Source organism: Pseudoalteromonas arabiensis (genome assembly GCF_001550155.1).
Lineage (GTDB): Bacteria > Pseudomonadota > Gammaproteobacteria > Enterobacterales > Alteromonadaceae > Pseudoalteromonas > Pseudoalteromonas arabiensis.
Genome location: NZ_LRUF01000026.1, coordinates 142,463 through 373,148 on the forward strand (window position 1 = coordinate 142,463; position 230,686 = coordinate 373,148).

The 230,686-nt window shown below is 41.0% G+C and carries 185 protein-coding genes, 4 tRNA genes and 1 other RNA gene (1 of these 190 only partly in view); 94 read left to right on the top strand and 96 right to left on the bottom strand.

The window, feature by feature from the left end; translation table 11 throughout:
• The first annotated feature begins 2 nt into the window (after positions 1–2).
• The 6 genes from PAARA_RS17840 (at position 3) to PAARA_RS17865 (ending at position 3,620) form a co-directional block, all read left to right on the top strand.
• Positions 3–78 (top strand) — tRNA-Thr (locus tag PAARA_RS17840).
• Between the two features lie 200 nt (positions 79–278).
• Positions 279–354, top strand: a tRNA-Phe gene (locus PAARA_RS17845).
• A gap of 57 nt (positions 355–411) precedes the next feature.
• Positions 412–487, top strand: a tRNA-Thr gene (locus PAARA_RS17850).
• 188 nt (positions 488–675) lie between these two features.
• Positions 676–751 (top strand) — tRNA-Phe (locus tag PAARA_RS17855).
• 514 nt (positions 752–1,265) lie between these two features.
• Positions 1,266–3,083 (top strand): DUF4209 domain-containing protein, encoded by a 1,818-nt coding sequence (locus PAARA_RS17860; protein WP_062570345.1) that lies wholly within the window; start codon positions 1,266–1,268, stop codon positions 3,081–3,083.
• A 57-nt stretch (positions 3,084–3,140) separates the two neighbouring features.
• The gene (locus tag PAARA_RS17865) at positions 3,141–3,620 is read left to right on the top strand and encodes a dual specificity protein phosphatase family protein (RefSeq protein ID WP_062570346.1); all 480 of its coding nucleotides are present in this window, start codon (positions 3,141–3,143) and stop codon (positions 3,618–3,620) included.
• Between the two features lie 443 nt (positions 3,621–4,063).
• Here the strand turns inward: PAARA_RS17865 and PAARA_RS17870 are convergent, their stop codons facing one another.
• On the bottom strand, positions 4,064–4,678 hold the full coding sequence (locus PAARA_RS17870) for a Fic/DOC family protein (RefSeq protein WP_062570347.1): 615 nt from the start codon (positions 4,676–4,678) through the stop codon (positions 4,064–4,066).
• A gap of 286 nt (positions 4,679–4,964) precedes the next feature.
• On the opposite strand from PAARA_RS17870, the gene PAARA_RS17875 reads away from it, so the two are divergent.
• Genes PAARA_RS17875 through PAARA_RS17885 form a run of 3 tightly spaced genes read left to right on the top strand, consistent with a single transcriptional unit; the run spans position 4,965 to position 10,692 of the window.
• Positions 4,965–6,371, top strand: coding sequence for an efflux transporter outer membrane subunit (locus PAARA_RS17875; RefSeq protein WP_062570348.1), 1,407 nt, complete (start codon positions 4,965–4,967; stop codon positions 6,369–6,371).
• Positions 6,372–6,373: 2 nt separating this feature from the next.
• The gene (locus PAARA_RS17880) at positions 6,374–7,612 is read left to right on the top strand and encodes an efflux RND transporter periplasmic adaptor subunit (RefSeq protein ID WP_062570349.1); all 1,239 of its coding nucleotides are present in this window, start codon (positions 6,374–6,376) and stop codon (positions 7,610–7,612) included.
• On the top strand, positions 7,612–10,692 hold the full coding sequence (locus PAARA_RS17885) for an efflux RND transporter permease subunit (RefSeq protein ID WP_062570350.1): 3,081 nt from the start codon (positions 7,612–7,614) through the stop codon (positions 10,690–10,692). The genes PAARA_RS17880 and PAARA_RS17885 overlap by 1 nt, the downstream gene beginning before the upstream one ends.
• Positions 10,693–10,989: 297 nt before the next feature.
• Here the strand turns inward: PAARA_RS17885 and ssrS are convergent.
• Positions 10,990–11,173, bottom strand: a non-coding RNA gene (ssrS, locus tag PAARA_RS17890) — 6S RNA.
• Between the two features lie 194 nt (positions 11,174–11,367).
• Here ssrS and PAARA_RS17895 point away from each other — a divergent pair.
• Genes PAARA_RS17895 through PAARA_RS17910 form a run of 4 tightly spaced genes read left to right on the top strand, consistent with a single transcriptional unit; the run spans position 11,368 to position 15,630 of the window.
• Positions 11,368–11,931: a UPF0149 family protein gene (locus PAARA_RS17895; protein WP_062570351.1), complete on the top strand. Its 564-nt coding sequence runs from the start codon at positions 11,368–11,370 to the stop codon at positions 11,929–11,931.
• Positions 11,932–11,951: 20 nt separating this feature from the next.
• On the top strand, positions 11,952–13,277 hold the full coding sequence (gene pepP / locus PAARA_RS17900; protein ID WP_062570352.1) for a Xaa-Pro aminopeptidase: 1,326 nt from the start codon (positions 11,952–11,954) through the stop codon (positions 13,275–13,277).
• Positions 13,278–13,285: 8 nt separating this feature from the next.
• Complete coding sequence (gene ubiH / locus PAARA_RS17905) at positions 13,286–14,467, top strand: 2-octaprenyl-6-methoxyphenyl hydroxylase (RefSeq protein ID WP_062570353.1); 1,182 nt, start codon at positions 13,286–13,288, stop codon at positions 14,465–14,467.
• Entirely contained in the window at positions 14,464–15,630 is a 1,167-nt protein-coding gene (locus PAARA_RS17910) for an FAD-dependent monooxygenase (RefSeq protein ID WP_062570354.1), read from the top strand. Before ubiH ends, PAARA_RS17910 begins: the two co-directional genes overlap by 4 nt.
• On the opposite strand, the gene PAARA_RS17915 is transcribed toward PAARA_RS17910, so the two are convergent.
• Positions 15,631–16,500, bottom strand: a complete 870-nt coding sequence (locus PAARA_RS17915) for an AraC family transcriptional regulator (protein WP_062570355.1) — start codon at positions 16,498–16,500, stop codon at positions 15,631–15,633.
• A gap of 251 nt (positions 16,501–16,751) precedes the next feature.
• Between PAARA_RS17915 and PAARA_RS17920 the strand changes: the two genes are divergently transcribed.
• The 6 genes from PAARA_RS17920 (at position 16,752) to nagP (ending at position 27,281) form a co-directional block, all read left to right on the top strand.
• Positions 16,752–19,388 (top strand): TonB-dependent receptor, encoded by a 2,637-nt coding sequence (locus PAARA_RS17920; protein ID WP_062570356.1) that lies wholly within the window; start codon positions 16,752–16,754, stop codon positions 19,386–19,388.
• A gap of 35 nt (positions 19,389–19,423) precedes the next feature.
• Entirely contained in the window at positions 19,424–20,944 is a 1,521-nt protein-coding gene (locus tag PAARA_RS17925) for a tryptophan halogenase family protein (protein ID WP_062570790.1), read from the top strand.
• 149 nt (positions 20,945–21,093) lie between these two features.
• A complete protein-coding gene (locus PAARA_RS17930) occupies positions 21,094–22,341 on the top strand; it encodes an MFS transporter (protein ID WP_062570357.1) in 1,248 nt (415 codons plus the stop codon).
• Positions 22,342–22,364: 23 nt separating this feature from the next.
• Positions 22,365–23,240 carry an ROK family protein gene (locus tag PAARA_RS17935; RefSeq protein WP_062570358.1) on the top strand — a complete coding sequence of 292 codons (876 nt, stop codon included), beginning with the start codon at positions 22,365–22,367 and terminating at the stop codon, positions 23,238–23,240.
• Positions 23,237–25,780: a family 20 glycosylhydrolase gene (locus PAARA_RS17940; RefSeq protein ID WP_062570359.1), complete on the top strand. Its 2,544-nt coding sequence runs from the start codon at positions 23,237–23,239 to the stop codon at positions 25,778–25,780. Before PAARA_RS17935 ends, PAARA_RS17940 begins: the two co-directional genes overlap by 4 nt.
• A 196-nt stretch (positions 25,781–25,976) precedes the next feature.
• Complete coding sequence (gene nagP / locus PAARA_RS17945; RefSeq protein ID WP_062570360.1) at positions 25,977–27,281, top strand: N-acetylglucosamine MFS transporter NagP; 1,305 nt, start codon at positions 25,977–25,979, stop codon at positions 27,279–27,281.
• A 238-nt stretch (positions 27,282–27,519) separates the two neighbouring features.
• Here the strand turns inward: nagP and PAARA_RS17950 are convergent, their stop codons facing one another.
• Positions 27,520–29,670 (bottom strand): TonB-dependent receptor family protein, encoded by a 2,151-nt coding sequence (locus tag PAARA_RS17950; protein WP_062570361.1) that lies wholly within the window; start codon positions 29,668–29,670, stop codon positions 27,520–27,522.
• A gap of 312 nt (positions 29,671–29,982) precedes the next feature.
• Positions 29,983–30,828, bottom strand: a complete 846-nt coding sequence (locus PAARA_RS17955) for a LysR family transcriptional regulator (RefSeq protein ID WP_062570362.1) — start codon at positions 30,826–30,828, stop codon at positions 29,983–29,985.
• Between the two features lie 124 nt (positions 30,829–30,952).
• On the opposite strand from PAARA_RS17955, the gene PAARA_RS17960 reads away from it, so the two are divergent.
• The 4 genes from PAARA_RS17960 to gcvP all read left to right on the top strand — a co-directional run bounded on the left by PAARA_RS17960 (position 30,953) and on the right by gcvP (position 36,380).
• Positions 30,953–31,552 carry a hypothetical protein gene (locus PAARA_RS17960; RefSeq protein WP_062570363.1) on the top strand — a complete coding sequence of 200 codons (600 nt, stop codon included), beginning with the start codon at positions 30,953–30,955 and terminating at the stop codon, positions 31,550–31,552.
• 179 nt (positions 31,553–31,731) lie between these two features.
• On the top strand, positions 31,732–32,814 hold the full coding sequence (gene gcvT / locus PAARA_RS17965; RefSeq protein ID WP_062570364.1) for a glycine cleavage system aminomethyltransferase GcvT: 1,083 nt from the start codon (positions 31,732–31,734) through the stop codon (positions 32,812–32,814).
• An 88-nt stretch (positions 32,815–32,902) separates the two neighbouring features.
• Positions 32,903–33,292: a glycine cleavage system protein GcvH gene (gene gcvH, locus PAARA_RS17970; RefSeq protein WP_062570365.1), complete on the top strand. Its 390-nt coding sequence runs from the start codon at positions 32,903–32,905 to the stop codon at positions 33,290–33,292.
• 199 nt (positions 33,293–33,491) lie between these two features.
• Entirely contained in the window at positions 33,492–36,380 is a 2,889-nt protein-coding gene (gene gcvP / locus PAARA_RS17975; RefSeq protein WP_062570366.1) for an aminomethyl-transferring glycine dehydrogenase, read from the top strand.
• Between the two features lie 136 nt (positions 36,381–36,516).
• Here the strand turns inward: gcvP and PAARA_RS17980 are convergent, their stop codons facing one another.
• The 8 genes from PAARA_RS17980 to mads1 are packed head-to-tail and all read right to left on the bottom strand — an operon-like array spanning position 36,517 to position 48,103.
• The gene (locus PAARA_RS17980; protein WP_062570367.1) at positions 36,517–37,872 is read right to left on the bottom strand and encodes a phospholipase D-like domain-containing protein; all 1,356 of its coding nucleotides are present in this window, start codon (positions 37,870–37,872) and stop codon (positions 36,517–36,519) included.
• Between the two features lie 13 nt (positions 37,873–37,885).
• A complete protein-coding gene (locus PAARA_RS17985) occupies positions 37,886–38,701 on the bottom strand; it encodes a hypothetical protein (RefSeq protein WP_062570368.1) in 816 nt (271 codons plus the stop codon).
• A gap of 2 nt (positions 38,702–38,703) precedes the next feature.
• Positions 38,704–40,560, bottom strand: a complete 1,857-nt coding sequence (locus tag PAARA_RS17990; RefSeq protein ID WP_062570369.1) for an AAA family ATPase — start codon at positions 40,558–40,560, stop codon at positions 38,704–38,706.
• Positions 40,561–40,564: 4 nt separating this feature from the next.
• Positions 40,565–42,703, bottom strand: a complete 2,139-nt coding sequence (locus tag PAARA_RS17995; protein ID WP_062570370.1) for a restriction endonuclease subunit S — start codon at positions 42,701–42,703, stop codon at positions 40,565–40,567.
• The gene (locus PAARA_RS18000; protein WP_062570371.1) at positions 42,703–44,508 is read right to left on the bottom strand and encodes a class I SAM-dependent DNA methyltransferase; all 1,806 of its coding nucleotides are present in this window, start codon (positions 44,506–44,508) and stop codon (positions 42,703–42,705) included. The genes PAARA_RS17995 and PAARA_RS18000 overlap by 1 nt, the downstream gene beginning before the upstream one ends.
• 31 nt (positions 44,509–44,539) lie before the next feature.
• The gene (gene hsdR / locus PAARA_RS18005) at positions 44,540–46,972 is read right to left on the bottom strand and encodes an EcoAI/FtnUII family type I restriction enzme subunit R (protein ID WP_062570372.1); all 2,433 of its coding nucleotides are present in this window, start codon (positions 46,970–46,972) and stop codon (positions 44,540–44,542) included.
• Positions 46,973–46,989: 17 nt separating this feature from the next.
• Positions 46,990–47,904: a restriction endonuclease gene (locus PAARA_RS18010; protein WP_062570373.1), complete on the bottom strand. Its 915-nt coding sequence runs from the start codon at positions 47,902–47,904 to the stop codon at positions 46,990–46,992.
• Positions 47,905–47,917: 13 nt separating this feature from the next.
• Positions 47,918–48,103, bottom strand: a complete 186-nt coding sequence (gene mads1 / locus PAARA_RS18015) for a methylation-associated defense system helix-turn-helix domain-containing protein MAD1 (protein ID WP_062570374.1) — start codon at positions 48,101–48,103, stop codon at positions 47,918–47,920.
• Between the two features lie 437 nt (positions 48,104–48,540).
• Between mads1 and PAARA_RS18020 the strand changes: the two genes are divergently transcribed.
• The 7 genes from PAARA_RS18020 to PAARA_RS18050 all read left to right on the top strand — a co-directional run bounded on the left by PAARA_RS18020 (position 48,541) and on the right by PAARA_RS18050 (position 57,778).
• Positions 48,541–48,747, top strand: a complete 207-nt coding sequence (locus PAARA_RS18020; RefSeq protein ID WP_157066234.1) for a hypothetical protein — start codon at positions 48,541–48,543, stop codon at positions 48,745–48,747.
• Positions 48,748–48,796: 49 nt separating this feature from the next.
• Positions 48,797–49,555, top strand: a complete 759-nt coding sequence (gene bla, locus PAARA_RS18025; protein WP_083515351.1) for a subclass B1 metallo-beta-lactamase — start codon at positions 48,797–48,799, stop codon at positions 49,553–49,555.
• 220 nt (positions 49,556–49,775) lie between these two features.
• Positions 49,776–52,466 carry a TonB-dependent receptor gene (locus tag PAARA_RS18030; RefSeq protein ID WP_062570377.1) on the top strand — a complete coding sequence of 897 codons (2,691 nt, stop codon included), beginning with the start codon at positions 49,776–49,778 and terminating at the stop codon, positions 52,464–52,466.
• Between the two features lie 65 nt (positions 52,467–52,531).
• On the top strand, positions 52,532–53,308 hold the full coding sequence (locus PAARA_RS18035; RefSeq protein ID WP_062570378.1) for a family 16 glycosylhydrolase: 777 nt from the start codon (positions 52,532–52,534) through the stop codon (positions 53,306–53,308).
• A 37-nt stretch (positions 53,309–53,345) separates the two neighbouring features.
• The gene (locus tag PAARA_RS18040) at positions 53,346–55,877 is read left to right on the top strand and encodes a glycoside hydrolase family 3 protein (RefSeq protein ID WP_062570379.1); all 2,532 of its coding nucleotides are present in this window, start codon (positions 53,346–53,348) and stop codon (positions 55,875–55,877) included.
• A gap of 60 nt (positions 55,878–55,937) precedes the next feature.
• Positions 55,938–56,993 carry a sensor histidine kinase gene (locus tag PAARA_RS18045; RefSeq protein WP_245219997.1) on the top strand — a complete coding sequence of 352 codons (1,056 nt, stop codon included), beginning with the start codon at positions 55,938–55,940 and terminating at the stop codon, positions 56,991–56,993.
• Positions 56,990–57,778 carry a LytR/AlgR family response regulator transcription factor gene (locus PAARA_RS18050; RefSeq protein ID WP_062570380.1) on the top strand — a complete coding sequence of 263 codons (789 nt, stop codon included), beginning with the start codon at positions 56,990–56,992 and terminating at the stop codon, positions 57,776–57,778. Before PAARA_RS18045 ends, PAARA_RS18050 begins: the two co-directional genes overlap by 4 nt.
• A gap of 61 nt (positions 57,779–57,839) precedes the next feature.
• Here the strand turns inward: PAARA_RS18050 and PAARA_RS18055 are convergent, their stop codons facing one another.
• The 10 genes from PAARA_RS18055 to PAARA_RS18100 all read right to left on the bottom strand — a co-directional run bounded on the left by PAARA_RS18055 (position 57,840) and on the right by PAARA_RS18100 (position 71,528).
• The gene (locus PAARA_RS18055) at positions 57,840–58,496 is read right to left on the bottom strand and encodes a LysE family translocator (protein ID WP_062570381.1); all 657 of its coding nucleotides are present in this window, start codon (positions 58,494–58,496) and stop codon (positions 57,840–57,842) included.
• A 41-nt stretch (positions 58,497–58,537) separates the two neighbouring features.
• Positions 58,538–59,311 (bottom strand): class I SAM-dependent methyltransferase, encoded by a 774-nt coding sequence (locus PAARA_RS18060; protein ID WP_062570382.1) that lies wholly within the window; start codon positions 59,309–59,311, stop codon positions 58,538–58,540.
• A 344-nt stretch (positions 59,312–59,655) separates the two neighbouring features.
• Positions 59,656–60,348, bottom strand: a complete 693-nt coding sequence (locus PAARA_RS18065) for a DUF4336 domain-containing protein (protein ID WP_062570383.1) — start codon at positions 60,346–60,348, stop codon at positions 59,656–59,658.
• 127 nt (positions 60,349–60,475) lie between these two features.
• The gene (locus PAARA_RS18070) at positions 60,476–60,838 is read right to left on the bottom strand and encodes a MerR family transcriptional regulator (protein WP_062570384.1); all 363 of its coding nucleotides are present in this window, start codon (positions 60,836–60,838) and stop codon (positions 60,476–60,478) included.
• A 70-nt stretch (positions 60,839–60,908) separates the two neighbouring features.
• Entirely contained in the window at positions 60,909–61,910 is a 1,002-nt protein-coding gene (locus PAARA_RS18075; RefSeq protein ID WP_062570385.1) for a LacI family DNA-binding transcriptional regulator, read from the bottom strand.
• Positions 61,911–61,944: 34 nt separating this feature from the next.
• A complete protein-coding gene (locus PAARA_RS18080; RefSeq protein ID WP_062570386.1) occupies positions 61,945–63,477 on the bottom strand; it encodes an MFS transporter in 1,533 nt (510 codons plus the stop codon).
• A 14-nt stretch (positions 63,478–63,491) separates the two neighbouring features.
• Entirely contained in the window at positions 63,492–64,820 is a 1,329-nt protein-coding gene (locus PAARA_RS18085; protein ID WP_062570387.1) for a GH1 family beta-glucosidase, read from the bottom strand.
• Between the two features lie 499 nt (positions 64,821–65,319).
• On the bottom strand, positions 65,320–66,807 hold the full coding sequence (locus tag PAARA_RS18090) for a tryptophan halogenase family protein (protein WP_062570388.1): 1,488 nt from the start codon (positions 66,805–66,807) through the stop codon (positions 65,320–65,322).
• A gap of 9 nt (positions 66,808–66,816) precedes the next feature.
• A complete protein-coding gene (locus PAARA_RS18095; RefSeq protein ID WP_062570389.1) occupies positions 66,817–68,343 on the bottom strand; it encodes a tryptophan halogenase family protein in 1,527 nt (508 codons plus the stop codon).
• A gap of 212 nt (positions 68,344–68,555) precedes the next feature.
• Positions 68,556–71,528 carry a TonB-dependent receptor gene (locus PAARA_RS18100; RefSeq protein WP_062570390.1) on the bottom strand — a complete coding sequence of 991 codons (2,973 nt, stop codon included), beginning with the start codon at positions 71,526–71,528 and terminating at the stop codon, positions 68,556–68,558.
• Between the two features lie 516 nt (positions 71,529–72,044).
• Between PAARA_RS18100 and PAARA_RS18105 the strand changes: the two genes are divergently transcribed.
• From PAARA_RS18105 to PAARA_RS18130, 5 genes are all read left to right on the top strand, one after another.
• Entirely contained in the window at positions 72,045–72,551 is a 507-nt protein-coding gene (locus tag PAARA_RS18105; RefSeq protein ID WP_062570391.1) for a hypothetical protein, read from the top strand.
• Positions 72,552–72,580: 29 nt separating this feature from the next.
• Positions 72,581–73,219, top strand: coding sequence for a lysozyme inhibitor LprI family protein (locus tag PAARA_RS18110; RefSeq protein ID WP_062570392.1), 639 nt, complete (start codon positions 72,581–72,583; stop codon positions 73,217–73,219).
• A gap of 112 nt (positions 73,220–73,331) precedes the next feature.
• Positions 73,332–74,162 carry a hypothetical protein gene (locus tag PAARA_RS18115; protein WP_062570393.1) on the top strand — a complete coding sequence of 277 codons (831 nt, stop codon included), beginning with the start codon at positions 73,332–73,334 and terminating at the stop codon, positions 74,160–74,162.
• Between the two features lie 867 nt (positions 74,163–75,029).
• Positions 75,030–75,896: a hypothetical protein gene (locus tag PAARA_RS18125; protein ID WP_062570395.1), complete on the top strand. Its 867-nt coding sequence runs from the start codon at positions 75,030–75,032 to the stop codon at positions 75,894–75,896.
• 10 nt (positions 75,897–75,906) lie between these two features.
• A complete protein-coding gene (locus tag PAARA_RS18130) occupies positions 75,907–76,989 on the top strand; it encodes a DUF4785 domain-containing protein (protein WP_062570396.1) in 1,083 nt (360 codons plus the stop codon).
• A gap of 115 nt (positions 76,990–77,104) precedes the next feature.
• Here the strand turns inward: PAARA_RS18130 and PAARA_RS18135 are convergent, their stop codons facing one another.
• On the bottom strand, positions 77,105–79,807 hold the full coding sequence (locus PAARA_RS18135) for an AAA domain-containing protein (RefSeq protein WP_245219998.1): 2,703 nt from the start codon (positions 79,805–79,807) through the stop codon (positions 77,105–77,107).
• A gap of 569 nt (positions 79,808–80,376) precedes the next feature.
• On the opposite strand from PAARA_RS18135, the gene PAARA_RS18140 reads away from it, so the two are divergent.
• Positions 80,377–82,482, top strand: coding sequence for a TonB-dependent siderophore receptor (locus tag PAARA_RS18140; RefSeq protein WP_062570398.1), 2,106 nt, complete (start codon positions 80,377–80,379; stop codon positions 82,480–82,482).
• Positions 82,483–82,604: 122 nt separating this feature from the next.
• Positions 82,605–83,189 carry an acyl carrier protein phosphodiesterase gene (locus PAARA_RS18145; protein ID WP_062570399.1) on the top strand — a complete coding sequence of 195 codons (585 nt, stop codon included), beginning with the start codon at positions 82,605–82,607 and terminating at the stop codon, positions 83,187–83,189.
• A gap of 497 nt (positions 83,190–83,686) precedes the next feature.
• Here PAARA_RS18145 and PAARA_RS18150 read toward each other — a convergent pair whose 3' ends face one another.
• Positions 83,687–83,995 (bottom strand): hypothetical protein, encoded by a 309-nt coding sequence (locus PAARA_RS18150; protein ID WP_062570400.1) that lies wholly within the window; start codon positions 83,993–83,995, stop codon positions 83,687–83,689.
• Between the two features lie 219 nt (positions 83,996–84,214).
• Here PAARA_RS18150 and PAARA_RS18160 point away from each other — a divergent pair, with 219 nt between their 5' ends.
• A complete protein-coding gene (locus PAARA_RS18160; protein ID WP_157066235.1) occupies positions 84,215–84,925 on the top strand; it encodes a hypothetical protein in 711 nt (236 codons plus the stop codon).
• Positions 84,926–84,977: 52 nt separating this feature from the next.
• On the opposite strand, the gene PAARA_RS18165 is transcribed toward PAARA_RS18160, so the two are convergent.
• The 3 genes from PAARA_RS18165 to zigA form a co-directional block, all read right to left on the bottom strand.
• A complete protein-coding gene (locus PAARA_RS18165; RefSeq protein WP_083515352.1) occupies positions 84,978–86,678 on the bottom strand; it encodes an immunoglobulin-like domain-containing protein in 1,701 nt (566 codons plus the stop codon).
• A gap of 251 nt (positions 86,679–86,929) precedes the next feature.
• Positions 86,930–87,598, bottom strand: coding sequence for a DUF1826 domain-containing protein (locus PAARA_RS18170; protein WP_062570403.1), 669 nt, complete (start codon positions 87,596–87,598; stop codon positions 86,930–86,932).
• On the bottom strand, positions 87,599–88,795 hold the full coding sequence (gene zigA / locus PAARA_RS18175; RefSeq protein WP_062570404.1) for a zinc metallochaperone GTPase ZigA: 1,197 nt from the start codon (positions 88,793–88,795) through the stop codon (positions 87,599–87,601).
• Positions 88,796–88,966: 171 nt separating this feature from the next.
• On the opposite strand from zigA, the gene PAARA_RS18180 reads away from it, so the two are divergent.
• The 5 genes from PAARA_RS18180 (at position 88,967) to PAARA_RS18200 (ending at position 96,188) form a co-directional block, all read left to right on the top strand.
• Positions 88,967–89,956, top strand: a complete 990-nt coding sequence (locus PAARA_RS18180; RefSeq protein WP_062570405.1) for a Kelch repeat-containing protein — start codon at positions 88,967–88,969, stop codon at positions 89,954–89,956.
• Positions 89,957–90,169: 213 nt separating this feature from the next.
• The gene (locus PAARA_RS18185) at positions 90,170–92,236 is read left to right on the top strand and encodes a catalase (RefSeq protein ID WP_062570406.1); all 2,067 of its coding nucleotides are present in this window, start codon (positions 90,170–90,172) and stop codon (positions 92,234–92,236) included.
• Between the two features lie 68 nt (positions 92,237–92,304).
• Positions 92,305–93,282: a DNA topoisomerase IB gene (locus tag PAARA_RS18190; protein WP_062570407.1), complete on the top strand. Its 978-nt coding sequence runs from the start codon at positions 92,305–92,307 to the stop codon at positions 93,280–93,282.
• 139 nt (positions 93,283–93,421) lie between these two features.
• Positions 93,422–94,423 carry a family 43 glycosylhydrolase gene (locus PAARA_RS18195; RefSeq protein WP_062570408.1) on the top strand — a complete coding sequence of 334 codons (1,002 nt, stop codon included), beginning with the start codon at positions 93,422–93,424 and terminating at the stop codon, positions 94,421–94,423.
• A 178-nt stretch (positions 94,424–94,601) separates the two neighbouring features.
• Complete coding sequence (locus PAARA_RS18200; protein WP_062570409.1) at positions 94,602–96,188, top strand: RICIN domain-containing protein; 1,587 nt, start codon at positions 94,602–94,604, stop codon at positions 96,186–96,188.
• Between the two features lie 53 nt (positions 96,189–96,241).
• Here PAARA_RS18200 and PAARA_RS18205 read toward each other — a convergent pair whose 3' ends face one another.
• The 3 genes from PAARA_RS18205 to PAARA_RS18215 all read right to left on the bottom strand — a co-directional run bounded on the left by PAARA_RS18205 (position 96,242) and on the right by PAARA_RS18215 (position 98,758).
• Positions 96,242–97,390: a hypothetical protein gene (locus tag PAARA_RS18205; RefSeq protein WP_062570410.1), complete on the bottom strand. Its 1,149-nt coding sequence runs from the start codon at positions 97,388–97,390 to the stop codon at positions 96,242–96,244.
• A 164-nt stretch (positions 97,391–97,554) separates the two neighbouring features.
• Positions 97,555–98,319, bottom strand: coding sequence for a helix-turn-helix domain-containing protein (locus PAARA_RS18210; RefSeq protein ID WP_062570411.1), 765 nt, complete (start codon positions 98,317–98,319; stop codon positions 97,555–97,557).
• Positions 98,312–98,758 (bottom strand): carboxymuconolactone decarboxylase family protein, encoded by a 447-nt coding sequence (locus PAARA_RS18215; RefSeq protein ID WP_062570412.1) that lies wholly within the window; start codon positions 98,756–98,758, stop codon positions 98,312–98,314. Before PAARA_RS18215 ends, PAARA_RS18210 begins: the two co-directional genes overlap by 8 nt.
• A 165-nt stretch (positions 98,759–98,923) precedes the next feature.
• Here PAARA_RS18215 and PAARA_RS18220 point away from each other — a divergent pair, with 165 nt between their 5' ends.
• Positions 98,924–99,172: a hypothetical protein gene (locus tag PAARA_RS18220; protein ID WP_062570413.1), complete on the top strand. Its 249-nt coding sequence runs from the start codon at positions 98,924–98,926 to the stop codon at positions 99,170–99,172.
• A 94-nt stretch (positions 99,173–99,266) separates the two neighbouring features.
• Positions 99,267–99,500 carry a hypothetical protein gene (locus tag PAARA_RS18225; protein ID WP_062570414.1) on the top strand — a complete coding sequence of 78 codons (234 nt, stop codon included), beginning with the start codon at positions 99,267–99,269 and terminating at the stop codon, positions 99,498–99,500.
• 296 nt (positions 99,501–99,796) lie between these two features.
• Here PAARA_RS18225 and PAARA_RS18230 read toward each other — a convergent pair whose 3' ends face one another.
• Positions 99,797–100,441: a tellurite resistance TerB family protein gene (locus PAARA_RS18230; protein ID WP_062570415.1), complete on the bottom strand. Its 645-nt coding sequence runs from the start codon at positions 100,439–100,441 to the stop codon at positions 99,797–99,799.
• A gap of 360 nt (positions 100,442–100,801) precedes the next feature.
• Here PAARA_RS18230 and corA point away from each other — a divergent pair, with 360 nt between their 5' ends.
• Positions 100,802–101,758 carry a magnesium/cobalt transporter CorA gene (corA, locus tag PAARA_RS18235; RefSeq protein WP_062570416.1) on the top strand — a complete coding sequence of 319 codons (957 nt, stop codon included), beginning with the start codon at positions 100,802–100,804 and terminating at the stop codon, positions 101,756–101,758.
• A gap of 52 nt (positions 101,759–101,810) precedes the next feature.
• Here corA and dps read toward each other — a convergent pair whose 3' ends face one another.
• The 4 genes from dps to PAARA_RS18255 form a co-directional block, all read right to left on the bottom strand.
• Positions 101,811–102,329, bottom strand: coding sequence for a DNA starvation/stationary phase protection protein Dps (gene dps / locus PAARA_RS18240; protein ID WP_062570417.1), 519 nt, complete (start codon positions 102,327–102,329; stop codon positions 101,811–101,813).
• 250 nt (positions 102,330–102,579) lie between these two features.
• The gene (locus tag PAARA_RS18245; RefSeq protein WP_062570418.1) at positions 102,580–102,999 is read right to left on the bottom strand and encodes a CBS domain-containing protein; all 420 of its coding nucleotides are present in this window, start codon (positions 102,997–102,999) and stop codon (positions 102,580–102,582) included.
• A 139-nt stretch (positions 103,000–103,138) separates the two neighbouring features.
• Positions 103,139–104,275: a GGDEF domain-containing protein gene (locus tag PAARA_RS18250; protein WP_062570419.1), complete on the bottom strand. Its 1,137-nt coding sequence runs from the start codon at positions 104,273–104,275 to the stop codon at positions 103,139–103,141.
• A 104-nt stretch (positions 104,276–104,379) separates the two neighbouring features.
• A complete protein-coding gene (locus PAARA_RS18255; RefSeq protein ID WP_062570420.1) occupies positions 104,380–104,970 on the bottom strand; it encodes a LysE family translocator in 591 nt (196 codons plus the stop codon).
• 99 nt (positions 104,971–105,069) lie between these two features.
• Here PAARA_RS18255 and PAARA_RS18260 point away from each other — a divergent pair, with 99 nt between their 5' ends.
• Both PAARA_RS18260 and PAARA_RS18265 read left to right on the top strand, forming a co-directional pair.
• Positions 105,070–105,519 (top strand): Lrp/AsnC family transcriptional regulator, encoded by a 450-nt coding sequence (locus PAARA_RS18260; protein WP_062570421.1) that lies wholly within the window; start codon positions 105,070–105,072, stop codon positions 105,517–105,519.
• 154 nt (positions 105,520–105,673) lie between these two features.
• Positions 105,674–106,978: a GGDEF domain-containing protein gene (locus PAARA_RS18265; protein ID WP_083515354.1), complete on the top strand. Its 1,305-nt coding sequence runs from the start codon at positions 105,674–105,676 to the stop codon at positions 106,976–106,978.
• Positions 106,979–106,994: 16 nt separating this feature from the next.
• On the opposite strand, the gene PAARA_RS18270 is transcribed toward PAARA_RS18265, so the two are convergent.
• Both PAARA_RS18270 and PAARA_RS18275 read right to left on the bottom strand, forming a co-directional pair.
• A complete protein-coding gene (locus tag PAARA_RS18270; RefSeq protein ID WP_062570423.1) occupies positions 106,995–107,630 on the bottom strand; it encodes a response regulator in 636 nt (211 codons plus the stop codon).
• 4 nt (positions 107,631–107,634) lie between these two features.
• Positions 107,635–108,798, bottom strand: coding sequence for a sensor histidine kinase (locus tag PAARA_RS18275; RefSeq protein WP_062570424.1), 1,164 nt, complete (start codon positions 108,796–108,798; stop codon positions 107,635–107,637).
• 133 nt (positions 108,799–108,931) lie between these two features.
• Here PAARA_RS18275 and PAARA_RS18280 point away from each other — a divergent pair, with 133 nt between their 5' ends.
• From PAARA_RS18280 to PAARA_RS18290, 3 genes are all read left to right on the top strand, one after another.
• Positions 108,932–109,750 carry a MipA/OmpV family protein gene (locus PAARA_RS18280; protein WP_062570425.1) on the top strand — a complete coding sequence of 273 codons (819 nt, stop codon included), beginning with the start codon at positions 108,932–108,934 and terminating at the stop codon, positions 109,748–109,750.
• Between the two features lie 9 nt (positions 109,751–109,759).
• On the top strand, positions 109,760–110,413 hold the full coding sequence (locus PAARA_RS18285) for a hypothetical protein (RefSeq protein ID WP_062570426.1): 654 nt from the start codon (positions 109,760–109,762) through the stop codon (positions 110,411–110,413).
• Positions 110,414–110,532: 119 nt separating this feature from the next.
• Positions 110,533–111,900: an alkaline phosphatase PhoX gene (locus PAARA_RS18290; RefSeq protein ID WP_062570427.1), complete on the top strand. Its 1,368-nt coding sequence runs from the start codon at positions 110,533–110,535 to the stop codon at positions 111,898–111,900.
• Positions 111,901–111,917: 17 nt separating this feature from the next.
• Here the strand turns inward: PAARA_RS18290 and PAARA_RS18295 are convergent, their stop codons facing one another.
• Complete coding sequence (locus PAARA_RS18295) at positions 111,918–112,862, bottom strand: alpha/beta fold hydrolase (RefSeq protein ID WP_062570428.1); 945 nt, start codon at positions 112,860–112,862, stop codon at positions 111,918–111,920.
• Positions 112,863–113,001: 139 nt separating this feature from the next.
• Positions 113,002–115,371 (bottom strand): TonB-dependent receptor domain-containing protein, encoded by a 2,370-nt coding sequence (locus tag PAARA_RS18300; RefSeq protein WP_062570429.1) that lies wholly within the window; start codon positions 115,369–115,371, stop codon positions 113,002–113,004.
• 247 nt (positions 115,372–115,618) lie between these two features.
• On the opposite strand from PAARA_RS18300, the gene PAARA_RS18305 reads away from it, so the two are divergent.
• The 4 genes from PAARA_RS18305 to PAARA_RS18320 all read left to right on the top strand — a co-directional run bounded on the left by PAARA_RS18305 (position 115,619) and on the right by PAARA_RS18320 (position 119,789).
• Positions 115,619–116,875 (top strand): MFS transporter, encoded by a 1,257-nt coding sequence (locus tag PAARA_RS18305; protein WP_062570430.1) that lies wholly within the window; start codon positions 115,619–115,621, stop codon positions 116,873–116,875.
• A gap of 68 nt (positions 116,876–116,943) precedes the next feature.
• A complete protein-coding gene (locus PAARA_RS18310; protein ID WP_062570431.1) occupies positions 116,944–117,417 on the top strand; it encodes a VOC family protein in 474 nt (157 codons plus the stop codon).
• Between the two features lie 68 nt (positions 117,418–117,485).
• Complete coding sequence (locus PAARA_RS18315) at positions 117,486–118,796, top strand: DASH family cryptochrome (protein ID WP_062570432.1); 1,311 nt, start codon at positions 117,486–117,488, stop codon at positions 118,794–118,796.
• A 117-nt stretch (positions 118,797–118,913) separates the two neighbouring features.
• Positions 118,914–119,789 carry a sensor domain-containing diguanylate cyclase gene (locus tag PAARA_RS18320; protein WP_062570433.1) on the top strand — a complete coding sequence of 292 codons (876 nt, stop codon included), beginning with the start codon at positions 118,914–118,916 and terminating at the stop codon, positions 119,787–119,789.
• A 70-nt stretch (positions 119,790–119,859) separates the two neighbouring features.
• On the opposite strand, the gene PAARA_RS18325 is transcribed toward PAARA_RS18320, so the two are convergent.
• From PAARA_RS18325 to PAARA_RS18355, 6 genes are all read right to left on the bottom strand, one after another.
• A complete protein-coding gene (locus PAARA_RS18325) occupies positions 119,860–121,743 on the bottom strand; it encodes a propionyl-CoA synthetase (RefSeq protein WP_062570434.1) in 1,884 nt (627 codons plus the stop codon).
• Between the two features lie 118 nt (positions 121,744–121,861).
• Positions 121,862–122,248 carry a hypothetical protein gene (locus PAARA_RS18330; protein ID WP_062570435.1) on the bottom strand — a complete coding sequence of 129 codons (387 nt, stop codon included), beginning with the start codon at positions 122,246–122,248 and terminating at the stop codon, positions 121,862–121,864.
• On the bottom strand, positions 122,245–122,550 hold the full coding sequence (locus PAARA_RS18335) for a hypothetical protein (RefSeq protein ID WP_062570436.1): 306 nt from the start codon (positions 122,548–122,550) through the stop codon (positions 122,245–122,247). Before PAARA_RS18335 ends, PAARA_RS18330 begins: the two co-directional genes overlap by 4 nt.
• Positions 122,551–122,831: 281 nt before the next feature.
• On the bottom strand, positions 122,832–124,871 hold the full coding sequence (locus PAARA_RS18340; protein ID WP_062570437.1) for a S9 family peptidase: 2,040 nt from the start codon (positions 124,869–124,871) through the stop codon (positions 122,832–122,834).
• Positions 124,872–124,950: 79 nt separating this feature from the next.
• The gene (locus tag PAARA_RS18345) at positions 124,951–126,183 is read right to left on the bottom strand and encodes a TMEM143 family protein (RefSeq protein WP_062570438.1); all 1,233 of its coding nucleotides are present in this window, start codon (positions 126,181–126,183) and stop codon (positions 124,951–124,953) included.
• A gap of 570 nt (positions 126,184–126,753) precedes the next feature.
• Positions 126,754–127,398 carry a hypothetical protein gene (locus PAARA_RS18355; RefSeq protein WP_062570440.1) on the bottom strand — a complete coding sequence of 215 codons (645 nt, stop codon included), beginning with the start codon at positions 127,396–127,398 and terminating at the stop codon, positions 126,754–126,756.
• Positions 127,399–127,881: 483 nt separating this feature from the next.
• Here PAARA_RS18355 and PAARA_RS18360 point away from each other — a divergent pair, with 483 nt between their 5' ends.
• The gene (locus PAARA_RS18360) at positions 127,882–128,790 is read left to right on the top strand and encodes a GGDEF domain-containing protein (RefSeq protein ID WP_062570441.1); all 909 of its coding nucleotides are present in this window, start codon (positions 127,882–127,884) and stop codon (positions 128,788–128,790) included.
• Between the two features lie 58 nt (positions 128,791–128,848).
• A complete protein-coding gene (locus PAARA_RS18365) occupies positions 128,849–129,433 on the top strand; it encodes a YqaA family protein (protein WP_062570442.1) in 585 nt (194 codons plus the stop codon).
• Between the two features lie 84 nt (positions 129,434–129,517).
• Here PAARA_RS18365 and PAARA_RS18370 read toward each other — a convergent pair whose 3' ends face one another.
• On the bottom strand, positions 129,518–131,446 hold the full coding sequence (locus tag PAARA_RS18370) for a phytase (RefSeq protein ID WP_062570443.1): 1,929 nt from the start codon (positions 131,444–131,446) through the stop codon (positions 129,518–129,520).
• 57 nt (positions 131,447–131,503) lie between these two features.
• Positions 131,504–133,804 (bottom strand): TonB-dependent receptor plug domain-containing protein, encoded by a 2,301-nt coding sequence (locus PAARA_RS18375; RefSeq protein ID WP_062570444.1) that lies wholly within the window; start codon positions 133,802–133,804, stop codon positions 131,504–131,506.
• 284 nt (positions 133,805–134,088) lie between these two features.
• Here PAARA_RS18375 and PAARA_RS18380 point away from each other — a divergent pair, with 284 nt between their 5' ends.
• From PAARA_RS18380 to PAARA_RS18395, 4 genes are all read left to right on the top strand, one after another.
• A complete protein-coding gene (locus PAARA_RS18380; RefSeq protein WP_062570445.1) occupies positions 134,089–135,006 on the top strand; it encodes a GGDEF domain-containing protein in 918 nt (305 codons plus the stop codon).
• Complete coding sequence (locus PAARA_RS18385; protein ID WP_062570446.1) at positions 134,990–135,988, top strand: AraC family transcriptional regulator; 999 nt, start codon at positions 134,990–134,992, stop codon at positions 135,986–135,988. Before PAARA_RS18380 ends, PAARA_RS18385 begins: the two co-directional genes overlap by 17 nt.
• 85 nt (positions 135,989–136,073) lie before the next feature.
• On the top strand, positions 136,074–137,426 hold the full coding sequence (locus tag PAARA_RS18390; RefSeq protein ID WP_062570447.1) for a magnesium transporter: 1,353 nt from the start codon (positions 136,074–136,076) through the stop codon (positions 137,424–137,426).
• Positions 137,427–137,560: 134 nt separating this feature from the next.
• On the top strand, positions 137,561–138,466 hold the full coding sequence (locus PAARA_RS18395; RefSeq protein ID WP_062570448.1) for a tetratricopeptide repeat protein: 906 nt from the start codon (positions 137,561–137,563) through the stop codon (positions 138,464–138,466).
• Here PAARA_RS18395 and PAARA_RS18400 read toward each other — a convergent pair.
• The 5 genes from PAARA_RS18400 to PAARA_RS18420 all read right to left on the bottom strand — a co-directional run bounded on the left by PAARA_RS18400 (position 138,463) and on the right by PAARA_RS18420 (position 146,566).
• Positions 138,463–139,011, bottom strand: coding sequence for a hypothetical protein (locus tag PAARA_RS18400; RefSeq protein WP_062570449.1), 549 nt, complete (start codon positions 139,009–139,011; stop codon positions 138,463–138,465). The genes PAARA_RS18395 and PAARA_RS18400 overlap by 4 nt on opposite strands.
• A 119-nt stretch (positions 139,012–139,130) precedes the next feature.
• Positions 139,131–141,650 carry a TonB-dependent receptor plug domain-containing protein gene (locus tag PAARA_RS18405; RefSeq protein WP_062570450.1) on the bottom strand — a complete coding sequence of 840 codons (2,520 nt, stop codon included), beginning with the start codon at positions 141,648–141,650 and terminating at the stop codon, positions 139,131–139,133.
• A 136-nt stretch (positions 141,651–141,786) separates the two neighbouring features.
• Positions 141,787–142,767, bottom strand: a complete 981-nt coding sequence (locus PAARA_RS18410) for a GGDEF domain-containing protein (RefSeq protein ID WP_420806964.1) — start codon at positions 142,765–142,767, stop codon at positions 141,787–141,789.
• A gap of 155 nt (positions 142,768–142,922) precedes the next feature.
• Positions 142,923–143,300, bottom strand: a complete 378-nt coding sequence (locus PAARA_RS18415; RefSeq protein WP_062570451.1) for a DP-EP family protein — start codon at positions 143,298–143,300, stop codon at positions 142,923–142,925.
• A gap of 14 nt (positions 143,301–143,314) precedes the next feature.
• Positions 143,315–146,566, bottom strand: coding sequence for an nSTAND1 domain-containing NTPase (locus PAARA_RS18420; protein WP_062570452.1), 3,252 nt, complete (start codon positions 146,564–146,566; stop codon positions 143,315–143,317).
• 225 nt (positions 146,567–146,791) lie between these two features.
• Here PAARA_RS18420 and PAARA_RS18425 point away from each other — a divergent pair, with 225 nt between their 5' ends.
• Both PAARA_RS18425 and PAARA_RS18430 read left to right on the top strand, forming a co-directional pair.
• A complete protein-coding gene (locus PAARA_RS18425; RefSeq protein WP_062570453.1) occupies positions 146,792–147,220 on the top strand; it encodes a hypothetical protein in 429 nt (142 codons plus the stop codon).
• Positions 147,217–147,408, top strand: coding sequence for a helix-turn-helix transcriptional regulator (locus tag PAARA_RS18430; protein WP_062570454.1), 192 nt, complete (start codon positions 147,217–147,219; stop codon positions 147,406–147,408). The genes PAARA_RS18425 and PAARA_RS18430 overlap by 4 nt, the downstream gene beginning before the upstream one ends.
• 100 nt (positions 147,409–147,508) lie before the next feature.
• Here PAARA_RS18430 and PAARA_RS18435 read toward each other — a convergent pair whose 3' ends face one another.
• Positions 147,509–148,699, bottom strand: coding sequence for an MFS transporter (locus PAARA_RS18435; protein ID WP_062570455.1), 1,191 nt, complete (start codon positions 148,697–148,699; stop codon positions 147,509–147,511).
• Positions 148,700–148,942: 243 nt separating this feature from the next.
• On the opposite strand from PAARA_RS18435, the gene PAARA_RS18440 reads away from it, so the two are divergent.
• Together PAARA_RS18440 and PAARA_RS18445 are read left to right on the top strand one after the other, a co-directional pair.
• A complete protein-coding gene (locus PAARA_RS18440) occupies positions 148,943–149,794 on the top strand; it encodes a universal stress protein (RefSeq protein WP_062570456.1) in 852 nt (283 codons plus the stop codon).
• Between the two features lie 105 nt (positions 149,795–149,899).
• Positions 149,900–152,023: a TonB-dependent receptor gene (locus PAARA_RS18445; RefSeq protein ID WP_062570457.1), complete on the top strand. Its 2,124-nt coding sequence runs from the start codon at positions 149,900–149,902 to the stop codon at positions 152,021–152,023.
• An 89-nt stretch (positions 152,024–152,112) separates the two neighbouring features.
• Here PAARA_RS18445 and PAARA_RS18450 read toward each other — a convergent pair whose 3' ends face one another.
• The gene (locus PAARA_RS18450; RefSeq protein ID WP_062570458.1) at positions 152,113–152,970 is read right to left on the bottom strand and encodes an AraC family transcriptional regulator; all 858 of its coding nucleotides are present in this window, start codon (positions 152,968–152,970) and stop codon (positions 152,113–152,115) included.
• Positions 152,971–153,206: 236 nt separating this feature from the next.
• Positions 153,207–153,353 (bottom strand): DUF2986 domain-containing protein, encoded by a 147-nt coding sequence (locus tag PAARA_RS18455; RefSeq protein ID WP_083515370.1) that lies wholly within the window; start codon positions 153,351–153,353, stop codon positions 153,207–153,209.
• Positions 153,354–153,510: 157 nt separating this feature from the next.
• On the opposite strand from PAARA_RS18455, the gene PAARA_RS18460 reads away from it, so the two are divergent.
• Positions 153,511–155,001, top strand: coding sequence for a dipeptidase (locus tag PAARA_RS18460; RefSeq protein ID WP_062570460.1), 1,491 nt, complete (start codon positions 153,511–153,513; stop codon positions 154,999–155,001).
• 61 nt (positions 155,002–155,062) lie between these two features.
• Here the strand turns inward: PAARA_RS18460 and PAARA_RS18465 are convergent, their stop codons facing one another.
• From PAARA_RS18465 to yghU, 8 genes are all read right to left on the bottom strand, one after another.
• Positions 155,063–155,854 (bottom strand): putative porin, encoded by a 792-nt coding sequence (locus PAARA_RS18465; protein ID WP_062570461.1) that lies wholly within the window; start codon positions 155,852–155,854, stop codon positions 155,063–155,065.
• 244 nt (positions 155,855–156,098) lie between these two features.
• Positions 156,099–156,527, bottom strand: coding sequence for an OsmC family protein (locus PAARA_RS18470; RefSeq protein ID WP_062570462.1), 429 nt, complete (start codon positions 156,525–156,527; stop codon positions 156,099–156,101).
• Positions 156,528–156,616: 89 nt separating this feature from the next.
• Positions 156,617–156,769 carry a DUF2256 domain-containing protein gene (locus PAARA_RS20470; protein WP_083515355.1) on the bottom strand — a complete coding sequence of 51 codons (153 nt, stop codon included), beginning with the start codon at positions 156,767–156,769 and terminating at the stop codon, positions 156,617–156,619.
• Positions 156,759–158,255 carry a cryptochrome/deoxyribodipyrimidine photo-lyase family protein gene (locus PAARA_RS18475; protein ID WP_062570463.1) on the bottom strand — a complete coding sequence of 499 codons (1,497 nt, stop codon included), beginning with the start codon at positions 158,253–158,255 and terminating at the stop codon, positions 156,759–156,761. Before PAARA_RS18475 ends, PAARA_RS20470 begins: the two co-directional genes overlap by 11 nt.
• A gap of 124 nt (positions 158,256–158,379) precedes the next feature.
• Entirely contained in the window at positions 158,380–158,979 is a 600-nt protein-coding gene (locus tag PAARA_RS18480) for an FMN-dependent NADH-azoreductase (RefSeq protein WP_062570464.1), read from the bottom strand.
• A 182-nt stretch (positions 158,980–159,161) separates the two neighbouring features.
• Positions 159,162–159,548: a hypothetical protein gene (locus PAARA_RS18485; protein ID WP_062570465.1), complete on the bottom strand. Its 387-nt coding sequence runs from the start codon at positions 159,546–159,548 to the stop codon at positions 159,162–159,164.
• A 57-nt stretch (positions 159,549–159,605) separates the two neighbouring features.
• Positions 159,606–160,904, bottom strand: coding sequence for an MFS transporter (locus PAARA_RS18490; RefSeq protein WP_062570466.1), 1,299 nt, complete (start codon positions 160,902–160,904; stop codon positions 159,606–159,608).
• Positions 160,905–160,961: 57 nt separating this feature from the next.
• Positions 160,962–161,801 carry a glutathione-dependent disulfide-bond oxidoreductase gene (yghU, locus tag PAARA_RS18495; protein ID WP_062570467.1) on the bottom strand — a complete coding sequence of 280 codons (840 nt, stop codon included), beginning with the start codon at positions 161,799–161,801 and terminating at the stop codon, positions 160,962–160,964.
• 113 nt (positions 161,802–161,914) lie between these two features.
• Here yghU and PAARA_RS18500 point away from each other — a divergent pair, with 113 nt between their 5' ends.
• Entirely contained in the window at positions 161,915–162,289 is a 375-nt protein-coding gene (locus PAARA_RS18500) for a SpoIIAA family protein (RefSeq protein ID WP_062570468.1), read from the top strand.
• A gap of 8 nt (positions 162,290–162,297) precedes the next feature.
• Positions 162,298–163,314: an endonuclease/exonuclease/phosphatase family protein gene (locus tag PAARA_RS18505; protein WP_062570469.1), complete on the top strand. Its 1,017-nt coding sequence runs from the start codon at positions 162,298–162,300 to the stop codon at positions 163,312–163,314.
• Here the strand turns inward: PAARA_RS18505 and PAARA_RS18510 are convergent.
• From PAARA_RS18510 to PAARA_RS18520, 3 genes are all read right to left on the bottom strand, one after another.
• On the bottom strand, positions 163,311–163,646 hold the full coding sequence (locus PAARA_RS18510; protein WP_062570470.1) for a hypothetical protein: 336 nt from the start codon (positions 163,644–163,646) through the stop codon (positions 163,311–163,313). The genes PAARA_RS18505 and PAARA_RS18510 overlap by 4 nt on opposite strands.
• Positions 163,643–164,230, bottom strand: a complete 588-nt coding sequence (locus PAARA_RS18515; RefSeq protein ID WP_062570471.1) for a rhomboid family intramembrane serine protease — start codon at positions 164,228–164,230, stop codon at positions 163,643–163,645. Before PAARA_RS18515 ends, PAARA_RS18510 begins: the two co-directional genes overlap by 4 nt.
• A gap of 105 nt (positions 164,231–164,335) precedes the next feature.
• The gene (locus PAARA_RS18520) at positions 164,336–165,022 is read right to left on the bottom strand and encodes a type 1 glutamine amidotransferase domain-containing protein (RefSeq protein ID WP_062570472.1); all 687 of its coding nucleotides are present in this window, start codon (positions 165,020–165,022) and stop codon (positions 164,336–164,338) included.
• A gap of 134 nt (positions 165,023–165,156) precedes the next feature.
• Here PAARA_RS18520 and PAARA_RS18525 point away from each other — a divergent pair, with 134 nt between their 5' ends.
• Entirely contained in the window at positions 165,157–166,068 is a 912-nt protein-coding gene (locus PAARA_RS18525) for a LysR family transcriptional regulator (RefSeq protein WP_062570473.1), read from the top strand.
• Here the strand turns inward: PAARA_RS18525 and PAARA_RS18530 are convergent.
• From PAARA_RS18530 to PAARA_RS18550, 5 genes are all read right to left on the bottom strand, one after another.
• Positions 166,065–166,802, bottom strand: coding sequence for a dienelactone hydrolase family protein (locus PAARA_RS18530; RefSeq protein ID WP_062570474.1), 738 nt, complete (start codon positions 166,800–166,802; stop codon positions 166,065–166,067). The two genes, PAARA_RS18525 and PAARA_RS18530, sit on opposite strands and share 4 nt — an antisense overlap.
• Positions 166,803–166,873: 71 nt before the next feature.
• A complete protein-coding gene (locus PAARA_RS18535) occupies positions 166,874–168,199 on the bottom strand; it encodes a glycerophosphodiester phosphodiesterase family protein (protein WP_062570794.1) in 1,326 nt (441 codons plus the stop codon).
• 78 nt (positions 168,200–168,277) lie between these two features.
• Positions 168,278–169,123: a carboxylate/amino acid/amine transporter gene (locus PAARA_RS18540; RefSeq protein WP_062570475.1), complete on the bottom strand. Its 846-nt coding sequence runs from the start codon at positions 169,121–169,123 to the stop codon at positions 168,278–168,280.
• A gap of 88 nt (positions 169,124–169,211) precedes the next feature.
• Positions 169,212–171,350, bottom strand: coding sequence for a M3 family metallopeptidase (locus tag PAARA_RS18545; protein WP_062570476.1), 2,139 nt, complete (start codon positions 171,348–171,350; stop codon positions 169,212–169,214).
• A 264-nt stretch (positions 171,351–171,614) separates the two neighbouring features.
• Positions 171,615–171,824, bottom strand: a complete 210-nt coding sequence (locus PAARA_RS18550; RefSeq protein ID WP_062570477.1) for a hypothetical protein — start codon at positions 171,822–171,824, stop codon at positions 171,615–171,617.
• A 181-nt stretch (positions 171,825–172,005) separates the two neighbouring features.
• On the opposite strand from PAARA_RS18550, the gene PAARA_RS18555 reads away from it, so the two are divergent.
• Entirely contained in the window at positions 172,006–172,878 is an 873-nt protein-coding gene (locus PAARA_RS18555) for a mechanosensitive ion channel family protein (protein WP_062570478.1), read from the top strand.
• 23 nt (positions 172,879–172,901) lie between these two features.
• Here the strand turns inward: PAARA_RS18555 and PAARA_RS18560 are convergent, their stop codons facing one another.
• Entirely contained in the window at positions 172,902–173,450 is a 549-nt protein-coding gene (locus tag PAARA_RS18560) for an HdeD family acid-resistance protein (RefSeq protein ID WP_062570479.1), read from the bottom strand.
• Between the two features lie 256 nt (positions 173,451–173,706).
• Between PAARA_RS18560 and PAARA_RS18565 the strand changes: the two genes are divergently transcribed.
• The 6 genes from PAARA_RS18565 to yegD all read left to right on the top strand — a co-directional run bounded on the left by PAARA_RS18565 (position 173,707) and on the right by yegD (position 181,405).
• Positions 173,707–175,302, top strand: a complete 1,596-nt coding sequence (locus PAARA_RS18565) for a mechanosensitive ion channel family protein (protein ID WP_245220001.1) — start codon at positions 173,707–173,709, stop codon at positions 175,300–175,302.
• 365 nt (positions 175,303–175,667) lie between these two features.
• The gene (locus PAARA_RS18570) at positions 175,668–177,962 is read left to right on the top strand and encodes a TonB-dependent receptor (RefSeq protein ID WP_062570480.1); all 2,295 of its coding nucleotides are present in this window, start codon (positions 175,668–175,670) and stop codon (positions 177,960–177,962) included.
• A gap of 110 nt (positions 177,963–178,072) precedes the next feature.
• Positions 178,073–178,372 carry a hypothetical protein gene (locus PAARA_RS18575; RefSeq protein ID WP_062570481.1) on the top strand — a complete coding sequence of 100 codons (300 nt, stop codon included), beginning with the start codon at positions 178,073–178,075 and terminating at the stop codon, positions 178,370–178,372.
• Positions 178,373–178,434: 62 nt separating this feature from the next.
• Positions 178,435–179,091 (top strand): HAD family hydrolase, encoded by a 657-nt coding sequence (locus PAARA_RS18580; RefSeq protein WP_062570482.1) that lies wholly within the window; start codon positions 178,435–178,437, stop codon positions 179,089–179,091.
• A gap of 32 nt (positions 179,092–179,123) precedes the next feature.
• The gene (locus PAARA_RS18585) at positions 179,124–179,966 is read left to right on the top strand and encodes a DNA ligase (RefSeq protein ID WP_062570483.1); all 843 of its coding nucleotides are present in this window, start codon (positions 179,124–179,126) and stop codon (positions 179,964–179,966) included.
• Positions 179,967–180,037: 71 nt separating this feature from the next.
• Positions 180,038–181,405 carry a molecular chaperone gene (yegD, locus tag PAARA_RS18590; RefSeq protein ID WP_062570484.1) on the top strand — a complete coding sequence of 456 codons (1,368 nt, stop codon included), beginning with the start codon at positions 180,038–180,040 and terminating at the stop codon, positions 181,403–181,405.
• A gap of 19 nt (positions 181,406–181,424) precedes the next feature.
• Here the strand turns inward: yegD and PAARA_RS18595 are convergent, their stop codons facing one another.
• The 4 genes from PAARA_RS18595 to PAARA_RS18610 form a co-directional block, all read right to left on the bottom strand.
• Positions 181,425–181,889, bottom strand: a complete 465-nt coding sequence (locus tag PAARA_RS18595) for a methylglyoxal synthase (protein WP_062570485.1) — start codon at positions 181,887–181,889, stop codon at positions 181,425–181,427.
• A gap of 8 nt (positions 181,890–181,897) precedes the next feature.
• Positions 181,898–182,530, bottom strand: a complete 633-nt coding sequence (locus PAARA_RS18600; RefSeq protein ID WP_062570796.1) for a LysE family translocator — start codon at positions 182,528–182,530, stop codon at positions 181,898–181,900.
• 96 nt (positions 182,531–182,626) lie between these two features.
• On the bottom strand, positions 182,627–184,465 hold the full coding sequence (locus tag PAARA_RS18605) for a S8 family serine peptidase (protein ID WP_062570486.1): 1,839 nt from the start codon (positions 184,463–184,465) through the stop codon (positions 182,627–182,629).
• Between the two features lie 200 nt (positions 184,466–184,665).
• A complete protein-coding gene (locus tag PAARA_RS18610) occupies positions 184,666–185,835 on the bottom strand; it encodes a multidrug effflux MFS transporter (RefSeq protein ID WP_062570487.1) in 1,170 nt (389 codons plus the stop codon).
• A 188-nt stretch (positions 185,836–186,023) separates the two neighbouring features.
• On the opposite strand from PAARA_RS18610, the gene PAARA_RS18615 reads away from it, so the two are divergent.
• Positions 186,024–186,500, top strand: coding sequence for a hotdog fold domain-containing protein (locus PAARA_RS18615; protein ID WP_062570488.1), 477 nt, complete (start codon positions 186,024–186,026; stop codon positions 186,498–186,500).
• On the opposite strand, the gene PAARA_RS18620 is transcribed toward PAARA_RS18615, so the two are convergent.
• From PAARA_RS18620 to bcsR, 12 genes are all read right to left on the bottom strand, one after another.
• The gene (locus PAARA_RS18620) at positions 186,497–186,985 is read right to left on the bottom strand and encodes a bactofilin family protein (protein WP_062570489.1); all 489 of its coding nucleotides are present in this window, start codon (positions 186,983–186,985) and stop codon (positions 186,497–186,499) included. The two genes, PAARA_RS18615 and PAARA_RS18620, sit on opposite strands and share 4 nt — an antisense overlap.
• Positions 186,975–188,120 (bottom strand): M23 family metallopeptidase, encoded by a 1,146-nt coding sequence (locus tag PAARA_RS18625; protein WP_062570797.1) that lies wholly within the window; start codon positions 188,118–188,120, stop codon positions 186,975–186,977. Before PAARA_RS18625 ends, PAARA_RS18620 begins: the two co-directional genes overlap by 11 nt.
• 131 nt (positions 188,121–188,251) lie before the next feature.
• Positions 188,252–189,565: a fumarylacetoacetase gene (fahA, locus tag PAARA_RS18630; RefSeq protein ID WP_062570490.1), complete on the bottom strand. Its 1,314-nt coding sequence runs from the start codon at positions 189,563–189,565 to the stop codon at positions 188,252–188,254.
• Positions 189,566–189,720: 155 nt separating this feature from the next.
• A complete protein-coding gene (hppD, locus tag PAARA_RS18635) occupies positions 189,721–190,767 on the bottom strand; it encodes a 4-hydroxyphenylpyruvate dioxygenase (RefSeq protein WP_055021474.1) in 1,047 nt (348 codons plus the stop codon).
• Between the two features lie 315 nt (positions 190,768–191,082).
• Positions 191,083–193,806 (bottom strand): metallophosphoesterase, encoded by a 2,724-nt coding sequence (locus PAARA_RS18640; RefSeq protein ID WP_062570491.1) that lies wholly within the window; start codon positions 193,804–193,806, stop codon positions 191,083–191,085.
• 115 nt (positions 193,807–193,921) lie between these two features.
• A complete protein-coding gene (locus PAARA_RS18645) occupies positions 193,922–195,352 on the bottom strand; it encodes a peptide MFS transporter (protein WP_062570492.1) in 1,431 nt (476 codons plus the stop codon).
• Positions 195,353–195,594: 242 nt separating this feature from the next.
• The gene (locus PAARA_RS18650) at positions 195,595–199,407 is read right to left on the bottom strand and encodes a cellulose synthase subunit BcsC-related outer membrane protein (protein ID WP_062570493.1); all 3,813 of its coding nucleotides are present in this window, start codon (positions 199,405–199,407) and stop codon (positions 195,595–195,597) included.
• Positions 199,398–200,513 carry a cellulose synthase complex periplasmic endoglucanase BcsZ gene (gene bcsZ / locus PAARA_RS18655; RefSeq protein WP_062570494.1) on the bottom strand — a complete coding sequence of 372 codons (1,116 nt, stop codon included), beginning with the start codon at positions 200,511–200,513 and terminating at the stop codon, positions 199,398–199,400. Before bcsZ ends, PAARA_RS18650 begins: the two co-directional genes overlap by 10 nt.
• Positions 200,513–202,762 carry a cellulose biosynthesis cyclic di-GMP-binding regulatory protein BcsB gene (gene bcsB / locus PAARA_RS18660; RefSeq protein WP_062570495.1) on the bottom strand — a complete coding sequence of 750 codons (2,250 nt, stop codon included), beginning with the start codon at positions 202,760–202,762 and terminating at the stop codon, positions 200,513–200,515. The genes bcsZ and bcsB overlap by 1 nt, the downstream gene beginning before the upstream one ends.
• Positions 202,759–205,422 (bottom strand): UDP-forming cellulose synthase catalytic subunit, encoded by a 2,664-nt coding sequence (gene bcsA / locus PAARA_RS18665; protein ID WP_062570496.1) that lies wholly within the window; start codon positions 205,420–205,422, stop codon positions 202,759–202,761. The genes bcsB and bcsA overlap by 4 nt, the downstream gene beginning before the upstream one ends.
• Positions 205,415–206,134 carry a cellulose biosynthesis protein BcsQ gene (bcsQ, locus tag PAARA_RS18670; protein WP_062570497.1) on the bottom strand — a complete coding sequence of 240 codons (720 nt, stop codon included), beginning with the start codon at positions 206,132–206,134 and terminating at the stop codon, positions 205,415–205,417. The genes bcsA and bcsQ overlap by 8 nt, the downstream gene beginning before the upstream one ends.
• 3 nt (positions 206,135–206,137) lie before the next feature.
• Entirely contained in the window at positions 206,138–206,353 is a 216-nt protein-coding gene (gene bcsR / locus PAARA_RS18675) for a BcsR/BcsP family cellulose biosynthesis protein (protein WP_062570498.1), read from the bottom strand.
• A gap of 121 nt (positions 206,354–206,474) precedes the next feature.
• Here bcsR and bcsE point away from each other — a divergent pair, with 121 nt between their 5' ends.
• The 3 genes from bcsE (at position 206,475) to tyrR (ending at position 211,513) form a co-directional block, all read left to right on the top strand.
• Positions 206,475–208,100: a cellulose biosynthesis protein BcsE gene (gene bcsE / locus PAARA_RS18680; RefSeq protein WP_167346354.1), complete on the top strand. Its 1,626-nt coding sequence runs from the start codon at positions 206,475–206,477 to the stop codon at positions 208,098–208,100.
• A gap of 169 nt (positions 208,101–208,269) precedes the next feature.
• Complete coding sequence (gene bcsG / locus PAARA_RS18685) at positions 208,270–209,853, top strand: cellulose biosynthesis protein BcsG (RefSeq protein ID WP_062570499.1); 1,584 nt, start codon at positions 208,270–208,272, stop codon at positions 209,851–209,853.
• 103 nt (positions 209,854–209,956) lie between these two features.
• On the top strand, positions 209,957–211,513 hold the full coding sequence (tyrR, locus tag PAARA_RS18690; protein ID WP_062570500.1) for a transcriptional regulator TyrR: 1,557 nt from the start codon (positions 209,957–209,959) through the stop codon (positions 211,511–211,513).
• Positions 211,514–211,593: 80 nt separating this feature from the next.
• Here the strand turns inward: tyrR and PAARA_RS18695 are convergent, their stop codons facing one another.
• Positions 211,594–212,082, bottom strand: a complete 489-nt coding sequence (locus PAARA_RS18695; RefSeq protein ID WP_062570501.1) for a hypothetical protein — start codon at positions 212,080–212,082, stop codon at positions 211,594–211,596.
• Positions 212,083–212,191: 109 nt separating this feature from the next.
• Here PAARA_RS18695 and PAARA_RS18700 point away from each other — a divergent pair, with 109 nt between their 5' ends.
• A complete protein-coding gene (locus tag PAARA_RS18700) occupies positions 212,192–212,722 on the top strand; it encodes a thioesterase family protein (protein ID WP_062570502.1) in 531 nt (176 codons plus the stop codon).
• Positions 212,723–212,776: 54 nt separating this feature from the next.
• Here PAARA_RS18700 and PAARA_RS18705 read toward each other — a convergent pair whose 3' ends face one another.
• A complete protein-coding gene (locus PAARA_RS18705; protein ID WP_062570503.1) occupies positions 212,777–213,430 on the bottom strand; it encodes an OmpW/AlkL family protein in 654 nt (217 codons plus the stop codon).
• A gap of 232 nt (positions 213,431–213,662) precedes the next feature.
• Here PAARA_RS18705 and PAARA_RS18710 point away from each other — a divergent pair, with 232 nt between their 5' ends.
• Both PAARA_RS18710 and dapE read left to right on the top strand, forming a co-directional pair.
• Positions 213,663–215,081 carry an MATE family efflux transporter gene (locus PAARA_RS18710; RefSeq protein WP_062570504.1) on the top strand — a complete coding sequence of 473 codons (1,419 nt, stop codon included), beginning with the start codon at positions 213,663–213,665 and terminating at the stop codon, positions 215,079–215,081.
• 70 nt (positions 215,082–215,151) lie between these two features.
• The gene (dapE, locus tag PAARA_RS18715; protein ID WP_062570505.1) at positions 215,152–216,318 is read left to right on the top strand and encodes a succinyl-diaminopimelate desuccinylase; all 1,167 of its coding nucleotides are present in this window, start codon (positions 215,152–215,154) and stop codon (positions 216,316–216,318) included.
• 75 nt (positions 216,319–216,393) lie between these two features.
• On the opposite strand, the gene olsF is transcribed toward dapE, so the two are convergent.
• A complete protein-coding gene (gene olsF / locus PAARA_RS18720) occupies positions 216,394–218,109 on the bottom strand; it encodes a bifunctional ornithine lipid synthase OlsF (protein WP_062570506.1) in 1,716 nt (571 codons plus the stop codon).
• Between the two features lie 124 nt (positions 218,110–218,233).
• On the opposite strand from olsF, the gene PAARA_RS18725 reads away from it, so the two are divergent.
• Together PAARA_RS18725 and PAARA_RS20925 are read left to right on the top strand one after the other, a co-directional pair.
• Positions 218,234–219,154: a 2-hydroxyacid dehydrogenase gene (locus PAARA_RS18725; RefSeq protein WP_062570507.1), complete on the top strand. Its 921-nt coding sequence runs from the start codon at positions 218,234–218,236 to the stop codon at positions 219,152–219,154.
• A 92-nt stretch (positions 219,155–219,246) separates the two neighbouring features.
• Positions 219,247–219,381: a hypothetical protein gene (locus tag PAARA_RS20925; protein WP_267135597.1), complete on the top strand. Its 135-nt coding sequence runs from the start codon at positions 219,247–219,249 to the stop codon at positions 219,379–219,381.
• A gap of 39 nt (positions 219,382–219,420) precedes the next feature.
• Here the strand turns inward: PAARA_RS20925 and smrA are convergent, their stop codons facing one another.
• The 3 genes from smrA to PAARA_RS18740 form a co-directional block, all read right to left on the bottom strand.
• A complete protein-coding gene (gene smrA, locus PAARA_RS18730; protein ID WP_062570508.1) occupies positions 219,421–220,002 on the bottom strand; it encodes a DNA endonuclease SmrA in 582 nt (193 codons plus the stop codon).
• 148 nt (positions 220,003–220,150) lie between these two features.
• Positions 220,151–220,396 carry a hypothetical protein gene (locus PAARA_RS18735; protein WP_062570799.1) on the bottom strand — a complete coding sequence of 82 codons (246 nt, stop codon included), beginning with the start codon at positions 220,394–220,396 and terminating at the stop codon, positions 220,151–220,153.
• 101 nt (positions 220,397–220,497) lie between these two features.
• On the bottom strand, positions 220,498–220,941 hold the full coding sequence (locus PAARA_RS18740; protein WP_062570509.1) for a hypothetical protein: 444 nt from the start codon (positions 220,939–220,941) through the stop codon (positions 220,498–220,500).
• Positions 220,942–221,107: 166 nt separating this feature from the next.
• Between PAARA_RS18740 and PAARA_RS18745 the strand changes: the two genes are divergently transcribed.
• Positions 221,108–221,491 (top strand): response regulator, encoded by a 384-nt coding sequence (locus PAARA_RS18745; RefSeq protein ID WP_062570510.1) that lies wholly within the window; start codon positions 221,108–221,110, stop codon positions 221,489–221,491.
• Positions 221,492–221,576: 85 nt separating this feature from the next.
• Here the strand turns inward: PAARA_RS18745 and rpsT are convergent, their stop codons facing one another.
• Complete coding sequence (rpsT, locus tag PAARA_RS18750) at positions 221,577–221,837, bottom strand: 30S ribosomal protein S20 (RefSeq protein WP_036967030.1); 261 nt, start codon at positions 221,835–221,837, stop codon at positions 221,577–221,579.
• Between the two features lie 242 nt (positions 221,838–222,079).
• On the opposite strand from rpsT, the gene murJ reads away from it, so the two are divergent.
• The 8 genes from murJ to PAARA_RS18790 all read left to right on the top strand — a co-directional run.
• Positions 222,080–223,660, top strand: coding sequence for a murein biosynthesis integral membrane protein MurJ (gene murJ, locus PAARA_RS18755; protein ID WP_267145286.1), 1,581 nt, complete (start codon positions 222,080–222,082; stop codon positions 223,658–223,660).
• 72 nt (positions 223,661–223,732) lie between these two features.
• Positions 223,733–224,659: a bifunctional riboflavin kinase/FAD synthetase gene (gene ribF, locus PAARA_RS18760; protein ID WP_062570511.1), complete on the top strand. Its 927-nt coding sequence runs from the start codon at positions 223,733–223,735 to the stop codon at positions 224,657–224,659.
• 25 nt (positions 224,660–224,684) lie between these two features.
• Entirely contained in the window at positions 224,685–227,510 is a 2,826-nt protein-coding gene (ileS, locus tag PAARA_RS18765) for an isoleucine--tRNA ligase (protein WP_062570512.1), read from the top strand.
• A gap of 9 nt (positions 227,511–227,519) precedes the next feature.
• Complete coding sequence (lspA, locus tag PAARA_RS18770) at positions 227,520–228,020, top strand: signal peptidase II (protein ID WP_062570513.1); 501 nt, start codon at positions 227,520–227,522, stop codon at positions 228,018–228,020.
• Positions 228,017–228,457, top strand: a complete 441-nt coding sequence (gene fkpB, locus PAARA_RS18775; protein WP_062570514.1) for an FKBP-type peptidyl-prolyl cis-trans isomerase — start codon at positions 228,017–228,019, stop codon at positions 228,455–228,457. Before lspA ends, fkpB begins: the two co-directional genes overlap by 4 nt.
• Entirely contained in the window at positions 228,457–229,386 is a 930-nt protein-coding gene (gene ispH / locus PAARA_RS18780) for a 4-hydroxy-3-methylbut-2-enyl diphosphate reductase (RefSeq protein ID WP_062570515.1), read from the top strand. The genes fkpB and ispH overlap by 1 nt, the downstream gene beginning before the upstream one ends.
• A gap of 38 nt (positions 229,387–229,424) precedes the next feature.
• Positions 229,425–230,453: a sensor histidine kinase gene (locus PAARA_RS18785; RefSeq protein ID WP_062570516.1), complete on the top strand. Its 1,029-nt coding sequence runs from the start codon at positions 229,425–229,427 to the stop codon at positions 230,451–230,453.
• Positions 230,450–230,686, top strand: the beginning of a protein-coding gene (locus PAARA_RS18790; protein WP_267135596.1) for a LytR/AlgR family response regulator transcription factor. It continues 471 nt past the right edge of the window; 237 of the gene's 708 nt are visible here — the first part of the coding sequence; the start codon lies at positions 230,450–230,452; its stop codon lies off the right edge, out of view. Before PAARA_RS18785 ends, PAARA_RS18790 begins: the two co-directional genes overlap by 4 nt.

Sequence of the window (230,686 nt, forward strand, 5' to 3'; positions counted from 1 at the left end):
GTGCCGACTTAGCTCAGTTGGTAGAGCAACTGACTTGTAATCAGTAGGTCATCCGTTCAACTCGGATAGTCGGCACCATTTATTATCCTAGGCAGCAAATTGCAGTCAGGAACTTAGCCCAGATAGCTCAGTCGGTAGAGCCATTGGGAGTTGCATTGAAAATCCTCTTTGGATGTTCAGCACAAAAACCGAATATTGCCCAGATAGCTCAGTTAGTAGAGCCATTTGGAGTTGCATTGAAAATCCTCTTTGGATATTCAGCACAAAAACCGAATATTGCCCAGATAGCTCAGTCGGTAGAGCAGAGGATTGAAAATCCTCGTGTCGGTGGTTCGATTCCGCCTCTGGGCACCATTGTTTGATAATCTCTTTTAAAGTGATTATAGTACACAGCGCACGCAAATTTAGTGTGCCGACTTAGCTCAGTTGGTAGAGCAACTGACTTGTAATCAGTAGGTCATCCGTTCAACTCGGATAGTCGGCACCATTTATTTTTAAACGAAAGTTTAGAATGCCCAGATAGCTCAGTCGGTAGAGCCATTGGGAATTGCATTGAAAATCCTCTTTGGATATTCAGCATAAAAACCGAATATTGCCCAGATAGCTCAGTCGGTAGAGCCATCGGGAATTGCATTGAAAATCCTCTTTGGATGTTCAGCACAAAAACCGAATATTGCCCAGATAGCTCAGTCGGTAGAGCAGAGGATTGAAAATCCTCGTGTCGGTGGTTCGATTCCGCCTCTGGGCACCATTGATTCAAAGCCTCGCAATCGCGAGGCTTTTTTGTTTCTAGCTTTTACATATTCAAAGTCATTCCTTTTGCTATAAGAGCGTAGCGAAATCCAGTTTTTTGAGAGCTTTACTGCAGATAGCAAAAATAAAGTGCTTAAACGTAGGCGTGAAATTTTTTTCGCGCAAAAAATCATAGTAAAGTCAAAAAGAAAGATCGGATCCCAATCTGCCTAGCCTATGTAGGAAGTATATTTATTCCTCGCTGAACGGCATGATTTTTAGATGATGCTAATACTATTAAACAGCGCTTGAAGGAACTGAAAAAGTAAACTCTAAGTAGCACTACTAGTTAAAAAATCTAGCAAGAATCATTCTACGAAAGGGGAGGCAGTTGCCCCCTTAAAAATATTTTAGGTTTAAATAAACAGCTATAACCAAAAGAAAAATGTGAAGTTTTACTCTCTATAAGTACACTTAATGGATTACTTGCGTTTATATGAGTATAAATAGTCAGAATCTAATAAGGAGGTTTAGTGAAACAAGAAGAATCAACTATCAACAATGAGGTATACGAAAGATTAGATACAAAGTTTATTGTTGATGAAAGTGTAATGTACTCATGTGGTCATTTAGTATCACCATTACTGAATGATGCCAAACAGAAAGAAGATGAACAGTTAGTTAAAATATATGAGTTACTTAAAAAAGTCTGTGATCTAAAGTTAGATCCTTCGGAACCGTTAAATCCATACAAGCCTAGCTTTGGGGGAAGTGACGGCTGGGAATATACCCAAAATGAGCTTGACGTTTTAAGTGAGCTTCAAGCTCATATCAATAGTACTGCTTTCGTTGCTCGTATTAATGATTTGTGTTGGCTTTATTCTAAACCTAAATCTAAATCGTTCAGTAATGCTTTAAAGGCAATAGACCTCTATTCAAGCTATGCAATAGATGGAGATAGTTGGATCACACTAGGTGTATCTCATTATTACCGAAGGGCATTGCGGCTAGCATGTCAGCTAGGTAAAGGTGCATATGAAAAGGTCACATATATCAAAGGAAAGTTATTCAATGCGATATTTGATAGCTATCCAAATAGTAAGTTTATGAAGGTATGGCTTGCAGAGTTATTGGATGACTATAACTTAATAGGGCAAACTGAGTTTGAACGTATAGAGGAAGAATTTTGCTTATTAATCAAAGGTTTTCTACGCCATGATGAGTTTTACGAAGCAAGGTTTTACCTTGAGTTTTTATCAAAAAAGTACTACCAGCTTAAACGCAATGATGATTGGGTCAAAGCTTTAATTGCAATAGCTAAGACCTGGGAAGATGAAGCGTCGATTAGAGAACAAGCGCTTGCGAAAGCCTCACTTTATGAGAACGCAATACAAGCATATAGGAAAGTACCTAATAGTGTCAAAAGTGAGTTCGATATTCATGCAAAGCTATCCGAACTTAAAGTTTTGCATCGTGGGGCAGGCAAGCAAACTTTGGCTGAAATGGTAACAACAAAGGTTAATGTTCCATTTCCGGAGCGTGACCAGTGGACAGCGTCAGCTATAGAGCATGTCTCAGGGAAAGACAGTGCTGAAACAGCGATCCTTTATTTTGCAGGTTTATTTCATGGTTTTGATAAATTACGCCTAATGGAACTCGAAAAGGAGGACGCACCAAGAAGCTTCACAAATCAGCTATTTAATACAATTCGTCTTTCACATGATGGTAGAAAGATTGCGGTTGATAGGTTGTCTGATGATGCCGAGTTATATAGAGACGATGATAGGCTTTGGTCTAAAGCAGTAGAGGCCGCTGTGCTAGAGGCTGACATCCTAGTGTGTGATTGTTTTTTACCTGCTCTCGATGAGTTGAACCTTCAATATAATATAAGCCTTTCAATGTTTGAAAGTTTGTGCTCGGTGAGTCCCGTGATTCCTTCACAGCGTTCGAAACTATTTGCCAAGGGGTTATATTTCGGTTTCCAACGAGATTTTACAACAGCAATTCATCTATTGGCTCCTCAATGGGAGCACTTAGTAAGAGATATACTCAACGAAAGTGGCGTCTCAACAACTACTATGGATAACAAGGATGGAATTACCACTGAGTGCGGGTTGTCCACTTTGTTGAGTAAGCCTGAGTCAGAAGATATTTTTGATGATAACTTATTATTTGAAATGAAAGCATTTCTTACAGATTCACGAGGCCCTAACATAAGAAACAATATTGCTCATGGTCTTTTTGATGATGATTATTCAAGTAGTGCTTCTTGTGTTTATTGGTGGTGGCGCACTTTGAAGTTTGTTCTTACATCATTACTCCTGAGTTCGCATTCTGAAAATAAAAACTAGGCAAGCACGTATTAGAATCTGCATCGAGTATATAGCAAGTTAAAAAGGGAGGAAGACATGTTAAAAATCGGTAATTTAGACTTATATGTTGGGACTAAAGAAGAATACTCTGTTGCAAAGTCACAAGGAATGAGAATTGTGTGTGCATTAAATCGTGCTGGAGGTTTTGTTACTCATCAGTCGGTAGTGGGATGGACTGGTAGAGGTTGTGATCCAAATCATCCAAACTACTTATTTAAAGAAACAGGAGACGCAATTTATTTAAATATGATTGATGGTGAAGATTCAAAATATGTTAACGATGCGATGATAGATCCAGCCTTAAATTTCATAAAAAGCAACTTGGATCAAGGGGACTCTGTATTTGTATACTGTAGCTTAGGAGAATCTCGAAGTCCTTCGATAGCTCTCATGTATATGCTTGAAAATAATTTGATCAGTAAAGACAATGCTGTTGAAGAGTTTAAGAAACAATATTACCCAGCTTACTCTCCAAAGTTTGGTAATTTGGGTTACATCCAACGACGGTGGTTATAAATATAGACACAATTGCAGTATCTATTAATGAGTTATTTGCTTCTAAAGTTTAAGCTGCCAAGTTTGTTAGTCACAAGCAAGTTGAGCAATTGAATTCTATGTTTATTATTTCGCTATTAATGTCTTTGAGTGGTCCAAAAATAGGCTTTAAGTCACAAAGATAGGGTTGTACGCTGATTATAGCTGTCAAATTAGACGTGGACGGACTGTTATTATGATGGCCGCTACTCAACCATTGATAATATAATAGTGTTGGTGTAGAATTTAAAAGCAAGCGTAACGGAAGTATCAGGGTCTATACGATGAGAGTTGAAAAGAAAAAAGTAACTAATGCTATGATTCTACGTTCTGTTGCAAGCTCAACAGCAATTGAGACAGGTAAGCCTGTAAAGTCCATAGAACGTAAGTTAAAAGCAAATAGACTTAAGTACGAATCTTTGTCATTAGCTGTCTAAAATATCACTTATAAGTCGCTCCATATGCTGATAATCACGGCTAACGCCAGCTTGTATAGAGCGAATATAAAATTCTTTATGCGCATCCCATAAAGAATAATCTAATAGCCCATATCCTGCCTCCTGACTCATATAGTCCATAAGAAGTCTGCTAATTCTTCCATTGCCTTCACGAAAAGGATGAATCAATATAAACTCCACATGACTTCTAGCAAGAAAAGAGACTAGCTCCTCCTTAGTGAAGTTCTCTAGTTTTTCTTGTTTTGATAGGTAATCAGCTTCAAATATACATATTTGGCGTTCAATATGAAGCGGTGCGGTAAACTCAAAATGATCTTTCGACATTCTGACATTTCTTATGTTTCCAGCCCAAGGATATATGTTGCCGAGCCATTGGCGATGCCAGTCTATAATTGTTTGAAAGCTTAACTTAATAGTTGGGTTACTATATGAAAATGTCTTTTCATATAGTTTAACCAAAAGTATTGCCTCTACCTCATTGATATCATTAACATCAGTAATGTTTAGCTTATTTAAAAGGACCCGACTATTAGAGCCTGGTTGATATTGAGTTTCGGCTGTATCAACGTCATACTTGGACATAAAAAATGCTAAAGAAAGAGTTTTGTATAGTGTAAAAGTATATAATTAACTGTTCAAGAGGGAGTTGTAATACGTTATATTTTCGTTATGCGTTGTTATTTACTCACTTTAATAGCGCGATATAAAATCGCTGCTACAATTTTGTAAACTTGCAACTTATCGCCACTTTCCAGCAGCTCATCGTCGTCAAATGTCAGACAGTGTAATTTTATGTAAAGTCAGTTGAGCAAAGCTTAACGTGGTGCTTGAATAACATTCATAAATTGATGTTTTTCAGGTTTTTAGAATGAATTGGCAATATAAGCCGAGTTTATTGGCTTTAAGTGTAATTTTGCTAAGTGCATGTGCGAGCCAGCCGACTCACCATGAGCGAGTCGTTGAGCTTGAGACTGTGCCAAGTGCATGGCAGCAACTTCCTTCGGGTGACAAGGTGCTTGCTGTTGAAGATAATTGGCTACAGCAATTACACGATCCTCAAGTTTTTACTTTAGTTGAGCAAGCATTAGCTTATAACCAAGCAATTTTACAAGCGGGTTACGATGTAGCGATTAAAGAGCAGCAGCTTATTGCTGCAGGGGCAGATTTATGGCCCAGTCTTGATTTATCAACACGTGCTAGCCGTAGTAAAGATAATCGCCCTGTTAATTATAACAACGCCAGCTCAGCATCATTAGAATTAAGCTACGAAGTTGATTTATGGGGTAAATTATCGTCCTCAGAACGACAAGCAAACCTTGAATACCTAGCTGAAAAAGCCACATTTTCGCAAAGCAAACAACAATTAGTAGCTGATGTAGTATCTGGTTGGTTTGATGTAATCACAAATCAAAAACTGCTCGAACTTTATAAACAGCGCGAACAAAATGCCGAACAGAATTTATCGATCATTGAATCTGGTTATCGCCAAGGTTTAAATGAAGCGCTTGATGTCTACCTTGCGCGTAATGAGCTAAATACAGAGCGCTCGAACATTGCCGCGCAGCAAGCAACGTTAACTAAATCTATTCGTGATTTAGAGCGTTTAACAGGCCAATACCCAACTGGCGCGTTAAGCGTTAGCGCAGACTTGCCATTACTTGAGAATACTATACCACTGGGCTTGCCTTCAGAGCTCATCACCCGCAAACCCGAGTTAATGGCAAGTTGGTATCAATTACTTAGCACCGATGCTGGGCTTGCTTATGCGCATAAACAGCGTTTTCCAAGCTTAAATCTTTCAGCATCGATCAGTGATAGCACGGATAGAATGAGCGACTTATTTTCACCTTCAAGCTTAGCGTGGTCGTTGATTGGTAGTATTTCGATGCCGCTTTTTGAAGGAGGCCGCTTAAAAGCCAATGAAGAACAAGCAAGGCTCAATGTTAAGCGCCAAGAGCAGGCGTATCTTGCCACACTTTATGATGCCTTTAACGATGTTGAAACAGCGATCAGCCAAGAACAAGCGCTTAAAGTACGCTACGAAAAAACCTTAGAAGCGCAAGAAAACGCTATAGCTGCAGAGCGTTTGTCTTTTGAACAATATCAAAGTGGTTTGGTTACCTATACCACGGTACTTGATGCGCAAGACCGTTCGTTCAATGCGCAAAGTTCGGTCATTGAACTAAAAAACCAGCTTATTAAAAATCGAATTAACTTACACATTGCCCTTGGTGGTGACTTTAGTGCAGCAAATAGCGAAGTAGAAGAGCAATAATCATGAATAGCAAGACACGTAAAATATTAATCCCACTTGTAGTGATAGCTGTGACGGTACTGCTCGTCATGTTTATTAAAGGCAACCCACCACAAGCAAACCGCTTTTCTTCACCACCGAAAGCGAAAGTAAATGTTGCTGTTAAAACGCTGACGCCAGAATCCTATCAAGTGATGATAGATAGTTTTGGAACGGTTAAGCCGCGTACGCAAAGTTTGCTAGTTGCTCAGGCCTCAGGGCAAATTATCGAAATTAGTGAGCAATTCCGTGAAGGTGGCTTTTTTGAAAAAGGCGATGTGTTGTTGCAGCTAGACGATAGAGATCACCGCGCCGAAGTGAAATCAGCCCAGGCGGCTTTATTAACCGCTGAACAAGGCTTACTTGAAGAACAAGCCCGCGGTCGCCAAGCTGAAACCGATTGGCAGCGCTTAGGTAAGGGCGATGAAGCTAGTAGCTTAGTGCTGCGTAAACCACAATTAGCTGCAGCTGAAGCAAGTGTATTGTCGGCTCAAGCCGCCCTTGAAAAAGCCAAGCTCGATTTAGAGCGTACAAAAGTCACGGCACCATACGCGGGTCGTGTTTTAAGTCGTAGCGTAGACTTAGGTCAAGTGGTGACTAATAACATGGAACTTGCCAGCATTTATGCAATTGACCGTGTTGAAATACGCTTACCAATCAAAAATAAAGACTTACCGTTCATTAACTTACCAGAGCAATTTCGTGATGGTGCTAAAAATAGCGCGGGCTCATTAGTTAAATTTAGCTCAGATCTCGTTGGCAAGCAGCATTGGCAAGGTCAAGTTATTCGTACCGAAGGGGCTATTGACGAAAATGCGCAGCAGCTTTATGTGGTTGCACAAATTAATGACCCTTATAAAGCAACATCTATAAATCAATACCCAATCAAAATTGGTCAATATATCAAAGCGCAGATTACCGGTAAGACGATTGATAATGCCATTGTGATCCCAAATAGCGCGATTTACCAAGGCACTTATGTTTATGTTGAAGAGCAAGGTGTGTTACGTCGTAAAAATATTTCACTTGCTTGGCAAAATGCTAATCAAGCTGTTGTTGCTGAAGGTTTGTCTGCAGGCGATAACTTAGTGATTACACCACTTGGTCAAGTGAGCTCAGGTACGCAAGTGACGGTAATGGGAAGCGAAGAGTATCAAGCTACGAGGGGGAAAGCTAAGCGTCTCAATAATCAAGAGCAACCTAAAGAGCAGGGAGCGCAATAATGATTGCTTGGTTTACAAAGAATCATGTTGCAGCAAACTTATTGCTGATCAGCATTTTATTAGCGGGGCTATTTAGCGTTTCGACACAAATCCCGCTTGAGGTATTTCCATCGTTTGAGTCTGATCGCATTAGTGTCAGTGTATCACTTCGTGGCTCGACGCCTGAGGATGTAGAAAAAGGGGTCTCTATTCGCATTGAGGAAGCTGTTCAAGATCTTGAAGGGGTAAAGCGGATCACGAGTCGTTCATCAGAAGGCTCTTCATCAGTAAGTATTGAGGTCGAGACAGGGTATGATCCAAGGGAGCTATTGGCTGATATTAAAAGTCGAGTAGATGCGATTAACACCTTTCCGGTTGATGCGGAAAAGCCGATAGTTTCGCTTGCCGAATGGAAGCGCGAAGTTATCGCAGTATCTGTTTCAAGTATTTATGGTGAAAAAGAAACACTTGAATACGCAGAAACTGTACGTGATGAGCTTTTGCGTTTGCCAAGTGTAACTCAAGTTGAGTTAAGCGGAGTTCGTAATTACGAAATCGCCATAGAGGTGAGTCAAGATACTTTGCGACAATATGATTTGAGTTTAGCGGATATTTCTTCAGCTATTAAAAACTCAAGCACAGACGTTTCTGCTGGTAATTTAAAAACAGAGGGGGGGGATGTACTTATTCGCTCTAAAGGGCAAGCATATCGTAAGGATGAGTTTGCTAATATAGTGGTTAAGAACCAAGCCGATGGCACTATTATCCGTTTAGGTGATATTGCCCGTATTAGTGATGATTTTGAAGAAACGCCAGTGCGTACTCGTTTCAATGGTAAACAGGCTGCTTTTATTGATGTGTATCGTATTGGCCCGCAAAGTGCGATTGAAGTTGCAGATGCGGTAAAAAATTATATTACTGAGCATCAAAGCCAACTACCGGAAGGGTTTGAGTTAAGTTATTGGGATGATGACTCAGAAGTTGTAAAAAGCCGCATAGCAACGCTTACTAGTAACGCAATTCAGGGCGGAATTTTAGTCCTTGCGCTACTTACCTTATTTTTGCGTCCTGCCATTGCATTTTGGGTATTTATTGGCATACCTGTATCGTTTATGGGCGCATTTTTGATAATGCCTATCTTTGGTATAACACTCAATGTAATCAGCTTATTTGGTTTTATTTTAGTGCTCGGTATTGTTGTAGATGATGCCATTGTTACTGGTGAAAACGTTTATACACACTTAAAAACGGCAGAAAGTGGTGAGCAAGCCGCTATTCGTGGAACGCAAGAAGTGGCAACCCCAGTAACATTTGGTGTACTCACGACAGTTGCGGCATTTTTACCTCTTGCTTTTATTGAAGGTGCCCGGGGCGCTATTTTTGCACAAATTCCTGTCGTGGTTATTCCGGTTTTACTGTTTTCTTTGATTGAGTCTAAGTTTGTATTACCAGCTCACTTAAAATACTTAAAGTTACGTCATGAAAAGGGCGAACCATCGAAATTAGAGCGTCTTCAACAGCGCTTTGCTGATGGCTTTGAACACGCAATAATGAAGTATTACCAACCACTACTGAATCTAGCCTTGAAGAATAAAATGGCTACGGTTAGTTTATTTGTCGGTATTTTTGTAATTATTGTTACTTTGATAACAAGTGGTTGGACTAAATTTACGTTTTTCCCGCGTATTCCAAGTGAAACTGTGCGTGCATCCGTTACTTTTCCTGCCGGAACACCGTTTGAAGTGACCAATAAATACGTCATTAAAATGTCAGACAAGGCAAAAGAATTACAAGATAAATACCGTGATGAAGACGGCCAAAGTGTGATTCTAAATATTTTGGCAACCACAGGTGGTCGAGGTGGTTCGTCAAATACGGGGAGTGTTAGATTTGAGATCATGCCAGCTGAAAAGCGTGAATCAGATATTGGCTCCCGAGAGCTTGCCAGCGAATGGCGTGAGCTTATCGGTATTATTCCTGGCGCTGAAAGTGTCACTTTCCGTGCTGAGTTTGGCCGAACATCGAGCCCGATTGATGTACAGCTAAGCGGCAGCTCAATTGAAATGCTTGAAGCAGTAGCTGAAAAAGTGAAAGAACGGTTATCGACCTATCCAACTGTATACGAAATTGCTGATAGCATGTCAGATGGTAAAGAAGAGCTGCAAATTGAGCTGACAGAACAAGGTTTAGCGCTTGGTTTAAACCGTGTTGATGTATCGCAGCAAGTGCGTAACTCGTTCTTTGGTGCGCAGGTGCAGCGCATTCAACGTGGGCGCGACGATGTGCGGGTAATGGTGCGTTTACCGATTGAAGAGCGCCGCTCGGTTGCAGATTTAAAAGACATTCTTATTAAAACACCTGCTGGTGGTACTGTGCCGCTTTCGCACGTGGCGACTTTAGTGCCGGGGCAAAGCCCATCGTCTATTTATCGTATTGATCGCTATCGCACACTGAATGTAACGGCCGATGTTGAAAAATCAAATACTAACATGACGGTACTGCAAGCAGACTTAAAAGCCTACTTAGATGAGCTCATGGTGCAATACCCAGGTGTTGATTACACACTCGAAGGTGAAGCCAAAGAGCAGCGTGAATCATTTGGTTCACTGGCCTGGGGCCTCGTGTTTGTATTCTTTATTATTTATGCGCTATTAGCGATACCGTTTAAATCCTATATGCAGCCATTAATAGTGATGAGTGTTATACCATTTGGCATGATAGGTGCGGTAATGGGTCACTGGATAATGGGTATGGAGTTAACCATTATGAGCTTACTTGGCATGTTAGCCCTGATAGGCGTGGTAGTGAATGACTCACTGGTGCTGGTTGATTTCATTAATAAAAAGCGTGAAGAAGGCGGTGATTTACTCGAAACTGTGAAAATGGCAGGTGCAGCACGTTTTCGCCCCGTTATGCTAACCAGTTTAACCACCTTTATTGGTTTAATGCCGCTGTTATTTGAAAAAGCAACGCAAGCACAATTCCTTATTCCGATGGCAGTAAGCCTTGGCTTTGGAATCATCTTCGCAACCCTTATCACCTTGCTTTTAGTGCCAGTTAATTACCTATTAATGGAGCGCTTTCAGGGATGGTTTAAATAAGGCGTGAAGATAAAAATTGGCGCTTGGTTGAGACTAGGTGCTAGGAGCTAGGACGCGGGATAAATCTGCTGCTACGGGTAACGATGTGGTGGCGGATTTATCCCACGTTTTAACGCCGAAAAATATAAGAGTTATTAGATATCAGTCGCCAGAAGTTAAATTAGATTGTGTCTACACATCGTTAAAGTGAAATGCTCACCCGTAGGCGTGAAATTTATTTCGCGCGAATAAGTCAGTTATTGTAAAAGCGAAAAACTACAGAGAAGATTTCGATATCTGATAGATAAAAAAGAAAAGGTGTTCCCCAAGTATGCGGTGCCCGGTGTCAGTCCTGAAACCTTGAGGTTTCAGGGCGGGAATCTGCGGTTTACCGTAGGCTTCTCGGTACATGCCGAGCTTGCACAATAGTAGACGAACAGAAACCCTAACATAAAATTTATCGGCTCAGGGACTTAACCAAGCTCCTGCACCCTAGGGAACACCTTTAGTATATAAGACAAGTTTCGATCCTTAAACCATAGAAGTAAAAAAAGCGGATCGTTCGGGTAGTTTTTCCCCACCTTTAACTGCTTATTTACTTTTCAGATTGCTTTTTGACCTCAATCATACAATTAATTGGAGTTGCGATTTATCGAGTGGTAGCATGGCGTTACTTAGCCGAACAAAGAAAAAGTTATGAGCACGTTACCTGATTACCAACAAGCCCAATTGTTATTAGAAAAAAATGAAATTTTTGTCGCACCAGCCGAAGCCCATGGTGTGATCAGTGGTTTATTAGCCTGTGGCATCAATATTGAAGCCGACGAATACTTAGGTTTATTAAGCGATGTATTCAACGATGGCTTAGCCTTCAATAAAGATTTAAAAGCATTTTTTGCTGATGTGTATTCTCAGGTTGTTGCCAGCTTTAGCGATGAAGAATTTCAATTTGACCTATTCTTACCAAGCGACGACGAAACACTGATCGATTTAGCCAATGGCTTAGTATCTTGGGTATCGGGTTTTATGCTTGGTTTTGGTTTAAAACAAAAAGATTACGGCAAGTTATCAGCGGATGTGAAAGAAGTGATCAGCGACTTTAGTGAAATTACCCGCCTAGACACCCTATTTGAAGAGACTGAAGAAGACAGCCAAGCTCTGCACGAAGTGATCGAGTATGTGCGTGTTTCTGCGCTGTTATGTTTTGCTGAGCTAGGTAAAGAGCCCGCAGACAAAAACCCTAAGAAGACCCTTCACTAATCAAATCACAGAGGTTTAGTATGTCGTCTATTGCAATCGATAAAGCTGAATTTAAAGCCCGTCGTGAGCGCTTGCTTGCGATGATGGATAAAAACAGCGTGGCTATTATTCCTGCGGCAGGAGAAGTAACACGTAGTCGTGATACTGAGTATGCATTTCGCCAAGACAGTGATTTTTTCTACCTAACAGGGTTTAACGAACCGGATGCGGTTTTAGTACTGTGTCCTTCGAGCAATACGCCAAGTACCCTAATTTGCCGTAACAAAGACAAGCTGGCTGAAATATGGCATGGTCGCAGAATAGGCTTCGAAAAGGCTAAATCTGAGTACTTATTCGACGCAACTTGTCCACTTACTGAACTAGATGAACAATTATTAGATTTGGTGAACGGCCAGCAGATTTTATTTTATGCACAAGGCACTTATGCAAACTTTGATGCAAAGGTTTGGGATATATTAAGCACACTTCGCGGCGCACCTAAAAAAGGTTACAAAGCTCCGCATACCATCAAAGATATTCGCGGTTTAGTGCACGAAATGCGTTTGTTTAAATCTGACGCAGAATTAAACATTATGCGCGCAGCGTGCGAAATTAGTGCACAAGGTCATATTCGCGCTATGCAATTTGCCAAACCTGGCGCAACTGAATACCAATTAGAAGCAGAGCTTCATCATCATTACGCAATGAATGGTGCTCGTCATCCTGCTTATGGCACGATTGTCGGCAGTGGCGACAACGCCAATATTTTGCACTACACACAAAATGACGCTGAGCTAAAAGATGGTGATTTAGTGTTAATCGATTCTGGCTGTGAACTTGAAGGTTATGCGGCAGATATCACACGCACTTTCCCAATCAATGGCAAATTTAGCGATCCACAAGCGGCGCTTTACAATATTGTATTAGCAGCTCAAGAGGCGGCATTTAGCCAAGTAAAACCGGGTGGTAGCTTATCTAAAGCGAATGAATTGGCTTCGACGGTACTGACGCAAGGGCTCATTGATTTAGGCATTCTAACGGGCGAGCTTGATGAGCTAATGGCAAACCAAGCGTGCAAAGCGTTTTACATGCATGGCCTTGGCCACTGGTTAGGGTTAGATGTTCACGATGTTGGCGAATATAAGCTTGATGAAAAAGAGCGTGTATTTGAGCCAGGCATGGTGCTCACTATCGAGCCGGGTTTATATATTAGCGAAGATGCAAAAGCACCGGAGCAATATAAAGGCATTGGTATTCGTATTGAAGATAACTTACTTGTCACTCAAGATGGCCATGAAAATCTGACCATTTCGGTTCCTAAAACCATTCGTGACATTGAAGCAGTGATGCAAGCAAATAAAGGCTAGGAGCAAGCGTGGCAAAGCAGTTTGATGTTGTCATTATCGGCGGTGGAATGGCGGGTGCAAGTTGTGCACTGGGCCTAAAACAGAGCAATAAGCAGTTATCAATCGCTGTAATTGAAGCAAATGAAGTAAGCGCAGACTATCACCCAAGCTTTGATGATAGAAGCATTGCGCTGGCTCAGCAGTCGGTGCAGTACTTAAAATCAATCAATGCCTTTGATTGCCAAGCGCCATTTGCGGCAGCGATTGAAAAAGTAACCGTATCTGATCGTGGTCATTTTGGTAAAACACATATTGATTGCCAAGAATACGGCCATGATGCCCTTGGCTATGTGGTTGAAGTGAATCCATTTGGGCGTAGTCTTCATCAGCAACTCATAGGTACTGACGTCAGTTTATTTTGCCCTGATACAGTCGCCAAACTTGAATACCAAAGCGACTGTGTCAACATCACGCTAAGCTCCGATGAGCAGTTAAGCGCAAAGCTTGTGGTGATTGCCGATGGCGCTCATTCGCAAAGCCGTAAGCTGGCTAATATTGAGTTTAATACTCGCGCGTATCAGCAAGCGGCGATTATTGCCAACATCGAGGTGGCTGGTGGTCATCATCATCATGCCTTTGAGCGTTTTACTGAGCACGGCCCAATGGCCCTGTTGCCAATGAGTAATAACCGATACTCGTTGGTGTGGTGCATGGAGCCTGAGCAAATTGAGCACACTATGGCGCTTGAAGACGATGCCTTTTTAGCTGCGTTACAAAAAGCATTTGGTTACTGCGGCGGTTCATTTAGCAAAGTGGGTATGCGTGCAAGCTACCCGCTTGTGTACGGTAAAGCAGAATCACTGAGCAGCCACCGCACAGTATTAATTGGTAATGCAGGCCACGCTATTCACCCAATTGCCGGGCAGGGCTTTAATTTAGGCCTGCGTGATGTGCAATTATTGTGTGATATGGCTAATAGAAGCGACCTTGGTGATTACGCCTTTACCCGTTATTACAGTCAAACTCGCAGTAAAGATATTACTACCGTGATGACACTCACAGACAGCCTAGTGCGTTTGTTCTCAAACTCATCACGATTGCTCGCGCTTGGTCGCAGCATTGGCCTTTTCTCAATGGATTTATTCTCCTCGTTAAAAACCCCGCTGGCAAAACAGCTTATGGGTCAGGTTAAGCAAGGTAAACGGATATGAAACAAGCACAAGTTTGTATTGTCGGTGGTGGCTGTGTTGGCCTTACGCTAGCACTAGGTTTAGCAAAAGCAGATATCAGCGTTGTGGTGATTGACGCGAGTAAAAATCAAACCTTACCGGGTGATGATTACGCACTTCGCGTGAGCGCGTTAAGCCTAGCTAGTCAGGGCTTACTCGAGTCTTTAAATGTTTGGCCAGAGATCATTAAACACCGTGCTACACCGTATACGTCGATGGATGTACGTGATCAAGACAGCTTTGGTAAAATTCATTTTGATCATAACGATCTCGACTTACCACAGCTAGGTCATATCGTTGAAAACGACATTATTCGCTATGCTTTAATTAGCGAACTTGAAAAGCAAAGTAATGCCACTTTACTGTTCGAAACCCGTTATCAGCAAATTCATCAAACTGACTCTGATGTGTTTATTACCCTTGAAAGTGGCGAGCCTGTGATTGCTAAATTATTAGTGGCGGCTGATGGTGCTAACTCGGCTATTCGCAAGCAGTTCAACATGCCAATTACCTTTAAAGATTATGACCATCACGCCATTGTCGCCACGGTGAAAACTGCTGATGAGCATAACAACACGGCACGCCAAGTGTTTTTGCCAACAGGGCCGCTGGCGTTCTTACCCTTGCCAGATAAACACACTCACTCAATTGTCTGGTCAACAAGCCCAGAGCATTGCGACACACTTTTAGCGCTTGATGATAGCAACTTTAATAAAGCGGTTATGGCAGCCCTCGATGGCCAATGCGGTTTATGTGAAGTGCAAAGTGAGCGCATAGCGTTTCCGCTTAAGATGCGTTATGCCCAGCAGTGGGTGTCGGGCAACGTGGTATTAATGGGCGATGCAGCACATACCATTCACCCATTAGCTGGTTTAGGTATGAACCTTGGCCTAAAAGACGCCGCTTATTTAATTACCCTTTTAAGTAATGAGCAAGGCGAGTTTGCAAGTGCACGCACGCTGCGTGATTATGAACGTACTCGTAAGCTTGATGCACAAAAGCACATTGCTATGATGCAAGGCTTAAAAGAGCTATTTGCAGGGGCTAACCCACTGAAAAAACTCGTCCGTGGCGTTGGTTTAAGCCTTGTAGACAACCTTGGGCCAATTAAGCACTTATTTGCCAAAGAGGCCATTGGCAAATAACTATATTAGCGATTTTTGTTTCAAACGTTTTCTAAATTGGCTCGGTGTCGAGCCTTTTAATGTTAAAAACCGTCGATTAAAGTTTGATGCGTTTTTAAATCCGCACTGATCGCTAATTGCTGTGATAGAACGATTAGTATTAATAAGTAACTTGCATGCCTTACCAATTCTAAGCTGATTAATAAACTCAGTGAGCGTTCGCTCCATTCGTTTTTTAAAAAAACGATGAAAATGATTTGTACTCATATGTGCCATTTTAGCGAGTTGATCTGCGTATAATGGCTCTGTGTAGTATTGGTAGATATACTCAATTACTTTATCAAACTTATCTTTGCTAGGATCTGTTCTGTCGGTATATCGAAACCCAGAGCTTGATAACGACAAGGCACTGTTATCTTGGCTCATAAGTCTTAGTAATTTTAATAGTCCTAAATATTGCTCAAACGGCTCACTGAGTTCAATTTCTTCAAAGTATGATTTAGCGTGTCGAGCACATGCTTTTGAAAATTTTAATCCTTGATAAGAGTCTAGGAGTAATCCTTCTAGGGAGTGTAGCTCAGGGTGGCTATCAATCAGTTGAAATAACCATTGCTTGGGGATTTGTGCAACATGAACAATTTGGTTGCTCTGATCCTGATTGGGTGTTGATTGCCATGTGTGGGGTAAATCAGGGCCGAGTAAAACTAAATCTAACTCGTCATAAGGCGCAATATAATCACCAATATGACATACACCTTGGCTATTCAGTGTTAAACAGACTTCAAATTCCGGATGGTAATGCCAATTAAATGGAATGTAATCAAGCTGATATTTACAGTATCGCCACGATGAGTTTGTATTGGGGATCACTTTTTCGCACATTGCACGCATTGAATCAGCCTATTATTATTTTTAATTTCCTTATTTGAGCAAATGTTAAGATTGATAGTGATACTATTCTATTACCTTTTGGTATTAACCTACTCCAAGCTTATTCTTATTTATTATCATGGTTTAAATTTTCGTCATAAATAGGCATTAATTGATAGAAAAATACTAGAACAGGTAAGAATTGTACCTCTTAACGTAAGGTTAACGGGATAACCTAGTGCCGCTTTTATAACAATAAATAGGGACTAGGAATGAAGATTAAACACACCAAAGCACCATTTCGACTAAGCATATTGGCAATATGTACTTCAACATTATTTAGCGCACCAACAACAAGTTATGCTCAAGAGATTGATGCTAAAGACGACATCGAAACCATCGAAGTAAGAGGCATTCGCCGCTCATTAGAAGCATCCATGAATACCAAACGATTTGCCGACGGTGTTGTCGATGCTATCACCGCAGAAGATATTGGTAAGTTTCCTGATAAAAATATTGGTGATGCACTGCAACGTATTTCAGGGGTAACTGTTGACCGTCAATACGGCGAAGTAAGTGGTGTGACAATCCGTGGTACAGCACCTGAGCAGTCACGTGTGTTATTAAATGGACAAACAGTGGCAAGTACATCTTGGTATGACTTAGGCCCTGCCACACGTACTTTCAATATGGAGCTATTATCGGCTGAGCAAGTATCTGCTGTTGAAGTGTTTAAAACGCCTGAAGCAAATATTGAAGAAGGTGCACTAGGCGGCACGGTTAACTTAACAACGCGTAAGCCTTTAGACCTTGATACAAATACGCTCATGGTGTCGGCTGAGCTGGCAAGAAGCTCGCTGTATGATGAAACGGATCCTGGCGGTTCTGTGCTATTCAGTTGGAAAGACGATAACGAAAAATTTGGTGTGCTAGCAGCCTATTCATATGAACAGTTAACATCTGGTCGTCATGTATTAGAGTCCATAGGTGGCTACTACGAGTACTTCGCAGAAGATCAAAGTGCAAATCAACAATCAACGGTAGGTGCGTGGAGTATTGGCTCGCAAGCATTTAAAGCAGAGCGTGAGAGAACAAGTGCGCAACTTACAGCACAGTTTACACCAACCGATAATACAGAGTTTGTCGTTGATTATTTTCGTTTTGAATTCGATAACCCGCATGTAAACCATAACTTTTTAACAGTCAGTGCGCGTGGTATGGGCTCATCTAATGTTGTTAATAATTCATTAGGGGGAACAGAGCAGGCAACAATCGAGCCTGGGTATGCATCTATTATATACAACCCTGTGGTGCGTAATGCCGTTAACATGAAGGCTGATGTATTAAACCTATCGGGTAAATATGTAGGCGATAGCTTTACTTTATCAGGGGTTATTGGTCAGTCGACATCCGATGGTGGTACTCAGTTTGGTGCATCTTCTTGGTGGATCCCTGCAACAGATGAAGGCGATAAAATTGGCGATCCGGCATTTCCTGATGGACAAAATAGTACCGATGGGGGGTTTACCTATGATGCAACAGGACCCTACCAAGTATGGTTAACATCACTTGATGCGACAGATGCTTCGCAGCTTAAGCATGCACAAGAAGCTAACTATGAAACCACAGTTCAAGAGCATGAAGTGAGCTATGCGCAATTAGATCTTGAATTTATCCTAGACGGCCAATTTTTTACTGCGCTTGAAACCGGTATTAAATTTAATCGTAGTGAGTTTTCTCGGGTCGCGTTTAATCGTAATCCCGATGAAATAATTGGTTTTGTGCCAGACGGTAATTTTGCAAACTGGAGTGGCGGTGTTTTTACAGGCCTACACTCACAATCTTCAGGCCACACACTTGATTCATATGCCTATCTTGATACCGACAAATGGTGGGGGTTTATTTCAGATAAGTATGAAGCCGGTGCGCTCACTGAAGTTGCAAATCTAGGTAATACCTTCTCGGTTGATGAAGATATGATTGCTGTGTACGTAAAAGCCGATTTCAGTGGTGAAAACTATCGCGGTAATATGGGTGTGCGCTATGTTGAAACAGAGCAAACATCACAAGGTTTTGCAGCAGGTCAGCAGTTTGAAGAAACCATCGATTACGATAACTTCTTACCAAGCATTAACTTTGCCTATGATTTAACAGATAACATTATTATTCGTGCGGCAGCATCGCAGGTAATGGCACGTACCAACTACAGTGATTTAAAACCTGGTTTAGCTATTAATGAAAACTTTGGTAATGCAACAGGGGGTAATCCAGATTTAAAACCGTATGAGGCAGATCAAGCTGATTTAGGCATAGAGTATTACTTCACAGACGCATCAATGTTTTCAGCAGCGTTATTTACTAAACAGATTGAGAATGTTGTTTTCTCAACAGAAGCCGTTGAAACCGTTGATGGCTGTGGTGCGAGCTCAGATCTTTATGATAAATGCCGTGTGACCAGACCGCGTAGTAATGGTGACGGTGAAGTAACAGGTTTAGAGTTACAGCTTCAGCATAGCTTTGATAATGGGATTGGCTTTATAACCAATTACACTTACGTTGATAGCGAAACCAATACCCCTGATAACACCAAAGAAATGGTGCCAGGGGTGTCGGAAAATAGCTTCAATGCATCATTGTTTTATGAAAATGCTTACATCAGCACTCGACTTGCGTACAACTGGCGCAGCGAGTGGATTGGTGTTGGTGCGGCCCAAGCTGTGAAAAACGATGATTACCAGCAAATTGATGCTTCAATCATTTGGCATGCGATGGAAAACCTTGATGTCAGCCTTGAAGGTGTAAACCTGACCAACGAGGTTATCCAATCATACGACACCAACTATGGTCTTACACAAAATACCATTGAATTTGGTTCTCGTTACTATCTAAGTGTTAGCTATAAATTTTAATGGAGTTAGGCCGTGTAATACGGCCTAAACACCCTATGAAAGAAATTAAAAAGTTAGCAATTTTAGGGGGTGGTACAGCCGGTTGGATGTGTGCTGCTTACCTAAGCAAATTCCATACTGATCTGGATATTACCCTGATTGAGTCGAGTAAAATCGGCGCTATTGGCGTAGGAGAAGGATCTACACCTCATTTAAAACAGTTTATGCAACAGTTGGGGATTGCTGAGCAGCAGTGGATGCCTTATTGCGATGCGACATTTAAAGCGGGTATTTACTTTAAAAATTGGAATGGTGATCACCGTGCTTATTTTCATCCCTTTTATAGTGAGATGGATATCAACACCGCGGAGGTATTTTTTGTAAATGCCAATGCAAGACGTCGCGGTCATGAGCAGTGGTGTGGCCCCGATAGTTATTTTTTAACAGGACATCTTGCAAAAAACGCGTTAAGCCCGAAAGCCAAGAGCCCGATGGTGCGTGAGCAGCACTATGGTTATCACTTCGATGCCAAAAAGTTAGCTCATATTCTAAAGGGCTATGCAATCGAGCGTGATGTTACACATATTGATGATGAATTTGTTGCAGCAACAACAAATGCTCAAGGTGAAATAAGCAACCTAAAACTAAAACGCTCAGCACCGGTTAATGCTGATTTTTATATTGATGCAAGTGGTTTTAACGCGCTCTTAATTGGTGAAACACTCGGCTGTAGGTTTCAACCTTTTACAGAACAGCTATTAAATGACAGCGCTGTAACTATAGCGTGCCCACAAAATATGAATCAGCCGCTACCAGCTGCGACACATTCAACTGCGTTGAGTGCAGGTTGGCTTTGGCAAATTCCTTTAACCTCACGCATTGGCACAGGCTATGTTTATAGCTCGGCTTTTCTCTCAAAACAGCAGGCAGAGCAAGAGCTTGCAGCAACGCTTAATATTTCAGTGAATGACGTTGAGTTCAGACATGTGTCCATGAAAGTAGGGGCACGCTCTTCTGCATGGCAAAAAAATGTCATGGCAATAGGCTTAGCGCAGAGCTTTATCGAACCTCTTGAGGCGACATCACTGATGGTTACCCAGCAATCTATTTTGTGGCTGAGTGAGGCTATATCAAAAATTCAAACAAGTCCTACACAAACTGAAAAGCTAAGACTACATACCAATCAGCAACTCCATTATTTAGTGAATGGGATTAAAGATTATATTTGTGCACATTATGCGACATCCAAGCGTCGGGATAGCACTTATTGGCGTGCTGTAACACAGGCTACCGAGATACCAACTAGGTTAGAGCCATTGTTAGCGGCATGGCGAAACGGCGATGATTTTGATGCTTATTTATATCATCAATACCCAGAAAGCGCTTACTCAAGACCGAGTTGGTATAGCTTACTGGCAGGTATGGACTATAGAGATAACGCGTTAAATGCCCCTACTGAAAGCGCTCAACAAGAGATCGATTTAGCCGCTCATGCCTATTTAGAGTCGTTATGTAGCAAGCACTTCGAACCACACATAATGCAGCTTAAGGCAATGCAGCAAAACAACTTTGAATAGTATTAGTAATCGCTTGATAAATGTCACATGGCTTTAATTTTTTAAGCACACTAAGAATTAAGAGTGGTGATTACCACCCCTTGGATCATTTTGTTTGTCCGCCCACAAGCAAATGCAATCACCACTCTGCTTAATTTAGGTATATAACAATGAAAATTAATTACTTATTAGTAACTTTGTTACTTTTTACATTTTTTACTATCTCTTTTATCACTAACTTGCTGGCACCTTTGTTTCCGGCATTAATCGAAAGCTATGACATAGGCTTGGCACTAGCAGGTTTCTTTGCATTTGCTTTTTTTATTGCATACGGCGTGATGTCAATTCCCGCGGGCTTGTTGGTGCAGCAATTTGGTGAAAAGAAAATCATGCAGCTAGCGTTTTTATTAGCGCTGATTGGCAGTGTTATTTTTGTAACTATGCCGACCTTTTTTGTTGCTATGCTCGCGCTATTTTTGATTGGTTGTGCAATGGCGATGCTGCAAGTTGCTATTAACCCGTTACTCAGAGCCAGTGGCGGTGCACATAACTTTGCGGTGTTATCGGTTGCCGCTCAATTAATGTTTGGCTTCGCTGCGAGCATTTCTCCATTAGTGTATAGCCACATAGCGGGCTCTGCCAACAGAGGTGAGAAGAGTTGGTTACTACAGTGGGTGCCAGAGAATATGAGTTGGCTCAGTATGTATTTAATCTTTGCTTTGGTATGTGCCGTGATGTTAGTTGCTGTATCACTTGTACCTATGGCGAAAAAGGCCGACAAAAACAGCGAAACGTTACATCTCAAAGACAGCTTAGCGCTTTTAAAAGACCGCACTGTGATTAAGTTCTTTTTTGCTATTGCTGCTTATGTGGCTGTTGAACAAGGCGTTGCGAATTCAATTTCAGTTTTTCTAGAAAGATATCATCAAATCGATCCACAAACTCAAGGCGCACAAGTCGTCAGCCATTTTTGGTTAGCACTCACATTAGGCTGTCTATTGGGGATTGTATTATTGAAACTGTTCAACGCTAAGCGTGTATTACAAGGTTTTAGTGTTGCTGCCAGTGCCTGCTTTATTGCTGCAATATTCGGTAGTAAAGAGGTTGCAGTGATGGCTTTTCCTGCGGTTGGATTTTTCTTATCTATTATGTGGTCCGTAATATTTTCTCTTGCCCTGAACTCAGTGTTATATGGGCATGGAGCTGTATCAGGCGTTTTATGTACAGGGATTATCGGTGGAGCGCTTGCATCGCCAACCATCGGTTTGATTAGCGACCTGACTAATAGCTTGCAGTTGGCTCTATTGATTGTGCTTATTCCACTGGTTTACTTATTCAGTGTGGGAATATGGGCCAAGCCACTTGTTAATAATCACACCATTAATATTTTTAAGCGTAACGCGCAAACGTCGATTTAAATAAATTTAGAGTAGAGGCTGAGATGTCAGACACCATTTTATGCGTAGATTTAGGCGGAACTAAAGCACTGGTTGCTCAAGTTGATGAGCAAGGGGTTAAGGAAAAGCATTACTTTGACGTTGATAGCCATTTAACTAAGCAGCAGATGAATCAATTTTTGTATCGCATTATTGATCACGTGATAGAAAAACATTGCAAAGGCATCGTTGTCGGCGTGCCAAGCATGGTGTTACAGCCGACAGGTGTGGTTATTGAAACGATCAATATTCCCCATTGGTATGATGTTCCTTTAAAAACATTATTAGAGAATCGTTTTAACTTACCGGTTCTGATCCATAACGATGCAAATTGCTTTGCGATGGGGGAGTATAAATATTCTCAGGTAAACCCAGACGATAATCTTGTTGGTGTCTGCATTGGCACTGGGTTGGGGGCAGGACTTATTTTAAATGAGCAACTATACACAGGAAAGCATTCTGCGGCAGGCGAGTTTGGTAGTTTTCCCTATTTAGATGGCATTATCGAAGACTACACATCTGGGCAGTTTTTTAAAAATCAACAAACCACAGGTCGTGCAGCTTACAACCACGCACTTAACGGCGACACCCAATCATTGCGTTTATTTACGCAGCTAGGGCAGCACCTTGCACATGCTATTAATCAGGTAATACTTGCCTTTAACCCAGATAAAGTTGTGTTGGGTGGGTCTGTTGCTCAATCCCACGCGCTATTTATGCCTGCGCTTAAATCGGAACTCGCCTTACTGGTGCAGCCCATTATTATGCAGTCGCTGCAAATTACCATTAGTGAGCTTGGGGACAATGCGCCATTACTCGGTGGTTATGAGTTATTTCAACTTGCTGCATCTGAAACGAATTTATTGGAACAAGCATCATGAACAAGGTTATTTTATCGGTTATAGCAGGGTTGCTATTGCTGACTCATTCAGCCCAAAGTGCGACTCAAGCAGAGTTAAATCATTTAGCAGAGAGTCTACAAGTAAATTATCAGTTGATAGATGCAAACCCCGTCAACTGCCCAGCTCCACATGAAAAGCAGTGTTATTTGTCAGCGCTTACATTTACCTCTAACACTGATATTGACCCACAACAGTGGCACATTTACTTTAGCCAATTAATGCCTGTTTATAAGGTCGATTCGAAGTGGTTTGATATTGAACATATCAATGGTGATATTCATCGTATTTCGGCTAAACAAGCATTTAAAGATATGCCGGCAAATACCGCATTTGCAGTACAGTTTTATAGCCAAGAGTCGCAAATTACTCGTTCAGAATTTTTACCTAACTTTATACTCGCTGCACCAGGGCTTGATAGTAAGGTTATTGCCAGTACTAAAACATCTGTCGATAATGAAACACAACTTGAGCTACAGCCGTACTTGCAACCATTTACCACTCACGCACAACTACAAGTGAGCGATGACGATGAAACGCCTTGGATGGGCGCAAGTTATCTTTATGATAGCTACACAAAACCGACATTTAAAACAGCTCCGTTAGGGTTAATCCCTTCACCTATAAAACTTGAACAGCTTTCAAGCTCGCGTATTGATTTGAGCAAAGGCATAAAGGTCGTAGCTAAAAAGTCGCATTATATTGCTCTCATACCGGCATTAGAGCGATTAGCCAAGTTAGGAGTACCACAATCGAAAGAGGGGGTTGTGATTAATGTATCGCAGCAATTAACGTCTCAGTTACCTGATGCGTATGAACTTACCTTACGTAATAACGCTATAACTATAAATGCAAACAATACAAGTGGTGCTTTTTATGCCTTACAAAGTCTTGCAGCCTTAATAAGCTTAGATGATTTAACCTTACCTGAATTGAGAATTACAGACGGCGCTAGGTATGAATACAGAGGCATGCATATCGATGTGGCCCGTAATTTTAGATCAAAGGCATTTATTTTAAATACGATAGAGCAAATGGCTGCGTATAAATTAAATAAGCTTCATTTACACTTAGCTGATGACGAAGGCTGGCGTTTGCAGATTGCGGGTCTTCCTGAACTAACTTCTGTAGGAGCAAATAGGTGTTTTGATTTAACAGAGCAAACTTGCCTGCTACCTCAGCTTGGTGCAGGCATAAATGCTAACTCTGGCATAAATGGCTATTTTAGTCGCGCTGACTATATTGAAATTTTACAGCATGCTAAAAAACATTTTGTTGAGGTGATCCCCTCATTTGATATGCCAGGGCACTCTCGAGCAGCAGTTGTTGCAATGGAGGCACGTTTTAATCATTTTATGGCATTAAATAAACCAGCCCTTGCAAAGCAATATCGACTTACCGAGCCTGAAGACACTACTGCATATAGCTCTATCCAACATTACAAAGACAACACGCTGAATGTATGCCTTGATACAACCTATGACTTTATCGATAAAATCTTAGACGAGGTTATTACACTTCATAAAGAAGCGGGTGTGCCTTTAAACACATACCATATTGGTGCCGATGAAACAGCTGGAGCTTGGTTACAATCACCGAGCTGTATCGCATTACAGCAAAAAACCAAGATACACTCGTTTAATGGTTACTTTATTGAAAGAATAGCTAAGCTCGTTGCTGATAAAGGCTTAAATGTGGCGGGGTGGAGCGATGGTTTAAGTGATGTGAATGTAAATAATATGCCCAGTAATGTGTATTCCTACGCGTGGGCAACATTAAGTGACGAAGGTCACAAAGTCGCGCATAACCACATAAACAATGGTTGGAAAGTCGTTGTGACCAGCCCTGATGTTACCTATTTTGATTTTCCTTATCAGTCACACCCACAAGAAAGAGGAAATCATTGGGCAAGTCGTGCCATAGACAGTAAAAAAGTCTTCTCTTTTATGCCGGATAACTTACCAGCACACGCGCAAATTTGGCGCTCTGTAAAGCATCAAACCTACGTCGCCGATGATAGCCAATCAGCAAGAACGGCGGATGCATACGGTATTCAAGGACATTTATGGTCTGAACTATTACGAAGCGATCAACAAGCTGAATACATGATGTACCCTCGCTTGTTTGCGCTTGCCGAGCGAGCATGGCACAAAGCTGAGTGGGAACTTGATTATAAAAACGAAGGCGCTATTTATAGCCATAAAACTCAACAGTTCACTCTAGCCATGCAGCAACAAAAAGAGCAAGACTGGCAACACTTTGCAGCTCTTGTCGGGTTTAAAGAGCTTGCCAAGCTTGAGCAAGCAGGGCGCTTTTATCGTATTCCCACAGTGGCAGCCAAAAAGACGGACAGTGGCATTGATGCGTTTGTTCCCTATCCAAATATTGCTGTCGAGTATCAAGATAAGTTAGGAAATTGGCATCGTTACGATAGCCATAATAAACCTTTGCAAGCTGTCAAAGTAAGAGCGAAGAGTATCAATAATGAAAGGGCAGGTCGTGCTTTAAAACTAACTAATTAAATCAAAGCACTGTCGATTTTTAAAGCCGCAATTAGCCTGCTGATTGCGGCTTTTTCATGTTGTACACACAGCAAAATGATAGCGCTGTCATTTTTGTTAGTGTATGATTAAATTTTTGTGATTGGTATGGAAATTAAACGGCAGAAAGCTGCTATTATGACCCGCCAAATAAAAATAATTAACCAAGAGAACAATTATGGAAGCAACGGTTGAGTGTGACAACAACACAAAACAAAGCATCTGGCTGCCAATGGTATTGGCCGGCTCGATGTTTTTTATTCTAGGGTGTATAACCTGGCTTAATGGCGCAATTACACCATTTTTACAACAAATGCTTGAGCTATCGCCGTTACAAGCTTCGTTTATTATCTCCTCATTTTATATTGCTGTAACCGTTGCTGGTATTCCATCTGCAATGCTTATAAAACGAGTCGGCTATAAAAACGGTATGGCGATTGGTTGCGCTATTATGGCTTTGTCGGCGTTAATGTATATTCCGGCCGCTAAACTGCAAATGATCGAAATCTTTTTGTTTGCTCAGTTAATGATTGGTGTTGGGCAAACTGTTTTACAAACTGCTGTTAACCCGTATGTGGTTAAAATGGGCTCTGAAAAGTCAGCCGCAGTGCGTGTTTGTATTATGGGCTTATTAAATAAGTTTGCAGGTGTTATCGTGCCTGTTATTTTTGCTGCTGTGGTTGTAAGTGGTGTAGTGGATGGTGCGGGCAAATTATCGCAAGAACAAAAAGACATCATGGCAAATAGCCTTATCATGCCTTATGTACTGATTGCTGGTTTAATCATGCTTTTTGCGGCATTTGCTAAATTTGCCCCATTACCTGATTTAGTGTTTGATGAAGATCAATCATCAAATGGCAAAGGCGAAATTAAAGAAACTCTTGCACACCCTCACTTAGTTTTAGGTGTTGTTGGTATTGCGCTATACGTTGCTGTTGAAGTGATTGCCGCAGATACTATTGGCTCGTACGCGTTGCAAATTGGTGTAGCTGACTATTCAGTGATGACCTCATACACCATGGCGTGTATGTTAATTGGTTATGCAATTGGTATTTTAACTATTCCACGCTTTATGAGTCAGCAAACTGCGCTATTAATGTCGGGTATTGCCGGTATTATCACAGTCTTGTTAGTGGTTATGGGTAGCAACGACTCATTCATTATCTCAAACTTTTTATTAGTGCCATTTGGTGGCCCAGAGCTTCCAGATCCTCTGTTATGTATTGCTTTACTCGGTTTTGCTAATGCTATGGTGTGGCCAGCAATTTGGCCTTTAGCGCTTGCAGGCTTGGGCCGTTTAACTGGCACAGCCTCAGGGTTATTGATCATGGGTATTGCTGGTGGTGCATTAGGTCCTTTATTAATTGGCCTTGGGAACGTGGCAGGCCTTGGTGCACAAGGCGCGTACATTGTGATGATCCCAAGCTATGTATTTATCTTATTCTATGCCTTAAAAGGTCATAAGATGAGAAGTTGGAAATAACTTGGTGTAATAATTCAAGTTAGGCAAAGCCGCGGTACGCCCATCACCGCGGCTTTTTTTATTTCGTATAGGTTATCTTAATGGTTATGCTTTAATAAACGCGCCATGCAAGCATAACGCCTACACAATTATATAAGCGCCGCCGTAGGCGTGAAATTCATTTCGCGCGAATTTGTTTCCACAAAAAAGCCGTGGGATTTTCATCACACGGCTTTTAAACTTTCGTTAAGTCATTTTATTAGAACGAGTAGCTGTAACCTAGTTGTAGGGTACGTGGTTTACCAGTTTGGATACCACCATGAGCGCGGTTTGCAACGTAAGTCTTATCAAACAAGTTATCTACAGTTAGATATACTTTTTGTTTGTCGTCGATAAGGTATTTAGCTGCTAAATCCCATACTACACGGCTGTCGATTGCATTGCGGCCTGAGTCTGATAGGTCTGCATGCGCATCTGAAACATAGCGCATTTGCGTATCGAATACGAAGCTTGAGAACGCAGCACCAACAGAAAGGGCTAGCTGGTTTTCAGGCACGTATGGCATTTCATCACCACTTGTTACACTTCCCCATAGGTCAGATTCAAAATCGTTTTCGAACTCAGAGTCAGTGTATGTGTATGTTAAGCGAACAGGGAATGATGCGGCATTGCTTGTAAATACTTTACCCGCGCTTAGCTCAAAACCAGATACTGATACTTCACCATAGTTGTATTGGTCGCCAATGTTGTCATCACTACAACCTACAGCTGCAGTACAGTTACCATGCATGTTGCTGTAGTCAGAGTTAAAGTAAATGACTTCACCAGTGATTCCAGCGTAATCATAACGACCACCAAGCTCAATATTTACACTCTCTTCTTCTTCTTGGTCAGCGTTACCTGGCGCTGCTGGAGCATAACCTTTTTGGATACCTGCAAGCAGCGTAAGGTTGTCGTTTAATGTATAAGTTGCGCCAAGTGAAGGCACTAAAATATCGCTGTCGTTGCTGATATCTTTTGTTAGGCCATTAGAGCGTGTTGGATCAGACTTAGACCACTCTTCACGTGTAATCGTAATATCTTCGTAGCGTAGGCCAGCATTAATGATTAATGCGTCAAGAGTCCATTGATCTTGGATAAAGAATGTTGTCGCCTCAGCGCTATCTACGCGGTTACTATCAGAACCACGTACGCCTCTTTCAGTTAGCGTCATTGAAAGGTCTTGATTTAGCGTGTATGTGTCTTGCCACTGAAAGCGGTCCATCTCGTCTTCATGGTAACGAGCACCAACAGTAATGTAGTGGTTACCTGCTGGAATGTGGAACTCAGTTTGTAAGCCTTTTGCTTGGTAGTCACGGTTATTCGCTTTTACGCCAATGCCTTCGATACCTTCGCTTGTTGGGTTTGCTTCAAACTCGCTGTATTGCTCAAGGTAGCTTGTACCCACTTTACTTGCTTTATACCAGTTACGGTGAAAGTCGTTTACATAAGCCGTAGCCAGTAGTTCGTAACCGTCACCAAAACGATATGCATAGTTTAGCTGATACGCATTGTGGCGTGTATTCATTTCATCGTTTTGTGATGCTGCATAACGACGGTATGGGCTTTCTTTGTAATCTGCATCTGTTAAGCCCATATATGTTTCATCAGAGCGCTCATCAGAATACTTTAGTTTCATTTCTAGGCTATGGGCTTCGTTATCGCCAAAATCAAAACCAAATTTTAAGAGTAAGTCATTTTTCTCAAACCCAGTGTTGTCACTGCCAACAGGTAGATCTTTAAAGCCATCAGCACCATAAGAGAATACTTCAACTAAGCCAGCTGCATTGTTTTTCTTTTTACCGTAGTAAGCATGGCCTTTATAGAAGCCATCACTACCAAGCTCGGCATTAAACAATCCTTTAGAGCCTTCTGTTGGTAAACTACGAGAAACTAAGTTTAAAACACCGCCTGTTGTACGAGGACCATATTTAACAGAGGCTGCACCTTTTAGTACTTCGATAGACTCCATACGACCCATAGTAGGGAAGTAATAAGCAGAAGGGGCAGAATATGGAGCAGGGGCTACAAGTACGCCGTCTTCCATTACAGATATTTTATCATTACGAGAAGTGCCCGTGCCGCGCATGCCGATATTTGGGCGAAGGCCATAGCCATCTTCCTCTTGTACATAAACGCCAGGTACTGAGCTCAATACACGTGAGATATCTGTGTATTCAAACTTTTCTAGCTCTTGCTCGCTAATAAACGTTGCTGAACCTGGAATATCATTAATAGCTGCAGCTGAGCCAATTACAGTAATTTGTTCAAAGCTTTTTTCTTCTTTTGTTGCATCTTTTGCAAGTGCATTAGCGCTTAAAGATAACGCGATTGCAGTCGAAAGTGTTGAAACAATAAACTTAGGTGTCATTGTGTGTCCTGTCTGTGCTTGGTTTTGAAACGGTGTAATTTAAACATGGAAAATAATACGAATCAATCCTATTTGTACTAAAACAGGTACTAATGATTAAGTTTTTGATATAAAAGAGTAAAATTACCTTGTGGTAGTATTGTAATACTATACTTTATCTAGTGTTTTAGGGTTGATTTTAAGATGATTGCTAGGTGTTTTGTTTAGGAAAATGCAATAACTTAATGATTGATATCAATATGCTGTTTTAACTATGCACGATGTTTTGGCTTACATTCGTGTCGTAAACACTGCTTTTATAGTGATTCAACCTTAGGTTAAGCGCAAGGCGATAAACTCAGCGAGTTTATCTACTGCGTTACCAGCTTCATCAGCGCGTTTTATTAAACTAATGCCAATTTGACCCAGTTCAGGGAGATCTTTAGTTTGTAGCTGGTAGTTAAGCTCATTGGGTACGGTACTTTTTGCGAGCACCGTAATGCCTAAGCCTTCTTTTAAGGCGGCAGTCAGGCCCGTTAAGTCGGCATTACTGTAAGCAATACGGTATTTAATACCTGCACTTTGTAATGCTTCAATTGCACGGCGGCGATAAATACACCCTTCTGGAGCGGTTACAAGTGTTACCACATCGTTTTGCGCAAGGCTTAAATCGCCTACCCAAACTAGTTGGTCTTGCATAAAAATAGGGAACTTGGCTGATTCGAGCTCTTCGTTTAATGCCAGTACTAAATCGAATTGATCTTGGCGTGAAACCGACAATAAATGTTTACTCAAACGAGAGCGTACTTCGAGCGATACATCAGGGTAGAGGGCAACGAAATCACCAATGATCGAAGGTAAAATACGTGCGGCAAATTCACTTGGGATCCCCAAACGCACTTTACCGGTGACGTTTTCGCTGGTGAACTGCTGCAAAATAGCGTCGTTTTGTTGCAGCATTTGCTTCGCTAATGGCATGAGCAACTCACCATACTGGTTAAGCACTTGGCGCTGTCCTTGCTTTTTAAACAGCTTGTGGCCAAGCATGTCTTCTAGGCGCTTTATTTGTAAGCTCACAGCCGGTTGCGATAGCCCCAATAACTCACCCGCTTTGGCAAAGCCGCCTACTTCAACAACGGTGACTAGGGTGCGTAAACTGTCGGTAGAAATATTTTTCATAAAAAAAATCTATTTATAGGGCTATATATATAAGCATTATTTATCAATTGATAAATAATTACAATTTGTTGTTGCCTGCACGGCGCAATATACTTCAAGCATTAACGATTGATAGGTGTCACATATGACTTTTACGCCAATAATGTTTGCTCGCCACAGCCAAGCTGAGACACCAGCAGACAACGTGCTACAAGCAAATAACGATACTGCCATTATGGACTTTAGTGGCACTGAAGCAATCCCATTTTTAACGGCTATTTTAGGTCTTGATATTAATAAGCTAACCGCCAGCGGTTTAGGCTTACGTAGTTCATTAGACGATGACCTAACAAGCAGCTACGCTTATGCCCTGTACTACTTTAATGAAACCGCATTTCGTTTTGTGCTAGGTAAAGATGCCAGCGTGCAATTACAGTCGCTTATTAATGAGCAACAACTACGTTACGACATTGATTATGTAATGCGGGACGATTTAAGCGCGCTAACCCTAAGTGGTGAGCAAGCGTTTGATGCCTTGGTGGACAGCTTTAAACTAACGCCAGGGCTGCGTTTATCAGACATGCGCAGCTGCTATGGTGCACAAAGTGGTGAAGTGTTTATAACCGCTATAGACAACCAAGCAACACAGCAATTTCAGCTGGTGGCGCGCCAAGCAGAGCTTGATAAATGGCAAACGCACTTACAGCAGCTCGGTTTTGATTTAGCCTTAGCCAACGTTGCTTAAAATAGAAAGTTTTTAAAACAGCTATACACTTGGGTGTTTAGCTGTTTTTAGTTACAAAATCGCAATTTGGGTGTGACAACTGTGCAACTAATGTATAATCGCCGCCCATGTTATTCCCCCTCATTAAATTGAGGCCACGCCCCACAACTAGTGGGTTAATTTAAAAGTGAAGGAATATTATGACTTCTAAAACAGTTTTACATGCTAAGCACCTAGAAGCTGGCGCAAAAATGGTTGATTTCCACGGCTGGGAAATGCCAATCAACTACGGCTCACAAATCGAAGAGCATAATGCGGTTCGCACAGATGCAGGTATGTTTGACGTATCTCACATGACAATTGTTGATGTTCAAGGCGAACAAGCACAAGCATTCTTACGTAAGCTTGTTGCAAACGATGTTGCTAAGTTAACTGTACCAGGTAAAGCACTTTACACAGGTATGCTTAACGAAGAAGGCGGCGTAATCGACGACCTGATCATCTACTTCTTTTCAGACACTGACTATCGTTTAGTTGTTAACTCAGCAACACGTGAAAAAGATTTAGCACATTTAGCTAAAGTGTCGGCTGATTTTGCCGTAACAGTGACTGAGCGTCCTGAGTTTGCAATGATTGCCGTTCAAGGCCCTAACGCACGTGCTAAAACAGCAACAGTACTTAACGCAGAGCAACAAGCTGCTGTTGAAGGTATGAAGCCTTTCTTTGGTGTGCAAGCAGGTGATTTATTTATTGCGACAACAGGCTATACTGGCGAAGATGGTTATGAAATCGTAGTACCTAACGATCAAGCTGCTGATTTATGGCAACAACTTCTAGACGCAGGCGTAGCGCCAGCAGGTCTAGGTGCGCGCGATACGTTACGTCTTGAAGCGGGTATGAACCTTTACGGCTTAGATATGGACGAAAGTGTTTCTCCACTTGCTGCAAACATGGCGTGGACAATCGCATGGGAGCCAGAAGATCGTAAGTTTATCGGTCGTGAAGTATTAGAGCAGCAACGCGCTGACAAGAGCACAGATAAACTAGTTGGCTTAGTGCTTGAAGAAAAAGGCGTATTGCGTAGCGGTTTAAAAGTCATCGTTGAAGGTGGTGAAGGGGTGATTACCTCTGGTACATTCTCACCAACGCTTGGTCACAGTGTTGCGCTAGCACGCGTTCCGCGTTCAACTGGCGAAACAGCCCAAGTAGAGATGCGTAAAAAACTGGTTAACGTTAAGGTTGTTAAACCTTGCTTTGTACGTAACGGTAAATCAGTTATCTAAACTATAAAAAATTTGGTGTTATCACCTAATAATGCCAATCATGTTGAGTTGTTAGCATGATTGGTATCAGAACCAAAGGAACAAAAAGATGAGCAATATCCCAAGCGAATTAAAATATGCTACTTCACACGAGTGGGTTCGCGACGAAGGTGACGGTACGTTTACTGTAGGTATCACTGAGCACGCACAAGAACTTCTTGGCGACATGGTATTCGTTGAATTACCAGAAGTTGGTGATGAAGTTGACGCGGGTGAAGACTGCGCAGTAGCTGAGTCTGTAAAAGCAGCATCAGACATCTACGCACCTATCGGCGGTGAAATCGTTGCAATCAACGAAGATCTTGAAGATTCGCCTGAAACAGTAAATAACGACCCGTACACTGACGGTTGGTTATTCCGTATCAAAGCATCTGACACATCAGAGCTTGATAACCTGTTAGACGCTGAAGGCTACGCTAACACAATCGACGAAGACTAATTAATTAGTCACGCCGACTAAAAGCCCCGTCTAGATACCTAGCTAATCAACTACCTAGCTTGGGTTTCACTGGGGCTTTTATGATTTTATAGCTTACGTTTCCATACGCTGTAAGTTACTAAATCAACACGTTTTTAAGTTATTGCCAGTTACCCATTGGCAGTAACCACTTTTTTTTGGATCATAGGAATCTGGACAAATGTCAAACGCCAAATCTCTTGAACAATTAGAGCAAAAGCAAGATTTTATTCGCCGTCACATTGGGCCAAGCCCAGCGCAAGTAAGCGACATGCTGAGCGCTCTTGGAGTATCGAGTGTTGAAGAGCTGATCGGTCAAACGGTACCTGCAAGCATTCGCTTAGAGCAAGGTTTATCAATTGGCGAAAGCCGCACTGAAGTTGAAACACTAAGCTACTTAAAATCTGTAGCAAGCAAAAATAAAGTGTTCAAATCATACATCGGTCAAGGCTACCACCCAACTCACGTACCACACGTTATTTTACGTAACGTACTTGAGAACCCAGGCTGGTACACTGCGTATACACCATACCAACCAGAGATTGCACAAGGTCGTTTAGAATCATTATTAAACTTCCAGACTATGACCCTAGACCTAACGGGTCTTGACTTAGCAAGCGCGTCATTACTTGACGAGTCAACGGCTGCGGCAGAAGCTATGGGCCTTGCAAAGCGTGTTGCAAAGTCTAAAGCGAATGCATTCTTCATTGCTGATGACGTACACACACAAACAATCGACGTTGTTGCAACACGTGCAGAGCAGTTCGGTTTTGACGTTATCGTTGGTAAAGCAGATGAAGCACTAGACCACGACATTTTTGGTGCGTTATTCCAATACCCATCAACAACCGGTGAAATCACCGACGTAACCGATTTAATCGCTGGCGTACAAAGCAAAAAAGCGATTGCCTGTGTTGCTGCAGACATCATGAGCTTATTACTGCTTAAAGCACCAGGTAAACTAGGTGCAGACGTAGTGCTTGGTTCAGCACAGCGTTTTGGTGTACCTATGGGTTACGGTGGTCCACACGCTGCATTCTTCGCGACACGCGACAAGTACAAGCGTTCACTACCAGGTCGTATTATCGGTGTTTCTAAAGACCGTTTAGGTAACGACGCACTGCGTATGGCAATGCAAACACGTGAACAACACATTCGTCGTGAAAAAGCCAACTCAAACATTTGTACAGCGCAAGTACTACTCGCGAACATGGCAGCGTTCTACGCGGTCTACCACGGTCCACAAGGCCTTAAAACGATTGCTGAGCGTATCCACCGTTTTGCAGACATCTTAGCGGCAGGCTTAAAAGCGAAAGGTGTAAACCTTAAGCACGACACATGGTTCGATACACTGACTGTTGTTGCAGATAACAAAGACGAAATCGTTGCACGTGCAGTAGAGCACGGCGTTAACTTTGCCTCTAACCGCGCAGGTGAATACTCAATTTCTGTATCAGAAACAACAACGCGTGCAGACGTAGCTGAGCTATTCGACATCATCTTAGGTGAAGACCACGGCCTGAGCGTTGACGCACTAGCAAACGAAATCGAAGTAAACGGCAGCAACTCTATTCCTGCCAGCCTAGTACGCGATGACGAAATTTTAACGCACCCTAACTTCAACTCGTACCACAGCGAGACTGAAATGCTGCGTTACATCAAGCGTCTAGAAAACAAAGATTTAGCGCTTAACCACTCAATGATCTCATTAGGTTCATGTACGATGAAACTTAATGCGACAGCTGAGATGATCCCAATCACTTGGCCTGAGTTTGCAAACTTACACCCATTCTGCCCACTTGATCAGGCAGCGGGTTACCAAATCATGATGACTGAGTTACATGATTGGTTAGTAAACATCACAGGTTACGATGCAGTTTCACTACAACCTAACTCAGGTGCACAAGGTGAATACGCAGGCTTAATCGCGATTCGTAAATACCATGAGTCACGCGGTGAAGGTCACCGTAACGTATGTTTGATCCCAAGTTCAGCGCACGGTACAAACCCAGCGTCTGCACAAATGGCAAGCATGAAAATCGTGGTTGTTGACTGTGATAAAAACGGTAACGTTGATATGGCAGACCTTAAAGCGAAAGCCGAAGAGGTATCTGAAAACCTATCGTGTATCATGATCACTTACCCATCTACACACGGTGTTTACGAAGAAACAATTCGTGAAATCTGTGACATCGTACACCAGCACGGCGGTCAAGTGTACATGGACGGCGCAAACATGAACGCACAAGTAGGTGTTACAAGCCCAGGCTCAATCGGCTCTGACGTATCGCACCTTAACCTACACAAAACATTCTGTATTCCACACGGTGGTGGTGGTCCAGGTGTTGGCCCTATCGGTGTTAAATCTCACCTAGCGCCATTTATGCCTAACCACAGCGTTATTAATGTTGCTGGCACAAATATCGGTAACGGTGCGGTTTCTGCTGCCCCTTACGGCTCAGCAGCTATTTTACCAATTTCGTGGGCATACATTGCCATGATGGGCTCTGAAGGCTTAAAACAAGCAACAGAAATGGCTATCGTGAACGCTAACTACTTATCTGAGAAGCTAAGCGAGCACTACCCAATTTTATACCGTGGCCGTAATAACCGCGTTGCGCACGAGTGTATTGTTGACCTACGCCCACTTAAAGAGCAAACAGGCATCTCTGAAATGGATGTAGCTAAACGCCTACAAGACTACGGCTTCCATTCACCAACTATGTCATTCCCAGTAGCTGGCACACTCATGATTGAGCCAACTGAGTCTGAGTCTAAAGTTGAGATCGACCGTTTCATCGAAGCCATGGTGTCAATCAAGTCAGAAATCGACCGTATCGCATCTGGCGAATGGTCAATTGAAAACAACCCGCTCGTGTTTGCACCGCACACACAAGCAGACGTACTAGGCAATGAGTGGGACCGTGCATACGACCGTTTCTACGCAGCATTCCCTGTACCAAGCGTAGCAAAAGACAAATTCTGGCCTACAGTAACCCGTATCGACGACGTATACGGGGACCGTAACCTAGTTTGTTCATGCCCAGCGGTTGAGACATACCGTGACTAAGGTTTGATTGTCGATCTCGAATAAAGAATGCAACTATCGGAATTAAGTTTGCAACTTAAATAAAGTTTGCAACCGGTAGTTGAATTTTGAGGTCAGTAAAATGAAAAAGCGAACCAGTTGGTTCGCTTTTTTGTTATTAGAAAGTAATTCTTACTGGATAGCCTAACGCTCTCAACGCTTTATTTGTTCTTCCGTTTCGGGGAGGAATTGTTTCTGGCTGAGCCCAACCAACCACTTCTGCAATCGAGTTTATACCATAATGTGGTAACCATAGTTCCTCTGTTTTACTCGCATGGTAAATACGTTCCCAAATATTTTCTGGTTTACCTGAGTAAAGAACATCGTAAAGTACACTTCGAATGTCTTGCCCTTTTGGATTTCTTTGCTTCATAAACCATTCTGTAAATAATGGAACACGCTCCGCAAGTGTTAATGATGTAGCATCAGCTCGTCCCAAGGTTGTAGCTTTCATCTTTATAATGTGATCTTTTGTGGCGTGGGTACACCAAAAAACCTGTTCCATGTCACTTATAGTCAGCGAGAGAAGTCTATCTTTTGCAAGTAGCTCGCGTAATTTTGGAGCGCTGTAATTAAAAGTATCGTCTTCATTTGACGGTGCGCTATCTTGGCTTTTCCACCAAGCTAGAGCATTCAATAATGCCGATTGCGGGTCACTCTGATGCTTATTGTAATATTCTTCAAAAGGGTAAGTGTTATCTGATTGTTTTACCTGATTGTAGTAATAAGCATGTAAAAATTGATCAACTTGCCAGTAGGCAGGAGTTTCAGGCATTACCCAAATCGGACGAAAATCATTAATCTGCGAAGCAATATTGTTAAGTGTGGCTATAGTTGCCTGCCATTCCTTACGGAAAGAGTCTTTTCTCTTATCAACAGTTTTTGTCTTGGTGTAATCACTCACCCCCTGAAAAACGGGAATTTTTCGATTTAACTTTGACTTAGTTTCAATTTGATCACTACCTAAACTTTTGCGTAGTGCCAGAATTTCTTTTTGCTCATTGATAATATCTTGAGTTAGTGGGGTAGCCTCTTGTAGCTCGCTGATATTAAGAAAGAATGTTTCGAGTTGAGGGATTAAATTATTAGCAATCAGCTCTTCCTCGGTAAAAAAAACTCCTGTTTCTATATTTGACCACCAAGCCCGGTTGGTTAAGTTTGCTGAGCCAATATAAGCGCCATAGCCTTGCCACCAGATAATTTTTGAATGCAGTGCATCAGGGATAAGCTGGCAAAAAATATTATTTTTTAAGTTATCTAAAAGTTGTGAGAGCAACCTTGGTTGCACTGGAACTGTATGGTCATAACGCATCCATATGTCCAGTCTGTATTTATTTTTCAAACAATTTTTAAGGATCGTATCTGTATCATCACCATATGCAATAGCTGCCAATACACCATCGACCTCATTGTCAGGTTTGGGCATAAAAGAGGCTAAAAACTGTTTGTTTAGTCCATTTGCAATAAGCTTCACTTCAAAGGTCCTTTTATTTCTGGAATACCGCTGCGATCAAAGGTTCAGGTGCTTTTTTACGTATACAGGCCTCTGCAATTGATGAAAACTCAGCGTCATATTTCACTTTGTTTTTTAGCTCTGCAATCGCCATTTCTTTCATTAGCCATATCAAGGCTTGTGCGCCATGCGCTCTAGCACCTTGATAGTCTTGGATATGCTTTAGGCAGTCGTCCCATTTTTTACCGCGCTTTTGGTTTAAGCGGTCGATCCTGTTTAATCCCAGAATCTCAATCGTTTTCTCTGCCTTAAATTTTTCCAAATTGTCGATGCCACCGGCTAAAACAGCAATGCAGCCATCGTCGTCGCGGTCGTAAGAGATCAATCGAGTTTGATCGGTTAGCGGGTCAATGAGAACAGCGCCTTCTAACCTCAATTGCATTTCTAGGCAATTCACTGCGGCACGGCGCTCTCCCTCCATCAATGGAAAAAGGTCGCTCTTTTTTGAGTTGATCAAGTGGCCGGCAATGACATAGTTTTTCCAGTCGAAAGTTAACCACCAATAACCATCTTCGTAACTGCCATCGAGATTTTTTACCCGGCCTTTGGGGCGGAAGTGGTCGACGTGAATGGGGGAAATCGTTTCTTCCGCTTCGGTGTACCAGCATTTATTGGCGAACTGCCCCATAAGCCAATCGCGAATGCGGGCATCTCGCCAGAAACCTTCATGCCTATCAAGTATCACTTGACGAGCGGCGTCATCAGCGGCTGCTTGTAATTGTGCAGTAATGGCATCGGCTTCGGCAACCCAATCGGCGGGTGGTGTGCCTGTAATGATGACTTTGCGCATGCTTACCCCTTTAACTTCTCTGCCAATTCTTGCGCAAGCGACGACAAATCCTCTTTGCGTTGAGCCTTTACAAGTTGTTCCATGATTTTTTCTGCTAAAGCATTTTGTTCTTGAAGCTCGTCCTCGTTAAGTAGCTCATCTAGGGGCTTACTCCGAACTTTATACATTTGCTCGATGAACAACTGATACATAGGATCTCGGTACTCTCTTGCAAAACCTAAGTCGTCTAGCCGTACTAATAAACAATCAAGCTCTTCCTGTTCATTTAGGTCCAACCCTTCATGCTTGCGCTTGGCGAGTAGGTCATTGCGACGTTGCAATGTGTTTAATGTATGACGGTCTAATGTGGATGGTAATCCAAACATTTCACTTTTCAGCAAGCCCGATACCCCCATACCCTGGGGGTGTTCGTCTGGCTGCTCGACTAGGGTATTGCCGTCGCTTTTGCGAATAATATGAACTTGCTCTTTTCTCAGTGAACCCACCATCATTGGGTCGTGAGTGGTGATGAGTATCTGCGATTCACTTTGTGACTTAGAGTCATTTTCAGTAGTTAGCACGCCTTCAATGTCGTCGAAATAACGAAGTTTCCAAATTGGATTTAAATGCGTATCTGGTTCATCAAGCAAAAATAAACATTGGTCTTCTCGGGTTATACGCATAAGGCCAAGAACTGTCAGCATCTGAAGCTCACCCTCAGACAGTTGTGTAAAACTCACTTTTCCACCGTGTTCATCGCGTTTCTTTACGGTAATCCTTACTTCATCAATCAAATCACCAATGTAAGCACCTTCGGCATAACGGAAAAAGCTATCTGGGCCGCCGACCAATTCACCGAGCTTTCTAAGTTTTTCTTTGTTGGGTACATACAAATAAAGCTGTTTTTGCTTTTCTGTACGACCACGAAAATCAATTTGCTTAGTTGCCTCTTGTTCAATCGGTGCCCATGAGACTTGCCAAAGTTTATCAAGGAACTCACTGACCACATTGCCTCGGGCGTACCAGAAGCGCGGATCTCCTTCGTTGATTTCCATTTCATCGAATTTGCCGCTGCGGCGTTTTTCACGCAGGCGTTGAGGCTCTTTGAGTACAAACAGCGCTGATTCCAATGATTCGATATGCAGGTTGTTCAGTACCTTTTTAAATACCGGGTCATCCGAGAGTAAACAGGCAAGCAACACTAATTGGCTGTGACCGCCACGACAATAAAACAGGCGGCGCAGACGGTCGTCACCTGCTTGTTTTAATCTGGACTCGCGGCGGCGTTTGGCGTCTTCTATTGCGCGAATATCAGCTTCAGAGGCTGTGAAGTTGTCCAGCAGGTCTTCAGACAAAACTTCGTCGGTGGTGATTTCCTGACGTTTGTTAAATCGGCGCTGATGTTCCTGAAATAACTGTTCGATGCGCTCATTGCGGCCAGAGTAATAGGCAAAAATGTGTGTTGGTAACAACCGTGGACCGCGACGCTTATCTTGCGGGACTTTGTCCGGTGGGTCATTTTTAATCAGATACTCTTGGCTAACACGATCACCATCTACCCAAACGTAAGGGCGCTTCTGTTTGGCAGTATCTGCCTGAATACGCACTATGTGACCACGAATTTCGTATTCCAATGTGTAATCAAAAGACGCTACTCGGTCGAGATCGACATCGCGAAACAGGGTAATCAGTGCTTCGATTAAATTGGATTTGCCGGTGCCATTCTGGCCAATCAGCGCATGACTGCGAATGCGTTTTGCAGGTGTATTGCTTGCTGGAACGGCGGGTGTGCTCGAAACCGGCTCCAACTCGCTGGCAAAATTCACTTCAAGATTACGAAGGTTACGAAATGCTTGAATCTTTAATTTTTTTAATTGCATTCCACTATATTCCTGAGGTTTCCTGAAGTGCTCTAGCCTCAGCTGCTGAGCGTTTTATAATCCAACCGTTTTTCATCTCTAGTTTTAGCTGTTTTTCGAAAGTCCCTCGCTCTAGGTCTGATTGGTTAAATAAATCATCCTCATAAACCAGACCACCGAGTTTTTTTATGATCTGAATTAGCTTGGCTCCATCTTCATCGATGGTTTTTTCTACATCTAAACCATCTTTGAGAATTAGCACTGAGGGCTCTAAAAGCCAGCCGTGGGCGACTTCGGTTTTTAACTGCGCGTAAAAGGCATCTATCTCACCACTAAAGCGCTGCCATAAATCTTTGGCGCTCATCTCGCCACTATGGCGAGCCAGAATAGTGGCTAGTGGGGCTTGGGCTTTGATATCAGGCGGCGTGCCTAAACGCACTGGTGCCACCAGTTTTGTTTGTGGGGCTTTCATAGGTTCCTCTTCTTGTTCGATGGCGATTCCGGTGATAGAAGCGACTGAGGCAGCCGCGAGCGACGTTGCAACCTTACCTGCATTATTTAATGACTTCTCTAAGTCATCACAAATGGTCATCAACTGCTCTATCCGGTCGACGATACGTTGCTGCTCTGGGATTGGTGGAATTGGCAGTAGAAGCTGCTTCAGCTTTGCTGCCTTGATGCCTTTTGCGGTCATCCCAGTAGAGTTTTTCTCAAGCAGGTTTTGATATGTTGGCGACATCATGAAGTACATTGCACATTTTGTGTTTAGATCGGCGAACGGTTGAAAATCAATCACACGTTGTGCCAAAGCAAAGCTCGGCTCTTGTTCAATTAATGCAACATTTCCAAGAGGCGCTTCAGTCGTAAAAAGTAAGTCTCCTGTTTTCGGGAACCCGCGAGTCATCCACTCTTTGTATGATTTCTCTGAAATGTATTCGACCGGCTCCTTATTCAATCGCCGAGGTCGCACGTTTTTAGCAGTAACTAGAACAACTCCGCTTTCTGTTTTTGGCGGTGTTTTTCCGCGGTAGTCGATAAACTGAAATAAATCTTCAAGGGCGACCTTTGTCCAATGGTCTGCGATCTCTAGTTCTAGTTGGTGAACGTCAGTGGCTGAAGCTTTCTTCCGCTTCATTTCACCTGAACTTAACCGTTCTTGCTTACCACGATTATTGCGTTCTAAGAAGGCATCAACAGCCTCATCGGCAGGTGATGCTTCGCTAAGGTAACCGGTAATCGCAAGATCTAGAACAGCTGACCTTAGCGCTTCCACATCCTCCGGCGCGGAAAACAGTCGGTCGAAATTGGCTTGTAGGCGTAGCCAGCTGTCTTGCAGTTCGTGCGGGCTTTGGCTGGCGGCGACTGCTTGCAAGATAGCTTGGCGTAAGTTGTTTTGCAAAGTGCGACGTTTTTTTTGCTGCGCTTCTAACTGGTCGCATAAAGTCATCAGTTCATCAACTTTGGCGACAATGCGGGATTGTTCTTCGAATGGAACTACTGGATATATGGCGAGATAAATGTCTTCTCTCGAAAATCCAGGAATCATACTTTTTGACTTTTCAATCAATTGACTAACAAATCCATCTAGCCAGATTTTCAAGAAATCTGAATTATGCTTCCCTGAGAAGTCACGTATCGCCATAATCTGTCTGGCAATGTGTATGTTGCCCAATCGGTTGAATGCTGTTTTTCCAATAGTTCCTTTACAGGTGATAAGCAAGTCGCCATCATAGGAAATCACAACAGGCTCCGGAGTCCAACGGGTTACATTAATTACACCATTATCGAAATTGCTCGCGCCGGTAATATATGGAATTCCATGTTCTGAGTCATTGTATTGGCTTGATTTTAGGTCTCGGCCAGAAAGCAATTGCCACAATTCGCCGAATCTCACCCACCCCCAATGTTCTGGCCTTTCGCTTGGAACTTCTTTTTCTGAAATTTTTGGAAATGGCTTATCACGAGGGAGTTTCTTGTCTGCAATTAGTGAAGCCTTAATGGATTTAATGTCATCTACTAAGGCTTTTGTACTGCTAAATTCCCCTGAGCTTGAAATTAACTTTCCTTGTATAGCTAATTGCAGGATTAATTCCCGCAATCGAGCTATGCCCCCAGGCGCATTGGCAATATGGCCAAACTCGGCCAAAAATTGATTCGCGTCCATTAGGCTTCCTTATCGCTAAAGTGGTGAGAAAGCGCGGCGGCCAGTTCGCTTTTAAGTTGGTTTTCGGTTTCTTCAATTTCACCTAACAACTTTTTGAATTTAATCAGCAGTTCGTCTGGGTCGTGGCTTTCTTCTTCCGGTGCATTGGGGTTTTTTAAATCCAAGTTATAAATCGGCCAGTAAAGGCGATCGCCAGCGGCTTGTGCATCACGGGCTTTTAAACGTAGTCCTTCACTTTCTGTTTTTAAAACTTCGATGTCATCTTCTACGCTTTGGCGCTGACTTTTGTCGCTGACGCCTTTAATAGAATCACGCAAATCACGGATACGATTATCCAGAGCGCTTGCTTGGTTATTTAAGCTTTCGGCATTCGCCCAATGAGGTGCAGCGGCGGCTTCGGCTTGTTCACGTTTGCTTTTGAAATCAACTTTCCAGGCGAACTCGTTTTCTTCACGGCTAGCAAAGTCATCACTTTCGTCGCCCCACCAATCCTGCTCAGGTTTAAATTCTTCCAAGCGGATAGGTTTGGTTTTGCTGTAGCTTTTGTAGCCCGGTGGGTAAGGGTGTTCGTAAAACCAGATGGAGTCGGTGTGAAAATGTTCGCTGCCGTCGTCTACCCGCGCGCCTTTGGTAAAAAACAACAGGTTGGTTTTAATGGTTGTGTAAGGGGCGAACACGCCTTTGGGCAGACGAATGATGGTGTGTAGTTTACACTCTTGCAGCAGTAGCTTTTTAAGGGTGCCTTTAATGCCATCGCCAAATAAAAAGCCATCGGGTAGCACCACAGCGGCGCGGCCATTCTCATTTAATAGCTTTTTGATGATCAACGCCATAAACATATCGGCGGTTTCGCGGGTTTTTAAATCCGCTGGGTAGTCGCTGCCTACACCGTCGTCTTCATAGCCACCAAATGGTGGGTTGGTGATGATGCAATCGACCTTTTGGTTTGCGCTCCATTCGTTCCAGCCGATGCCAAGCGTGTTTTTGTGTTCGATCTGACTGGGTATATCTATGCCATGAAGCAGCATATTGGTGGTGCACAGTAGGTGCGGCAGTTGTTTTTTCTCTATGCCGCGAATGAGGTCTTCAATAGCGCGCTTGTCTTCGGCACTTGATTTAGTGGTTATTTGGTTGCGCAGGTGATCAATAGCGGCAGTTAAGAAGCCGCCGGTTCCGCAAGCTGGGTCCATTACTGTTTCACGTTTATCCAACCGAGGGTTAATACGGTCGGCCATAAAGGCGGTGATGGCGCGCGGGGTGTAAAATTCACCGGCGTTACCTGCACCGCGTAGATCGTTAAGCAGTTGTTCGTATACATCGCCGATATTGGCACGGGTTTTAAAGTCATGAAAATTAATGGCTTCTTCGAGCTTTTCGATTACCGCCAATAATTGGGTGCCAGATTTCATGTAGTTGTTGGCGTCTTCAAAGACACCGCGAATCACTTTGTGGAGGGCAACCGAAGTTGCATTATCTTTATCTGCATCGAACACAGGTATTTCCAGCTCTTTTAATGCAGGGAACAGTTGGTTGTTCACAAAGCCAATGATGTCGCTAGCGGCTTTTTGTGGGGCTTTTTTACCGTCTACACCTGGAACATAAGCTGCCCAGTTTCGCCAGCGGAGCGCCTCTGGTAAAGGCGATTTATAGCTTGTGTCATCGTCTTCCCATTCTTCTTCGCGTTGATCGAATACTTTTAAAAACAGCATCCAAGTTAATTGGCCGAGTCGCTGTGCATCGCCATCAACACCATCATCTTTTCGCATGATGTCTTGAATACTTTTAATTGTGCTACTTAAGTTCATTTATTTTCTAATCTCAATCTTTATATGATGACTATGCAGTTAAATCATCTTTATATAATTCGGTTTCTAATTCTTTAATAGCGTTTTGATATTGGTCTACACCGCCAAAAATACCGCGTCGAATCTGGGTTTTACTACCTAACTGATCAAAAGGTGGCAGCTCTAATACTTTAGGGTTTTCAATGTCTTGAACGCCATGTTCAGCAAACTTTTCAACCAACCCTTCAAGTACAGCTTTGGCTTGTTCGCCATATTTCCCAAATACATCACGTTTTTTAACGTTGTTTGCTCGTTCTTTGCGGGTTAAAGGCTTCTGGTTAAACGCTACATGTGCTACTAAGTCGAATACATCTAGCTCTTCACCGTTAGGAATAGCTTGTTGAAGTAATTCTAACTTGATACCTTGCTCTGCCAATTCATCGATTATGGCTTGTTTTTTATCGCTTTCGTTCCAGCGTTTTAAAAAAACATTAAGTGTACCAAAACTCTCTTTTAATGACTGTTCAATTTGGTTTTTTAACAAGACTCTATAATCTTCAGTGATGAGTTTACCATCCGCGTCAAGATACTGAGAGCGCTCTGCGGCTAGGTCAACATCCACATCATCTAAATAAAATTTCTTTTTGGGTTCTCGGATTTCAGAAGTATCTTCTGGCTGTGGCGGCGAAGTGTCATCTAGGAGCGTTGAATCATGAGGCTCAATACCTTCTTCAGTTTCTTCTGGCGGAACTATTGGATCATCTTCATCAGGTTCATAAATAATGACGGGTTCGCCATCAAAGTCAGGATCTGAAAATAGGCGAGTAGCACCCTTGAAGTCCATAATGGTGAAGTAGAGTTTGTTATAGTCTTCTCTTAATCGAGTTCCTCTGCCGATGATCTGCTTGAACTCAGTCATTGAGTTTATGTTTTGGTCTAGAACAATCAGTTTACAGGTTTTAGCGTCAACACCAGTTGTTAGTAACTTTGAGGTAGTTGCTATAACTGGGAAAGGTTCGTCGTTATCAATAAAGTAAGATAATTGAGCCTTTCCTTCGTTATCATCGCCAGTAATCCTCATAACGTAGCGGCGATTATTTGCAGCGGCAGGTATAAGTTTGACCAACTCTTGGCGCATTCTTTCAGCGTGATCTTGTTCGTCACAAAACACGATAGTTTTTGCCATTGGATCGGTATTTTCTAAGTATTCCCATACTTTTTTCGCGACGAAACGCGTGCGGTTTTCTAGAATCAGATATCGGTCGAAGTCTTTAGTATTGTATTGGCGTTGCTCCACTTCTTGGCCGTATTTATCCGTTTTTCCCTTTTCAGGGGTGTAACCTAGAGCATCAACGTTCGTTGCTATACGAACAACTTTATAAGGTGCTAGAAAGCCATCTTCTATTCCTTGCTTTAGTGAATAGGTGTAAATGGGGTCGCCAAAATACTTAATGTTAAATTCAGGGTTTATAATTTCGCCATTAACTGGCTTTTTCTCTTTTGGTGTAGCCGTCAGGCCTATGTGCGTAGCGCTTTCGAAATATTTAAGAATGTCGTGCCACGCAGAGTCTTCTTTTGCACTGCCACGATGACATTCATCAATCACAACTAAATCGAAAAAGTCAGCAGGGAATTGACGATAAATCTGCTTCCATTCTTCTTTACCGGTAACAGCTTGGTAAAGAGCAAGGTATATTTCGTAATTCTTCTTTGCTTCTCGATTGGTAACTTTATGCATCACCTCGCCGAATGGGGCAAAGTCTTGTTGCATTGTCTGGTCAACCAAGATGTTGCGATCTGCCAAGAATAAGATTCGTTTCTTCGTTTTTGATTTCCATAGTCGCCAAATAATTTGAAACGCGGTATATGTTTTACCTGTTCCGGTCGCCATAACAAGAAGGATTCTATTTTGTCCTTTGGCAATCGCTTCTATTGTTCTGTTGATGGCAACACGCTGATAGTACCTAGGTTCTTTTCCACTCCCATCACTGTAATAGGGTTGAGAAACTATCGATTCAGATGACTCTGTTGTTAAGCCTTTCCACTGTTGATAAATTGGCCATAACGAATGTAACTTTGGAAATTCGTCGGGACTTAACTCTCTTTCTACAGGTGATGTAAGACCTGTTCTGTCATGGAAGAGAAATCCATCACCATTGCTGCTTATAGCGAATGGAATATCTAGCATCTCCGCATAGCTAAGAGCTTGTTGCATCCCATCTCCAATGGATAGTGTATTCTTTTTTGCTTCAATCACGGCGATTGGAATATTAGGCTTTGCATATAGGATGTAATCAGCTCTCTTAGGACCACCTTTTTTGTCAGGGTTTTTAACGCGGGCCGCCAGTCGACCTTTAACCATCACGCGACCATCAGTAAGTTTTACTTCTTCTCGAAATTGATTTTGTTTCCAATCCGCCTTTTCAATTGCAGGTGTTATATATTTGGTACAAATATCTCTTTCTGATAGTGCTTTTTTATCCATGATGGCGCCTCAATCCTTTATCCTTCGAAGAATTCTTCGTCTATTTTTTTCAGGTGCAATACCTGTTCGTCACGACTGCCAATGTTATATCGCAGCATGAGCTTCGCTAATTCATTGCCGTTGATAAGTACAATGCGAGTACCTAAGTTTTGTGCAGTTTCTCTGGCTGATGCGGTGAAATCTGAGGTGGTAATAAAAATACCTTTTTGCGCACGCTTAAGATTGAGTGCTCCAAAGAAATCTCTGATGTCTCCTGCACTTACGTTATTGCTTTCGGCATAACGTTTGGCTTGAATGTATATTTGATCAACGCCTAGTGGGTCTTGGTCAATAACACCATCTACGCCATTGTCGCCTGTTTTACCAAGTGCGTGAGCTGCCCCTTCACCTGTACCGCCATATCCCATGGCGACGAGTAACTCAATTAATAGGTCTTCAAAAAAAGCTGGGGAGACTTTACGGGTTCTATCGAGGATATCTTGCGCTAAAGCATCGTTAATCTTTTTGTAAGCCGCTCTAAGTGCTTCATCAGGGGTGATGTCTTTGTCTGACTCTGCGTCAACGCTAGGCGTATCAGATTCATTTGTCTTTTGCTTAAATGCTACAAATTCGTCAAATTGCTTTAGATAGTCATTGTCAATTTTAACACTGGGATCTTGCAAAGCGGATATACCACGAGCGGTGATCACAAAATGTGCTCGTCGTGTGGTTTCAAGCAAGCCTGCTTTGGTTAGGTAAGTCCTAGCCCAACCAACACGGTTATCAAGAATAGATTGTCTGCCGCTTGGCAGCGTCTCTTCACGTTCAGCTTCAGATAGACAGAACTTATCAGCTAACTGATTTATCACATCGCGTAACCTAACTTCTTTGCCATCAGCTTGATGAGCAATTTCGAGAAAGGGGCGCATGAATTCTTGATAACTTGGGATCATATAACGTCCTTATTTATTCTTTTGGTTGAGGACTCTTTTGTTCTTCAATCCACTTTTCCAAATCTACGCGCTTAAATCGCCAACTTCCACCCACCTTGAACCCAGGTAATTTGCCTTCACTTGCAAGACGATAAGCCGTCTTTTCATTTAGCTTTAAGTAGGTGGCGACCTCTTGAATGGTCAAAATATCATCGGCCATGTTTAATCTCTGTATGTGAACAAATTGATAGTATGAGAAAATTGAGGAATTAGCAATTGATCGCAAGCGATCTTGATTGTCTTTTTTGCTGCTTTTATGAGCGATTAAAAAATATTTTAAAAAAATTTTCAGCCAATTTTGACTATGTCTTAAAAATAGGGATGTAACTTGCGTTGAAATATTTCAATTTTTAAAGCCCCAAAATACCTCACAACTAAATCATTGTTTCCATTTTCATATCAAAAACTTATTTTTCGCCAAAAATATTCTATTGATTTAATTCAATGTTTACTCGCTAAATTTTGATGTTTCTCAAGTCTCGAAAACACAACAAAACTGTTGTTTTATCAGTTTTTTATGTGGTTTTTGGCTGGTTGATCAAAGTTTGATCTATGTGCAAAAATATTAAGATCCAAATGATCAATTGCAGGATGCATATGAAATTAAGAGAGGTCATTGCTACACCAAAAACAATTGAAAAGTTAAATCGGTGGAAGCGTGATATTCAGAATTTAACAGCAGGAAGTTATCGACCTTATTTAACTGTTTGGACTTCCCAGAGTTTGCTAGACACCAGATTAACAACAAAAGCTAGCGAGTTAGAAAAGGGGAAATCATTTTTTATAATTATTCCTATTTTTTAATGGTTTTACGTATAATTTATTTTTAGTATCTTTATAAGGACAATCAGGAATGGTCACGGGAGTTAGGCGCGTCGTCAGTGTTTTTTTCTTTTTAATGTTATTAGTCAATTGTTATGCTGGTTTCGCGCATAGTAATAGTGTTAACCAAATCAGCATCACACAATTAGCAGATGGTGTGTGGCTGCATACAACTTATTATACCTACCCAGATGGTACTCGATTCCCTTCAAATGGCTTAATTGTGAAAGAAGGGGATAGTTTAACTCTTATCGATACAGCGTGGGGTGAATTACTCACCATAGAGCTACTTGAGGCTATTAACTCAGAAATAAAATTGCCAGTAAGTAAAGCATTTGTCACCCATGCCCATGGCGATAGAGCTGCTGGAGTAGATGTGCTTGAGTCGAAGGGAATAAAGGTTTTTGCCCATCCTTTAACTGTTCAGCTAACGACAGAGCAAGGGGCAGCGGTTCCAAACAATATCATCAGTGAACTTGAAGAAGCGGGCTCAGTTGTTAAATTTGGCTCACTTGAGCTATTTTTTCCAGGGGCAGGGCATGCAATGGACAATGTTATGGCATGGTTACCTGATAAAAGAATTTTATTTGGTGGCTGCGCTGTTCGAGCACTTCAATCATCGTCTGTTGGTAATGTAGTACATGGCGATGTACATTCTTGGCTTAAAATAACAAAGCAATTAAAAAGGAAATTTAAAAGTGCAGCGATTGTTGTACCCGGTCATGGTCGCGTTGGCGGGTATGACTTGCTCTCACATACGGAAAAGTTAATAACAGAACGTCTAAAATAGCCAGTCATTATTACGATTGCGGCTTTAGATTTACTCAGCACATTCTAAGGTCGCTTGCGCCTAAAAGTTTTTAGCACTGAACTCAAAAGCAGCTTAAATTCGCTTTGTATTATTTGAAACTCGTCTTGCCGAATTTGACTAGCAATGAAAAATGAACCTGCAGATACTGTTAAATTAAAGTAAATACTTTTAAATTTGAACACACATCTAAAGGTTGAATATGCACACAATAAATAAAAAGGCATTAGCAGTTGCTGTCGCTTTAGCTTGCTCATTCCCTGTATATGCACAAAACGAAAATCAGCAGGATACTGATAGCAAAACAGCAAAAGAACCGCAAAGTGGCTTAGAGATCATTTCTGTTACGGCAACAAAACGTAAAACTAAATTAATGGAAACTCCCGTAGCGATTACGGCTCTAACAGAAGCTGAGCTTAAAAAAAATGGGGTTAATAATATTAAGGATATTGCTAACCTTGTTCCTAGTCTTGATATTTCAACAGCAACAGACCAGTCTGCACCTGTTATTTCAATGCGTGGTGTACGCTCTACCAATCTCACAGAGCTTGGTGACCCTGCGGTTGGTGTGCATTTAGACGGTGTGTATTCACCTAGAATGCAAGGTGCGCTTGCACTTATGTACGATATTGACCGTGTTGAAGCATTACGTGGTCCGCAAGGGACTTTATTTGGCCGAAACTCCACGGTCGGTAGTATCAACGTTATATCTGCAAAGCCGCAATTTGAAAACGTCTTTGGTAACGTCAATGTTGAAGCTGGTAAGTACAACAGTAAAAACATTGATGGCATGATTAATATTCCTATTAATGAGGAATTTGCAGTTCGTTTTGCCGCTAAAGGTTTAAAACGTGATTCCTATTTAGAAGGCTACTATGACCCTAACCAATACGATACTCGCAGACTCTCTGATGATGTATTGAATGCCCCTGTAATATCTGAAGACTCTTATCAAGGTGTGGGCCAAACGGTTACTCAAAGAGAAAACTGGTGGATTGACGGCGCGGGTACAGACCCTGAAGCACAAAAAGTTCGTGCGTTAACACCTGCAGATAAAAGTGATTTTTATAATAATGCCGATGAGTATTCATTTCGTATCAGTACACTTTGGGAGCCATTAAATGGTAATTTCTCAAACCATACGGTTTTCCAAAAATACGTAAACAACAGCAGCAATAATCTTGATTTAGTTAATTGTGATAAGTTAAGAGGACGCCCAGTTGAAATGGGAGGCGATTGCGCAAACTTCTTGCCAAGTGATAACACTTATCAGGCGGTTGTGAATGTTCCTGGACAATTAGATTTGGACATCACATATCTTCGCAACACGTTAAATTATAACCTAAATGATAAATACAATATTGTGTGGTTGATGGGTTATGAAGACATGGAAAGAGAGTCAGCACAAGACAGTGAAGTGGGCCTTGATCCTTGGGATGGTGCTACTTACTTCCTAGACGGCACAGGGGCTGAATCGTTTTCAACAGAGCTTCAACTTCAATCCGATGAGTACGGTGACTTTATATGGATTGTAGGTGCTAATTACTTCCACGAAAAAACCACAACGGTGGGTTATTACGATAACCCGATGGATGATAAAGCATTTTGGGATCAACCCGATCGCTCAACGGATGCATTTGCCATCTTTGGCCAAGGAACTTATAAATTAACAGAAAAATTGCATGCAACTTTGGGCTATCGTTTTAGTGATGAAACAAAGCAAGATAAAGGCGGTAGAACTTATCGCTGCTCAAATGCAGATGGCTGTACTGTTGGTTGGTTAAATAGAACAGAGTTAAATAACCTTCCAGTCGACTATTATGAAGATCCATCTATATATGCGTCTTATTTTGAAAACGACAATAAAGGAAGCTGGCAGCACCATGATTTCCGTGTTGGTTTAGACTATGACATTTCATCAGAAACCATGCTCTATGCATACTTAGCGAGTGGCTTTAAAGCGGGTGGTATTGGTGATGTGTACGAAGTGGTTAACGATAGAACCGGTGATGTTACACGATTCGAAACGAAGTTTGACCCAGAAGAAGTACTGACTTGGGAGCTAGGTGCTAAATCAAGCTTTTTTGATAACTCGCTGAACTTAAAAGCTGCTTTTTTCTACACAGACTATACCGATATGCAGTATGCATCAGTTGGTTCGATTGGTAATGTTGAACGCTTATCAGTTGTGGAAGATGACAACGGAACACCGATTTTAGATGATAATGGTGACCCTATTCTTGATTATCAAAATCAACCCGTTATAGCGTATTACACGCAGAACGTTCCCGCGTCGACGATTAAAGGTATTGAATTCGAGTTTGATTGGAAGCCATATCCAAATGGTCGTATTACAGGTTACGTAACTTGGACTGATGCTAAAATTACGGAAGATTGGAATACCAAGTGGGACTATGACTCAGAATATTTATTCGATATCTCTTATGAAGAATCAAAAGACCCAGAAAACACGTTGTTAGCCACTAACCTCAAGGGTAACAATCTAGCAATGACACCTAAATACACTGCGAATATTAGTTATACGCATACGTTCAATTTAGGTGAATATGGCTTTATTCATGGCTGGTTTAACGCAAGTTGGAAAGACAAATCCTATTCAACGGTATGGAACTTAGATAAGCATTTAGATGATATGGATTTTGCCGTTTCTGATGAAGCGACAAAGTATATCGATGACAGCCGAGATGCCTTCGCGGTATATAATGCTTCTTTGAAGTATGAGCCGCAAAGTCAAAAATGGTATGCGGAGCTGTTCATTAATAACGCTTCTGATGAGACCATTCAATACTGGAACAACACAAGTAAAGGTGTACCAAAAGGAAGTTTTGGCATGCCAAGATACTATGGTGTTAGAGCCGGTTTCTCATTTTAACCCTACCACTAGATGCCCTCATTTTGCTTAGCAATTTGGGGGCGAACCAGATATGAGGCAAAAAAATGAAAAAAAATTGGCTACATATATCAATTTTCTGTATTGCATTTTTATCCCCTAGTTTAAGTGCTAACTACTTTAAAGATAACTTCGCTTGGGGTTATAACACTAGTATTTGGACGGCACGACAAGGGGATAATGGCACGCCATTTGGGTGTACTTTTCAGCCTAATATGCTAAGCCCCAGTGAAAATGGTTTAACACTGTCGTTATCGCAGGGCAGATGCTCAGAGTTACAAAGTAATCAGTTTTATAGTTATGGCAAAGTACAAGGACGTTTAAAGTCAGGAAATATTGCGGGTACGGTTTCATCTATATTCACTTATACATCATGGTGGGATAGCCCAGGCCGAGCATGGCAAGAAATCGATATTGAGCTGCTCCCCTCACTTGGTAATGTTGTGCATACAAATATTATCTATCAGCCGCAAGGCGGAGTATATCAGAGCTGGGAAAAGGACATCGATTTAAGTCAATATGGTCTCGATTACCGTGAAAACCTGCTCATGATAGGCTTTGATTGGTCTAGCAGTGTTATTCGTTGGTATCTTTATGATGCCAATGGCCAAGAGCAAACTATTCGTACCGTGTATAAAGATAATGGTGATGGTGTGCTCACACATAATGAGATACCTGCGTACGCTTGGCCTGTTGATAACACCAAAATCATGATTAATCACTGGCACGGCGATAATTCACAAGAAGCCAATTACTTTCCTGGGCAATATTATGGTGCTTCATCTTGGGTATATTATGATTTTATTGAATACATACCTAACTAACTATTTATTTTTCAACGTGTTGTATTATAGGTTTTAAATGTCTAGATTTAAATTTTCAGCGTTATTATTAAGCCCATTCGTTCTTGTTGGGCTTGTCTATAGTCATCTTTCACATGCCATCGGCAGTGAACAGGTAAACTGGCCCGATGTAAATACTAAACTCAAGCAAGACCCTGCTGTTGAAACGCAAATTGATGAGCTCATTGAAACAATGACAATTGAGCAAAAAGTAGCGCAAATGATTCAACCTGAAATAGGCTATTTAAGTGTCGAACAGATGCGCAAGTATGGCTTTGGATCGTACTTGAATGGTGGTAATACCGCGCCTTATGGTAATAAACGAGCCTCGATGAAACAGTGGCTTCAATACGCAGACGAAATGTATCAGGCGTCTGTAGATGCATCATTAGATGGGGCTGCAATCCCGACTATTTGGGGCACAGATGCGATGCATGGACACAGCAATGTGTATGGAGCTACGTTATTTCCACATAATATCGGTTTAGGTGCAACCAGAGATAAAGAGCTCATTAAACGCATCGGTCAAGCGACAGCAAAAGAAGTTGCTGCAACCGGAATAGAATGGAGTTTTGCGCCTACTGTCGCAGTAGTCAGGGACGATCGGTGGGGTAGAACATATGAAAGCTACTCTGAGAACCCTGATTTAGTTAAAGATTACGCAGGCGAAATGGTTGTGGGTATTCAGGGAAACATCAACAATGATTTCTTAACAGGAACAAATCGGATTGCAACAGCAAAGCACTTTGTTGGTGATGGTGGAACTGAGCGTGGTATAGACCGTGGTAACACCATTATTGATGAAAAGGGATTGAGAGACATTCATAGCCCTGGCTATTTTTCAGCGATCAATGAAGGGGTTCAGTCAGTTATGGCGTCCTTTAATAGTTGGAATGGTCAACGTGTGCACGGTGATAAGTATTTACTGACCGAGGTACTTAAAAAGCAAATGGGCTTTGATGGTTTTGTTGTCAGTGACTGGAATGCCCATAAATTCGTTGAAGGCTGTGACTTAGAGCAATGTGCCGCTGCTATTAATGCCGGTGTCGATGTTATTATGGTCCCAGAGCACTTTGAGGCCTTTTATCATAGTACGGTTGCACAAGTGAAAGAGGGGATTATCTCTGAAGAAAGAATTAATGATGCTGTTCGACGCTTTTTGAGAGCGAAAATTCGATGGGGAGCTTTCTCAAGAGGTAAACCATCAAGCCGATCTGAATCTCAGCATCCTGAATGGTTAGGTGCTGCTGAGCACCGTGAGCTCGCTAGAGAAGCGGTTCGTAAATCATTAGTGTTACTAAAAAATAATGACCAAATACTCCCTATTAAAGCAACAAGCAAGATATTGGTTGCTGGCGAGGGTGCCGATAATATTGCAAAGCAAGCGGGTGGTTGGAGCGTTTCATGGCAAGGTACAGACAATACCAATGATGATTTCCCTAATGCGACGTCAATTTTTGCTGGCTTAAAGAAGCAAGTTGAAAAAGCTGGTGGGCAAATTGAACTAAATGAAGCCGGAAACTACTCGGTCAAACCTGATGTAGCGATTGTAGTTATAGGTGAAGAGCCTTATGCAGAGTGGTTTGGTGATATCGAATATCTTGAATATCAGCATAAAACAAAAGCAGATCTAGCATTATTGAAAAAATTAAAAGCTGATGGTATTGCGGTTGTTACTGTATTTTTGAGCGGTAGGCCACTTTGGATAAATAAAGAACTCAATGCATCTGATGCATTTGTTGCTGCATGGTTACCCGGCTCTGAAGGTGAGGGCGTGGCAGATGTTTTATTGACAGATGCGAAGGGGAACACTCAGTTCGATTTCTCTGGTAAATTAAGCTTTTCATGGCCAAAGTATGATACGCAATACACATTAAACCTAGGTGACAAAACGTATGATCCATTGTTTGCTTATGGTTATGGATTAACTTATCAAGACACGGTTAATGTGCCTTTATTAAGTGAAGATACAGCACCTAAAAAGGTGGCGAGTGATGACGCTAAGCCTTTATTTGTAAGAGGACTTTCAGAGTACTTAGTGTGGGAACTTAAAGATGCAAAAACAGCAGCCACTGAAACCACAGGCTCTTCTGCAACCAGTGGTGATGGTGCTAGTTTGTTAATGCAATCAGTTAACTTGTCTTATCAGGAAGATGCAAGGCAGTTCATTTGGCGAGCAGGAGCGAAGAAAGCCACTTTGAGCTTAAGCTATCAGCAGCCTGAAGTGCTCAGTGATGCAAGTAAGTCAGCTATTCTTGAACTAAAAATGAGAATTAACACTGCGCCAAGTAATCAGGCTCAATTGCAAGTAATGTGTAATGAAGGAGATTGCTTGCGCAACATTAAGTTTGCATCAATAGAAGCCTTGATGAATGATAAGAAATGGCATACGTTAGCGATACCGTTAAATTGTCCATCTGCGTTAAATAATATAACCAAGGTGACTGAGGTGTTAAATGTCTCAGCAAAGGCTGCCAGTTTAGCTGTTGCGGATATAGCACTGACTAGTAAACCAAATGCAGATGCTTATTTACTCTCATGCTCTGACTAAATCTTAGTAAAGCTGATGGGCAAGTAATGCTTATCAGCTTTACCTTATGGATTGAATAATTTGAATACTAGTAACCCCCGCGGCCACTTATTTTGGCTGTTTCAGATATGTGGTTGGGTTGTTTACGCAATGCTAACCGAGTTAATGATTAAAGTACCAAGTGATGAGCCTTGGACTATCCATATCCCGCATTTGATTATTGACACAGTTTGCGGGTTTCTAATTACCCTTATCCTTAGAAAACTATTCGCCTCTATCAATTTTATTGAGCTAAAGCTGAAGATTGCGCTTCATATTTTCGTTGTCATAATCGCGACGTTAATTTGGACGCAAATAAAGTGGATAACACTTCAGTGGTTTTATGGAAACTTATGGCAACCAATGACATGGTTTGATTTTGGCACATGGACATCGGCGTCATTAACGGTTCTTTCAACGTGGACCGCGTTTTATTATGGGATTAAGATTTATTTAGATAATTTAGAGCAAACGCAAAAAGCAGCAGAAGCCACACATTTAGCTAAAGAGTCACAATTAAAAATGCTGCGCTACCAGCTAAACCCCCATTTCATGTTCAATAGTATCAATGCAATTTGTACATTGATTTTGAAGAAAGAAAGTTTAGAGGCTGTAAAAATGCTTGAAAAACTGTGTGACCTTTTACGGCACAGTTTATATACAGATCCACTGGAAAAAGTAACAATTAAAGAAGAAATCGGCATTCTTAGCAATTATCTAGACATAGAAAAGTGCCGGTTTACAGACAAGCTGGTTGTTGATATTTCTGTGGCAGATGATTGTAACGAGTTGCTAATCCCATCTATGTTGATTCAACCTCTTGTAGAAAATGCATTAAAACATGGCATGCGTTCAAACCAGTCAATGTGTATCACCATTGCGATAGAAAAAACAAAGAGTTATTTAAATATAAAAGTGTCTGATACTGGCAAGGGATTTGGTGATGAAAGCACTAACAAAAGAGGGATTGGATTAGCAAATTGTGAGCAACGTCTAAAGTTAATGTATGGAAAGTCACACCGATTAGAAAAGGGCAACTTAAGCGAAGGTGGTGCTTGGGTATGTATAACCTTACCAATAAGTGGTCACAATAAATGATAAAACTAAACACGATACTGGTTGATGATGAATACAGTGCTGTCGAAGGGTTACGTATTCGGCTCGAACAATTTCCTGAAATCAATATTGTTGGGAGTGCATGCAGTGTTGACGATGCTATTGAACTCATAAACAATAATGAAATTGACTTAATTTTTTTAGACATCGAAATGCCCACTAAATCAGGCTTTGAATTGATAAAGTATTTTCAACCCGAAGCATGTCCAGCGGTCATCTTTGTCACTGCTTTTCACCAACATGCAGTACAAGCTTTTGAAGTTAGAGCTATTGATTATTTATTAAAACCAGTGAAACTAGACAGGCTTGCAGAAGCTATAGAAAGAGTGGTCAGTAACGTAAAGCTATTTCAAAAAAGTGAGTTGATAGCGCTCGAGCAAGCAGTGAGTAACAAGGCTGAGCATCACAAACATTCTGTCAATCAGTCAGAGTATAATTTTGATAGTGATCACTTGGTGATCCGAGACGCTAAAAATCCGATTCAAATAATTTCATTCACCGATATTCTTTGGATTGATGCAGCCGGTGACTATATGTGTGTGCATACTGCAACCGAAACCCATGTTATGAGAGCAAGGTTGAAAGAGCTTGAAAGCAATATGCTACCAGAGGCATTTTTGCGGATCCATAAGTCGACCATCGTCAATTTAACTTACGTAAGACAGCTTGAGCCACTTCGTAACTCTGAATATATGGCAACGTTAACAACAGGTAAAACATTAAAAGTAAGCCGAACTTATAGTAAGCAATTAAAAAAGCTCATATAAGGAGACGGGTGCTGCTTTACAAAGGGTTATAAACAGCACCTTACGGTGGCTAATTTTAGTATTACTGTTTAGACCAAACTGATTTTAAAATGTTAAACCCTATGGCACCGAGTAAGACACCCGTTACTTTATCAATATAAAATGCCGCTCTAATGAACTTTTGTCTGATAGTATTTTTTGACAGCATATAAATAATTGCCACATCCCATAAGAAGACCACTAAGGTCATCCACACGCCTAAAAGCACTTTAAAGCTAATACTGACCTCAGGTGTCAGTGCAACAGTGAATAGGCTCAAATAAAATAATAAGTTTTTAGGGTTTAATATGCCTGAAAGAAACCCAGTCACAAATTCCTTGCAAAAGCATGACAACGAAAACTCAGTTGATGTCTTCGTGTTTGTGGAGAAATTAGCATAGGCATTTTTAGGTGCTTTTAATGCGTGATAGGCTATATACATCAAAAATAAGCCACCAATAACTTTGAGTGTCATCATCAAGCCAATAGATGCAGATAATATGGCACCAACGCCAATAAGGCACAGGGCAATATACACTGCGTTAGCTGTTGCTATACCAAGTGCTACGCCTATGGCGTTCTTTTGATTGCCTTTTAATGCACTTTTTACAACCAAGACAAAATCAGGTCCAGGACTAAGTAATGCAAGAAAATGTGCAGCTGCAACTGAGACAAATATACTGATTAAGCTAATATCCATAAATTCCCCTGAGAATGGTGAAACGCGAAGAATGGCTCATTTTAAAGGTGCTTCCTCGCTTTAATTGAAAAAATAAGAGGGACTTGATGCCCTCTATGAAGTAATTGATACCCCTTATCAGACACGTACTCTAAGCCTTCAAAACAGTCATATGGGCTAAATGGGTACTCGTTGAATGACTCTATCGTTAAACCTGCCTGAATGAGCGCGTTTATAATGTCACTAATTGAGTGGCTCCATGTCACTGTTTTCGACAGAGTGCCGTCACAATTCTCGGTATAGGTGCCTTCTTCTTCAATCGTTGGGGCAGTGTCATGAAAATAAGAATAACCATTTAATAATTCATTGAAAGAATGAAATTCTATTAGGTAAAACTCTCCACCTTTTTGTAAAGAGTTAGCAATTACGTTAGCCCACTTACTTAAATTGGGTAACCAGTTTAGGACACCATAAGAGGTATAAACAATATCAAACAGATGCGTGTTGATAGTGCTAAAACTATATACATCACTTGCTATGAATGTTGCTTCTATATTTAAGCTTTGTTTGAGCTTATTTGCGTACTCAATTGCTGTAGGCGATAAATCAACGCCGGTTACACGTGCGCCAAGTCGCGCCCAAGAGAGCGTGTCTTGACCAAAATGGCATTGTAAATGTAGGAGTGATTTATTTTTCACATCAGCGAGTAGGGCCAGTTCAATCGGGTTAAGAGAGTTTGTTCCACTTTTAAACATGGGTAGGTTGTAAAAAGTAGATTGGGTATGAAGGGCAGTTCTTTTATTCCACGTATCTCTATTTACTTTAATATAATCCATTTGCTCGCTATCCAATCAATTTTCTATTTGGCATATCCTTAGAGCCGCAGCAATGCCTAATAGAAATAATAATATATTATATTTTAAGCAACCATAAGCCTTTAGTCATACTGAGAACTAAGCTGACTAACGCCCTTCTGGTGCATCGAAATCACCCTATTAGAAAGTATGGTTTGTAGTTTCGTCATGGCGGTTTAAAAATGAAGAGCTTTGTTTTAGCACGTAATTGCAAGTTTAAAGCCTGCCCTTAACGGGAGAGTCAATCATTACCTGAAGAACAGTTTGGTATAATTTTTATACTTTATTAGGTCTGTGACCCACAAACAAAACTGGTTAGTTTTAGTTTAGCTGTTAGCGAGCCAGCGAAAAGACTTACGTAAAAACTCAACGGCTTGGTGTTTAATCAATTCACCATGAGCCATAACTAACATCTCAGGCTCCCAAGCCAGTATTTTTCTGAAGTGCTGTCTGGCTTGGGACTTTTTAAACATGAAACTTAAACGCCAATCTATCGGTGTTTGTCCTACGGGAGCTAAGATCCCGGCACCTTTTGCTAGCCATTTCTGCCAACTGTTAAAGTCATCACCAGAAAAGTTCTCGACCAAATCCGTCACGATCAATGTTTTTGAACGTTTATGAAAAAACAGGCATTCTTCCATCAAGGGCGAGCCTGTAAATAACTCTTGAGAAATATCGGCATGCCACTGCCACGCTAAATCGTCATTGAGGGACGCATCAAATGAGATATCGCTACGCTTTTTGATGACTTCATCTGTGCCATAGGTTTTAGCATCTGGATATGCTGTAATCCATTGAGGTAAAAATAAGTGATGTAAGTGATTAGGTGCGATGAGGTGTTTAACTGGACCTAAGCGGTCTATTTGGTTCTTTAGAGCATCGTTCAGATAGATAGGGCTGTGTACCCATAGGTCGCCATTAGCGAGTTTAATGACTGTCATCCTCGTTGTAAAAGGTAAAAAGAAAAAATTTACTGTTTTACCATCAACAACCCAAATCTCGTTTGCCAACTTTTCCATATTACTCCCGAATAAGAATCAAAGTTATCAGAAAGGCTTAATTTTTTGAAATTATTATAATTAAACACAATGTACGTGCTATGACGTTTGACTATTTTAATAATCTTCAACGATTATAAACCTTCCACTAAGGGGGAGAGTCAACTAACGAGTTAGCGTTAATAATCGCAACACATGAATCGATTTTGGTGATTTTCTGTTTTGTTTGCTCAATCTGATCTTGCAAACGGCTTTTTAAGTGCAATAGAAACTCACTTATCTCAGCCCAGTTAGCTTCTCCGTTTTCATATTTTATGAACCCTTTCAGTTCAGCTAATGTAACACCCAACAGTTTCGCTTCTTTGATTAACCTCAATACTTCTATGTGCTCATCGGTGTAAACACGGTACTTTCCTTGACGTTTTGGTGGGGTAATGAGCTCTTTCTCTTCGTAAAACCGAATAGCTTTAACAGATAAATTGGTTTTTTTTGCTACTTCACCGATAAACACCTGTTACTCCATTAGTAAATCGATATTATTCGTTATATAAAATAAGCGGTTAGTGTCGCCTTTGTTAAGCTTAAACTAAATGCGTTGTCGAATCGCGTACCAGTAGATCAGGTGTAAAAATATGCTCTATATTAGAGCGATTTTGTTTATACACTTGTTTTAACACAAGGTTGGCAGCCATAATGCCCATTTTTTCAACTGGGTTATCAATCGTCGTCAAAGTTGGGTACAAGTAATTTGTAAAATGAACATTGTCAAAGCCGACAATTGCTAAGTCTTTTGGAAGGTCAAGTTTATGCTCTCTTGCACATTTCATTACACCGGAAGCCATTTCATCATTTGCACAAACAACAGCGGTAAATTTTCTTTTTTTGCTAAAGAAATACTCTAAGCCGTTATACCCGCCGGTTTCTTTAAAGTCACCGACAAATAGAGTTTGCTCATCAAAAGCAATACCATGTTCTTTTAAGGCTTTTTTGTGACCTTCTAATCGATCGAATGCATCGGGTTTAAATAACGGACCCGCAATGTATGTTATGTCTGTATGGCCTTGATTAAGTAAGTGTTTGGTTGCTAAGTAGCCTCCCATCACGTTATCAAGGCTAATGCAGTTTTCTTTCATTTTATCTACATAGCGGCTGATCAAATAAATAGGGGTTTTACCTTTGTTTAACTTTACTAGATACTCATCACTAACAGCTTCAACATGGGCAATGATTGCATCACAATTACGTGAAATTAAAAATTCTAAGCCATTTTTTTCTTTGTCTTCTTCACTGTGTCCGGGAGTAATAATGACATGTTTCCCAGCGGCCCTTAATTGCGCTTCAATAGCAGACATCATCTCACCAAAAAACGCGCCATCTAATTCAGAGACTAAAATACCCACACTATTAGTGCAATTTGAAGCAAGGGAGCGAGCTATCGAGTTTGGTGTATAACCAAGCTGCTCCATTGCATCGAGTACTTTTTGTTTCGTTTTTTTACTGACGTAGTCATTCTCATTCAAAACGCGAGAAACGGTCGATAAAGAAACGCCTGCGAGCTCTGATACTTGATAAATAGTTGCCATAATTATTATTAAATATAAACCTTAGCTTTTTAATTTACAGACTTGCGCGTCTAATTGCCAAGTCTTCTGTAATTTTTTCCGTCATGTCAGATGTTAATGGATAAAAGGCCATCAGTGCCGCGGCGATAAGAGCAAAAGCGGCTGGTAGCCAGCTCATTAGTAGAATCATGCCATCGAGTGAGTGTGCAACGGTCGTTTCGTCCATTCCATCATAGCCATAGCTTGCAAGTACAACGAGCACTAAGGCTCCTGCAAAGCCTCCACCTGTTTTTTGCACAAAAGTCCCTGCTGAATATATAAGGCCGGTCGCTCGGCGTTTATTTTTCCATTCAGAATAGTCAGCACTATCTCCTAACATAGTAAAAAATAGGGTAGGCATCATGGCGGCGAAGAATTCGGAAAGACAGCCCATTACAAAAATCAGGCCGAGGTTATCATTAGGCAGCCAAAAGAAACAAATGGTAAAGAGGGCACTTAATAATAAGGAAGCAATAAACAACGTGCGTTTGCCGAGTATTTCCGCTAACTTCCCTGTACTAAGCGCACCGAAAATTGAGACAACTAATAAAGCAATAAAGTACTGGCCTGTTAAAAGCTCGTTACCAACATAGTATTTAAAGTAGTAGGCAATGACAGCATATTTAATGCCATTAAACATCATTGTTAAAAAGCCCATACCTAACAATATCAGCCATGGTTTATTTGTAAGTAAATCAACCATATCTCGTTGTGAGCCACTCAGTTTACTGTGATCACTTGCCAGTAAGCGACGGATAAGGACTGTCATAAATATCATTGTCGCCGCAAAAAATAAGCCTGAGTAGAGCTCGCGATAATAGAAAAATAATGTGATTGCTAATAAGGGAAGGATGATAAAAGGTAAGCTTGAACTTAAATCCGCTAACTCTGTTTTTAGTGAGATTTGCTTATTTGTAGCAGGTTGAACACGCTCCTTGGTACTTGCAAACGTGACTAACATGAGTACGGTGAGTAAGGCGGCAAATACATACATGGTGTATTGGTAACCTTGCGCACTATCCCCTTGCCCAAAGTAAGCGACTAGATCTGGTAAAAAGCCCATTACTAATAAACCGCCTGCAAACGCCCCAGCAAAACGGAAACCTGATAACTTAGTTCGTTCTAGATCATCACCTGTCATAACCCCCATTAATGCAGAGTAGGGCACATTACTTACGGTATACGCTAAAGTGAGACCAATATAGGTGAAGTAGGCATAAATTAGTTTTGCCGTTGGGCTAATATCAGGTGTCGTAAAGCACAGCACCATGAAGAGTGCCAAAAATGGCGTTGACCATAATATCCATGGGCGAAACTTACCTAACCGTGTTTGCGTCCGATCTGCAATCATGCCCATTATTATATCAGTGACCCCATCTGATAGGCGTACGACTAAAAAAAGTAAAGCGGCAGCGGCGGCAGAAATACCAAAAGTATCAGTATAAAATACGGCTAAGTAAGCTAAAGCTCCACGCCAAACTAAATTAGCACCGGCATCGCCCATCGCGTAGCCAATTTTTTCGTAGATGGGAAGAGTGTGTTTTATCATTGTTGTTGTCTTTTTTATCGGCGAGTAATTAACTGGCTATATGCTTTACCACTTAGCTTTACTGTTCGTATTTGTGTGTTGTAATCAACATGAACAATACCAAAGCGTTTTGAATAACCTTCAGCCCACTCAAAATTATCCATTAAGCTCCATGCGAAGTAGCCAGCTACATTAACACCTTGTAATATGGCATCATTCACTGCATTTAAATGGGCATTATAATAGGCGATACGATCTTGATCGTTCACCTCACCATCCACCATTTTGTCGGCCATAGCAGCGCCATTCTCTGTAATATAAATTGGCGGCAAATCATATTTTTGATGCAAAGAAACTAATAATTCTGTTAATGCAGATGGATAAATTTCCCACCCAATATCTGTCATTGGCGCTTGGTGAGGCAGTTCATGGTAATAATCTGTATCACTTGCTTCATAGCGCAGCCTGGTATAGAAATTTACGCCTAAGAAATCTAATGGTTGGCAAATAATATCCATATCGCCAGCTAGAATGTCAGGTCTGTGAGCGGGTGGCAACTGTTCTATGATGTCAGGATATGCTCCTTGCATCACAGGTTTCATATACCATTGGTTTATATAGTCATCTGCAAAAGCTGTTGCTGCAGTGTCTGCTTCGCTCGATGATACAGAATAACAAGGAGTAAAGTTGAGCACGATACCGTTTAATGACTCAGGGCTATTTTTAGTTAGCACTTTCATCGCTAAACCATGGGCAAGTAATAAATGATGAGCGGCTTTTCTGCCAAATTCACGGCCTTTGATACCCGGTGCGTGAACGCCTATTTCATAGCCCAAATACGAGCTGCAGAAAGGTTCATTCAACGTTGCATATGAATATACTTTTCCTGATAGTGCTTTACTTACTAGATCTACATAGCGAGCAAACTCATACGCTGTTTCGCGATTTAACCAGCCTCCTTTATCCTCTAAATGCTGTGGTAAATCCCAGTGATATAAGGTAACAAATGCTTTAATATTTCGACGCATTAGTTCGTCTAAAATAGTAATGTAAAAGTTAATACCTTCTTGATTTAAAGTACCGTCTAACTTTATGACTCTTGGCCAAGAAATTGATAGGCGATAGGCATCTACACCTAAAGAGTCGATTAGTTCAACATCGTCTTGCCAATTTTTTACATGCTCACAGGCGGAATCGCCGTTTGAGTTATCAGCTATTTTTCCAGGCGTCGCGCAGAAAGTATCCCAAATACAAGGGAGACGCTGATCGGCTGCTCCTTCTATTTGAAATGAGGCTGTTGCAACGCCATAGATAAAATCTTTGCTAAGCATTGTTGAGTTTTTTGGTAACGTGAGCTGAGTCATGTAAAGAAACCTTTGGTAAACAAATGCAAGTAAATCTTGCGACTAAATTTAAATTGTTATGGTAGCGCTTCCATTTTTTTGTGTTTCACTTGAGTCGAAGTTATTGGGTTGTTTATGGTAGCGCTTCCATATTTAGGTTAGAGGCTATTGTCCGAACGGTCAACCGTTTATTTAATTTAGTCTTAAAACAACGTAATTAATTCACTTTATTATTTAATAATTAATGAGTTAGATGCAGGTTGTTTTTGGGGTTTTTAGTAATAAATCAAGAGTGAATAGGTGAATGATTCAGTTATTTTCTATGTTGAGTCATGGTTTTATTTTTTAGCAATCGTACGCTAAGTAGTTTTAGTTACCACTCATACTTAATACTTAAAACTCTCATTAAGAAAGATGTAATTTAGTGTATTGTTACTGTAAAGCGAGCGCTTAGAAGTGGCTTTACAGTAAATTTTATTATCAATGTTTTAACAATAATCGTATCGACTTTACTGTGGGCTTAATCATCTATCCGATAGTACTCGTTAATAAACTCTTTATGAGTTGGTAATTGCGCTAACCTATGGGCAATTTGTTGTTTAATGCCTTGCATAAAGCGACTTAACTCTTGATTATTCATTAAAGAAGCGACATGGTGATATTGCGCTGGTTTAACACCTTGTCCAAGCATGACTTGAACCCAAGAGTCGACACGAAAAATATCGCCGTCATCTAAGAAAACCCGCCCAGTTTCTTTAAATAATGCGATTTTATGAGCAAGGGGGTCAGGTATTTCCATAGCTTGGCAATGGCGCCAAAATTCACTGTCTTGTCTATCCGTAACCTTATAATGCAAAACAATAAAGTCACGAATACTTTCGAGCTCTGACTGTAATTGCTTATTGTATTCATCGATAGCTTGTGGCGTTACACCTGTAAAAGGAAACAGTCGCATAAAACGAATGATACCAGTCATAATTAAGTGGATACTCGTTGATTCAAGAGGTTCTAAAAAGCCACTGGCAAGGCCTAGTGCAAGACAATTTTTATTCCAGCCTTTACGTCGTCGACCAGTTTTAAATTTAATAATTTTTGGTTCGGTTAGGGTGTCACTAACAAGGTTACTCAATAGTAACTCAGTTGCATCATGGTCATTTAAATAGCGGCTGCAATAAACTAAGCCATTGCCAACTCTGTTTTGCAAAGGAATCTGCCACTGCCATCCTGATTGATGCGCAATAGAGCGGGTGTAAGGGAGAGGGTCTGGTGTTCCTTTTGTTTGTACCGCAACGGCACTGTCGCAAGGTAATAAATGAGACCAATCTTCAAACCCTGTATGTAAGGCTTGCTCGATAAGTATGCCTTTGAAACCAGTGCAATCAATAAAAAAATCACCCGCTATTTCAGTGTTATTATCCAGCGATAAGCTTTTAATAAAGCCATTATCAACATGTTTATTTACCCGTTCAATTTTACCCTCTACACGTTTTACACCGAGGTTTTCTGAAAATGCTCGTAAAAATGCAGCATAACGACTGGCATCCATATGAAATGCGTAATTAATTGGGTTTTGAGGGCTAAACCCAAATTTACCTTGCTTAGCTGCCTGTAGTTCATAGCAGTAATCTGCGAAATCATCGGTATTGCCCATTTTTTGCCAATGCAACCAAAAATGGTGGAACTCTCCAGCCCAGCATTCTTTACCTGTCATACCGAAAGAGTGAATGTAATCACTGTTTGGCTGATGCCAATTCTCAAAGCGAATTCCCAGTTTGAATGTTGCTTGTGTTGACCTCATAAATTCTTGCTCATCGATACCTAGCAATTTATGAAAGGTACGAATAGGTGGAATGGTTGCTTCGCCAACACCGACAGTGCCGATATCGTCTGATTCAATTAAGCAGATTTCAATATCTTTATTTAGTAATTTAGCTAACGCGGCTGCGGCCATCCAGCCTGCGGTACCACCGCCAGCTATGACTACCTGTTTAATTTGTTGTAGTTTCATGTTGCCACCTTATTCCTTTTGTAATTGCTTTAATAACAGTCGATTAGTGGGTAGTTTTTGTAAGTATTGCGCAATCTTCTTGCGATTGAGTTGGTAGAGTTGTTGTGCCATCTGGTATGTATGGTTATCAAGTTTTGTTGTTTGTTTGGTTTTGAAGCCCATGCCATACAGCACGTATTGATAACTTGGAGAAGAAAAAATCTCTTCATTTTCTATAAAATCGAATCGACTGGGAGCCTGATATTGCCACAATGTTAGTAAGTTCTGTAATTCAATTGGAATACTTTTAGGGTGGTGGTTATCGCACCAATAGCTATTATCATCACGACTACTCAATACATAATGCAGTTTTAGAAAATTGATGACTTGCTCCCAGCGGTACCTAAAACGTTTATTAAACCGATCACTCAACAGCTGCATGTGCACTTGGTTTACTGGCATTTGCTCACTTAGCATACTGATGCTTAATTCAACCATGGCTAACGCTGAAGCCTCTAGTGGCTCTATAAACCCTTGCGACATTCCGATCGCAACACAGTTTTTATGCCAAAATACTTCTCTGTAACCAGGCGTAAAACGTAGTGTTCGTGTTTCAATCTTGCTAGCTTGTTGAATGCCAACAGATTGTGCAGCATAGCTTTTTAGTGTTTCAATAGCCGTTGTAACGTCACAATATTTATCACTAAATGTATAGCCAATACCGCGTCTAGTTGGTAATCCTATATCCCAAATCCAGCCAGCGGATTGTGCGGTGGATAAAGTCGCTGATGCAATATTCTGAGATGGGCTTTCGTAGGGCAAGTGTGCGGCCACAGCAGTATTATTAAAAAGAATGTGACTTTGATCTAAAAACGGGATCCGGTAGTGCTTGGCGATTAACAGCCCCTGGCTACCAGAACAATCAATAAACAAATCACCGTAAATCTCACCATTATTCTGTGTAGTGACACTTTCAATGTAGCCTTGAGCATTATTATTGGCGTGAAGAACATTATCGGTGATGTGTTTTACGTTAAGCGTATTTACACAATGTCTTGCTAGAAATTGTGCGAATTTATGGGCATCTAGGTGGTAACCGTAATTCGTAACACCTGCATATTCAGGTGTATTAAGTTGTTTGGGGGCAAGAGCTGCTTGGCAAATAAAGCTTTGCATATTCATAGCATCGGCGTATTTTTGTTCAGGGAATAATTGCTGCCATGCAGTATGAACATCATATTTATAGTAGCCTTCAGGTATCATGAAAGGGTGATAATAGTTATCTGCCTGTTCTTTTCCCCGCCAGTTTATGAACTTTGAACCTTGCTTAAAAGAGGCGTCACATTGCTGTAAAAAGTCACTTTCTTTTACTCCAATCCGCTGCAATGTGTTGCGCATTGATGGCCACGTGCCTTCACCAACACCCGAAATACCAATATCAGCAGACTCAATTAAGGTGATACTTTTATCTGGGTGTTCTTTGGCTAGTAACCCAGCTGTAAGCCAACCAGCCGCGCCACCGCCAATGATCACAATATTATTTATTTTTTTGCTCATATACTTACTTTAAATAGTAAAGCCGCTTCAATTAAGAAGCGGCTTTGTAGCAATTTACATTAACCGTGAGCCTTTTAGAGAATATAGCGTGATACTATTTGCGTTAAAAATGTCTAATTTAGAACAACTAAATAACAACGTCGTTTAACCCTTACAAGCTCACTTCATTAAGTAAATAGGTATCAAACTGTATACATTTTTACAGCTATCGTTTAGAAGTTATAACGCAAGCCTAAATTGTAGCGAGCCCCATTTTTGTCTAAGTTCCACAACTGTGCTTTATATCGACCATGTTGGCGATTGTCTTGCTCAGTAATGTTAATTCCTTCTAAGAAGAAAGACAGTTGTTCACTGTAGTTATAAGCCACATTAAAATCGATTTGATAATACTCTTCTGTAAATGCGGGCTCGTTTACATAGCGAGCAGCATTATTTAAGAATTTATCACGCCAGTTATACGCTACACGCGCTTGAAATTTATCATTCTCATACATCGCAATGAAGTTAGCTGTGTCACTTAAACCAACTAATGCAAACTGTGTTGTCGTTGGATCTGCGGCAACATTAAAGTCAACATCGCCATTTACGATCGTGTAGTTTGCTTGAATACCAAAGCCTGAGTCACCAAAGAAATGCTGAATAGCAAACTCATAGCCATCAATTTTTGCATTTTTGTTATTGGTTGGAACTTGAGCTGTGAACTCCATCAAAGGGTCATCGCTGTTAGGTAAGATATCGTAAGCGGCTTCAAACTCTTCGTAAGTCATTGAATCAAAAGCCACCCCATTTTCCATGGCAGCAACCATTTGGAATAGGTTTGAGTCAGTGATTGCCAGACCTCTTGCTTCTAGTTCAGCTTTTGCTGCTTGGGCACGAGGGCCTGCAGAAACATCTCGTAAGTCATAGTAATTTTGAGTCATCGGTGTTAGGCCAATAAAGTTATCAACTTTTTTATTGTAATAACCGACAGAAACATAGCTAACATCGCTGTAATACCACTCAGCGGAAACATCGATATTATCTGATTCGAGTGGTACTAAACCAGGATTACCCGTCGATGCAGGCGCATTGGTTGTGCCTGGAATTAAACTAGGTCCAGTGGGTACCCCAACTGTTGCTGCAGAGCTTAAATTATCATAAGTAGGCCGTGCGATTGTTGTACTATATGAAGCACGAAGTTTTACATCATCGACCACATTAATGTCAAAATCTACGCTAGGCAGAAAGTGATCATAGTCAGCGCTTAGCGAGTAATCTTGTTTGTCAGTGCCATATCGCACATTAAAATCGTTGTTACCTTCCCAAGCTACTGCATTTGGTAAATCAATATTTGCTGTTGAGGTGATATCTGTGGTTTCGTATCGAGCCCCAACTAGTAGGTTAAATGGCATATCGCTAATTTCACCTTGATAGTTATATTGCACAAATGCAGCTTGAATCTCTTCTTTAATGGTGCGGTTTGTTGCAAATGCACCATCAGCAGCAAAATTAAAGCCGTACTGGTTTGCAGCCCAATAACCAATTTCAGATGCGCTACCTGTAAAACCTTGAGCAAACGAACCAGAGGTGTTGTAGCCATCTAATTCACTTAAGAAGTTTGTAGGATCAAGGTAACCGTCTGGCAACTCTCCAGGGTTTTCAATCCCCCAGTTGCCCATTGTATTACGTGTAAGGGATTGTAATGAATGGCTTTCCATAGAGCGTGACTCAATACCAAAATCAATTACACCTGACTCTATTTCATATTTGCCAAGTAATCGGAATTCATCAACGGTTGACTCTTGGCGCGCAAAGTTAGAATCGAGAATAGAAGTACCTACGTCATCTTGGTCTAATACGCCATTACAGTTTAGATTAGCTCGGCTGCAATCATCAAAACCAATTACCATTGAGGGTAACTTGCGACTAAAATCGACTTCTTGAGAGGCGACGATATTTGCTCCTAACCCCGCATTCACCCAACTGCCATAAGGTGCATCTGGTTCACTCGTTGCTTTTGAGCTATGTGCATCAAATACAAATCTAAGTCGATCATTTACAAAGTATTCAAGGTTAAGACCGATAGAGTCATTTTTATTAAGCTGATTTAGTTCTTGTAACGCGAGGCCTAGATCACGCGTTGATAGATCTCTACGCTCTTCTTTGTAGTAAATGGGGGTTTTAACGGTATTGTCATCAAAAATTAAATGGGTTTTATAGTTATCCATCCAGATTGACTGTTCAGCCCGCGACTCAAATAACTCTTGCTGCGAGTATGTATAATCAAGTGTTGCTGTTAGTGACTCTACGGGGCTATATTGTAGAGTTAATTGCGCATTTGTTCGAGTTCGTTCGCGATCTGCGATAGTATAACGAAGATCAGAAGGCATCGAATAATATTGCCCCATTGCAGGTGCATTTTCGATAATGATGTCATCCGCAGATTGAGGAATTGTGCCATCGTAAGCGGTCGTTCTCCATTCGTTAACAAAAGCCCCTGCAGCAGAACTATCGCGCTCTTGAACACTTGCAGTAAGTGATACACCAAATTTAGCGTCTTCGTCCGTCCAACTAAAAATGCCCGAAATTTCAGGTGTGATATCATCGCCTACACGGTTTGTTGTGTCGTGCATGGCTTTAACACCGATATTAGTAATTAAACCAGGATTGTCTAAAGGGCGAGCTGTATTAATATTGATTGTGGCGCCAATACCCCCTGATGCGATATTTGCTTTTCCTGTTTTATAAACTTCGACAGATTTAACACTTTCTGATGCCAAATTAGCAAAATCATAGGCACGAGAATTTGGCGATCCTCCGCCTGCAGGAAGCGAAGCTGCTGGCATGGTACGGCCATTTAAAGTCACCATATTATAATCTGGACCAAACCCACGTACAGTTACTTTTGAGCCTTCACCATTACTGCGGTCTATCGATACACCTGTAATGCGTTGTAAAGATTCTGCTAGGTTTGTATCGGGGAATTTACCTATATCTTCTGATGAAATAGCATCAACAACACCTGAAGAGTAGCGTTTTAGTTGGGTTGATTCTTTAATACTGCCTTTAAACCCGGTTACTTGAATAACTTCAATGTTGTCGTTGTGTTCAGATTGCTCTGCGTAAGCAGATAAGCAGGTGCTAGCACCCAAAAGCAAAGATAAGCTGGAAGCTAACTTTGTTCTTTTAAAGTTATGGCTTGGCATCAGGTTTCCCTCGTTTTTATCATTGTTATTCATGCTGTTAGAGCATGATATTGTTGTCAAAATAGATTTTATATCATATCTGGAAGCGCTACCATAAAGAGGTTGAAAACCGCCCTTATGAAAGCGCTTCCAGAAAAGAGTAGTGTGATTTGCAGTTTACGTCAACAGCTACATCAATAAATTGTTATAAAAGTTACGCTAAAATTGAATGGATGTTGCTTCGTTTTTTCATGGTTTAATTCACTGTTGGGAAGATGGTTTATTAATTACTTTTATGCGGTATCAAGATAAGAAACAAGCTATCTTGGGTGAACAAAGTGACTGTGCTGTATAGTCAAAAAGAGAGAACTGGCCTTTTAATTTGGCAAATTATGGGGGTATTACGGAGTGTTTTTCTGGTAAAAAAGTAGATTAGTTTGTGTAATCATTTTCCCTGACTGTTATGAAACTGGCTAGCTTAAATATCGTACTATGCTACTATTTTATCTGACTTTGTTTAACAGTTAGGATGTTAGTATGGATAGTCGTTTTTTTTCAATCAAACCAATCGAATCACTCCTTTTTTGTTTATCGCTTCTTTGTCTTTCGTCTACTTCACAGGCTGAAGAATTAAACTTAAGTTTAAAGTGTAAAGGTTCTGGCACGGTGAGTGATACGGAGACAACATTTAAGAATAGTCGCAATAAAAGTGAGCATTCGAAAGAGTTTGGTACTGAGCAAGCCATGATAAAACGACCTTTTGAAGGGGTTATGCTTGTTGAAATTCACTCAGATAAAGGCCAAGTAAAAATACCTGTTGGTATGCTACCTCCTTTTCAAAAAGATGAAGCCTCAGATTGGTTTCCTATTCGTGAATATAAAATCACGAATACTGAGGTAACGGGTGAGGTCAAAATCAATTTTTTAAATAAACCAAACCTTCGGATTGATCGGACAACAGGTACAATTGTTTTTGCAAGTGGGCTCAATGAATTTTCTGGTGAGTGTGAAAAAGTTGACCCTAACGCAAAACCACTCTTTTAACCCACAGCTAATATTAAAACGGAATTGTGATGAAAAAACGGTTACTTCTATTAGGTTTGTCTTTCTATACGTCTGTATCAATAGCGAACGCTGATGGACCTGATTTTTTTCGCGTATCGAGTGAAAACTCAATACAAATGTTTGAAAAAATGCAAGCCAACAGCAAGTTGGTTTTACTTGTTCCTCCAGATACAAATGGTATTAAAAATTTAGGCTGCACAGGGGGCACTTCATTACAAGCATGGCAAAAAATGACAGAGCAACAAAGAGAGACGTCTAAAAATAATGCATGGTGTAATGTGGGTGTGCAAGGTAAAACTGGCTGGGTACTTAGTAAGTATTTATCCGAAGGCAACCGTATAGAAGAAACCCCTTCTTTTAATTGTAATGCGGCTCACCCCCATGAGATTGAGATATTAATCTGCGGCAATACTGAACTTATTTTATTAGATAATGAGTTAGCGTCTGTTTACCAGAATGCAATTTCAAAGGCCAAAGCAATGACTAAAGGCTCAGAAAATGTGCTCAGTGATTTAAAGCAAAAACAAATTGGGTGGATTAAAGAGCGAAATGAGTGCTGGAAAGAAATTGGCGCAAAACTTACTTGCTCAATAAGTAAATATAAAGAACGGATTGAAGCTCTTCAAAACTATAAAAATAAATATTAGTTGAAACAAGCACTAAAGTTGAAAAAACAGGGTGATTTACGACTCAGAAATGTAGTTGTCGTGGTGCGTGTTTAAACCATCAGTTTAGATTAATTTAGAACAAGGACTATTTATGCGTTTATTGTTGACTCTATTTATGGCGCTCCTAACTGGTTGCGTGGCAATGCAAGAAAGTAAGCCGCCTCCTCAACATACGATACAAAAGTTCTCAATAAGTGAGGAACTTCCAACTTTACCCTCGGGTTCACGGTTGATCCCTGGCACTCATTTTTCAGTCATATTTGCTGACAGCGCTGCAACGTTACTAGTTCCAGTTCCTTTTGTTGGTGAGGCTGTTACAGGGGCCATAAACTCAAGTAAAAGTGAGTCTTATAAAGAGCATTATGTTGGTATTGATATTTTAAAATTTGCTAAAGAGGCTTTTAGTCGTAGTGAATTTTATAGTGAACAGCCACAAGCAACTAAGCTTTTTCCAGTTGCTTATGTTCAGGAATGCTTCGATGATGTATTTAGAATATCTTTAGCAATAGAAGTTGACTCAGATAATTGGGTGGGTCGATATTTATATCATATTCCAACTCATATTCCAGTCAGTGATGTTAAAAACCCAACTCAATTAGAAGTTGAAACGCTTAGCTTCGAGCTAAATGAGGGCATGCAAAAGCTTACTGAATTAATTGAGCGAGATATAAGGGGGCAGCTTAATTCGACGAATAAAAGTGTAGATTTTGGTAGCTACTATATTTATGGCAGTAATTTGGGTGGTTTAATTACTCCGTCTGTAATGCATCTATCAGATGGTCAGTTAATTGAAGAGGGGAATGATTATGTCATATTTAGACATAGTGGAGACCCTAGTGTCGCCGGAAATGCAGGTGCTCTACTTTTTGGTGTTCATTACTTTAGAAAAGAGCAACTACACACATTCGAAGTGATAGAGTAGCCAAATTTATACTTCGAGAGTTTGACTAATATTAGATCTAGATACAGGAACGGAAGGCTTGTTTTGTTTGTCACCCCCAAATGTCAATAACTCTGGATATAATTAAATTCAAATACCCAAGAAGCTGTCCTAGTAATGCAACAGCTTTTTTGAATAAACAAAAGTAACAAGGTGCGAAAATGGATTCGAAGTCTAGGACGCATTTTAACGCCATAGAGTGCGTAGTGGTTTCATCCTATATTATAGTTATTTCTGCAACTGTTTCTTAATATACTGTAATTGCTTTTTGTGTCGTCTTTTATGCCTTTTTATAACAAGCGCACTTGTTTTAAGTTGCTTACTAAAAAATAACACCGCTAGTAATAAATTAAACAAAAGAAAAAAGCTTGATACTTTCAAGCCATTAATAGATTGGGCATAAATGTCAGTGAATGAAATCATAAATAATGTATAAAGTGAGATTGAGATTGCTGTAATAACCAGCGCTTTAAAAACTTTTATGACTCATGTTTTGCCGATAGATAAAAGTACACCCAGTGTTATACATGCTAAGTGACTTTTATACATTAAAAGATGAAAGATCCTATGTGTCAATTTAGAGATATGGATTAATAAGATTTATAAATAAAAGTTAATTCTGAGGGCTTTCGCCTAATGATTAGCTTTAAAACCTACCAAGCAGGCAAGTCTCTCATATTCATTTGGCAGTTTTTACCAATGAAAAACCTAATAATTTGTACTTAAAAAACACATTAAAGTTAAATTTATGTAAATATTTTCTTGCTTTCGTACCTGTTTGGTCTATGTTTTTGGTCGGAGGTCACTCCTCCAACCTGATAGATAAAATTACAATCAACAGGAACACACATGAAAATAAAAACACTCTCACTAGTGCCAGCTTTAGTGTTGGCAGCGGGTATCAGCCACAGTGCTTTTGCTGCGCAAGGAGTCGCGTTTGTGCACGGTACAGGCCAGCAAAGCGATGCGTATAATGACTATTGGACTGGTAGCTTTGTCGACACGGTTCGTCAAGGTTTACCCAATAGCAGTAATTACACCGTCATTAATTGTGATTTTGAGCAGTATATGTGGGCAGATGCGGCATCTGGTTGTTTAGCGGGGCAGCTTACTACATTTATCAATAATAAAAACATCACCGATTTAACCCTGATCACTCATTCTAACGGCGGTAATGTGGTGCGTTGGATTTTATCTAACCCAACATGGGATAGCCGTTATCCAAATATTATTAGCAAAGTCACGCGTACTATTGCCCTGGCTCCTTCAAGTGGTGGTACGCCTTTGGCTGATGCGGTTATTGCAGGTAATTCGTTTGAGCAAAGCTTGGGTTGGCTGTTAGGTTATGGCAACGATGCGGTTAAGCAACAACAGGTGTCTTGGATGGCGTCGTATAACGCACAGTGGCTATACGGCACACCGAACCGCCCGAGCTTACCGTCTCGATTTGAAACTGTGGTAGGTAGTGACGTTGAATCAGCTGTATGGGACAGCGACAGTTATTGTGGCGGCTATCAAAATCAAGTGGGTCTTGAAGTAACACAAAACTGGTTAGACAGCTGCTCAGATGGTTTTTTAAATTGCAGTTCTCAGTCGTTAGCTGGGGTGGTGTGGTTTACCGATAAATCACGAACTCAAGGTAGCGAACCTTTGAGCCATCAGCAAAGTCGTCGCAATTGTTTTGGCTTACCAAACATACTTAAAAATCGAATTTAGGAGCTAAGCCATGATTAATAAGTTAACCACACTTTGTGCTGCAATGATGCTTGTAAGCACGGCGACGTATGCTAATGAGCAAACGGTTTATCAATTTCCTCAGGTGCAATCTTCATCTGCGGTGCAGTTACACATGCTTGAAAAAGATAGTGTTGAGTATTGGCAGAAGGTTTCGGGCAAAGAGCTTAAGCGCGGTGTGCCACTGTATGTAAACCAAGTAGATAATTTTATTCGTATCGCGCCAAAAGCACGTTTTGATAGTGGTGAAGTGTTTAAGCCTGATGATTTACAGCTCGATAAGTTATCAATCAGAGATGCAAACTCGCAGCTGTTATCAGTACAAGCTGCTGCGTCACAACAAAAAATGCAAAATGCTGGATTTAATGATGGTAGTGTAGGGCTTAGGCTTGGTCAGGTAGGTGCTAAGGCAATGTTGAAAACAAGCCAAGCCCTAAACGACAGCGATACTTATTTAGTACATGTAATTGAAAAAGGCTCACGTAATGCCTTACATGCTAAAACACAGTTTAAAGTGGAAGATCAGCAGCAACGTTTAGGCATACAGTTAAGTATGGGTCAAAAGCGCTTTAAAGATAAGCAGGTAAAACTAAGTTTATACAGCCCTAAAGGCGAGCAGCTTGATGTGCGTTATGAAAATGGTGAAGCGGTGCTTAAATACCCACTTGAAACCCTAGGTGCCGTAAATGGTTACTATGAACTTGAGGCAAGTGTTAAAGCGGTGGTAAATGGGCAAATAGTTAAACGCTCTATAAAAATGCCGTTTGTGCACAGTTCGCAAACCATCACTATGGATAACGCGAAAGTGACAGCTCTTGGTAATAACCAATACCAAGCTCAGGTACCTGTGCAAGTAACCGATGCTGGCCGCTACGCGATTCGTGCAACGTTAACAGGCATGGGCGATAAAGGTAAACGTGTAAAGCTTGCAACGGTTGAGGTCGCAAAGCAGATTAATGGTCAAGATAACTTTATGATGCCGTTTTCTGTGACTAAAGCTGCCAAAGCACCATTTGAGTTGGTGGATATTGAACTTACCGATCAAACACGAATGTTAAAGTTTGCAGGAGAATAAAGGTCAAGCAATATGCAATGGGTTGGAGGTTGTAGTGCAACCTCCGACTTTTTAGGGATTATTGATAGCCGCTTTAGGGAATTATTTAGCGAGTATGAATACGCTGGTAATGGATTTATTCGTTATTCGCCAAAACGGGTATTTCTGTCATTGTGGTTACTATTTTTTCAATACATGCGTGTTTGTCTACAATCCACAGTCCGTAACTTATGGGTAGCATTTCAATGCCAGCACGTTTGAATCGTTTGTAGGTGTTTAGCTCAAAAAAAGTGGCCCAAGGGCCAGGAAAACCAATCAGATCAACTGCTAAGTAGCGGCCATTGTAACGACATAAAATATCAACTTCTGTGCCAGCAATTGTGTAACCTGGCCATGTTTCAATAGCTCGTTTATTCAGTTCATTGATTACCTCATGCTGAAATTGATCAAGTTGGTTATGAACAGAGTGTTTAGCTTCAAATTCACTGATGCTTGTAAGGTACTTTTGTAATAGGTTTTGTTTGGGAAGTTGGGTTGCATCAACCGATAAAAATAGCACTTGTAGTTGGCGTGCTCGGGTGATTGTGACGTTAAAAACATCCGCTTTATTTAAATAGGCTGCGGCTCGTTTAGATTCATTGTCGAGTGAAAAAGAGATCAACATTATATCTCTTTCTTCGCCCTGAAAGCCAAACGGGGTAGCGGCACGTATTTTATGTTTTGTTATCTCCGATTCACTAAAGGTTGTGGCTATTTCTTTAGCTATGTCGTCGGCTTGTTGCCTAAACGGTGAAATTACCCCTATGCTATGGTTAACCCCCGTTTTTTCATCTTCCTGTATTTGTGTTTTTATAAACTCTATAACACTCAAGGTTTCTCGATGATTTACCCCTGTTTTATTTCTTATACCGTTAATGCGTTTTACATGTAAATAGCCACTGCTGGTACAGGGCTTATGTTGCATTACATTTAATTTATTTTGATAAAAGTGCTGGTTACTAAAGTGAATAAGCTCTGGCTTACTTCTAAAGTGTTCATCAAGAAATGCAATGTCTGCTTGGCTATTAATTGAGTTCAGTGCTAAATCTAAAATTGAGTTATCACGATAACTTACTACACCTTGGCTATTATGGGATAAGTTATGTTGTGTTTTAAAATGTGCTTCTTTATGTTTTGCCAAAAAAGAGTAGTGTCTTAATTGTTTAGTATCGCCTACGATGAGTGCTCTTTTTGCGCGATAAAGGGCAGGAACACAACTACTAATATTACATTGAGTTGCTTCATCAATAATAACAAGATCAAACATTTCTGCTTTTAGTGGCAGAACACGGTGTAAGGTATTTAAGCTCACTAACCACACTGGAAATGCAGACAAAAGCGCACTGTACTCAATATTATCAAATAACTCGAACTGTCGTTTTGATGTGCGGCTACGTATTGCTTTATTAAAGGCTTGCAGAGACTGGCGCTGTGTTTCTACAAGTGTTTTAAGGTTTTTGAGTTTCAGTGCATTTAAATAGTTACTCGCGAGTAACTCTCTTTGCATATGTTGCGTGTTTATTTTATCTAAGGCTGACCACTGCTTTGTTAGTTGTTGAATTTTGCTTTTCACTAAAGTTAAGTAAAGGCGCTTTAGCCATTGAGGCGATTTGTCTTCAATATTTTTTAACCGTTGTCCTCTAATAATCGCTTTTTCACAAAACTTTAGGAAGCGTAGCTCTAGCGTATTTAATTGGCTGTTGAGCTGTGTAAGCTCTTGCTCACATTCATTGGGCTCTTTATTTAATTCATTTGAAAAATAGCCTGCTAGTAAAGATTCTAAATAATCTTTTAGCTTCGATAAAAATGCGTTTTGACCCGCTCTTATAGAGATATCACTTAAGTTGAAGTTTTCATCGAGTTTACTGGCAATGACGTCTAAAGCCGCATCATTATTTGCGACAACAAGCACTGACTGACCCCTTGCTATGTGCTCAGCAGCAACAGCGGCTATAGTGTAGCTTTTACCTGTTCCTGGCGGGCCAGATACACACCCTAATGAGCTATTAGCAGCAATTTCAATCACCTTTTTCTGCGAAGAGGAGAGCAATCCTGGCAAGTAATTAAATTTTAGTTGTGCTGCGTTACCAGTTGTATTTGTATGGCTAAACAGACTAGCCAGTGGGGCAGGCAATGTGTTTGAAGCTGTAATTTCTTCTAACTCATGGAGTATACCGCGAGAGCTTCTTGAGCGCTCAACAAAGGTAAGCATAGATACCGGTAATAACGAGGCTGTTTTTCTTTTTAGAGCACGCAGAATGGCGCCTGCATCTGTAAGCTCGGGATAGTTAAGTAACTCAAGTAGGTTAAGCTCAACAGGGCTGCCTTTGAGTCGTGAAGTCCAATAATGAGGTGATTGAATATCTACAGAGTTTGTAATGTGATGAACTGAGTCTTCCTCAGGCATCAGTAGTTGAATCAACGGTTCATTGACTTCAGGTACTGGGTTATTAGTTGAAAAGTAATAATCTTCACCGTCTTTTTCTATGCTTGCTTCGTTGAATAAAATAGGGGAAACAACCGATTTCATTTCACCTTTTATGTCTAATTTACCAACGAGAATAAACCTGACATAAAGCAAAACCCGCTCGCGTTGATATATTTCAACACGTTTAACCATTTGCTCGGCAAATTCGCTAGGCAATGGAAGCCGAGGTAAAAAGCCTGAGCCCAGCTCATCTTTTCCTTCGAGAACGAAACTATCTTCCTTTTTTAACTTATTGAGATTCCATAAATTAAGGTCCGCGCTATCTTCTTTATAGCAATCTCGGTAATAAGAAAGGATGTTTTGAAGGTTCAAGATTAAATTCCATTTTTAAAAGTCAGTTTGCTGGTAATTTATAACATAAAACTTGGCGTTAATAGTGAGATTAACAGTAGATATCGGCATAGATCATACAAGTTTTGCTTGTAAAAAGTGTTACATCCGCTTTGGCAGATACTTGAAAGAAGTCACTGTAGTGGTTAACCATTTTTGGCCACCTCGTTATAAGTATTTCCAATACTGTTTTTTAGTATTGGCATCGTTTTAACGTAGGCCTTTTGAGTAATTTCAAATAGGTGAGTTCTCAGTGTTTAAAATTTACAGAACAAGATTACCTTACATTTTCACAAATTGGCTACTGAGCCTAGCGCTAGATAACCACAATTAAAGCGCTCTACAAGAGCTTTTTCATTGGGGATGAATACCCATTAGTACGATCATAATAGTGCAAGATTTTTCAATCGACATCTAGCTCTTTTATTTCTATTTATTTATAATATTACAAATGATAATAATTTTTGTTAACGATTGAGTTTTCACCTTGCCAGTAGAAGGGAGTTATGTGAGTGAAAACTTAATCGATTAAGTTTTGCTTAAGAGTTAAAATGAATAAATCAAACCTATTTAACGTGTCAGTTCTTTCGCTTGCTATTAGTGCACTTTTTTCACCACCGGTAGTCGCTGTAACATCATCAGATATAGAGAAGATATCTGTATCTGGAGTAAGACAGGCTTTTCGCGGTGATGTACCTATGAATCAGCAGCCTCAAAGTATTGAATTTATTTCAGCCAATAGTCTTGAATTTGCTGGTGTAACTGAGCTAAACGACATTTTTGATCTAACGCCAAGTATCACAGAGCAAAATGATTTTGGTGGTCTATGGGAGAGTTTCGCGATTCGTGGCTTAGTGGGTGATGAGAATATTCCATCGGGCTTTTTAATTAATGGCTATTCATCGGGCAGAAGCTTTAGTGGTATCCGCGATGCAAGCAATATTGATTATGTTGAAGTTATGAAGGGGCCAGGTTCTGCACTTTATGGGCGCTCAGAACCTGGTGGAACGATTAACATCATGACGAAAAAACCACAGTTTGAAGAGCAAGGCTATGTAAAAGTAACTGCGGGGAGCTGGCAAAACTACCGTGCTGAGGGAGATTACACCAATGCACTTTCAGAGCAGATTGCTTTTAGAGTTAATGGGGCGGTGGAAGATAGTGAAAGTTTTAGAGATTATCATGAAGCTCAAAAAACAGTTGTAACCCCTTCAATTCTTTGGCTTATTTCAGAACGCACGAAGTTAAATTATGAACTTGAATATGTTGATCAAAGCACAACCTTTGACCGCGGTATTGTTGCAATTGATGGTGATATTGATGCATTACCTATTGAATCATTTTTAGGTGAGCCAAACGATAAGCCGACAGAAGTTGATACGATTTCTCATCAGCTTACATTTGAGCATCAACTTGGGCAGTGGTCACTTTTAAATGGTTTTAGTTATAGTGATTCGAAGTTTATTAGTGAGTCGAGCGATGCCGAACTAGCACCTGCTAGGCAAATCTATTTTATGGATGGTGTAACATTAAGCAGACAACATAACCAACGTGACTTTCAAACCAAGTACTTCTCTACTCGACTAGAGCTCAGTGGTAGCATTGATACTGTGGGTTTCACTCATCATTTACTAATAGGTGCTGATGCCAGTAAATTTGATTTTGATAAACTTTGGCACCGATACCGTCCAACGATTGATGACACTCGATATGCAATCAATATGTACGAACCTGAGTATGGAAAAACAGCCCCAGAGGGAGCTCTGTTATTTGACAGTTCGGAGGTTCAGCATAGTTATGGGGTTTACATTCAAGATCAAATTGATCTGACTGAACAATGGAAAGTGCAGGTAGGTGGTCGATTTGATTGGTTTGATCAACAAATAGATAATCACATAAACAAACAAAGCTTAAAGAGCGACCAAACTACGTTCAGTCCTCGTGTGGGTATTGTGTACGCATACTCTGATGAGATTCAATATTATACTAGTTACTCTGAAGGCTTTAGACCAAATAGCGGCTACGATAAAAATGGTGATGCATTTGAACCTGAAGAAACAAGCTCTTTCGAAGTGGGTGTTAAATTCAGTTCAAATAGTGTCAATGGTAGCGTCACAGTATTTAGTGCAAAAAAGACTAATATGCTGACTACTGATTTGCAAGCAGGTATATCAACGGCGCTTGGAGAGGTAAGCAGTGAAGGGGTCGAGCTTGATTTACATGGTTACATCTCAGATAGTACATCTTTTGATTTTGCCTATACTTATACAGATGCAAAAACAGCCAATGATACAGTTAATACTGATTGGTGGGTCAAGTTACCCCAAGGCAGTCCTTTGTTGAATATCCCTAAACATAGCGCTAATGCTCAAATCAAAAGAGACTTAAACGACTTAGTGGACTTCGATGCAACAGTTGGCGTTGCGGTGCAGTATGTTGGTGAGCGTTTAGGCGAAACGATAGATCTAGACTATTACTTACCTTCTTACACCTTGGTAAACTTGTTTGCAAATTACGCTGTTAATAATGATGTCACTATACAGTTTAATGTAAATAACTTACTAAATAAAACTTACTACGCTAATTCTTATTCTGCAATTTGGACACAACCAGGTGAGCCGGTTAATTATAAGTTGAGCTTAAAATATAGCTTCTGACAATCTTAATCCAGTAATAGAGGAAAGGGGGCACCTTTCCTCCTAAAGTACGCTTTGCTCTGTTTTTTATTAACAGCCAATTTCTATTACAATCTATAAAACGACTTAATTTAGAGTATGTGTTGAACTACTTAGCTCACCTTTATTTTGCAAAACCGACAGCTGATTCACATTTTGGTAATTTGCTAGGGGATTTTGGCGGGCGTAGGCATGTAAACGGCTTGCCTATTACAGTCAAAAATGCGCTTGAGAATCACTATTTAGTAGACCGATTTACCGATGCACATCTTTTAGTAAAAGAAGCTAAACACTTCTTTTCTCCACAGCGTAAGCGTTTTGCCAGTGTTGCAATTGATGTGGTATTTGATCACTTCTTAATTCAGCATTGGCATCGTTTTAACGACCAGCCATTAGCAGATTTTAAACACCAAAGTTATGGGCTGTTAAATACACGCCAAGCCTTGATGCCCTCACGTATGCAACAAGTTGTCACGAGTATGACCAATAATGACTGGTTCAAAGAATATGAAACAGTGGCTGGAGTAGGGCTTGCGCTTGATAATATCGCAAGGCGTATTCGTTTTAGTAATAACTTTTCAGGGGCTGCTGAGGATATTACCCGTCACTACCATGAGTTAGATGCCGTTTTTTTAGCATTTTTTCCAGAGCTAGTTGAGCACGTGAAGATACACAATCTTGAAAGATGATAGGTTGTACTAAACAGTGTTATGTCTTTACTGTTTAACTAAGCAAGTATTGGTAGTTTATTTATAAAAATAGAATAATTAATGCGCTGTGTTTTTCTTTGTACTATTTATAGTATATTTTTAGTTAAGTTTATTTTTTTTACTTATTTTATTCTTTCGTTCGGTTTTGTGTTTGATAATTATTTGATTCTATATATTTTATGTGCGATTCAAATTAATACAGTTGAAGCCTTAAGTCTTATTTAGTATTGTTTTTTTGTAATATATTTAACAAGGAATTTTATTTCTAAGCTAGTTTTAACTAGCTGATGTTGTAATAAAAAGGGTTTAACACTGTTGATAAATGAAATGACGTATTAAAAATAAAATTTTATCAACTGGTGTGGTTAAATCGTTTATTTAAAGGTGTGAACTTTACTTAAGTTCACACCTTTTTAATTTTAGGCTCAAGTTATACCATTTATGGTATTAAAACCGCTACTTGTCGATAGACAAAGTTAATCATCAGGGCCTTTTAAGGTAAACACTAAGTGCCTGCGCATGTCTTTTAGAATCACGCCTTTTTTCAGCATTGCTGCACTCAAGCGTTTCTGCCATTTCAACAGCTCAGGGTTTGCTGCATCTAATGTTTGCTGGTTTTCAAACTGAAAGCACAAAAGTAAAGAGCCTGGGAATAAGTGATATTCAACATCAAACCAGCATTGCAGCATACCTTCGAGCTCAGCGCGGCCTTGCTCTTCAAGGGCGTCGGCAACGTTAAGAACCAGTGCCTGTTGCTTTTGTTGTACTTTCGAGAGTGTTTTCATTGGGTGCCTTGTATTCATCAACAAAATTTAAATCATTAAAAGTAGCCACTTCTAATGATTGCGTGCAATTTACCATAGATTTTTTATTTGATGGCATTTTAGTTTTGAGCGAGGTTCGTTTTATATTTACTCATGGTGCTGGTTCAGGTATAAAATCTTTAAATAGCAATAAGTTACTTATTACAAATTTTAATATAAAAAGGAATTTTTATGGGGTCGATGGCCAAGCATTCACTTGAATTAGATTTAAATGACAAGAACTGGTTTCGATACGCCGCTTTTAAAGGGAAGTCGTCATTAACCGAGGATTCAATAACTGAGTTAGAGACATTACCAGGCCTTGCGGTTTTATCTGGTAAGGCAGAAGTTCTGTTTGCATTTATGGTATTCGCTATTTCTCTTTCGGCCTTTTATTTAAAAGATGCAGTGCTCCCTTGGTTGGCTTTTTTGATTTGTCTTGGCAGTTTTTTAGCTGTGTTTATCACAAAACGCATCATGACTTACAAAAAGTATGGCTTTGGCTTTAAATGGGCAATGAGCATAAGTAAGAATGAGCTTAAAATTGATAAATTGACGTTTAAAAAGCACACAAATCGTACAGTTACAATTGCTAGAGACGACATTGCAGAGGTGATATTTAATTATACAATGGATCTTAAGTACAGGCGGAAGTTTGGTGAAGCACATAGGAGGCTACCAAGTTTGCATGTTTGTGAAGTCCACTTAAAAAATGGCGATACGCTTGAAATTGACGGGATGCGGGTAGGGCTATTTAACGTTTTATACTTAATGGTATTCCATGATTACCCGCTGAGTTTTAGAGGGACTCTAGCCGGTGGGGCAGGCAATGTTTCAATTTTACTGCTTCGCATGTTTGCTCTTTCGGCAATTGCGAGTTCACTTAGTATGCTTTTTTTTAATTTGAAATAGGGTGTATGTTAAAGCTCACATTACAGACGTTCTGTGAGCTTTAATAATCGTATTAGTTTGTTAATTGGCAAGCATCATTAGCAAGTTTCCAAACGCCCCATTGGTCTGAGGTAGTCGGTTGTTCACCTTTAGTCCACCAACCGGCTCTATAAATATTTCCTTCATAGTTTACTAGTTGGTTTGCTAGATAGACTTTGTCTTTATCCCATTGGCTTGCACATAGTGTGCTGTCTGAAATTGTAATAGTTCTAACCACTGTTGAGGTTTGTGAAGCACTGTCAGATACTGAATAGGTTAGGGTGTATTGACCAACTCTTGAGTTATCAACACGACCTGAAACCGAGACGTTAGCTGTTAAATCACCGTCCTCAGTGTCATTTGCAGTGACACCTGCCATTGGTTCAAAAGTACTACCTAGGGCAAGCTTCACGTTATTAACCCCGCTGAATAAAGGCTTATCACTAAACACCTCGACTTTGCGGCTTTCTTTACTTTCGTTACCAGCAGAGTCTTTAACAGTATAAACGAGAATATATTGTCCGAGAGTTGATGTATCGACACGGCCCGTGACGACAATACTACTGGTGAGGTTATTGTCTTCTTTATCGATGGCGCTTACATTTGCTAGCTCGTCAAATGAGGCTCCTTGGCGAACTCTTGCGTCAGTTATACCACTTAGTACAGGTGCATTTTTTGGAGGTTCAATAATTTGACCATGAATAAAGGGACCATAGTTTTTTATAAACGTGTTGTTATACATTGCACCTGCGGCATTCGTCCCCATGTCCCAATTGATAGACCAAGTCATCACGCCTTTAAGAGGCTGTCCTTGCTGAGTTAATTGATTAAAGGCACTGTAAAGCGTTTCAGGATTTTGAATAAACCCAGATGCAGCTGCATCCATATTGGCAGGAATACCAAACACGAGTTTATCATTCGGGATTTTATGAAAGCCGCGAGTACCATTTGCTAAAGAGTCAGCCATATAGTAGATGAACTCCTGCTTTAGAGATTCATTTGTTTGGGCAACCCAACCTACACCATCAACAAAAACACCGTCACCACCCTGATTATAAAACTGCGGGTTTATCCAATCATAATACCCTGCAAGTGCGGTAATATAAGGAATGTACTTACCACCTTGTCTAAGGTAAGGAAATTCTGGAGCCATGGTAATTAAAAAGTTTTTACCTTGCGCTTTGTAATGATCTTTTACCAAACGAAGTGCGGCAGGTATCACGGTTTGATTATCAGCTGCTGTCACGGCTGCTTGTTCAAGATCAATATCGAGTCCGTCAAAGCCAAATTTATCGGTAAGGCGAATTATTTCGTCGGCAAAAGCGTGTTCATCGCCCTGTTGTAACTCTATATGGGCATCGGCACCCCCTAAAGCGAGTAATACGCTACGCCCTTGGCGGTTTAGTTCACTAATTTCGTTGATAAACGCTTGTTCTGATAAACCTATGTTTGGATCTAAGCGAAAAGTGGGAATGCGGCCTTCTGCTACATCAAATACTTTCATAAATGAGACATTAACCACGTTATATTGGCTATTAACTTGTTTTAAACTAACACAAGGTGCCTTCCCGCCTTTATAGCCTGCACCATCACACCAATTATGCCAGTAGCCTACAATAACGCCACTTTGTTGATTGACCATTAGGTTACCATCATTTGCATTTGCTGGAAGTATTGAGAGTACAGATACGCTTATTGCAGTCATTGTAAACAGGTTTTGGGTTATTCTAATCATGTTGTTTAATTCCTTTCATAAAAAGTTACTTTCCTACTAAAAGCATACGTGCGTTTAGTTGATTAAACTGAACTTTGAACCATTATTAGGTACGAAGTTCGGCGTTAAGTTATATGTGTTGATGTGAATTTAATGTGAATGGTAAGCGGCTTGAAAAGCGTTTAATTAACTTTTTATGTTTGGAGTTAAAGTCACTATTTTTGGCGCCCATATAAATACAGGCGCATTATTGTGTTTAGTTTGAGGTTTAATTAGGCAATAAAATCTAATGTGAGTAGTAAGCGCTTTTCCCCAGTTGCAACCTGTGGTGAGCGATGTACAAGGCCTAAACCTTCATTGCCTTGCCATGTTTCTCCTTTTAATAAGGCAACATCACCGACAGTTAATGACTGCACTTTAGTGTGTGGGGCAATTAAACCAGATTCCTGATCACTTAAACCTTGGTTTCCTGCACCCAGTTTATTGCGGTCGAGTCCGCTATTCTGTAGCCATTCAGAGCCACTACCGCTATAGGTGCTCACTAATCGACAAGGAACACGATCAACATGAAAGCGTGGGCACATAGCCCGCTCAAGTACTTTTAGTCTTAAACCCACACGCTTAAGCTCAAATAAATAGCAAAACATATCAACAAGCTGAGCAAGATCGGCTTTAAGCGCTTTTGCTTGAGGTCGTTTTTCGAGTGCTTTATCAATGTCTGCCGCAATCGCGTTTTGATTGATCACAGCGTTAATACTGAGATCTGCAAAGGCTGCAACAGTCTCGGTTACTTCAGTTTGCAGCTGCTCTGATAAGCTACGCTGCCAAATTGCGATGTTATGCTCGGGTTTATAGATTTGTGAAAATACCACTGGGCTTAATGCTATTGCTGCCTCTGCTGGTAGGTTATCAGTATCATGTTCAAATGCGTGGGCTGTCATTTATGCTTCCTCCCAAATTGGAAATGGATCGGGTAGTGTTTGCCAAAGCTCTTTTCCTGCTAGCAGTTCATCATCGCTAAGTAAGCAGTTGTCGAGTGCGCGTGTGATTTCTGCTTGATTGAGGTTTTGACCAATAAAAACCAGCTCTTGACGCATATCGCCAAAGGGTTCTTGCCAAACTTGGTTAATTGAATTTAAGTAATCGTTATCGGTTGGCCACTGATCTTTTGGTAAGGCCTTCCAAAATATCCCGCCAAAACCATAACGTGCAATACCGCCAGCTTGGTTCCATTGACAAGCAAACTGTGGTCGAGAGGCTAGCCAGAAATAGCCTTTTGAGCGGAGTAGTTTGCCTTCGCGTTGATTATTATGGATAAAGTTATAAAATTTCTCGGGGTGAAAAGGACGCCTAGCCTCATAGGTAAAGCTACTAATACCGTATTCTTCGGTTTCTGGGATATGCTCACCGCGCAGCTCTTTTAACCAGCCTGGTGCTTGTTGCGCTTTTTCAAAGTTAAACAAGCCTGTGCCTAAAATTTTATTGATATCAATTTGACCATTTTCAATGGCAATAAGCTCTGCGGAGGTATTTAATGAGCTTAAAATGGCTTTTAAACTTTCAAGCTCATCTGCGTTAATTAAATCGGTTTTACTAATTAAAATCACATCAGCAAATTCAACTTGATCGATCAGTAAGTCGGCAACGCTGCGCTCATCTTCGTCACCTAAGTGTTCACCGGTTTCTTGCAAAAACTTGGCTTCGTTAAAGTCTTTTAGAAAGTTTACAGCATCAACTACTGTGACCATGGTATCAAGCCTAGCAACATCTGAAAGTGATACGCCGTCTTCATCGGCAAAGGTAAATGTTTCGGCGACCGGAAGGGGTTCTGAAATACCGGTTGACTCGATAACCAGATAATCAAATTGCCCCGTCTCTGCTAAAGCGCGTACTTCTATGAGTAGGTCTTCACGCAGAGTGCAACAGATGCAGCCATTACTCATTTCAACCAGTTTTTCTTCGCCGCGATTAAGTGACACATCGTTTTTAACTGTCGCCGCATCGATGTTTATTTCGCTCATATCATTGACGATGACAGCTACTTTTTTGTATTGACGGTTATTCAAAATATGGCTGAGTACGGTGGTTTTACCTGCACCCAAAAAACCAGAGAGCACGGTGACGGGGAGTTTGCTCATGTTAGTGACCCTTAAGTAGATTAAATAAAATAACACTAAATGTTTTGTTATAATATATCAACTTTGTGTCATTTAGAAATAGCTATACCTGATCTCGTTAGACTATTTGGCAGTGTACTTATAGGTACAGCTCACTTAAGCTTTATAATCGACTGCTTAATAAGGATTTGTATGCGCTTAACCAAACTGTTTTTACCGCTTTTTATTACTTGTTTGCCTTACACTTTATCGGCAAGTGAGGAGTTCGCACCTGAGCTTCCTGAGGCTATACAAGAAATTTACCCCACAGTAATGAATAAGCAAATTTGGGTTGCTGGCGGTATCTCTACTGAGCTGCCAGCATCAACGGGTAAAATGACGGAAAAAGTGCACTTTTGGTCACCTGATTATGCAACTTGGCAATCAGCTCCAAGCTTGCCTGAAGGACGCCACCACACCTATTTAATTGCAGTAGAAAACAAATTATTTGCCTTTGGTGGTTTTGTTAATACCCAAGGTCAGTGGACCAATAGCCGTGATGTATTAATGCTAGGTAAGGGCGCCAAAGCATGGCAAAAGGTGGCGCGTTTACCTTTTGCGTTAAGTGAAACAGTAGGTGCAGTGCTTAATGGAAAGGTGCATTTAGTGGGTGGCCGCAGTCCAAGTAATGAACAAAATGGGCAGTGGCAACATAGTTTAGATAAAGCAGAACACCTTGTGTTCAACCCAAATAACTATGAGTTTGCTAAAGCAGCACCGTTACCCTTTGCACGTAATAGTGCGGCAAGTGTGCAGGTGAATGGCCGCTGGTTTGTGCTTGGCGGCAGAACCGTTGGTGGCGAACCTTTAAAAGATGTACTTGAATACGTGCCAGAGCAAGATCAGTGGCTAACTCATCCGGCCCTGCCAAAAGGTAGGGCAGGGCACGCTGCGGCAGCAATCGACAACATGATCTACATTTTTGGAGGGGAGCATAATCAAGCTGTCGATAGTGAAATCTTTAAATATGATGTACTTAAAAAGCAATGGCATAAAGTGACCACGTGGTTAGCCCCTCGCCATGGATTGGGTGCTGTTACTTTAAATAATCAAATTTGGCTAATAGGCGGCGCAAAGGCAGTCGGATTATCACAAACAACCAATGAACTAACATCTGCGCATGAGCTATTAAATAAGCACTAATACAAAAATGTAAGATTCTGATTTGGTTTTAACACATTAAAACCAAATCAGAAAAGATTACAAACGTTATGTAACCTATTTACTTTATGTTGTAACGCTTTTTATTAACTTATTGTTTGTAAGGCTATTTTTTATTGGTCTCTTTTTTGCTCACTAGTTTTTCACGTGTATTACGCGATGTTATATAAACCAGTAAATAAGAAAGGGAAACTCATGGCAGAGTCATTTAAATATTCAGGTCAAAAAGGGCATGGTGGCGAGCTTCACCAAACTGCGAACAATCAACATCCTACCATGACAACAGCACAAGGTTGTCCTGTTAGTGATAATCAAAACTCCTTAACAGCAGGCAAGCGCGGCCCAACATTAATGGAAGATCACGTCTTTCGTGAAAAGATGTTTCATTTTGATCATGAACGTATTCCAGAGCGAGTTGTGCACGCAAGAGGCTATGGTGCACATGGTTACTTTGAAACATACGATACACTTGAGGATCTTACGTGCGCGGATATTTTTCAGCGCAAGGGAGAGAAAACACCTGTTTTCACACGTTTTTCGACTGTGGCAGGTAGCAAAGGTTCACCCGATTTAGCACGAGATGTGCGTGGATTTGCAGTAAAATTTTATACCAAAGAAGGTAATTGGGATTTAGTCGGCAATAATATCCCTGTTTTTTTTATTCAAGACGCAATGAAATTTCCAGATTTGATCCACAGCGCCAAAGCCGAGCCTGATCGTGGTTTTCCGCAAGCACAAACGGCGCATGATAACTTTTGGGATTTTATTAGTTTATCGCCTGAGTCTATGCACATGGTTATGTGGGCAATGTCAGACAGAGCCATTCCACGGTCATTACGTTTTATGGAAGGCTTTGGTGTGCATACATTTAAGTTTGTTAATGCAAAGGGTGAGCAGAAGTACGTTAAATTTCACTGGAAGCCAAAAGCAGGAATGCAGTCTGTGGTGTGGAATGAAGCATTGAAACTTAATGGTGCAGATCCTGATTTTCATCGTCGCGATATGTGGGAATCAATTCAAAATGGCGACTTTCCAGAATGGGAGCTCGGTGTACAAGTATTTGACCAAGCTTTTGCAGATGAGTTTGAATTTGATGTTTTTGATGCTACAAAACTTATACCTGAAGAACAGGTGCCAGTAAAAATTATTGGCCGCATGGTGCTCGATAGAGTTGTCGATAACTTTTTTGCAGAGACAGAGCAAGTTGCTTTTTGTACTCAAAACATAGTGCCAGGCATTGATTTTACCCCTGATCCACTATTGCAAGGTCGTAACTTTTCCTACTTGGATACGCAAACTAAACGGTTAGGCGGGCCAAACTTTACTCATATTCCTGTTAATGCACCTAAATGCCCAATGCACCACTTTCATCAAGATGGTCATATGGCGATGCATAATCCTAAAGGGCGAGTAAATTACGAACCCAACTCGTGGCAAGGTGATGAAAACAACCCTCGCGCATGCCCTGCACATGGTTTCAAAAGTACAGACGAAGACACACAAGGTGGCAAGCTGAGATACCGCTCAGAAACCTTTAGCGACCATTACAGTCAAGCAAGGCAGTTTTATTTAAGCCAAACTCAAGTAGAACAATCACATATTCAAGATGCGCTGGTTTTTGAGCTTTCAAAAGTTGAGCATTTAGCGATAAGGGAGCGTGTCGTGTCTCATTTACTTAATATTGATAGCGAATTAGCTAAATTAGTGGCCTCTGGTTTGGGCTTACAAACAATGCCAGAACCTGCCGAAGCTGCACTCGAAACACGCCAAGACCTTCCAGTGTCTGATGCCCTGAGCATTCAAAAGAGTGCGCTAAATACATTCAAAGGCCGTAAGCTGGGTATTCTTGTGAGTGATGGCTTTGATGCTCAGCTATTTGATTCATTGCGTTGTGCGCTTAAAGAGCAAGGTGCAAATTTTGAAGTTATTGCTGCTCAAGTGGGTGGCGCGAAAAGCTCGACTGGTGAGCATCTAAGTGCCGATCAAGTTATTAATGGTGGCCCTTCGGTTTTATATGATGCGGTGGCGCTACTGACAACAAAAGAAGGGGCCGAAAAACTGAGTCATATTCCTGAGGCAAAAGACTTTGTTTCAGATGCGTTTTCGCATAACAAATTTATTGGTTATAGCAAGGATTCAGTTGAGCTGCTAAAAGCGGTTGGGCTTGCTGAAAACCAAGATGATGGCGTCATTGATTTAGGCACCTGTCAGGTAGATGAGTTTTTGAATAGATTAAAAAATCTTCGCTATTGGAAACGATAGAAGCACACCTCAAGGCGGGCTTAGCTCGCCTCGAAAGGCTGTATTACTTAAGGTAGTGAGGAAATGTAATGAAACTGATTTATGTTGATGATAATTTGCCAGGAATTACTCGAAAACGACATTCAAAATGCTGGCTTTACTACGACCCCGCTGGCAAACGAATTACAGCAAAAAAAGAAATTAAGCGTTTAAATGCGCTGGCATTCCCCCCTGCATACAAAGATGTTTGGCTTTGTCCTGAAGAAAATGGGCATATTTTAGCAACAGGGTATGATACAAAAGGCAGAAAACAATATCTTTATCATCCAGATTTTAGAGAGCAGCAGGAGCTAAAAAAGTTCGAGGCCTGTGAGCTTTTTGGCACCAAACTTCCTTTATTGCGAGCTAAATTATCTGAATACTTACAAGGTAATGAGCTGGATTATCAACGAACATTAGCTGCGGTTGTCCGGTTAATGGACTTAGGTTCATTACGTGTAGGCTCTAAACGAAACGCGAAAAAAAATAACAGTTTTGGTGCAACAACGTTACGTAATCGCCACGCCAAATTAACGGGTAAAAATATTCGCTTAGAATATAAAGCTAAATCTGGCAAAGTGAGAGAGGTTAATCTTACAGATCGTGTTTTAAGCAGCATTATTAAAGAGTTGCAAGATTTACCAGGGCAAAATCTATTTCAATATAAAGAGGGTGGTGAATGTATTCCCGTGACCTCCCGTGAGGTTAATCAGTTTATTCAGCAAGTGATGGGAGAGGAGTTTAGCGCTAAACACTTTAGAACGTGGCGCGCTAGTGTTTTAGCATTCGAAGCTTTTTATAATGCTAAGAAAAAGCTCCCTTTGTGCGATATGCTAGAAACGGTATCGAGCCATTTGGGTAACACACCAACGATAGCCCGTAATTCTTATGTTCATTCTGCGCTGATTGATTTATGTAAAGAAAGTGAAGCCACACAGGTACGTACAAGACAACAACTTAAGTTACCGCGTAAAACAAAATACTTGAGCCGATATGAACGTGGCTTACTACTTTTTTTAGCACAGTAACAGCTGTCTAATTGATGACGATTAGATCAACCACTCGATTTACATTTATGCTCACTGTCTGATAAAAATGATGTTATATTTGTGTTCTTGGCTAAAAGTAATAAAATAATACAAATTAAATTTACGACCAGGTTTAAACATGACATTACAAACAAACAGCCCGTTAGTCGAACAGCGGGCCGACCCGTTTGTGCATAAGCACAGCGATGGTTTTTATTATTTTACAGGTTCTGTACCAACGTATGATCGCATTGAACTGCGTAAATCTGCGACATTAGAAGGCTTAAAAGACGCTGAGACCTTTGATATTTGGTTTAAGCATGACAATGGCCCAATGAGTCGCCATATTTGGGCACCTGAAATTCATTATCTGGATGGTAAATGGTACATCTACTTTGCAGCCAGCCAAGAAGACGATATATGGGCATTACGCCCGTATGTATTGGAATGTAAAGGCCAAGATCCATTAAATGATGAATGGGTTGAGCTGGGTATGATGCAAGCGGCTGAGGGTGATGAAAAGTCGTTCACAGACTTCTCACTGGATGCGACGATTTTTGAGAACAATGGCAAACGTTATTTCTGTTGGGCAGAGAAAACCGGCGGCCAATTTGCTGCATCAAACCTGTATTTAGCTGAGATGGAATCACCAATTAAGTTAAAAACAGCACAATTTATGCTAACTACGCCTGATTACGATTGGGAGCGTGTGGACTTTTGGGTAAACGAAGGCCCTGCGGTACTTAAAAATAACGGCAAAATCTTTATCGCTTTTTCTGCCAGCGCAACAGGTGCATGTTACTGCATGGGCTATATGGAAGCAGATGAAAACAGCGATTTACTTGATCGAAATTCGTGGACTAAAACACGCATGCCAGTGCTTGAAACAAGTGTTGAAAAGAAAATTTTCGGCCCTGGTCATAACTGTTTTACCGTTGCTGAAGATGGCGAAACACCATTATGTATTTACCATGCCCGTGACTATGAGCATGCCGTCGGTGAGCCAAGTGTGGTGCCAAAAACGGATACACGTCCACTTGAGGAAATTGTAAAAGATCCGCTTTACGATCCAAACCGACATGCCCGCATAATGGAAGTAAAATATGACGAAAATGGCCGACCATTATTCGAATTGTATTAATTAATGTTAGCTTCAATTCAGGCCACCTCTAGGTGGCTTTTTTATTTCTGTATCCTGTTTTGTTTTCTTAAAGTTAAATTTATTTACATAAAATAAACAAAACACTTTATTTTGGGAACGAATGGTTTAGACTTGATTTCTTAAGTATTTTTATATTACAAATTTGAGAGGGATAGTTTTGAAAACAATAAACGTCATTAAACAAATTGGCTTGGCTAGTCTATTTCTGAGCTGTTTACCAGTACAAGCGGAAAATTGCACTGCAATGCCTGAATCAGGTCAGTTGTATTCTGTTATTAACCTTGGGTCTGGCTTAGCGTTAGATATCAATACAAGTGATACAAGTGCAGCACCTAATGTCATAACTTATGACTATTGGGGAGGAAATAATCAAAAGTTTCAGTTTATTAAAGAAAGCGATGGATATTGGATTATCCGATCTAAGTACAATAATAAGGTGTTAGATGTACTTGATTCATCGCAGTCAAATGGTGCTAATATTATCGTTTATGATGATTGGCAAGGAGCCAATCAACGTTGGCAACTTAAAGCATCGTCATCAGGTGGTTTTAATATAACGAATAAGTTAACCAATAAATCATTGACTGTTGCAGGCTCAAACAATGCGGCTAATGTGTATCAAAATGATGACGCAGGTATAAGCTCTCAAAGGTGGTTTATAAACCCTGTCGATACAACGTGTGGTAGTGACGGAGGCACTCAGCCAACACCAAGTGATTTAGTTGGTTTTGCTGCACAACCAGGTCAAGATGGCCTAACGACAACAATCGGTGGCGGTAATGCAACACCTGTTAGGGTTACAAGCTGCAGTGCTTTAAGTGACGCTTTAAGCTCGCCTTCTGCTAAAGTGATCCACATACCTGATAATACGACGATTAACTGTCTCACTAACAATAGAACGGTGCAAGCATGTCCTTTAGATTGTGGCCAATGGAATGATTACGGTAAAACATGGTACCGAGTGCCTGTAGGGAATCAAAGCTGTAGTGAGCTGGGCAGCTCTTCCAATTCACCAGTTAATGTAACACGTAATGAGCGCCGTATTATTGTAAAGTCCAACAAAACGTTACTAGGCTTAGGTAAAAACTCAAAAATTGTTGGTGCTAGCTTAGTTATTAGCAAGCAACGTAATATTATTATTAAAAATGTCATGCTGGAAAATATTAACCCTGCACTCGTCGAAGCGGGCGATGGCATTTCAATTGATGATAGTAGCCATATTTGGGTCGATCATATGGCCTTTAATAAGATAAGTGACGGTTATATCGATATTGATAATAGTCAGAATGTGACCCTCAGTTGGAATCGTTTCTATGGTTATAACACCCAAGTTTGCGCTAATCAGCATTGGTACACGCATTTATTCAGAAACTCGCAAGTAACAGCACATCATAACTTTTGGGATACTGCAGCAGGGCGTAATCCAAAAATAGATGGTTACAACTCACGGGTTCATATGTTTAATAATTACTGGAAAAACATTACTTATTTTGCAATTAGTGCCAGTGATGGTGCAGAAGTATTAGTCGAGAATAACTATTTTGAAAACTCAGCAAAGCCACATTGGAATCAAGGCTCGGGTTACTTCAGTGCATCAGGAAACATTTACACAGGGCGCTCAGCGACAGATCAATACCGTGATAATGGCGCAACAGTGTTTAGTGATGTGCAGCTTTACCCATATAGATTAGAGAGTGCAAATACTTTGGGGGGCCAAGTAGATGGAGGAACGGGCCCGCAATAGGTTGTAGGTTTTATTGCTCAGCGAATGCATTAAACACTCGCTGAGCTAGCTAACTAGAGTGCTACAAGGCTGTGTTCGAGCATAGCTTTGATTTGTTTAACGATTTTTGCTTCTGTCTCTGGCTCAAATTGCGCAATACGAGGGGTATGAATATGCCCTGTTGGAATATCTGAGTTAAGTTCATCACGCAGGCGAATACTACGGTACGAAATTTCGTTTGATAAGTAACCACCGCCACCACCTTTTACTGCGATGGCACCTTCAAGTTCTTTGAGTGATATTGGCTCAAAAGCCTTTTCAAGTGTAACGACCTTGTGATTATCGTTAATTGGGAAGGGGCCTTTCGCTTTTTGCATTTGCTCTACGGGTAGGCTAAACGTCACAAACTCATTACCTGGTAAGGGACGGTTATGCAAGCTTGATATTTTTGGGTTAGTTTCTGTTCCACCATAAACAATATTGGCGTTATCGGGTGCCGTTACGCTGCGACGTTTACCAGGGAAGCGTTCTAAGTCAAAGTCTTTACTACCCATACTGATGGTAGCAATCATATCTACGTTGTTTAGTGCATAATACGGTGCAAGTAATGATTCAATAATACCTTGATCAAAGTCTTCATAGCGCACAGGCACCATCACTGTGTTGATCTCCGCAGTAATACCCTGATAGCTAATTACTTGCCCGTCGAGTAATAATGCGGCCACGCCAGATGGATTACTTTGGTTGATATTTCTATCAAGTAAAAAAGGATCAAAGCCGGTAATTAATATACGTTTGTCGGTTTTTTTACTGAAGTCAAGGTCGGTACGACCACGGCTACCATTTTCTAGCATGGTTAACAGCGCAGCTTGCTCGCTGTCAGTGATTGCAAACTGGGGCTTGCTGGTACGAATAACTTTACTTGAAAGTAAGCGTGCCCAATAAAGTTCACGGTCGTCGTAGCTGTTGGTTTTTTTGATCCGTGCTTTTGCATCACGCCATAATTGTTTTGAGTAGTCATCAATAAGATCACTTGCTTGCTGGTAGCTTGTGGTTGCTTGCCAAGCATTTTTAAAATGACTTATGTCATCACTGTAAGCGTTTAAGACCTTTGGCATTGCCTTTGTCGCTTTTTCAATACGCAGTTCTTCAACGGTTAAATTGGCTGCAAATGCCGTAAATGAGAAAGCGATTAAGCTGGTGGCAAGTAAAACTTTTTTCATGATTATCCTATTTTGTAACAGCAAGTTTTTAGGCTTTTGTTAACTATCCTATGGATAAAAGCTGATCGCAAATAAAATCGCCCGTTGGCAAGTAAGTTCATGCTATTTAAGTGAGTTTGATAATCGATATAGAACTTTTATTTGATGAATTTAATATACCGATTTCAACGCATAATGAGTTTGGTTTTTTTAGTATGCGTGTTATTCAATAGTTTCCGGTATCTTGCTGGTGTAATATGCATTATCGCTTTGAATTCTTTAATGAAATGCGGCTGGTCAGTAAAGCCACACTGTTGAGCAATATCTGCAAAGCCCATCGTCGGGTTATCTTTTATTGTTTGTTTGGCCATTTTTACGCGGTAAATTCGTTCAAAATACTTAGGTGTAACGCCACACTGGCTTTTTATTTGCCGTTCAAGCTGCCTCTTACTTAATGGAGCCAGTTGATAAGCGGTTTGCAGTGGCGTTAACTCAATCAGTTTACTAATTAATTGCTTTGCATATGTGTGACCAATACTAGGTTGGTAGTTGTAATGCGTGCTTATGAGCGCCTCAAAAGCCTGCAGATTGGCGTTTTTTTGAAGGCCTTTGGCAATAGCCATTAATGATTGCTCACAAATAAGTGGGTGGTTGTGGTGTTTGAACTCAGCTAAAACAGTTGGGTTAAAGCGAATACCACAAAATTGTGCATTTTCTGAAAATGTGATCTTTGCTGCGTGAGTAGATGTTTCTTGAAATGCATAAGGTGGAGAAAGCGCTTTATCATCAAGTAAAAGCGCCCCTGCAAGAGGAAAAATAACCCCAGTCGCACCATCGCAAGCAAGCCATTGCTCACCGTGTGAATGCGCCGTCGCATACCAGATAGCTTGAATATAATTAGCGATGTCACCCTTAGGTGTTTTTAGTTCTAAAGTTAAATGGTTACTCATTAAACTCAACGTCAGGTTTAAACATTTTCACAATGCGATTCCAGCTGTTGATTGCGTTAATAGCAATCGTCAGTGCAACTAACCCCTGTTCAGAAAATGTATCACTAAGAGATTGATAGAAAGTATCATCAATAGGTTGGGCAAGTGTCAACTTTTCACATAATTTTAAAGCCAGACATTCTTGTTTTGTATAAATTGGCATGTCTTGCCATGCACTTAAACCAATAATACGGTTGGTCGTTTCACCGTATTCTCTTGCTTGTTTGGTATGCATTGCAATGCAAAAAGCACATTGATTTATTTGTGATGCTCTTAGTTTGATCAGCTCCCATATTGTTAGACCAAAACTTGTTTCAACCGCTTTTTTAATTAATTGCTCTTGCTCAACAAGGTGTTTGATTAATGCAGGTTGAAGGTTGTAATAGTCACCACGTTTCATCGTAAATTAGCCTTTTAAAATTAAATGAGTATTCACTTTAGGCCGATTGCAAAGTCGAGGATTGCAAAAAAACGACGTTTATATGGGGAAATTCGGTTTACCTAGTTCGCACCAAAATTTCAATCCTGTTATGCTAGGCCGATTAGCAATCACTGAGTATTTAAGATGATTAACGATAACGATGTAATCGAAACTTTAGACGAATTAGAAACGTTTTTACGCCTTGTTGAACATGGTGGCTTGGGGCTAGAAAATGTTGCGGGTGTTGCGCTTGCTACAAATAACAGTGATGGTCGTCCATTTGTCGCTGTGCTGGATGATAATCATCAGCTTTTATTGGGACGTTATGTGAGTAATGACGTTTATGAAAATGGTAAAGATATGGTGAGATACGGCACTAAAAAACCGCATTAAGTAATATTTTGTACCTAAAAAATTTTATTTTAGGGCTGCAATATAATAGTATGTTCTTAATAAACACTGAATCAATATAAAAAAAGGGAAGTCTATGAAATTTTTAAGTGTTATTTTATTAGCCGTTTTAATGAGTGGCTGTGCAAGTTCAAGCGACGAGCAAGCAAGCAATGATGGCTTAATTTGTAAAAGGGAAAAACCAACCGGCAGTAATATACCAACACGTGTATGCCGTACTCCTGAGCAAATTGCTGCGATGGAAAAGGAAAGTAAAGAAGGTATTCGTGGTATCCAGCGAAACAGTACAAATACAGTAAGAATGAATTAGTACAAGTACTAAACGACTTTACATTATAAAAATGGCCGCACTCATTAAAAGTGCGGCTGTTTTGTTTATATCTTTGCGTGGATACTCATCGCAATACTGCGCCTTAGTTTAGGCTTGTTGTGTGGCTAATCAACTGACGCTTTAAAGTTGTCAAATTGCCAATGCACTGCTGTGCCATCGTTGTCGGTTGGTGTGTGAGCAATACTGCCGACTTCGAGTTGATGGAGAGTACCTGGCTATTTTAGGATTGCTTAGCGTGCTCCAGTTACTAAGGAGCACAGTAGATTGTCAAAGCCTTACTGAGAGAGTTGTTGGTGGATGTTATCAACCAGTTCATTTGGAATACATAACTGATTTGCTAACGCTTCTAAATAATGTTTAGAGATACTCTGGTTTAAGTCGATGGCACTGGCACTTGCAACATACACTTCAATACCCATTTGAGCGTTAGGTACAGCATTAATAAGCGCTGATAGTTGCATGGGTTTTCTTAGCTCATCGAATAACATCGCTTTTTCTTGTGCACTCAGTTCTAGGGTATCGACTTGTGCAAAAATCTTTTGTCTCTCTGTGTCGTCAATATGGCCATCTGCATAGGCGGCAGCGATCATTGCTCGCATTAATAAGAGTTGCCCGTCGGTGTGGTTATCATCAATGACTTCATTAAATGACTGCTCTGGCATTGCTGCTGGAGTAAAGTCAAAAGTTCGAGAAGAAGTAGCTTGAGCTGTTGTTGGTTTTTGCTCTGAATATTGCTTATATGCTTTCCAAGCAAGGCCACCAATGGCAGCAAGCGCACCATACTTTACTACTTTTTTCCCCGTTTTCTTGCTTTTGCTTCCCATTAAGCTTGTCAGTCCACTACCAGCCACACCACCTAGCAAGCCACTGAGCGCACCCGATTTATTTAAATTACCTACTAGTTTTTGCAAGTCTTTCATTATTATCTCCTTATCATCTACTACTGAGAGTAGAGTTTTTAGAAACAAAATTAAATAAGTATTATGTTACCAAGCATGATAGAGCGCATTTTGTTGGCATTTTCCGATCTAGCCAATTCAAATAAAAGTAAGCCTGTGGTTAGTTTTGTGCCTTTATAAACTTCTGCTAGGTTTGTAGTTGGTATTAGAAAGGTTAAACAGTACTTCTCGTTTTTTGGTGAGTTGAATAAGTGCAATTCGTACTGCTGATGGTTATCAAGCTTTGGAGAAAGAGCAATGCATTTATTTTGCTAAAAAGGTGTATTTAGCTTGATAGTTGCTGGTACTATTTTGTCACTTAGGTAAAAAAGAGTGGGGCATATGTTAAGATTTTTTTCAATTGACCAAGGTGTAATAACACAAATCGAACCAGCCCCCGACACGCCATTAGCCACATCCATTAAAAATGCCCATTGGATTGACACGATTAACCCAACAGGCGAAGAGCGTCGCGCCCTCGCGAGTACCCTAAATATTACTTTGCCTGCGGCTGATGATGTTGAAGAAATTGAAGCGTCGTCGCGTTGCTTTATTGATCATGAAGGGCTTCATGTACATGCTCTGTTTATGTCGCCAAATGAAGGACGCTTTAATACGGTGACAGTTGCGTGTTTACTGCAAGATAATTGTTTATTGACGATTCGTGATGATGAATTAGCTGATTTTCGTTTATTAAGACTCCGTGCTCGTAAAGGGCAGGTGGCGTGTGATAACCCTAAACAATTACTCGTAACTTTATTTGATCAAAAGGTCGAAAATCATGCGGATATGCTTGAAGACATGCACCATCAGCTAGAAAATCTCAGTGCTTATGTACTTGAAGAGGATGGCTCAGACTTAGAGCAAGCGGTAAGTCGGATTGCACGGCTTGAGGACAACAACGGTAAAGTACGCTTATGCTTGATGGATACTCGCCGCAATATTTCGTTTTTACTGCGTTACCTTGGCGCACCTACTGAAGACCGTGAGTCACTTCGCGAGATTGTACTTGATATCGATACCCTGATGTCTCACTGTACTTTTTTGTTTGATAAAGTTAATTTCTTGATGGATTCAACTCAGGGTTTTATCAATATTGAGCAAAACCAAATCATTAAAACTTTCTCGATTGCATCGGTGGTTTTTTTGCCTCCCACAGTGGTTGCAAGTATTTACGGTATGAATTTTAATAGCATGCCAGAGCTTGAGTGGGCTTGGGGCTACCCATTTGCTATTGTCATTATGCTACTGTCCGGCTTCGCGCCTTATTTATTCTTTAAACATAAAGGTTGGCTGTAAAGGCATAAAAAAGCCCAGCGCTAGCTGGGCAAGGGGTCTTCGGATAGAAGTGTTAACCTTTTAATTCGCCTGTAGACGATTCGATATGTGCACGAACAAACCACTGGAACTGTTCAAGCTCTGCAAGTTGGCCTGTGATCATATCCTCAGAAACAGGGTCTAATTCAGCAAGTTGCTCAAGCGCCTTACGGTGATCTTTATTGACGCCGTTATAAACTTTATCGAGAGCAGTTAAGTGATCAGATACTAGCCCTTTGCCTAGTGAGTAATCTTTCCACTCGCGGCGATCAACGATTGACTGTGGTGTGCCAACAGGAACACCGCCCATAGTTGCAATACGCTCGGCAATAGTGTCGGTCATTTCTTGAACGGCACTTACTTGTGGATCAAGCATTTCATGCACACCGATAAAGTTTGGACCGACAACATTCCAGTGGATATGCTTAAGAGTAAGGTGTAAATCGATTAAAGCGACCATGCGCTTGTCTAAAATAGCAATTGTATCGGCTGCTGATTCGTTATTAACGCCTGGGGCCGTGAATTCAGCGACTTTTGATGATGTATTACTCATTACTCCTCCGAGATTCTCTAAAATTGTATTTCCATAAAGCTTTTAAGTTACTTAGTCGTTACTTAAAAAGCGAAGTTATTAGAGTAGAAGCAATCGTTATGCCGATATCTGAAATTTTTTAAGCTGATGATTTTTAATGTTTTATTTTTATTTTTATTTTGAGGGTGCTCAACAAGATACTGAATGAATATGAAAAGTCTGCACACTCTATGTAAAAAATTCAGTGTGCAGAAGCTAGGAACATAAATCGTTAAGAGAGCAGGGCCGCTGCTAAGCGAACAAAGTCAGAAGAGGTTAAAATGCCAACTAAGTTATTATCATCATCGACAACGGGCATACAGCCGTGACGGTTTTCAACAAAAAACTTTGCTACTTCATGCAATGGTTGATTAGGTGAAATACTTGTGAAATCAGTGGCCATAATATCTTGCACTTTAGTTTGCTTTTCTTTGCGTTCAAGTGCACTGGCACTGAAGTTCGCCATAATACTCATTACTTGAGCGATCATGATCTTTTGAGTCAGCATGCCAACTAAACCACCATGCTCATTAATGACAGGAATGTGTCGAATATTTTTTTCTTTCATTAAGTTATGAGCATCATGCAATGAGTTTGCTGCGGTGATAGCCAGCGGATCGGGCGTCATCAAGTCTGAAACAAGGTGTGTCATGGTAAAGTCCTAGTAATTTAATCATGTTGGTATCAGTGTAGCCTGAATATGATTGAGTGCACTTCACCTAGATCAAAGTTTATGATTAATTACTTAATTTTTTTAATGATAAGGAATTAAAATTAAACTGTTCAAATGATTAAAATGTGGTTTCAATTCGGTTGCGACCATTGTTTTTAGCCGAATAGAGGGCTTTATCTGCTCGGTTAATTAAGTCGTCAAATGTGTCTGCTTGTTGCCAATGAGTAAGGCCAAAGCTGGCTGTGAGTGAAATGATTTGTTGTTTATATTCAATTTGACTTGTTTCTATGGTCTGGCGAAGCTTTTCAAGTTTTTGGTAGGCTTGCTCTGGGGATTTTTCGATACTGAGAATGAGAAATTCCTCGCCCCCTAAACGGCAGCATAGATCTTCTCGGTGTAGGTGACGTTGTAAAAGCTCTGCTAACACTTCCAGCACTAGGTCTCCTGCTTCATGCCCGTAGTTATCATTTATGCTTTTAAAAAAGTCGATGTCTAAAGCGCTTGCATAAAGGAAAGTCGCATGCTGATTAGTCAATAACTGCCGTTTGTCTAAAACATACTGAAGACCTCGACGGTTATATAAATTTGTGAGTGGATCCTTGAGTGATAGTTCAGCATAGCGCCGTTTTTCATCGATTAGAAGGGTGGTGATAAGCCCAAGCCCTGTCATGACAAATACCGTGGCATGAGCAACCACGGTTAATGAGTAAAGTGTCAGTAGGTTATGTGAATGAGTGATAATAGTTAACTGAGTAATAGGCACTAAAAGTAAAATACATTGTGCTGCTAAGAGCACAGTATTACCTATATTGCTCTTGTATAGTGCTCGGGTAAAAGTAAAGTAAATAAGGGCAGGTAACACGGTTAGAGTAAAACATGCCTCTACTAAAGCAAGTTGGTTAATACTGTTTGTGAATAATACGCAAACTGAAAAAATAGCACCGTGGCCAATCATTAATCGATTAAAGCGGCACTTTTCATCGTGGTTATAAATCGAGAGCTGAAGTAGTACCATTGACAGAATATAAATAATAACACTGGGCCGAAAATCACTGGGAAGCCCGAAAATATTTTGTATCCACAGCCAAGCAAAGCCAGCAACACCTAGATAGAAAAATAAGTTAAAGAAGACAATTGACTTACTTTTAAAACGGCTAATCATTAATCCGGTTGCAATGACCGAGCAGGTTATTACAGTGATCAGCAAAAAAACAAAGAAGCCGTGATAAAAATAACTTTCGAGGTTTATAGCCATAACTCACATAGAAAAACGAGCAATAGTTAAAAGCTTAGCATAGAAAGATTTTTACACTAAAATCTACTCTGTTGTTGTGCTGGCCTTTTTGTGCTGCGACAAGTTCAAAATAAGCTAAACAATACAGAAACGATTAATAGCCCTGCCATAATGTAATTAAATCCTTTTAATCGTACTGGATTTCTGAGGTAGTGTTGAAGCTTTTGTCCGAGCAAGGTCCAAGAGCACACGCATGGTAAGTTAACGACGCCAAAAACGATACTAACAATAAAAACAGAGAGTAGATTTTTATCAGGTGCGTAAAGACCAATAGCACTTAGTGCCATTGCCCACGCTTTTGGATTAACCCATTGAAATAATGCAGCTTGGGTAAAAGTAAAGGGCTCACTCTTGTTATTAGAGGCTTGTTGCCCATTGCTAGTGGCAATCTTAAACGCAAGATAGAACAGGTAAGCAACACAAAATACTTTGAGAATCAGGTAGCTTGATGGAAATAAGTCAAACACTTGCATAACACCTAGTCCAACAAGTATTAGCATTAACATGAATCCAAGTGTTACGCCAAGTAAGTGTGGCATTGTTCTACGAAAACCAAAATTCGCGCCAGAGCTCATTAACATCAAATTATTAGGACCAGGTGTAATTGATGAAACTAAGGCAAATAGCGCCAGTGCAGTAAGGATCTCAAAAGTCATTATCACTTCTCCATATTTTTAGAAATGCAATGATAGCTTGATGTTGATGCAATTTTATCGCTTAATGTTGTTTACATGGTTAATTTAAAGCAATAACGAATGAAAAAAGACAATATAAATAACAGAATATTGCGTGAGCTAAAACGCAATGGCCGTATGGCTAATGCTGAGCTTGCAGAGAAAGTTGGATTATCACCATCAGCCTGCCTACGCAGAGTACAGGAACTTGAACGCTCAGGCGTTATTTCAGGTTATCGAGCTGTTATTAATAACCAAGCAGTGGGTCTAGGGTTTATAGCCTATGTGGGGGTTGGCCTGAATGAGCACTCAACACGATCGCAGCTAGCATTTGAGCAAGCCCTTGAATTTATTGCTGAGGTTAAAGAGTGCCATAACGTGACGGGTTCGTACGAATATTTGCTAAGAGTCGAAACAACAGACCTTAAAGCCTATAAATCGTTTCACGCTGATGTACTGGGCTCAATCCCTCAGGTGAGAACAATTACTTCACATGTGGTTATGGATTCGCCAAAAGATGAACGAGCTTAATAGGTTAAAATGATTACTATTGTTATTTTATAAAGTTATTTAGTTTTAGTTTTTTCATATAAATAAAAAATGAATCTCAAATTAATATAAATAACAGAAATACAAATAATAACATTACCTCTGTTAAGCTAAAGTTAATTCTTGTGTTGACAGAATGTCCCGATTAAAGACGTATACCATTAAATATAATAATATTTATGGTGCTTATGTTCTGATGTTGGTAGTTGGACTAATAATTTTTGTTGGTTTATTATCCACGCCTAAAATTTCACATGCAGGGACAATAATAAGAATGGATCTTCACACATTGCTCATTTGCACCGCCCTAGTAAGCTTTATTATGATGCTTACAATGGCAGCGCTTTTCATCGTTAGTCGTAATGAAAAATACTTGCTTGATTGGCTTGTTTGTGGAGTGTTATTTTTTGTATCTAACTTAGTCGGAATTGTTGCGACTCAAGTTTCTCTTTCCTGGATTTTCCATCCTTCTTTTGCTAATGCTTGTTACCTTGGTGCACATGCAGCCTTATTTAGTGGTGTATCACGTTGCTTATATGGTCGCTCCACTTGGGGGTTGGTCGTTATAGTATTTGTGGGTATTTACTTGCTTAATCTGGTTCCTCCTTTGGTTGAGTCTGTTGAGTTAAGAATCGTAGCCTTGTATCCAGTAATTGCGGCGCTTGATATTTCAGCAACTATGGCACTTTGGAAACACCGCAAAGAAGAAGTCGGCAGGGGATATTATTTATTAATAGGTATTTTATTTATATTCGCTGCTCAACTTTTAATACGAGGTTATTTTTTATTGGCGGGTGTAGAAAATTATCCGTGGTTAGATAAAGGTCTTTTATTAGATATTGGTAGTTTGGCTGTTATCGCATTTGTATTTTTATTAACCATTTCATTTTCAGTCGTCGTAACATGGCGAAAAGAGCTAGCCCTTAGAGAATACTCTTTTACTGACCATTTAACAGGTTGGTATAACCGAAAAGCGCTTGAAAAGGTCGCTAGTAATGAAATTAAACGCTGCTCTAGAAATAATTTTCGCCTCGCATTCATCGTGTTTGATATTGATTATTTTAAATCAGTGAATGATAGGTTTGGTCATATACAAGGTGATAAAGCCTTGAAACATGTCACCAAGATAGCAAAGCAACAGTTAAGGGGGTATGATCATAATTTTCGCTTAGGCGGCGAAGAGTTTGCTGTTTTGGTCAGCCACTTAAAGCCTCAAGATGTTGAATTGCTTGCACAACGTATTCGTAAAAAAGTCGCAAGAACACCTTTAAATATTGAAGGTGAAGCAGTGCACTTAACCATTAGTGTGGGTGTTGCGATATCAAAAAATCAAGAAACCTCTTGGGAGGATGTTTTAAAGCGTGCGGATGATGCCCTTTACCGCTCTAAGCATGATGGCCGTAATTTAGTAACGAGCTATGGTGATTTGGCCGAGGCTTAGCACTGGGTAACTCGCTTTAAATTAAACCTAAATCAATCGCTTTTAGAGCGGCTCGTGTTCTATCGCGCACATCTAGCTTTCGTAAAATAAACGATACTTGATTACGTATTGTACCTTCTGATTTATATAATGCTTGGGCTATTTCTGAATTTGAGTAGCCCGCAGCAATTAAATTAAGTACCCTCAGCTCACTTTTACTTAACTTATCAGGCAATAAGGTTGGCTCACTGTGAGACTTAATTGGATTGTTAAGTATTCTCTGCGTAATTGCCGGTGAAAGTGCAGAGCCGCCACTAGCCAGTGTTTCGATGGCAGACACTAGTCGTTCTAAATTAATATCCTTTAATGCATAACCTTTTGCACCATAGCGAATACATTCAAGTACTTGCTCACTATCATCAAAAGTTGTAAGCACTAATACTGGGTGAGTGAATCCCTGTTTCTGCATTGTTTTGAGTACGCCAATACCATCTAAAATAGGCATGCGAATATCTAAAAGCACAACATCCACAGCACATCGATTAAGTATTTCTAAAGCAGTGCGACCATTATCTGCTTCAGCGACAACGTGGATGTTGTCTTTTAACGCCAATAAGCTTTTGAGCCCTTCTCTTAGTAAAGTTTGGTCATCAACTAATAGCACATTAATCATAATGTTACGCCAATGTATGTGGGTTAAGTTTATGGGGAAGGGTTGCATTAATAGCAAAGCCGTTATCACAGTGCTTGAACTCAATGGCTCCTTTGACTAGAGCCAGTCGCTCTTGCATACCTTTTAAACCGTTACCTAAATTAAGTTCAGTACTTTTATTGCCATTATCTTTTATATGTAATTGCACAGTTTGATTTTCGAGCCGTAAAGTAACGTTAAGCTCATCGGCATCACTGTGCTTTATACTATTTGTTATCGCTTCTTGAATTGCATGAAATAGGGTTTGTGCTAAGAGTGCATCGCTTATTTTGATCGCCGGATCATATTCAAGCATAACATTTAAGCCTGCAACATCACTGCATAAAGAGTGCAGTGATGCGTATAAGTCGATAGTTTGGTTTTCACGCATAGATGACACTGAATCACGCACATCACTGAGTAATAAGCGCGTTATCTGCTGGGCTTTAGCAATATGCTTAGGTGCTTGGACGCTTGCGCAGTGACTCGCTACTTCTAAATGAATACTCAGCCCTGTTAAATGGTGACCAAGGGTGTCATGTAAATCACGGGCTATGCGAATACGCTCATCGCGAGTGGCAGTGTCGTTTAAAAGTGATTGCGTTGCTTTTAATTCACGTAATAAATGCGCAGCTTGCTCTTTTGCTTTGCGTTCAGAAATAAGCCGTGTTGCAAAACGATATGCAAAGCTATTGTACAAGGTAAATGCTAGGCCATTTAACAAAACAAACTCTCTATTGAAACCATAATGAAGAACTAACGCCATACAAAAGGGCAAGCATATAAGGAGATAAAGTATTGATTTTCTTGGCTCGTAATCACTGAACTTAACTAAAAAAATGATCAATAAAATAGCGACAAAGCCAATATTAAATAACCACATTAATAGTAATACATTGGTGACAGTGACGTTTAAAATAACAGTTTGATAAACCTTAAAGTGGCGTCTAAAAAACTCAAAGTAAATTAAAAATGCGAAAAAGCTAGTAAATAAACAGCTGATCAATACAACATGCATCGGTGTGTAATCAAGTGGTGGAGGCGTGCTGAGCGACCATGCATGCAAGGTGTAAATAAACACAAATAGCCAAGTGACTGCTGAAAGCAGAAAGTCGCTGCGCTGTACAAAAAGACGTAAAAATTTGTTCATGTCTTTATTCTAATCCGCATTTATCTGTTTATGTATATGACAAATGTCACGTTTAAAGTTGTGACATTTGCAGCATGTTTGCCCATCAGATGAGCGTTATATTGTTATTAAACATCAATATAGGGACATTATCATGACCAAACATGAAATTCTGCGAAATAGTCTATTTTCTTATCCGTTCATCCTTGCTTATTGCTTTGCATCATTATTTATCAATGGTGCTCAAGCAAAAGAGCAAACAGATAAATGGCAAATGGATGTGGGAGCAGGGCAGCTTGCAATCGATACTCCTTGGCATGGCTACGATATACAAACGATGTCGCTTCCATACTTTAATGCGCGTAAAGGTGCGTGGCGTATTGGTCCTAAATACGGCTTAGTGCAATATGCTTTTTTATATGGTGCAGAATTTGAAGCTACCATGGGGCTTAGTTTTCGTGATGAGACCTATGATAGTAGCTTAATTTTTAGTGATGAGTTGTCAGACGATGAGGTATTTACAAATTATAAAGATGGCAAGGGCGAGCTTACTTTTAGAACTCAGTTACAGTACAAACAGTTGTTTTTACGTTTAGCGCAAGATGTTTCCAACCACTCACAGGGACTTACCTTACTTGCGCAGTATCGTCTACCTATTTACGGTAAAGGTTTGGGTTTACAGCTTAGTGCTGATCTTGGTCTCTACTGGCAAGATGAAAAGTACACCCAATACCTCTATGGCATCTCTAAGAAGAACATTGCCCCAGAATACGGTCGATATGCTTATCAAACTCGCTCTGCTATTAATCCATTTACTGCCTTGAATCTTGCTTATATTTATAACGAACATTGGTCCATCCAAGCGACTTACCGAATTGAAACGTTAGACTCAACAATTAAAAAAAGCCCATTAGTTGCAGACAGTGCTAAGCAGCAGTTGGCCGTTTTTGTAAATTATCGTTTTGAAAAGTAAGGGATATAAATGAAACTGTTAAGTACAATTCTTATCTTTTGTTTGCTTGCTGGCTGTAATAGCGCAGAGGATGAGGTATTCAATGAAGATGATTTATATGAGCCTTTTTTCTCGAGTGATTATTATGTGTATAACTTCAGCGAGTACCCAATTGATTTTTATATGATGAATCTAAGAAATAGCACCTCAGCTGACGCAATTTATAAACAGCATAATTATCAACAATCTGTGGATGCATATAATGGTTTTACCAAGCTCAGCTTTAAACGCTCAACCCTTGGTAATGTTGGTTTTGCAGCTTTTTATGATGATGAAATCAAAGTGCAAAGACAGAAATGGATTGCCAATGATACAGAAAATTATTTAATAGTATATGAGGCAAATTCACAGCTAAAACTTGGCTTTTTAGCCCGAACGAACGCTATTGATATTACCGGTGATCCCATGGTTCGACTTGTAAGCTTTGCAGGTGATATGAATTATACCTACAAGCGTGGTACGAGCTTACTCTTAGAGGAAATTGCTACGAGCTACTTGCCTATTACTGATTGTGGCACTGATTTGCAAATTATTGGGTATGAGTATGACTTTTGCAGTTTAGAGAGTCGTGGTTATTTAGTTTTAGTCCTTCCCAATCAGTCGCTTGCGATTATTGAAGAGTAGCTACGACAGTGGTTCATGACATTTTTGTGAATATTGTGATAATGTAACTTTTTGCTGCTTTATTGCTTTATAATGCTTTTTTATTTGTATGATAAAGCTGCTTTCAGCTTGGAGTTAACATGGTTTCACGTCGAGAATTTTTAGTCGGGGCAGGTACTTTAGCTTTTTTAGGGTTGTCTAAAAGTGCCATGGGGAATGTTTCATTCAGTGATCTTAAAGCAACAATTAGTGGTTTTGGTCCATTACTTCCAGATCCTAACAAATTATTAGATTTACCCGCAGGGTTCAGTTATCAAGTTATTTCAAGCCTAGGTGAAAAAATGTCTGATGGATTTACGGTCCCTGATAAAGCCGATGGTATGGGCTGCATCGCACTTGGTAATGACCACGTTGCTTTAGTGCGTAATCATGAGCTAAAGCCAAAAGATTTAGCAAAAGCTGAAGTAAGTATTGCAAACCATAAAACCCCCCTCGCATTCGATACCAACAGTGACGGTGTTGCATTACCAGGTGGAACTAGCCACATCATTTATAACTTAAAAACACACCAAAAAGAGCAAGAGTATTTGTCGTTAGTGGGAACTATTCGGAATTGTTCTGGAGGAATTACCCCATGGGGCACATGGCTAACCTGCGAAGAAACCACCGATACTAAAGCTGATGGATTCAATCAAGATCATGGTTATATTTTTGAAGTACCAGCAAATAGTAAAGGCCTAATTAAACCAGAGCCATTAACAGCAATGGGGCGATTCAACCATGAAGCTGCCGCGGTTGACCCGCGTACGGGCATTGTTTATTTAACGGAAGACAAAGGCGACAGTGTATTTTATCGTTTTATTCCGAATGAATATGGCAAGCTGCATAAAGGCGGGCAATTACAAGCCATGGTTGTGAAGAATAAACCACAATTCGATAGCCGTAATTGGAATAAAAAAGCCATGGGGTTACATCAAGAATTTGAGGTTGAGTGGGTAAATCTGGATAACCCTGAAAGCCCAAAAGACGACTTACGCCTGCGTGGATATAAACAAGGAGCAGCATTATTTGCCCGTGGTGAAGGTATTCATTGGGGCGATAAAGAGCTGTACTTTTGTTGTACCAACGGCGGTAAAAAACAACTGGGTCAGGTTATGAAATATCAGCCATCAGAGTTTGAAGGCACGGATAAAGAAGGTGAGCGACCTGGTAAAATCTCCTTGTTTGTCGAAAGTAGCAGCAAAACCCTTTATAACTTTGGCGATAACTTAACTGTGTCACCTAATGGCCATTTAATTGTGTGTGAAGACCAATATACCGATGTGGTTGATAATCACTTGCGTGGTGTAACACCACAAGGTCAAGTTTATAATTTTGCCCGCTTAGTTGCACAAACAGAGCTTGCTGGTGCCTGTTTTTCACCAGATGGTAGTACTTTGTTTGTGAATGTTTACTCACCTTCAAAAACACTCGCTATTAGAGGTCCTTGGCATCAATTTAGTGCTTAAGTTATTCGCTCTCATAGTCATTTTTTAAAGTGGCTATGGGCATGCTTTGCTTTAGGTATACTTTTTTGTGACGCTTTATAGGCGTGTTTGCTAATCCATTTGGTTATCTTTTTCATTAAAGCAGGCGGAAAATCGTGACCCATACCGGGCACGACTCTTAATTTGCTGCGCTTTATTAACAGTGCGGTGTTGATACCCGCAGACAGTGGCATAACAGGATCTGCACTGCCATGGATCACTAAAGTAGGGGCTTTAATTTTCTTTAAAAGTTGCTCCCGATACGGCGTTGCGGCAATGGCCGCAAGCTGACGTTTAAACCCCTTTTGGTTATTGGCAGCGCGTGTAATATAGCGTTCGGCGTTGGCATACAAAATGTGTTCATCTTGCGGGTAAGCAGGGCTGCCAATGAGTTGATTTAGACGAACATTATATTCAATAGCGGCTTGTTTATTGCTGCTGCGAGGTCTTATTTTGGCAAGCTTTACTAGTAGGTTGATATTGGAACTTGAAAACGACAAAGGCGAGCTGCTCGACATAATAGAGGTTAAGCTCAGCACGCGTTTTTTATATTTTGCCGCAGCTATTTGTGCAATCATACCACCCATAGAAGCCCCCACTAAATGGGCTTTTTTTATGCCTAAAGCGTTCATGAATTGTTTTACATCGCGAGCCATGTCATCTAACGAGTAAGGTAAATTAGCGCGAATAGGAAAGCGTCGACTTAGCCAATGTTTTAGCAAGCTCGGGTTACCAAACTCATCTAGTTTTGATGACAACCCCGCATCACGATTATCAAAACGGATGACCCTAAAACCTTTTTCAACGAGTCCATAATAAAGACTGTCTGGCCACACCGTGTATTGCGCCCCTAAACCAATGATCAAGATAATAACAGGCGCATGTTTATTGCCTTCATCTTGATAACTAATAGATATGCCGCTGGCTGTAAGGATATGTTCCATAGACTGACAAATAAGCTTACGCAGGTATCATTAGCTTAGTGTGTGAAGTTGGCAGTTTAGTGACAGTAATAAGAATAGAGTCAGTAAGAGAAATAGACAGCACATGACTGCATGCTGTCTATTTTCAGAGAGTTAAAACTTAGAAGTAAGCGGTAACGCCAATCCAGAAGTTACGACCTTTATCTTTCACGTTGTAGTCGTCTGTGAATATTACTTCACTAACTACACCGCGACCTGTTAGGTACTCATATTCACCATCACCATTTAAGTCGGTATAGCTTGTGCTATAAGACGTGAAGTCTTCGTCTAATAGGTTGTTTACACGGGCATTAATTTGCACGTACTCATTTACATAGAACTGCGCACCTAAGTTAAGTAGATTGTAGTTTTTATAGTAAAGAGCTTTGTTGTGTACGTTATCCCAACCGCGGTAACGATCTGAACGATATACACCTTGAAGGTACAGGTTCATAAAGTCAGTGGCTTCCCAGTTTAGGGTAAGGTTTGCCATGTGCTCAGCTGAGTTAGTTAATGGCTGACCTTCTTCTGGACCGCTCTTTTGTTCGCTATCAGTCCACGTATAGTTACCGTTAATCGATACCGTTTTAGTGATAGTATATTGGCCTGCAATTTCAACACCTTGTAGGTCTACTTCATCGATATTGATTTTTTGGCTGTAGCTATCGTAGCCAAGTTGATCGTACTGACCTAAGTTCACACAAGGGCGAACATTGTTCGTTTGCTCACAGCTTAAAATAGTATCGCCGCGGGCTATTTTGTCTTCAAACTTGGTGTTGTAGTAAGTCACATTGATATTGTGATCGCCGTCTAAAGAGTTCCAGTAAAGTGCGATTTCTGAGTTCACACTGGTTTCTGGCTCTAGGTCTGGGTTACCCGCAAATGGGCTTGTACCCTGGCCACCAAACCCGGTGATACCGTCGTAAAGATCGGTTGTTTGTGGTGTTTTATAACCTGTACTCACACCCCCTTTTAACGTCCAAGTATCTGATAAGTTGTACACACCGTAAACGCGAGGTGATACTTGGCTGCCAAATACATCATGGTCATCGTAACGAGCACCTAATGTGAAGGTAAAGTTGTCTGTTGCCATCCAGTTATCTTCGGCAAATACCGAGTACATGTTTTGCTCTTGTACTTGACCTGCTTGGTCACTTTCAAGGCCAAATACGCCGTCTTTTAACTCGCCGTCGATAAGTTGGCCACCCATTGCTAGGTTATGGCTACCAAAGCTACCTGTGATAGGAATATCTAAACGTAAGTCATAGGTGTATTGACTGCTTTCCAGTGGACGGGCAGGGCGTGGTAAGAAGGTTTCTTCTGCTAAGTCTTTACGTGCCTGCTCATCTAACCCTTCGTATTCGCCAGTACCATCGTACATAGCTTGCAGCTCTAAACGCTCGCTTACACTAAGTGGTAAAGTACGGCCGTTATTTTGTGTATCAACATAAGAAACAGAGGCCTTAACGGTCGCCCATTCAAGCTCGCCATCGTAACTGAGTGACCACCATTCACGGTCAAACTCTTGATCAGCTGCATAACCAGCGCGCGGGTTAACTTGACCACGGCGGTCTTGCCAAATTGATTCAATATTGTCTTTTGTGCCAAGTGGGTAAGTAATCGTGCCCGATTCAATGTCGTAGCTAGGCGTGTTGTCATACACTTGGCTTGAGTTATCATAATCAAAACGTAGATGATGAGACTCAAACGGGGTATAAGTTAAAGTAAAACCATACTGCTCGTTTGTGTTATCGACTGTACGACCACCACTACCAAAGCCAAGTGAGCGAACATGTACAACACCATTCGGATCCGTTGCTGGTTCGAATGTTGGCGATGATGCTTGTTGTTCATATACACTGCCGCGCACACCTAAGCTTAATACATCTTTGATAAGCGGACCCATCACACTAAAGTCAGTGGTAATGTCATCACCAAAATCATCGTTTTGCTGTAATGAACGGCTAAATGAAACAGCACCGCTCCAGCTATCAGTGTGCTTTTTAGTGATGATATTAATTACACCGCCAAGTGCATCAGCACCATAAAGCGTTGATGCAGGACCGCGAATAACTTCAACACGTTCAATGGCATCGACCGGTGGTACGTGGTTAAACGCGTTGCCACCAAAATTGTTTGGGTAAATATCACCATGGTTATTTTGGCGTTTACCATCAATCAATAACAGGGTGTACTCGCCTGTTAAACCACGCATACTCACACTGCCTTGGCCCGTTTTATCTCGTGTCGTGCCAATGTCGATACCTTCTAAGTACTGCACAGCATCTAGCACTGATGTAAATGCATGAGATTTTATATCTTCGTTAGTGATGATAGAGATACTTGCGGGCGCTTCAGTTACTTTCTGTTCGAAGCCCGTTGCAGTGATGACTAAGTGTTCCATATCTTGCTTAGGCTTAGCATCGTCAGCAAACGCTGAAAACTGAGCTGCAATAGCCAGTGTTAATAAGCTTGGTTTGATTGATTTCATTGTAGGTTCCAGTTCTTTTTATAAGTTATCCATTTATTGGACGTGCGTATGGTACAGAAATGGCGAATACAATCAATAATAATTTCTATTTAGATTAGTCTTTTTCAAGTTCACTTAACGGTATTCTCAATAAAGTTGCGTTAGTTTTTAGCTAATTAATACGCTGTTACAAACAAGTTTAGATTAAATTCCCAAGGCTGATTCAGTTCCTGTATAGTGTTTAATCATCATCATAAAAATTAAAATAATGAATTCAGATATTTCTTTAGCGCGCTTTAAGCAGTTTCCTGTGCTTATGTGGATCTTCTTATTTGGCTCGTTCATTACCCGTGGCAGCTATTACATGGTGTGGCCATTTCTTGCGGTGATCTTGTACGAAAAGTTTGCTTTAACAGCAACAGAAGTTGGTTTGGTGCTCACCAGTGCTGCCGTGATTTCGGTGTTTACCAGTTTTATTGGCAGCAGCCTGTCAGATAAAGTGGGCCGGCATACATTGATGTACATCACAGGTGTGTTGTACATCGTTTCTTTCTCGCTGTTGGCTGAGGTTGAAACCGTGGCAGGTTATGTAATTGTGATGACCATGTGCTCGATTGCTACTGCGCTTTGGCGACCGTTAACCAGTGCGGCGATTGGCGATATTATTGACGATGCGCAAACTCGCGAGCTGGCCATGCAGTCGCTCTATTTTATTGTTAATGTAGGCTGTGCTGTTGGCCCATTAGCAGGCGTATGGTTAGGTTTAACTGGTGAGCAGTCGAGCTTTTATGTTACCGCAGGGGCATTTGCTATCTTATTGGTGCTACTTGTTTGGGGTTTCAATTTTAGTCATAAAGCAGCAAAAAATACTGCCGCAGTCGATGAACTTGAAGAGAAAAAACCAGCAGAGCAGGGTCAACAAATTCTGCGTATTTTATTGGCTGATAAGCTGCTGCAATGTTTAATTTTAGCCAATATTTTGTGCATGTTTATTTATGCGCAAATGGATAGTTCACTCATACAATACCTAACTCGTGCAGAGGCTCCTGACTTATTAGCACTGATTTCTGCATTGATATTTACCAATGCATTGGTGATCATCTCAAGTCAATTTCTGCTGTTAAAAATGATGGCGCGATTTAGCCTAACGGTGCGAATTCAAATTGGCTTGGTGCTACTAATGGTGTCGCAACTTTGGCTAGCACTTAACCCAATAGATTTATTTTGGGGCTGGATTGGTGCGATAGTTGTGATGAGTTTGGCCGAAACCATTTTATTTCCGACGATGAACGTTCACCTTGATAGGCTTGCACCTTCTCATCTTCGTGGTGCGTACTTTGGTGCCGCTTCGTTTTATGATTTAGGGTTTGCTTTAGCGCCGCTCGGTGGTGGTTTAATTTTAGATTATTACAGTGGTCCAACTTTGTTCTTTGTAGCGGGAGGGCTTTGTCTTGTAGTGATTTATTTATACGCCATACTCGAAAAGCTACCTAGGCCCAATTTTGCAAAGCCATTAGCAAAGTAAATTTATAACGTGAAATTGCACAACAGCTGCTACCTTTATAAGTCACACATTTAACGTTGAGGTGTAATATGGCTGTTTCTGCAATTCCTAAAGGTTTCCATGCGGTAACCCCGTATCTGGTTATAGACGGTGCCACTAAGGCGATAGAGTTTTACAAACAAGCATTTGATGCCGAACTTATAATGCAAATGCCTTTACCAGATGGCGGAGTCGCTCACGGCGAAATAAAAATTGCTGATTCTCATATCATGCTATCTGATAACTGCCCTGATATAGAATTTAAGTCTCCACAGCAATTAGGGGGCTCTCCAGTGAGTCTTATGCTGTATGTTGAAGATGTTGATGCGGTATTCGCAAAAGCCTTGTCGCTAGGCGCAAAAGAGCTGCGCCCTGTGCACGACCAATTCTATGGCGACAGATCAGGGACGTTAGAAGACCCGTTCGGTCATATTTGGACTATAGGCACACACAAAGAAGATCTTACTGAGCAAGAGCTTATGCAACGCATGAGTGAGTTGATGAGTAAAGAGCAAGATGCTTAAACTTTCTGGCAGATAAAACTAAATAGCTCATTTACGCGTATCATTATTAAAATAATGTGAGCGAAACCATGAAAGAGCGTGTTTTATACTGGCTACAAAATGATTTACGGCTGATTGATAATGTCATCTTGTCTGACTTAGCGGCGTTTCAAGGCGAACTTGATTTAGTGTTTGTTGTCGAGCCGCGTTGGTTCAAGCAGAGTAATTATCAATTAAAACCCTATGGCGAGCAAAAGTATCGGTTTTTACTTGAGAGTCTGCATGCTTTTGCGGATGCACTGGAAACAATAGGGCAAACCTTACATGTTATTACTGGTGAGCCAGAAACCATTATTAGTCAGCGGTTAAAACAATACGCTATCAGCAAATTAGTTTGTACAGAGCAAGTCGGTTACTACGAGCAAAAGCAGCTAAGTAAAATCAGCGAGTTATGCCCAGATGTTACCGTAAAAACCTATCAGCAAGATACCTTATTTACAGAACGAGACTTACCATTTCAGCTTCATAATTTGCCTAAAAACTTTACCGCCTTTCGCAAAAAAGTAGAGTCTGAGCCAACATTCGTTGCGGCTCCGCTTGAGGCAATATCTCAACTGCCACATCCTGTACAGCTATGTCCAGAAGATGTGATCCCTGAAAGTTCAGCTCAATCGGGGCGTTTTGATGGTGGTTTAGTTGCAGCCCAGCAGCATTGCAATGACTACTTCTCATCTAAAGCACCCAGTAGTTATAAAGAAACACGTAACGAGTTAGACGGCTTTAGTAATAGTACAAAATTCAGTGTTTGGCTTGCCAGCGGTACAATAAGTGTTAAGCAACTTTACCACGAGGTTGCCAAATACGAACAAGAAAATGGTGCTAATGAGTCAACCTATTGGATTAAGTTTGAGCTACTTTGGCGTGAGTATTTTAAATGGTATGCGAAGTTGTTTGGTGCAAAGCTGTTTCGTTTTAAAGGGCAAAAAAAGTCACCTCCCTTACATACATTTAACAGTCACCGATTTTTAGCTTGGTGCCAAGGCAGGACGCCATTTCCACTAGTGAATGCAATCATGAACGAACTCAATGCAACAGGCTATATTTCTAATCGTGCACGGCAAATCGCTGCAAGTTGTTTAGTCAACGAATTTGCAGTGGATTGGCGATATGGGGCAGCTTATTTTGAGCAACAGCTTATTGATTACGATGTGGCTGCGAATTGGGGGAATTGGCAATATATTGCAGGTGTGGGTGTTGACCCTCGGGGCGGTCGCCATTTCCACATAAATAAGCAAACAGCCTTATATGACCCGACGGGACGTTACATTCGTAAATGGGACGGAGAAAGGCAAACTACACCGACTATTGATAATACCGATGTGGTTGATTGGCCTATTTAACCCTTGATTTGCGCTAAATCAAACATTCAATTTTCATTTTTAGAGTTTTTAACCTTTGTTATCTAAAATAATAAATAAGGCTTGCTTTTTCGTGCTAGCCAGATAACAAGGCATGCTATGACATTCAGTGATGATTATGAAAAAATAAAGTTACTTACGGCGGTTTTTTCGACCACGAGTCGGGGTATTTTAATTACCACTCCCGCGCCTAAAATTGTTGATGTAAACCCTGCATTTGAGCGTATAACGGGTTATAAAAAAGAAGATGTTATTGGTAAAAGCCCCGCAATTCTTTCAGCAAAACAACAACCCGCAGAGTTTTATGCAGCTATGTGGAAAGAGTTGCTGTTGTCAGGCCGTTGGCAAGGAGAAGTATGGAACAAGCGTAAATCGGGCGAGGTGTTTCCTGAAATGTTGTCGATTGATGCTCTTTACGATGAAGCGGGCTGTGTTAGTCATTATATTGGTGCGTTTGATGATATTTCTTCGGTCGTCGAAAAACGTCAGTTTTTGACAGAACTTGTAAATCAAGATCCACTGACAAAATTGTTGAACCGGCGAGGCTTAGATATTCAGTTACATGCTTTTATGCAAGATAAGCAAGGCACACAGCACTTTGCGATTATCTATATTGATTTGGATAATTTTAAACTGATTAATGATACGTATGGTCACGAACAAGGCGACAACTTACTAATTACAATTAGTGAGCAGCTATTACTTCAGCTGCGAGAACAGGATATTTTAGCCCGTATTGGCGGAGATGAGTTTGTGGTTTTACTGCCATCACTCTCATCTTTGAAGCCATGTAATGAAGTCGCTATGCGCTGCACAGAGGCCGTTAAACGCGCAGCTAAAAAATATCACACGTCTTACCCTGTGAGTGTAAGTTATGGTATTTCGCTATATCCAATTAATGGTAATAGTATTAAAACTTTGCTTCAGCATGCAGATACGATGATGTATAAAATGAAACAGCAACATAAAGTATAATATGTTTAGAATAGCACAAGGAAGAAAGGCCTTTCACAACAAGGCCTTTGGGTAACATTACAAAAGCAAATCAGCGATTGTGTAGTTGTTGGTTGATTTCATCAAAAATGCTTGCGTCATCGATGGTTGAGGGAATTTGCAACTCTTCACCATCGACCAATTGGCGCAAGTTCTTTCTAAGTATTTTACCTGAGCGGGTTTTCGGTAGGCGTTCAACGTGCAAAATATTCTTTAAACAAGCAATCGCTCCTATTTGATGCCTAACCGAATGAATAAGCGCTTGCTCCACCTCTTTACTGTCGCCAAGGTAGTCATCTTTTAGCACAATCATTGCCATTGGCAGTTGGCCTTTTAATGTATCGTTAACGCCAAAAACGGCACACTCAGCTACAGCAGGGTGAGCTGCAACAATCTCTTCCATTTCGCCGGTGGATAAGCGATGTCCTGCCACGTTAATAACATCGTCTGTGCGTCCCATAATGAATAAGTAACCGTCATCATCAATGTAGCCGCCATCACCAGATAAGTAAAAGCCTGGGTACTCACTTAAATAACCCGCTTTAAAGCGCTCATTATTTTGCCAAATAGTGGGTAAGCAACCTGGCGGCAAAGGCAGTTTCACTACCACAGCCCCGTTTTCGTTTGGTGCACAACGCTCGCCATTCATATCTAAAATTTGTACATCAAAGCCTGGGGTAGGCACCGTCGAGCTCCCAGGCTTTGTAGTAAGCTGTTCTATACCAATAGGGTTGCAAGCAATAGCCCAGCCCGTTTCAGTTTGCCACCAGTGATCAAGTACTGGTAATCCGGTGTGTTCTTGAAGCCATTCGTAGGTGGGTGGATCTAGCCGTTCACCCGCTAGAAATAAACGCTTCAATGACGACGTGTCGTACTTTTTAAAGCCTTCTGCGTTAGGATCTTCTTTTTTTATTGCTCTAAATGCTGTTGGGGCACTAAAAAGTGCTGTGACATTATATTCGGCAACAACTCGCCAAAAGGCACTGGCGTCAGGTGTTCTAATGGGTTTACCTTCGTACAACACGGTTGTACAGCGATAAATTAATGGGGCATAGACTATATATGAATGACCGACTACCCAGCCGATATCTGATGCAGCCCAAAAAACCTCACCAGGCTTCATGCCATACACAGTTTCCATGCTGTAATGCATAGCTACCGCATGACCGCCATTTTCTCTAACAACGCCTTTGGGTGTACCTGTTGTGCCAGAGGTATAAAGAATATAAAGGGGATCGTCCCCATTCACTGCAACAGGCTGCGCTTGTGGTGCATTTTCACTTGCCGATTGCCAATCAATATCACGGCCATCTTGCATTGTCGCAATAGCTTGTTCACGTTGAAACACAATGCAGTGTTCGACTGGGTGTTTTGCATTGTCTAATGCTTCATCGAGCAGAGGTTTGTATTCAATAACGTGATTAATTTCAACGCCGCAAGAGGCAGTCAGCACCAGCTTTGGCTTCGCGTCGTCAATACGTACAGCAAGTTCATGTGGAGCAAAGCCGCCAAACACCACAGAATGTATTGCACCAAGGCGTGCACACGCTAGCATACCAATCACTGCCTGTGGGATCATGGGCATATAAATAACGACTCGATCGCCTTTTGTCACACCAAGGGATTGCATGAGCCCCGCAAATTGAGCCACTTGAGTTTGTAGCTCGCCATAACTGTATTGTTGTTTAGTGTTGGTAACTGGGGAGTCGTAAATAAGCGCAGTTTGCTCAGCAAATCCTGCCTCGACGTGCTGGTCTAGGGCTAAGTAGCAGGTATTCAACTTGCCATCGGCAAACCAGTGATAAAAATCGTTTTTGTCATATTGATACGGTTCAGTGGGTGCATTAAACCATGGGATCCGTTTACTTTGCTCAAGCCAAAACTGACCTGGGTCGCGCTGAAATTGTGTATAGTGTTGTTTATATTCGCCCGCCATGATGAGGCTCCTATATTTTTAGTGAGAGATGTTTACAACATGTTAAAAATATAGGGCGCTTTTTGATTAAATAATATGCGACCTTGGTCGGCAGTCATTTAGTGTCGGGTATTAAACACTACTCTTTCGCTGAGGCTTTGCTGCGCGGTGCGCCAAGTAAAATTCCAATGTGACAAATACATACGGACAAAAATGCACTTAACCCTAATGCGCCGCCATAGCCATTTAATAGCGGCACTAAATACTCAAATAATATTGAAAAAAGCAATGCCGAGATAGCGAGTGTAAAAATTCCAAAGCGTTTTGGGGCACTCATACCAATAAACGTACCGCCAAAAAAGGCAACGCTGTACAGCTCAACATCTGGCGTAATAAAGTACAGTACACAATATGCAATAATTGATAATGATGCAGACGCTCTAATACCGTCAAAGCGATTATGATGAGCTAACAAGTAGGTTGCAAATGCTGCCAGCACAACAAGTGATATGATGACTGAGTTCATGCAACAACCCCTTTAGCTAACATGTAAAGTGCAACACTGGCAAACGCGATACTGCCTAATCGCCCACCAAAGCCAGCAAATAGGTTCATGGTTAAAATGTATAAGCATGCACCTAAAAATGAAATAAGCCCAAGCTCCCAATAATTCGCAATTAAGCTTGAAGAGCACATACCCGCGAAACTACCCGCATAAATAGCTGAGTAAGGGTGTGACTTAAAATACCTTGGAAAAGGAATAAAGGTACCTAGTAAACCAGTCCCCGCCGCTGCAACAACAATCGGTACGTTAAACTTGTCGTGCAATATAAAGCTTAAAAAGCAGCCACAAAAGAAACAAATATACTTAACTAAAAAAAAACTAAAATGAGAGGACAGGGTATGAATATAAAGTTTAGAGGAATGTCGAAAGTGCGGCTTGAGCGGTTTCATACTTACTTTTAGGTAGTTATAAAGGAGCTAATTTTCACATTTTCTACTCATAAAGTACAATGCGAAAAAGCGCAGTCGATTGGCAGCGTTCAACTTGCGCTTAGTCGTAATTATTTTTAAGCAGGCGCGAGAGCAACGCGCCTGCTCTTAAAAAATTACTTCTGATACTGCTTGAACCACGCAAGTGTGTATTCAATTTTTGAGATCATACGTGAAGGGCGACCTGCAATCCCGTGAGGTGAACCAGGTACACGAATAAGCACGGTATCTACTTTTTGCAGTTTTAGTGCTTGATAGAATTGCTCTGATTCTGAAATAGGCGTACGGCGGTCTTCTTCACCTGTCATAATAAGTGATGGCGTGGTCACGTTACCCACTAATGAAAGCGGTGAACGTTTCCAATAGTGCTCAACATTGTCCCAAGGCATACCCGGAAATTGGTTACGAATTTGGCCAATATAGCTGTCGGCTGTCAGGGTTTTACTTAACCAGTTGATCACCGGTTTAGTAATCGCCGCAGCATTAAAGCGGTTTGTTAAACCAACTGCATAAGCCGTTGCAATACCACCCGCTGAACCACCAGCAATAAACAGGTTATTTTTATCAATAAAGCCCTTTTCAATCATCGCATCAACCGCTGAGTTATGATCGGCAAAATCTTCCTCTGAGCTGTATTTACCATCAAGTAATAGCGCAAAGTCTTTACCATAACTTGTTGAGCCACGGTAATTTACATACACAACTACGTAACCTTCTGCGGCATAGCGTTGTAACTCAGCGGTAAAACTTGGGCCATACGCAAGGTGCGGGCCGCCGTGAATTTCAACCATCAGTGGGTATTGTTTGTTTTCATCAAAATCAGGAGGGGTGATATACCAACCTTGGATTGCTTGGCCATCGAACTGAGACTTCACATTCAGCTCGTGTACTTTACCAAGCTTTTTATGGCCTAATACATCTTCATTTAATGACGTAAGAGTTTTGCTTTTACCTTTGTAAAGATAACCTAGATCAGCAGGGCGGTATTCACTGCCTGTTGTAAAAGCAATGGCCCCATTATTTGCCATACTAAAACTACCACTAATATACGGGCGGCCAATTGATGTACCCGAGAGTGTGTCTGTTAAGTCAGTGACTTTGCCACGACTTGAGACCTTAGCCAGTTTACGCTTACCAAAGTCATCATACTGAATGATAAAATCGCCATCTCCAGACCACTTATAGTCTGCAACTGAGCGGTCTAGCTCCTTGGTTATATGGTTGACTGACTTATCGTCTAAATCAAGCATTGAAAGGGTTGAATTAATGTAAGGCACAGGGGCATTGTCGCGAGCGATAAATGCAAGCTCGTCGCCATCTTCACTATAATGAGGATTGGTTTCTCGCCCTGGTTGGTCGGTTAGCTGAGTTAGTTCCGCTGTGTTGATATTAATTTCGTAAAGATCAGACTCGGTCGTACGGTATTCCCATTCACTATTTCGATCTGCTGAAAACGCGAGTTTTGTATTATCAGGGCTCCATGCGAGTGGACCACGATGTTGATAGTCGCCCGTGGTTAGTTGACGAGGTGTGCCACCTGATACAGGAATAACAAATACATGTCGGTAGGCAGGTTCAAGCATACCCGCACCATCCGCTTGATAACGTGCTTTCTCGATTACTTTTACAGGTTTTGACCAGTCTGCGCCTTTTGGTTTTTTAGGGAGTTTGACCGATTTAGCAAAGGCTGTTTTGCCTTCTGGGATATTCATTGTAAAGGCGATTTGCTCTGAGTCATGAGACCAAGTTAAATTGCCAACTGATTTTGGAAGCTGAGTTAAGAGGGCTTGTTTGTCTTGCGCTAACCAATAAACATGTAATTGATTAGAACCACTTACATTACTGGTAAAAGCAATTTTTTTGCTATCCGGTGACCAAGTCGGTTGGCTGTAACTGTGTTCATCAGCGAAAAGAGGAGTGTGCTGACCTGATTTTAGATCGTATAGCCAAAAGCTACGTTTATTACCATCTTTCATGATGTCGTAGCCGCTGCGTACGTAGACAATTTTTTTCCCATCAGGACTAATTTGTGGGTCGCCAGCGTACTCTAATTGAAAGATATCCTCAGAAACAAACTTGTCGTTTGCATAAACAGGGGCCGTATTTGCAGCACATAGCAAGCTGGCCCCGATTATCATTGTTTTTTTAAATTGCATGGTATGGTCTTTTTTATTTGGAAAATTTCATCCTAGAAGTAGACTTTTATTCACGCAAGCTCAATGAGATAAAGTAGCATTAACCAAAGGTGAAAAATCCATCCCAGCGCGCATCTAAACGTTGCTTTGCTGTTTTTAAATCAACCGCTTGATATAAACCTTGGGTTTCTTCAACAAGGTTGAGCTTGACGAGTTTGCTAAGTGCATCGTCAATTTCAAAGTCGAGTTGGCATTGCTGAGTGCTGTAAAACCATGCTTCAATGCGCTGATCTAATTGGACTGAGCTAATTGCTTCATCTGCTTTGAGTAAAAACGTATAAGCGAGCAGAGCTTCTTTTACATCTTCCTCTTCGGCTGCATCTACTAAGGTATGAAAAACGCCCGCATTGTTGTCGAGATTTTTAAAATATAAGTTATCTGCCAAGGCTTTCATAAAGCGAATTTTACGGTTTTTAAACTTGCTCCATTCCTTAAAAATAAAGCTGCCAAATACACCCATACCAATGGCAAAAGTAATAAAGTGCTGTTGGCTCATGTGCACTTCTTCGCTGCGCCAGCCTCCCCAAAAAGCAATCATGGCAATTAACAGTAAAATAGATGCACCTAATTTAGTAACCAATACCACAGTTCCGCCTACCAAAGCTGAAGAGCCAATAATAAGTTTATCGATAGGGCGCATTTTCACTTCGCTATTCGGAAATAGCATTTCCAAGTCAGCTTTTGGAACATTCTGAAATAGCTTAACAATGGTTGAGCTAGGCTCAAAACCCATAGGCTTTTTGCCCTTCTCTAAAAAATATTGTTCATCTTTGAAGCGAATGAATATGGCAACGCGATCGTAATTAGTAAACTGAACTTGCTTTTTTCTTAAGCCCCACCAAGTACGTAGCGTTTCTGTTTTTTGAGATTCTCCACGGCGATAGAACACCACTTCGGCAAAGTCAGCAAACTCCACAGCTAAACGTACTTTAAAAAGCGATTCTTCATTAAGTGCTTCTTGTAAGTCCTGATTGGTGATGGTTTCATAATTTGCTGCGTTAAGCACAGTGGCAAACTGTTGCGCGAATTTAGCTTGGTGCGCTTTACGTGTTTTATCGTCAATCGGGTTTAACAAACGTGTGTCTGCATTGGGATCAAACGGGGCATAGTTATTTTTTAATGACTCTAATAAGTCATGGTATTGGTAATGAATAACACTTTGCAAAATAGTCGAAAATTCAGCGAATGACTGATGATCCTCTTCATTTAGGTAGGCTTGGCACAGGGTGATGATGTCGTATTTACGAAAAGGAATAAAGCGAGCGTTCGTCATTACTAAATAGCGTGTTATTAAATATGCTTGGCATCATAAAAAAATAATCACGTAAATGCGATATTTTAAACTGAATAAGGCTTAACTTGGGCTGTTGGAGTCTGAAAGCTAGGTATGTGCTGTGAGTTACAATAACTATAGACTATCTATAATTATGTTAAAAAAAATGCTTAAAATTGTTTTTACAGGTGTTTTTCACTTAGTGACGTTTGCGGTAAAGTGGTGAACTAACCGCAAACCAGAGTAAAGCGAAAAATGTCCTGATGATAAACATTTAAGCTCTACTTATTTCGCTTCACAACAGACGGGATTGCCCAAAAAAGTAAACAAATTAAAATAAAAAGTGAAATTGCTAAGTATATATTTTCAAAAGATACCCAACATAGGAATGCAATTATAGCCGCAATATAAAATACAAATTGCTCTACAAATGCGTAAAACACTTTTAATGTATTTTGAAAAAAAACCTTCATTTACAAAGCCCCTTTAGATCAATGTTTTCAGGACGAAGACAAAACTCTGATACAGGCACTGGTGCGGGGGAAAGATCTGTTAACGCATTCATTTCTATTAGTGAATTTTCTGCTTTTTTAGTAGCTCCAACTCCTCCTTTGATAGTTTATAGCCTGCTATACTTGGATATGGTGTTGGTCCATTCGGTCGCCCAGTGAGAATTGACTGGATTACGTGCTCTATTTTTTTGTGACCCGTGACCACTGATTTTATAGCAGCTCCATAACTCGCCAATGTAAAATTCGATAAGCTGATTACTCGGTTTGCATTTTTAGGTAACTTTTTATTACCAATTCGCCCTCCTGTACTTGCATAGTTAGTAAAAGTACCGCCAGCAAAACGACCTAATATATCCGCTTTGCGATTTTTCAGGTTATAAACCAATACGTCATAAAGAATGTCTTTGCTTACACTATCTTTTGCTAGGTTTAGTATTTGAGCTAGTTGATTTGCCGCTATTTGTGCTTGCACTTTTCTAGAATGGCCCAATATACCCAATTGCATTTGGATTTGTAACAATCCAATCCACCAAGTGATTGGGTGATTATAGGCGCCTTTGATAAATCTATGCCAAGCTAGCTCATTTCCATACTTGTACGAGTTAATTAATCTCTCAACCTCTTTTGGGTCAGCCTTTTGTAGATTCTCAACAAATATTTGCGCATCTCTTTTTCCCTGAGCATCCAATCTAATATTGGTCATTTTCTTTCCTTTTTTAATGATTGATGACTAGCCTTAAAACTGCTGTACTTTTATGTGTCCTATCGATTTTGTTAGTTGACAAACGTTCTCGGTGTGCTCGTTATAGATCTAGTTTTTGCTTGTTTTGTAATTTTGCTAAATCTTGCACACGTCGATACACCGAGATGAGTATTTAAAACAGCAAGTATTAGCACTCACTTAAACAAATTAGCAGTATTGTTTATCAATAACAATGAGATTATGTTCGTTAGAAATCGAGCATGCAAGACAGCTGTGCCATAAGCAATATCTACAAGCGCTAAGCAGATCCCTTTAAGCTTATTGGTTCTACTTTAGGTAATTTAAATCATCCTGAAGGATTGCTTTTAGATTAATTACTCCATTCCAAATACTGTTTTTATCTGAAGATTATTGCAATTTTCTGTACTTATTTTTGCTCTTTGTTACTGTTTTACTCACTTGTCGTCATGGTGGTTGTGCTTGATGAAAAAAACAATGATACCAGTAGAGGGCGGTGTTAATTCACCACCGGCTTCAAAACGATTAAAACAATGCTTTATTAGCCTATTCATTATTACTCTGTTGGGTATTGTTGTTGGTTATTTGTCGATTTACCATCACCTCGAAGCAGACATTTACATAAATGGTGTACTCTCTGATGTTATCAACTTACTAATTCTGATTTTTATCTTTTCGTTTGTGCAAACCTCGGCAGTTGTCAAAGTCAGTTATCTATTTCTCAGTAGTGGTATATTTCTATGGAGTATCGGCTTAACGTTTGATTTTTTAGATGAGTTTGTTTATCAGCCTAAGTGGATAGGTATTTACGTTGAAGACATGTTTAGAACAATCGGTATGCTTATTACGGGAGCAGGGCTTTTTTTGGCGCTATCAGATCTCTCTAAAGCATATAAAAAGTTAGCTGACGAACTCAAAACAGATGTACTAACCAAGGCTTATAACCGCCGCTATTTCTATCATTTCATGCAGCAAAACCAAATAAAAAAGCATAGTCTGGCAATAGTGGACATTGACCACTTTAAAGCAATCAACGATCAATATGGGCATGACGTGGGCGATCAAGTGTTAATTGATTTTGTTGATAGATGCCAGCAGAAGCTAGACCCTGCGATTTTATTTGCCCGAATCGGAGGTGAGGAGTTTGCCCTTTTTATACCTACAGATGATGTGTTACAGCTAAAGCAAATATGTGAACAATTAGTGTGCTTAGCAAATAATGTAATGGTTACGTCTAATAAAGTATTAAGCGTGAGTGTAGGCTCCGCGACAAAGCGTCATGCAGAGACTTTTGGCTGTACGATGAAGCGTGCCGACCAAGCGTTGTATAAGGCTAAAAATGCAGGGCGAGGACGCTATAGCCACTCTTTGTAAGGGACGGTTAAGGATTTTTGCTGTACGCTAAAACGAACACGACTCTTAAGGATAGATGATGGCAATAGGAAAAAAGCTTAAGCAAAAAACACGGCAGTTTGTTGATTCTAAACATATGCTTAAATCGATTACGGTGGCATCCTTTTTAGAGTCAACCATAGTGCCCATCCCGTTAGAAGCGGTGCTTGTTCCTTTAATGCAAGCGCGCCGTGAAAAACTCTGGCTTATTGCGCTAATGGCGACTGTTGGTTGTATTATTGGTGCAGTATTTGGCTATGCCTTGGGTTATTATTTGTTTGATATTGTTGGCGATTGGGTCATAAATACCTTTTCGAATCCAGAGCAGTTCGAACAAGTGAAGCAAAAAATGCAGTCACAAGGTTTTTGGTTTGTTTTAACGTTAGGTATTGTGCCCATTCCGTTTCAGATTGCGATGCTCGCTGCTGGCGCCACGAAATACTCCATTGTATTGTTTTTATTAGCGACGGTTATTGCCCGCTCAATACGGTATTTTGCTTTAGCTGTCGTAGTATATTATGCGGGTAATCAAGCTGAACGTATTATTCAAAAGCATAAAACCAAAGCGTTGGTAGGTATCTCTATTCTGGTCTTGTTGCTTTGGTGGTTAAGTACACTGATTTAATCCCTACCGCTTGATTTGCTGTAAATTATAGAAATAAAAAAGGTGCTGAGTTACCTCAGCACCTTCCTAAGTTCTGCAACTTCATTATTTAAGTGCTTTTTTTACTTCACGCCAGTCAATAATTTTAAAGTTTTGCGGCGCTTGTGGCATTCGGTTATACCCATCTTGCACTATGAGTACACCTTCAGGGTAACCAGGTAAAGAGGCAGATGTAACGGTTAAGCCATCAGTTTCTGATACACCGTCAATGGCTTGTTCAAGGTTATTGCTTATTGCAAATTTACCTGAAAATTCAAGGCTTGGTGTATTGCCATCAATTATTTTATAAAGCACATATGTATAGTCGCCTTGGCTAGAAACCACTAAATAACGTGCATCTTTAGCGTGGTAAATTTCCATTCCTTCGATATCATCCACCAGCATATCGTTCACAGTTTGTAGCATGACAGGTTTATTTCCTGCTGTTGGCTCAGCACCAATAAACCAAATACCTTCGTCTTCTTCGCCTAAAAATAACTGTGCGGTTTTATCATCAGCACTACAACCCTCAGGTTGGCTTGGAACACTAAATTCACGTACTAGTTGTGCTGATACACCCTCATTATTACCAGTTAGTTTATATTGTTGAAAAAGCCCCGATTTATCATTCATAAACACATAGTTGCCTGTGTTTGATGAATACATACACATACCGTAGATTTCAGTGAGTGAGGTAGGCAGTTCAGCAAGGTGTTGCACCCGATTGTTGGTATCGACGGTATACACACTAATGCTGTTATAAGTACGATTACTGCCTGCTATCCACGTATTTGTAGAGTTATCAATACTTGAATGTTGGCGTACATCTACATTATTTAATCGGCCTGTTTCCAATGCTTGTAGTTCTTTGCCTGCAAGGTCGTATACCATCAAGCCACGACGTTTATCGGTGCCTAAGATCAGGCTTTTTTCTGCATTATTAGGGTTAACCCAAATTGCAGGATCATCGGCGGCATCACCAAAAGCACGCACTGCATCGGTTTGTGCCTGTGCATGAATATAACTAATAGCCGTTGTTTTAGCCTTATTTTGCTGCTCAGGCAGGGCGTCGATTTGCCCTTTAAGGTAATGACCAGATTCATCATCGTAAAGCACGATATCGGCTTGATTGCTGTTAAAGCGTATTGCAGCAGATTCGATTGCAAATTCATCTGCAAATTGCCAACTGTTAAAGCGCTTTGTTTTGCTCTCAAGACGGTGCAATTGGTTATTTTCTGAGGTCGTGAACCATAAGCTACCGTCACTTGTTGTTGTTAAACCGCCGACCTCTGGGGCTAAAGTGCCAAATGGTGCCATCATAGCAAGGGGTTTTTTATCGGCACGAGATTCGGCATCAGCGTTAATTTGCCAAATACCTACTTCGCCTTCACTTACATAAAGGGTTTTACTGTTATCATTAACTGCACAGCCTGATGTTTCACTAACCCCTGCAAATTCGCGCAATTCAATATTTAATGAGCGCTTATTTTCAATATCAAACACTAAGGTTTCGCGAATAAGTCCGCGAGCATCTGCTACAAACGCCGACACAGCTTGAGTCGTTGGGTTTGCAAATAAGCACACTGCCTCTGGTTTTGCTTTTGGTGGTGTAATACGGCTAATTTCAGTTAACTGCCATTTCGGTGTTTTTTGTAAGCTAAAAATAACCGCTTGGTCGGCTTCGTTATCAATACTTGCAACGAGGTAGTTATTATTATTGATTGATTTAACAGATAAGGCTTCAAAATTCCCTTTTTTAAGAATATGCGTAGCGCCTTTCGCATCTATCAGTTGTAAGCCTTGGCTTTGTGAACTTAATAGCCAAGCGTCATCAGCAAGGGCTGCTGCTTGTGAGCCTTGCATATTTTCGGTTGCGCCAAAGGCAGTTAATTGGTTTTTACTTGGTGCCTCGGTTGCTGTTGTTTGGCTACAGGCTGCGAGGGTGCTTAGTAATATTGCACTGGCAACAAGGTTTAGTGGTTTTGTAAAATTCATGGGATCCCCAACTATAAAATAAGGCAGCAGTGAGCTGCCTTAATCACTCTTTGTGTATTAAAACGCGTAGCGCAGCATTAACTGAATGACTGGGCCTGCTTCTTCAGATTCCAGTTCGTATTCGTCAAAGTCGCGGTTGATTTGATCATCAACAGTGTCGAACTTGTTAAAGCTCTCGTCTTTACTTGCATCTAGTAGGTTTGAGCCTACTAAACGAAGCGTGACGTCTTGCCAGCGTTTTTCTACGAATACTTCAAGGTCTGCACCGTAGTGTGTAGTCACTTCTTCACCCACGATACGGCCATAAGCATCTCCTTGTTTACGGTAAGTTGCACCGAATGAAGCGCCTAAATCAGGTAGGTCTTGAATAAAACCAACGTTAAAAACATAGTCAGATTGGTCGTTAAATTTACGGCTACCAAAGGCGTCATCTACTTCTGAATCAAGCCATGAGTAGTTAAAAAACACCCCTGTGTTTGGCATGCTAAGGGCCGAAAGAGGCGTTGATAAGTCAAGTTCAACCCCTTTCACAGTACCATCACCTGTGTTACGTGGTTGCAATATATAGGTGCCTTCGCCTTCTGAGCCTTCTACGCCAGTATTAGCAATTTCAATCAGGTCAGAAACATCACGGTAGAATACATTGAGTCCTACTACGCCGCTTTTGCCTAAGCGATACTCATAACCAAGGTCCATACCCCACGATGATTCTGGCTGAAGGTCTGGGTTACCTAAAAAGTCGTTATCACCTAATTCTTTTTCAAGTAGAGCAGGGGTGATGTAATCAAAATCTGGGCGGCGAAGGCTGCGTGCAACTGAGGCACTTACACGGCCGTTTTCAGAAACGTTGTAGCGTAAATGGGCTGACGGTAAGAAAAAGTCGTAGTCATTGTCTGCTGTTACACCTTCAGTTTTATCGGTAATGTTTGAGTCGGTTGACTCATAACGCACACCCATTTCCCACGAGAAATCTTGATCTTCGTGTTTTACCAGTGCAAACACATCTAAGCGGTCTTCTTCAAGTGTATTTACACCGCCAGCCGCTGCTTCAAACTCGTTGTTAAAGCCTGCCAGCGACAGTGGGGTTTTGCTGAACTGATCCCAGCTTGCAAAGTTTTGTTCGCTTTCCCCTTCGGCTTGATAAACCGCCGTATCACGTTCTTTACCTTGTAAAAACGCACCAAATTGAATGGTTTTATTTTCACCCGCAAATAGGCTGTGTTGCCATTGCAATGACCACTCTTTATCGTCGATATCAACGGTTTCTTCCTCTTCTTCGAATACCATAGGAAGTTTAGAGGTATCAATTTCTACTTCTTGTTCGTACACAGACTCTTCAAAGCGTGCAAACCCTAATTTGAATTTACTGGTGCCACCAAAAAGTGGTAGCTCATAGCCTGAGTTAATGTTGTAGTTGGTTTGATCAATGTAAGATACATTGGCATTGTCGGTTTCAAGATTCCCCCCTTCAACAATCGAATTGCTGGTGGCGGTTGGGTCGTCGTATTCAAATGAACGTTCATCTTCTGTTCGGTCTGTATCAACCCAAATAGCGCTTATATCGAATTTACTGCCATTATCAAAGGCGATTTCGTAGCTGGCATTGAGTGAGGTATCGTCACCGTCGCGGGTGTCGGTTTGATCTTCGCGGTTATCAAACTCTTCCGTTTGATAATTGGCGTTATTTTCAGGGCTGTCGCCATAGCGTCGGCTTGATTTTTGTTTTGGGTTATAACGGCCTTGTAAGTTTGCGCCAAGTAATAAGCGACCACCTGCAAATTCAGTACCGTAAACGCCTGCAAAGCTTTCTTTTAATTCGCCATCATCATAACGTAGGCCACCCGCACGCAAATAACCACCATCTAAACTGTAGCCATCACGAAGAACGATGTTTAGTGTACCTGCAATGGCATCGGCTGAGCGGTTTGCACTTGATGCACGAATAATTTCTACACGCTCAATGAGCTCTGCAGGAATGCGGTCAACAAAAAATGAGCGGTCTGCACCTGCGCCTGGCACTTCTTCGCCATTAATAAGCACCTTAGTATAAGCAGGGCTCAAGCCTCGCATACGTGCTCCATCTGATTCTAAAACGTCAGACAAAAACGTCACACTTGGTACACGCTTCAATGCGTCACCTGCGGTAAGTGGCTCAAAACGCTGGAAGTATTCTTGCGAATACTCAAGTGTGGGGGCAAGTTCTTGTGAACGGTTGCGATAACCAATTTCACCATACACAACAAGCTCTTCTGAGACTTTTACTTTTTTTTCATCTGCCGTTTGTGCATCTTGTGCATAGGCACCGAATTGGCATAAGGCGAGAGCGCTGACTAACGCCTTCGTTTTAAATTGTTTCATGGGGTTGCTCCTGATTGTCCTTGGTTTGGAGAGCAAACTACCCAGCTTAAATGACGCAAATGTGACAAAAAACCGCTAACAACCAGTAAAAACAAGCAATTAAAGGTGTTTTGAAAGCATTTTGAGCTGCAATCACCCCATTCAATTAAAGTAAATACAACGCTGAAAGGGGTTAAAAAGGGAGCATTGTCGTTTTGCTGTCACATCATTGAGCTAATATGACCCTGCTGCTTTAAATGCTAACGGGTTAGCATGGCAGTGTGATTTATTGTTAGGTATAGAAAATGCGATTTAACCCTTTTACTCATCATCGATTGTTAACCAATGTTGTGATTGCCCTGTTTGTAATTGCATTTTTGCTAAGCGCACAAGCAGGGGAGTTAAAACCACTTGCCGACATTGCATGGTTAGATATTTTAGGTGAAGGTGGCATTGTGTTGATGACACTGACATGGATTGCAGCACTGCTTATTTCAAGGCCTCCCAGTAAAGTCACCAGTTTTTTAGTTTTGGGGCTTGGGCTTTTTATGTTTTCAGCTTCTCTCGATTTATTTGATGAATGGCTGCATCAGCCCACTAATACTTGGCTTACTTGGATCGAATCTTTACCTGCCCCTGTAGGGATGATTTTTACAAGCATTGGTCTCTATCAATGGCACAAAGAGCAATATGTATTAAATCGCCAACTAAAACGTCGTGAAGCAATGCATCGCGAGCATGAGTTAGTGTGCTCGATAACAGGGCTTTACAAAGCCAATTATTTGCAAAGCGTTCTGAAAGATCAATTAACCGTGCCACAACCCTTGCAGTTGGCGGCAATTGATATTCGAGACTTTTCAAACTTTAACGCTGAATTTGGCTTTATGGAAGGCGATCGCTTATTGAGCGAAGTAAGCGAGCTGGTGTTAATGAACTGTCGCTTGAGTGATGTTGTGTGTCGCTATGCAGGTGACTGTTTTATGGTGTTGATGCCAAATACAACTGAACAGCAAGGCAAAGAGTTGGTAACGCAAATAATCGCCGCGCTGACACATTGTGCTTTTAAAGTTGAAGGCGCTAAACAGGCTAAGTTTCAACATGTTTCGTCTGCTTTAGTGAGCCGAAAACAAGATGATTCAGCGCACAGTTTGAGCGCTCGCTTACATACCCAGTTACAACAACAAAAACAACAAAGAGTGAGTCATAGTGAAGCCGTATCTTAATCAAGATGACAAATACCTCACTGCACAGGGGCTTATTACCACGCTAGTAGAGCTTGCTTTGAGTCGTGGAGTGGAGCTTCATAAATTGCTTAGAGGCACAGGGGTGTTTGAGCAAGACTTAATGAGCGTGCAACATCAGTTTAGTATTTCACAGCAAGTACGTTTACTGGCTCAATTTAAGGTGTTGATGAAATCCGCTGACAGTGGGTTTTTGCTTGGCAGCCAGCTTGCTAACGATACCTCCGTTGCCGCCCAAGGCGTACTGCAAAGCCAAAGTATTGGTCAGGCACTTAAGCAATTACACACATTGCGTATGCAATTGGCTCCGTTGTTGTTTAGTTATAGTTATCTACACAATGAGCAATATCATATTGTGCTGCAAAACGCTGTCGGCCTTGATGATGAAATGAGCCAATATGTTATGGAAATTTACAGTGCAGCGTTTTATCAAACCCTTAAAAAAGTAGCGGGCGAGCGCATTCATTGCCAATTTGACTTTGCTTATAAACGTGCCAGACATAGCCAAGAATACGAGCAACATCTAGGCTTAAAAGTCGCTTTTGAAAAGTCAATAACGCAATGGATATTAAATAAAGAAGTATTGCGAATGGAAAATCCTGCTTTTAGTAGTTTTCGTTTTTCGCAAATTAACTCACAGCTTGCAGCATACAATTATGCCAATAAAACGTTTGTCGAGGCTGTAGGGCGATTAATTTATCAAAATCCTGCTCTTAACTTAGATCAAGTGGCTCATGTTTTTGCCATGAGCTCTGCAACCTTTAAACGTAAACTTAAAGCGCATAATGTGCGTTTTTCAACATTGTATGATGAGCAAAGTAAGCGTAAAGCGATTTACCTGCTTGCCATGCGTAAGCAATGTAATGAGCAAGTGGCTATGCGCTTATCGTTTTACGATATAGCAAACTTTAGGCGTGCGTTTAAACGCTGGACAGGGATCACCCCAAGCCAATTAAAAATTTAGTTTAAAAATAAATTTATTGAGTAGCAGTTATTTTTATAAAGCTAGGTTAGACTGTTGTTATTGATGTATTTAACCGAGTTTGCAGATGATTGAATACCCTGTTGACCAACTTCCGCAGCTCATTGATGAGCTACTACAGTGTGATACCACCACCCGTAAAAACAAGTTACTTGCTGATGCCAAAGAAAAACTCTCTACAGAGCATCTTTCGCTTTTATTTGAAGCCTTACCAAAAGAACAGCGTTTAGAGATATGGCAGCTACTTGATGAAGATACACAACACGAAATTTTCATTAATTTAGGTGGCGATAGTTGTCGTTGGCTATTACAAAGCTTAGATGAAGCTGAGGGGTTTAAGTTACTTGATGAAGTCAGTGTTGAAGAGTTACTTGAACTGGAAGAAATCATTCCTGAGCGGTTTGTTGATTATGCCCGTCGCCAACTCGATGAAGTTCAAACAAAACAATATGAGTTAGCACAACAATATAATCCAGAGCAATTAGGTCACTGGTTAGATTTTGATGCCTTAAAAGTGTCGGAAAAGCTTACCGTGGCAGGTGCCCGTAAGATTTTTCAAAAAGGGTTACCGCAATATACCGAAGTAATTTATTTAGTGAGTCGCAAAGGCACATTGATAGGTGAAGTGGCAATCAATGCTCTATTTAAAGCCAACGATAACGACAGCTTACTTGATTATGCGAACCTTGATGTGTCGGCTTTGCATGCTGATGATGACCTATATGAAGCTGCTGAAGTGGTTATTCATAGCGAAAAAATGGCCATGCCGGTGGTGAATGCCGACAACAAACTGCTAGGCCGCTTATCAGTGTCATCGGCGTATGAATTACGCCAAGAAGTAACCGACGAAGCCGCTGCTAAAGCGGGTGGTCTTCGTGAAGACGAAGACCTGTTCTCAAGCGTAACAAAGTCTGCAAAAAACCGCGGTATTTGGCTAGGTATTAACTTGGCTACTGCGTTTTTAGCCTCTTGGTTTATCGGCTTATTTGGTGCGACCATTGAACAGGTTGTAGCACTTGCGGTACTGATGCCTGTGGTTGCGTCGATGGGCGGAATTGCAGGAAGCCAAACGTTAACGGTTATTGTGCGCGGTTTAGCACTAGGTCAGGTGACAGACTCTAACCGCAGAGCACTATTGAAAAAAGAACTTAGGGTTGGTGCATTAAATGGATGTGTATGGGCGTTTGTAATTGGTGTGCTCACTTACTTCTGGTTTAACGACGGAATGCTGAGTTTAACCATTACGATTGCCATACTATTAAACTTAGTTGCTGCATCACTATCAGGTGTGGTGATCCCATCTATTTTGGATAAGCTTAAGATAGATCCTGCACTTTCGGGCTCCGTTATTTTGACTACAGTCACTGATATTGTCGGCTTTGTAACGTTCCTTGGTTTGGGTAGTTTACTGCTACTTTAGCGTCAAAAATAAACAAGAAGCCTTTATAAAGGCTTCTTGTTTAATTACATTTGTAACAATAAATTAAAAATATACTGTCAAAATTCATTCTTTTTTGTTACTTTTTATATGTGTACTCACTGAGAAAGTAGTGAATGAAAAATAGATTAATGCTGTTATTACTCGGTTTGTTGTCTTTTCAGAGCAGTGCTTCTGAAAACTTCAGTGACCATGAGGTTTATTGTGCGCAGCGAAAGCAATTAAGTTGCCTAGACTATATAAACCTACAGCTTAAAAACAGTGAGTTTCATTCAGACCGTTGGTATGAAATTAAGTCTTATCAGTTTGATTATTATTATGATCAAATGGACTTTCTTCCTTTAAAAGAACATACCGAACCTTTCATTCAAACTCCCGAACTACCTGAAGTATTTCAAGTTCAGGTGTACTTTTATTACGCTAAATCAATGCATTACCTCGGGGAGCACGAACTAGCTCAAAAATATGCAACGAAAGCGTTTGAAAAGCTACAGGCTATTTTTGACTCGTTTGGTAACCCAATGCGCATGGTTGAATTGGCAAATTTACAGCATGTATTTGGTAATAAAGAAACGGCTTTACAAATTCTTGATAAAGCCGAGCGTCGATTTGGTAAGAGCAAAGACCCTATTTTTCATTTTGAGTTGTCATCAAACAAAGCCCATGTATTTCATTCTTTGGGTGATTTAGAGAGTGCTTTGATCAGTAGAGAGGCCGCAGTTGACTGGATTTTAAAGACCAGTCATGCCCGTAAAATAACCCTTGCACTAGGGAACCTGGCACGGACTCATCAATTATTGGGGCATTACTCAAAAGCAGAACGCTATTATCAACAAGCACTTGAGTATATGAGTGAATCAGCTGATCAACTTATTTTTGCTATCTATAAGTTACGTTTAGCCGAGCTAAACTGGCAAGCAGGTAAACATGAGCAAGCTGTTAAGTGGTTTAAGCAAGTGCATAAAGAGGATATTCGTCAAACGCATACCGCTCTTTATACACAGCTTAAAAGCGCGCTTTAGATAGAGTAAAAACAGCCTGATTTTTCAGCTTCGCCTGGCGCTAAAATTTGCAAATGAGTCGATTCACCCTGCTGCATCATAGGTTTCATAGCCTCATCAAATAACTTAGCCGCTTTTTCCATTTGTTTAGCTTGCTCATTTAACGCTTTAAAGTCGGCATCATGAGAAGCAATGAGCGAATCAAGTTTATGAGTTAATTCATCTTGCTCTTTTAATAAATCTTTGTTGATTCTTAAGTGGTCTTCGTCTTCTACCACGGCCTTTTCTGTAATTGCTTCTATTTGCTGTGAATATTCTGTGACTTGCTGCTCCATATCAGTTAAGGGCAACTCCAGTGATTCAAGTTTTTCTTGCTCACGCTTTAATTGTTGATAAGCGGCGATTTGCTCATTGTTTAACGTGCCTTCATGCACTTTTTTACAGTCCTTAAAGGTGATAACACGGTAGTTGTTATCGTCAATTGTTGCGCTTGCGTTAGAAAGACCAATACAGGCAGTGGTGGCTGCGGCTAATAGAGCTGATGCTGTGATGCGTACTAAATTCATAATGCTGTCCTTAATGGGTTACGTTATTAAGTTAGTCGCAGCAAGTGTGAAAAAAGTTGGTTAAACGAGTTATATTTTTATAAGGAAGCGGTGCTAGCCTAAGCCAGCACCGATTATTTTTAGAAGTTATAAGTGATGTTACCGTAGATGAAACGGCCATCTAAACTATAAGGTGTAAACGCACTATAAGTGAAAATTTGATTAAAGTCGCTGTAACCTATGTTGCTTACAGTATCTTGTGGGTACTGATCAAATAAGTTGTTTGCGCCAACAGCAAATTTCCATTGTGCAGATGGGCGGTATGCCACCTCTAAATCAGTGATCCATTTTGCATCAATGACTTCATCACCTTCTGGTGTGCTTGATGTATCCACCACTTCGCCGTAACGCGTGGCGCGAAGTGTTGTTTGGAAGTTTTCAACGTCCCATGTTGCAGACAAGTTCCACTTATTTGCTGGCGTGCCTTCTTCAAAGCGGGTAATTTCACGACGCGCAAAGTATTCGTAGCTATCACCAAGGGCTTCAAGCTCAGCAGGGTTTTCTTTAACATGAGTAACTTCGGTGTCATTAAAGTTAACAGCTGCACTTAAGCGTAAGTCACCGTAGTTTTCTAAACCTAATGAATAGGTTGCAACAATATCAACACCTTGCGTACGTGAATCAATGGCATTGGTGAAGTAGCGAACACGTTGAGTATTTTGCTCACCGGCCTCGGCTAAAATAGCCTCGACGGCAGGGCCACTTAAGTTCTCAGACAACACAATACGGTCATCAATGTCGATGCGATATGCATCAAGCGTTAAACTAAAGTTACCTTGCGTAAAGATAAAGCCCGCAGTCATGTTAACTGATTCTTCTGCATCAAGGTCACGAGCACCCAATGCGCGCGCCGCAGGTTCATCAACAGGGAACAAACCAACTTCACTTGGAATACCATTTTCAAATACCGTACTTACCGATTTGTAAGACGTTTGTGCAAGTGACGGCGCTCTAAATCCAGTACTAATTGCACCACGTAGAGACAATGATTCATTTACGCTGTAACGCGAAGCCAGTTTTGATGTAAAAGTACTACCAAAGTCACTGTAATCTTCAAAGCGGCCAGCAAGAACTACATTCCAGTCGCTTGTAAGGTAGGTATCAAACTCAGCAAATACAGCGACATTATGGCGGCTTTCATCAGTTGCACTGTCAGGTGAAAAGCCTGCTAAAACTTGTGCACCACCGGCAGCAACAGGGTTGCCTGCATCATCAAGTACCGTGATATAAGAAGCTGTTTCACCTGCTTTAATTTGGTAGTTTTCGTGGCGATACTCTGCACCAATGGTAACAAACACATCGTCAGGTAAGCCTAAATCAAGCGTGTTGCTGGCATCCATGTTAACTAGGTATTGCTCGTACACAAGCGCACCGTTATCAAACTCTGTTGGGCTATTTACGCCCATTGACGTGTTTAAACTGTTGCTAACACCTAAACCAAAGTCATTACGACCATAGTTGCTGCTTAGATCCCATGTCCACTCATTGGTTTCGCCGTTCAGGCCAATAGCAAATGAGTAGTCATCTACGTCGGTATCAATTTGTGGCAAGAAACCGTCAGGATATACTTCAGGTAAATTACGCGAGTCTTTCGCACGGCGGTAAAAACCAGCCGAATTGCCTTTACGGTTTGAGTAACTAGCAAATGAATAAAGCGATAATGTGTCGTTAAATTCATAACCTAGGTTATAGAATAGGGCGATATCTTCAATATCGGCTTTACCAAAACGGTGATTGTAGCGGTCAAAGTCGAACTCACGTGGGTCTAGGTTACCGTTTACATCGCGGCTATATTGTTCACGCTGGTCAATACCTGAGCGGTTAGTTGGCTCGTTATTACGCGATTCAATTGAAATATTAATAAAGCCATTATCTGCAAATGAGAAACCCGCATTAGCGCTTGCGGTGCGCGAAATACCATCGTTTAACTTGCGGTCAGCGCCTTTTGCAAAGCTTAAGTTGCCTTCGCTATCTGCGCTTGTGCCTAATAACTGTGGCGAGCCTGCCATTTGTGTGTCGTACTCACCATAGGTGTAGCTTACACTACCGCCTTCGTCGGCATCTTTTAGTACAATGTTAATTACCCCAGCAATGGCGTCAGAACCATATTGCGCGGCAGCGCCATCACGCAGTACTTCTACGCGTTTAATTGCTGAGGTAGGAATATTATTTAAATCAACCGCCGTTGAACCACGACCTACGGTACCACCTAAGTTTAATAGTGCACCCGCGTGGCGGCGTTTACCGTTGACTAATACCAGTGTGTGATCCGGTGCAAGGCCACGTAATACAGCAGGTTTTGCGTGGTCAGTGCCATCGGCAAGGGTCGCACTTGGGTAGTTAAAACTCGGTAACTGAGAGGCAAGTACTTGGCTAATTTCAAGCTGACCTGTGCTTGCTAAGTCGCGGCTTGTTAATAAATCAACCGGAACAGTACTTTCTGACAGGCTACGTAAACTACGGCGTGTGCCCGTCACTGAAATAACTTCAATATCTTTTGCTGTATTTTCAGCAGGTTGCTCAGCAGCGATTGCAGTCACTGATGCAGCAAGCGTACTTGCGATTGCAAGTTGCAAAGGTAATTTGTTGAATAATGCCATTTTTGATTCCCATCTGACTTATCTATTTTAGCGCAGTGTAAAACGCATAATGGGAACAAACAAATAACATAAAAGTATAGTATATGTGTAACTAACGCGACTTGTTAATTAGTTTTTTACGTTGTTAATTATGTGTTTACGCGCTAATACTGATCTTGTTGCGTCCCTCTGTTTTGGCACGGTACAACGCGGTATCGGCTGCGCAAATTAACGCCTCTGATGTACGGTATTGGTTATTAAATTCACACGCAATGCCTTGGCTTACACTTATTCTAAAATCACTGGGTAAACCTATATCTGTAAATGACATTGTATTGATTTTAATTTGAATATGTTTTGCAATTGCTGCGGCTGTGTCTTTTTGACACCTTGGTAATATAACGGCAAATTCTTCACCACCATAACGCGCTGCTAAACAGTCATGAGAGGGTAGTGACTCTGCAATTATACTCGCTACTTTTTGTAAGCACTTATCACCTTTAACATGACCGAATCGATCGTTAAATAGTTTAAAATAATCAATATCAATTAATATAGTGCTAATAGCTTGATTTGTTTGCACACTTTCTTGCCAATGTTTTTTTAATGACTCTTCTAATGTAAGGCGGTTTGCAAGACCTGTTAAGTGATCAGTTGTGGCTTGTTTTATTAAGCGGTTATATTGCTCTTTATGTGATGATAAATCATGTAAAACGCAAATAAATAAATTATCTGCAATAGCAATATTTTTAGGTAAGCTTGATATACATAAATCAGCATCAAGGGTTTTACTATCGGCGCGGTTTATTTTAACTTCGTTTGGCCCTAAACTAATTGGCGAGTCTTTATGGTCTAACCAACTGAGTAGGGTATACATGTATTTATCGCGGTCGGTATCGTGCAGGTAATGTAATAGATTTTGACCAATTAACGCCTCTTGGTTATCACCAAAAAGTTGCGCAGCCATCGGGTTGGCAAATTCAAACGTGCCTTGACCATTGATGATAAAAACACCCTCAGCCATATGTTGAAACATCTGTGCGATTAACGCGAGCTGATCTGAGTTTATAGAATCAGGTAACGCCCCCCCTGCGTGGTTTGTAATTTTGCTTGTTTGTTTATTTTTGTTGTTGGAAATAGACACTCTCGTTCCTTTTTGCCAATGCAAACGTTTTTGGTGTCTATAAAGTTACTTAAAAAAGTGCAAATAAACCTTCTGGTAACCTTCTGGTTTTAACTTGTTGTTTTTAAAGGCTCCAAAAGTGGAGCCTAAACTAATTTTCCGTATGGAATTTAAAGTTCTTTTTTATTTTCTACTTGTGGATCTTCGCTTTTGTATTCTTTTCCACCCAACGTCGCAGTGAATAGCATACAAACAGTACCATCGTTTTCATCATTATCTGAAATATGGATAGATTGGCCACCGTCAGAAAGTTTGTAATTGAAGTCTTTGACACAGTCACCTTTGAGATTGTTAAATGTGGCACCAGTAAATAAAAAGCCTTTAGTTAGCGTTTCTTCATTCAAGGTGTAAATACCAAGACTGTTTCTCTCTGTAACAGTGCCACCTCCTGATACTTGTTGACCATTTTGAAAATAAGTGAATACAGCATTTTCGTTGCTATCTAGTTCAATATTAACCGTGAAATTATAAACTTTGTTTTCGCTCATGTTATTTCCTTTATTTATAAAGTATAGTTGTTTATACCAATCATCTTGAAGCTTTCTATTTTATCTAAAACTTCAGTTTCTCTATTTAAGCAAGTGTATGCTTGTATTATTGGGTGTATTTTCTTTACGCTGTTTGTTATTTTTAATGTTTTATTGTTATCTTCTATAATTTCTTTACATATTAATTTTCTTTTGACTTCGTCTTTCTCTAACCTAGCTTTTATAATTTTTATTCTTGCTATCAATGTTTTAATATCTGAATTGATTGTGCCTTTTTTATACCTTTCTTTTATAGATTCAAATGTTTCTTCTAAAAGTTTTTTGGCCTTTCTCTCTTCTTTTAAGCCTATGTAGTATTTTATTAGGCTCATTTTCATACTTAATGTGGTTATGTCATAAATATTATACTCTGCGATGAAGTTTAAAACACTTTGCTCTTCTTTATCTTTAGGCGCATTACTTGATAATGCTAATTTGAATGCCAAAGAACGATAATAAGGCCACTGAAACTGCCTATTTTTAGGATCTTGTATTAAAACTTTATAGTTAGTATCGATTGCAAGTTGTACTTTGTAGAGCGCTTTTTCTTTATTAGGTAGGTAGCTTAGTAGATAGCTTTGTTGAATATATGTATAAGCGAGGTTGCTCAAAATACTTGCATCATTAGGAAAACTTTTAAGCATTCTTTCGAGTTCATCTGAAGCGTTACTATACATAGCTAATGCTTCGTTGAAATTACCTAAATGTTCTTCAATATTAGCCAACCAGCTAATTGTATCAGCTTTGTCTCGTAGTAGGTTTTTATCATTAGGCTTTAGCTCTAGTGCTCTGTTTTTAAGTTCAAGAGATTGGGTAAAACTTTGTTTAGCTTGTGTATAGTTAAATTGATTTAAATACAATGAGCCTAACGAGTTGTAAGAATAAGATAACTCCATAATTGAGTTAAAGTCATTGGGTGCTAACGTGTACATTTGCTCGCTGTATTCTTGATACCGTTTAAACCAAGGTTCGGTCGCATTGTAGTCGCTGTTGTCATAATGTAATTGCCCAAGCCAAAAAGCATTGGCACCTGCGAGCATTAGTAAATCAAGATTATTGGGTTGAATTTTTAGTAAAGACTCTAGTCGAACACGGGCATTTTCAAAGGCGGTGAAGGCTTCGTCGGTTTTGCCGCGCGAGTAGGCGACTTCGCCCATGGCCTCTAAGGTTTGAGCGTATTGAAAACGGTTATTAAACTGAGCTTGTTTATCGCTAAAGTCAAATAATGATGCTGCTTCTTCATCTTGATTGGAAAAATACTCAAGAGCTTTATTGCTAATACCATCCAGTAAATCCATGCGCTTAACGCTTCTGAGTTTGTCGGCAAATTCACCGACCATAAAACCCAGTAAACTCTCAGCTTCTTGGCGTTTTTGTTTTGCTACTTGCTCAGCGTGGTAGCTACGCACGCTCATAAATGTAGCAATAAAGGTTAAGCACACAAGTGTTGCTGCCGTGATTTGTAACACACGCTTTTTACGTTTTGCTTTTTTATTAGAGGCTTTTATTAAAGCAAGTTCATCGTTCGACAAGCTAAACATAGGGTTACTCACAAGGCTATGTGCTTCTTGTAAGGGTTTACCTTGCGCTAGTAGGAAGTCGGTGTGTTTGTGTTCAAGCAGCCATCGCTCGGTGGCAAGTTGCACACGGCTTTTTATCGCTAAGCTTTGTTGATGCACAGCTACCCAGTCGATAGCGCGCTGCCAATGACGCAACAGCGCTTCGTGGGCAAGGCTAAAACAGGCTTGTTCATTTTTAAGGTGCGATACAAACAAACGGCTGTCGACCATGGCTTGCACAAGCTTAGTCTGTGCGGGGTTTGTAAGCTCGCTCCAACGTGCAGCGCGGCTGGTGAGTGTTTCGCCGTCTGGGTTTAGCGTGATCAGCCTTGAAAGCACAACGGCAAGTTCTGCTTGTTGCTCATTGGGTAATTGGCAGAATACCTGCTCGGCTTTTTGGCCAATCGCTCCTTCAATGGTGCCTAGGGCTTGGTATTCTGAAAATAGCAGTTCGCTGTCTGGGCTGCGCTGCAAATACAGCTGCTGCAAGGTGTATTGCAGCATAGGCAGTGCATCAGGGTTATTGGCGGTGTCATTACACAGCTGCTCATCAAGGGGGGTGTGATGTTCTGGGTGTGTTTGCCAACTTAAACCCGCTGCAAGTGCAGGCAAGCGGATCATTTGCTTTAGCTCTGAGCGTGTGGGCGCTAATAAATCAAAATGTGCGCCATTGGCTTTACCTGCCATTAAACTTGGTTGACTCACCACTTGCGGGTAAAAGTCATTACGACAAGCGCTAAAAATGATTATACAGTCACTGGTTGCTAAGCATTCTATGAGTTTTAAAAACTGACTGCGTTCGTCATTTGTGAATAAAGGTGACGATAATAAGACTTCTAAGCGGTCAATAAATAAAAATAAGTAGGGTTTGGTGTGTTCATTATTAAGCTCAGCCAGTGCAGCTTTGCAGCGACTAATAATATGTTCTGGCTGTGAGGTTAATAACTCGCACAGTGTTTCAGCACTCATATCACTGAGCACTGGGGCATCGTTTATTTCTAAATCGAGCAGGGTAGAGGCTAAATCTAGCAATAAGCGGTCTTTATTTACATCGGCAAAGTCTAATTGGCAGTAACTATGAACACGTATGCCATCATAGCCACTGGTATTCATTAAGGCAGGTAATACACCCGCGTTTACAAGGGATGACTTTCCTGAACCACTCGAACCTAAAATTAAACAAAAGGCACGGCCAAATTGAATCTGTGCAGATACCCGCTGTAATAAGGTTTCTATTTGCTTGTTGCGACCAAAAAACACCCCTGCTTGATCAGGCGAAAAAGCACTTAACCCAACAAAAGGCGAGTCACCTTGCCAAGCTGTTTGGCTGGCTTTTTGCTCTTCATCAAGGGGGAAGTTTATATTGGCAATTACGCGGTAACCACGCTTACGAATGGTTTCGATGTACTGCGGGTTACTGGCTTTGTCGTCGAATGCTTTACGAAGCTGCGTAATTACCTTGTGTAGCGGGTTATCGCCAAGCGCTACATGTGGCCAGCAGTGGCTGATAATTTCTTCGCTGGTTAACAGTTCACCCTGTTTTTCGCACAACAGCAATAATACATCCATCGCTTTTGGTTCAAGATGTTTGACTTGTTCGCCACGTCGTATTGAATTTGTGCTTGGGGTAACTTGCCATTCGCCAACAAAAAACAGCGCCGTACTCATAGTTTATCTTCTTTTTATTATTATCGGATGGACAGATTCAGATTCTGTTCAGGTAATTCTAGATTAATACAATATTATGAGTTTAACAGCAAGTCTGTTGTCTTTTTTGAAACTAAAAAAATCTTTACATGTCGTGTTTATAAAACTTTTTGTAAAGTTTATTTGACTTTTTGTTTTTGTAGGTTAATCTTTAGTCAAGTTAACTTTACTTTTAAGGTGAGAATAATGAATCAAACAGGATTAACATTTAAACAGCGCAATAAACAAAATACTTTAAACCTTGCTAAGTGGACGGTAGCGTGGTTGCTAACGCTTGCTATTGCCTCGTTTGGGCCGCATTTTTTATGGCAAGATCAAACGGTGATAACTGTTGCCGCAATCGTTATAAATATACTTGTTGGCGTGATGATGATTTTAGCAAACAAGCGACAGCTTCAGGGCATGGATGAATTACAGCAACGGGTACAACTCAATGCCATGGGGATCACACTAGGTGCAAGCTTGGTATTTGGGTTAGCCTATTCGTTGTTACAATCGAGCGGATTAGTGCTTTTTAACGAAGATATCTCACATTTAGTTTTGTTTATGGGCGTGACCTATTTAGTGTGCATTTTAGTTATGAATAAGCAGTTAAATGACGAGGATGAAGCATGAAAAACCGCTTGAAAGTGCTGCGTGCTGAGCATAACTACACCCAAGCAAAATTAGCCGAATTACTCGATGTATCAAGGCAAACAGTGAATGCCATCGAAAAAGGTAAATTTGACCCAAGTTTGCCACTGGCATTTAAAGCCGCACGTTTGTTTAACTTAAGTATCGAAGAGATATTTCAGGATGAATAAAGGTGTTGCAAGCAGTAGGTGGCGTTTAACAGCGAATGTTAAAGCATTCTTGTTAAACGCCATTTCTCTGGACGATATAAAATCGCAGCTACATTTTTTGCTAACTTTCGACTCGTAGCTTTTTCATTTGTATCGCGCTTAATGACCACATTAAAAAGCCACCCAAAAAGAGCGCCGCAGATACATAGCCTGTTTGGCTTGGCAGTGCGCCTTCGGCAATGGCCATACCGCCAAGCCAAGGACCAATGGCATTGGCTGTATTAAACGCACATTGCACGAGTGCGCCTATCATTGCATGGCCTTGTGGTGATACATCCATTAACAGCGATTGGATCACAGTACCTAAACCAACGCTAAAGCCAATAAAGAAAATAACCGCATATAACAGCCAAATATTGTGGCTGGCGCTCACATAACTGGCTGCAAATACAACAGCACCAATTAGCGCTGCCCCAGTGGTTTTTAATGGCGAGCGGTCAGCGGCTTTACCCAGTATATAGTTCCCTAAAGTACAGCCAATTCCAAACATAATCATGGCAATAGAAATCGTGTAAGCTGGTGTGTGAGTCACCACTAAAATAGTGTCGGCTATGTAGGTGTAAACACAAAATACGCCACCAAAACCAATAATAATGATACCCAAAATCGTCCACACCAGCTTATTTTTAAGCACACTGAGTTCATCTAAAATCGACGTGGGTGTCGTATTTTTTACGTTGGGTACGTACTTAACAATGAGTGCCAAAGCCACTAAAGCGAGTAAGGCAGTACCTGCTAGGCAATAACGCCAACTAAAGTTTTGCCCAACGAGGGTAACCATAGGCACACCGACAATTGTTGCAATGGTTAAGCCCATAAATACTTTTGACATAAAGCTTGCGCGTTTGTCGGCAGGGGCAATGTCGGCGGCGAGTAAAATAGCCGCGGCAAAGTATGCACCATGTGGTAAACCGCTCAAAAAACGAAATAAAATCAGCTGTTCGAGTGAGTTGGCAAAAGCGCTTAAGCCATTGAATAAAAACATCATACTGACAAACATTAAGAGCGCATTACGTTTGCGCATATTTGCTGTGGTGATCATAAAAAGTGGTGCACCCACAACGACACCAATTGCATAGGCACTAATGGCATAACCGCTTTGTGCGGGCGTTGATGAAAATGTTTCGCTGATCAGGGGCAGCATTGGCATCATAGAAAATTCAGACAAGCCTAAAATAAACGTGCCCAAAGCCAGTACTATCAAAATGGTAAACGTGCTTACGTTGCCTTGATTATTGGCTACGGTAGTCATGGAGATCCTTTAAAAATTGATTTTGAAAACGCCAGCAACAGTAGGCTGTTCTGGTATGAGATGTGTGCCCATTGCTATTGTAATACAAATTAACGATACTGATATAGTATTTTTTGGAACGTTCTACATTTGTTTGTTATAAGAAATTAAGCTGAACTTCTTAAGTCTTTGCTGTTCAAAATAAATACATATAAAAAGCCGACTATACTTGGTTTTACTGGCTTGGTTTTGAAGGAGAGCATAATGAAAAAGATATTTGCTTGTATCGATGGTTCATGTATGACCAATGCAGTGACAGAAGCTGCTATTTGGATAGCCAAGCGTACTGATTACCCAGTTAACTTCTTACATGCTTTAGAGCCCCCTTTGCCACAAGGCCGTGATGATCTAACCGCGATTATTGGCTTAGGGTCGCAAACGTCCTTACTTAAGCAATTGACAAAACTGGAAGTTGAACGCAACAAAATGGCTTCTGAGCATGGCAAGCTGCTGCTTGAAGAAGCGGTAAAAAAAGCACAACATGCAGGAATGACTGCGGTTGAGCATCAGCAGTTTTCTATGAGTTTAGTGGACGCTTTACTTGATAATGAAGACGATGCAAGGGTGATGATTATTGGCCGTTCTGGCAAGGGCCACTATGATGACTTTAAAGTATTAGGCTCACATATCGAAACTTTAATTCGCCAAGTGCATACACCCGTTGCGATAGTGCCGCCACACTTCCATGAGCCAACTAATTTTATGCTTGCCTATGATGGTAGCGAACATACAGACAAAGCAATAACACAGATTATTAACGGGGGGATTTTAACAGGATTAGATTGCCATTTAGTGATGGTTGATAAACAAGACGGTCAATGCCAAGACAAGCTAGATACAGCCTCGGCAAGGCTGGTTGAGCATGGTTTTAATGTTAGAACCCGAATGCTTGATGGTGATGTATACGAGGCGTTATGGCGTTATAAAAGTGATCACGCCGTTGATTTAATGGTGATGGGGGCATTTGGTCACTCTAAATGGCGACAATTCTTTTTAGGCAGCACGACACTAAAAATGCTTGAAGATAGCCGTATTCCTTTGGTTGTGCTGCGCTAATATTTTGACCCCTGCGCACTGGGTGCGACAATATGTCGCGTGTTCAGACTAATTAATGAGTTTTATAATCCACTTATTAATTAACTATCTTATTTTTAAAGATTTATGAACACGCAACTCTTTCGTCCTGGTTTTTCATTTTCTAAAATTGTAGCTGCACTTAGCTGTGTTTTAAGTATTTCGGTTTTTGCTGACGATTCGATTGAAGTAATCGAAGTACAAGGTCATGCCCAAAATAATCATCAACTCGTTGGCTCTGCCGATTCATTGTTATCTGATTTAGGCGTTGATTTTTCAGCGGCAGGTGGGGTGTCTAACTTACCTGTTATGAATGGCATGATGGGCGATAGAGTTAAAGTACTCGTTGATGGTGCTGATGTCACTGCGGCGTGTGCTAATCAAATGAACCCGCCATTATCTTACGTGTCGGCGAATCAAATTTCGTCTTACAGCGTGGTTGCAGGTGTATCGCCGGTGAGCAGTGGTGGCGATAATATTGCTGGTGTTATTAGGGTAAACACGATTGCCCCCGAGTTTAGCGATACAGACTCACTTAATTGGCGTGCAGGTTATGTTACCGCTCAGTACAAAAGTGTTAACGACAGCCAAGCGTATGGCCTAGGTGCAAGCCTTACAAGTAAACAGTTTAGCCTGTCTTATCAAGGCAGCTTTGAAGATGCCAATAGCTATGATGATGGTCATGGTGACCGCGTACTCGATACTTTATATCGTGTGCAAAATCATGCCCTAACGGGTGCTGTTCGTGACAATAAACAGCAACTTGTCGTTAAATTAAGCCATCAAAGAATTCCCTACCAAGGCTTTCCCAATCAATACATGGATATGACCGATAACACCAGTTACGGATTAGTTGCTCAGTATCAGCGCGAACTTGCAGACAGTAATTTACATGTGCAAGTGAACTATCATGATGTGAAGCACGAAATGGGTTTTTTTAGTGCAGAAAAAACAGGCATGATGCCAATGAATACAGATGCTAAAGACTACAGTTATCAAATACATTGGCGCACTGACTTAACAAAGCAATCATCATTGATGCTAGGACAAGAGTATTATAATTATCGTATTGATGATTGGTGGCCTGCGGTTGCAGGGTCAGTGATGATGGGCCCGAACGAATACATTAATATCAATGAAGGAAAACGCGATCGTCTTGGGGCATTTGCTGAGTACCAAAATCAAGTCAACCAAGCTTGGTGGTTATCGGCAGGTGTGCGTGTTGAGCAAGTAACAACCAATACAGGTGATGTACAGGCTTATAACGAAGGCGGCATGGGTCATATGGGCTCGATGATGCATATGTCGAAAACCGATGCGCAAGCGGCGATGGAATTTAACCAATTAGACCGTAAACGTGACGACACCTTGGTTGATATGAGCCTCCTTGCGCGCTACCAATTAACTAACAACGATGAGCTGCAATTTGGCCTTGCACGCAAAAACCGTGCGCCCAATTTATATGAGCGTTATAGCTGGGGTGTTGGTACGATGGCAACCACCATGATCGGTTGGTTTGGTGATGGTAACGGCTATATTGGTAACCCAGATTTAGAGGCCGAAACGGCTCATACTTTGAGCGCTAGCTACACTAAGCTTGCTAAAGACGATAGTTGGCAAATAACAGCAAACATCTGGTACACGCAAGTAAGTGATTACATTGATGCTGAGGTAACTAAAAGCTTTAACCGCACCGACATGGCGCATACAGAACGCAATATTCTGACGTTTACGAATCTAGATGCCACACTTTATGGCGCTAAACTTGCTGGATTAGTTGAGCTTCATAATTCAAAGCAAGCAGGAAAGTGGCAATTAAAAGGCTCATTAACCAGTAGTCATGGCGAACGTGATGATAGTAATGAAGACTTATATCAAATCATGCCACTAAACACTAAGCTGAGTGTGGAGCACGAATACAAAGGTTGGCAAAACGCATTGAACTGGCAGTGGGTTGATAGTAAAACCAATGTTGATGAGCGTCGTTTAGAAAATAAAACCGACAGCCATCAGTTATTGGCTATCTCAAGTCAGAAAACATGGCAAAATTTAACCTTTAAGTTGGCAATTACTAACTTACTTGATGAATACTACCAACAGCCACTCGGTGGGGTGAGTATTGCTAATTACAAGCAAGATATGAGTAAGGGTTTTGAGCAGCTTGCAGGGCAAGGCCGCTCGTATAATGCCAGCATTAGTTATCGGTTTTAGGGAAGGGATTTTATATTTGTAGGCGTGAAATTTATTGCGCGTGTTGCGCGATGTAAAATCGCGCCTACAACTTGCTTACACGCCTCGTGTTACTTAATCGGCAAATAAATATCTGTTTGCAAGTCGCACTCATCAACTTCATGGATGAGGTTGAGGTAATGAAAGAAACACGGGAAATCACGAACCTCTTCACCACTTTGCACTAGCCACTCACGATACAAGTAGTAAACCGTATCGCTAATAGTATCGTGAGAACCATTGTGGCGCACTACTGCGCAGCGACCTGCTGGAATTTCACCATTTCGCACACCTTGCGAATTTTCTGTTATAGGACGTGTGATACTACCTGCAAAGTCAAAACGAAATGCATGATCTTCAGTCGTGGCAGGGTCGCTATACGGGATCCCATAAGTGCGACTGGTTTTAACGGGTGAAAAACCAGATTCTTTACGCCACTCAATAAATTTTGCGGCGGTATTCATAAGTGTATTTGCAGAACCTTGGTGAGTAAGTAACGCCACCGGCTGTGCTTTAAAATCAACAATGTTTACATTCATAGGGCAAACCTTTTTGTCAGGTAATGAAAATTCAAACTGTGTGTGCCAATTAGGCCAGTTTGGTTTGCTTCTGAACTCGCTAGGCGACTGCGTAAAAGTACGCTTAAAAGCACGGCTAAATGCTTCAGGGCTATCGAATTGTGCCTCTAGAGCGATGTCGATAATTTTTATTTGCTGCTCAAACGCGAGCCGAAATGAGGCGCGTTTTAAGCGAGCAAGTTGCGTATACTTTGTGATGCTTATACCTACACCAGCAACAAATAAACGATGAAAATGATATTTTGAGCAACACGCCACCTCACTTAATTTTTCCAGTGATAGGGGCTCATCGAGATGTTGGCTTATGTAATCACAGGCCAGCTCAATACGTTGTTGTTGCTTTGTTTTCATGGTTACTCGTTAATGCTTTTCAGAAGTGAGGCCAGTGTGCCATCACTTAAAAGTACCTACCTGATTGAAATTGCGCATTTTGTTTAACATTCACCAATTGTAAGCGTGAAATTTATTTCGCGCGAAGGTTTATGTTTTGCGTGGCTTTTAAAACGCGCCAAGCAAGCGTGACGCCTACGGATAATATGGGGAATTTCGCATATTGCGCGATGTAAAATCGCGCCGACGATAACTTTTTAACTTTCTTGTTCAGCTTCTTGCTGTGCTCGCTTTTCGCGCTCTGCTTTTGACACATAAGCAGGTTTGTTGCTTTTATGCAGTTTCTCATTGGCGCGTTTATCTTTTTGTTTAAGTTTAGTGAAGATCTTTTTTCTACGATTCATGGGGTCAACAAACAATAAAATGGGGTGAGTCGACATTGTACCTTGTAATTAATTTTAAGCCGACACTTTTTGCTTAAATAAGAGATTTCATGTCAGAGCTATAACCGTTACAATTAAAACGTACTCTCTAAAAACCTTTAAAACTCTGGAGCTTATCTTGAAACATTCATTACTTGCTGCACTTTTATTAAGTGCATTTTCTAGTCAGGCAGCTGTGTCTGAGCAAAGTGAAAAGCTGGCAAATTATGCGGTAGAACAGTATCAACAAGCGCAAATACATACCCTTGGAAATTTAGTCTCTTACCCTACGGTAAACAAAGAAGGCCTTGCAACACCAGATAACCCAGACTTTATTGGTTTTAAGTCGTTTTTAAAAATGAAAGCGGCGCAGTTTGGTTTTGACTATCAAGATTTAGGTTACACCGTCCTGATTGGTATGGGTGATCAAAACGACAAAGTAACGATTGTCACTCATGGAGATGTACAACCTGCAGATGCCAGTAAATGGCAGCAAAGTCCATTTAAAATGGACAAAACCTCAGAGCCTGGCAAGCTCATCGCCCGCGGTACCGAAGACGATAAAGGAGCGATTGCGACTGCGCTTCACGCGATGAAGGCGATTAAAGATAACGGTATTACTTTAAATAACCGTATTGAGCTTATGGTTTACCTTGCAGAAGAGTCTGACTGGGCACCATTACAAGAGTTTATGAAAACTTACCAGCAGCCAAAATATGCTGTAACCATTGATGCGTCATACCCAGTGGTTGTAGCTGAAAAAGGCTGGAGCTTAATTGCGCCGACTTTCTCAGCGACCTCAGCGCAAACAGGTTTATATGTGAGTGATTTAAAAGGGGGGGCCTTTGTTAGTCAAATCCCTGAAGATGCGAGTGTACTCGTACATAATGCAGACGCGGCAACAGTGGCTAAATTACACGACAATGTAGCGAAACTTAAAAACGTCAAAGTAGCGATTAAAGAGCAAACTGACGGTTTATTAGTGCAAGTTAAGGGTACCTCTGCACATTCCTCTGAGCCTGAGTCAGGTGAAAATGCCATTGCACACTTAGCTGAGGTATTTAAAGGGATTGATCTTGAGAATAACAGTGATGGTCAAGCAATTGAGTTTATTAACCAGTTGATTGGCCTTGATTTATATGGCGCACAATTTGGTGATATTGGTTACGAGCATGATTTTATGGGGCCAATGACAGTGTCGCCAACAGTGCTTACTCGCCAAGGTAATGATATTAAATTGTCTGTTAATATGCGTCGCCCCGTTGGTAAAGAAGAAGCTGTGCTCAAGCAGCAAATTAATGAAGCATTGAGTAAATGGCAGTCACGTAATGAGGTGACTTTAAAAGACACGGATATCGTGATTGGCACACCAATGTTGTTAGATGGCGCTCCGCATGCACAAGCACTCCTAGATATCTTCAAGCACTTTAGCGGTGACCAAGACGCAGGGTTTGTGTCAATCGGTGGCGGCACAAATGCAAAGCTATTTGATAATGCGGTTTCGTTTGGCCCATCAATGCCTGGTAAAAAATACACTGGCCACTCAGAGCATGAGTTTATCACCGAAGAGCAGCTTGCGCTTAACTTAAAAATGTATACAGCGATGATGATGCAGCTTGGTAATATGTAATCGCAATGTTTAAAACGTAAAACGCCACTTTTTTAAGTGGCGTTTTCATTTAGAGTTTTGACTAGAACTGAGCAACAAACCTAAGATTATAAAGCTCTCCAGAGCCTCTTTCAGTGTAATTAGCAGTTACATAGTATTGGTCGTTAAAAAAGTACTTACCTTGTAAAACTAACTCAGAATCATCTATACCTGCACCTATGGCATAGTGATTACCAAAATAGTAGCTTAACATGGCATTGCTTGCAGAGTCATAAACACTGTCTTGGTGACCGACATCAACAGTAATGTATTGACTGCCGCTTAAATGATTAAAGTATCTGGCAGAGATGTTCCAATAGTCGAGTTCATCATCTGTTTCAGCTGTAAAGCCTAGGTAATCTTTCTCATTGATTTGGTGGTTATACTGGGCTTTCAGACGCCAATAATCATCACCATACTCACGCTCATTTTTATTTACAGAGACTTTTAATGCATCGGCAAATAAGTAGCCTACACCTACTGTATAGTTATCCGCATCATCAATATCGTAAATTTCACCTGTAACAAACCAGTTTTTGTAATACCCCTCACCAAACATGCCAAGATAATCAGTGCTATCAGTATTAAAGTAATTTACTCGGATGTTTGAGTCTGTATCGAGGTAGCCATAATCATCGAGTACTCCAGAGTTTTGCTGCTCCTCAAAGTAGTAATGGCTTACTAATTGGTAGCCGTCAGAGTTATAATCGTCATGCTCGAGGTAAGTGTAATCAATACTGTTGAACCACTGCTTACCCACTTGTTGCTCTGTTGCTATTGAGCAGTTTGAATAGGCGAGTGTTGCAAGTGCAATGGGGGCTAGTTGTTTAAACATACATATCCTTGTTGTATTTTGATTTTCAGGTACTTTGATTTTCAGGTACTTTGACTTTCAGGTACATAGTACAACAAGTTGGTTAATGCATTGTAATAAAGTGTTAGAAGTATACGAATAGAGTTAATTTCGAAAGAGATATAAAAAAAACACAACAAATCGTAGTCGAGGTTTTATGAAGTGTTTTATTAACAAAAGCCACCTTGCTTAGAAGGTGGCTATTTCATTTTAGTTAAGCTTTATTTTAGTTAAGCTGAGTTGTTAGCGATATTTCTGCATTCATTAGTTTAGAAATAGGGCAACCTTGTTTGGTTTGCTGGCACAACTGGTTAAATTTTTCCTCTGAGATACCTTTAATTTTGGCACTAACATCAAGTGCAATGTGGCTTACTTCAAAGCCATCATCTACTTCGTCAAGGCTAACAGTTGCTTTGGTTGTAATATCATCAGCTACAAAATCAGCGTCGGTTAACGCCAGTGATAATGCCATGCTAAAGCAACTGCTATGTGCCGCAGCAATGAGTTCTTCGGGGTTGGTGCCAGGCTTGTCTTCAAAGCGAGTGTTGAAACCAAAAGGTTGGTTATCTAACGCGCCACTTTGTGTACTGATTTTACCCTTGCCTGATTTGATATCGCCAGACCAACTTGTGTGAGCCGTTTTTTTAATCGTCATCGTCATCTCCTTTGTAAATAATTTCGGCTAGTGTGAAATGATTTCAGAGTATTAGGCCGAAAAGTATGATTTGCTAAAGAAGTTGCAACTTAAACGCCAATTTTTCGCTTAGCTTCACGCTTGCAGCGCTCTGAACAATATTTTACATTTTCCCAATCTCGCTGCCATTTTTTACGCCATATAAAAGGCCGCTTACAGACAGGGCAAATTTTGCTCGGTAAATTAAGCTTTTTATGAGCCATGGCGTTGCCTTTTAAGACTTTTAACATGTTTTTGAAGCACAACTTTTGTACCCTGTTTCACATCATCGCGTTCTCTAAAAGACCATAATCGGTCCCGAGCTTGTTTTGCTGCTTGCTCTAAATCGACCATGGGCTCTGGGTAGTCTTCGCCGAGTTTAAAGTCATTAAAGAGGGCTTCCATCGGTGGTTGTAGCCATGGCTGATGAAGATCTTCTATGGGTAAGTCTTTAAGTTCAGGACACCAGGTTTTAATAAACATCCCCTCTGCGTCTTTGTCTTCAGATTGCTTTATTGGATTATATAAGCGAATGGTGTTGGTCCCTGTAACTGACGCCTGCATTTGGATTTGTGGGTAATGAATTCCAGGTTCAAAGTCTAAAAAATAACGCGATAGAATTAAACTGACAGGGTGCCAATGAATGTTCATATGATGGGTCATAAAACTCACTAACATGGCACGCATTCGAAAGTTTATATAGCCAGTTGCTGCCAAGCAGCGCATACATGCATCGATAATAGGGATACCAGTTTGACCTTGTTCAAAGCGTTTTAAGTGCTCTGTAATAAGTTCATCATCTCGATAAGGATAATGCAGGTAAGCAGGGTTTTGAGGTAAAAACTCCATACTGCACTGGCTTTCAAACTTTTGCATAAAGTGGCAATGCCAATGCAATCTTGATTCAAACGCATGTAATGAGCGACGCCAGCTTAGGGGCTGCTTTGCTAAATAGTACTTTAGGGTTTGATAAACTTGCCGAAGGCTTAGGTTTCCCCAAGCTAAATAGGGTGAAAGCCGAGAGCAAGTCTCTCTACTTTTTGATGGGCTTGAGATACCGCTTTGATAGCCCTTAGCACGCTGTTCAATAAAGCTTTGTAAACAGGCTCTGGCAGCATGAGGGCCGCCATATTGAAACTGTTTATCCTGCTCTGATAAGCACTCAGTGTATTTAGCAACTTGATAATTTTCAGGTAGAACGGCTTTAAAGTTATGCCAATCTGGCGTTACAAGCGGTTGATTCATCACGCTGTGCCAATGAGCTTGCCAATCAAATTGCTTTGGCCGCGCTCTTATAACAGCACCAAGCGGGGTTTCATGCCATGGAATAGATTTAGTGAAAAGCCAATTTTTTATTGCTTTATCACGCTCGAAGGTATTTTTAAGGCCGATTTCTTGGTGGCTAAGAACGGCTCTAATATCAAACTCTTTTTCTAGCGATTCAAACACAGAGAGCATATCTTGATTATAAATCGCAATTTCAGCATCTTGTTTTTTTAACTGTGCATTTAGGTCACAAAGCGATTGATAAACAAATCGCCAATGACGATGACTGTAATGAGGGTCATTTAGTAATAAAGGTTCGAAATTAAATAATAACAGACACGGAATAGATGAAGCAGCAGCTTCTGCCAGAGGCTGATGATCTGAAAGTCGCAAATCTCGTTTGAACCAAACAATATTGATTGCTTGTTTTACTGCGTTAAGCATTGCTATCTGTCTGTGTTAATTATGTATGCAGCAATACGAAGAGAGTAGAGGTTTAGATTACTTTATATCTGAGGTGTTTTATGTAAAAAGAAGCGGCCAGAATGACCGCTCTAATCGTTGCGTTTTATAACGCCGCAACGAATTTTTTAATATTCTCTTGTGCAGCTTCTAAGCTTTGTTCTGCGCCTGGCATTGCTAAGCCTTCTGCATAAATAAAGTCAACATCAGTCATACCAACAAAACCAAGCACATCTTTTAAGTATTTAGTTTGAGTGTCGATATCACTACCTTGGTACACACCACCGCGGGCAGCCAGTACCACAACTTTTTTGTTTTCAAGCAAACCTACTGCGCCTTGTTCAGTGTATTTAAACGTAATACCAGCACGTGCAATACGGTCAATCCATGTTTTAAACGTTGATGGAATACCAAAGTTATACATTGGCATACCGATAACGATAAGATCGTTGTCGTTAAGTTCGCCAATTAACTCGTCAGAGATTGCTGCAAGTGCTCTTTGCTCATCGCTGCGCTCGTTTACATCAGTCATCCATGCAGCCATTTCTGTTTGCGTAAGGTGATCAATAGCGTCGCTGCTTAAGTCGCGCACGGTGATCGCTACTTGGTCTTGTTCAGTCAGTTGACTTACAAATGTGTTTGTTAATTTAGTTGAGTTACCGTTTTCACCATTGAGTGAAGAATTTAAAACAAGTACTTTTTTCATCATTACACCTGCAAATTAGGAAGTTGTTCTCAGTATAAAAAAGTATAAAAAAAAATAATAATGCTATTAATCGAGCCGTTTGTTCGTTTTTAGCGAATGTTTTTCTGTGAGCGAAGGGATGATTATGAATGTTATGTTGAACAAGTAAATGCATAAAGAAAGGGCGACCTAAGTCGCCTTTTTTATTGATATGCTAATTCAGCATCAATATTACGCATCAAGTTTGTTACCCAGTTGATGTATTGACGGTGAATCTTCTTACCATCGTAATCTAGGTTGATAGAGTCTTTGTAATCAATAGAATATTCTTTTTCATTAAAGCTAATTTCAACTCGTAATTGGTGCTTTCGAATATCTAATGTGCCTAAAACCTTACCTTCTTGATTTGCACGACATGTCCATCCAAGCTTCATACATGCCTTGAGTATATCGTTCTCGATACTTTTAAGGTCATGGCTTTTATTGGCAACTGTAGGTACGGGGTTAGAGTCAAAGTTACGAATAGGTACACTCGTGCTACATGCGGACAAAGTCAGTAGTGTAAAAAGTGCAAATACTCTCTTTTTCATGGTAAGTCCTTTTTGGAATTAAATCAGTGTGATTATGCGCTTTTTTAATAATTTGGTCTAGGTATCTTTTAAAAACCAAGCACTTACTGCACCAGCAAATCCAAGCACACTATAAAATAAGATCAGCTCAGCGGTGCTTAAATAGCTATTTAGCAAGCCTACACTGCCCAATAGCAACAGTATTAGCCCTATCACAGTATTACTAACTGACACATAATCAGTACGTTTATTCCCTTCAGCCATATCAACTAAGTAGGTTTTTCGGCCGAGCCGAACGCCCTGATGGGCAACTGTGAGTAAAAAATAACACAGCGGTAGTAACCAAAACTCATTAAGTGTTGCGGGACTAAAATACGCAACTAAATACACGGCTAAACCGTTAAGTGTGACAAGTATCGCTGCGAAAACGAGCACTCGGCGACTCGATAAGTCGCTTAATCTCCCCCAAATTGGCGCTGAAACGAGACTAGCAAGGCCAGAAAGAGCCATAAACGTGGCTAGTAGTGAAAAATCAAAGGCTTGTTCACTGGCAAGTACAATATAAAAGGGGGCGCTTAAAGCTGAGCAAAGTAACAATGCACGGGTAATAATAAAGTGGGTAAATTGTTTATCTTGATAGAGAAGTTTTAACTTTTTTAGAGCATGCAATAAGCCGTTTTCAGCGCCTTCAGTTGCCCCTTTATATTCTTTTATTCGGCTGTAACTCAGTGCTGCAAAAAGCCACATGAGCGCAGCTAATATGAGAGCAACATAAACGCCATTGTCATAACCCAAATGCTGTAAATACCATAATCCAAGGCCAAAGGTGAGCGTTGCAAAGCCTGCAAAACTGGCTGCAAGACCACTAATGCTTCCACGTTGCTGTTTCGGAATAACCTTACCCAACACATCTTTTGCTGCAATTGAATTAAAACCGCGGGCAAGGCTAAAGATAATCAAAATACCTATAATCGCAAAGCCTGCACTCGTACCTTGTAAGGTGAGGGCACAAATAAGGATAGCGATAATACACACTGCTTGAATGATAGCCCCAACCACCCACACCCATTTTCTAACCGCAAGCTGGCGAATTAAGTGAGCAATAGCAAGCTGCGGTAGCATAGAACCCGACTCACGTATTGGCACAAGCCATGCTATAAAGCTACTAGGTACATTAATGCTTTGTAATAACCAAGGAAGCGTCACTTTAGGATTTAAAAGAGCATCGGCAAACTTGCTAAATAACTGGCTCACTAAAAGGGTGATAAAGTTACCTGGCACGACCTTGCAGGCCGCTTCATCTATGGCTTTACATGCGCGCGCATCTTCGGTGTTACTAAGGCGTTGGTAGATGTCTTCTTTACTGAGCTTTTTCATGTTTTATAGTTCAGGAGAGGATCCGTTATTGCAATGGGCTGCATGGCAGCCCGATGGTTAAAAGTCGTTTTTGCTGTGTCGCTCGGCAAGTTGCTCTGCTTCATCACCCCAAATACGATTAACACGGCGACCACGTTGCACTGCAGGGCGGCGTTCAACTTGTTTTGCCCAGCGCACAACATGGGTATAAGACTCAACATCTAAAAACTCTGCTGCGTCATATAAATAGCCAAGTACAAGGCTTCCGTACCAAGGCCAAATTGCAATGTCAGCAATTGAATACTCACTGCCTGCCATGTAGTCATGATCGCTTAAATGGCGGTTGAGTACGTCGAGTTGGCGTTTAACTTCCATAGTAAAGCGGTCTATTGGATACTGCATTTTAAACGGTGCATAACTATAAAAGTGGCCAAAACCACCACCTAAATAGGGCGCAGACCCCATTTGCCAAAATAGCCAGTTGCGACACTCGGTTTTACTTGTGTGGTCGCTTGGAATGAGTGCATCAAATTTTTCGGCCAAGTACTGTAAAATCGCACCCGATTCAAAAACACGGGTAACAGGCTTGGTGCTGTGATCCATTAATGCGGGGATCTTTGAGTTAGGGTTTACGCTCACAAACCCCGACGAGAACTGGTCACCATCAGCAATTTTGATCAAAAACGCATCATAGTCAGCGTCATTGATGCCAAGCTCAAGTAGCTCTTCAAGCATAATAGTGACTTTTTGACCGTTTGGTGTAGCAAGTGAATAGAGTTGTAATGCATGCTCACCCACAGGTAGATCCTGCTGGTGGGTAGCACCTGAAATTGGGCGATTTGTCTTAGCCCATTCGCCACCATTTTCGGCATCCCACTGCCACACTTTAGGCGGCGTATAACTGTCGTTATTACTCATTGAAACTCCTTTATTTGTGCTTTTGTGAATGTCACTACGAGACTACCATCCTAGTTGATCAACGTGAGCAAGGGAAGTAGAGTAATCAAATTATAAATATTAAGGAGGATGGTATGAAAAAACACGGTTTAGCAATTGGTTTAGAGCGCGTTGGCAGTACGTTTTATTTAACTTTTAAAGTCGTTGGAAAACTCACTCATGATGACTATACAAAACTCACTCCCTTAATTGAAAATGCACTAGCGTCAGTTCCTCACGCAAAAATCAGAGCTTATGTTGATATTACAGAGTTAGAGGGGTGGGAGCTTCAAGCAGCATGGGATGATTTAAAGCTGGGGCTTAAGCATAACAAGGCGTTTTGCCGCATTGCTTTATTAGGAAATGCGAAATGGCAACAAGTGGCTAGCAAGGTGGGTAATTGGTTTACCAGTGGTGAAGTGAAGTATTTTGAGGATGCGAGCATTGCACGTGAATGGTTACATGAATAAGGTGGCCTGTGATAAAGCATAATCAAATAAAGGTGGCGACATTTAACCTTTATAATTATTTAGCGCCACCGAATGCATTTTATGATTTCCAGCGTATTTATAGTGCACAGCAATGGGCAAAAAAACAGCGCTGGTTAGCCGATTATCTTGAAAACCAACAGCCTGATATCATTGGTTTCCAAGAAGTGTTTAGTATTGATGCTCTAAAACAGCAAGTAAGCGAACAAGGTTATCCTTATTTTGCTGTCGTTGATGAACCCACTATTATTGATGAGTTTATATATCGTGATCCTGTTGTTGCGATTGCTTCACGCTTTAAAATAGTGGCTGTTGCCAAGGTGGAGTATGACACAGATTACGCAGCGCAAATGGGGCTTAAAGGGTTTTGTTTTAGTCGTGATATTGTTCGCGCTACGATAGATGTGCCACATATTGGCATTGTTGATTGCTATGTACTGCACTTTAAATCAAAGCGTAGCATGATTGATAACGAATACGATGACACCAGCACTGAGCAACAAAACTTACTTAAGCAGTTAAAAGATCAGGTAGCAGGGCGCTGGGCATCAAGCATACAGCGTGGCAGTGAAGCTGCACTATTTTTGATAGAAGTCATCAATCGCAGAGCGCAAACAAATAACCCTGTTATTGTGATGGGGGATTTTAATAATGAGTTGCATGACGGTGTACTCAATCATTTAATTGCCGATAATTCACGGCTTACTGAAAATCGTCAAAATAGTGTGTATCGCTCACATTTTACCTTACAGGATAGTTGGCAGCTTTATCAGCGTCATGTAGTGACCGAAAGCGACAGAGAGGCAACCCATTACTTTGGCAGTAGTAGTTCAGTGTTTGACTATATTTTGCTTTCAAGGGAATTTGATGCAGGGTTTCACAGCAGTTTTTTTGAAGTCGTTGATTATCACACCTATGATCAGCACTTGATCAACCCACAGTTTGCTTATGATGACCAAAGCACCGACCATGGTGTTGTGATGATCACCATGGCACTTAGGAGTTAATTGTTTTTGATCCAGCCAATACTAAGTAGATATCGGTTACCAGAAATGACTTTAGTGACTTGATGTTCACAGACATCGGGCCGAAATAATTTGATGCGAGCACTTTCGTAAATTGGTTGTGCACGAATAAACTCGCCACCAGTTCGCGCTTTTTTGAGCACAATGTTAAGCCGAAAGTGTTTACCCGCCGCTACCTTATCAGTGTGCGCAGGCACTTCGCTACCTTCAGGAAAGCGCAATATATAAACATCAAATTTAATTGGCCACAATAGCATTTTGTCGTAGCCCGAAAGTTGCCGACCTTTTTCAAAGCGAAAGCGCTTTTTAATCATAGGTTATTGTATTTTTTATCACGCTTTGCCATCAGATAACCTATAAACGCGCCACTTATGGCACCAAATAAATGGCTCTCAAAAGAGATATGAATACGCTGCGGGAATACCCCCCAAATCAAGCCGCTGTAAAGTACAACGACGGCAATGCTGATTAAAATTGCTTTGAATGAGCGGTGCATGATGCCATAGCAGATTAGATAACCCCATAAACCATAAATTACGCCACTCAAACCTACATGAATATTACTACGGCCGAATAACCAAACGAGTAGCCCACCAAGCAGTGCAGTGCCAGTAAAGACTAGCCAAAAACGTTTTACGCTGTATTGGCATACCAGCCACGCAAGAATAGCAAAAGGCACTAAATTACTGACTAGATGCGCCCAGCCGCCATGTAAAAAGGGGGCAAAGAACACGCCAGACACACCAGATATTTGACGAGGTAATATGCCAAAACCGTTAAGGTTTACACCAGGGAGTGAGTTGGCAATTTGCAGCACCACACAAAGTAACATGATGCCCAAAATAGCAAACCGTTTGCTACTGATAGGGGGAAGTTTGGCTGCTGATTTTTCAGTCATGGTTGAAGGCTCTTAAATCAATTCGACCGAATCAGTATAACTTATTAATAGTGAAGGTAAACACCTTGACGTACAAGGTGTTTACTGAATAATGAATTGTGATTTTTAACCTAGTTTTGTTAGCAGTTTTTTCGCTGCAAGCTCTGAACTTGCAGGGTTTTGTCCTGTGATTAATAAACCGTCTTCAATGGCAAGTACGCCCCAGTCATCGGTTTTTTGATAGTGACCGCCTTGTTTGATTAGCTGATCTTCTACGAGCAACGGTACCACATTGGTAAGCTGTACAGCATCTTCTTCAGAGTTACTAAAGCCAGTAACTTTTTTATCAAACACGACTGATTTACCTGCTGCATTTTTCGCATTGAGTAATACAGCACTTGCATGACATACCGCGCCAACAGGCTTGTTTGAATTTAAAAATTGTTCAATCAAACTAATAGAGTCCTGATTATCAACTAAGTCCCACAATGGACCATGGCCGCCTGGGTAAAATACAGCGTCAAATTCCTCTGCATTTATCTCGCTCAATGGTTTCGTGTTTGCCATCAAGGTTTTTGCTGCGCTGTCTTCTTCAAAACGTTTGGTTGCATCTGTGGCAGCGTCAGGTGCCGCGCTATTTGGATCGACTGGAGGTTGGCCGCCTTTTACTGATGCAAGGGTTACATCTGCACCAGCATCAACAAAGGCGTAGTAGGGGGCTGCAAACTCTTCTACCCAAAAACCTGTTTTATGACCTGTATCACCCAATTCATCGTGTGAAGTAAGTACCATTAAAATTTTCTTAGCTGACATAGTGAATCCTTTTGTGAGTTTTAAACATCGTTGATAACACTATAGGGATGAAAACTAAGTTAAACAACGCAGATAAACTTGACTTCATTGGTTTAATAATTGATACAATTATTCAGGTCATATTAGGAATCCATATGAAAGTATCGTTCGAGCAACTAAAAAGTATGGTGGTGTTTGCCCATATTGTGCAGCAAGGTAGCTTAACCAAAGCGGCTCAGCAACTAGGCTTGTCGCGAGCTGTGGTGAGTTATCACTTAAAAAAGCTAGAGCAGCAATTGCAACTCACCTTATTAAATCGTTCAACCCGCACTATGACACTAACAGAGGCGGGTATGGCTTATTACGAACGTTGTCAGGCCATTACAGAGCACGCAGAGGCAGCTAATCTGCATCTTGAGAGCTTAAAAAGTGAGCCCGTTGGGGTAATTAAACTGAGTTGTCCGGTGAATGTCGGCTTACAACTTGTAGTGCCTGCGCTGGCTCAGTTTAAACGTTTGTATCCTAAAATCGACATAGACTTACAACTGAGTGATGATGTGGTTGACGTTATCAAAGAAGGCTATGATTTGGCTATTCGAGGGGTTGCGCTTGAGAGTTCAAACTTACAAGCGACTAAGCTGGCAAGTATGGCAACATGCTTATGTGGTTCAGTTGATTACTTTACAAAACACCCTATACCAAAGAGTATTGCTGATTTAGCAGTGCATACTTGGGTCGTGTACCAGCCAAGCAGCGCTATTGTGACTCTTGAAAAAGACAAGCGTCGTTTTGATATAGCAGTCAGTGGTGGCATAAGTACTAACAATGCCGCAGCACGCACTGCTTTTGTTGAAGCGGGACATGGCTTAGCTAAAATCCCTGTTTATGATGCACTTCCTAGGATTAAGGCTGGCTTATTGCGAACAGTATTAGAGGATTACAAAACCGCAGATATTGAGCTTTATGGTGTGTTCCCGCCAGGGGCAGCGGGAAGCAAAAAATTGCGTGTTTTACTTGATTACCTAAAGGACTATTTCGCTAATCAAGTGGCAACGCTGGCGATTTAAACAAGCGTTCGATTAAATAAAGCAACGGCTTGTTGATACATGCTGATGGCAAGGGCAGGGTCGTAACGCTCGCCTTCATCGCGCATGAAGGCGTGTTGGGCATTAACTTCTTGCCACTGGTAATTAATTCCTGTTGCCACCGCTTGTTGGTAAATTTTAAGGCGGCCTTCTTTTGGTACATGTGGGTCTTGCTTACCCCAGACAAAGTGAATTTCACCTTTGATATCAGCCATGCGTTCGAACGAGTTATTACCTGCTTGCGCCACTAAGGTATCGCTGTGTATATCTGTTGCATATAAACAAAATGCGGCTTTAATATTAGAGTTTAACGCTGCGCGATATGCAAGGTGACCACCAATACAGACACCCATCGCACCGATGTGGCCTGTGCAGTAATCTTGAGTGCGTGCAAATGCAATTAAGGCTTCAGTATCACTGTCGTGGCTCTCAAGTGGTTTAGCCCACTTGTCGGCATTGCCTTTATCCTTACCCGCATCATCGTAGGCAAGTACAGTACCTATAGGGTTTAACTCATGAAACACTTCGGGCACTAATACCACAAAACCATGACCTGCCAGTATTGCAGCAGAGCGTGCGATTGGCGCAGTTTCTTGAAAAATCTCTGAATAGAAAATAATACAAGGGAACTTCCCTTCATCTACTGGGCGATAAACGCTGGTGCGCATTGACCCTGTTGGGGTGGCTATATCGTGGCTATGGTGTTGAATGATCATAAAATGCTCGGCTAAATAAAACTCTATGTTAACCGAGCACGATAAAATAAACGACTGTAGCCGTAAAACTTTTAAATACTGGCCGGCATGTTATTACAACTCGCGTAATAACTAACCGTTGCAGGCCAATCAGAGAAGATACCTATGACACCAACATCTTTGGCTAATACATCAAGCACGGTCATCATATCGCCATCGTTATCAATAACATCGGCAACTGATTGATAATAATAGCCGCCACCATTATTTAACGGGCCTGAGCGTTCGAAACTCCATGCTATGATTTTAAGGCCCGCCGTTTTGGCATCGACAGCGTATTGTGAAGGCACTATGTTATTGTCGTTATCGATGGTTAATAGCATCCAGATTGGTGGTGCAATAATCTTAACACCGTCACTGTAAAGTGCAGCCATACTGGGTTGCCAAGTGTCAGGATTATTAGGATCAAAGCCTGCATCACTATCACGGCCATCCAAGTAAACACTTTGAGCAGCAAAGTCTGGATTGTTATTTATCCAATATTTTACATCATCTAAGTTAAATGACTGTGGAAAAACATGATTAGCGGGCACGTCCATTTGTATGTACTCATCGAGCATTTTTTGTGCGTACTGCTCTTGGCTCATACCATCAAAAGGCATGCTAACTGCTGGCGATTTAAGTTCAGGAGTCATTTTTACACCTAACTCTTTAAACAATGCAATACTTTGTTTATGTGTCATTAGGGTGCCTGTATTTGCATATAAATCAGTGCGCCAGCTAGGCGTTCCTTTCATATAGTCAGCCACATTAGTTGCGTTGGTGTTTGCACCATCCATTTTGCCTTCAAGGGTTAAAAACTCTGCGAGGCTGATATCGCTAGTACAACATTTAGCAGAGGCAGGCGTACCACTGTTAGGATCTGCTGGAGTAAAAGGTTCACTGCATTTTGCAGCTAACTCTGGAATAGCTAAAATATTCGTGGTGGTATGTAAGTCACACTGCGAATGGCGACATACTAACTCTTTATCGTTTGTAAAGGTGACATCACACTCGACAATGCCAGCCCCCATGCGAGCCGAAGCTATGTAAGACTCTTTAGTGTGTTCAGGGTATTGCATAGGCGCTCCTCGATGACCGATTGAAAAATCAGTACGGTAAAAGGGGCCTTCTTTACACGATTCTAGTTTTGTTTTTAGTGTACTGTCTGCCATGTCATCAATGAGGTAGTCTGGGCGAGTGCCAAGCTGAATATTGGTGCCTTGCGCCACTTCTACGATAACGGGGGTTGGAACTTCAACAACTTGAACATCAGTATTTGTGACAACAACTTCTTTTTCGACAACTTCTACATCATCATCACAACCAGCAAGAACGCCTATTAATAAGCAACTAGTCAGTAAGGGTATGTGTTTCACTATTTTCGCATCCTTTAAAATAAATGAGTGCATCACCTTAATCATCATTAATGACAATAAAACGACAGTAAGCTTAATTTATTTTTTCACAATGGCTTGGTTCACAATTAAAGCTAACAGTATAACGGCTGCGCCAATACTTAATCTGAGAATGTCGGCATCACGGTTCCAAATAACAATATTGACAATAATCCCCGCAGGGATCAGTAGGTTATTCATTACTGCGAGCGCACCCACATTGACAATAGTCGCGCCTTTATTCCATGCAAAATAACCAAGTCCAGAGGCAATTGTTCCGAGGTAAATCAGGACACCCCATTGTGTGGTTGTGGTAGGGAGCTTACTGGTATCACCAAATAAACCATAGCAAACTAATGCGACGATGAGTGCACCAATGAAAAACCATGCGAACACACGAGAATGCGCAATGTGTTCGTGTTGCATTAATCGTTTATAGGTCACTTGTCCTGTTGCAAAGCAAATATTGGCAGCCTGCACAAGTAGCATTCCAAGCAGGTAGTTTTCATCAATGCCTTCGTAACGAATAGCGACTGCTCCGACAATGGCCAGCATGGCGGCAAGCAAGAATTTAGCATTGAAGCGTTTTTCAAGAATATCGTTTAATAAGGTGATATAAAGCGGTGTCATAACCGTGAATAATAGCACTTCAGGCACACTGAGGTACAAAAACGAATGGTAATAAAAGCTGTACATCACACCCAGCTGCACCGCCCCTATTGCCATCAGTTTAAGTGCTAAAGCTTTAGGGGTTTTACGCCAGTGCAGAAAAGGTAAAAATACGCAGGTGGCTAAGCCAATACGCATCAACACACTGAACCATGCATCGACTTGTCCTGCTAAATAAACACCAATAAGACTAAACGAAAAGGCCCAAAGCAGGGTAACAGCAAATAAGTAGGTCATGTTTTATGGTAATTGATTCTAAAATTGCACTATAACAAAAAGCCCGCAATAATTGCGGGCTTTCATCACTTAGCGAATAATTTAACTATTACTCAACTAAACCACGACGCTTTAATAGTGCGTCTGTTGTTGGTTTTTGACCACGGAATTCAATGTAGCTTTGCATTAAGTCGCGGCTGTTACCTTTTGATAACACTTCTTTACGGAAGTTATCACCATTTTCACGGGTTAAGCCACCTTCTTCTGTCATGTGTGCAAACGCATCTGCTGCGAATACTTCAGTCCAAAGGTACGCATAATAACCTGCTGAGTAACCACCAGCGAATGTGTGGCTGAAGTAGCAAGACTTATAACGAGGCGGTACTGGGTAGTAGGCAATACCGTGCTTGTCTAATGCATCATGTTCAAACTTTTGCACATCTGTAATATCAGCATCAACACCAAATGAATGCCATTCCATATCAAGCAGTGCCGCGGCTAAGTACTCAGTTGTATCAAAACCTTGATTGAACTTTTGTGATTCGAGTACTTTTGCAAGTAATGCTTTTGGAATTGGCTCACCTGTTTTGTAATGCTTGGCATAGTTTGCCAGTACAGTCGGTTCGATGTTCCAGTCTTCATTTGCTTGTGAAGGGAATTCAACAAAATCACGTGCTGTGGCAGTACCGGCGAGGCTAGGGTACTTCACATCAGAGAATAAACCATGAACAGCGTGACCAAATTCATGGAACATGGTTGTTACTTCAGAGAAGGTCATGAGTGTAGGTTGGCCGTCAGCTGGCTTAGGAATGTTCTGTGCGTTGTAGATTACCGGCATGGTGTCTTTTAGACCGCTTTGGCTGACATAAGAGCTCATCCATGCACCGCCGCGTTTGCCTTCACGTGCATATGGATCCATGTAGAATAGGCCGATAGCGCTGCCATCTTCGTTAAATACTTCAAATACCATTACGTCTTCATGATAAACAGATAAGTCTGTACGTTCTTTAAAGGTAATGCCGTACAGTTTATTCATCGCAAAGAATAGGCCGTCGTGGATCACTGATTGCATTTCAAAGTAAGGCTTAACTAACGCAGGGTCTAAGTCGTACTTTTCTTGGCGTACTTTTTCAGCATAGAATGCCCAATCCCACGGTTGTAAGGCAAAGTTTTTGCCAGACTTTTTAATTACTTGCTGGATTTGTTCTGCTTCAGCTTCTGCTTTGGCAACCGCTTTCGGTGCTAAGTCATCAAGAATGCCGTAAACGTTTTCTGTTGTTTGCGCCATACGTGTTGTCATCACATACGAAGCCCAGTCTTGGTAACCCAGTAATGCTGCTTTTTCTGCGCGTAGCTTAGTCTCTTTAAGAATGATTGGGCCATTAGTTGCTTGTGCGCGAGTTGCAGAAGTGGTCCACACTTTTTCACGTAGCTTACGATTTTCAAGGCTTTGTAAGATAGGCTGGCGAGTCGTGTTGACAAGCGTGATCATGTAACCTTCTTTACCTGCCTTTTGTGCCGCAGCCGCAAGGCTTGCAATTTCAGCCTCAGACAATCCAGCCAGCTCGCTTTTATCTGTTACTAAAATCACATCTTCTTTGAATGATTTTAAGATATTTTGTGAAAACTCTGTTGAAAGTTTGGCAAGTTCCGCGTTGATTTCACGCATTTTTGCTTTTTCAGTTTCGTTAAGCTTTGCACCCGCGTTAACAAACTTTTTATAGTAAAAATCGACAAGGCGTTGATCTTCAGCATTTAAAGATGATTTGTCATCGTAGATACTTTGCACGCGAGCGAATAAGGCTTTGTTTAGGTAAATATCATCAGTATGAGCAGACATAATAGGCGCCATTTTAGCGGCGATACGTTGATACTCACTGTCAGAGATCAAACCTGATAAATTAAAAAATGCCGCAGAAGTGCGGTCTAATAGCTCACCAGATAGTTCCATTGCAACAAGGGTATTTTCAAATGTTGCAGGCTCAGGGTTGTTTGCAATCTTTGCAATTTCAGCTTTTTGCTGTGCAATACCCGCTTCAAATGCTGGCTCGTAGTCTTTGGTTGAAATTTTATCAAACTCAGGAGCCATGTATTGTAAAGGGCTTGGCTTGAAAAGAACGTTGGTAACATTAGCTGTTTGTGTTTCAGCAGCAGTTTCAACTTGAGTTTGCGTGTCAGCTTGCTGTGAACTACAAGCTGAAAGTAAAAGTGCACTAGCAATCGTTGTTGCTATCAGGGTCTTATGCATGAGAACTCCAATTTAAAAATGTGCTTGGTACATTCATTATTCGAGAGAATACACCAATGATGAGAGCTTTTTTAAATTACCAAATTTTAGACTAGAAACAATTAAATCTATCGGTTTATTAGGATGGTTGAGCGCAAAACGGGAATAAAGTGTTTCAAAAATGCACAAAAAAGCCGTCTTACTATAAATCGGACGGCTTTATTATCTAGTAATGTAATAATAAGAAAAATTAATGTGATTTATACATCGACGGTTATGCATGAATCAATTATAACCGAGTACAAACTTTTTCTCCGAGCCGAAGTTTTCAGGCATCGCATTTCCGAACTCTTTGTTGATCAGTGCTAACGTGTTTTCTTGTTCTGCAAGCAAGTTTAAAATGCGGTTTCTGTAATCTAAGCTCGACTCAAACAAGTTTAAATCAACCATTGGCTGGAGTGTTGCTAGTTTCTGTGTAAGTGTCATTTGTGACATTGTGCTCTCCTCATGCTACTTATAGCTCTCACTGTTTATATAGCATCTGTGTTCAAAAATAGTTAATAATTAGCGCATTTCGTGCATAAAGAACTTAGTATTTACCAAGTTTTCACTTATTATGCCGTGCTAAACTTAGTCACAACTGAACCAAATTCATTTTTTCTAGGAATGTTAATTTATGACCCTTGCTGATCTGCAATCTGCATTATCGTTTGTATTGTTTACTTACAACGATGTGCAAATTACTGTGCTAAAAATTATTCAAGTGCCTTTGGTGCTTTTTTTAATGTGGTTTGTGGTCACGTGGATAGGTCGATTAATTAAAAAAGCATTACTTGCAAAAAACCTAGGCCCTGATGCTGTTCATTTATTCACCCGTATATATCTTGTCGTTACGATAGCGGTGCTTGTGTTTACCTCACTTGAGGTACTCAATATTCCATTAACAGCGTTTGCTTTTGTCTCTGGTGCAATTGCTATTGGTGTCGGTTTTGGTGCACAAAACATTATTAATAACTTTATTAGCGGTTGGATACTCATGTGGGAGCGACCAATACGTATTGGTGACTTTCTAGAAGTAGGGACGGCGAAAGGGGTTGTTGAAACAATTAACACACGCTCTACACGCATTCGTCGTAACGATGGTGTGCATATGTTAGTGCCTAATAGCCAACTGCTTGAAAATACCGTAACTAACTGGACTCTGATTGATCGTAATGCGCGCTCATCCGTTAATGTCGGTGTTGCTTATGGTTCAGATGTGGTGTTGGTTGAAAAGTTGATTAAGCAAATTTTGGATGAGCATCCGGCTATTTTAAAAACACCCGCCTCATCAGTCTTATTTGATGACTTTGCAGATAGTTCATTAACGTTTAGTGCTATCTTTTGGGTATGTGCGGAATCAGAAGCGCCACTTCGACAGGTACGAAGTGAGCTACGTTTCAGTATATATAAAGTGTTTGCTGAGCACGATGTTACCATCGCATTCCCGCAGCGCGACATTCATATTGATGGCGAAATTGCCTTAAAACGTCGAAGTACACAAAAATAAAAAAAGCGGCTTAGCCGCTTTTTTTACGCTTGTTCATTGAGCTTTTTAAGCTTAAATGCGAGCAGTACCATCATGGTACCAAACACAATGGCGTAAGTGGCTACTAACCAAAGTAAGGTTAGGACACCTGCGCCAGGGTTAAACATTAAATAAGCACCAAAAATGATGGATATGACACCACTGGCAATTAAAATCCACTCATTATTGATTTCTTTGCGAAGCTTACTGGCGATAATGATTTCAATTACCCCCATTGCGATAGCCCATGCCGCAATAAAATATAACATTAAAATAGCGGTAACATTGGGCGCAAACAAAGTGACTAATGCCGCAGCAATTGAGATAAGGCCGCCAATAAGTAGCATCCACCACAATGGGTTGTCTTTTTTAGAAGCAAAAGCCAGCCATGCGCGAATTGCGCCATCTACAAAAAAATAAGCAGCAAAAATAAACATCAACACAGCAAGTGATGCCTCGGGTGCAAGCCAGCCACAAAGCCCGAAGATTATCGCAATCACGCCATGAATAAATAGTGATGACCAATGTGGAATCAACGAATTTGAAATATGCATAAAAAGTTCCTTTGCCTAGGTTAGAGGGGCTAACAGGTTTTAATAGATCTAACATTTAAGCTACTTAAAGCAAAGGAATTTAATTAATATTTGTACAGTTAAAAAAGCATGCTCTAATCTAATATTATGAATTTGAGTCTATTCATTATCTTGCTACAAGGATGAGAGAGTGAAAAATTTAGCCACTACTTTTTTGTGCGTCATGTGTTACCTATTGGTTATCTGTATGGCCGCAGTAGGGAGTAAGGCATACGCTATGAGTACGCCAGAGGTCACTGTAAAGTCACTTATTGATAAAGATGATAAAGAAAAAACTGATGAAGAAAAAGAAGTGACAAGTGCAGAGGCAGGGAGCTCACTTACTAGTCAGCAAGCTGATGAGGCTTTATTTTTCGATGAATTCAATCGAATTACTCCGCGAAATACAATGTATGGTTTTTTAACCGCTGCACGGGCACGCGACTTTGAATTAGCTAGTCACTACCTCGATTATCGTAACTTACCGCAAGATGCTGCTGCCATTGGTCAGATGAAGCTGGCTGAAAATCTATCTTTAATATTAGATAGAACTTTATGGGTTGATATTGATAACCTGAGTAATAAGCCTGACGGCAAAAAAAATGAAGCGGTACCAAGTTATCGCGATCTTGTCGGTGAAATTTCCACTTCACAAGGGAAAGTGCAAATCTTATTACAGCGTGTTCCAAATAAACAAGGGACGCAAACGATTTGGAAAATTTCCAATGCGACAGTGAGCAAAATCCCCCTATTAATCAAAGAGTATGGGTATAACCGCATAGGAGAGTGGCTATATCAGTCTTTACCAAGTTTTGAATTTTTAGGTGTAATGCTGTGGCAATGGGTCTACTTTGCATGTTCTTTTATTTTCTTTGTACTCGTCGCAATTGTGTTAACACGACTCGTTTCTTTTGTTTTAGTGCACTTAAAGTTTCCCATACAGCAAGACATTGTTGATTTTATCAATGGACCAATCTGTTTATTAATAGCAGTAATAATGTCGCGTTCGTTAAGTGATGAATCTAATGTAACCATTGCTTTTTTGGCCGTAATTCATGGCGCCACGGTTTTGCTTTTAGCATGGACTTGGGTGTTTTTACGTATTGTTGATATTACGAAACATCGCTTGAGCCAGCGTTTTATTCGCCAAGATAAACCTCATGCTGTTTTCTTGCTTAGGCCTGTGAGTAACGTCATAAAAACCAGTATCGTGATTATTATGTTATTTGTCTGGTTCGAGAATTTGGGCTTTAACGCGACGACCTTACTTGCTGGTCTGGGTATCGGTGGGCTTGCTATCGCACTTGCTGCACAAAAAACGGTTGAAAATATCATTGCAGCAATCACGCTTTATACATCAGCACCTGTACGAATTGGTAATTTGTGTAAGTTTGACAATCACCTCGGAACAATTGAAGAGATAGGCCTGAGGGCAACACGTATACGCACACTTGATCGCTCGGTAATTTATGTAGCGAATGCTAAGTTTGTGGATATGCAGCTTGAAAATATTTCTGAGCGAGAACGCATTTCATATCGACCTAAGTTAATGCTCAGCGCAAAAACAGAGCAGCAAAACTTACATGCTTTTATGGCGTCTGTTCGTGCACTACTTAAAGAGCATGAACATATTGCCGATGAGCCTTGTCGAGTACGATTTAAAGGTTTTACGCCTTGGGCTTTACAAATCGATGTACTAAGCTACGTAGAGACAGTCGATTTTGCGTTTTACATGGAAATAATTGAAGAGTTAAATATGGCGATGTTAGGTTTGCTGAACGAGCATAATTGTGAATTAGCCAACCCAGAATTTGCTCGTGTAGTAGGTTCGTAATGAAAATTATCGCAAATGAAAGTAGTTCTCAGTTGTATACATTCTCTACACATTGTTGTTATGCAATGAACAGGACATATGTCCGCTAAAGTGTAAAATAGTTGCATAATTTCTTCTAAATGCTTTGATGTTGCCGCTAATTGTTGTAAAAAAATTGTATATTTATAATTTTTAATGCAGTAAAAGTGTCATAAAGTGTTATAATCGTCAGCGTTCGTTCAGCCTCTTTACCTCGTTTTGCACTCTCGATTTAGAGGTCCGCGCAGCTTATTATAAGGCGCGAAAAATTGGCCGAGCCCGTCAAATGATTTGACGCAACATCATCACCGTTGAATAAGAGTGCATAAAAAAGGTTAAAACCCGACATGAAAGCAATGAAAAGATCTACGTTAGCAACACTTATCAATGCAACGTTGTTCTCTGCCGTAGCAGGTACTTCATTTTCAACTCTTGCTGCAGACGAAGCACCAGCAGCAAAAAACAACCAATTAGAAGTTATCCAAATCACTGCTCGTAAGCGTGTGGAAAATGCTCAGGAAGTACCTGTTGCAGTATCTGCGCTGCAAGGTGATAACTTAGATGCTTACAGCTCAGCTGGTATGGATATTCGCTTTATGAATGCGAAAATCCCAAGTTTATCAATCGAATCTTCGTTTGGTCGTTCATTCCCACGCTTTTATGTTCGTGGTCTAGGTAACACAGACTTTGATTTGAATGCTTCTCAACCTGTTTCTTTAGTGGTTGATGAAGTCGTTCAAGAAAACGCAATCTTAAAAGGTTTCCCTGTATTTGACGTTGCTCGCGTAGAAGTATTACGCGGCCCACAAGGTACATTATTCGGTCGTAACACGCCGGCTGGCCTTGTTAAATTTGATACAGTTAAACCATCACAAGAATTTGAAGGCTATGGTTCAGTATCTTACGGTAGCCGTGGCGCAGTTGATTTTGAAGGTGCTGTTGGCGGTGGCCTAACAGACCGTTTATCAACACGTGTTTCTGTACTTTGGCAAGAAAAAGACGATTACATTGATAATCGCGCACCAGGGTTTGAGCAAGATGACGTATTAGGTGGTTACACTGAAAAAGCGGCTCGTGTTCAATTCTTATATGAAGGTGATGATTTCACAGGTTTATTCAACTACCACACGCGTGATATGGACGGTAAGCCAATTGCATTCCGTGGTAACGCAATCAAAGCGGGTACAAACGATTTAGTTGATGGCTTTGAACACGATGTGGTTTTCCACGATGCAGCTTCACGTGCGACACAGCAAGTTGAATCACAAGGCGCAAGCTTAAAGCTTGAGTGGGACATCAACGATTTAACACTTACGTCAATCTCTGCATGGGAAAGTGCTGAAATCTATTCTCGCGCTGACATCGACGGTGGTTACGGTTTTTTTAATGCAGACGACCCGACAGCACCTATGGGCCCAGGTTTTATTCCGTTCACTTCTGAAAGTGCTGACGGTATTCCTGATCAAGACCAATACACGCAAGAACTTCGTTTATCAAGTAACTATGCTGGTGACGTAAATTTCCAAGTCGGTGTATTCTACTTTGACGAAGCGCTAACAATCGAAAACTTCAGCTACGACACATATGGTGCAACACCGGGTGAGTTAAACGGTTATGTTATCCAGCAGCAAGATACCAAGGCATGGGCGGTATTCGGTTCATTAGACTACACAATCACTGATGACTTAAAAGTAACAGCGGGTCTTCGTTACTCTGATGACGAGAAAGAGTTCTCAGCAAACCGTACTTTAAGCCCTGCTGGTGGCGGTGCGTTATTCTTAACAGAAAACCCAAGTGACGATCACGTTAGCTGGGATTTATCTGCTAACTACAAGATCAACGACGAGGTAAACTGGTACGCGCGTGTTGCTAATAGCTTCCGTGCCCCAAGTATTCAGGGCCGTATCTTATTCGGTGATGAAGTAACTGTTGCAGAGTCTGAAACTGTAACATCTTTTGAAACAGGTATTAAATCAGACGTACTTGATGGCCGTGGTCGTGTAAATGCGACTGTGTTCTACTACACAATGGATGACCAACAATTAACAGCTGTGGGTGGTGGTGCAAACTTCAACCGTCTAGTTAATGCTGATAAGACAACTGGTTATGGTTTTGAGTTAGACACTGAGTGGGTATTAACTGATAACCTAAATGCGACGTTTAACTTAAGCTACAACAACACTGAGCTTAAAGATAAAGATTTAGCCGTTGCTGTTTGTGCACAATGTACAGTGACAGATCCAACATTCCAAGTACCGGGCGCATTTGGTCCTGAAGACCGTGCTATCTTAGATGGTAACAGCCTACCGCACGCACCTGAGTGGATCTCTAACGTCACATTACGTTATAGCCGTGAAGTTGCTGACGGTGAATTCTTCACTTACGCTGACGTGTCTTACCGTAGCGAAATCAACTACTTCTTATACGAGTCAGTTGAGTTTGAAGGCAAGCCATTAACAGAAGTGGGTTTACGTGCAGGTTATGCTTGGGCTGAAGGCGACAACGAATATGAAGTATCAGCATTCGTTCGTAACATGTTCGACGAGCAACAATCAATCGGTGCTATCGACTTCAATAACAACACAGCAATGGTGAACGAAGAGCGTTACATCGGTGCTGAGTTCAAAGTAAGCTTCTTCTAAGCTGAAATAATAAGTCCTATTAAAACCCGCTGTATAGCGGGTTTTTTCGTTTATAATCGCGTTGGTAACTGCTAAAGTGGCAGGATTAATTTAAGAGAAAGAGAATAGCTATGGCTGGATTTTGGAACTACCGTGTGATTTTTTGTGAAGCAACAAAAGATGAAGCGGCACAATATCAAATTCATGAAGTTGAATATAACTTAAATGGTAAAGTGACTAACTGGTCAGAAACTGGAGCAGCGCCTTTTGGCAATACAGTTGAAGAGCTAGAAGCTGACGCTGATCGTTTAAAAACGGCGTTTTCTAAGCCAGTTTTAAAAGTGGTTAGAAAGCAACGTGGCTACGAGCTAGTTGATGTCGAAACAGGCGAAGACGCCTTTGCGGAGCCACCTGCGGGCTTAACTGAATAATCACGCTGAATTAATTAAAGGTGCCAATGGCACCTTTTTACTTTAACTTTGAAGGAATGAGGATGACTTTAAAAGCAGTATTATTTGATATGGATGGCACGCTGGTTGATTCTGAAAGTGTGCATTTTAATATTTGGAATGATTTACTCGCGCCTTTTGGCGTGCAATATGATGAGGCTACATTTTGCCAACGCTTTTCAGGCAGACCGACCCTTGAAGCCGCAAAAGAAGTGGTTGAAAAATATCAGCTTACGATTAGCCCTGAACAATTAACAAATGATAAGTATGCTGCATTTGGTCGCTTCGTAAGCTCGAATTTGCCAGCGTTTATGCCTTACGCAAAAGAAGTATTAGAAGAAATTAAAGCGAGCGGTTTAAAAATGGCGTTAGTAACAGGCAGTGCTAAAGATGAAGCTTATCCTATTTTAAAAGGCTATGGCATTTTTGATTGGTTTGATTGTGTAGTCACGAAAGATGATGTGATAAATCCCAAGCCTGCAGGCGATCCATATCAACTCGCTCTTGATACCTTACAGATTAAGGCAGATGAAGCAATTGCAGTTGAAGATACATTCACAGGTGTAAGCGCTGCAAGTAACGCAAACGTGCCTGTGTTTGCTGTACCAAACCACTTCACATTAGAGCATGATTTTAGTAAAGCGGCAGGAAAGTTCGAGAATCTAAAAGATCTTCTAAAATGGGTACAAAATAAGCTATAGTTTAGAAAATGATTCTTTGCAGGGATGCATTTATGAGCTTTCTATTTCGCAGACTCGTTACTTTACTGTGCTGTAGCCTATTTACAGCAATCGCTGTGGCAACACCAAAAGTTCAACTCGCTAAAGTATATGACGCTGATAGTGTTGTTGTCAGTGATTACCTCGTGAGTGAAAAGTACGATGGTGTACGTGCAATCTGGACTGGCACTCAATTCCTAACCCGCGCAGGAAATACGATTAATGCGCCTGCTTGGTTTACAGCTCCTTTACCTAAGGTTTGGCTAGATGGCGAACTTTGGAGCAAACGGCAAGACTTCGCTAACCTGAGTGGCATTATTCGAACACAGCTTCCCATTGATAATGACTGGCAGAATGTAAGTTATATGGTCTTTGATATGCCAGACTCTAGCCTCCCTTTTAGCGAGCGTTATAAAAATTATCTAGGGTTGGTAGCGCAGTTAAACGTTAAGCACATAATCGCAGTAGAACAAAAACACTTTGAAAATAATCATCAACTTAGTATGTACATGGATGATTTAATAGCAAAGGGTGCTGAAGGAGTGATGCTACATTTAGCGTCTGCGGTGCATCGCTCTGGGCGCAGTGACGCTTTATTAAAGCTTAAACCCTATCTTGATGCCGAGGCGATTGTTATTGCGCATTTGCCAGGAAAAGGTAAGTATAAGAATATGTTAGGTGCACTTAAGGTACGTAGCGCTGAAGGAGTAGAGTTTAAAATTGGCTCGGGGTTTTCAGACCATCAGCGGCAATTTCCTCCGGCAATAGGCAGTACCGTTACCTACAAATACCATGGTTTTACCAAACATGGACTACCACGTTTCGCCAGCTTTTTACGTGAGCGAAGTGCCTTATAAGTTTAAACATTCAAAAACAGCTGTAATTATGGTAAATTTCGCGGCCTTTTTATTGATGTATAGGTAAGACGATGTTTGCAGGCTTTGATTATGGTAGCTCTAATTGCGCAATCGGTGTAATGAATAATGAGCAACAAGTCTCTTTAGTGCCACTTGAGCAAGGCAAACACTATTTACCTTCAACACTTTATACTCATCACAGCGCGTTGGTTGTTGATTTTGTAGCAAAGCACTTAGCTGGGAGCCAATTTGAGCACGACTTTAGAACTCAGCGTCAAGCGCTCCTTAATACTTTACCTCGCGTTAAATCCGACTTAGATATCCAAGCAGGCGATGAGACCTTATTTATTGGTCGTGAAGCCATTAGTGAATATGTGCAGTTTCCTGAGGAAGGTTATTTTGTTAAATCACCTAAGTCATTTTTTGGCGCGGTTGGCTTGAAACAAGGACAAATTAACTTTTTTGAAGACATTGCAACGGCGATGATTTTAAAAATTAAACAGCGCGCCGAGCAATCACTGCAAGAGTCATTAACAGAAACGGTCATTGGACGACCGGTAAACTTTCAATCAGTCGGTGGTGAAGAATCTAATCAACAAGCACTAGGAATTTTGGAGCGAGCAGCAAAGCGTGCTGGATTCAAAGAGGTGTCGTTTTTATATGAGCCGCTAGCGGCAGGGATTGATTATGAAACTTCATTGCAGGAAGACCAAAAAGTATTGGTTGTAGATATTGGCGGGGGTACCAGCGATTGTTCATTTGTACAAATGGGGCCGAGCTTTCGACAAAGTGAGTGTCGTGATAACGACTTTTTAGCTCACAGCGGGAAACGTGTTGGCGGTAATGACTTAGATATCGCGCTGAGCTTTCACGGTTTAATGCCGTTGCTTGGTTTAGGCACTGAGTTTAAATCGGGTCTTCCACTGCCTAATCAGCCGTTTTGGCAAGCCTGTAAAATCAATGATGTTAATCTACAAAGCTTGTTTTACAGTGATGCACACCATCGAGACCTTGTTACACAACTACGTGAAGTGCAACAGCCTGAGTTATTTAAGCGCTTAATTCATTTGCAACAAAATAAGCAAGGCCACCAATTAGTACAGCAGGGTGAGGCGGCAAAAATTGCACTCTCGTCAAGCAACGAATTTACCACTGATTTAGGGTTTTTAGACCCAGAGTTAAGTCAGTGCTTGACGTTAAATGATCTATCTTTAGCGGTAGATGACTCTATAAGCCAGATAGTAACGCTAGCTAAACAAGCCATAGCGGATGCTGGTACAACACCTGACGTTATTTATTTAACTGGAGGCAGTGCTCAGTCGCCATTGATTAAAGCGGCGTTAAAAGCTCACTTAGGTGGAATTAAGATGCTCAATGGGGATCACTTTGGCAGTGTCACTGCTGGCTTGACTAAATGGGCACATAAGCTATATCGCTAAATGTGCTCATTTATAAAGACTACAACGTAACTTGGCGTGTTGCTAAGTATTTCTCGTAATCAGGTAGCGTGCGATTAAGCTCGCTCTCCATCATGGGTGAGCTTAAAAGCATATCGGCACTGACCTCATTACAGGCGACAGGAATATTCCACACAGCGGCTAAACGTAGGAGTGCTTTTACATCTGGATCATGCGGCTGTGATGCGAGTGGATCCCAGAAAAAGACCAACATATGCACTTCATGCTCAGCAATTTTAGCACCTAACTGCTGATCGCCACCCATTGGACCACTTAATAATTTAATGACTTCAAGCCCTGTTGTGCGCTCGATTAAATGGCCTGTTGTACCTGTACCATACAGTGTGTGCTTGCTTAAAATACCTTGATGCTTTTCACACCACGCTTGCAGTGCCGCTTTTTTACCATCGTGGGCAACAAGGGCGATATTTTTCTTGGCAGGTAAGGCTTGTTGTTTTTGTTCCATAAGTGCTCTTAAATTAGTAGGTTAATTGCTAAGGCTATAAAGACCAGCCCGGTGATCCTATCAATCCAAATTTGGGTTTGTGGATGCTCACGAAAGTAACTGGCAATTTTATCGCCGAAATAAATATACGTGCAGTCGATTGGAAAAGCAAAAAGTGGGTAGAGTAGGCCAAAAAATGCGAGTTGAAATGTCGTTGATGATAAACTCGGATCGACGAATTGTGGAATAAAGGCAATGAAAAACAAAGCTACTTTAGGGTTGAGTACTTCGGTCATCATGGCTTGAAACATCACATTTTGCTTTTTACTGGTACTGACATGAGGTTTTTCGTCGCAATGTGGTTCAGGCTGATTAAAAGTACTTTTTAAGGTCATTAACCCTAAATAGCAAAGGTATGCAGCACCTAAGTATTGTACTGTGGTATAAGCGACTGCAGATGCCTTTAATATGGCTGTTAACCCAATGACGGCAAAAAAGGTGTGCACAACGCCGCCAAGTGCAAATCCGAATGCGCTTTGCAGGCCCGCTGCTCTACCATTGGCAAAGGTTTGTGCCATTAAAAATGCGTTAGAAGGCCCAGGAGCTACGGCAATCAAAAAACTGGCGCCGAGAAACGAGAGCAAAAATTCGGGATTAATCATTGGCATAAGATAAAAAAGATGGATAGCTGATTCTAACAAGCTTACAGAAAAAGAAAAAGCGGGCATCATGGCCCGCTTATCTCGTAGGGTAGGAAATTAGAAATTAGCAGTGCTGTTATTTGAACAAATAGTTGTACTTTGCGCTTCACATACTTGGTAAGTGTAAGAGCCACCGCCTTTAGTTGTAATGGTATCTGTGTAGCTATTGGTGTTTGCCATAGAGCCCAGTTTGCTGCCATTACGATAGATATCAACAGTACTTGTTGCTGCACCATGCCAGCTTAAATCAATATAGGCAGTACCTTTTGATTTATAACCTGATGTTGAAAGATTGATAGCATCGCTGCCAGGTGTTGTGCCGCCACCATCATTGCCGCCAGCACAACCATTTGCTGTGAGATATGCATCTGCTGCAGCCGCTTTAACGATACCGTGACCAAAGTACACATCGTGACCTGCAGCACCTTGATCCTCTGCTGTTGCTTTAAGGGCATCACGGATTTCTGTACCAGTACACTCCGTGTGATTAGACCAAACGAGTGCTGCAATACCTGAAACAGCAGGTGTTGCCATTGATGTACCGCTCATGAAACCATAATCACTGGTACCAATTGCGATATCAATCGTTGTGCTTGAAAGAAGCGCTGAACGGTCTTCAAGTGCAGCACCTACAGCTGGAATGCTGGTATCATTTGTATCGCCTAATGTAGCGTATAACATACCCGCTTCGTTATTGATGATAACAGCACCGATACCACCTGAGTTCTCGCAGTTATTTACCTTGTCATAGAACGAGATATTACCGCGGTCAATCATACAAATTTTGCCCGCTGCGCCCGCATCAATACTTTCAGCAGTACCCATGTAATAAGCCGTGCCTGATGCATTCCCTGAGTTTTCCATTGATGAAGTAGCAAAGCCTGCGCCATCAGCTGCTAAGCTAGCTGACGTTGCCATACCTGCAGGGTAAGTAGAAAGTGTATCAACCCCACCTGCAGTTACTTCGACACAGATTGTTTCGTCTGTTGTTGCACGTTTTCCACGGCCTGAAGTACAGCTAGGGAACTGTGAAAAGTCGGCAATTTGATTGTTTGCATCATTGGCACCCACCATCATCACTGAAGGGTAACCAGCAGGGTATGAACGGACACTATTGCCATCGTTACCAGCAGCAGCAACAACTAAGCCGCCAGCATTTGTGAAATTAGCAAACGCGTTAGATTCGGTGCTATTTGAACCACCGCCACCTAAGCTCATGCTGATGATATTCGCACCTGCTTGAGAGCATAAATCCGCTGCGTGCGCTAAATCTGATGAGTAACCCCAACCTTCAGCATTGAATACTTTAATGATATGCATTGCTACACCCGGTGCCATACCGACAACACCAATATTGTTATCTGCAGCACCAATAGTACCCGCTACGTGAGTACCGTGCGGGCCGCCATTATCGAACCAGTTACCAGTACCACTGTCGTTATCACCTGTAATGTTGCCCCAAATGAAGTCTGGATTGGTTGCATCTAGGCCAGAGTCAATTACACACACTTTCATGCCCGCATTCGCATCAAACGTCACCTGATCAGCCTGTGATTGATAAACCGCGTAAGGTGTTAACTGCTGCTGCATAGGATTACCAGCATCGTCATTGTATACTGCCATAGGTATACGCTTTTGATCTTCTTCAATTAGTTTAATGTGAGGGTTGTTAAGCAAGCCTTTTATACTTGCTAGGTCGTGACCGGAGAATTGTGCTGCAATAAAACCATTACCATCAACTTTGATATCACCGCCCAGTTTTTTTGCGAGTGCTTTCACAACGCCTTTTTTGTTATTGTCTACTTGGATGATGTAACGATCATCTGCTGCGTTGGCTGTTCCTGCTGCACACAATCCGCTGATGATTAACGCTAAAGCTAGTTTATTCTTTTTCATATTTTGTATCCCAAACGTGTATTAAGGTTAACATTTTGTTAACTTGGGTAAACAATAATTTAATAACTACGCAGGTACAAGTTTAATTATACTAAAAATCGGAATAAAATGTTCTAGAAACAGTTCTTTAATAGCATTTAGTTATAACGGGAAGGCTAAACGGGTAAATAGAGTATAATAATTCTTATTTACCCATCTTGTTATGATAATTGTTTGTATTTAAAAAGTAAGTAGGCAAATGGAATGAGCATTAGAAAGTGCACGCTAATCAATACTGGCGTTGTTAGCTCCAGTAACTGGGTTAAAAATACTAAAAAGCTTGCTCCACTCATTTGCATAAGACCCACTAGTGCAGAGGCTGTTCCAGCTTGTTTTGGGAATAAACTTAGCGCTCGCCCTGCAGATGAGCCGAGTGTTAGCGCATAGCCAAAGGCGGCAATAAACATAGGAAACATTAAAGCTAAGGCTGAGCGTTGTTGGCTAAGAGCAAGCATAATACACCCAGATAACACTAATAATAAAAGTCCAGCTTTTAAAGCACGTTTGGGCTGTCTTTTGATATAAATGGGCATAATAAAGCTGGCAAGAATGCTCAAAGCAGCATTACAGGTAAACCAAAAAGTGAAGTCAGCCACACTGCCATCAAGCTCAGTGATTAGCCAGCCTGGCGCGAGGGTCACAAAGACTAAAATAGCCGACATCGTGACTAAACAAATTAAGCTATGAAATAAAAACAGCGGTGTAGAAATAATCGGTATAAAGCGTCTTAGGTCGAGAATATGGCCTCTGTAAACACTATCTGTTGGGCGTGTTTCTTTGAAGAGTAATAAAACAATACACAAGCTGACAAGCGCAAATCCAGCCATAAATAAAAAGTTCATTCGCCAACCAAATTGCACGGTTAACCAAGCGCCTAGAATAGGGGCGAGGGCAGGAATAAAGCAAACGATACCATTTAAGTAAGTAATGATCTGACCGCTACGTTCGCTACCAAATTTATCTCTGACTATTGCAAAAGCGACGACAAAAGTTGCGCATGCTCCCAAGCCCTGTAATGCCCTTGCGATCATCAACGTGGTAAAGTCTGGAGCCAAATAGGCCCCGAATGCCGCTAGACCATAAATCGTAACACCGGTAATAGCCACAGGCTTACGGCCAAACTTATCGGCAAGTGGTCCCGCAATTAGCTGACCAAGACCCACTGTTAGCATAAAAATAGCCACTGTTTGCTGAAGTTGCTTTTCTGATGCATTGAGTTGTTCAGCAATGGTAGGGAATGCTGGAAGATAAATATCAATACCTAGAGGGCAAAAAATGACCAATAGGCCAAGGATGAATAATAAACTCAGATTTCTGTGCTGTGACTGCATTAGCTCTCCTTTAAAGCAATATTTTATGTGCCCGTTAAAGAAAAGAAAAGCGTTGATATCTATTTATCTGAGGTACATACGTAGTCATTAAGGAAAAGAAGGTTTGCTAACATAAAATTTCCATTTCGCTATCTGGTCTGATGTGTTAGTTTTTTCACTTAGATAATAAAAATAATGGATACACTGTCGTGAGTTCACAATCATCATTATTAAAAATTTGGTCTAGATGTCAGTCATTGCCAAAAGGTAACTGGCTGTTTAGTAAGGCTGTGTGTTTTAAAGCTCCTTATTTTGGCTCAATAAAGCCATTAATCACAGATTTAACAGCAGGGTATTGCAGTGCAACCGTCAAAAATCGCCGGGCAATCCATAATCACATAGGGACTATCCATGCAATCGCACAGTGTAATGTGGCTGAGCTATGCGCTGGCTTGATGGTCGATGCAACCGTACCTGCAAAAACGCATCGCTGGATACCAAAAGGGATGACGGTTAATTATTTAGCAAAAATTGACACCGATATGCGTGCTATCGCAAAGATAGATGTGCCAAGAGAATGGCTAGAAAAGCAAGATTTGATTGTACCGGTGAAGGTCTACAATAACCACGATGAATTAGTATTCACCGCGGATATCACTATGTATGTAACAGCTAAGAAGGGCTAGGATTTATCGGCGGCCTGTTTATTCACAAATGAGAGATCATTGTCATCATCTGCAAGGATTGAAGAGGGAGAGCCCTCTTCGCTTTCTGGCTTGATAGGCGCAATGTTATCTTCTTCGTGACGGTGCTTAAGGCTACCTTCAATAATTGCACCTGCTTCGATGCTCAATGTGTCGTGAAACACATCACCATGGACCTCAGCAGTACTTTCTATAACGACCTTATTTGCGATTAATGAGCCGATAATTTTACCTTTAACAACGACACTATCAGCTTCAACAACACCTTCAACCATACCTGAGCTGCCTATTACAAGATGCTTAACGCGCAGATCACCATCAATGCGACCATCAAGTTGTACTTCACCTTGGCTGGTGATAGAGCCAGTTAGACGCATGTCTTCTGCGATAATTGAGGGGGTAAGGTTTGTTCTTTTTAACGATGAGTTTGTTGAGCTAGTTGTTGTTTGTTTTTTTTTACCGAACACGAGTAAGCGCCTTTGTTATTTTTACAGGGTTGACATGTTTGCCATTAACTAGAACTTCGTAATGTAGATGCGTACTTGTGCTGCGACCAGTACTTCCCATCAAACCAATCACATCATCTTTAGTAACGGCTTGCCCCTTTTTTACTTTAATTTTATTTAAATGACCAAAGCGGGTTACGAAACCATTTTTATGTTGTAATTCAATAAAGTTACCGTAACCACCATTGCGGCCTGCACGAAGTACAGTACCATCTGCAGGGGCGAAAATCTCCGTTTTATGCCAGCCTGCTAAGTCGACACCTTTATGGAATGCACGACGACCGTTCATCGGGTCTTTACGAAGCCCGAAACTACTTGAAATATAGTAATCTGCTGCCGGAAGCGTTTGTGGTAACTCACTTAACAGGTTTTCTAGGTTATTTAGAGTGAGGAGTTTATCTGCAACGGCTAAAAACTCAGCGGGAATTTTTGATTCATCAAATAAATCGAGTGGTCCACCTTGTGCTGTATCTGCTTGCTCATGTAGCGCTTCTGAAGCAAACGTTTCGTTTAAACCAGCTCCTTCTAACATGGCAATAATTGCCGCATGGCGTTGTGTTATCTGTTCATCGAGTAAGGCAAAGCTGCGGTTGTAGTTAGCATCAAGACGCGCAAAGCGCTCTGCAACAGCGTTAAAACGATTGGCTTGATTTGGCTCATCTTCCAATGGTGCATGAAATTCTTCAGTATGCTGCTTGGTTGGCAATATAGGCGATGCTGAGTCATCCGTTGTTGTATCTGTGCTCATCGATTCAGGCAAAGATTCAAGCATACTTTGCAGTAAAGCTTGTTTTTGTTCAAGTACCGCTAGCTGCTCAAGCTGCTTAGTGTATTCGTTTTGTTGTTGTTGATGCTGTTTTTGCCATGCTTGCTGTTCGCTAAGCTGGCTTTGTTTTATATCTGTAATTTTATCGGCTTGGGAGATAATTTGCAGAGTAGAAACACTTAACCACGTCACAGCTGTTAATAAAGCAAGTAATGCAGTTAGTTGAACCCAAGGTGCTAATACTAGGTGTTTTACTTCGCCATTTTGACGGATCAGCAGCTGTCTAGCTGGAAAAAACGTACGATAAAAGGACTTAATATTAACAAACATGGCGTGCAAAAATTGGATAAATACCGAGCTAAGATAACAATCTGAACTAAAAAAGCCAGAAAAAAATTGTAACTCAAGAAAAAAAGCAGCAAAAAAGGGCACAAGTGGCCCTTAACTATGCTGTTATACCGTTATTTTGCAGGCAGTACTGTTCCTTCAACAGAACCAAAACCGATGCGTGCAAAGCCTTCTTTCTCACACCAGCCACGCATAATTACGTTGTCGCCGTCTTCTAAGAAAGCACGTTGCTCGCCATTAGCAAGAGTGATTTTTTCTTTGCCGCCGCGCGATAGCTCTAGTAATGAACCTGCTTCTTCATGCTCAGGGCCTGATTGCGTACCCGAACCTAACATGTCGCCTGGTTGGAAGTTACAGCCGTTTACTGTGTGGTGAGTGACCATTTGCGCCACTGTCCAGTATGAATGTTTAAAGCTAGATTTAGATACCTGTGTTGGTGCTTCGCCAGCTGCACGCATCTTTTCAGTTTCTAGTTGCACATCCATTTTGATATCGAATGCACCAAACTCACGGTTATGCGCTGACTCTAAATAGTCCATTGGTTGTGGATCATTTTCGTCACGTGTCCAGTTTGTTCTAAATGGTGCCAGCGCTTCTGTCGTAACAATCCAAGGTGATACAGTTGATGCGAAGTTTTTCGCAAGGAATGGGCCAAGGGGCTGATATTCCCACGCTTGTAAGTCACGTGCAGACCAGTCATTAAATACACAGAAACCAAATACATGGTTTTCTGCATTTTCAATAGCAATTGCATCGCCTAATTCATTACCTTTACCAAGGTAAATACCTAACTCAAGTTCGTAGTCTAGGCGTTTACAAGGGCCGAATGATGGTACTTCTGCATCTGGCGCTTTGGTTTGACCGTTAGGGCGGTGGAACGTTTGACCTGAAACATCAATTGATGATGAACGACCGTGATAACCAATTGGTACCCATTTGTAGTTAGGCAAAAGTGGGTTATCAGGACGGAATAAACTACCTACCGCTGTTGCGTGGTAAATAGAGGTATAGAAATCAGTGTAATCACCAATACGGCACGGCAGCGCAAATTCGATGTCTGCTTGAGCGATAAGTGCTTCGCTTAATTGTGCTTGCTCACTAGCACCTTCACGAAGTGCTTTTGATAGCGCAAGACGAAGTGCAGACCAATACTGCTGACCAAGACCCATAAATTCATTTAATGTAGCTTGGCTTGCTGCTTTAACGGCAACTTGTGCATCACCAGAGAATAAACCAAGTTCGTTTACTTTTGCTAAATCGATAACTTGGTCACCAATTGCTACAGCGCCACGGAACACTTCGTCTGAATTTTTACGACGTACTTCTGCAAAAGGAAGGTTTTGAATTGGGAAGTCACAGTTCGCTTCGTTAGCAGATGCAACCCAGCTTTTTAGATTAATATCGTGGGTTTCGTTAATTAGGCTCATACTCTTTCCTTATTTGTTCGCGCTGATTTATTAGTTATCTATATGGAGGCAATCAACGCAATTTAAACAGTTAGTTTAAAACAGAATTTAAAACGACAAAAAGCAGCGTGTGAATATACCCAAACCACACGCTGCTTTTTAGACATCAGGGTGCGTTAGATTACACCACGACGCTCTTGATCACGTTCGATTGATTCGAAAAGTGCTTGGAAGTTACCTTCACCGAAACCGCCGTCATCTACACGTTGAATCATCTCGATAAAGATAGGACCAAATAGGTTCTTCGAGAAGATTTGCAGTAAGTAACAGTTTTCGCTTTGGCTATCTACCAAGATTTGGTGCTTACGGATCTTCTCTTTGTCTTCTTTAACCCAAGGCACACGGTCAAAAATGGTGTCATAGTACTCAGGGATGATATCAAGCGTTGCAATCGTTGATTGGTCAAGCTTATCAAGTGAGCTTACTAAGTCGTTAGTAAGGAATGCTAAATGCTGTACACCCGGACCATTGTACTCATTTAAGTACTCATCGATTTGGTTGTTGTTGTTATCTTTACCTTCATTGATTGGAATCGAGAAAGTACCGCACGGAGATTTAAGTGCGTAAGATAATAACGCTGTTTTTTGACCTTTAATGTCGAAGTAACGAACTTCTGTAAAACCAAATACGTCTTTATAGAAGTTAGCCCATGTTTCCATCGTGCCTTTATATACGTTATTGGTTAAATGGTCGATACGGATGAAGCCTTTGTCTTCAACAATGTTTTGCTCGCTTAAGTCTTCGAAATCTGACTCATAGATAGAGCCTTTATCACCAAACTGTTCGATGAAGTAGATTAAGCTGTCGCCGATACCGTAGATAGCAGGGTATGGTAAATTTTTATGTGTTGAGTCTGTCGCAGGTTTTGCACCGCGCTCAACAGCAACCTCGAATGCTTTTTGTGCATTCTCTACACGCCAACCCATAGAACAGATTGCTGGGCCGTGGCTTTTAGCAAATTCAGCAGAAAAACCTTCACGCTCATTGTTTAGTAAGAAATGAATGTCATGCTGGTTGTAGTAAACAATGTCTTTACCCTTGAATTTTTTTAGCTTAGAAAAGCCAAAATCAGTAAACACTTTGTCCATGTAATCTGCATCAGGTGTTGCATATTCAGTGAATTCAATGCCCATTAGGCCTAACGGATTATTTACTTCGCTCATTGTCATTACTCCCGCAATTATAAGCACTGCGCTAAAAAAGAATTATTGTTCTGTAATGAGCGGATGATTAACCAGAAAACCGATAAGGGGAAGATCTCGGCGTTATTTAGCTAACGCCCCCTTTGTAAATTAAATGGGACAATGATTTTAATTTTAGCTATTGCACTATCTGAGGCGGTGAATGGGTCACCATTTAGGCAAGTGTTTGGTATGTTGTTTTTAATTTATCTATATGTATTTAAAGGTAAAGTAATAGATTTTTCAGGCGTAAAAAAAGGCCTTGGACGGCCTTTTTTATTAAGTTGAATGTATAGATTAGTTTACAGTTTGGCGTGCTTTGTTAAAAAACTTACTGCGCTGTTGTAACCAAGGGTTATTCATAATTTGAGGTGCAGCTTGATAATGTCGCTCAACTACTTGGTTTAAGGTGCGAGTAGACTGCGTGAAGTTGAGTTGCTGCTGCGCACTACCCATGTTTGCAATTTCGGCGTCTGTCATAGCGCGACCTGCAAAGAGGAGTGCATTTAAATACCCTGGTTTAGTTTCGTAGTCATTATCGGTTAAAAGTAACGCTGCACTGTTGATTGCCCAGCGCTCATTGACTTCGCCTTCGTCTTTAATACCAATGAGCTCGCCATCAAGGTAAATTTTTAGTGCGCCATTGTTTGGGGCAGCATAAAACACAAAGGCAATACGGTGCCAGCTGTTTGCCAAAAGCTCGCCAAAATAACCGCTGTCACGCGTGGCGATACCGATGGCATTATCTCGGTTAACGTAAAGGTCTGCATCATTGCTATTAGTGAGATCTGTTTGTAGTAATGCACGCCATTCATTGGTGCTTTGCTCTGGCCAAAGCACATCCATCACCAGCGTGTAATCTGAAATAAACCCGTCAGTTTGGTAGTCACCATTTGCAGGGCTATTGGCTGTAAGTGTTAAGCCTTGGCTTGGGCTGTGGCGAGAAAACGCCAATACACCTGAGGCACCACTTGGTAAATCAGCAACTGCAAGCTCAGTAGTGGTTGCAAATTGGCTATTCTCTGGCCCCCAATTTTTTTCTTCAGGGTCATAAAAGCTAAGTGTTGCAGGGCCAAAGTCACTGCTAAAACCTTGCTCAGGATTATTAAAATTCCATACAGTGACTGCATCGTCAGTTTTGCAGGCGTTAAGTGTGTTATCAGTGTCGATGTATAAACATTGGCTAGTGCGTGTCCGTGCGTAGTTATCAAGCAGCCACCAACTTTCAGCGACTAATTGCGCGTCTAAGTTTGGCAGAGCAGGGAAGAACAACTCGCTATTAAGCGCAGGGCCTTTAAATAGAGCAACTTGGTATGTGGTTGCATCACTGATGTTATCAGGCGTTAAAGCGACCCATTCAGGCTGGCTTTCAAGCATGGTTTTTAATTGGCTGCCAGTCACCGCGACTCGATACATTGAATTAAAGCCTGGGGTATTCGATGGCTGGCGTTCAACCTTAAACGCCGCATGAAAGTCTTCTTGAGTTAAGGTGCCTGGAAGCCAGCGATCTTGCACTTGGCTTGCATCTAGCAGTGCGGCATCAATAGCAGGGAATTGCTGCATCGTGGCTTTGGCTGTAATAGTAATGAGTTCTTCTGCACTTGGGTAATTTTCTGAAACGGCAATTTCGGTATTTGCATCAGGGGCGTAGCGGCCCATGATTTCATCGATGGCGGCTTTCGTGCGCTCATCTAAATTGGTAATGCTGGTTGTTGGTACGGTATTGTAATCAACATCAGCGAGCGTATTGTCTTCAAGGTTAAAGGTTAACGTGAGATCAGTTAGGCCTTGTGCAAAAAAGTTTGGCTGAATAACAATACTGCCATTATCTAAGGTTTGATAGCTTTCACCACCATGGGTGTGGCCACCCAGTACTAAATCAATTCCCGCCACGTTTTGCGCAATGCGAGTGTCTGTGCCTTCACCTAAATGACTCACCATGACCATGTAATCAACATCTTGGCGGTACTGGTTAACAATTTGCTCAGCCACTTCTTGCCATTGCCAATTCATTTTGAAATTAGCGATAAAATCAGGAATTGGCTCGTCTTCAATAGGTTCATCAAGTTCATTCCAAGGCACGGAAGTCATGCCAAAAAAACCGATGCGAAGGCAACCTACTTGCACAACTGAAAAATCGACACCGGCAAACGGCGTATCACTGTTACCCTCATAGTCAGTATTGCTTGAAAGCACGATGGCATTATCGTCATCAGCAAAATCAAGTAATTGCTCTGGTCCCCATGCATAGTCGTGGTTACCAATCACGCGTACGTCAAAGGCCATGGCTTTTATTGCCTCGACCGTGGCTAAGCCTTGTGAAGTTTGCTCGGCTACGGTGCCTTTTTCATAATCATCGCCACCATTGGAGAACAAAGTGTTTGGGTTTTCCAGTTTGGCATTATCGTAGTAACTACGAATACGGCTGAATAAGTGCTCTTTAAAGCCAAAGCGCGCGTGTAAATCAGCAACATGAATAAAGCGCACTGTTTGTGAACTTGCTGTATCAACACATTGTTCGCCAATTGTTTTACTGATTGCAGGAATGCTGCGCGACATTAATGCGTAGGTACCAAAGCTGGTAATTTCACTTTCCGCAAAGCCCTCTTCGTTGAAATTGGTTGGCAGAGGTTGCCACTGCTCATCTTGTAGCATAACAATACTAAATGCGAGGTTGGTTTGTTGCTGGGGGAGTTTTATAGAAAGGGTTAATGATTTAGAGAATACTAAATTATTCGGTCTGAAAGTATGTCTTGCAGAGACAATGTTTTGCTCAATATCTGCTGTGGTTGCTGCTGTTTCAGTATAGGTAAAAGTCGTATCGGTAGAGACGGTATTACTATCTGCATTCAGGCGTACACTACCATTAGCAAATTGTTCGGAAAAACCTGAACTGACTGAAATAATTAAACCAGACTGGCTTGGGGTGGTGGCAACCTCTTTCGTTGTTTTATCGCCGCCACAGGCTACAAGCAGTAATGTGGTAAAAAAAATGATTAAGAGTTGATTGAAAAAGCGCACTGTATCACTTCCAAACCTATACAAACTATTATCAAATTATAGTATCAGTATTGCGGACAGCGATATAGCATTAATAAAGAAAAACCCCACAGCGGGCGCTGTGGGGGAATATTTTTTACTGCTTTTCGGCAGTTACTTCTAGCTCTTCAGCTAGAATGTGTTCAGTTGTTTGCGGCTCATGATGGCCTTCGGCACCATGCATCCACTTAACTAGCTTGTCGCTCAGTAAGTACATAATGACAGCAGATAGGATTGCTGTAGCACCTAAGCCGATGAAAATACCCATTGCATTATCAACAGCTTCTTCGCCTTCACCTAAGAATGAACCTACGAAACCTGCAATCTTGTTAGCAACAGCTGTACATAAGAACCAAATACCCATAAGCATTGATGCTAAACGTAATGGCGCAAGTTTACTCACCATTGATAAACCAATGGGTGATAAACATAACTCACCTAAGGTATGGAAAAGGTAGAAAAGAACCAGCCACATCATGCTAATTTGCAGGTTGTCACCCTGACCTTGTGTCATTAGAGCAAAAATCATTGTGATGAAACCAAGTGCTAAGAAAATAAGTGCAATAGCGAACTTAACAGGTGAGTTAGGCTCACGCTTATCTAGCTTCAACCAAACGATAGCAACTAACGGTGCAAAAACGATGATGAAAATTGAGTTTAATGATTGGAACCATGAAGCAGGTACTTCAAAGCCTAATAGCATACGGTCAGTGTAATCGTTAGCGAACAGGTTCATTAAACCACCTGCTTGCTCAAAGCCCATCCAGAAAATGATACTGAATACACTCATGGTGAAAATAACTTTAATGCGGTCAGTTTCAACTTTAGTAAGTGGCTCTTTAGTGTTTGATTCAGACTGAGCTTGTGAAAGCTTAGCTGATGGAACAACACCAATATCGCCTAAGTATTTGTTACTTAATGCAAGTTGCATAAGTACAGAGATCACCATACCGATACCGGCTACGATGAAGCCCCATTGCCAACCCATTGCTGCGGCAGCATAGCCCGCAATAAGTGGGCCTAATGCACCACCTAGGTTGATACCCATGTAGAAGATAGTGAATGCGCCATCACGACGTTGATCACCCTCTTTATATAAGTCACCCACCATAGTAGAGATATTTGGCTTAAATAAACCATTACCTAAACAAAGTAAGGTTAAGCCAATATAAAAAACGTTCTCTTCTTGGCCTGCAAGGTAACCGTGTGGAATACCCATTGTGAAATGGCCGGCAGCCATTAGTAAACCACCAAGGATAATAGCTTTACGTTGTCCTAAAACGTTATCTGCTAACCAACCACCCAATAGTGGTGTGATATAAACAGCCATTGTAAAAGTACCGTAAAGACTCAAAGCATCAGCATTTGACCAGCCGAAACCACCTTCTTGAACAAGTGCAACTAAGTACAATACTAGAATAGCGCGCATGCCATAATAACCGAATCGTTCCCACATTTCTGTGCCGAACAACAGGAACAGCCCTTTAGGATGCCCTAAAAAGTCACCTGCTTTAGGTAATGAACTCATATTTACTTCCTAACTCTAAGTTTTTATTGAGGCCTTATTATTTTTGCTTTGGTCGTTCTAGTTTTTATTAAATGAACGGGTGGCCATGTTTTAGATGCAGCTAAGATAATGGTTTGTTGCTCAAGTTTTGAACTTGAAAGTAAGGGACACACCCTTATCCTAGCTACAAGTGCGCTACAGTATACATAGACCTTCTAGTCAGGGGAAGTGCTTGCGGTAGGTACAGGCCGGAGGTCTTGTATTTAGTAGCTTGCATAAGGTATGACAGGTTTTCCAGGGAAGATTAGCTCACTATAAACAGGCTTAAAGTAGTATCTAAAATAAAGTTGTGCATAATTTGGTTCGTAGAAATCAGCTCTATCAAGATTTAAATAGCCACCAAAAAACCAATGTGGCGTAAAACGATACTCAAAGCTGGCTCCTAGATTGTAAGAAATACCACGACTAGTGTCTTCTTCAAAATAAGGTACAACCCCCGTTATAGCTGTTTGTGCTTCAGCTTGTGCTTGCAAAACAGGATCATTAGGGAAAAATTCAATTTCATCGGTGGTTGTAGTTGACCAAGATACGCCGCCACGTAAACGATAAACAAAATTATGGCCAATGCGTTGATCATAAATGACTGGCAGTGAAGCGCCTAAATAGCTTTGCGGGCTGTAATAGCCACCATGTCCCCAGGTTTCTTCACTTAAATTGTGTTTATATGACCAATGTAATAGGTTTAAACCAATGCTCAGCTCTTTATTTCTTTGTCGAATATACCGATAGTAACTGCCACCCATTAAACTGTAGCTTTGATTATCTTTGACGTTTTTACCGGTTAAAAGCTGGTAGTTGGTGCTTCCCCAAAAGCCCCAATCTAGCCCTAGATCATGAGATAAGCTCAGTTGCAATTGTGTTGCTCGAACGCCGCCCCACACTTGATTAGTAAAGACATCTTCAAGTCCTGCATAAGATAAAACAGAGCTAGTAATAGGGCGTTTATTGAAGGTGACTCCATAACCGAAATCGCCAAAGCTTCCTTTGTAACTCACACCCCACACGATATCTTCGACTAGAAAGCCAAGTGGAGTCGTGCCGACATCAAAGCGCCATTGCTCGTTCTGCCAAGCAAAGCCAATATCCATGCCTTGCTGTTCGGGTTCAATGCTTAACAGTGGACAGTCAAAGATACAGAGTGCCCCTTGACCATAGCGGCTGCCCGCAAAGGTTTCATCAAAACGGGTTTCTTGACTCGATATTGTCATCGGGTCTAATTTTATAATCCCAGTGCCACCCCAAAGAGGAAAACCTGCTTCGATAGGTGTTGCACCTGCTCCTAAGGTTGACTCATTTTGTGTGCTAGTTTGGCTACTTAAGTTGATAGCGGCTGTAATATACGCTTGTTCTTGTTGTTCAATACGCTGTAATTGGCGTTTCGCATTATTGACATACCATGGGGCGTCATCATCAAGTGTATACAGGCTGTAATACTGCTCATTAGCTAAACGACTATTGATGGTGTTTGCTGCGATTGCCGCTTGATACCAGTTTTTTGCAAGCTGTGTTTGTTGCTTAGTCTCTGCTACAGCTGCAGCCTGATAGTAAAGCTCTTGATTATTATTAGATTTTGCTAACAACTGTTTGGCTAGGTTAAGAGCCGTTGTTTGATCTTCAAATTGGCTAAGTGCCGCCATTAGCTGCTGTTGTCGATAGCTTTCCTGATACGTTACTTGGTTGATTTGCTCTGCAACAATACGATCAGCCAAGGTGTTATTTTGCATCTCACGGCTAAGTGCTGCAATCGTCAGTGCAGTATCGGTGGTGACTGTGTGTCCCATTGCGGTGTGTTGCTGGTAGCGAGAAATAGCGAAACGAGTCTCACCTTGCTCTATATAGGCATTAATCAGTGCTTCATTAAGTTGTGGGTTTTCACTGTACTGATTATCAAGCGCTGTTAATTTTGTTATTCGCGTTTGGCCTTGGTAAAAACGATTAATGTAGTTTATTTGTAGCGCAAGCCATTGCGATTGTTCTGAGTTTGTTGCATTGCTGGGCAGTTGGTAATGACTAAACCACGTATCTACACCTGCTTGATCATCGTTATTAATAAGCAGATCAGCATACGTCATATGCCAATATGGGCTAAGGCTAGAGTCGCGTTTAAGCGCTTTTTTAAGTTGCCTCATTGCGTACTGTTGCTCATTAATTTGGAGCCATTGAGTGGCAAGCTCTGCTTGCATTAATGGTGTTAACGGTTGGGCTTCTAACTCTGTGAGTTTATAAATAATAGTTGCTTTATTGGTGGCAGTATTATTTTCTGCAAGCTTCTCGAGCTTGGTGTTAATACTCAGTTGCTCAGCAAGAACGTTAATTTCATCTGTGCGTGCGTTAGTTGGAATGTAATCCAGTGTCGCCAGCGCGCCTTGATAATCATTGAGCGAACGTAAAAATAACGCATGACTGTATCTGAGTTCTGCATCCAGTGGAAATTGCCACAAGGTTTTCTTATAGAGCGCTTTTGCGTGCTCAACCAACCCCTGTTGTTGGTATACATTAGCGAGATCATAATATAACCAGCTTTGGCGAGGGCTTTGTTTTATTGCCATAAGTAGCATATCTACAGCTTCATCCAGCTTGCCTTTCGCTGTTAAATCATCCGCATTTGTCCGTAATTGCTGGGTTTCTAAAAGCGTATAGTCAGCGGCAATCAGCGCTTGTTGCTGTTTACTTAAGCCATTATAAAATTGATGGCTACGAGCATAGTTACCATCTGCAGCGCTTAAAATAAGCATGGCTCTTAGGGTTGATTGCTGTAATGGATCACTTTTTAGCACATGTTTGTAAAGCTTCATGGCCGTTTGGTAATCGCCGGTAGCTTCGGCAAGTTGCGCACGGTAAAACATGACCGTGTTCGGATTCTCATTGAGGGTATCAGCTAAATCGAGCTTTAATGTTGTACGTTTAAACTCTTTCATAGACATCGCTGATTTTGCTTCGTCTATGTATTGCCAAAAACGCGCCGTATTTGCTAGGCCTTTGAGTACTGTGATGCGATTTGTATCAATACTGTATTTTTCAGCTTTTTTAAAAAAATGATAGGCTTGAGCATTATTGCCTTGTCTAAGATTGAGTAGTCCTAAACTGTTGTATATTTCAGGATCAGTGGGTCGGCCTTTTAGGGCTTTATTGAACAATGCTTCAGCTTTTACAAAACGGCGTTTTTCAAGCTCTACATTGCCTTTTAGCCATGTCTGGTAAGCAGGATCAGCCAGCTTTTCACGTTCAGCTTTATATGCTTTTTTAAAGTCGCTAAATTGCACGTGCCCTTTGCTGCTTTTAGGGTAAGCAGCAAAATAACGTTCATAAGCATGTTCGGTACTTTTGTTCAGAGGCATATCTTCAAGTGCATTTAACCATGCAAATTCAGCCTCAACACTGTATTGATTACTATGAGCATAATGGCTCAAAAGTGTCAGTGCTTCTTTATTTGCAGGATTTTGTTTTAACAGATGACGAGCATAAGCAAGCTCAAAACGACCGCTGTTTGGGTAGCGGTTCATTAATGAGTGGTATCCTCGTAAGGCCTGTTGGTATTGGTTTTCGTCTTGGGCAAGCCAGTTTATATGTTCAAGTTCAAACTCAATATTAGGGTAGTTTGATTTGAACAAGCGATTGTAAATTTTTACAGCATCATTGTATTGCCCTGCGCGTGCGCGTAAACGGGCCTGTGCAATCGTTGCTTTTTCTTCATTACTGACTTTTTCCAGCATTGTTAAGCTCTCCACACAAGGGTGTGCTTTTTGAGTTAGCTTTGCCAATAAGTTACGTGCTTGTTCAGTTTCTTTTCGTGCATACAAAACACGCACCTGTGCACACTGAACTTGGGTGTTTTGGGGGGCGATACTTAACAGTTTTTCTAAGCTGTCAGACATCAGCTGTGTATCTTGCTCAATTTCGCCTAATTGTACTTGGCTAATTAACCAATCAATCGACTGAGTATCAATATCGTTACTTGAAAGCGCAAAGACACTAGGGCTTGCGATAATGACAGCAAGGAGCCACTTTATTGGCATTCAGCGCTCCAATTCGTTATCAAGTTTCCTTCTTTATCAATCTTAAAGCGTTCGTTTAGACTGCTGGTGCCAAACAAGTACAGTACACTGTCATAGTAGCGAGTTGTTGTGAAACGGGTATCCATCATTAATTGCTGTTGCAGTGTGGTTATTAATTGTGATGCTTGCATGGTTTTGAGCATAGGGAGTAAAGCCCCAGTAAAACCACTCGGACCTGTGCCTGATGTTTTCCCTGAAAGAGCATCTGCTTCTAACGGTACTTTCCCCGATTCGATAATATATTCGGCCATAGGCGCGAATTGCTGGATAAGTTCTTTTTTGTAAGTGGCACCATCGGCCATCATACTTACCCAAAGATACACACGAATAGCATTGAAACTGCCTACAGCTGGGCTTCGTTTGTCATGGTAAAAGCCTTTTTCAACACTGTAATTGACCCAATCGGGGCTAAAGCCTTTTGGTGCTGTATTAATCAGCATTTTAGCTGAGTTATCATGTAGCTGTTGCCAAGGTGAATGCGGATAAAGCTCAGCAAACTGCTTTAAAATAAATAACGGCGCATAGCTTGGGTTTAGTTTCCATGAACCTTGCTTCTTAAAGCCACTAGGTCCTGGCAGAAGTGTTAAGCCTAAGTTAGGTATACGGGCAGTTTCTTCGCGAATAATTCGCTCCGCAAGTACTGAGCTTAAAACTGCATAGCGTCTTTCTTGCCATAGTTTTGCGGCTTGCGACAAGGTGTAAGCTATCCATAAATCGGAGTCAGCGGCAGGGTTAGAGTCTAATATTTTGCCTTCCCCTTTTTCAACCCCCCATTGCCATGCAGGTAGACGAGTGCTTAGATCGCCTTCAGAGAGGTGAATTTCTGTCCAATCTAACAGTGAGTCAAAGGTGCTTTTATCATTGGCGACTAAGGAAAAAAATAACGCATATGACTGACCTTCAGAGGTGGTGATATCGAACTGGCTGCCTAAATCAATAACGCGCCCCTGTGGTGAAATAAAGTGTGTTTTAAACGTATTCCATTGTGGCCACGCTGCACACGTTTGCGCTGCAAAAGCTTTACTTATTAGTAAGATACTAATCGCTAAATAAGCCATAAATTTCATTATGCTTTATCTCCTTCAGACAAACGCTTTTGTGTCAGTAACAGAAGTAGTCGCCACAACATGTACGAAATCAGCAGTAATGTAATAATCGATAATATGGCGAGTAAAATGGGTTGATCAGAAAAGTGAAACCAAATCAGCGTATGAATAGGGATATGGCCAACAAAGTATTGCTCATCAGTTTTTATGGTTTTGATTCCCTGACGGTTTATTATGGCTGAGCTACCCATTATTTGAGCTGTTTTCTCTGCGTTCATAAGTACGTCGCTCAATAAACTATATGCACTATTGTCTGAGACGATCATAGAAACGACTGAGCGTTCTGAGTCCAATGGAGATTGGAAACCAGAAATTATTGCTAAGCGGCCTAGACTACTGATATTTAGTTTAATTTTTTCAGAGTTTTCAGTGTCATATGCACCGTTATAGATGGCTTGATTAACAATACGCTGATTGTTATTGATCACAGCACTTAAAGAGCTGTTCTGTGAAAGCTCAGCTAAAAGTGAATCAGGCTTGCCAATGATGATAATGTCTTTATCGGTAAGTTCGTTTTTTGAATTAGGAAATTGAATATCTAAACGGTGGGCTGGATAGCCTGTCATTGCGCCCAAACGGCCTGCAAAGTTGAGTAATAAGCTAATTGCCTCAACAGGGGCGTTGCTTTGCATTATTAACACGCTTTGATGAAGATCTGCGTATTTGGTATAAGGGAAACCGCTATTGGCAAAAGCACGTAAATTAGGCAATGAAATGTAATGATGAAAACCACTCACATCAATGCTAGAGCTGCCATCAATAACACCGAACTCACCGCCTGCTGGAATCGCACTGCACTCTCCTGTTTTAACTAAGGCAAAGTTAAAGTCATAAGTCAGTTGGTTGTTAGTTGTTAAATCAAGCCCCGTTAATTCGAAGTCTTGGTGCGTTTGACTTGGTGTACTTGTTGAAATTAGCGGTAATAGAGTCTGTGTGGTTACATTCTCATTGTGTTTATTATTAAGCGTGAAACCGTCAACAAATTTGCCATTGATAAGCATGTTTAGACGCGACAGCATGCCCTGTTCTACAGGAGTATTGCGGTAATTTAACGTTAATGGGATGCCATTTTCACGCCACGTGAATAAATCGGGTGCAAAGCGAAGATCTAAATTAACAGGTTGACCTCGATAACCTGCTGATTGAAGCTGTGTCGGGTATTCAATAAATTCATCAAATGTAACAGCACGGTCAGAACGGACCCACAATGGCGCATCGTATGCTTTTCGAAGCGGTAAACTATCAATGGCATCAATGGTTGCACTACGTCCTGTCATCACTTTGTGGCCAAACATTAAACCGACCACAGCTTCTTTTAGTTGTGCAGCGTCTTTGCCTAGAATTAGTAACACTTTGGCGTATCTATGTGTTGGACTACTGATAATCTCAACCGTTGGTTTTTCAACATTAGGGTAATTTAATAAGAAGTCTGGTTTGTTTGTATTGGTTGCAAACACTACACTGTGCTCAACAGGCGTTGCATTTATTTGCACTGGAAATCCAGCATAACGCCACTTGGCTTGGGCACCAAAAAAGCTTGAAAGTGCAACGGCTGCCTCAAGCGTCTCTTCATTTGGCTGGGAGGCAAAAATAAAGGGTAAATTAAGCTGAGTGTAATCTCGTTTATCAAAAAAAGGTGCGGGAAAATATTCAAGTAAGCTTTCGAGTGCAAGTGATTGGCGGCCCAGTGTGATGGAACTGCTTTTATCTAATTCAGCCCAAATAGCTTTACTGAAATCATCTTGACATGCCAAGTCATAGTAACCAACTAGCTCAAAACGAATTTGATTAAAATCTTTAATCAGTTTTGGGTTGAGCGGCACGCTATGTTCGGTTTTTACCTTAATTGGATTAGTTTTATCATCAATGGGTAATACGGTTACGAGGTTTTCATTGAAGAAAACTTTTAAATGTGACACGCGGCTAATCAATGAAGGGGAGGGCGTGTATGAAAAGTTAAGCATCAACTGTTTACCCAGCTTGTCTAGTCGGTTTGTAAAGTCGATGCGAGTGCTTTGGCTAACACCGTCTAGCTTAAACTTTTTTAAGCCTAAACGTTCAAAACTTAAGGTTAGGCTCTCTACAGGTGCTTGTTCAGGGTAACCATCATCAAAAATAGCTTTATTAGACAGCGGCTCAGCACCCATAGCCCAGTGTGGCAGGCTCAGTGATATTGCAGCGAGTAATAGTGTTAGTAGTGGTTTCATCATGATGGTGTAAATACTTTTGTTGGTTTTTTAGGTAATAAAGACACGACAAAGTGTAGTACCTTCGTTATAAAATTAATCAAGGGTCTCAACTCACTTGGTGCGTGGAAAATCAAATTCTTAAAGCCTCTGAGGCTAGTATAAAACACTTTCGAAAAACTGTATGAAGGTTTATCGTGTTTAAAGTTTTCTTGCCAATCAAGCCAAGCATCTGCGCGTGAGAATGTGCATTGAATAAATGCTTTTTGTTTTTCTAAATTTAAATCTCTAAGCGTTAAGCCAATCTGCTTATCACGGGTGTTACAGATGTAGGTCGCAAATGAAAACTGCTTAAAGCCACGGCTCATAAGGAGTTCAACTTTATCGTTGACCCGACATAAGTGGCTGTGTTCGGTTTCTAAACCGACTCCGTTGTCTGAATAATCTGTTATTTTAACTTTGATGGTGCGTCCGTTCGCAAGGCGAATTGCGGCAGGGAAGTTAGCTTTTATTCTATGCGAGCTACGTACTTGCTTTGCTTCGGCTGCTACCGCGACTGCTGCGCCTAAGATCACTATATTGTAGCTGGCCCACAACATACTAATTAGCAATACGCCTATATGAGACGTATCACCGAATAATAATCTGATGATGCCATACGCCATACCGATAACGTTTACTAATAACAGTATTATATAGGGCTTTGAAATCATCCAGTCATAGTGGTCAGTACTATTTAATCCGCCTTTTTCAGTGACATTAAACTTACCTTTATTGGGGTTTATAAGTGCAACTGTGGTGGGCTTTAAAATGTACCAGGCTAAAACTGATTCATATACTTCACCCCAGAATGAGTAACGGTATTTCCCTTGAACTCGTGAATTGGTTATTTTCACTTGCAGCAAGGTGGGTACAATATATAAGAAAATAGCGATAAAAGGAGCGTAAATAATTTGTGCGTTCAGGTAGATCAGCGCCAAAGGTGCGGTTAAAAATACAATACGTGGTATTCCCGATAAAAAGTGCAGCATGGCATTGAGATAGCATAATCGTTGGGCAATATTTAAGCCTTTGCCGAGTAATGGATTATCTAAACGAAAAATTTGTGCCATCCCTCGAGCCCAACGGATCCGTTGACCAACATGAGCCGATAAACTGTCAGTGGCAAGGCCGGCAGCTTGTGGAATATTAATATAGGTGGTTTTATATCCGGCACGCTGCATTCTCAGTGCTGTGTGCGCATCTTCGGTGACAGTTTCTACCGCAAACCCGCCAATTTCTTCAAGGGCACTGCGCTTTAATACTGCACAAGAGCCACAGAAAAAGGTGGCATCCCACATGTCATTACCGTCTTGGATCAGACCATAAAATAGCATGTTTTCGTTAGGAATTTTACGATGGTTTTTTAAATTACGTTCAAAGGGATCCGCAGAAAAAAAGTGGTGTGGTGTTTGTACTAAGCACACTTTGCTGTCATTAATAAATTGCCCCATGGTCATTTGTAAAAACGACCGCGCAGGAATATGGTCACAATCAAAAATCGCGATATATTGGCCATTTGTCACTTGCATAGCATGGTTCATATTGCCAGCTTTGGCGTGATTATTATCTGGCCGAGTTAAATAGCCAACGCCAATTTTTTCTGCAAACTCAGCAAACTCGGGGCGTTTACCGTCATCTAGAATATAGATGTTAAGTTTGTCAGCTGGCCAGTCAATACTTTGTGCAGCAATGGTTGTTGGTTTAACCACATTCAACGGTTCATTGTAGGTTGGAATATAGATATCAACAGTTGGCCATGTTGATGTATCTTCACTAAGTGGAATGGGTTTTCTACTTAATGGGTTAATTGTTTGAAAGAAGCCTAAAATTAGTACCAGCCAAGCGTAAGTTTCTGCTAATAAAAGTCCAAACCCTAATGCTAATGCAAGTGGATCTCCCCAGTTGAGTGTTTCTGTGTAACGCCACCATAAATAGCGAGTAGAGGTGGTGACAGACAGGGTGATCATTGCAATTGTTGCCATGTGTCCTTCAACACGACGCAAAGAGTAGGCAACCAACAAAATAAGACTAATAAACACGGCTTGTGCTTCTACACTAAAAGGCACAGTGACAAAAATGGCGACAGCGAATATTAAGAGTGTGAAAAATGTCACTTTTAAGGTGCTATTTTTCCACAGACTTGAAGTGCTTATTTGTTGATACACTTTTGATTTCTGCTGCTTCTTCGTTATAAGCCAAGCTCGCCTAAAAAAGCGCACTAGCTTACTGTCTATCACGCGAACGATACGTGCTGAGCGTATTATCTTACGCCATGTTTTACGCTGCTCTTGGGCAATGTGGGCCTGAGAAGTGGTGGTTGTGTTAAATAAAACCAAGTAACAGCTTTGTAGCACGATTCTAACGCAATTTGATGGCGTTAAAATTGGCTGTGTAACATGGGGATAGAAATATTTTATCGTCTTTTTTATGTTGTTTTTACGGTTTTTATCAAGCCTAAAAAATAGGGATAAAAATAACACTATAAAGGGCATCATGAATGCCCCAAGCAAACTCATCTTATGTTGATTGAAATAACCATGAAATTTAAAAAATACAAAGCGAACAATTCTCTTTGTAAAAATAAGTCCTAAGCATAATTTCATAATACGCTCAGTGTTACTTACCCGAACCTTATTAGTCATTATTACTCGCTCGACTTACCAACCAGCCCGCTAATGTTTCAAAGTCGTCATTGGCAACACTGTAAGGAGCACAATTAATGGCGACATTACGAAATGCTGTTGCTTCTTTTATCACTTCATCTTGGTTGATATACAATGGCGCGAGTAAAGGAAGTTCTGACTGCCATAATTGCAGCAGATCAGATTCAAGCTCAGAGGCAGAGTTAAATCGATTTATTAAAAAGTAATGTTGCCAACGGGAAGTAGCGTGTTTAAGTGCATTTAAGCGCTTATAGATAAAACTGTGACAAATAGCATCGCAGTTTACAATTTCTAGGAAAATATCTTCTTTTCTTGTGGGGTAATCAACCACATCAATATGAGCAGGGCAGTCAAATAAAAACCAGGCGTTTTCAGATTCTTTTAATTGCTCGCAGCTTTCTATGATTGAGGTAAAGTTTAAATTACTGAGGCTAGCACTGCCATAAGGTAAAAATTTAATACCATCATCATCTTGATGGAATTGGCAGCCGGCAGCACGAAAGCTTGAATAATCACTCCAACCTAATTGGTGTTCCCACGATAGACCTAGATGCAAGCCAATATCGCCTTTGGGATCAAGGTCAATAACGTATACGTTTTCGTTAGATTTTCTTAAGGCGCAAGCAAGATTAGCGACAACGGATGTTGTACCTGTTCCACCTTTAATACCTTTTACAAAAACTCTTTTCATTATTTAGTATGTACTTTTGTTAATATTTTTAACTTGTTGTGTATCTTTAACGGATAAAGCGATATCTTTAATTAAAGGATATTTTTCGATTGTTTGGCGATTTTTTTCTACATCAACTATTTCTATATATGTTTGGTTTTTTCCACCAAATTGATGGAGCAAATTGTCAATGTCATATTGAGTTAAAATAGTTGATTTTTTTACTGCATAATCATTCATTTAAAGTATCCGCTACGACAAAACTAGATTTGAAGTGTTTATAAAGCGTGGACATGGGCTGCATTATATATAGAATAGCGGCCAAAACTAGTACTAAAGTATCTTTTTCAAGGGTTTATTGGTGCCTTATTTAAATATTACAGGGTTAATGACAGCCTATTCGGTGTTAAAAAGCAGTGCAAATTATGCACTACTGGCACCTTTAGACAATCAGTTATTAGAGTTAGCTAGGCATATTCTTGCTAATAACAAAGGCTCTGTATTCTTGCTTTCTGAACACGTCGATATGTTCTTTAATAGTGAGCAAGGTGATGTTTTTTATCAGTTATTTGAGCAGGGTCGCTTATATCCATTTTGTTTACACTATGATCCAATTTTAGCAAAAAAATTACATTTTTCACGCCGAGTGATTAATGAGCTAAAACACTATGACGAACTTAAAGGTAGTACAGTTATTGTGCATTTACATAGTGAACGAATTTCAATGCTCAACGAAGCGCAGTTAATAAAAAAGGTAAGTTGTTATCGTGAACTGGCCATATCTCAAAGTGCAACTGTCATCTTTTTAATTTCGGGTGCTGATGTAAGTAGTGTGCGACGACAGTTTTTAGGTATGAATACACTTTTTGATGGCATGATTTTTATGAGTCAAGAAGCCTCAATTCGTACCTTAGAATATGATTTTTGGAGTCACAGCGAAGGGGTTATTGCAGCTAAAAGTGTTAATTTACAGTTGCTTAATAAGCAATTATCGGTGTTTGAGAGTGATGTAGATGCACACGCTGATAAGCGTTCAATGCACCAGGAGCTCGATGAAGATGAAGTATGGGTAGTACGAAGTGCGGTACCACAAGGCACTAAGCTTCCTGCTCTTTACAAAGTTGTTGAAGATAACGACGCACTATATAAAACAGCGCTGACTCGAAAAGCTGCCACGCTGGTTTTTTCAGTAACACGCTACACTGATTTATCTGCTTTAGCACAAGAGTGTTTTTTGCTTCGTAAACAATGCGGGCGTAAATTAAAATTAGTTATTCAGAATGTGGATGGCATTATTCGCCATCAAGATGAGTGTTTGTTTTTAGCCTTGGGTGTAAACCTGATTTTGTATAGCTTTTCGGAGCCATCTAGACTGTTATCACAAATTCAGTCTATACAGGGGTTTCAATTCTCAAGGCCCTTACCCGATTCAATTGATGATGTATTAAAATATAGTGAAAGTGCATTAAGCAAAGGGTATTTACCTATTCTGCGTTTTGCAGAGCAAGTGTCAAAACACAGTGACTCAGCAGCTAACTTAGGTGTTAGTGGGGTGTTGGTCATGTTGCAGCTTTTACCGCGCATTGAAGCGATTCACCCCTTGCATTTATTCCACGTAAAACGAGAGGGGGATCTATTTAGTTATGCCGATGGCTATATCTATTTATATTTGCATGCGTGCCGTGAGCATGATGTCGAAAGTGCAATTAAACACTTGTTTAAATTACAAGTGAGTGATTTCTTTACATCGAAAAATATTATTGCTGATCATTTTTACATACAGCAAGAGTGTCGACGAATTCAACGTGACTACAATCAACAGGAAGTACCAGACTACACAGAGCAATTGAAAGAAAATGTTAGCTATATTTTTGATGCCAAAGTAGCTGATATTACTAATTTAAATACTGAAACCCCTGAATTTAAAAAAGTCATTAGACCGCTATCAACACCTGTTTCAGTTGAATTTAAAAGTGATAAAACATGAGCTTAAACCAGTTTTTAATTACCTTTGTAATCGCGCTAATACTCGGTGTTTTACTCAGTAATGTAGGCAAGGTATTACTAAAAAAAATAGTGCATGTTTATCGAAAACTAACATTCAGGCATGTACTACTGACCCCGTATACTCCCAAAAAGCAGAAAAAGGATACCCAGTGAGGCTCTCAGGTTTAGGTGTTTGGAACTTATATTTCCTTATAAAGTTTTTTCTATATAGTCGTTCAGATATCTCATTTGACTTTTTAGCTAACTTAGCTTTCTTTGCTTTTTTGGCTGTATCTTTTCAGCAGCAATGGTTGACGCGTATTAAGCACATTGTAGGTGTTATCGTGGGCATCGCACTGTTTTATCATGATTCATGGCTGCCCCCGATATCACGATTAACCAAGCAAGCTGGGAATGTTCAAGATTTTAGTTTAGGTTACTTTTTTGAAATAGTCTCACGGGTGGTCAATATTGAGCTAGTTTTGGCATTATTTGTGCTGTGTATAGTGTACTGGTATAGCGCTAAGTGGCTCAGGTACACGAGCTTGTCTGTGCTTGGGTTTGCGTACGCTTATTGGCTGAGTATGTCAGTGCCTAGTGAAGGCTTAAGTACACCGATAGTTGTACAAAACCAGTCCCCTTTACTTGGAGAAAAGACAGCCGCATCAGATGCATCAATAGTTGAAACGCCAGATCAACAATTACAGGCTTTTTATCAGCAGCAAGCACAGTTAAAAACTCAGTTTCCAGCATCTTTCAATGGCCGTCCTTTTGATGTCGTGGTGCTTAATATATGCTCCCTCGCTACGGCTGATTTAAATGCTATTGGTGTTGAGCCGCGTAATCTCTTTAATGATTTTGATATATTGTTCAACGATTTCAATTCAGCTACGTCATACAGTGGCCCTGCTGCTATTCGGCTTTTACGAGCCAGTTGTGGCCAAACCAGCCAAGATAAGCTATTTGAACCTGTTGATAAACAATGTAAGTTGTTCAGTAATCTCGCTGAGTTAGGGTTTAAGACCTCTGTCGCTTTAAACCACGATGGTCATTTTGATGATTTTATTGGCTTAATTAGACAGTATGGGGGGGTCTCAGTTCCTAAACTCGATTTTAGTCAGTTTAGTCCCGCTCAGTATGGGTTTGATGGTAAGCCTATTTACTCTGATGGTGAGGTTTTGTCTGCTTGGTTAAATGAACAAGCAGCAGAACAGTCGCAGCCAAGAGCACTCTATTATAATTCGATTAGTTTACATGATGGTAATCAGTTAGCTGGACGTTCACGCATGAATAGTCTTGAAAGTTATCCTGCTAGGCAGCAAAGGTTGTTCTCAGATATTGCACAGTTTATTTCACGGCTTGAACGTGAAGGTCGAAATGTAATGTTAGTTGTTGTACCAGAGCATGGTGCGGCACTAAAAGGAGATAAGTTACAGTTTGCAGGGCTTCGAGAAATACCCAGCCCAGCGATTGTATCTGTACCGGCTGCTGTTAAGTTTATTGGCCCTGATATAAAGCACAGTGAATTACATGAAGTAGATAAAACAGTGAGTTACTTTGCGTTGTCTGAATTAATTAGTAATGCGATGAAATGGGATGTTTTTTCAGGTGTGGTGAGTGTTCAACGTTTAATTGCCAGCCTACCGAGCGCAGCCAAAGTTGCAGAGAATCAAGACACAGTAATGATGTATATCAAAGGGCAACCTTACATACAATTAGATGGTGCCGAGTGGACTAAATACCCAAACAACTAATGCGTTTGGGTATATTTGTCCAAAAATCTTTACAATAGACTACCCTCGCATGGGGAGTTAGCGTATTATTCGCTTACTATAGGTTCCCGTTCTTTGAGGATGTATGCGTTTAGATATTCACTGTGCCGACCGAATTGGTATCGCCCAAGAGATTCTCAATATTTTGGTTAGTTATCAGGTTGATTTAAAAGGTATCGAAGTAGATTCGGTTAATTGCCGAATGTATGTCAGTTTCCCGCCAATAGAGTTTGAGCAATTTCAAAAGATTATGCCATCAATTCGATTAATTGATGGTGTGAAGGATGTCCGAACAACCGCATTTTTACCTTCTGAGCGTGAGCATAATGAGCTAAATACATTATTAAGAGCCCTGCCAGATGGCGTCATTTCGATTGATGCGAAAGGGTGGGTGCGTTTATGTAATGATGCTGCGTGTCGCGACTTACAGTTGTCTGAAAATGAAGTGATTGGCGCAAACATCAATAATTTATTGAAAGGATTTAACTTTACGCGTTGGCTTGAGGGCAAAGAAGTACTTGGCCAAACAACCCGTGTAGAAGTGGCAGGTGAAGATTTCATTGCTGACATACTACCTATTTCTGTTCCACAAGGAGCTGAGGGAGATGTACTCGCCGGTGCGGTTATAAATATTAAATCACAAAGTCGCTTAGGCCAGCAAGTGAGCGCGTTTCGACGTTATGGTCAAGAAAGTTTCGCGACTATTCATAACTTTAGTACTGCTATGCGTCGTGTGGTTAGAGAAGCGCGCAAGATGGCACAACTTGAAGCGCCGATATTAATTACCGGTGAAACAGGCACCGGTAAAGAGTTGCTGGCACGTGCTTGTCACTATGCATCTAATCGCTCGGTTAAACCTTTTATTGCTTTATCGTGTGCATCTTTACCGGATGACGTCGCTGAATCTGAGCTGTTTGGTTACGCTGGCTATGAAGAAAATGCCGCCCCTAAACGTGGTGTTTTAGAGCAGGCTGATGGCGGTACGGTATTCTTAGATGAAGTTGGCGAGATGTCGACGCAACTACAAACGAAATTACTGCGCTTTTTACAAGACGGTACTTTTCGCAAGGTTGGAGATGAAAACGAAGTAAAAGTGAACGTGCGTATTATTGCAGCGACACAAAAAGATTTACCAGCCATGGTGCAAGAGGGCACATTTAGAGAAGATCTTTATTATCGAATCAATGTACTAACCCTTGAGATAGCACCACTTCGTGATAGAAAGGCGGATGTAGGCCCACTGGCAGAGCACTTTATCCAAAAATATGCACAGCAGAATGGCCACTCAGTGCCTGTTTTATCGGATGATTGTTTAAGCTTTTTGCAAGACTATCCATGGCCTGGCAATGTGCGTCAGTTAGAAAATGCGATTTACCGTGCCGTCTCATTGTTAGATGACAACGAACTTAGAATTGAGCACTTGCAGCTGCCTACATTCACTCATGATCTAGGTTATCTGGAGTCAGACTTTGAAGGAACGTTAGATCAAGCGGTTAAACGCTTTGAGGCCACATTATTGCGAAAATTGTACCCTGCTTATCCAAGCTCCCGACAGTTGGCTAAACGTTTAGGTCTAAGTCATACTGCGGTTGCTAATAAGCTAAGAGATTACGGTATAAATCGTAAAACCGTAAAGGTCTAATACCAATTTCAATATTATCTAATAAACTGGTATATAGAGAAAATCAGCAAGCTGCATTTATTGCGGCTTGCTTTTAAGCCTTATTGTTTTGTGCCCATATCCTTGGTTACACCATCAAGAACAAGGTTACTGATGCCATTATCGTCAAATTTAATGACAATGCTGATGTTATTACGGGCGAAGAAATAATCGCGGTTGTCTAAACTAATAACATAGTTTCCTTTCACTGAATCAGTAAAGTCACGTTTTTTAAGTGTCAGTATGTGTTCACCAATTTGCCAATTAAACCCTTCAAAAAAGCCGTTATTAAACTCTTGAACCCATATCTGTTTTTCATCTTTACTTAATGTAATCGCTACCGAGTAAGATTCAGGGAGTGGCATATCATAAGTTTTGTTGCCAATAGTGAACTTTTCAGCATCTTGTTGCCATGCAAAGCCAAATTCAAACGCTTTTTCTACGCCGGTTGGATAGCTTAATGCGCCTTGCCCTTGGTAGCTAAAATCTGCAAAAGCTGAGTGAGAGAATAAGCTTGCCGCCATTAGGAACACTAAATTTAACAATTTCATTAGATTATTCTTTTTTTATACTGATTTATGCACAGATTAGAGCAGAATATTCGCCTTAGCAATATGCTGTGATACACTTTGGTTATTATCAACTGGTTAGACCTTTACCGTGAATCTCTACTTTCGACTTATCTTATTATTTTTTAAAATTAAACGTAATCGTGATTATCAACAGTTACTCGATACAATTGATATTGATTTCAAAGCCTTACCGAGCGATTGTGATATCAATTTTCACCTAACTAATTCACGTTATTTGGCAATGATGGATATAGCTCGCACTTGGATGACCGAGCGTGTGGGTTTATTAAAACACATAATGAAACGCCGTTGGTTCCCGATCGTTAATGCCACCGCTATCACATACATTCGTGATATCAAGCCAATGCAAAAATACACTGTAAGTACTCGCTTAGTTGGCTGGGATCACAAATACTTTTATATTGAACAAAAGTTTCATTCGGATAGAGGTTTGCACGCAATTGCTTATGTACGCGGCGTTTTTAAACGAAAAAAAGGTGTTGTCAGTGTTGAAGAAATGCTTGAAGTTGCTGGCTTTAAAGGGGTTGCACCTATTTTGCCTGCCGAGGTTATGCACTGGAAAGAAATGCTAGAACAGAAAAAATTAACCAATAAATAAAAAAAGGCCGTAAAGGCCTTTTTGTGCGTATGGGCTTTCACTAAGTGAAAGAAGTTAGAATTTATATTTAACGCCAAACATAGCTACAACAGGGTCGATTTCGACAGTTGATGTAAGTGCTTTTGTGCCATTAGCGTAAACAGTTGCATCTGTATCAATATCAATTAATGCAACCATGCCGTGTAGACCCCAGTTCTCGTTCATCATGTAGTTGAAGCCCGCTTGCGCTGCAAAACCAAATGAGTCGTCTAGTTTCACTTCAACATCATCAGTACCTAGCGTTGCTTTTAAAGCTGCTGATGGTTGCTCATCAAAGAAAGTCGTATAGTTAATACCTACGCCAATAAATGGGCGGAACTTATAAGTTGAGTCTAAAAAGTGGTACTGCGCAATTAAAGAAGGTGGTAGCTGCTTGATGTCTGCAATTTTGTTACCAGCAAGACCGCCAGTACCTTGGATGTCGTGACTAAATGGTGTCGCAGCAACTAATTCAAGTACCCAATTATCATCAAATGCATAGTCGATGGTAAGACCTAATTGTGTATTATCATCGCCACGTAAACCTAATGTCGGTGCTTCGTTTATTTTTGAGCTGTCGTTATCTGGGTTTACATTAATCGCACCCACGTTAACGCTTAAATTTGCGTTTGCAACAGGAGAGAGTGCTAATAATGAAGTCAGTAATGCAATGCTTAATTTAGTTTTCATGCTGTTCTCCACGAACTACTTGTCTTGTTTGGTTGAGGCTATTATTACCGAGCTTGCTAAGACAAAACCTGTTCTAGATCAAAGTTTCAAAAATGTTTGAATAAAGTGAAGCTATTTTTTGATTTAGATTAAGTTTTTAATTAGGTACATAGAAAAAAGGTTGACTCGAGTTCACTTTAAACTCAGGCAGGTCTGATACAATAAGCTGCTTTTAAAATTTTAGGTGTGTTTAATGACAGATACTCAACATTTATTTCTTCATGGTTCAATAGCAAAAGCACTGTTGAAATTGGGTATCCCGATCATCTTAATCAATATTTTGCAATCTGCTTATCAGCTTACTGATGCCTTTTGGGTTGGCCGACTTGGCGCCGATCAAGTCGCTGCTGTGTCTGTGAGCATGCCTGTCACATTTTTAGTGATAGCCATCGGTTCAGGTCTTGCAATGGCAGGGGCTATTTTATCCGCTCAGTATATGGGAGCAGGCTTACAGGATAAGGTGAACCACGTTGCTGCACAAACAATGTTGATGGTCACAGTCACTGCAACAGTGTTAGGTTTGATTGGTTATTTTCTGTCCCCATATTTTTTAGTTTTACTTGGTGTTGAACAGGCTGTTTATGGCGACGCTTTGAAGTTTATGCATGTCTCTTTTATAGGGGTTGTTTTTGTATTCATTTACGCAATGTTTCAAGCGTTAATGCGCGGAATTGGCCAAACTAAAATTCCGCTTATTATTGTTAGTGGCACTGTATTACTTAATTTTGCCCTTGACCCATTGTTGATTTTTGGCTGGGGCCGTTTTTCAGGATTTGGGGTGATGGGGGCTGCATTAGCAACACTTATTACTCAGAGTCTTGCGGCACTAATTGGCGTATGGGTCTTTTTGCGGGGCCGTCATGGTATTCAATTAAAACTGTCGAGCTTTAAGCCTGACTGGCAATATATGAAACAAGCCTTCTTGTTAGGAGCACCAGGCTCCGTTGAGTTATCAGCACGGGCATTTGGGCTGATAATCATGTCATTTTTGGTTGCCAGCTTTGGCACCTACACATTGGCCTCTTATGGGGTAGGTTCGAATATTTTGCAAATGGTGATGATCCCTGCAATGGGGTTGTCGATGGCGGTGTCTACTTTGGTAGGTCAAAACATGGGAGCTGGAAATCCAAAGCGAGCAGCACAAATAACACGACTTGCTTGTATATGGGGCTTAACTGGGTTGTCGCTGGTGGGAGGAATTGCTTATTTATTTGCTGAATATTTAGTTGCCTTTTTCATTCCTGATGATCCGTCTGTCATTAAATGTGGTGCTGAGTTCATTCGTAAAATGTGTTTAACTTGGGGCGGGATCGGTGTGCAACTTTGTGTTGTTGCAACCTTTAGAGCATCAGGAAATATGCTCAATGCAATGATAGTTTCTTTGTTAGCGCAGTGTGTTATTCAGTTCCCAGCTGCGTATATTTTATCAAAACATACGGCGCTTGGTCCGCAAGGGATCTGGTACTCGTTTGCTCTAACGAATGTACTTGTGGCACTCATAACCTATGCATGGTTCTCAACAGGACGTTGGCAACGTACAAAATTAACGGAAGAAGACAAAGATATTGCTAAAGTGACGCAAGAGACCTTAATAGAAGAAGGAAATCATTAATTTAATCTTCACACAGCAGTCATAATTTCGAGTTGTAATAACCCTACATAGTGAAAAAACTGGGGTTATTATGAGTACAGAACTCGCGCCAAAGTTACAGCCACACAGCGATGTGGTTAAAGCATTACAAACATTAATCCAATTTAAGTCAGTCACTCCCCAACAGGCGGGGGCGATTGATTGGCTTGCGACAAAGCTGACTCAACTTGGGTTCGAGTGTGAGGTGTTTACTTTCAACCAAGTCACTAACTTAATTGCTAAAGTTTCATTTGGTAGCGGCCCTGTGGTGGCGTTTTCTGGGCATATTGATGTGGTGCCCGCAGCCGAAGGGGATTGGCGAGTTGATCCTTTTTCTGGTCACGTTGTTGATGGTGCTGTGTATGGTCGTGGCGCTGCTGATATGAAAGGCGGTGTGGCGGCTATGTTATGCGCTACAGAAAAGCTTGTTACTCAAAGCGAGGATAAGCAAGGAACTTTCTATTGGCTAATTACTTCGGATGAAGAAGGGGAAGCTGAATATGGATCGTTGCTTATCGCTGAGCGATTAGCAAAACAAGGCATTGTGCTCGATGGTTGCTTAGTGGGTGAGCCAACAAGCCACCTTCATGTTGGGGATACGATTAAGAACGGTCGTCGTGGTGCTTTATCGGCACGTTTATCAATCCAAGGTAAAGCAGGGCATGTCGCTTACCCAGATAATACAGTCAATGCTGCACACTTAAGCGCAGAAGTCGTCAAACGATTAACTGCAATATGCTGGCACAAAGATGAAGCTAGCTCAGCGACTACTCTCCAAGTCACCGGTATCAATATTGCGAACGTAGTCGATAATTTAGTTCCCGCCAGATGCGAGTTGACTTTTAATGTACGCTATAGTCATGGCTATAAAAGCACTGATGTGAAAAAAGAAATTCAATTTGCACTTACAGATCTTGCCGATACGATAAAAATTCAATGGGAACGTCCTTGTGAGTCTTATTACACTGCTTATCAATCACAAGATTGCTTGTTGAATAAACTGGAACAAGCTGTGCTTGAAGTGACAGGTAACTTTCCATTACTCAGTACCAGTGGGGGGACTTCGGATGGGCGATTTTTTGTCAATGAGCACACCCAAGTTATAGAGTGTGGGGTTTGTAACAACACGATCCACCAAGTCAATGAACATGTTCCCATCACTGATTTACTGTGTATTGAAAAAATTTATTACGCAGCACTTCGCAATATTTTTAGCTGAAGACTCATTTTTAAAACAAAGAAGCCGGCAATAAATGCCGACTTCTTTGTTTTTATAATATGGTAGGAATTATTTTTAGCGTGACTGACCTAAGTATCGCTTGGCCTTACTCGGTTTAACTTTATCTAAATCAACAAGCACTAAACCATCAATACAATTGTTAAATTCAGGGTCGATACTAAAGCTTAAAAACTGCACACCACCTGGCTCACAAAGCTCGGTGTATTGTTTGAACAAGGTCGGGACTTGTGCGCCAATATTGGCGAGTACATGTTTTAACTCAACAAAGTCCTCTTTAATATCATTATCCATAAATAGCTGAGCACATTGCTCTTTTTGTTGTTCGGTATGACGAAATTCATTATTAGGAATCGCCAATAGTTGCTCTGCCCCATAATAATGTTGGTAATAATGAACCAGTAGCGACTTTGCTTGCTCGGGGAGTGCGTTTGACACACTCACTGCACCAAATAAATAACGGTATTGTGGGTAGCGATTCACAAATGCACCAATGCCGAACCATAAATAATCAAGGCTCTTTCTACCCCAGTATTTTGGTTGCACGAAGCTACGGCCAAGTTCAATGCCTTTTTCAAAATAAGGTGCCATGTCATCGCTGTAGTTAAATAGGCTGTCAGTGTATAGACCTTTGCGGCCATGTTTCTCAATGATGTCTTGTGCACAGGCGAGTCTATATGCACCCACTAATTCAAGCTGCTTTGCATCCCATAAAACAAGATGCTGATAATCCATGTCGTATTTATCTATATCTCGACGTTTACCACTGCCTTCCCCGACTGCTCGAAACGCAATTTCGCGCAGTCGTCCTAGCTCACGGAAAATCGGCGAGCTACCACAGTATTGATATAAGTAAATTTTCATACCATCTGATGTTTCACCCAATAATTCACACTCTTCGATGGCCTTTTTTAGATCTTTAGTTGCTTCTGGGCTTGCTATAGGTGTTTGAGTTTTCAAAGGCAGCGGTTTTTTAGTGACAAGTCGATATAATTGCTTTCTTATTAGCTGCGCGATTTCTTTATCTTTTAAATTTTCAATTAAGTATGATTCAGGTGGAATGGACGCACCAATTTCAAACTCTAATGATTTTTGACGTTGTTTGAACATTTCTTTTACTAACAACAAACTCGCTAACGGTTTATAAATCATGGAAGTGCCGTAAAACAAAGGACTATTTTTCGCTTTAATGTAAATCGGCAAAATAGGGGCGTTGGCTTTTTTGGCCATGCGTAAGAAGCCACTGTTCCACTTACAGTCCTTAATTCCTGTGGGGCTTAAGCGAGATACTTCGCCTGCTGGGAAAATTAATAGCGCACCATCCGACTTTAAATGCTGTTGGATATTAGCCAGTTCTTTCTTTTTACTGGTGCCAGAAAGGTTATCAACAGGGAGTAGTAAAGAGTGCATAGGGGTGATAGACATCAGCATGCGGTTGGCAACCACTTTTAAATCTGGTCGCACGCTTGATAAAACCTTAACTAATGCTAATGCGTCGAGTGAGCCAATAGGGTGATTTGCCACAATAACGACGTTACCTTCACTGGGAATGTGTTCTATTTGCTTTGGCTTGTAGCGTGTGTCAAAGTCTAGCTCATCAAGAACCTGCTCAACAAATTCAAGCCCTTGTAAATGTGGGTATGCATCACCAAAGGCAACAAATTCCTGCTCGTGTAGCAAGTAACCGAGGCCTTTTTTAACTAAGCCTTTTACTTTTGGTGAATTTTCTAACTGTGGTAAATTTGCTTCTATTACTTTATCGACACTGATCATACAAACCTCAACATAAACGCATTCAGCGATGAGGTTAGAGTAAGAGTTCGCTGTGACAGTTAGGTTGCAGTTGTGTGACTTTTTAAAGAGCGCTTTGAGAGCGGTTCAAAATATGGAGAATACAATGATTTTACTTGTAGCTGTAACAGGTCGAGATTGCAGCCAATTAATTGCTCGATTACAAGCGTTATTACCTGAGGTTGACGTGCAGCTTTGGTCTGAGTGTTCCAACTATGAAGCAGTAGAGTTTGTGCTTGCCTGGAATGCACCGGCTGATTTATGGCCTAAGCTGGTAAATTTAAAAGCCGTGTCTTCATTTGGGGCTGGTGTCGATAGCATCGATTTGTCAGCGATAGCAGCGCATGTTCCCGTTGTTAGAATTGTTGATGATAATCTTGCAAATGATATGGCAGAGTATGTGTTGACCCATGTATTGGCACACAAGCTTAGGCTCAAAGAATATTATTTAAAACAATCAGCCAGCACTTGGAAGCCAAAGCGCGCGTATGCACATCAACATGTGGGTATTTTAGGCTTCGGCGAGCTAGGCAAGGCGGCAGCGATGAAGTTAGTAGCAAATGGCTTTAAAGTGAGTGCATGGTCAAACAGTGAAAAGCAGCATCCAGAGGTTAGCTGCTATCACACACAGCAAGGGCTTAATGAGATGCTTCCTTTGGTTGACTATCTAGTATGTTTATTACCATTGAATCAGCATACAGCGGGTATTATTAATGAAGATCTATTAGCGATGTTGCCTCCTCATGCGGTTGTCATTAATGTGGCAAGAGGTAAGCATGTTATTGATACAGATTTAATTTCGGCGCTAGATAGTAATAAAATACGTGCAGCCACATTGGATGTATTCACTCAGGAGCCTCTAGATAAAAAGCATCCATACTGGTCTCATGACAAGATTACGTTAACGCCCCATTGCGCTGCTTTATCTGATATTAACAGTGTAGTTAAACAAACCGCGACTAATGTTAAAAGATTAATTTGCGGGGAAGAGCTAATTAATAAGGTTGATAGAGCAAAAGGTTATTGACAAAGTGTGAATTAATTTATCAAACGTCTTGTTAACATCTGTAACTTTGTTATGCTGGGTAAGTACAATAAACAATAATAAGAAGAGGCGTTATGAAATCTAACCAAAATGGGGCGAAATTTAGTCTAGTCATTGTGTCTGTCATCGTTTTAGGTGTCTCTGCATGGTTTAATCAAGCGAATGCAAGTGAAACGCATGTTCAACCAGTAGTAAGTAACCAAAAATAATCGTGTTATTGGTGCACAAAGTGGATGTGCACCAACTGCCTAGCTTCTTTTAGAGTGGATCTCTCTGTTTTCGTGCTTTTTTTCATCCGACTTTTTCAGCAACACATAAGTTGCGCCATTCCCTCCATGGTGTTTGAGTGCGCTATGAAAGGCGAGTACAGATGGAATTTCTTGTAGCCATTTATTTGTGTAACTTTTTAATATTCCTGGTTTAAATTTGTTTTTAATGCCAATACCATGGCGAACTAACACTACCCGTATGTTGCGTTTATGACAGTCATCAATAAATGTAAGAAGCGTCGTTCTTGCGCGTTGAAGAGGTTGGCCATGTAAATCTAGAGTCGCATCTAGCTGGTATTTAGCTAATCGCAGGTTTTTAAAAACTTGTGCTTGCACACCTTCATTTTTAAAGCTTAAAACGGCATGGGGGTCTAATAGCTCCACATACTCGCTCTGTAGATAATTCTCATCTACAGATAAATCGCACTCAGCAGCTTTGCGTTTTTCTTGCTGAGCAAGTGACGGGCCTTGCTTAGTGCTTTTGAGTTTTACTGTGTCGTGTTTAAGAGGTTTAACATCTTCCATTGACATAAGAAATAAGTCGAAGTCGTCTAATGACATAAGGCACCCCTAAATTACTTATATACGCTGCATATGGTATATCAGTTCAGCTATTTTGTAAGTAAAAAAAAGCCCAAACAGATGGCTGTTTGGGCATAAACAATGATAGGTAGGATAACCTGTTCTATCAATTTATCTTAGGAGAAGTTTAACCTTGGTTGATATTCAATTGGCCAAATGTGTAAACCTTGAATAAATAAAATGTGTTGATCAACACTAAGCTCATATTTGAGATCACACTCGATGACATCAGATCTAGACTAAACGATAAAAATAATAAACTACACGCGCTAATCGCTGCAAAACGCAGTAAATTTAACTGATTAATAAAGAAAGCACCTAATCCTAGTGCAAGTAACGTTAAGTTTAAAAGCCAATCTAGCTCGTTTAGCATGGTCGTATCTAATAGTGTCTGTGTTGAAAAAGGAGCGCCATTATGGTGATCTTTTGCACAGTTTTCAACCAAGTAATTTTATTGTTTTCGGATTAGATTTTTTAATCCATGGCTAGCTTTTTTATTACAGCAAAAAAGCCACTTTGATCGGTAATGCGGTATTTCTGACAGCTGTTAGGGTCGCGTTTGTCTTGGCACAAATAAATAGTATTACGGCTAAGGTCTGCACGTGGGATTAGTGTAGAGTCAAACACGTTGGCTCCGTAGCCAAATATGCCAGGCCAGAAGACACTTTGCGATACCATGCCTAGTTTCTCGTAGGTGATAAGAATTGGTTTAGGAGTGATAAGCAAAATTAATAATACGACTGCTAAAATGTACCAACGGGCCGGACTTTTCTTTACAGTAGGCTCTGCTACGGTTTGTTGTATTGGCTGCGTGGGTGTCTGAGGCTTGCTTATTGTTTTTGGTCGTTTGCTAGGGACTGGTTTCTTGCGAGCGGGTTGCTGCCCAAGTAAAGATTGTTTTTTTACATTTTTAGACATAAAGCTTATCTGGCCTTTTATTTATAGGTCTCTATAATGAGATTATAACGAAGTTTTTGATATAATAGTTAAATTCAGATCATATAACATTGATTGTCCTAATTTGCGTAAAAGGTGCATTTCAACATGCAATTAGTGTTTATCTTTAAATATTAAGAGGAATAGTATGGATACGCAGCTTTCAATTTTAATTGTGGACGATGTGGGGACTGTCCGCAGTTTTTTAAGTCAAACGCTAATGCACTTAGGTATTGATAATGTGCGAGAGGCTTCAACGGCTGCACAGTGCTTAAGTGTATGTAGAGAAAAAGAGTTCAATATTATTTTCTTAGATATAGAGCTACCCGATGGTGATGGTAAGGAGATTATTTCACAAATTAATGAAATATCGCCAGAGGCGAATGTGGTGATGGTGTCAGCTCACTCTACGGTTGAAAATGTAAAAGAAGCAATTGAAAAAGGCGCTAAGGGTTTTGTTGTTAAGCCATTTACACCTAAAAAGATTGCGGCTATGTTGAAAAAATTCTACCCAGATTTAGAGATCGTTTAGCCGAGGAACACTTCTACTTAGGCTATTAAAAGTAAGGTAAAAAAAAACCGGCATAGGCCGGTTTTTTATATTCATCAAAAACAAATTATAGCGCTTTGATTTTAGCTGCTAAACGGCTCTTATGACGAGCTGCTTTGTTCTTGTGGATTAGACCTTTAGTTGCGTAACGGTCTAGGATAGGTGTTGCAACAGCGAATGCCGCTTGTGCAGCTTCTTTGTCGCCCGCTTCAATTGCAGCAACTACTTTTTTGAAGTAAGTGCGCATCATTGAACGACGGCTTGCGTTATGTTGACGATTTTTTTCGCTCGTAATAGCGCGTTTTTTTGCAGACTTGATGTTAGCCAAGGTTTGCTCCTAACAATCTTAAAATAAGCTTAATTTAAAGGCCGTGGAATATGCCTGTTTTTATCATGAATGTCAACGAAATTTTGACATCTCAAGAAAAACTGCTCCTTATAACGAACATCAATTTGCCGCTTTAGCAGTTAATATCGCCATTGTAACAAAGGGTCGAGTTCGAGCCTAGTGCTTTAAAGATATTTTAGGCATAATCGCCCATCTTAGAAGTTTTTATTCGTAGGTTTAGGGTGGCAAAAGGATTATTTCGTTCTGGGATGATTGTCAGTGCAATGACGATGATCTCGCGTATTTTAGGACTAGTACGTGATGCAGTTGTAGCCAATTTATTGGGGGCAAGTGCAGCTGCTGATGTGTTTTTATTTGCTAACCGAATTCCTAACTTTTTGCGCCGTTTATTTGCTGAAGGGGCGTTTGCACAAGCGTTTGTACCTGTTTTGTCTGATATTAAAGAGCAGCAAGGTGACGATAAAGTAAGATTATTTGTCGCTCAAGCTGCTGGCACCCTAGGGACAATTTTGCTCGTTGTAACTTTATTTGGTGTGATTGCCTCGCCAGTGATTGCCGCACTGTTTGGCACCGGTTGGTTTATAGATTGGTGGCAAGGAGGAGAAGATGCTGGAAAGTTCGAGCTGGCAAGCGCGCTTTTAAAACTCACTTTTCCGTATTTATTTTTTGTTAGTTTAGTTGCTTTAAGCGGTGCTGTGATGAATGTATACAATCGTTTTGCAGTGGCGGCGTTTACCCCAGTACTTTTAAATATATCCATTATCACTTGCGCTATTTTTCTGCATGATCAGTTTTCAGTGGGTGCATATGCACTTGCGATAGGCGTGTTTGTTGGTGGTTTAGTGCAGCTACTGTTTCAGTTACCGTTTTTGTATCGTGCCCGTATGTTGAGCCGTCCTCAATGGGCTTGGCAAGATGAAAACGTTAAAAAAGTACGAAAACTAATGCTGCCAGCGTTATTTGGCGTCTCTATTAGTCAAATAAACTTGTTGCTCGATACCATGATAGCTTCAATGTTAATGACGGGTTCTATTGCGTGGCTCTACTATTCTGACAGGTTGATTGAGTTTCCTCTTGGTCTATTCGGCATTGGTATTGCGACGGTGATTTTACCCGCACTATCTAAACTTCATAGCACGAAAAGCACACGTGATTTTCAGCACACGCTAGATTGGGGAGTGCGCTTTGTAATCTTTTTAGGCTTACCTGCCATGTTTGGCTTGATGGTGATAAGCCCTTTAATCATCACCGTACTTTTCGATCATGGGGCTTTTCAAAATGGAGAGATAGATCATGTTCAAGCGGTAAGTTATGGCGTAATGGCTTATTCGGTTGGCTTAGTTAGTTTCATGCTGATTAAGGTGTTAGCACCTGGTTTCTATTCCCGTCAGGACACGAAAACGCCTGTTAAAATTGGCATTAAAACGTTAGTGCTTAATATGCTTTTTAATATTATGCTAGCCCCGTTTATTGGTTATTTAGGGTTGGCGCTGGCCACGTCTATGTCGGCAAGCTGTAACGCGTATTTGCTGTATCGCCAGTTGCACAAAGAAGGGGTTTATCAGTTTTCAGGTATGAGCCTTAGATTTAGTTTTAAGTGTTTGTTTTCTAGTGTATTTATGGCGGCTGTAGTATGGTATGTCGGGCAGCGCTTTGCTTGGCAGACTTGGCACTTTATGGAGCAAGTTTCGTTACTTGCAGGGTTACTCGTGTTAGCCGCATTGGTGTACTTTTCTTCTCTGTTTGTAATGGGAATTCGACTAAATACGATAAAAAGTGTTGCAACTACTGAATCAAACTAAAAAAAAGATTATAATCGGCGTTTCACGCCCGATACCTGTGTTTGGGCTCGCTGATAAAGGCAAAAAGGTGGCATGGAGTTAATTAGAGGTATTCACAATATACGCGCGCAGCATTACGGCTGTGTGTTGACCATTGGTAACTTTGATGGTGTGCATTTAGGTCATGCAGAAGTGATAAAAGGCTTGCTACAAGACGCACAGAAACATCAACTACCAAGTACTGTGATGTTATTTGAGCCTCAGCCGCAAGAGTTTTTTGCCAAGGATAATGCGCCAGCGCGTTTAACCCGACTTCGTGATAAGCTAAGTTTACTTGCAAAGTTAGGTGTTGAGCGAGTGATTTGCATTAGTTTTAATCAGCAGTTTGCAAATATGGAAGCGGAACAGTTTGTAAGCCAAGTTTTGGTTGAAAAGTTGGGTGTCAAAGCACTGACCGTGGGCGATGATTTTTGTTTTGGTAAGCGTCGCCGCGGCGACTTTTCACTACTAAAAAGCATGGGCACTGAGTTAAATATGGATGTGAAAAGTACCGCCAGTTTTCGCAGACTCAATGATAGAGTAAGCAGTACCCTTATTCGCCAAGCACTTGCTGCAGGGCAATTAGAAGATGCAAAAACCATGTTAGGTCATGGCTATGCGATATCTGGACGTGTTATTCATGGCTGGGCAAAAGGCCGTGAACTAGGGTTTAGAACAGCAAACATTGCTTTAAAACGCCAAGTATGTCCTGTAAATGGCGTGTTTGCGGTACGAACAACTGTTGGCAATAAAGAGCTATTTGGGGTTGCAAATATTGGCAACAAACCCACATTTAATGGAACACGCGCATTGTTAGAAGTACACCTTTTTGACTTTGCGCAAGATATTTACGGACAATTTATGCACGTGGAGCTGATTAAGAAGCTTCGCGATGAGAAAAAATTCGAGACATTAACACAACTGACGGCGCAGATTGCAGATGATGTAACCGCCGCGAAGCAGTGTTTTGGTTTAAATTAGGTAGCCGATACGGAAAGTAGGATTAATGAGCGACTACAAACATACTTTGAATTTACCGGAAACAGCGTTTCCAATGCGCGGCAATTTGGCACAACGTGAACCAAAAATGCTTAAGACATGGTATGAAGACGATCTTTATGGTCAAATTCGCAGCGCTAAAAAAGGTAAAAAAACCTTCATTTTGCATGACGGCCCTCCGTATGCAAACGGTGATATCCATTTAGGCCACTCGGTAAACAAAATTCTTAAAGATATTATTGTTAAGTCAAAAACCTTGTCTGACTTTGATGCGCCTTATGTGCCAGGTTGGGATTGTCACGGTTTACCAATTGAATTAATGGTTGAAAAGAAAGTAGGCAAGCCAGGCGTGAAAGTGTCGGCTGCTGAGTTCCGTGAAAAATGTCGCGAATATGCTAAAAAGCAAGTTGAAGGTCAAAAAACAGACTTTAAACGCTTAGGTGTATTTGGTGATTGGGATAAGCCTTACTTAACAATGAATTTCGACTTTGAAGCGAATGCAATTCGTGTACTTGGTCGCATTATTAAAAATGGTCACTTACACAAAGGTGCTAAGCCTGTTCACTGGTGTACAGATTGTGGTTCAGCGCTTGCTGAAGCAGAGGTTGAATACCAAGATAAACAGTCGCCAGCAATTGATGTACGTTTTGAATTTGCTGACCAAGATGCTGTTATTAACGCATTTGAACTAGCAGATGGCCATAAAGGCACGGGTACTGTTAGCACCGCAATCTGGACTACAACACCATGGACATTACCTGCTAACCGTGCAGTAGCTGTTCATGAAAAACTTGAGTATGCCCTTGTTCAAATTGACGATGAAGGTGCACAGCAGCGTCTAATTTTAGGTTCTGAGCTAGTTAAAGATGCTATGGATCGTTATGGCTTTAAGCATTATCACGTACTAGGTTATGTAAAAGGTGCTGCACTTGAGAATTTACAGGTTGCTCACCCATTCTATGACTTCACAGTGCCAGTTATTGTTGCTGATCACGTAACGACTGATTCTGGTACCGGTGTTGTTCATACTGCGCCTGGCCACGGTCAAGAAGATTTCGCAGCGGGTCTTGCTTATGGTTTAGAAGTAGCTAACCCTGTTGGTGCTAACGGTGTTTACTTACCTGACACACCAATGTTTGCTGGTCAGCACGTATTTAAAGCAAATGCGAGCGTCATTGACGTATTAACTGAAAACAATGCGCTATTACACCACCATGCATTAACACATAGCTACCCACATTGCTGGCGTCATAAAACGCCAATCATCTTCCGTGCTACGCCGCAGTGGTTCGTCAGTATGGATCAAGCTAACCTTCGTCAAGATTCATTAAACGAAATCAAAAAGACTGAGTGGTTACCGGAGTGGGGCGAAAGCCGCATTGCCAACATGGTTGAAGGACGTCCTGATTGGTGTATTTCACGTCAACGTACATGGGGTGTGCCAATTGCACTATTCGTTGATAAAGACACCGGTGCGCTTCACCCAAATACCCAAGAGTTAATCGAAGAAGCGGCAAAACTGGTTGAAAAATCAGGTATTCAAGCTTGGTATGATTTAGACCCTGCAACATTACTTGGCGATGACGCTGAGCAGTACATGAAAGTACAAGATACGCTAGATGTATGGTTTGATTCAGGTGTGACTCATGCCTGTGTGGTTGATGCGCGTGATGATTTAACAGGTCCTGCTGATCTTTACTTAGAAGGTTCTGATCAACACCGTGGTTGGTTTATGTCGTCTATGATGACATCGGTTGCTATCAATGGCCATGCGCCGTATAAGCAAGTCTTAACACATGGTTTCACGGTTGATGAAAACGGCCGTAAGATGTCCAAGTCATTAGGGAACGTTATTTCACCACAAAACGTGATGAACAAACTAGGCGCTGACATCTTACGTTTATGGGTTGCCTCAACTGACTTTACAGCAGAAATGACTGTATCTGACGAAATTTTTAAACGTTCAGCTGACCGTTACCGTCGTATCCGTAACACCAGCCGTTACTTACTTGCCAATCTAAATGGCTTTGATCCAAAAACCGATCAAGTTGCCATTGAAGACATGGTTGAGCTTGACCGTTGGATTGTTGGCCGTGCAGCCGAGCTTCAAGATGAAATCTTAGCAGCTTACGACAAGTACCAAATGCTGCTGGTAACGCAAAAGCTTATGAACTTCTGTACTGGTGAGCTTGGTTCGTTCTACCTAGATGTAATCAAAGACCGTCAGTACACAGCGAAAAGCGATAGCCATGCACGTCGTTCATGTCAAACAGCGCTTTACCATATTGCTGAAGCAATGACGCGTTGGATGGCACCAATCTTAAGCTTCACAGCACAAGAAATTTGGGAAGCATTGCCAGGCGAGCGTGATAACTTTGTGTTCACTTCGGTGTGGTACGATGGCTTAAAAGCCTCTTCGCAAGGTAAGTTCAGCAACGACGATTGGTTAACAATTTTAAATGTGCGTGATGAAGTAAACCGTGTACTAGAAGCGGCTCGTAAAGAAGACGTTATTGGTGCAACTTTACAAGCAAACGTAAGCATCTACGCAAGTGAAGAGCTAAGCGCGAAACTAGCTGCGTTAGGTGATGAACTACGCTTTGTATTATTAACGTCAGGCGTCACCGTTGAAACTGTAACAGCGCAGCCTGAAGGTACTCAGGCGACTGAGATTGATGGCCTATTCATTAAAGTCGCTGCAACAACCGCTGAAAAATGTGAGCGTTGTTGGCATTACTGTGATGATGTAGGTGCTAACCCTGCTCATCCTGAAATCTGTGGCCGTTGTGTAAGCAATGTTGACGGCGATGGTGAACAGCGTCAGTTCGCATAGGAGTTGTTTGTGAGCAAACTAGCCGGAAAAAGTGGCTTGGTTTGGTTATGGCTGAGTCTACTACTTTTAGTAGTAGACCATGCGACAAAAACACTTGTCGTTAATACCATGGCCTACAAAGAGTCAATCGATATTCTGCCTTTTTTTAATTTCACTTATGTACATAACTATGGTGCCGCTTTTAGCTTTTTAAGTGACTCTGGAGGTTGGCAACGCTGGTTTTTTAGTCTGATTGCTGTGTCGATCAGTGTACTTTTAGTATGGTGGCTTAAACGCTTACCAGCAACAAACAAGGTACTGTGCTCAGCATATGCATTAGTGTTAGCAGGGGCTATTGGCAATTTATACGACCGTATTGCTTATGGTTATGTCATTGACTTCTTGCACGTCTATTATGAAAACTGGCACTTCCCTGTCTTTAATATTGCCGATTGTGCCATTTGTATTGGTGCCGCATTACTTTTATTTGATGCCTTCACAGGCGAAAGTCCTAAGGAGCAAAAAGCATGAGCCAAGCAGTAATTGGTAATAACTCTGAAGTGATCTTTCATTTCTCGATTAAGTTAGAAGATGGCTCAGCAGCCGATTCTACTAAAGTTCATAATAAACCAGCTAAATTGCGAATGGGTGACGGAAGCCTAACAGAGAACTTTGAAAAATGTTTGTTAGGTTTAGCGGCAGGTGACAATAAATCTTTTGAACTTGAGCCAGAGGATGCATTTGGTCAACCTAATCCTGATAACATTTATTATGTTGACCGCAGCAAGTTTGGTGCCGATACCCCAGCTGAAGTTGGCAATATAATCGCGTTTACTCAACCAGACGGTACTGAATTACCTGGTCTTGTTCGTGAAGTACAAGGTGAGTCTGTAACGATTGATTTTAACCATCCTTTGGCAGGTCAACGTTTGACTTTTGAAGTTGAGATTTTAGAGGTAGCGGGCTGATGGATATTTTATTAGCCAATCCGCGTGGTTTTTGTGCCGGAGTGGATCGTGCAATTAGTATTGTTGAGCGCGCACTCGATATCTTCGAAAAGCCTATCTATGTTCGCCATGAAGTTGTGCATAATCGTTATGTGGTTGATGGTTTAAAAAATCGTGGTGCTGTTTTTGTTGAAGAGCTTGACCAAGTGCCTGACGATAGCATTGTTATTTTTAGTGCCCATGGTGTATCGCAAGCTGTTCGTAACGAAGCAAAACGCCGTGAATTAAAAGTGTTTGATGCAACCTGTCCGCTGGTCACTAAAGTTCATATGGAAGTAACGCGTGCGAGTAAAAAAGGCATAGAGTGTGTGTTGATTGGCCACCACGGGCATCCTGAAGTTGAAGGCACCATGGGTCAGTACGACAACGAAGCGGGTGGTATTTACTTAGTAGAAACCCCTGAAGATGTCGAAAAGCTGAGCGTTAAAAACCCTGAAAACCTATTCTACTGTAGCCAAACGACATTATCAGTGGATGATACGGCAGATGTGATTGATGCACTACGTGCTAAGTTTCCAGCCATTGATGGCCCACGCAAAGATGATATTTGTTACGCAACGCAAAACCGTCAAGACGCAGTCCGTGATCTAGCGGATAAAGTGGATGTATTACTTGTTGTGGGAGCAAAAAATAGCTCTAACTCAAATCGTCTACGCGAGCTTGCTGATAAAATGGGCACTAAGGCGCATTTGATTGATGATGCAAGTAACGTTGAAGCGGATTGGTTCAACAATGTAAATGCGGTGGGTGTTACTGCCGGCGCATCTGCACCCGAGGTTTTGGTTCAGCAAGTTATTGCGCGCCTGAAAGAATTAGGCGGTAATCAAGTTGTTGAAAACCCTGGTGAAGAAGAAAATATAGTATTTGCCGTTCCTGTTGAGCTACGCTAATCTAAGCGGATAACTGTGAACAAAAAATAGGAGAGCCCATGAGCAAACAGCCAACTAAAAACGGTTTGCTGATTGAGGCTCTTTTTCAATCCAGAGGGGTACTCGCAACCCTCGTCGTCAGTCAAACCATTGCTGTTTTATTGGCTTTTTCGCCTGCAAGCTATGGTGATGTGTGGCTTCGCCTAGCTGTTTTTAGTTTCTTTTTACACCTTGTTTTTCTGACTAGCGTTGCCGTGCTTTATGTTTCTAGAGAGCCGCTTGCTAGATTATCAAATACATGGCAAGTCATTGCCTTAAGTTCCTTACTTCTTTTATTAACATGCTTGTACAGCTTTTTTGTGCTCAGTCTTTTTGATGAACTTTATCAGGTTGACTCCCTAACTCATTTTTTAGCAAGCAATATGCTGATTATCTTTTTAGTGACAGTGCTTTTTGTACAGTTTATTTCTATTCATAATCAAAAAGAGCAGCAGACAAAAGCGTTAATCCAAGCAGAGCTGGATGCTTTACAAGCACGTATTAGACCGCATTTTTTATTTAACAGTTTAAATACCGCAGCAGAACTGACTCACCATGATGCTAATGCGGCTGAGCAGGCTATTTTAGCTTTAGCCGCTTTGTCGCAGGCAGCAATGAGAAGCGGTAAGGCAATTAGTTTAAGTGATGAAATAAGCTTATGTCAGCAATATATTAGCTTAGAAAAATGGCGTTATGGTGAGCGCTTAGTGGTGTGTTGGCAATTACCTGATGACATACCAGAATTAGATATTCCCTGTTTAACAATTCAGCCACTGATTGAAAATGCTGTTTGTTATGGTGTCGAGCCGGCAGATAAGGGAGCGAGGATTAATATTTCTATGCATGTTTCAGATAAAAGTTACACGTTTATAATTACTAATCCGCTTTACAAAAATAAGGGTGCTTCGCCAAGTGGTAACGGCATGGCGCTTGAAAATATTCGCCAGCGTTTAGAGCTTTTTTATAACTATAAAGCCCAGTTACTGACCACTCAAAGAGAGGGGGAGTTTAGAGTGAAACTTGTGCTACCAAGGCTAAAAATACAATGATAAGTACATTAATTGTTGATGATGAACCGCTAGCACGGGCCCGTATAAAACGCTTACTCGCAGCGCACCCTCAATATGAGGTGATAGCCGATGCTGAGGATGGCGAGTTGGCAGTTAAGTTATGCCAACAGTTACAACCTGATTTAGTCCTTTTAGATATTAACATGCCAAAGTGCTCAGGGATGGACGTTGCAGCCGTGTTGAAACAGCTGACTATTCCACCTGCCGTAGTG

Bases quoted from the DNA above. Each gene is read 5' to 3' on its own strand.
- PAARA_RS18000 (WP_062570371.1), bottom strand. From the start codon at position 44,508: ATGAACTTAAGTAGCACAATTAAAAGTATTCAAGACATCATGCGAAAA.
- PAARA_RS18165 (WP_083515352.1), bottom strand. From the start codon at position 86,678: ATGATTAGAATAACCCAAAACCTGTTTACAATGACTGCAATAAGCGTA.
- PAARA_RS18580 (WP_062570482.1), top strand. From the start codon at position 178,435: ATGACTTTAAAAGCAGTATTATTTGATATGGATGGCACGCTGGTTGAT.
- PAARA_RS18725 (WP_062570507.1), top strand. From the start codon at position 218,234: ATGATTTTACTTGTAGCTGTAACAGGTCGAGATTGCAGCCAATTAATT.
- PAARA_RS18420 (WP_062570452.1), bottom strand. From the start codon at position 146,566: ATGAGTACGGCGCTGTTTTTTGTTGGCGAATGGCAAGTTACCCCAAGC.
- PAARA_RS17880 (WP_062570349.1), top strand. From the start codon at position 6,374: ATGAATAGCAAGACACGTAAAATATTAATCCCACTTGTAGTGATAGCT.
- PAARA_RS18190 (WP_062570407.1), top strand. From the start codon at position 92,305: ATGAAACTGATTTATGTTGATGATAATTTGCCAGGAATTACTCGAAAA.
- bcsB (WP_062570495.1), bottom strand. From the start codon at position 202,762: ATGATGAAACCACTACTAACACTATTACTCGCTGCAATATCACTGAGC.
- PAARA_RS17950 (WP_062570361.1), bottom strand. From the start codon at position 29,670: ATGACACCTAAGTTTATTGTTTCAACACTTTCGACTGCAATCGCGTTA.
- PAARA_RS18220 (WP_062570413.1), top strand. From the start codon at position 98,924: ATGATTAACGATAACGATGTAATCGAAACTTTAGACGAATTAGAAACG.
- dps (WP_062570417.1), bottom strand. From the start codon at position 102,329: ATGAGTAATACATCATCAAAAGTCGCTGAATTCACGGCCCCAGGCGTT.
- PAARA_RS18550 (WP_062570477.1), bottom strand. From the start codon at position 171,824: ATGTCACAAATGACACTTACACAGAAACTAGCAACACTCCAGCCAATG.
- zigA (WP_062570404.1), bottom strand. From the start codon at position 88,795: ATGAGCAAACTCCCCGTCACCGTGCTCTCTGGTTTTTTGGGTGCAGGT.
- PAARA_RS17930 (WP_062570357.1), top strand. From the start codon at position 21,094: ATGAAAATTAATTACTTATTAGTAACTTTGTTACTTTTTACATTTTTT.
- PAARA_RS18490 (WP_062570466.1), bottom strand. From the start codon at position 160,904: ATGAAAAAGCTCAGTAAAGAAGACATCTACCAACGCCTTAGTAACACC.
- PAARA_RS18150 (WP_062570400.1), bottom strand. From the start codon at position 83,995: ATGAAAACACTCTCGAAAGTACAACAAAAGCAACAGGCACTGGTTCTT.
- PAARA_RS18745 (WP_062570510.1), top strand. From the start codon at position 221,108: ATGGATACGCAGCTTTCAATTTTAATTGTGGACGATGTGGGGACTGTC.
- ileS (WP_062570512.1), top strand. From the start codon at position 224,685: ATGAGCGACTACAAACATACTTTGAATTTACCGGAAACAGCGTTTCCA.
- PAARA_RS17920 (WP_062570356.1), top strand. From the start codon at position 16,752: ATGAAGATTAAACACACCAAAGCACCATTTCGACTAAGCATATTGGCA.
- PAARA_RS18245 (WP_062570418.1), bottom strand. From the start codon at position 102,999: ATGACACACCTTGTTTCAGACTTGATGACGCCCGATCCGCTGGCTATC.
- PAARA_RS20470 (WP_083515355.1), bottom strand. From the start codon at position 156,769: ATGGCTCATAAAAAGCTTAATTTACCGAGCAAAATTTGCCCTGTCTGT.
- PAARA_RS18470 (WP_062570462.1), bottom strand. From the start codon at position 156,527: ATGACGATTAAAAAAACGGCTCACACAAGTTGGTCTGGCGATATCAAA.
- PAARA_RS17875 (WP_062570348.1), top strand. From the start codon at position 4,965: ATGAATTGGCAATATAAGCCGAGTTTATTGGCTTTAAGTGTAATTTTG.
- PAARA_RS18325 (WP_062570434.1), bottom strand. From the start codon at position 121,743: ATGGCGGGCGAATATAAACAACACTATACACAATTTCAGCGCGACCCA.
- PAARA_RS18210 (WP_062570411.1), bottom strand. From the start codon at position 98,319: ATGAGTAACCATTTAACTTTAGAACTAAAAACACCTAAGGGTGACATC.
- PAARA_RS18360 (WP_062570441.1), top strand. From the start codon at position 127,882: ATGAAAAAAACAATGATACCAGTAGAGGGCGGTGTTAATTCACCACCG.
- PAARA_RS18160 (WP_157066235.1), top strand. From the start codon at position 84,215: ATGGCCAAGCATTCACTTGAATTAGATTTAAATGACAAGAACTGGTTT.
- PAARA_RS17925 (WP_062570790.1), top strand. From the start codon at position 19,424: ATGAAAGAAATTAAAAAGTTAGCAATTTTAGGGGGTGGTACAGCCGGT.
- PAARA_RS17865 (WP_062570346.1), top strand. From the start codon at position 3,141: ATGTTAAAAATCGGTAATTTAGACTTATATGTTGGGACTAAAGAAGAA.
- PAARA_RS18545 (WP_062570476.1), bottom strand. From the start codon at position 171,350: ATGCATAAGACCCTGATAGCAACAACGATTGCTAGTGCACTTTTACTT.
- PAARA_RS18445 (WP_062570457.1), top strand. From the start codon at position 149,900: ATGAACACGCAACTCTTTCGTCCTGGTTTTTCATTTTCTAAAATTGTA.
- PAARA_RS18710 (WP_062570504.1), top strand. From the start codon at position 213,663: ATGACAGATACTCAACATTTATTTCTTCATGGTTCAATAGCAAAAGCA.
- PAARA_RS18100 (WP_062570390.1), bottom strand. From the start codon at position 71,528: ATGCCAAGCCATAACTTTAAAAGAACAAAGTTAGCTTCCAGCTTATCT.
- PAARA_RS18315 (WP_062570432.1), top strand. From the start codon at position 117,486: ATGAAAGAGCGTGTTTTATACTGGCTACAAAATGATTTACGGCTGATT.
- PAARA_RS18330 (WP_062570435.1), bottom strand. From the start codon at position 122,248: ATGAACTCAGTCATCATATCACTTGTTGTGCTGGCAGCATTTGCAACC.
- PAARA_RS18610 (WP_062570487.1), bottom strand. From the start codon at position 185,835: ATGCAGTCACAGCACAGAAATCTGAGTTTATTATTCATCCTTGGCCTA.
- PAARA_RS17935 (WP_062570358.1), top strand. From the start codon at position 22,365: ATGTCAGACACCATTTTATGCGTAGATTTAGGCGGAACTAAAGCACTG.
- PAARA_RS18030 (WP_062570377.1), top strand. From the start codon at position 49,776: ATGCACACAATAAATAAAAAGGCATTAGCAGTTGCTGTCGCTTTAGCT.
- PAARA_RS18085 (WP_062570387.1), bottom strand. From the start codon at position 64,820: ATGACTCAGCTCACGTTACCAAAAAACTCAACAATGCTTAGCAAAGAT.
- bla (WP_083515351.1), top strand. From the start codon at position 48,797: ATGGTCACGGGAGTTAGGCGCGTCGTCAGTGTTTTTTTCTTTTTAATG.
- PAARA_RS18400 (WP_062570449.1), bottom strand. From the start codon at position 139,011: ATGAATTTAGTACGCATCACAGCATCAGCTCTATTAGCCGCAGCCACC.
- PAARA_RS18355 (WP_062570440.1), bottom strand. From the start codon at position 127,398: ATGACCAATATTAGATTGGATGCTCAGGGAAAAAGAGATGCGCAAATA.
- PAARA_RS18090 (WP_062570388.1), bottom strand. From the start codon at position 66,807: ATGAAACTACAACAAATTAAACAGGTAGTCATAGCTGGCGGTGGTACC.
- fahA (WP_062570490.1), bottom strand. From the start codon at position 189,565: ATGAGCCTAATTAACGAAACCCACGATATTAATCTAAAAAGCTGGGTT.
- PAARA_RS18310 (WP_062570431.1), top strand. From the start codon at position 116,944: ATGGCTGTTTCTGCAATTCCTAAAGGTTTCCATGCGGTAACCCCGTAT.
- PAARA_RS17910 (WP_062570354.1), top strand. From the start codon at position 14,464: ATGAAACAAGCACAAGTTTGTATTGTCGGTGGTGGCTGTGTTGGCCTT.
- PAARA_RS18050 (WP_062570380.1), top strand. From the start codon at position 56,990: ATGATAAAACTAAACACGATACTGGTTGATGATGAATACAGTGCTGTC.
- PAARA_RS18320 (WP_062570433.1), top strand. From the start codon at position 118,914: ATGACATTCAGTGATGATTATGAAAAAATAAAGTTACTTACGGCGGTT.
- PAARA_RS18285 (WP_062570426.1), top strand. From the start codon at position 109,760: ATGAAACTGTTAAGTACAATTCTTATCTTTTGTTTGCTTGCTGGCTGT.
- PAARA_RS20925 (WP_267135597.1), top strand. From the start codon at position 219,247: ATGAAATCTAACCAAAATGGGGCGAAATTTAGTCTAGTCATTGTGTCT.
- PAARA_RS18465 (WP_062570461.1), bottom strand. From the start codon at position 155,854: ATGTTTAAACAACTAGCCCCCATTGCACTTGCAACACTCGCCTATTCA.
- PAARA_RS18305 (WP_062570430.1), top strand. From the start codon at position 115,619: ATGAATTCAGATATTTCTTTAGCGCGCTTTAAGCAGTTTCCTGTGCTT.
- PAARA_RS18440 (WP_062570456.1), top strand. From the start codon at position 148,943: ATGAAAAAGATATTTGCTTGTATCGATGGTTCATGTATGACCAATGCA.
- PAARA_RS18740 (WP_062570509.1), bottom strand. From the start codon at position 220,941: ATGTCTAAAAATGTAAAAAAACAATCTTTACTTGGGCAGCAACCCGCT.
- PAARA_RS18055 (WP_062570381.1), bottom strand. From the start codon at position 58,496: ATGGATATTAGCTTAATCAGTATATTTGTCTCAGTTGCAGCTGCACAT.
- nagP (WP_062570360.1), top strand. From the start codon at position 25,977: ATGGAAGCAACGGTTGAGTGTGACAACAACACAAAACAAAGCATCTGG.
- bcsR (WP_062570498.1), bottom strand. From the start codon at position 206,353: ATGAATGATTATGCAGTAAAAAAATCAACTATTTTAACTCAATATGAC.
- PAARA_RS17870 (WP_062570347.1), bottom strand. From the start codon at position 4,678: ATGTCCAAGTATGACGTTGATACAGCCGAAACTCAATATCAACCAGGC.
- ribF (WP_062570511.1), top strand. From the start codon at position 223,733: ATGGAGTTAATTAGAGGTATTCACAATATACGCGCGCAGCATTACGGC.
- PAARA_RS18480 (WP_062570464.1), bottom strand. From the start codon at position 158,979: ATGAAAAAAGTACTTGTTTTAAATTCTTCACTCAATGGTGAAAACGGT.
- PAARA_RS18140 (WP_062570398.1), top strand. From the start codon at position 80,377: ATGAATAAATCAAACCTATTTAACGTGTCAGTTCTTTCGCTTGCTATT.
- corA (WP_062570416.1), top strand. From the start codon at position 100,802: ATGTTAAGATTTTTTTCAATTGACCAAGGTGTAATAACACAAATCGAA.
- PAARA_RS18060 (WP_062570382.1), bottom strand. From the start codon at position 59,311: ATGGATTATATTAAAGTAAATAGAGATACGTGGAATAAAAGAACTGCC.
- PAARA_RS18525 (WP_062570473.1), top strand. From the start codon at position 165,157: ATGAAAGTATCGTTCGAGCAACTAAAAAGTATGGTGGTGTTTGCCCAT.
- bcsZ (WP_062570494.1), bottom strand. From the start codon at position 200,513: ATGAAATTTATGGCTTATTTAGCGATTAGTATCTTACTAATAAGTAAA.
- pepP (WP_062570352.1), top strand. From the start codon at position 11,952: ATGTCGTCTATTGCAATCGATAAAGCTGAATTTAAAGCCCGTCGTGAG.
- PAARA_RS18585 (WP_062570483.1), top strand. From the start codon at position 179,124: ATGAGCTTTCTATTTCGCAGACTCGTTACTTTACTGTGCTGTAGCCTA.
- PAARA_RS18510 (WP_062570470.1), bottom strand. From the start codon at position 163,646: ATGATTAAAAAGCGCTTTCGCTTTGAAAAAGGTCGGCAACTTTCGGGC.
- tyrR (WP_062570500.1), top strand. From the start codon at position 209,957: ATGCGTTTAGATATTCACTGTGCCGACCGAATTGGTATCGCCCAAGAG.
- PAARA_RS18110 (WP_062570392.1), top strand. From the start codon at position 72,581: ATGAAAAAACGGTTACTTCTATTAGGTTTGTCTTTCTATACGTCTGTA.
- PAARA_RS18415 (WP_062570451.1), bottom strand. From the start codon at position 143,300: ATGAGCGAAAACAAAGTTTATAATTTCACGGTTAATATTGAACTAGAT.
- PAARA_RS18280 (WP_062570425.1), top strand. From the start codon at position 108,932: ATGACCAAACATGAAATTCTGCGAAATAGTCTATTTTCTTATCCGTTC.
- PAARA_RS18170 (WP_062570403.1), bottom strand. From the start codon at position 87,598: ATGACAGCCCACGCATTTGAACATGATACTGATAACCTACCAGCAGAG.
- PAARA_RS18475 (WP_062570463.1), bottom strand. From the start codon at position 158,255: ATGCTTAACGCAGTAAAACAAGCAATCAATATTGTTTGGTTCAAACGA.
- PAARA_RS18365 (WP_062570442.1), top strand. From the start codon at position 128,849: ATGGCAATAGGAAAAAAGCTTAAGCAAAAAACACGGCAGTTTGTTGAT.
- PAARA_RS18485 (WP_062570465.1), bottom strand. From the start codon at position 159,548: ATGAAAAAGAGAGTATTTGCACTTTTTACACTACTGACTTTGTCCGCA.
- PAARA_RS18645 (WP_062570492.1), bottom strand. From the start codon at position 195,352: ATGAGTTCATTACCTAAAGCAGGTGACTTTTTAGGGCATCCTAAAGGG.
- gcvP (WP_062570366.1), top strand. From the start codon at position 33,492: ATGTCAAACGCCAAATCTCTTGAACAATTAGAGCAAAAGCAAGATTTT.
- PAARA_RS18265 (WP_083515354.1), top strand. From the start codon at position 105,674: ATGTCCCGATTAAAGACGTATACCATTAAATATAATAATATTTATGGT.
- PAARA_RS17960 (WP_062570363.1), top strand. From the start codon at position 30,953: ATGACTTTTACGCCAATAATGTTTGCTCGCCACAGCCAAGCTGAGACA.
- PAARA_RS18605 (WP_062570486.1), bottom strand. From the start codon at position 184,465: ATGAAAAAGAATAAACTAGCTTTAGCGTTAATCATCAGCGGATTGTGT.
- PAARA_RS18300 (WP_062570429.1), bottom strand. From the start codon at position 115,371: ATGAAATCAATCAAACCAAGCTTATTAACACTGGCTATTGCAGCTCAG.
- hppD (WP_055021474.1), bottom strand. From the start codon at position 190,767: ATGAGCGAAGTAAATAATCCGTTAGGCCTAATGGGCATTGAATTCACT.
- ispH (WP_062570515.1), top strand. From the start codon at position 228,457: ATGGATATTTTATTAGCCAATCCGCGTGGTTTTTGTGCCGGAGTGGAT.
- PAARA_RS17955 (WP_062570362.1), bottom strand. From the start codon at position 30,828: ATGAAAAATATTTCTACCGACAGTTTACGCACCCTAGTCACCGTTGTT.
- PAARA_RS18130 (WP_062570396.1), top strand. From the start codon at position 75,907: ATGATTAATAAGTTAACCACACTTTGTGCTGCAATGATGCTTGTAAGC.
- PAARA_RS18260 (WP_062570421.1), top strand. From the start codon at position 105,070: ATGAAAAAAGACAATATAAATAACAGAATATTGCGTGAGCTAAAACGC.
- PAARA_RS18625 (WP_062570797.1), bottom strand. From the start codon at position 188,120: ATGTTTGTTAATATTAAGTCCTTTTATCGTACGTTTTTTCCAGCTAGA.
- PAARA_RS18075 (WP_062570385.1), bottom strand. From the start codon at position 61,910: ATGGCAACTATTTATCAAGTATCAGAGCTCGCAGGCGTTTCTTTATCG.
- PAARA_RS18435 (WP_062570455.1), bottom strand. From the start codon at position 148,699: ATGACTACCGTAGCCAATAATCAAGGCAACGTAAGCACGTTTACCATT.
- PAARA_RS18095 (WP_062570389.1), bottom strand. From the start codon at position 68,343: ATGAGCAAAAAAATAAATAATATTGTGATCATTGGCGGTGGCGCGGCT.
- PAARA_RS18035 (WP_062570378.1), top strand. From the start codon at position 52,532: ATGAAAAAAAATTGGCTACATATATCAATTTTCTGTATTGCATTTTTA.
- PAARA_RS18275 (WP_062570424.1), bottom strand. From the start codon at position 108,798: ATGAACAAATTTTTACGTCTTTTTGTACAGCGCAGCGACTTTCTGCTT.
- PAARA_RS18695 (WP_062570501.1), bottom strand. From the start codon at position 212,082: ATGAAATTGTTAAATTTAGTGTTCCTAATGGCGGCAAGCTTATTCTCT.
- PAARA_RS18290 (WP_062570427.1), top strand. From the start codon at position 110,533: ATGGTTTCACGTCGAGAATTTTTAGTCGGGGCAGGTACTTTAGCTTTT.
- PAARA_RS18530 (WP_062570474.1), bottom strand. From the start codon at position 166,802: ATGATCATTCAACACCATAGCCACGATATAGCCACCCCAACAGGGTCA.
- PAARA_RS18455 (WP_083515370.1), bottom strand. From the start codon at position 153,353: ATGAATCGTAGAAAAAAGATCTTCACTAAACTTAAACAAAAAGATAAA.
- PAARA_RS18040 (WP_062570379.1), top strand. From the start codon at position 53,346: ATGTCTAGATTTAAATTTTCAGCGTTATTATTAAGCCCATTCGTTCTT.
- PAARA_RS18450 (WP_062570458.1), bottom strand. From the start codon at position 152,970: ATGAAAACAAAGCAACAACAACGTATTGAGCTGGCCTGTGATTACATA.
- dapE (WP_062570505.1), top strand. From the start codon at position 215,152: ATGAGTACAGAACTCGCGCCAAAGTTACAGCCACACAGCGATGTGGTT.
- fkpB (WP_062570514.1), top strand. From the start codon at position 228,017: ATGAGCCAAGCAGTAATTGGTAATAACTCTGAAGTGATCTTTCATTTC.
- PAARA_RS18080 (WP_062570386.1), bottom strand. From the start codon at position 63,477: ATGATAAAACACACTCTTCCCATCTACGAAAAAATTGGCTACGCGATG.
- bcsQ (WP_062570497.1), bottom strand. From the start codon at position 206,134: ATGAAAAGAGTTTTTGTAAAAGGTATTAAAGGTGGAACAGGTACAACA.
- PAARA_RS18225 (WP_062570414.1), top strand. From the start codon at position 99,267: ATGAAATTTTTAAGTGTTATTTTATTAGCCGTTTTAATGAGTGGCTGT.
- PAARA_RS18010 (WP_062570373.1), bottom strand. From the start codon at position 47,904: ATGATCCCAAGTTATCAAGAATTCATGCGCCCCTTTCTCGAAATTGCT.
- PAARA_RS18565 (WP_245220001.1), top strand. From the start codon at position 173,707: ATGAGTACGCCAGAGGTCACTGTAAAGTCACTTATTGATAAAGATGAT.
- PAARA_RS18430 (WP_062570454.1), top strand. From the start codon at position 147,217: ATGAAAAACCGCTTGAAAGTGCTGCGTGCTGAGCATAACTACACCCAA.
- mads1 (WP_062570374.1), bottom strand. From the start codon at position 48,103: ATGGCCGATGATATTTTGACCATTCAAGAGGTCGCCACCTACTTAAAG.
- PAARA_RS18540 (WP_062570475.1), bottom strand. From the start codon at position 169,123: ATGACCTACTTATTTGCTGTTACCCTGCTTTGGGCCTTTTCGTTTAGT.
- PAARA_RS18595 (WP_062570485.1), bottom strand. From the start codon at position 181,889: ATGGAACAAAAACAACAAGCCTTACCTGCCAAGAAAAATATCGCCCTT.
- PAARA_RS18295 (WP_062570428.1), bottom strand. From the start codon at position 112,862: ATGGAACATATCCTTACAGCCAGCGGCATATCTATTAGTTATCAAGAT.
- PAARA_RS18065 (WP_062570383.1), bottom strand. From the start codon at position 60,348: ATGGAAAAGTTGGCAAACGAGATTTGGGTTGTTGATGGTAAAACAGTA.
- bcsA (WP_062570496.1), bottom strand. From the start codon at position 205,422: ATGACTAATAAGGTTCGGGTAAGTAACACTGAGCGTATTATGAAATTA.
- PAARA_RS18560 (WP_062570479.1), bottom strand. From the start codon at position 173,450: ATGCATATTTCAAATTCGTTGATTCCACATTGGTCATCACTATTTATT.
- PAARA_RS18705 (WP_062570503.1), bottom strand. From the start codon at position 213,430: ATGAAAACTAAATTAAGCATTGCATTACTGACTTCATTATTAGCACTC.
- PAARA_RS18115 (WP_062570393.1), top strand. From the start codon at position 73,332: ATGCGTTTATTGTTGACTCTATTTATGGCGCTCCTAACTGGTTGCGTG.
- PAARA_RS18500 (WP_062570468.1), top strand. From the start codon at position 161,915: ATGAAAAAACACGGTTTAGCAATTGGTTTAGAGCGCGTTGGCAGTACG.
- PAARA_RS18215 (WP_062570412.1), bottom strand. From the start codon at position 98,758: ATGAAACGTGGTGACTATTACAACCTTCAACCTGCATTAATCAAACAC.
- gcvH (WP_062570365.1), top strand. From the start codon at position 32,903: ATGAGCAATATCCCAAGCGAATTAAAATATGCTACTTCACACGAGTGG.
- PAARA_RS18405 (WP_062570450.1), bottom strand. From the start codon at position 141,650: ATGGCATTATTCAACAAATTACCTTTGCAACTTGCAATCGCAAGTACG.
- PAARA_RS18390 (WP_062570447.1), top strand. From the start codon at position 136,074: ATGATTGAATACCCTGTTGACCAACTTCCGCAGCTCATTGATGAGCTA.
- PAARA_RS18570 (WP_062570480.1), top strand. From the start codon at position 175,668: ATGAAAGCAATGAAAAGATCTACGTTAGCAACACTTATCAATGCAACG.
- PAARA_RS18395 (WP_062570448.1), top strand. From the start codon at position 137,561: ATGAAAAATAGATTAATGCTGTTATTACTCGGTTTGTTGTCTTTTCAG.
- PAARA_RS18185 (WP_062570406.1), top strand. From the start codon at position 90,170: ATGGCAGAGTCATTTAAATATTCAGGTCAAAAAGGGCATGGTGGCGAG.
- PAARA_RS18515 (WP_062570471.1), bottom strand. From the start codon at position 164,230: ATGACTGAAAAATCAGCAGCCAAACTTCCCCCTATCAGTAGCAAACGG.
- PAARA_RS18375 (WP_062570444.1), bottom strand. From the start codon at position 133,804: ATGAAACAATTTAAAACGAAGGCGTTAGTCAGCGCTCTCGCCTTATGC.
- PAARA_RS18370 (WP_062570443.1), bottom strand. From the start codon at position 131,446: ATGAATTTTACAAAACCACTAAACCTTGTTGCCAGTGCAATATTACTA.
- PAARA_RS18785 (WP_062570516.1), top strand. From the start codon at position 229,425: ATGAGCAAACAGCCAACTAAAAACGGTTTGCTGATTGAGGCTCTTTTT.
- PAARA_RS18180 (WP_062570405.1), top strand. From the start codon at position 88,967: ATGCGCTTAACCAAACTGTTTTTACCGCTTTTTATTACTTGTTTGCCT.
- olsF (WP_062570506.1), bottom strand. From the start codon at position 218,109: ATGATCAGTGTCGATAAAGTAATAGAAGCAAATTTACCACAGTTAGAA.
- PAARA_RS18125 (WP_062570395.1), top strand. From the start codon at position 75,030: ATGAAAATAAAAACACTCTCACTAGTGCCAGCTTTAGTGTTGGCAGCG.
- PAARA_RS18340 (WP_062570437.1), bottom strand. From the start codon at position 124,871: ATGCAATTTAAAAAAACAATGATAATCGGGGCCAGCTTGCTATGTGCT.
- PAARA_RS17990 (WP_062570369.1), bottom strand. From the start codon at position 40,560: ATGCAATTAAAAAAATTAAAGATTCAAGCATTTCGTAACCTTCGTAAT.
- gcvT (WP_062570364.1), top strand. From the start codon at position 31,732: ATGACTTCTAAAACAGTTTTACATGCTAAGCACCTAGAAGCTGGCGCA.
- PAARA_RS18650 (WP_062570493.1), bottom strand. From the start codon at position 199,407: ATGCCAATAAAGTGGCTCCTTGCTGTCATTATCGCAAGCCCTAGTGTC.
- PAARA_RS18020 (WP_157066234.1), top strand. From the start codon at position 48,541: ATGAAATTAAGAGAGGTCATTGCTACACCAAAAACAATTGAAAAGTTA.
- PAARA_RS17940 (WP_062570359.1), top strand. From the start codon at position 23,237: ATGAACAAGGTTATTTTATCGGTTATAGCAGGGTTGCTATTGCTGACT.
- PAARA_RS18255 (WP_062570420.1), bottom strand. From the start codon at position 104,970: ATGACTTTTGAGATCCTTACTGCACTGGCGCTATTTGCCTTAGTTTCA.
- PAARA_RS18520 (WP_062570472.1), bottom strand. From the start codon at position 165,022: ATGTCAGCTAAGAAAATTTTAATGGTACTTACTTCACACGATGAATTG.
- PAARA_RS18250 (WP_062570419.1), bottom strand. From the start codon at position 104,275: ATGGCTATAAACCTCGAAAGTTATTTTTATCACGGCTTCTTTGTTTTT.
- smrA (WP_062570508.1), bottom strand. From the start codon at position 220,002: ATGTCATTAGACGACTTCGACTTATTTCTTATGTCAATGGAAGATGTT.
- hsdR (WP_062570372.1), bottom strand. From the start codon at position 46,972: ATGGATAAAAAAGCACTATCAGAAAGAGATATTTGTACCAAATATATA.
- yghU (WP_062570467.1), bottom strand. From the start codon at position 161,801: ATGAGTAATAACGACAGTTATACGCCGCCTAAAGTGTGGCAGTGGGAT.
- PAARA_RS18205 (WP_062570410.1), bottom strand. From the start codon at position 97,390: ATGAAAAAAGTTTTACTTGCCACCAGCTTAATCGCTTTCTCATTTACG.
- yegD (WP_062570484.1), top strand. From the start codon at position 180,038: ATGTTTGCAGGCTTTGATTATGGTAGCTCTAATTGCGCAATCGGTGTA.
- PAARA_RS18575 (WP_062570481.1), top strand. From the start codon at position 178,073: ATGGCTGGATTTTGGAACTACCGTGTGATTTTTTGTGAAGCAACAAAA.
- PAARA_RS17895 (WP_062570351.1), top strand. From the start codon at position 11,368: ATGAGCACGTTACCTGATTACCAACAAGCCCAATTGTTATTAGAAAAA.
- PAARA_RS18270 (WP_062570423.1), bottom strand. From the start codon at position 107,630: ATGATTAATGTGCTATTAGTTGATGACCAAACTTTACTAAGAGAAGGG.
- PAARA_RS18380 (WP_062570445.1), top strand. From the start codon at position 134,089: ATGCGATTTAACCCTTTTACTCATCATCGATTGTTAACCAATGTTGTG.
- PAARA_RS17885 (WP_062570350.1), top strand. From the start codon at position 7,612: ATGATTGCTTGGTTTACAAAGAATCATGTTGCAGCAAACTTATTGCTG.
- PAARA_RS18735 (WP_062570799.1), bottom strand. From the start codon at position 220,396: ATGCTAAACGAGCTAGATTGGCTTTTAAACTTAACGTTACTTGCACTA.
- PAARA_RS18105 (WP_062570391.1), top strand. From the start codon at position 72,045: ATGGATAGTCGTTTTTTTTCAATCAAACCAATCGAATCACTCCTTTTT.
- PAARA_RS18555 (WP_062570478.1), top strand. From the start codon at position 172,006: ATGACCCTTGCTGATCTGCAATCTGCATTATCGTTTGTATTGTTTACT.
- PAARA_RS18345 (WP_062570438.1), bottom strand. From the start codon at position 126,183: ATGACGAACGCTCGCTTTATTCCTTTTCGTAAATACGACATCATCACC.
- PAARA_RS18425 (WP_062570453.1), top strand. From the start codon at position 146,792: ATGAATCAAACAGGATTAACATTTAAACAGCGCAATAAACAAAATACT.
- PAARA_RS18230 (WP_062570415.1), bottom strand. From the start codon at position 100,441: ATGAAAGACTTGCAAAAACTAGTAGGTAATTTAAATAAATCGGGTGCG.
- PAARA_RS17995 (WP_062570370.1), bottom strand. From the start codon at position 42,703: ATGGACGCGAATCAATTTTTGGCCGAGTTTGGCCATATTGCCAATGCG.
- PAARA_RS18195 (WP_062570408.1), top strand. From the start codon at position 93,422: ATGACATTACAAACAAACAGCCCGTTAGTCGAACAGCGGGCCGACCCG.
- PAARA_RS17915 (WP_062570355.1), bottom strand. From the start codon at position 16,500: ATGCGTGCAATGTGCGAAAAAGTGATCCCCAATACAAACTCATCGTGG.
- PAARA_RS18600 (WP_062570796.1), bottom strand. From the start codon at position 182,530: ATGATTAATCCCGAATTTTTGCTCTCGTTTCTCGGCGCCAGTTTTTTG.
- PAARA_RS17985 (WP_062570368.1), bottom strand. From the start codon at position 38,701: ATGCGCAAAGTCATCATTACAGGCACACCACCCGCCGATTGGGTTGCC.